The organism is Paenibacillus sp. FSL H3-0286, from assembly GCF_045040705.1.
Classification (GTDB): domain Bacteria; phylum Bacillota; class Bacilli; order Paenibacillales; family Paenibacillaceae; genus Paenibacillus_AQ; species Paenibacillus_AQ odorifer.
In genome coordinates this window covers 865,072-1,095,757 of sequence record NZ_CP150285.1, presented here as the reverse complement: position 1 = coordinate 1,095,757, position 230,686 = coordinate 865,072, and the positions used below count along the sequence as shown (strand labels likewise).

167 protein-coding genes, 15 tRNA genes, 3 rRNA genes and 2 riboswitches (2 of these 187 running past the window's edge) are annotated in these 230,686 nt (G+C 45.4%); of the genes, 52 read left to right on the top strand and 133 right to left on the bottom strand.

Annotated features, from left to right (window positions below; genetic code table 11):
- Positions 1–432, top strand: the 3' end of a protein-coding gene (locus tag MHB37_RS04710; RefSeq protein ID WP_076194184.1) for a glycoside hydrolase family 20 zincin-like fold domain-containing protein. The gene continues 1,500 nt to the left of window position 1, outside the view; 432 of the gene's 1,932 nt are visible here — the last part of the coding sequence; its start codon lies off the left edge, out of view; the stop codon is at positions 430–432.
- Positions 433–485: 53 nt separating this feature from the next.
- On the opposite strand, the gene MHB37_RS04705 is transcribed toward MHB37_RS04710, so the two are convergent.
- Complete coding sequence (locus tag MHB37_RS04705) at positions 486–779, bottom strand: hypothetical protein (RefSeq protein WP_076129272.1); 294 nt, start codon at positions 777–779, stop codon at positions 486–488.
- Between the two features lie 101 nt (positions 780–880).
- Between MHB37_RS04705 and MHB37_RS04700 the strand changes: the two genes are divergently transcribed.
- Both MHB37_RS04700 and MHB37_RS04695 read left to right on the top strand, forming a co-directional pair.
- Positions 881–1,816: a hypothetical protein gene (locus tag MHB37_RS04700; protein ID WP_248547920.1), complete on the top strand. Its 936-nt coding sequence runs from the start codon at positions 881–883 to the stop codon at positions 1,814–1,816.
- 94 nt (positions 1,817–1,910) lie between these two features.
- Entirely contained in the window at positions 1,911–2,150 is a 240-nt protein-coding gene (locus MHB37_RS04695; protein ID WP_170914256.1) for an NHLP leader peptide family RiPP precursor, read from the top strand.
- A gap of 10 nt (positions 2,151–2,160) precedes the next feature.
- Here the strand turns inward: MHB37_RS04695 and MHB37_RS04690 are convergent, their stop codons facing one another.
- Positions 2,161–4,077, bottom strand: coding sequence for a sensor histidine kinase (locus MHB37_RS04690; RefSeq protein ID WP_256721819.1), 1,917 nt, complete (start codon positions 4,075–4,077; stop codon positions 2,161–2,163).
- 113 nt (positions 4,078–4,190) lie between these two features.
- Complete coding sequence (locus MHB37_RS04685; RefSeq protein ID WP_248547922.1) at positions 4,191–6,089, bottom strand: sensor histidine kinase; 1,899 nt, start codon at positions 6,087–6,089, stop codon at positions 4,191–4,193.
- A 257-nt stretch (positions 6,090–6,346) separates the two neighbouring features.
- Here MHB37_RS04685 and MHB37_RS04680 point away from each other — a divergent pair, with 257 nt between their 5' ends.
- Complete coding sequence (locus MHB37_RS04680; RefSeq protein ID WP_051490926.1) at positions 6,347–6,751, top strand: hypothetical protein; 405 nt, start codon at positions 6,347–6,349, stop codon at positions 6,749–6,751.
- Between the two features lie 86 nt (positions 6,752–6,837).
- Here MHB37_RS04680 and MHB37_RS04675 read toward each other — a convergent pair whose 3' ends face one another.
- Positions 6,838–8,064 (bottom strand): MFS transporter, encoded by a 1,227-nt coding sequence (locus tag MHB37_RS04675; RefSeq protein ID WP_076137142.1) that lies wholly within the window; start codon positions 8,062–8,064, stop codon positions 6,838–6,840.
- A gap of 210 nt (positions 8,065–8,274) precedes the next feature.
- Between MHB37_RS04675 and MHB37_RS04670 the strand changes: the two genes are divergently transcribed.
- Complete coding sequence (locus MHB37_RS04670; RefSeq protein WP_051491160.1) at positions 8,275–8,934, top strand: peptidylprolyl isomerase; 660 nt, start codon at positions 8,275–8,277, stop codon at positions 8,932–8,934.
- A gap of 133 nt (positions 8,935–9,067) precedes the next feature.
- On the opposite strand, the gene MHB37_RS04665 is transcribed toward MHB37_RS04670, so the two are convergent.
- From MHB37_RS04665 to MHB37_RS04655, 3 genes are all read right to left on the bottom strand, one after another.
- The gene (locus MHB37_RS04665) at positions 9,068–10,174 is read right to left on the bottom strand and encodes a Glu/Leu/Phe/Val dehydrogenase (RefSeq protein ID WP_076129277.1); all 1,107 of its coding nucleotides are present in this window, start codon (positions 10,172–10,174) and stop codon (positions 9,068–9,070) included.
- Between the two features lie 232 nt (positions 10,175–10,406).
- Positions 10,407–11,339 (bottom strand): manganese-dependent inorganic pyrophosphatase, encoded by a 933-nt coding sequence (locus MHB37_RS04660; RefSeq protein WP_076129278.1) that lies wholly within the window; start codon positions 11,337–11,339, stop codon positions 10,407–10,409.
- A 99-nt stretch (positions 11,340–11,438) separates the two neighbouring features.
- Positions 11,439–12,245: an AAC(3) family N-acetyltransferase gene (locus MHB37_RS04655; RefSeq protein ID WP_405168997.1), complete on the bottom strand. Its 807-nt coding sequence runs from the start codon at positions 12,243–12,245 to the stop codon at positions 11,439–11,441.
- Between the two features lie 179 nt (positions 12,246–12,424).
- Here MHB37_RS04655 and MHB37_RS04650 point away from each other — a divergent pair, with 179 nt between their 5' ends.
- Positions 12,425–13,402 (top strand): ring-cleaving dioxygenase, encoded by a 978-nt coding sequence (locus MHB37_RS04650; RefSeq protein ID WP_076147152.1) that lies wholly within the window; start codon positions 12,425–12,427, stop codon positions 13,400–13,402.
- A gap of 59 nt (positions 13,403–13,461) precedes the next feature.
- Here the strand turns inward: MHB37_RS04650 and MHB37_RS04645 are convergent, their stop codons facing one another.
- A complete protein-coding gene (locus tag MHB37_RS04645; RefSeq protein ID WP_076194170.1) occupies positions 13,462–14,163 on the bottom strand; it encodes a YjjG family noncanonical pyrimidine nucleotidase in 702 nt (233 codons plus the stop codon).
- 168 nt (positions 14,164–14,331) lie between these two features.
- On the opposite strand from MHB37_RS04645, the gene MHB37_RS04640 reads away from it, so the two are divergent.
- Positions 14,332–15,267, top strand: coding sequence for an MraY family glycosyltransferase (locus MHB37_RS04640; protein WP_076129282.1), 936 nt, complete (start codon positions 14,332–14,334; stop codon positions 15,265–15,267).
- Between the two features lie 108 nt (positions 15,268–15,375).
- On the opposite strand, the gene MHB37_RS04635 is transcribed toward MHB37_RS04640, so the two are convergent.
- From MHB37_RS04635 to qoxA, 10 genes are all read right to left on the bottom strand, one after another.
- Entirely contained in the window at positions 15,376–15,531 is a 156-nt protein-coding gene (locus MHB37_RS04635; RefSeq protein WP_405168996.1) for a hypothetical protein, read from the bottom strand.
- Between the two features lie 230 nt (positions 15,532–15,761).
- Positions 15,762–16,283 (bottom strand): mismatch-specific DNA-glycosylase, encoded by a 522-nt coding sequence (locus MHB37_RS04630; protein WP_076129577.1) that lies wholly within the window; start codon positions 16,281–16,283, stop codon positions 15,762–15,764.
- Between the two features lie 39 nt (positions 16,284–16,322).
- Positions 16,323–16,877 (bottom strand): RNA 2'-phosphotransferase, encoded by a 555-nt coding sequence (locus MHB37_RS04625; RefSeq protein WP_076304982.1) that lies wholly within the window; start codon positions 16,875–16,877, stop codon positions 16,323–16,325.
- Positions 16,878–17,231: 354 nt separating this feature from the next.
- Complete coding sequence (locus MHB37_RS04620; protein WP_405168995.1) at positions 17,232–19,274, bottom strand: hypothetical protein; 2,043 nt, start codon at positions 19,272–19,274, stop codon at positions 17,232–17,234.
- The gene (locus MHB37_RS04615) at positions 19,228–20,130 is read right to left on the bottom strand and encodes an ABC transporter ATP-binding protein (RefSeq protein WP_036680830.1); all 903 of its coding nucleotides are present in this window, start codon (positions 20,128–20,130) and stop codon (positions 19,228–19,230) included. The genes MHB37_RS04620 and MHB37_RS04615 overlap by 47 nt, the downstream gene beginning before the upstream one ends.
- Positions 20,123–20,512 (bottom strand): GntR family transcriptional regulator, encoded by a 390-nt coding sequence (locus MHB37_RS04610; protein ID WP_076129581.1) that lies wholly within the window; start codon positions 20,510–20,512, stop codon positions 20,123–20,125. The genes MHB37_RS04615 and MHB37_RS04610 overlap by 8 nt, the downstream gene beginning before the upstream one ends.
- 1,180 nt (positions 20,513–21,692) lie before the next feature.
- The gene (gene qoxD / locus MHB37_RS04605; protein WP_036680878.1) at positions 21,693–21,983 is read right to left on the bottom strand and encodes a cytochrome aa3 quinol oxidase subunit IV; all 291 of its coding nucleotides are present in this window, start codon (positions 21,981–21,983) and stop codon (positions 21,693–21,695) included.
- A 4-nt stretch (positions 21,984–21,987) separates the two neighbouring features.
- Positions 21,988–22,584, bottom strand: a complete 597-nt coding sequence (gene qoxC / locus MHB37_RS04600; RefSeq protein WP_042124373.1) for a cytochrome aa3 quinol oxidase subunit III — start codon at positions 22,582–22,584, stop codon at positions 21,988–21,990.
- A complete protein-coding gene (gene qoxB, locus MHB37_RS04595; protein WP_076129582.1) occupies positions 22,581–24,524 on the bottom strand; it encodes a cytochrome aa3 quinol oxidase subunit I in 1,944 nt (647 codons plus the stop codon). Before qoxB ends, qoxC begins: the two co-directional genes overlap by 4 nt.
- A gap of 38 nt (positions 24,525–24,562) precedes the next feature.
- Positions 24,563–25,582: a cytochrome aa3 quinol oxidase subunit II gene (qoxA, locus tag MHB37_RS04590; RefSeq protein ID WP_036680822.1), complete on the bottom strand. Its 1,020-nt coding sequence runs from the start codon at positions 25,580–25,582 to the stop codon at positions 24,563–24,565.
- Positions 25,583–26,069: 487 nt separating this feature from the next.
- Here qoxA and MHB37_RS04585 point away from each other — a divergent pair, with 487 nt between their 5' ends.
- The gene (locus MHB37_RS04585) at positions 26,070–27,206 is read left to right on the top strand and encodes a polysaccharide deacetylase family protein (RefSeq protein ID WP_340916605.1); all 1,137 of its coding nucleotides are present in this window, start codon (positions 26,070–26,072) and stop codon (positions 27,204–27,206) included.
- 1,473 nt (positions 27,207–28,679) lie between these two features.
- Here MHB37_RS04585 and MHB37_RS04580 read toward each other — a convergent pair.
- From MHB37_RS04580 to MHB37_RS04540, 9 genes are all read right to left on the bottom strand, one after another.
- Positions 28,680–30,386: a methyl-accepting chemotaxis protein gene (locus MHB37_RS04580; RefSeq protein WP_076276826.1), complete on the bottom strand. Its 1,707-nt coding sequence runs from the start codon at positions 30,384–30,386 to the stop codon at positions 28,680–28,682.
- A 202-nt stretch (positions 30,387–30,588) separates the two neighbouring features.
- Complete coding sequence (locus tag MHB37_RS04575) at positions 30,589–33,153, bottom strand: DUF4430 domain-containing protein (protein ID WP_405168994.1); 2,565 nt, start codon at positions 33,151–33,153, stop codon at positions 30,589–30,591.
- A 169-nt stretch (positions 33,154–33,322) separates the two neighbouring features.
- A riboswitch (cobalamin riboswitch) is annotated at positions 33,323–33,526 on the bottom strand.
- A gap of 127 nt (positions 33,527–33,653) precedes the next feature.
- The gene (locus MHB37_RS04570; RefSeq protein ID WP_405168993.1) at positions 33,654–36,650 is read right to left on the bottom strand and encodes a glycosyltransferase; all 2,997 of its coding nucleotides are present in this window, start codon (positions 36,648–36,650) and stop codon (positions 33,654–33,656) included.
- Positions 36,647–37,909: a hypothetical protein gene (locus tag MHB37_RS04565; protein WP_076129587.1), complete on the bottom strand. Its 1,263-nt coding sequence runs from the start codon at positions 37,907–37,909 to the stop codon at positions 36,647–36,649. Before MHB37_RS04565 ends, MHB37_RS04570 begins: the two co-directional genes overlap by 4 nt.
- 83 nt (positions 37,910–37,992) lie before the next feature.
- Positions 37,993–38,634: a beta-mannanase gene (locus MHB37_RS04560; protein ID WP_076099551.1), complete on the bottom strand. Its 642-nt coding sequence runs from the start codon at positions 38,632–38,634 to the stop codon at positions 37,993–37,995.
- A gap of 24 nt (positions 38,635–38,658) precedes the next feature.
- Complete coding sequence (locus MHB37_RS04555; protein ID WP_076141764.1) at positions 38,659–39,933, bottom strand: VWA domain-containing protein; 1,275 nt, start codon at positions 39,931–39,933, stop codon at positions 38,659–38,661.
- Between the two features lie 293 nt (positions 39,934–40,226).
- Positions 40,227–42,629, bottom strand: coding sequence for a transcription initiation factor TFIID (locus MHB37_RS04550; RefSeq protein ID WP_081383413.1), 2,403 nt, complete (start codon positions 42,627–42,629; stop codon positions 40,227–40,229).
- A 4-nt stretch (positions 42,630–42,633) separates the two neighbouring features.
- Positions 42,634–46,023: a tubulin-like doman-containing protein gene (locus MHB37_RS04545; RefSeq protein ID WP_076129589.1), complete on the bottom strand. Its 3,390-nt coding sequence runs from the start codon at positions 46,021–46,023 to the stop codon at positions 42,634–42,636.
- Between the two features lie 88 nt (positions 46,024–46,111).
- The gene (locus MHB37_RS04540) at positions 46,112–47,929 is read right to left on the bottom strand and encodes a VWA domain-containing protein (protein ID WP_076305102.1); all 1,818 of its coding nucleotides are present in this window, start codon (positions 47,927–47,929) and stop codon (positions 46,112–46,114) included.
- A 205-nt stretch (positions 47,930–48,134) separates the two neighbouring features.
- Between MHB37_RS04540 and MHB37_RS04535 the strand changes: the two genes are divergently transcribed.
- The 3 genes from MHB37_RS04535 to MHB37_RS04525 all read left to right on the top strand — a co-directional run bounded on the left by MHB37_RS04535 (position 48,135) and on the right by MHB37_RS04525 (position 51,126).
- Positions 48,135–48,287 (top strand): hypothetical protein, encoded by a 153-nt coding sequence (locus tag MHB37_RS04535; RefSeq protein WP_155986556.1) that lies wholly within the window; start codon positions 48,135–48,137, stop codon positions 48,285–48,287.
- The gene (locus MHB37_RS04530) at positions 48,280–49,206 is read left to right on the top strand and encodes a hypothetical protein (protein ID WP_076305101.1); all 927 of its coding nucleotides are present in this window, start codon (positions 48,280–48,282) and stop codon (positions 49,204–49,206) included. The genes MHB37_RS04535 and MHB37_RS04530 overlap by 8 nt, the downstream gene beginning before the upstream one ends.
- Positions 49,207–49,353: 147 nt before the next feature.
- Entirely contained in the window at positions 49,354–51,126 is a 1,773-nt protein-coding gene (locus MHB37_RS04525; RefSeq protein WP_076305100.1) for a hypothetical protein, read from the top strand.
- Positions 51,127–51,735: 609 nt separating this feature from the next.
- On the opposite strand, the gene MHB37_RS04520 is transcribed toward MHB37_RS04525, so the two are convergent.
- From MHB37_RS04520 to MHB37_RS04505, 4 genes are all read right to left on the bottom strand, one after another.
- Positions 51,736–53,136, bottom strand: coding sequence for an ADP-ribosylglycohydrolase family protein (locus MHB37_RS04520; RefSeq protein WP_405168992.1), 1,401 nt, complete (start codon positions 53,134–53,136; stop codon positions 51,736–51,738).
- A 515-nt stretch (positions 53,137–53,651) separates the two neighbouring features.
- Complete coding sequence (locus tag MHB37_RS04515) at positions 53,652–54,206, bottom strand: pyridoxamine 5'-phosphate oxidase family protein (protein WP_339171589.1); 555 nt, start codon at positions 54,204–54,206, stop codon at positions 53,652–53,654.
- Between the two features lie 747 nt (positions 54,207–54,953).
- The gene (locus tag MHB37_RS04510) at positions 54,954–55,091 is read right to left on the bottom strand and encodes a hypothetical protein (protein ID WP_405168991.1); all 138 of its coding nucleotides are present in this window, start codon (positions 55,089–55,091) and stop codon (positions 54,954–54,956) included.
- A gap of 505 nt (positions 55,092–55,596) precedes the next feature.
- On the bottom strand, positions 55,597–56,157 hold the full coding sequence (locus MHB37_RS04505; RefSeq protein WP_405168990.1) for a GyrI-like domain-containing protein: 561 nt from the start codon (positions 56,155–56,157) through the stop codon (positions 55,597–55,599).
- A 152-nt stretch (positions 56,158–56,309) separates the two neighbouring features.
- Between MHB37_RS04505 and wrbA the strand changes: the two genes are divergently transcribed.
- A complete protein-coding gene (gene wrbA, locus MHB37_RS04500) occupies positions 56,310–56,945 on the top strand; it encodes an NAD(P)H:quinone oxidoreductase type IV (protein ID WP_405168989.1) in 636 nt (211 codons plus the stop codon).
- Positions 56,946–57,025: 80 nt separating this feature from the next.
- Here wrbA and MHB37_RS04495 read toward each other — a convergent pair whose 3' ends face one another.
- The 5 genes from MHB37_RS04495 to MHB37_RS04475 form a co-directional block, all read right to left on the bottom strand.
- Positions 57,026–58,024: a Gfo/Idh/MocA family protein gene (locus MHB37_RS04495; protein ID WP_405168988.1), complete on the bottom strand. Its 999-nt coding sequence runs from the start codon at positions 58,022–58,024 to the stop codon at positions 57,026–57,028.
- Positions 58,025–58,068: 44 nt separating this feature from the next.
- Complete coding sequence (locus MHB37_RS04490) at positions 58,069–58,419, bottom strand: DUF1648 domain-containing protein (RefSeq protein WP_405168987.1); 351 nt, start codon at positions 58,417–58,419, stop codon at positions 58,069–58,071.
- A gap of 37 nt (positions 58,420–58,456) precedes the next feature.
- Positions 58,457–58,783: a nucleoside triphosphate pyrophosphohydrolase gene (locus tag MHB37_RS04485; protein WP_076129598.1), complete on the bottom strand. Its 327-nt coding sequence runs from the start codon at positions 58,781–58,783 to the stop codon at positions 58,457–58,459.
- A gap of 40 nt (positions 58,784–58,823) precedes the next feature.
- Entirely contained in the window at positions 58,824–59,219 is a 396-nt protein-coding gene (gene mutT, locus MHB37_RS04480) for an 8-oxo-dGTP diphosphatase MutT (protein WP_339171578.1), read from the bottom strand.
- A 167-nt stretch (positions 59,220–59,386) separates the two neighbouring features.
- A complete protein-coding gene (locus MHB37_RS04475) occupies positions 59,387–60,100 on the bottom strand; it encodes a YceI family protein (RefSeq protein WP_076129600.1) in 714 nt (237 codons plus the stop codon).
- Positions 60,101–60,247: 147 nt separating this feature from the next.
- On the opposite strand from MHB37_RS04475, the gene MHB37_RS04470 reads away from it, so the two are divergent.
- The 3 genes from MHB37_RS04470 (at position 60,248) to MHB37_RS04460 (ending at position 62,898) form a co-directional block, all read left to right on the top strand.
- Complete coding sequence (locus MHB37_RS04470) at positions 60,248–60,931, top strand: response regulator transcription factor (protein ID WP_232061150.1); 684 nt, start codon at positions 60,248–60,250, stop codon at positions 60,929–60,931.
- The gene (locus MHB37_RS04465; protein WP_405168986.1) at positions 60,919–62,334 is read left to right on the top strand and encodes an ATP-binding protein; all 1,416 of its coding nucleotides are present in this window, start codon (positions 60,919–60,921) and stop codon (positions 62,332–62,334) included. Before MHB37_RS04470 ends, MHB37_RS04465 begins: the two co-directional genes overlap by 13 nt.
- Before the next feature lie 69 nt (positions 62,335–62,403).
- Positions 62,404–62,898, top strand: a complete 495-nt coding sequence (locus MHB37_RS04460; protein ID WP_076099543.1) for a hypothetical protein — start codon at positions 62,404–62,406, stop codon at positions 62,896–62,898.
- Between the two features lie 96 nt (positions 62,899–62,994).
- Here MHB37_RS04460 and MHB37_RS04455 read toward each other — a convergent pair whose 3' ends face one another.
- Positions 62,995–64,122, bottom strand: a complete 1,128-nt coding sequence (locus MHB37_RS04455; protein WP_405168985.1) for a copper amine oxidase N-terminal domain-containing protein — start codon at positions 64,120–64,122, stop codon at positions 62,995–62,997.
- A 170-nt stretch (positions 64,123–64,292) separates the two neighbouring features.
- Between MHB37_RS04455 and MHB37_RS04450 the strand changes: the two genes are divergently transcribed.
- Entirely contained in the window at positions 64,293–65,750 is a 1,458-nt protein-coding gene (locus MHB37_RS04450; RefSeq protein ID WP_405168984.1) for an amidase family protein, read from the top strand.
- A gap of 6 nt (positions 65,751–65,756) precedes the next feature.
- Here the strand turns inward: MHB37_RS04450 and MHB37_RS04445 are convergent, their stop codons facing one another.
- Together MHB37_RS04445 and MHB37_RS04440 are read right to left on the bottom strand one after the other, a co-directional pair.
- Positions 65,757–66,080, bottom strand: a complete 324-nt coding sequence (locus MHB37_RS04445; protein ID WP_405168983.1) for a YciI family protein — start codon at positions 66,078–66,080, stop codon at positions 65,757–65,759.
- A 102-nt stretch (positions 66,081–66,182) separates the two neighbouring features.
- Positions 66,183–66,740 (bottom strand): DUF1273 domain-containing protein, encoded by a 558-nt coding sequence (locus tag MHB37_RS04440; RefSeq protein ID WP_036680784.1) that lies wholly within the window; start codon positions 66,738–66,740, stop codon positions 66,183–66,185.
- Positions 66,741–66,939: 199 nt separating this feature from the next.
- Here MHB37_RS04440 and MHB37_RS04435 point away from each other — a divergent pair, with 199 nt between their 5' ends.
- The gene (locus MHB37_RS04435) at positions 66,940–67,629 is read left to right on the top strand and encodes a hypothetical protein (protein ID WP_405168982.1); all 690 of its coding nucleotides are present in this window, start codon (positions 66,940–66,942) and stop codon (positions 67,627–67,629) included.
- Positions 67,630–67,706: 77 nt separating this feature from the next.
- On the opposite strand, the gene MHB37_RS04430 is transcribed toward MHB37_RS04435, so the two are convergent.
- Positions 67,707–69,737, bottom strand: coding sequence for a beta-galactosidase (locus MHB37_RS04430; RefSeq protein ID WP_341088551.1), 2,031 nt, complete (start codon positions 69,735–69,737; stop codon positions 67,707–67,709).
- Between the two features lie 119 nt (positions 69,738–69,856).
- On the opposite strand from MHB37_RS04430, the gene MHB37_RS04425 reads away from it, so the two are divergent.
- Positions 69,857–70,690 carry an AraC family transcriptional regulator gene (locus tag MHB37_RS04425; protein WP_248547943.1) on the top strand — a complete coding sequence of 278 codons (834 nt, stop codon included), beginning with the start codon at positions 69,857–69,859 and terminating at the stop codon, positions 70,688–70,690.
- A gap of 957 nt (positions 70,691–71,647) precedes the next feature.
- On the opposite strand, the gene MHB37_RS04420 is transcribed toward MHB37_RS04425, so the two are convergent.
- From MHB37_RS04420 to MHB37_RS04405, 4 genes are all read right to left on the bottom strand, one after another.
- Complete coding sequence (locus MHB37_RS04420) at positions 71,648–73,639, bottom strand: beta-galactosidase (protein WP_076129606.1); 1,992 nt, start codon at positions 73,637–73,639, stop codon at positions 71,648–71,650.
- A gap of 137 nt (positions 73,640–73,776) precedes the next feature.
- Positions 73,777–75,078, bottom strand: coding sequence for an ABC transporter substrate-binding protein (locus tag MHB37_RS04415; RefSeq protein ID WP_094902687.1), 1,302 nt, complete (start codon positions 75,076–75,078; stop codon positions 73,777–73,779).
- Between the two features lie 61 nt (positions 75,079–75,139).
- Entirely contained in the window at positions 75,140–75,973 is an 834-nt protein-coding gene (locus tag MHB37_RS04410; RefSeq protein WP_036680774.1) for a carbohydrate ABC transporter permease, read from the bottom strand.
- On the bottom strand, positions 75,973–76,854 hold the full coding sequence (locus tag MHB37_RS04405; protein ID WP_036680772.1) for a carbohydrate ABC transporter permease: 882 nt from the start codon (positions 76,852–76,854) through the stop codon (positions 75,973–75,975). Before MHB37_RS04405 ends, MHB37_RS04410 begins: the two co-directional genes overlap by 1 nt.
- A 136-nt stretch (positions 76,855–76,990) precedes the next feature.
- Between MHB37_RS04405 and MHB37_RS04400 the strand changes: the two genes are divergently transcribed.
- A complete protein-coding gene (locus MHB37_RS04400; RefSeq protein WP_076194393.1) occupies positions 76,991–78,811 on the top strand; it encodes a sensor histidine kinase in 1,821 nt (606 codons plus the stop codon).
- On the top strand, positions 78,808–80,469 hold the full coding sequence (locus MHB37_RS04395; protein WP_405168981.1) for a helix-turn-helix domain-containing protein: 1,662 nt from the start codon (positions 78,808–78,810) through the stop codon (positions 80,467–80,469). Before MHB37_RS04400 ends, MHB37_RS04395 begins: the two co-directional genes overlap by 4 nt.
- Here the strand turns inward: MHB37_RS04395 and MHB37_RS04390 are convergent, their stop codons facing one another.
- Together MHB37_RS04390 and yicI are read right to left on the bottom strand one after the other, a co-directional pair.
- Positions 80,470–81,639: a GDSL-type esterase/lipase family protein gene (locus tag MHB37_RS04390; RefSeq protein WP_341172024.1), complete on the bottom strand. Its 1,170-nt coding sequence runs from the start codon at positions 81,637–81,639 to the stop codon at positions 80,470–80,472. It abuts the gene before it with no gap.
- 124 nt (positions 81,640–81,763) lie between these two features.
- Positions 81,764–84,085 carry an alpha-xylosidase gene (gene yicI / locus MHB37_RS04385; RefSeq protein WP_076129610.1) on the bottom strand — a complete coding sequence of 774 codons (2,322 nt, stop codon included), beginning with the start codon at positions 84,083–84,085 and terminating at the stop codon, positions 81,764–81,766.
- Between the two features lie 128 nt (positions 84,086–84,213).
- On the opposite strand from yicI, the gene MHB37_RS04380 reads away from it, so the two are divergent.
- From MHB37_RS04380 to MHB37_RS04370, 3 genes are all read left to right on the top strand, one after another.
- The gene (locus MHB37_RS04380; RefSeq protein ID WP_076129611.1) at positions 84,214–85,104 is read left to right on the top strand and encodes an AraC family transcriptional regulator; all 891 of its coding nucleotides are present in this window, start codon (positions 84,214–84,216) and stop codon (positions 85,102–85,104) included.
- 48 nt (positions 85,105–85,152) lie between these two features.
- Positions 85,153–86,040, top strand: a complete 888-nt coding sequence (locus MHB37_RS04375; RefSeq protein WP_076129612.1) for a helix-turn-helix transcriptional regulator — start codon at positions 85,153–85,155, stop codon at positions 86,038–86,040.
- Positions 86,041–86,214: 174 nt separating this feature from the next.
- Complete coding sequence (locus tag MHB37_RS04370) at positions 86,215–87,030, top strand: hypothetical protein (protein ID WP_405168980.1); 816 nt, start codon at positions 86,215–86,217, stop codon at positions 87,028–87,030.
- Between the two features lie 97 nt (positions 87,031–87,127).
- Here MHB37_RS04370 and MHB37_RS04365 read toward each other — a convergent pair whose 3' ends face one another.
- From MHB37_RS04365 to MHB37_RS04340, 6 genes are all read right to left on the bottom strand, one after another.
- Positions 87,128–89,197, bottom strand: coding sequence for a class I SAM-dependent methyltransferase (locus tag MHB37_RS04365; RefSeq protein WP_405168979.1), 2,070 nt, complete (start codon positions 89,195–89,197; stop codon positions 87,128–87,130).
- Between the two features lie 129 nt (positions 89,198–89,326).
- A complete protein-coding gene (locus MHB37_RS04360) occupies positions 89,327–90,202 on the bottom strand; it encodes a radical SAM/SPASM domain-containing protein (protein WP_076282120.1) in 876 nt (291 codons plus the stop codon).
- Positions 90,203–90,224: 22 nt separating this feature from the next.
- On the bottom strand, positions 90,225–91,211 hold the full coding sequence (locus MHB37_RS04355; protein ID WP_038568824.1) for a Gfo/Idh/MocA family protein: 987 nt from the start codon (positions 91,209–91,211) through the stop codon (positions 90,225–90,227).
- Between the two features lie 251 nt (positions 91,212–91,462).
- A complete protein-coding gene (locus MHB37_RS04350; protein WP_036680744.1) occupies positions 91,463–92,236 on the bottom strand; it encodes an SDR family NAD(P)-dependent oxidoreductase in 774 nt (257 codons plus the stop codon).
- 77 nt (positions 92,237–92,313) lie between these two features.
- On the bottom strand, positions 92,314–93,126 hold the full coding sequence (locus tag MHB37_RS04345) for an acetoacetate decarboxylase family protein (protein ID WP_081386450.1): 813 nt from the start codon (positions 93,124–93,126) through the stop codon (positions 92,314–92,316).
- A 29-nt stretch (positions 93,127–93,155) separates the two neighbouring features.
- Positions 93,156–95,096: an FAD-dependent oxidoreductase gene (locus MHB37_RS04340; protein ID WP_405168978.1), complete on the bottom strand. Its 1,941-nt coding sequence runs from the start codon at positions 95,094–95,096 to the stop codon at positions 93,156–93,158.
- Positions 95,097–95,217: 121 nt separating this feature from the next.
- Here MHB37_RS04340 and MHB37_RS04335 point away from each other — a divergent pair, with 121 nt between their 5' ends.
- Complete coding sequence (locus MHB37_RS04335) at positions 95,218–96,492, top strand: helix-turn-helix domain-containing protein (RefSeq protein WP_340011964.1); 1,275 nt, start codon at positions 95,218–95,220, stop codon at positions 96,490–96,492.
- 87 nt (positions 96,493–96,579) lie between these two features.
- Here MHB37_RS04335 and thrC read toward each other — a convergent pair whose 3' ends face one another.
- The 5 genes from thrC to MHB37_RS04310 form a co-directional block, all read right to left on the bottom strand.
- A complete protein-coding gene (gene thrC / locus MHB37_RS04330) occupies positions 96,580–97,971 on the bottom strand; it encodes a threonine synthase (protein ID WP_405168977.1) in 1,392 nt (463 codons plus the stop codon).
- Positions 97,972–98,219: 248 nt separating this feature from the next.
- Positions 98,220–98,723, bottom strand: a complete 504-nt coding sequence (locus MHB37_RS04325) for a CYTH domain-containing protein (protein WP_036680734.1) — start codon at positions 98,721–98,723, stop codon at positions 98,220–98,222.
- A gap of 1,592 nt (positions 98,724–100,315) precedes the next feature.
- Entirely contained in the window at positions 100,316–101,281 is a 966-nt protein-coding gene (locus tag MHB37_RS04320) for an alpha/beta fold hydrolase (protein ID WP_076130678.1), read from the bottom strand.
- A 325-nt stretch (positions 101,282–101,606) separates the two neighbouring features.
- Positions 101,607–103,760: an alpha-galactosidase gene (locus MHB37_RS04315; RefSeq protein WP_076130661.1), complete on the bottom strand. Its 2,154-nt coding sequence runs from the start codon at positions 103,758–103,760 to the stop codon at positions 101,607–101,609.
- A gap of 25 nt (positions 103,761–103,785) precedes the next feature.
- Complete coding sequence (locus tag MHB37_RS04310; protein ID WP_076130662.1) at positions 103,786–106,338, bottom strand: glycosyl hydrolase 2 galactose-binding domain-containing protein; 2,553 nt, start codon at positions 106,336–106,338, stop codon at positions 103,786–103,788.
- A gap of 312 nt (positions 106,339–106,650) precedes the next feature.
- Here MHB37_RS04310 and MHB37_RS04305 point away from each other — a divergent pair, with 312 nt between their 5' ends.
- From MHB37_RS04305 to MHB37_RS04280, 6 genes are all read left to right on the top strand, one after another.
- Positions 106,651–107,997 (top strand): ABC transporter substrate-binding protein, encoded by a 1,347-nt coding sequence (locus MHB37_RS04305; RefSeq protein WP_076130663.1) that lies wholly within the window; start codon positions 106,651–106,653, stop codon positions 107,995–107,997.
- A gap of 107 nt (positions 107,998–108,104) precedes the next feature.
- Positions 108,105–108,998, top strand: a complete 894-nt coding sequence (locus tag MHB37_RS04300; RefSeq protein WP_076105422.1) for a carbohydrate ABC transporter permease — start codon at positions 108,105–108,107, stop codon at positions 108,996–108,998.
- Positions 108,999–109,000: 2 nt separating this feature from the next.
- Positions 109,001–109,834 carry a carbohydrate ABC transporter permease gene (locus tag MHB37_RS04295; protein WP_076130664.1) on the top strand — a complete coding sequence of 278 codons (834 nt, stop codon included), beginning with the start codon at positions 109,001–109,003 and terminating at the stop codon, positions 109,832–109,834.
- A 35-nt stretch (positions 109,835–109,869) separates the two neighbouring features.
- Positions 109,870–111,702 (top strand): sensor histidine kinase, encoded by a 1,833-nt coding sequence (locus MHB37_RS04290; RefSeq protein WP_076130665.1) that lies wholly within the window; start codon positions 109,870–109,872, stop codon positions 111,700–111,702.
- 17 nt (positions 111,703–111,719) lie between these two features.
- Positions 111,720–113,219, top strand: coding sequence for a response regulator (locus MHB37_RS04285; protein WP_405168976.1), 1,500 nt, complete (start codon positions 111,720–111,722; stop codon positions 113,217–113,219).
- Positions 113,191–113,970 carry a spermidine synthase gene (locus tag MHB37_RS04280; protein ID WP_405168975.1) on the top strand — a complete coding sequence of 260 codons (780 nt, stop codon included), beginning with the start codon at positions 113,191–113,193 and terminating at the stop codon, positions 113,968–113,970. Before MHB37_RS04285 ends, MHB37_RS04280 begins: the two co-directional genes overlap by 29 nt.
- A gap of 87 nt (positions 113,971–114,057) precedes the next feature.
- Here MHB37_RS04280 and MHB37_RS04275 read toward each other — a convergent pair whose 3' ends face one another.
- From MHB37_RS04275 to MHB37_RS04255, 5 genes are all read right to left on the bottom strand, one after another.
- Positions 114,058–114,945: a sugar phosphate isomerase/epimerase gene (locus tag MHB37_RS04275; protein ID WP_076194375.1), complete on the bottom strand. Its 888-nt coding sequence runs from the start codon at positions 114,943–114,945 to the stop codon at positions 114,058–114,060.
- 36 nt (positions 114,946–114,981) lie between these two features.
- The gene (locus MHB37_RS04270; RefSeq protein WP_036686912.1) at positions 114,982–116,004 is read right to left on the bottom strand and encodes a LacI family DNA-binding transcriptional regulator; all 1,023 of its coding nucleotides are present in this window, start codon (positions 116,002–116,004) and stop codon (positions 114,982–114,984) included.
- 68 nt (positions 116,005–116,072) lie between these two features.
- On the bottom strand, positions 116,073–117,650 hold the full coding sequence (locus MHB37_RS04265; protein WP_076105428.1) for a DUF3502 domain-containing protein: 1,578 nt from the start codon (positions 117,648–117,650) through the stop codon (positions 116,073–116,075).
- An 80-nt stretch (positions 117,651–117,730) separates the two neighbouring features.
- Positions 117,731–118,627 carry a carbohydrate ABC transporter permease gene (locus MHB37_RS04260; protein ID WP_076105429.1) on the bottom strand — a complete coding sequence of 299 codons (897 nt, stop codon included), beginning with the start codon at positions 118,625–118,627 and terminating at the stop codon, positions 117,731–117,733.
- Positions 118,628–118,655: 28 nt separating this feature from the next.
- On the bottom strand, positions 118,656–119,600 hold the full coding sequence (locus MHB37_RS04255; RefSeq protein WP_305953532.1) for a sugar ABC transporter permease: 945 nt from the start codon (positions 119,598–119,600) through the stop codon (positions 118,656–118,658).
- Between the two features lie 642 nt (positions 119,601–120,242).
- On the opposite strand from MHB37_RS04255, the gene bglX reads away from it, so the two are divergent.
- From bglX to MHB37_RS04235, 4 genes are all read left to right on the top strand, one after another.
- The gene (gene bglX / locus MHB37_RS04250) at positions 120,243–122,402 is read left to right on the top strand and encodes a beta-glucosidase BglX (RefSeq protein WP_248547950.1); all 2,160 of its coding nucleotides are present in this window, start codon (positions 120,243–120,245) and stop codon (positions 122,400–122,402) included.
- A 116-nt stretch (positions 122,403–122,518) separates the two neighbouring features.
- On the top strand, positions 122,519–123,487 hold the full coding sequence (locus MHB37_RS04245; RefSeq protein ID WP_076302802.1) for a metallophosphoesterase family protein: 969 nt from the start codon (positions 122,519–122,521) through the stop codon (positions 123,485–123,487).
- 186 nt (positions 123,488–123,673) lie between these two features.
- Positions 123,674–124,426: a 3'-5' exonuclease gene (locus MHB37_RS04240; RefSeq protein WP_036686897.1), complete on the top strand. Its 753-nt coding sequence runs from the start codon at positions 123,674–123,676 to the stop codon at positions 124,424–124,426.
- Between the two features lie 173 nt (positions 124,427–124,599).
- A complete protein-coding gene (locus MHB37_RS04235) occupies positions 124,600–125,352 on the top strand; it encodes a MerR family transcriptional regulator (protein WP_076282127.1) in 753 nt (250 codons plus the stop codon).
- An 84-nt stretch (positions 125,353–125,436) separates the two neighbouring features.
- Here the strand turns inward: MHB37_RS04235 and aroD are convergent, their stop codons facing one another.
- Both aroD and rbsK read right to left on the bottom strand, forming a co-directional pair.
- A complete protein-coding gene (gene aroD, locus MHB37_RS04230) occupies positions 125,437–126,201 on the bottom strand; it encodes a type I 3-dehydroquinate dehydratase (RefSeq protein WP_076130672.1) in 765 nt (254 codons plus the stop codon).
- 61 nt (positions 126,202–126,262) lie between these two features.
- Positions 126,263–127,192, bottom strand: coding sequence for a ribokinase (gene rbsK / locus MHB37_RS04225; RefSeq protein WP_218640434.1), 930 nt, complete (start codon positions 127,190–127,192; stop codon positions 126,263–126,265).
- 256 nt (positions 127,193–127,448) lie between these two features.
- On the opposite strand from rbsK, the gene glgP reads away from it, so the two are divergent.
- Positions 127,449–129,065 carry an alpha-glucan family phosphorylase gene (gene glgP, locus MHB37_RS04220; protein ID WP_076130674.1) on the top strand — a complete coding sequence of 539 codons (1,617 nt, stop codon included), beginning with the start codon at positions 127,449–127,451 and terminating at the stop codon, positions 129,063–129,065.
- A 262-nt stretch (positions 129,066–129,327) separates the two neighbouring features.
- Positions 129,328–130,785, top strand: a complete 1,458-nt coding sequence (katA, locus tag MHB37_RS04215) for a catalase KatA (RefSeq protein ID WP_076187446.1) — start codon at positions 129,328–129,330, stop codon at positions 130,783–130,785.
- Between the two features lie 151 nt (positions 130,786–130,936).
- Here katA and MHB37_RS04210 read toward each other — a convergent pair whose 3' ends face one another.
- Positions 130,937–131,131: a sporulation protein Cse60 gene (locus MHB37_RS04210; protein ID WP_036686883.1), complete on the bottom strand. Its 195-nt coding sequence runs from the start codon at positions 131,129–131,131 to the stop codon at positions 130,937–130,939.
- A gap of 396 nt (positions 131,132–131,527) precedes the next feature.
- On the opposite strand from MHB37_RS04210, the gene MHB37_RS04205 reads away from it, so the two are divergent.
- On the top strand, positions 131,528–131,983 hold the full coding sequence (locus tag MHB37_RS04205) for a GreA/GreB family elongation factor (protein WP_076130676.1): 456 nt from the start codon (positions 131,528–131,530) through the stop codon (positions 131,981–131,983).
- Positions 131,984–132,052: 69 nt separating this feature from the next.
- Here the strand turns inward: MHB37_RS04205 and MHB37_RS04200 are convergent, their stop codons facing one another.
- From MHB37_RS04200 to MHB37_RS04110, 19 genes are all read right to left on the bottom strand, one after another.
- On the bottom strand, positions 132,053–132,517 hold the full coding sequence (locus MHB37_RS04200; RefSeq protein WP_076279888.1) for a YdeI/OmpD-associated family protein: 465 nt from the start codon (positions 132,515–132,517) through the stop codon (positions 132,053–132,055).
- A gap of 101 nt (positions 132,518–132,618) precedes the next feature.
- A tRNA-Gly gene (locus MHB37_RS04195) sits at positions 132,619–132,689 on the bottom strand.
- A gap of 12 nt (positions 132,690–132,701) precedes the next feature.
- Positions 132,702–132,775 (bottom strand) — tRNA-Pro (locus MHB37_RS04190).
- A gap of 32 nt (positions 132,776–132,807) precedes the next feature.
- Positions 132,808–132,884, bottom strand: a tRNA-Arg gene (locus MHB37_RS04185).
- Between the two features lie 10 nt (positions 132,885–132,894).
- Positions 132,895–132,969 (bottom strand) — tRNA-Gly (locus MHB37_RS04180).
- 7 nt (positions 132,970–132,976) lie between these two features.
- Positions 132,977–133,061: transfer RNA gene (locus MHB37_RS04175), tRNA-Leu, on the bottom strand.
- A 15-nt stretch (positions 133,062–133,076) separates the two neighbouring features.
- Positions 133,077–133,152, bottom strand: a tRNA-Lys gene (locus MHB37_RS04170).
- 7 nt (positions 133,153–133,159) lie between these two features.
- A tRNA-Gln gene (locus MHB37_RS04165) sits at positions 133,160–133,234 on the bottom strand.
- 16 nt (positions 133,235–133,250) lie between these two features.
- A tRNA-Asp gene (locus tag MHB37_RS04160) sits at positions 133,251–133,328 on the bottom strand.
- A 25-nt stretch (positions 133,329–133,353) separates the two neighbouring features.
- Positions 133,354–133,430 (bottom strand) — tRNA-Met (locus MHB37_RS04155).
- Positions 133,431–133,501: 71 nt separating this feature from the next.
- Positions 133,502–133,578: transfer RNA gene (locus MHB37_RS04150), tRNA-Met, on the bottom strand.
- A gap of 15 nt (positions 133,579–133,593) precedes the next feature.
- Positions 133,594–133,669 (bottom strand) — tRNA-Val (locus MHB37_RS04145).
- A 6-nt stretch (positions 133,670–133,675) separates the two neighbouring features.
- Positions 133,676–133,747: transfer RNA gene (locus tag MHB37_RS04140), tRNA-Glu, on the bottom strand.
- Between the two features lie 16 nt (positions 133,748–133,763).
- A tRNA-Ser gene (locus MHB37_RS04135) sits at positions 133,764–133,856 on the bottom strand.
- A 5-nt stretch (positions 133,857–133,861) separates the two neighbouring features.
- Positions 133,862–133,937: transfer RNA gene (locus MHB37_RS04130), tRNA-Asn, on the bottom strand.
- 3 nt (positions 133,938–133,940) lie between these two features.
- Positions 133,941–134,017: transfer RNA gene (locus tag MHB37_RS04125), tRNA-Ile, on the bottom strand.
- 57 nt (positions 134,018–134,074) lie between these two features.
- A 5S ribosomal RNA gene (gene rrf, locus MHB37_RS04120) occupies positions 134,075–134,191 on the bottom strand.
- Between the two features lie 142 nt (positions 134,192–134,333).
- Positions 134,334–137,260: ribosomal RNA gene (locus tag MHB37_RS04115) — 23S ribosomal RNA — on the bottom strand.
- Positions 137,261–137,522: 262 nt separating this feature from the next.
- A 16S ribosomal RNA gene (locus MHB37_RS04110) occupies positions 137,523–139,080 on the bottom strand.
- The 16S, 23S and 5S rRNA genes sit together here with 15 tRNA genes alongside, the layout of an rRNA operon.
- Before the next feature lie 472 nt (positions 139,081–139,552).
- Here MHB37_RS04110 and MHB37_RS04105 point away from each other — a divergent pair.
- The gene (locus tag MHB37_RS04105) at positions 139,553–139,840 is read left to right on the top strand and encodes a hypothetical protein (RefSeq protein WP_076302934.1); all 288 of its coding nucleotides are present in this window, start codon (positions 139,553–139,555) and stop codon (positions 139,838–139,840) included.
- A gap of 44 nt (positions 139,841–139,884) precedes the next feature.
- Here the strand turns inward: MHB37_RS04105 and MHB37_RS04100 are convergent, their stop codons facing one another.
- From MHB37_RS04100 to MHB37_RS04040, 13 genes are all read right to left on the bottom strand, one after another.
- Positions 139,885–142,632 carry an alpha-mannosidase gene (locus MHB37_RS04100; protein WP_339246513.1) on the bottom strand — a complete coding sequence of 916 codons (2,748 nt, stop codon included), beginning with the start codon at positions 142,630–142,632 and terminating at the stop codon, positions 139,885–139,887.
- Between the two features lie 21 nt (positions 142,633–142,653).
- Positions 142,654–145,815 carry a beta-galactosidase gene (locus MHB37_RS04095; protein WP_405168974.1) on the bottom strand — a complete coding sequence of 1,054 codons (3,162 nt, stop codon included), beginning with the start codon at positions 145,813–145,815 and terminating at the stop codon, positions 142,654–142,656.
- Complete coding sequence (locus tag MHB37_RS04090) at positions 145,812–147,131, bottom strand: glycoside hydrolase family 125 protein (RefSeq protein WP_076098666.1); 1,320 nt, start codon at positions 147,129–147,131, stop codon at positions 145,812–145,814. The genes MHB37_RS04095 and MHB37_RS04090 overlap by 4 nt, the downstream gene beginning before the upstream one ends.
- A gap of 36 nt (positions 147,132–147,167) precedes the next feature.
- Positions 147,168–150,326, bottom strand: a complete 3,159-nt coding sequence (locus tag MHB37_RS04085; RefSeq protein WP_405168973.1) for an alpha-mannosidase — start codon at positions 150,324–150,326, stop codon at positions 147,168–147,170.
- 4 nt (positions 150,327–150,330) lie between these two features.
- Complete coding sequence (locus MHB37_RS04080; RefSeq protein WP_405168972.1) at positions 150,331–152,625, bottom strand: glycoside hydrolase family 3 N-terminal domain-containing protein; 2,295 nt, start codon at positions 152,623–152,625, stop codon at positions 150,331–150,333.
- The gene (locus tag MHB37_RS04075; RefSeq protein WP_248549462.1) at positions 152,622–153,545 is read right to left on the bottom strand and encodes a carbohydrate ABC transporter permease; all 924 of its coding nucleotides are present in this window, start codon (positions 153,543–153,545) and stop codon (positions 152,622–152,624) included. Before MHB37_RS04075 ends, MHB37_RS04080 begins: the two co-directional genes overlap by 4 nt.
- A gap of 24 nt (positions 153,546–153,569) precedes the next feature.
- Positions 153,570–154,475, bottom strand: coding sequence for a sugar ABC transporter permease (locus MHB37_RS04070; protein ID WP_282579979.1), 906 nt, complete (start codon positions 154,473–154,475; stop codon positions 153,570–153,572).
- Positions 154,476–154,599: 124 nt separating this feature from the next.
- Positions 154,600–156,102 carry an ABC transporter substrate-binding protein gene (locus MHB37_RS04065; protein ID WP_076130103.1) on the bottom strand — a complete coding sequence of 501 codons (1,503 nt, stop codon included), beginning with the start codon at positions 156,100–156,102 and terminating at the stop codon, positions 154,600–154,602.
- A gap of 175 nt (positions 156,103–156,277) precedes the next feature.
- On the bottom strand, positions 156,278–157,798 hold the full coding sequence (locus MHB37_RS04060; RefSeq protein WP_248549461.1) for a response regulator transcription factor: 1,521 nt from the start codon (positions 157,796–157,798) through the stop codon (positions 156,278–156,280).
- On the bottom strand, positions 157,791–159,614 hold the full coding sequence (locus MHB37_RS04055; RefSeq protein WP_036684922.1) for a sensor histidine kinase: 1,824 nt from the start codon (positions 159,612–159,614) through the stop codon (positions 157,791–157,793). Before MHB37_RS04055 ends, MHB37_RS04060 begins: the two co-directional genes overlap by 8 nt.
- Before the next feature lie 178 nt (positions 159,615–159,792).
- Entirely contained in the window at positions 159,793–164,847 is a 5,055-nt protein-coding gene (locus MHB37_RS04050) for an endo-beta-N-acetylglucosaminidase (RefSeq protein ID WP_405168971.1), read from the bottom strand.
- 88 nt (positions 164,848–164,935) lie between these two features.
- Positions 164,936–165,112 (bottom strand): hypothetical protein, encoded by a 177-nt coding sequence (locus MHB37_RS04045; protein ID WP_339281696.1) that lies wholly within the window; start codon positions 165,110–165,112, stop codon positions 164,936–164,938.
- 524 nt (positions 165,113–165,636) lie between these two features.
- Positions 165,637–169,995 (bottom strand): S-layer homology domain-containing protein, encoded by a 4,359-nt coding sequence (locus MHB37_RS04040; RefSeq protein ID WP_405168970.1) that lies wholly within the window; start codon positions 169,993–169,995, stop codon positions 165,637–165,639.
- Between the two features lie 168 nt (positions 169,996–170,163).
- Between MHB37_RS04040 and MHB37_RS04035 the strand changes: the two genes are divergently transcribed.
- The gene (locus tag MHB37_RS04035; RefSeq protein WP_051491363.1) at positions 170,164–170,289 is read left to right on the top strand and encodes a DUF4023 domain-containing protein; all 126 of its coding nucleotides are present in this window, start codon (positions 170,164–170,166) and stop codon (positions 170,287–170,289) included.
- 98 nt (positions 170,290–170,387) lie between these two features.
- Here MHB37_RS04035 and MHB37_RS04030 read toward each other — a convergent pair whose 3' ends face one another.
- Together MHB37_RS04030 and MHB37_RS04025 are read right to left on the bottom strand one after the other, a co-directional pair.
- Entirely contained in the window at positions 170,388–171,092 is a 705-nt protein-coding gene (locus MHB37_RS04030) for a hypothetical protein (RefSeq protein ID WP_076130101.1), read from the bottom strand.
- A 186-nt stretch (positions 171,093–171,278) separates the two neighbouring features.
- Positions 171,279–171,800 (bottom strand): GNAT family N-acetyltransferase, encoded by a 522-nt coding sequence (locus MHB37_RS04025; protein ID WP_036684918.1) that lies wholly within the window; start codon positions 171,798–171,800, stop codon positions 171,279–171,281.
- A gap of 169 nt (positions 171,801–171,969) precedes the next feature.
- Between MHB37_RS04025 and mbcS the strand changes: the two genes are divergently transcribed.
- The gene (gene mbcS, locus MHB37_RS04020) at positions 171,970–173,565 is read left to right on the top strand and encodes an acyl-CoA synthetase MbcS (protein ID WP_405169581.1); all 1,596 of its coding nucleotides are present in this window, start codon (positions 171,970–171,972) and stop codon (positions 173,563–173,565) included.
- A gap of 90 nt (positions 173,566–173,655) precedes the next feature.
- On the opposite strand, the gene MHB37_RS04015 is transcribed toward mbcS, so the two are convergent.
- Both MHB37_RS04015 and MHB37_RS04010 read right to left on the bottom strand, forming a co-directional pair.
- Positions 173,656–174,234: an SMI1/KNR4 family protein gene (locus MHB37_RS04015; RefSeq protein ID WP_076190140.1), complete on the bottom strand. Its 579-nt coding sequence runs from the start codon at positions 174,232–174,234 to the stop codon at positions 173,656–173,658.
- Between the two features lie 11 nt (positions 174,235–174,245).
- Positions 174,246–174,683, bottom strand: coding sequence for a HEAT repeat domain-containing protein (locus MHB37_RS04010; RefSeq protein WP_405168969.1), 438 nt, complete (start codon positions 174,681–174,683; stop codon positions 174,246–174,248).
- Between the two features lie 227 nt (positions 174,684–174,910).
- Between MHB37_RS04010 and MHB37_RS04005 the strand changes: the two genes are divergently transcribed.
- Genes MHB37_RS04005 through MHB37_RS03995 form a run of 3 tightly spaced genes read left to right on the top strand, consistent with a single transcriptional unit; the run spans position 174,911 to position 177,963 of the window.
- On the top strand, positions 174,911–175,411 hold the full coding sequence (locus MHB37_RS04005) for a DUF4358 domain-containing protein (protein ID WP_036684911.1): 501 nt from the start codon (positions 174,911–174,913) through the stop codon (positions 175,409–175,411).
- Positions 175,412–175,417: 6 nt separating this feature from the next.
- Complete coding sequence (locus MHB37_RS04000; RefSeq protein ID WP_280753828.1) at positions 175,418–176,803, top strand: MBOAT family protein; 1,386 nt, start codon at positions 175,418–175,420, stop codon at positions 176,801–176,803.
- Positions 176,804–176,823: 20 nt separating this feature from the next.
- Positions 176,824–177,963 (top strand): DHHW family protein, encoded by a 1,140-nt coding sequence (locus tag MHB37_RS03995; protein ID WP_076305194.1) that lies wholly within the window; start codon positions 176,824–176,826, stop codon positions 177,961–177,963.
- Positions 177,964–178,134: 171 nt separating this feature from the next.
- On the opposite strand, the gene MHB37_RS03990 is transcribed toward MHB37_RS03995, so the two are convergent.
- The 7 genes from MHB37_RS03990 to MHB37_RS03960 form a co-directional block, all read right to left on the bottom strand.
- A complete protein-coding gene (locus MHB37_RS03990) occupies positions 178,135–179,544 on the bottom strand; it encodes an ATP-binding protein (RefSeq protein ID WP_405168968.1) in 1,410 nt (469 codons plus the stop codon).
- Positions 179,528–180,175, bottom strand: a complete 648-nt coding sequence (locus tag MHB37_RS03985; RefSeq protein ID WP_076130096.1) for a response regulator transcription factor — start codon at positions 180,173–180,175, stop codon at positions 179,528–179,530. The genes MHB37_RS03990 and MHB37_RS03985 overlap by 17 nt, the downstream gene beginning before the upstream one ends.
- An 84-nt stretch (positions 180,176–180,259) precedes the next feature.
- A complete protein-coding gene (locus MHB37_RS03980; RefSeq protein ID WP_076190137.1) occupies positions 180,260–181,537 on the bottom strand; it encodes a glycoside hydrolase family 5 protein in 1,278 nt (425 codons plus the stop codon).
- Between the two features lie 136 nt (positions 181,538–181,673).
- Positions 181,674–182,609, bottom strand: a complete 936-nt coding sequence (locus tag MHB37_RS03975; RefSeq protein WP_076190136.1) for a catalase family peroxidase — start codon at positions 182,607–182,609, stop codon at positions 181,674–181,676.
- A 64-nt stretch (positions 182,610–182,673) separates the two neighbouring features.
- On the bottom strand, positions 182,674–183,168 hold the full coding sequence (locus MHB37_RS03970; protein ID WP_143762704.1) for a hypothetical protein: 495 nt from the start codon (positions 183,166–183,168) through the stop codon (positions 182,674–182,676).
- Between the two features lie 2 nt (positions 183,169–183,170).
- A complete protein-coding gene (locus tag MHB37_RS03965; RefSeq protein WP_081387734.1) occupies positions 183,171–184,535 on the bottom strand; it encodes a Dyp-type peroxidase in 1,365 nt (454 codons plus the stop codon).
- Between the two features lie 239 nt (positions 184,536–184,774).
- Positions 184,775–185,329: a hypothetical protein gene (locus MHB37_RS03960; RefSeq protein ID WP_076190135.1), complete on the bottom strand. Its 555-nt coding sequence runs from the start codon at positions 185,327–185,329 to the stop codon at positions 184,775–184,777.
- Between the two features lie 184 nt (positions 185,330–185,513).
- On the opposite strand from MHB37_RS03960, the gene MHB37_RS03955 reads away from it, so the two are divergent.
- Positions 185,514–185,957 (top strand): hypothetical protein, encoded by a 444-nt coding sequence (locus MHB37_RS03955; protein ID WP_036684901.1) that lies wholly within the window; start codon positions 185,514–185,516, stop codon positions 185,955–185,957.
- A gap of 80 nt (positions 185,958–186,037) precedes the next feature.
- Here MHB37_RS03955 and gshAB read toward each other — a convergent pair whose 3' ends face one another.
- Both gshAB and MHB37_RS03945 read right to left on the bottom strand, forming a co-directional pair.
- Positions 186,038–188,368, bottom strand: a complete 2,331-nt coding sequence (gene gshAB / locus MHB37_RS03950; protein ID WP_339281694.1) for a bifunctional glutamate--cysteine ligase GshA/glutathione synthetase GshB — start codon at positions 188,366–188,368, stop codon at positions 186,038–186,040.
- Between the two features lie 19 nt (positions 188,369–188,387).
- Positions 188,388–189,740, bottom strand: coding sequence for an MATE family efflux transporter (locus MHB37_RS03945; protein WP_405168967.1), 1,353 nt, complete (start codon positions 189,738–189,740; stop codon positions 188,388–188,390).
- A gap of 319 nt (positions 189,741–190,059) precedes the next feature.
- On the opposite strand from MHB37_RS03945, the gene MHB37_RS03940 reads away from it, so the two are divergent.
- Positions 190,060–190,971, top strand: a complete 912-nt coding sequence (locus MHB37_RS03940; protein ID WP_076130090.1) for a helix-turn-helix transcriptional regulator — start codon at positions 190,060–190,062, stop codon at positions 190,969–190,971.
- A 69-nt stretch (positions 190,972–191,040) separates the two neighbouring features.
- Positions 191,041–192,315 (top strand): MFS transporter, encoded by a 1,275-nt coding sequence (locus MHB37_RS03935; protein ID WP_076279426.1) that lies wholly within the window; start codon positions 191,041–191,043, stop codon positions 192,313–192,315.
- Between the two features lie 324 nt (positions 192,316–192,639).
- On the opposite strand, the gene MHB37_RS03930 is transcribed toward MHB37_RS03935, so the two are convergent.
- From MHB37_RS03930 to MHB37_RS03910, 5 genes are all read right to left on the bottom strand, one after another.
- Positions 192,640–193,368 (bottom strand): ECF transporter S component, encoded by a 729-nt coding sequence (locus tag MHB37_RS03930; protein WP_036684891.1) that lies wholly within the window; start codon positions 193,366–193,368, stop codon positions 192,640–192,642.
- Entirely contained in the window at positions 193,350–195,020 is a 1,671-nt protein-coding gene (locus MHB37_RS03925; RefSeq protein WP_076190130.1) for an ABC transporter ATP-binding protein, read from the bottom strand. The genes MHB37_RS03930 and MHB37_RS03925 overlap by 19 nt, the downstream gene beginning before the upstream one ends.
- Positions 194,993–195,883, bottom strand: a complete 891-nt coding sequence (locus MHB37_RS03920) for an energy-coupling factor transporter transmembrane component T (RefSeq protein WP_280753822.1) — start codon at positions 195,881–195,883, stop codon at positions 194,993–194,995. Before MHB37_RS03920 ends, MHB37_RS03925 begins: the two co-directional genes overlap by 28 nt.
- The gene (locus MHB37_RS03915; RefSeq protein ID WP_076190128.1) at positions 195,883–196,872 is read right to left on the bottom strand and encodes a DUF4430 domain-containing protein; all 990 of its coding nucleotides are present in this window, start codon (positions 196,870–196,872) and stop codon (positions 195,883–195,885) included. The genes MHB37_RS03920 and MHB37_RS03915 overlap by 1 nt, the downstream gene beginning before the upstream one ends.
- A 71-nt stretch (positions 196,873–196,943) precedes the next feature.
- Positions 196,944–202,565, bottom strand: a complete 5,622-nt coding sequence (locus MHB37_RS03910; RefSeq protein ID WP_405132570.1) for an S-layer homology domain-containing protein — start codon at positions 202,563–202,565, stop codon at positions 196,944–196,946.
- A 162-nt stretch (positions 202,566–202,727) separates the two neighbouring features.
- Positions 202,728–202,929: riboswitch (cobalamin riboswitch) on the bottom strand.
- Positions 202,930–203,270: 341 nt separating this feature from the next.
- On the opposite strand from MHB37_RS03910, the gene MHB37_RS03905 reads away from it, so the two are divergent.
- Positions 203,271–204,992 carry a cellulase family glycosylhydrolase gene (locus tag MHB37_RS03905; RefSeq protein WP_076190126.1) on the top strand — a complete coding sequence of 574 codons (1,722 nt, stop codon included), beginning with the start codon at positions 203,271–203,273 and terminating at the stop codon, positions 204,990–204,992.
- Between the two features lie 384 nt (positions 204,993–205,376).
- Here the strand turns inward: MHB37_RS03905 and MHB37_RS03900 are convergent, their stop codons facing one another.
- The 7 genes from MHB37_RS03900 to MHB37_RS03870 form a co-directional block, all read right to left on the bottom strand.
- Positions 205,377–205,958 carry a hypothetical protein gene (locus MHB37_RS03900; RefSeq protein ID WP_076190124.1) on the bottom strand — a complete coding sequence of 194 codons (582 nt, stop codon included), beginning with the start codon at positions 205,956–205,958 and terminating at the stop codon, positions 205,377–205,379.
- Positions 205,959–206,150: 192 nt separating this feature from the next.
- A complete protein-coding gene (arcC, locus tag MHB37_RS03895) occupies positions 206,151–207,101 on the bottom strand; it encodes a carbamate kinase (protein WP_076128616.1) in 951 nt (316 codons plus the stop codon).
- Between the two features lie 36 nt (positions 207,102–207,137).
- Positions 207,138–208,403, bottom strand: coding sequence for a tetratricopeptide repeat protein (locus MHB37_RS03890; RefSeq protein WP_076190123.1), 1,266 nt, complete (start codon positions 208,401–208,403; stop codon positions 207,138–207,140).
- 34 nt (positions 208,404–208,437) lie between these two features.
- Positions 208,438–209,979 (bottom strand): hypothetical protein, encoded by a 1,542-nt coding sequence (locus tag MHB37_RS03885; protein ID WP_036684876.1) that lies wholly within the window; start codon positions 209,977–209,979, stop codon positions 208,438–208,440.
- A gap of 89 nt (positions 209,980–210,068) precedes the next feature.
- Positions 210,069–211,499 carry a DUF1116 domain-containing protein gene (locus tag MHB37_RS03880; RefSeq protein WP_076098692.1) on the bottom strand — a complete coding sequence of 477 codons (1,431 nt, stop codon included), beginning with the start codon at positions 211,497–211,499 and terminating at the stop codon, positions 210,069–210,071.
- Between the two features lies 1 nt (position 211,500).
- Complete coding sequence (gene fdrA / locus MHB37_RS03875) at positions 211,501–213,045, bottom strand: acyl-CoA synthetase FdrA (protein WP_076302916.1); 1,545 nt, start codon at positions 213,043–213,045, stop codon at positions 211,501–211,503.
- 3 nt (positions 213,046–213,048) lie between these two features.
- Positions 213,049–213,759 (bottom strand): DUF2877 domain-containing protein, encoded by a 711-nt coding sequence (locus MHB37_RS03870; RefSeq protein WP_339171410.1) that lies wholly within the window; start codon positions 213,757–213,759, stop codon positions 213,049–213,051.
- Between the two features lie 541 nt (positions 213,760–214,300).
- Here MHB37_RS03870 and MHB37_RS03865 point away from each other — a divergent pair.
- Entirely contained in the window at positions 214,301–215,998 is a 1,698-nt protein-coding gene (locus MHB37_RS03865; protein WP_405168966.1) for a PucR family transcriptional regulator, read from the top strand.
- Positions 215,999–216,055: 57 nt separating this feature from the next.
- Here MHB37_RS03865 and MHB37_RS03860 read toward each other — a convergent pair whose 3' ends face one another.
- The 8 genes from MHB37_RS03860 to MHB37_RS03825 all read right to left on the bottom strand — a co-directional run bounded on the left by MHB37_RS03860 (position 216,056) and on the right by MHB37_RS03825 (position 225,084).
- Positions 216,056–216,712 (bottom strand): M48 family metallopeptidase, encoded by a 657-nt coding sequence (locus MHB37_RS03860; RefSeq protein WP_038574107.1) that lies wholly within the window; start codon positions 216,710–216,712, stop codon positions 216,056–216,058.
- 82 nt (positions 216,713–216,794) lie between these two features.
- Positions 216,795–218,168: a hypothetical protein gene (locus tag MHB37_RS03855; RefSeq protein WP_405168965.1), complete on the bottom strand. Its 1,374-nt coding sequence runs from the start codon at positions 218,166–218,168 to the stop codon at positions 216,795–216,797.
- 205 nt (positions 218,169–218,373) lie between these two features.
- Positions 218,374–218,970 carry a hypothetical protein gene (locus MHB37_RS03850; RefSeq protein ID WP_405168964.1) on the bottom strand — a complete coding sequence of 199 codons (597 nt, stop codon included), beginning with the start codon at positions 218,968–218,970 and terminating at the stop codon, positions 218,374–218,376.
- Positions 218,971–219,069: 99 nt separating this feature from the next.
- The gene (locus MHB37_RS03845) at positions 219,070–219,873 is read right to left on the bottom strand and encodes a hypothetical protein (RefSeq protein WP_076128604.1); all 804 of its coding nucleotides are present in this window, start codon (positions 219,871–219,873) and stop codon (positions 219,070–219,072) included.
- A 265-nt stretch (positions 219,874–220,138) separates the two neighbouring features.
- The gene (gene bshB2, locus MHB37_RS03840; protein ID WP_038574105.1) at positions 220,139–220,792 is read right to left on the bottom strand and encodes a bacillithiol biosynthesis deacetylase BshB2; all 654 of its coding nucleotides are present in this window, start codon (positions 220,790–220,792) and stop codon (positions 220,139–220,141) included.
- A 23-nt stretch (positions 220,793–220,815) separates the two neighbouring features.
- On the bottom strand, positions 220,816–221,160 hold the full coding sequence (locus MHB37_RS03835) for a YojF family protein (RefSeq protein WP_076128602.1): 345 nt from the start codon (positions 221,158–221,160) through the stop codon (positions 220,816–220,818).
- 233 nt (positions 221,161–221,393) lie between these two features.
- Positions 221,394–223,274 (bottom strand): PAS domain S-box protein, encoded by a 1,881-nt coding sequence (locus MHB37_RS03830; RefSeq protein WP_076190118.1) that lies wholly within the window; start codon positions 223,272–223,274, stop codon positions 221,394–221,396.
- A 112-nt stretch (positions 223,275–223,386) separates the two neighbouring features.
- Positions 223,387–225,084: a hypothetical protein gene (locus tag MHB37_RS03825; protein ID WP_076190117.1), complete on the bottom strand. Its 1,698-nt coding sequence runs from the start codon at positions 225,082–225,084 to the stop codon at positions 223,387–223,389.
- Positions 225,085–225,236: 152 nt separating this feature from the next.
- Here MHB37_RS03825 and MHB37_RS03820 point away from each other — a divergent pair, with 152 nt between their 5' ends.
- Both MHB37_RS03820 and MHB37_RS03815 read left to right on the top strand, forming a co-directional pair.
- Positions 225,237–225,947, top strand: a complete 711-nt coding sequence (locus MHB37_RS03820; protein WP_076185106.1) for a hypothetical protein — start codon at positions 225,237–225,239, stop codon at positions 225,945–225,947.
- Positions 225,948–226,042: 95 nt separating this feature from the next.
- Positions 226,043–226,648 (top strand): hypothetical protein, encoded by a 606-nt coding sequence (locus MHB37_RS03815; protein WP_139329906.1) that lies wholly within the window; start codon positions 226,043–226,045, stop codon positions 226,646–226,648.
- A 114-nt stretch (positions 226,649–226,762) separates the two neighbouring features.
- Here MHB37_RS03815 and MHB37_RS03810 read toward each other — a convergent pair whose 3' ends face one another.
- Positions 226,763–227,212: a VOC family protein gene (locus tag MHB37_RS03810; protein ID WP_076190116.1), complete on the bottom strand. Its 450-nt coding sequence runs from the start codon at positions 227,210–227,212 to the stop codon at positions 226,763–226,765.
- Between the two features lie 99 nt (positions 227,213–227,311).
- On the opposite strand from MHB37_RS03810, the gene MHB37_RS03805 reads away from it, so the two are divergent.
- Complete coding sequence (locus MHB37_RS03805; RefSeq protein WP_076190115.1) at positions 227,312–228,250, top strand: YafY family protein; 939 nt, start codon at positions 227,312–227,314, stop codon at positions 228,248–228,250.
- Between the two features lie 2 nt (positions 228,251–228,252).
- Here the strand turns inward: MHB37_RS03805 and MHB37_RS03800 are convergent, their stop codons facing one another.
- Positions 228,253–228,927: a winged helix DNA-binding protein gene (locus MHB37_RS03800; RefSeq protein WP_405168963.1), complete on the bottom strand. Its 675-nt coding sequence runs from the start codon at positions 228,925–228,927 to the stop codon at positions 228,253–228,255.
- A gap of 168 nt (positions 228,928–229,095) precedes the next feature.
- On the opposite strand from MHB37_RS03800, the gene MHB37_RS03795 reads away from it, so the two are divergent.
- Positions 229,096–229,719: an NAD(P)H-dependent oxidoreductase gene (locus tag MHB37_RS03795; protein ID WP_405168962.1), complete on the top strand. Its 624-nt coding sequence runs from the start codon at positions 229,096–229,098 to the stop codon at positions 229,717–229,719.
- A 20-nt stretch (positions 229,720–229,739) separates the two neighbouring features.
- On the opposite strand, the gene MHB37_RS03790 is transcribed toward MHB37_RS03795, so the two are convergent.
- Positions 229,740–230,686 carry the 3' portion of an ABC transporter permease gene (locus tag MHB37_RS03790; RefSeq protein ID WP_405168961.1) on the bottom strand. 205 nt of this gene lie beyond the right edge of the window, so only the last 947 of its 1,152 coding nucleotides appear in the window; its start codon lies beyond the right edge, outside the window — the gene reads right to left on this strand; the stop codon is at positions 229,740–229,742.

Sequence of the window (230,686 nt, the reverse complement as noted above, 5' to 3'; positions counted from 1 at the left end):
GATGCAGAAATGTCCCTGCTGCTGCGTACCCATCTGGACAATTTCCTAATCATAGAGAAGCTTACTGAGGAACACTTCAATCATCTCGAAGAATATCTGCTCTCCATTGAGGCGCGGCTATCGGGGCTAGATCTTCAATGCGAGGATGCTGCTCTTGTGCTGAAAGAATTGAGTAATGGCATCCATTTCGTGAAGCATGCTGTGCAGCTTGGCAGAATCAAGCTACAGTTGACATCAGCACCAGATTCGCTTGATCCTGCGCTGATTACGAAGCAAATCAATGATCTTGATATACTCCTTCACCAATATCGTCTCTTGTGGACGGAACGCAACCGGCTCGGCGGCTTGGAGCAAAGTATCTCGAAACTTCAACGCCTGCGTAGTCAATATGAAGCATTAAAATCGGAGCTCTCCGCATCCGTAAGTTCCTAATCCCTCTTATTAATATTCACTATATAGCTGCTGTTGGGTAATCGAACGTTGAACTAACGTTTTCGGTTCGCCCAGCGCAGCTCTTCATATTGATTCTCAAGCATCTCCCGCTCACGTTGCTCGTGTTGTTCCCTGCCAATTCCCTCCTGCTGGCTTTCCTGATCCTCATAGATTCGCCATAGGTCAGAGAACAGATAGTCTTTAATTTCTACCACTTTTCCCTGCAGGATTCCGTTTATCCAAAAAAGTCCCGTGGAGGTACGCATAACCATGCGGCCATCCGGTGTTTCCGCCTTTTGGCCCATTCGAATCGCCATAAGCATTTGGCCGAAAGTATACCATTCCATATTTGCTAATACCTCCTAAATTTTAGTTGTAATGGAATAAAGAGAAAGCTATAATCAGGGCAAAAGAACCATTTTCGTAAAAATTTCATAGGAGGATTGTTATGGATTGGCTAAATGACTACGAAGATGAACTGCGCTTGGTATTCCAAGAAAGCAGACGGATTATTTCCGAATTTCCAGAACCTCTAAATCAACAAGGCATGTCCTATCTTGAGCATTTTAACGTATTTAACGCTGAAAGCCACAAAAACTACATATGTTATCTTTTACCCTTTTGGCTGCAGAAGGGATGCGGAATCTCTACAGAGGTTACTCGCCAGATGTCGATGGGCAACGTCTTTTTTATGTTGTATTTCTTCATACAGGATGACCTGATGGACAGCCAAGAATCCTCCGCATACGAAAAATTACCCTTGGCAAATTTGCTTTATGTCGAATTTTTAAATATCTACCGGATACTATTTCCGGAGCCATCCGCTTTCTGGATCTTATTTAATCGTTATATCATGGAGTGGGCAGATAGTGTTAGCAACGAAAATACCAGTGACTATTTTCTTAATGATCGGGTCAAAATTGCCTATAAAGCCAGTCCGCTCAAGCTATCCAGCACTGCTGCCCTTCTGATGTCTGGAAAGAGTGATTTAGTGCCGCAAGCTGAAGAGCTTATCCATTCGGTTTTGCTTACACTGCAAATGCTGGATGACTATGAGGACTGGAAAGAAGATTTATCCGCGGGCAACTATAATTGTCTTCTCTCCCTAACTCGCAAACATCTGCCAAACAGCAGTGCAGCTAAACTCACTACGCAAGAGGTCGAATTTTATCTATTCACTGCAAATGGTCTACATACCTATACGCAATTAGCACACGACACACATAACAAAGTTACAGTTTCCGACCTTGATGCCCCTCATCTTATTGCGTTCCATTCCATGCTAGTAAGTAACTTACAGCAGATCTCTGATTCCATCGAAGCGGACAAGCAGCTCTTGCTAAACGGAGGATTATATCATTGGTTGTCAAAAAATGTCCATTAATTCTATTATTTTGTAATAAAAAGAATAGTATTAGTAGTTTTGCTATGTTATATTATTAAAGGTAAATATATACAATTTGGGAAGGGTGATTATTATGTCAGAAGCAATTCTTAGAAATCAAGTCATTCAAAAGGCATGGGAAGATCCAAGTTTCAAGAAAAGACTACTCTCAGACCCAAAAGCGGCTCTCCAAGAAGCATTAGGCGTAATCATTCCCGACAGCGTTACCTTGAAAGCCGTTGAAGAAGGCTCCAACGAATTCTATCTTGTAATTCCACCAAGTCCTACATCCGATGTATTGAAGGCAACCGCAGCACCACGCGGTTCGTGGTAAGACAACAAGATTAACCCCCTAAGGAGTGAGAATCATCCGGAGCTTCTGCCAATGGCAGTATGGTGATGGATTCGGTTCCCACTCCTTTTTTGCTTGTAAATTTCACTTTACCTTGCATAGCTTCGATGATGCGGAAAGTGACCATTAATCCTAGACCTGTCCCTTTATTCTTTTTAGTGAAATAAGGCTCTCCCAATCGGTGCAGGACATCCGCGTCCATCCCTTCCCCGTTGTCTTTGATATGAATAATTACGTTCTCCTCTTCCGCATACACCGACATATAGATAAATCCTTCGTCCCGGAAAGATTCAATGCTATTTTTGATAATGTTGATGAAGGCTTGCTTAAACTTCGAGGAATTCCCCTTCACCCATAATTCGCCCGATACATCGAGAATCATTTTTCCTCCATTTAAATGACAAAGCGGCTGCATAATACTCTCAATATGCTTAAATTCATTATACAAATTCAGACTGGAAATCGTCTCAAATTCCGGTTTTGCGAAGGTTAAGAAATCCGTAATGATCCCGGAAGCACGATCCAGCTCACTAAGGGCCATCGACATAAATATTTCCTCTTCACCAACGGATTTCTCGCTAAGCAGCTGAAGGAAACCCCTAGTTACCTGGAGTGGATTCCGCACTTCATGAGCAACAGATGCAGCAAGCTCGCTAATAATTTCCATTTTTTCTGAACGCTGCAATTCGTTGTTAAAACGCTCTAATTCTTTAGAATAGTTAACAACCTGTTGATGGCTATAGGCTAGTCTTCGCTCCAGAATTACGATCAAGGAGATTATGAAGGCAACAATGCCCCACTTCCACAAGAATAAATCATAGTTCCCCTTATGAATGTAATACCACAGTAACTCTGACACTACAGTAAATGCAGCCGTTCCAAAGCCAATGGCAAAAATGATAGCGTCCCTATTCCCTTTAAGCGAAAATATAATCACACATACGATCAGCAAGATGAACTGAAGGATGAGGATGAACCCGATAATAGTGGTGGATACAAAATAATAAAACTCAATATAGCTATTATTCGATAGAAAATTGATCAAAAGACATAGCAAACAAAATGAGGAGTAAATGACTTGAAATTGACGAAAACGACGAACGATCGCATATTTTCCACTGCCAAATATTTTTTCAAATAAAAGAGTAAGCGCCGGTAAAAGTGAGAATAAAGCCAAATCAAGAAATACATTACTAATCGCGCCTAAATCGCTGTAAAAGGTATAAATAAAAGGAGAATAGGTTATCGAAAGAATTCCGGTTGAACCTATTACAACGGCTAGTGAAGCCACACTGGAAAAATAGTCCCTATTAATGTATAGAGAGCTTATAAATAGAACGATAGCCACAAGAAAAAAAGCACAGCCCAAAATCACATCGCTGAGTCCATTTTTAATATAATCATTGATTAACAGGTTGTGTTCACCGATCACTACTTCATTTTTAATTCCGATTCTATCCTGCAGCGTTTCAGTCCAAATGTATAATGTTTTCCCACTATCGCTTTGACTCAAAGGCAACAACAAAGAATAGTTATCCTTAATATAATTACGATCTTCCTCGAAGATCAAACGGTCGTTCACATACACCTTCACATGAAGAGCATATAGAGTATCAATGTAGATTGAAGGGGAGATATAACTAAAGTTAGGTATGGAAATACGAGTCCAAGAAGTGGATACGCCTGATGGCAGATGTGGGATTTCCTTCGTAGCATTCACATTTATCCAATACTGCTGGTCATTATTCTGTGGAACCTCTACGCCGCTGTTTTCGGTTCCATCGCCCCATCTCATCTGCCAACTGGTAATTTCTTGGGATGGATATGGGGTCGCTGCTGATACAACAATTGAACTATATCCTATCAGAAGGAGAGTAAGAGCTATTGCTATATGTAGGACTTTAATCATCAAGCGCATATATGCACCTCAGAAGTAAGTATCAGAAACAATATTCTGTCTGTACTACTTCGCTCAGCCCCTCACTCTTTCCTTCTAAAAAACGGAATTATCATAAATTACTTCTAAATTCTTCTAAGTTCTGGTATTTTTACTATAATTTCAGTCCCTTCCCCTTTCTCACTGCGAAACTCAGTGCATCCCTCCATCGCCTCAATAATCCGAAAGGTTACCATCAGTCCAAGCCCCGTTCCTTTGGTCTTATTGGAGTAATAAGGTTCCCCTAACCGAGCCAGCTCATTCCGGTTCATCCCTTCCCCATTATCATGAACACTGATTATTATATGTTTTCCAGCCTTCCAGGCTGTGACTTTAATCAGCCCATTGTCCTTTAAAGCTTCGATGCTATTTTTGAGAATGTTGATAAACGCTTGCTTGAACTTGGCAGATGATCCAGTAACGTAAAGTCCTGGCTGCAGATTAAGTTCAATGACGCCCCCTTGCAGATTCGCTAACGGAGAAAGAATACCCGTCACATGCCTCAACTCTTCGGACACATCAAGCTGCTCTACGGTTTCAAGTCCTGGTTTAGCGAAGGTTAGGAAGTCTGTAATAATGAGCGTAGCTCGATCCAGTTCTGTCACTGCCATTTGCAGATATTCCCGCTCCTTTTGATCTGAACGCTCCCCAAGAATCTGCAGAAACCCCCGGGTAACCTGCAATGGATTCCGTACTTCATGGGCAACCGAAGCTGCCAGCTCACTAATAATCTCCATCTTCTCCGAGCGCTGCAAATCATTATTGAACTTCTCAAGCTGATGGGAATATTCAATAAGCTGTTCATGGTTTCGAGTAAACCTTCTTCCCAGAATGACGATTAAGGCAATTACGAAAATCACCATTCCCCATTTCCACCAATATAATTGATAGGATTGCCCCGATGCATAGAACATGACCAGTTCACTAAGAGACATGAAAGCAAATATTGAGAACCCTGAAGTAAAAATAACAGCATCTACATTGCCACGGTTCGCGTGTATAAACGCTAAGCTGATCAAAAGTATAATTTGTACAATCATAAGGATACCTAGCACACTCGTAGTCATCAATCGATAAAAGTCATCCACCTGATAGGACAAAAGAATATTAATAACCATTAGGGAAAAACAAAATACAGAATAGACAATTTGAAACTTACGGAAACGTGTAACGATTCTCTTTTTCCCTGGACCAAATATTTTCTCAAAATAAAATGTAAAGGATGGCAAAAGCGTATATAAAGCTACATCAAAGAAAACAAGTACGATCTCTCCATAATCGCCGAGGATTGTCGGCAGGAACGATGAATACGTTACCACTAAGACGCCAATGGATAAAATAATCAGCACCAATAGATATCCGCCTGAAAAATAGCCTTTTCTCATGAATAGCGAGCAGATCAGCAGTACAATCGCAATAAAAATAAGCGTCGTTCCAATGATCAGATCCATTAAGCCCTGCTTTACATAAACAGATAACAGCTCATCGTATTGGCCTACTCTTATTTCGCCGTGGATCCCTAAGTCTTTGCTGCCACCATGGGTCCATAAATATAGCTGTTGTCCTCCAACACTTTTGGACAGAGGAATGAAAACCTTACTGCCATTGAAATTAAAATCTTTTCCGGAATCATATATTAATTCGTTATTTAAATAAGCCTTAACATTATTTCCATATACTTTATCTATGAATAACGCAGATTTATCACTAATTTGTGGTAAAGTAAACCGCAGCCAGGCTGAGGTTGCTCCACTTGGAGTCTCTGGGCTTTTCCCATGAGGCATAACACGAGTCCATTCTTCATCAAGAGCTGCCACAGCTTCTTCAATATGATCTATTTCTATACGTTCAAATTTAATCTCCCAATTGGGCAGCTTAGAGTCTGATGATTCAGCACTCACTATCGCCGTACCAAAAGGAACCATAGCGGTCAGCAGTAGAATTAATAAAAAAGCAGCCGCTATATTGGGCTTTGGCAACTTCATCGTAGCACCTCAGTAATTCATTAGTTGTTTAAACGTTCATATATGCTTCTTAATTTCGACAAGCTTCGCACTATCCCTGCCTATTCTTGTAAATTTTCTCGAAAAAGAACGTTTTTCATCGGCTTTTGCTTTCACCCATTTTTTACTAATCTAATATAGACATACCCATTTATTGGATCAGCGATTCGATCATGGTCAAACGGGTAAAGATAAACATAGGAAGTTCAAATTTTATCATAAAAAAGGAGTGAACGGCTATGGATAGTTCACCAAATAAAACTGAGGCTGACTTTGAATATGAACGTTATATACAAGCTGATATGGATGAAGAGGATATTGTTGATGATGACGCAGATCCTGTCTTGGTTGGCGATAAATACTTGGCAGCAGATATTGGTTTAAACTCACCTAAGGATGTAATCGAAAGAGATGAGTTAGTGGAATCCGATGCATATCTAGCCGCTGAAACCGCAGGATTAACCCTAGATGATACGGATTATACTAAGGATGAGGAACTCTTGGAGATGGAAGAAGAAGATCAGCCGCTAGAGGATGTTCCAGATGCAGACGATGTATATCCAAATTCCATTATTGACCCTGCCTCCCCGCCAGTGGATGTTATGCCGGGAACAGACGTTTTGAACGGTTCGCAGGGAGAATAGCAGCTTAATATGAATAAAGCCGCCGGGCTATGAGCCCGGCGGCTTTATGTTGTTTCTAAATAACGACATGCTCATTGAGTTAGCAGTTAACCCTGCATCGTTGTTGGCTGTTCTGCGGGACGAGCAGCGGCGATTTGTGCTTCCAGCTTGCGGGTCTTAACCAATATCGCTGCTACCAGCAGCATCACTCCATTGATTACAAACACCCAGCGAATTGGAATCACCGCGCCTAATAAGCCGCCGATAATCGGTCCAGCCATCGTCGCAAGCTGAGATGCCGCCTGATTCAGGCCAAAGGCCCGTCCACGGAATCCCGGCTCAATTACTTGTACAATCATGGCATTCACTGACGGCAGCACACCTGCATAGAACAGGCCGTAAGCAAAGCGAAGGATAGCGAACTCTACATAGCCCGAAACAAAAAACTGCAGAATATTACCGATGCCGCCCCCGATCAGTCCAATAAATAAGATCATCCCAAAGCCTTTTCGGCTGCCGAGTCTGCCCCACTGCGGAGCCATCAGCACCGTAGCAATCCCCACAGCAGAGAATACTATTCCCGAGCTTAGCGAGGCACTATTTTTGGAGATCCCCATGTCCAGTAGATAAATTGGGATTAACGGTTCCAGGATCATAACGGAGAAGGTACTGATTCCCGCCAGCGAGAGCAAAGTAATAAAAGCTCGGTTACTTCTCGCTTCCCTGATATCATCACTTACATGTGACCTTGGAGCCGAACGGTCGAAGTTCTCCTCTTTTGCAAAAAAAGTAGCAATGAGCGCTGAGATAAGTACAATACCCGCTGAGAATAAAAAAGCAATCCGGTTGCTGGTATAATAGCTCACTACACCGCCAATTAATGGTCCAATAATACTACCTGTCGCTCCGGCTGTAGACATAATACTTAAAGCGTACCCCGTCTTATGCTCAGGTGTATTGGTGGCTACCATTGCAATAGCTGCTGGAACAAAACCGGCAAGCAGTCCTTGCAGCACACGCACAATCAAAAAAACATAAGGATCATGTACAAAATAATTAATAAGGTATAAAGCTGCCAGACTAAAACCCGAGCGAATAAGCATCGGTTTCCGACCATACTTGTCGGCTAGCGAACCCCAATAGGGAGAGATTAAAGCGCTGGCAAGAAAGGTTATTCCAAAACTAACCCCTGACCAAATCTCCAAATGATTTGAAACCCCAAGTTCGTCGCTCAAAAAAATGGAAAGGAAGGGAATCGAGATCGAATAAGCTGTACTACAAAAGAAAACCCCTATCCAAAGCACGATCAAATTCCGCTTCCACGAAAAGAGCATCCTATGCACATCCTTTCTCGATGTTCTCTTTGGAAACATCCTACCATTGTAAACTTCTTTTTAAGATGTGCCAATCCCAGAAGTCATAACTGACCTTTGCATGTAATAGGACAAAGGAGGTATTATGGGAAGTACCTACGAGATTATTCAATAAAAAGGAGAGATTATTTAGTGAAGTCTACACGAACAAAATCCGCTATTCTTCTGATCATGTTATGCCTGGTCATGGTTATTGCGGCAGGTTGCGGTAACAAACCAAACAATAACAATGCAAGCAGTAATAATGGAAGCAGCGGATCAGCACCTGGGGAAGGTGCAGCCCCAACTGAAGGCGTTCCTTCAGCTACGGCAAGTCATCCCTTAGTAACCATTGAAATGGAAGACGGGGATATCATCCAAGCTGAGCTATACCCTGAGGTTGCCCCTAACACCGTAAACAATTTCATCTCACTTATTCAAAAAGGATTTTATGATAACACTATATTCCATAGAGTAATTCCTGACTTCATGATTCAAGGCGGCGACCCTGATGGCACAGGTATGGGAGGCCCGGGTTACAGTATCGCCGGAGAATTCTCTGGCAACGGGTTCACCAATAACCTTCTGCATACAGAAGGTGTTCTATCCATGGCAAGATCACAGGCTCCTGACTCTGCCGGTTCCCAGTTCTTTATTATGGATGCAGCTTACCCTAGTCTAGATGGAAGCTACGCCGCTTTTGGTAAAGTAACTGAAGGTATCGAAGCTGTAAAAAGAATTGTGAGCCTGCCTCGTGACGGTTCTGATCGTCCAGATGAGCCACCAGTCATGAAAAAGGTGACGGTCGACACCTTCGGCGTCACTTACCCAGAACCGCAAAAGGTTCAGTAATTAGGAATAAACAGAAACGACATTACCGTCTCGAAAGAGGATAAACGTTTCTTGTAAAAATAAAAGAACATAAAAAACTCGGCAGTCCCTCCGAAGTTGTAATCGGATGGAGCTTGCCGAGTTTTTTTACAGCTTATCCCCGCAGCGATCTTCTGCTAAGTGCATGTTGACCATTACGCAGGAAGGTGCTGCGGCTATTTCTTAATAGCGCTATCCGGTCCTCTGCAAGCTGGTTCGCAGCGGCATAAGTAGGTATTCCGTTCAAACGGGAAATTTCCATTACGCGGGTAATATTATCGTAAATCTTCGCCACCTGCTTAAAGGCACGTTCCTTATTATAGCCGTTCAGCTCGTCCGCAATATTAATGACGCCACCTGCATTAATCACGTAATCTGGAGCATATACAATCCCCATCTCATGAAGTGCATCACCATGCGAGGAATCCTTCAGCTGATTATTAGCAGCTCCTGCAATCACTTTCGCCTTGATTACCCGTAAGGATTCATCGTTAATTGTCGCTCCAAGAGCGCAAGGAGCATAAATATCACAATCTACACTGATGATATCGCCTGGATCTACAGCCTTGGCGCCATAGGCCTCTACTGCACGTTGAACGGCTGGTTTATGGATGTCCGTTACGATAAGCTGTGCTCCTTCTTCATGAAGATGTTTGCACAGTGTAAAGGCCACGTTCCCCACACCTTGAACAGCTACTGTCTTCCCTTCGAGCGAATCACTGCCAAAGGCGGCTTTAGCGGCTGCCTTCATTCCTTGGTAAACACCGTAAGCCGTTGCTGGTGACGGATTGCCCGAAGAACCGTACGTAGGTGAGGTGCCAGTAACATAATCTGTCTCTTGATAAATAATGTTCATGTCCTCTTCCGTAGTCCCTACATCTTCAGCAGTTATGTACCGTCCATTTAAACCTTGTATGTATCTTCCGAAAGCACGGAACATGGCTTCATTTTTATCCTTCTTGGGATCTCCAATGATTACTGTTTTCCCACCACCCAAATTCAGGCCGGATACTGCATTTTTATAGGTCATCCCTTTTGCTAATCGAAGCGCATCAACAATAGCTTCCTCTTCTGTAGCGTAGGTCCACATCCGTGTTCCACCCAGTGCTGGTCCCAGTGTCGTGTCATGAATCGCGATGATCGCCTTTAATCCCGATGCCTTATCCTGACAAAATAATAATTCCTCGTAGTCGTCCCGTTCCAATGCTGCAAACAATTCCATTTCCAATATCCCCTATCCCTTTGTCATATTCCTCATGCTGGTTCAAAGTTCATGCAATTGGAAGAGGATCAGTTGGATCCCCTCCCAAAATATTGTAGCAGAATACGCCGTAAAACAAAAAGAACTCATGTCACCATCTTAACTACTGATGGGGCATGAGCTCTTTTTATCCAATCTACTCTCATAGACAGGATTTCTATTGTACAAAATACAACGCAACTGTCAAAATGCTTTACAGTTTAGCAATTGTCTCTGTAAGTACCGGTACGATTTGCGATTTACGGGATACTACACCCTTAAGAAGCGCTTTATTGTCATCAAGCTTCACGTTGTACGCCTGTTCTACTGCACCTGCAACACGGCCCAGAGCCAGACCCACCGAATCGTTGTTGAGGATATCTGTAACTACGAACAGGAACAGATCCAATTCTTTTTCAGCAATAATGGAAGTCAGTGCAGTTTCCAGTTCAGCCTGCTTGGAGAGTACATCATTAACGTCAACCGCGTTCACTTGGGCGATTTCTACTTTGTATTCACCCATTTTGAATTCCTTAGCATCCAAGGAGATCAGTTGAGCGATACTCTTGTCGCTAAGATCAGCACCAGCCTTCAGCATATCAAGGCCGTAGCTTTCTGCATTTACACCAGCGATTTCAGCCAATTCGCGTGCTGCAGCTACATCTTCAGCGGTGCAGGTTGGAGATTTAAACAGCAAGGAATCAGAAATGATTGCAGACAACATCAATCCGGCGATGTCTTTAGGGATAGCTACACCGTTTTCTTTATACATTTTATTAAGAATAGTAGCAGTACAGCCTACTGGCTCAGCACGGTAGTATAACGGATGTGCAGTCTCAAAATTAGCGATCCGGTGATGGTCGATAACTTCAATTACACGCACTCGATCAATGTCATTCGCACTTTGTTGGCGTTCGTTATGGTCAACAAGAATAACCTGATTAGCTTCTCCAGCTACGTTCTCTACCAGACGAGGAGCCTCTACTCCGAAATGATCAAGCGCAAATTGCGTTTCACCACTAACGTCTCCCAGACGAACTGGCTCAGCATCCCAGCCTAATTCTTTTTTGAGTGCTGCATAAGCAATTGCCGAACAAATAGTATCCGTATCCGGATTTTTGTGTCCAAAGACCAATGTTTTTTCCATTTCCAATCTCCTTACTATGTTTTAGTGAGATTAATATACCATACATTGATAGCGGCTTCCAGATTGTGCGTGCTGAAAAAATGGTTTAGCCTCTCCCACCTACGGTTGTTCACGTCTGGTCTTTGGAAGCGGATCTGGTTTGGACTCACCATGTAGCGGTTCATTATCGGAGAAAAGATCAGGATTCTCTTTTAGCATCTGGCTTAAAATATCCGTCGTTTCTACTGTTCCACACACTCTAACTAGCGCATCCCCGAAATTCCCCTTACGCATGGCACCGCCTTCCTCAAGCTCGCGTTCCACTTTCCAAAAATGCTCCGACCAAGAGAGACCACAATGTCTGCGAGAAGGCACCATGATTTCATCGCCAGCCGGCGTCACCGTATATAATTCCTCATGACTATCCGTCATTCTGCCCGGAATATCCACCCACTCTTCAATACCGTGAATGAACGTATTCCGCCGCAGATCGACACCCAGCAGTACAATTTCCGCCTTCCGATCAAGCAGCTTGCCCCACACTGAACCACGGGCGCATGGCGTATCCCAACGTTCATCCCCTGCAGTAAATGCCTCAGCATCAACACCCAAAGCCGCTACAGAGTGAGTCGGATGCCAAGAGCGGACAACACCTGGACGTTTTCTGAACAGCTCCGGTAATATCCCTACACAAGATGGGGAATCTTGAACAGAGAAGCGCGGATTATCCGCATTAATATAAGCCCATGTATGCGTTGGCAAAACAAGCAGCCCATCCTTCATATATTCACTGAGTGCATCCAGCACCGTGTTCGCGCCTCCTTCTACTTCGCCAACACTTTTTAACGAGGAATGAACTAGAATGGTCCCCTGTGGATCAATCTCTAACTCCTGTAATTGTTTCATCAAGCTTGTTGTTGTGTGCACTATACTCTCTCCTTATGTATGAATTAAATTTCATGAAACATTAATATCCACTTGCAAAAGTTTCTTATTACTTTTAAAATTATAGTAACTTAATAATATTCACCAAATATTCTATCGATATATTAAAAATAAATTAAAATAATCCACAAACCCAAAGCATTTACAAGGAGGTAACTACCATGAGTTTAACGTTAAAAGGACTTCACCATGTCTCAGCTATTACAGGCAAAGCACAGGAGAACTTTAAGTTCTATACAGAGGTACTCGGACTGCGTCTCATTAAAAAAACAGTAAATCAGGATGATATTTCAGTGTACCATTTATTCTATGGAGATGAGAAGGGGAATCCCGGAACCGAATTAACCTTTTTCGAGCTTCCGATGGCAGGCCGCAACCGAGAGGGCAATAACAGCATCTCCGCGCTCTCCCTTCGAGTGCCAAGCGATGCCGCACTTGCCTACTGGGAGCAACGCTTCACAGAGCTTAACGTGGAGCATGGGACGATACAGGAACTTGGTGGACGCCAGACTTTATCCTTCCGCGATCACGAGAGCCAACGTTTCATTCTCGTATCCGACGAAAATGATAACGGTGTTGCCGGCGGTACTCCTTGGGCTAAAAGCCCAGTACCTGCCCAATATGGCATCGTAGGCTTAGGACCCGCACATCTCACAGTAGAAAGTGCAGAACATACAGCGGTAGTGCTAGAGCAGTTGCTTGGCTTCCGCCGTATAGGAACCTACCCTTCAACAGTTGACGGCCAGCCAGATGTGCTCGTATTTGAGACTGGTGAAGGCGGTTCAGGTGCCGAGGTTCATCTGGAGGAACGCAATGATCTGGAGCAAGAGCATTTGGGACGTGGCGGGGTACATCACGTCGCATTCCGCGTAGATAATGAAGACGAATTGAAGCAATGGATCGAACACATCCGCCAGGCACAGCTTCCTAATTCCGGTTTCGTCGACCGCTTCTACTTCCGTTCCCTCTATTTCCGCGAGCCTAACGGCATCCTTTTTGAGTTAGCTACAGACGGACCAGGCTTTGCTACAGATGAGCCTATGGAAAGTTTAGGTGAATCCCTTGCGCTGCCGCCATTTCTGGAATCGAAACGCCAGCAAATCGAGGCTTATCTGAAGCCGCTGGATACTCGGCAATAAACCTCTTCAGGTTACTAAATAAAAGGTGTGAGCCGCTTATGCGCTCACACCTTATTTTTTTATTGAAGGTTAGTAGCTTTCCCTACAATATCTAGTAGCTCCGACAGGTTTCGGATTTCGTATTTTGGCTGAACGCCGGACTCATTAATCTTCCCTAGCGGGTTAAACCAGCAGGTATCAATCCCATAATTAATTCCGCCTTGAATATCAGAGGTTAAGGAGTCACCCACAATCAATACTTTTTCCTTATCCTCAATCCCCAATTTGGCAAAAGCATAATCAAATATCCCCGTCTCTGGCTTCTGACATCCTGCCTCCTCTGAGATAATGATCTGCTCAAATGTATCACTCAGCAGCGAGCCTTGGATTCTGGAAGTTTGCACATCCTTGATTCCATTCGTGATAATCGCCAGGCGGCAATCTGCAAGCTCTCCGCATAGCTCGATTGCTCCCTGCATCAGAAAGGTTCCTTCGCCTAAGAAACGTAGATAGGCCTCACTGAATGTTTCAGGATCAAGCTCAAGCGCATGTGCAGCAAACAACCGATTAAACCGCTCTACCCGCAACGCCGCAGATGAAATCCTTCCTTGTTCTAGATCCCTCCACAATGCGTGGTTAATCTCTTGATAACTGGCAGCATAATCTGCTGCACCTGTGGGCATCCCAAAGTGTAGAAAGGCATTAGACAACGCGTGACTTTCTGCCATTCCATAATCAAACAACGTATCGTCGGCATCAAATAAAATAACATCGTATTTCATAAATATCCCCCAAAGGCTTTTCTCAACAAGGTACTACAGCGTTGCTGGCAAGTCAACTTCACACCCCTCACGACAAAATTTTACTTTTTTAAGGTAGATTTAATCGATCTGTGGTATTTTAAAAAGAAAACGGTGGTGAGCGTCATTTTATACGTTTTATCATTTCTAATGTCATTTCTTATCGTCTACTTTCTAATTCCGCCGCTCGGCAAGCTTGCTTTTCGGCTTGATTTTGTGGACAAGCCTCGGCAGGACGTTGAGCGTAAAATTCATAGAGAGCCCATTCCGCTAACGGCCAGCTACGCCATATTCATCGGATTTTTTATCACTTATCTGGTGTTCGCGCGTGATTTCTCCATGGAGACTGTCGCATTATTTGTAGGTGGCGTACTATTGCTGACCATAGGCACGGTGGATGATTGGTACAAAACGAAAGGCAAAGATTTCCCAGCTCTGCCCAAGTTAATTGTACAAGTTAGCGCAGCGATCCTGGTTTATGTTTCTGGCAATGCCTTTACCGGATTCTACAATCCATTCTCAGGCGATTATATCGTTTTGCCTGTCATTCTATCGTTTCTGCTAACGATTATCTGGATCTTCGGTGTAACCACAGTTATTAATTTCTCGGATGGCATGGACGGTCTGGCTGGTGCCTTGACGGCCATTTCGGCGATTACGTTATTTGTTGTCGCACTGGCAAAGGGGCAATCCTCATCTGCCATTATGGCAATTTCACTGATTGGCGTTACGCTTGCTTATCTGCGCTACAATAAGCCGCCCGCCAAAATCTTTATGGGCGACGCCGGGGCAACCTTTCTCGGCTTCATCCTAGCGGTAATTGCACTCGACGGAGCGTTCAAGCAAGCCACCGTCCTGTCGCTGTTCATTCCGATTCTGGCGCTGGGCGTACCGATCTTCGACAACATTTTTGTCGTAGTCAAACGTTTCATCCAAGGCAAGTCCATTTATCAAGCCGATGCCACCCAGGCTCATTACCGCCTGCTTCGGGCAGGCCTGAACCAGAAGCAGGTCGTTGCCGTGCTTTGCCTGATTAGTGTTTGCCTATCCTTATCCTCTATCATTCTGCTGCTGATTGAGACCTAATGTATTAGGGACTAAGGGCATGTCTCATATACTGAGACTGCCCTTTGAAGTTACAAAAGGAGCAAGATTCCGATATGGAATCTTGCTCCTTTTGTGTTTGAGGGTATTCTAGAGTAGCGAGAGATAGCTAAGATGCGAGAGTTTGCCAGAGCTTGCGGGATCTGCGGGATCTGCGGGATCTGCGGGATCTGCGGGATCTGCGGGATCTGCGGGATCTGCGGGATCTACGGGATCTGCGGGATCTGCGGATTTACGTAGATCCATGGCCAATTCTCCAGCTTTTACTGTTACGGACTCAGGCGCCGTTATTCGTGAATTTCCGGCCATATAGTGGTGTTTTCGGACTCCAAAGACACTATCACACCAAATCGGACGCATTTTCAGTCAATTTCCACCCAATAGCTGCATTGGAGTCCGATAGCACGCAAATTAGAGTGATTTGTTACTTTTAACGACTCCTGTGTCCTTTAGCACCCTACCTCCGAATACATCAATCACCCATCGTTCTCTTGCGTAAACTCGGCTAATCTGCGATAAATCCCAACTATCTCTTCCATCGGCATTCTAACTAATCCGCTAGAAGAGGGTGCAACAAATTCACGAACGCCATCTACCTTTGGAGGCACGTCCCCTTGAAATCCCCAGTTTGCTTTTGTTCTGCGGCTAAACTCTGTATACACACCCTTACCTACAAAACAGGCGACTTGAGGCCGATATTTCTCCAGCTTGGAGCGAAGCATTTCCCGACCCTCCTGGTATTCTTCACGAGTAATATCGTCGATTCCCCGTGTGGGACGGGCAACAATATTTGTAAACCCATAGCCCAGCTTAAGCAAGTCCCCATCCTCAGACGCATCATACAACCGGGGAGTAAGTCCAGACTGATGTAATATTCTCCAGAAATTATTCCGCGGATTCGCGTAATGATGTCCTACCTCGCCAGAACGGATACTAGGATTGAACCCAATAAATACAATCTGTAATCCGTGATCTAAGTGATCTGGAATTTCATCCATGTTATTATGCCTCCTAACCAAACGTCGATCTAGTTCAACTTACGGGGTATACACCTTAAGACAGGACGGCGGTATATGACCTGCCAACCATACCTTATTACCCGCATTATAAAAGGTTACACCCATTTGACCCGCTCTAATCGTATCAACGGTTAACAATATCAATTTCCCTCTGCGACTTCCGGCTAAACTGGCAAAATGAGTCCCTTCAGACAAATGAACATACTGCCGTCCCATCGATTGGAGCCCCTCCTCCAAAATCACAGAAAGCACACCAGAATGAGTTCCGTGAAAAAGTATAGCAGGCGGAGTCCCCGGCCCATAAGTGATTTTTGTATGGCTATGCCCGTACCGGGCTTTGATCCGGTCGTCAATGATTTCCAATCGTTGCTTGTCACAATCTGCGACCACTTGCCGAATATCTCCCACAGTCACCTCTGACCATCTAGGAGTGCTTACAATAACAGACAGTAAATCATCCAACCTACAGGAACCATCCTCTGGATCCAAAATAAGACCATATTGCTCCGGGGTATGCCGAAGCAGCTTAGTCATAAATTTACTTAACGACACTTCCGCTGTATTGCTTAACATTATATTTTCACCTCAATTTTTCCTATTTATATTATTCTACAGTAAAGGATCTCTTCGAAGCAGATTCCAGAGGCATTACAGCAATCACACATCCATGTATTACCTCTTACTATGCAAAAAAGACCATGGACTCTATCGTCCATGGTCGGGCTTCACCTAAATACAAAACTCCTTACCACTTAATACAGCGATGTTATTTTACCGGAAACGAATATACTGGTTCAGAGGCTGACCTGAAAGTTCCATATCATCCTTATCGTATCTCCAAAAGCATAATCCAACTATCCAGTTTATGTCAACCAGTAGTCTTTTATCTGTAATCTTTTATCTGTAATCTTTTACTAACTTCTTAACTTATTTCAGCAATGCTTTCAATTCAGGCGTCATATCCGATTCTTTTAACATTACGAAATCGCTGTAACCCTCTTTGTACATCAACTTCACAATGTAGTTGCCATTCTCAACACCATTATGGAAATGATGGTCCAAAATATCTGTTAATAATGTCTTATCCTTCGTAACAGCCGTACGATTCTTTTCGCGTGCAAGCGCTACTCTTTGTTCAGGACTAGTAGGGTTCTTAGGTGTTTGCTCGTCCATATAATCATCTTTTATAATCTCTGCCGATTGGATATCTTCAGCTGTTATTCGTATTTTATCGGCATAACCTTTTTCGTCCATCCACTTTTCAAGCTCATGGAAAGAAGATTTCCACGGATAATAATAACCATAATCTGTAATAACTTGATTACTGTTCTCTTTTGTCTTCACCTCTACTTGGATATTAGCCACATCAGGTTTTCCGTCCTTATCTATTTGTACTTCGTAGGACATATTCGAAATTTCGCGTTTGATAATCTCCTTTAGCTCTGAAATTTCCCCGGGATCAGAAATGGCTACTTTTTTATTCCTGTTAGTAACCCACATAAAATCCAGGTCTTTGTCTAAGAGAGCTAAATCATACTTTTCATACTTGTAAGCTTCGGTATCCTTAACCGCCTCGAGCTCTGATTCAAACCCCTTATTAGGGATCCAGTATTCCCTCACTAGCTTATCGCCGTTCTCCAATTGATAAGCCAGAGTAAAATATTCATAAACGTATTGTCGTGAGGTAAGTTCTGGACGTACTGCAACTACCGCTTGATGGAGTTTACGGACAGCTTCTATATAATCTTTATCATCGGAAAAAGGGTTCTGCCCCATGTAGGGTGTAGTGTACAAATCATCCGTTGGGGTATACAACCGGTAGTTAGCTCCCATATATACACCGCTAATCTTATCACCGGAAGGCACTCTGGCTTCATACCCCGTAACACTTGATACCGGGATATACAGAAGTAACCCTATCATTACCGCATAAACTGCAAACTCAGCTGCCATTTTACGCGTCATAATCTGCCATGTTTTCCGAACAATCATTTCTGCGGCAACATAACCAATAATGGCTCCGATGGCATATCCACCAATCACCCAGCCCATTTGCTGTTGCTTCATTTGCGCAAAATAATTACCGGCAATAAGCATGGCGCATAACATAACCCCTGCTTTAAACAGTGGGTTGAAATATCCAAAGGCAATAGCCTGACCCGCTTTTTCCGTATTACGTTTACGGTATAACAGGTACGACAACCCGATAAATAGAAGTGCCAATACCCCATAAATCCATAATTCTGTATTGGTGAAGGGTTTGCCGGTAAAATAATACACGATGTGAACAAAAGGAGACCATATCTGCGAATTAGAATCACGCAAGTTAGAATTTGCATTTGCATATCCATAAAGATACATAGCTAAATGGCTGTGGATTAATGAGATCAGTACAGCAGGAAGAATAAGCAAAATATAAATGATAATTCCCTGAAGAATAGATTGGCCTGTACATATTCCCACAAAAACACTAAAGCAGAAGAGGAACAAAGTCAGAATACTAACTGTGATACACCATTGCCAAATATCTGCGTCTTGAAAAATATAAAAATTCCCACTCCATGGCTTAATAACGGCAACCACCCCAGCAGTTAACCAAACAGGCAGCAACAGCAAGGTAAGTCCACTCGTCAGATGAGCTGTAAATAAATGCTCTCTGCGTAAAGGCAGGCTATGCCAAAGATCTGCGGGTGATTTTGCCTGAAGGTATCGGAATAAGAATAGTCCTGCGGCAACTGGGATCGTAATGATAAACAAGGCTTGCACACTACCAGCTATGCGAAATAAATGATCAACTTCCTGCGGTTTTGCATCCGGATTGCTGCTCATGAAGAGCTGTAATGGAAGTGCAAATAATAAGCCGAGTGCATATATAATCCCTATCCAGCCATGCTGGCGGAAGTTCTGGCGAAAAATACTGCTATTAAAGTAGTAATGGCTGCGCATCATATCCGACATCCCCCATTTCATAAATAAAGATCTCTTCTAACGTTAATGGAAGCAAATCGAATACGTATGGCTCGTACACCTGAAAAGCCGCTTTGATCCGTTCACGATCCCCTTTTACAATATATAGGTTCACACTTCCCCGGCGCTCTTGATGCAGAACTTGTAGCTTGGCAGCTAACGGAATCTCATGCCGTTCATCCCGAAACGCCACTTGAATCTTATGTGTATCCGCCTTAAGATCATCCAGATCCTTCTCAATCAACATCTTCCCACCATGCATAATCCCGACATGATCGCACAGATCTTCAATCTCACGAAGGTTATGGGAAGAAATGATTACCGTCAACTCGCGTTCAGCTACCTCCTGAAATAGCAGGTTTTTGATTTGACGCCGCATCACCGGATCTAATCCGTCAATCGGTTCATCCATAATCAGCACATCCGGCATACAGCTTAAACATAACCAGAATGACGCTTGCCGCTGCATCCCTTTGGAGAAACGACTGAGCTTGCGCTTTTTATCGAGCTGAAATACGGTTCCCAAATCTTCAAAACGCTTCTGATTCCAGCTCGGATAAATCGAGCGATAGAAGGCCGCCATTTGCAGCATGGTGGATTGTGGGAAAAAGTAAGGAGCATCCGGCATAAAAATAACCCGTTGCTTAGTCGTCGGGTGTTCGAATACCGCTTCACCATCCACCCGCACGGTCCCCTTATCTGGAGAGTAGATGCCCGCCAATGTTTTGAGCAGCGTTGTTTTGCCCGCGCCATTAGAGCCGAGCAGCCCATAAATTGTTCCTTTATGTACCGTTAAAGAGATATCGTCGACTGCCTTCTCGCCTTGAAATAACTTGCTGACTCCCCGAATCTCAATCATCACTCTTCCCTCCTTCTCTTTGCTTCTCCACTTGTTGGTACAAAGAACTAATCTCAGCTGCGGTGAACCCAAGGTATACCGCCTCCGCCATCAGCCTCAGCAACTCGTTCCGGACTTCCGCTTTTTTGATCGCATTTTGTTCTTTTTTCACTGGGGCTACAAAACTTCCTTTCCCCTGTAATGAATAGATATATCCCTCACGTTCCAATTCACGGTAAGCCTTCTGAATCGTATTGGGATTCACGGTTAGCTGCTGGGATAACGTCCTTACAGAAGGTAGCTGTTCATCCGTCTGCAAAATACCATGCAGAATCATCTCCTTGACCTTATCGGTCAGCTGCTCATAAATCGGCTTCCGACTACGAACGTCCAGTTCGAACATAACTTTCCTCCTTCCACTATCTTGCATTAAATCCATTATGATGTGTACCAACTGTACTACTATTATTAATACAGTTTGTTTTATATGTCAACAAAAAATCCCCAAGATTATCCTTTGGGGATCTATCTATCTCTTGCTATTAATCAAAATTACGTCCGATCGCGCCAAGCCAATCTCGTCCACAGTAGTTTTAGGACCCTGATGACGCTGATTTCTGCTTATAAGGTCATCTGAGTCCGATTGCGCCAAGCTAGCCTTGTCTCCCGGGGCTTTCGGACCCAGATGACGCTATTCGCACATTTTCCGCCTTTTGAGCGAAGTTTCGGACTCCACTGCAGCTATTGCCTAGTAAGGTGCTCATTTTGCGCATTTTTCACACTAATAGCGGCTATGGGGTCCCTTAGAATTCCAAATGCCGCTGTTTCCCGCTTTTATGGTCATCTGCGTCCGATTACGCCAAGTCCCCCTCATTCCCCGTGGATTTCGGACCCAGATGACGCTATTCGCACATTTTCCGCCTATTGAGCGAAGTTTCGGACTCCACTGCAGCTATTGCCTAGAAAGGCGCTCATTTTGGGCGTTTTTCACACCAATAGCGGCTTTGGGGTCCGCTACCACTCCAAATGACGCTGATTCATGCTTTTAAGCTCATCTGAGTCCGATCGCGCCGAGCCAATCTCGTCCACAGTAGTTTTAGGACCCTGATGACGCTGTTTCCCGCTTTTAAGCTCCCCTGAGTCCGATCGCGCCGCCCCCCTTATCTCCCCCGTAGCTTTCGGACCCAGATGACGCTATTCGCACATTTTCCGCCTTTTGAGCGAAGTTTCGGACTCCACTGCAGCTATTGCCCAAAAAGACGCTCATTTCGGGCGCTTTTTACACCAATAGCGACTTTGGGGTCCGTTACCATTCCAAATGACGCTGTTTCCAGCTTTTAAGGTCACCTGAGTCCGACAGCGCCGTGCCATCCTCATCCCCCGTAGCTTTCGGACTCAGATGCCGCTATTCGTACATTATCCGCCTTTTGAGCGAAGTTTCGGACTCCAGTGCAACTATTGCCTAGAAAGACGCACATTTCCGGGCATCCGCTACAATAAACCTCCTAAATAAACGCAAAAAAAGAGACGTCCCTAAGCCATTTTGGCTTTAGAGACGTCCCTTTGAGTATTAGTGTCTGTAATTAAGCATACCAGCCCCATACGAAGATGAAGAGCGTACCGAATATCGTAACTAGACCAACGAATAAGGCATAGGCGATATTGATGTAAAGTTCTTTCTTGGTATCTGCTGATTCACCAATATGCATGAACAGGAAGAGCTGCAAGGAAGCCTGAATGAGGGCTGTAACAAGCAGGATAGCCATGTTCGCAGTGTTGGATAGATCAAGGTAGATTACAGCAAGTGCAGCCACAGAAAGGACAAGAGAGGCTAAGAAACCCATCACATGGCGAATTGGAAACAATTGCTTCATCATGCTACATCAGTCCTTTCAGATAGACGAAGCTGAAAATAAAGATCCAGACAACGTCCAAGAAATGCCAGTACAGCGAGAAGATAAAGGATTTATTGGCCGTAGCCGGATTAATACCTTGACGCTTCAACTGGATTAGAATAGCCGCACCCCACAGGAACCCGAACGATACGTGAGCTCCGTGTGTTCCCAGCAGTACAAAAAGACTGGATAGGAAACCACTGGTTTGAAGTGTAGCCCCTTCGTGAACATAAGTGACAAACTCCGTGATTTCAATACCAAGGAAGCCGAGACCCATTAGAAGGGTTAGTCCGAAAAAGACCATCATGGCTTTTTGGTAACCATGCCGCATGGCATGAACTGCAAGACCAATCGTGAACGAACTTGTCAGCAGCAGCAATGTTTCGATCATTACTGGACCAATTTCGAAAAGATCCGGCCCGCTAGGGCCGCTGGCAAAACGGTCTACCATTACAAAATAAACAGTGAACAACGTAGCGAACAGTGCAATCTCCGCTCCTAGAAAAACCCAGAAGCCAAAGATTTTATTACTATTCTCTTCTGTTGAGTATTCAAGCGGCTTAGACGCATCTATTTTCATACTGTCTCACCCCGCAATTTCTTTTCAGTAGCAATAACTTCTTCTGCTGGGATGTAGAATCCGTGATCCCGATCAAAGGACATAGCAGCTAGAACAATGAGGATACCTACTCCAGAGAGGATCGCTGGAATCCAAAGACTGAAGACCAGAGAGAACCCTGCAATGAAGAAGATAACACCCAGAACAAATGGTTTTCCTGTGTTGCTAGGCATATGAATCTTAGTAATCTTATCTTCAAAAAGCGGTACTTTATCTTGTTTAGCAGACCAGTAAGCATCACGTGTTTTTACATTTGGAACCACTGCGAAGTTGTACGCTGGAATCGGGCTTTTCGTTGCCCATTCCAAAGTACGTGCATCCCACGGATCTCCATCAGTATCTCTTGGTTCGTAACGAGTACTCCAGTAAATGTTATAAACCAGGATTACAAATCCAATAGCGAGACCGATCGCACCTACGAATGAGACCATACTCAGCGGGCCAAATCCGGTATCCGCAGAATAGGTGTATTGTCGGCGGGTCATACCCTTAAGTCCGAGAATAAACAGCGGGAAGAACGATACGTTAAAGGAAATGATAATCCACCAGAAGGCATGCTTGCCAAGACGTTCATTCAGACGGAAACCGAATACTTTAGGGAACCAGTAATGGAACCCTGCGATAACGGCGAAGACCGCACCTGGAATAAGAACGTAGTGGAAATGGGCAACCAGGAACATCGTATTATGGTACTGGTAATCGGCACTGGCCATAGCCAGCATGACACCTGTTACCCCACCAATCGTAAAGATCGGAATAAAGGCCAGGGTGTATAGCATAGGTGTCGTAAAGGTTATTCGCCCTTTTCGTAAGGTGAATAGCCAGTTAAATATTTTCACACCTGTTGGTACGGCAATGGCCATGGTTGTAATCGAGAAGAAGCTGTTAACCATAGCACCTTGACCCATTGTATAGAAATGGTGAGCCCATACTAGGAAGGACAAGAGGGAAATGATCAACATACTGAATACCATGGATGTATATCCATACAGGTTCTTTTTAGAGAAGGTGGCGATAATTTCACTATAAATACCGAATGCCGGTAAGACAACGATATATACTTCAGGGTGACCCCATACCCAGAACAGGTTGGCCCATAACATATCCATACCGCCATTGGCCATCGTAAAGAATTGAGAGCCGAACAACCGGTCGAACATCATCAACGCGAGTGCAACCGTAAGCACAGGGAATGCGAATACGATAATTACGTTGGTGATCAATACGGACCAAGTAAACATCGGCATTTTCATCAACTTCATGCCTGGTGCACGCATTTTCAGAATCGTTACAATAAAGTTAACGCCTGTGAGGAGCGTACCAATACCTGAAATTTGTAGTGCGAGCGAGTAATAGTTATTACCCACCGTTGGACTGAACTCTAAACTTGCTAGCGGGAAATATGCGGACCAACCAGCATCTGGCGATCCCCCGATAACAAACGAAATGTTAAGCAGCATAGCTCCAAAGAAGAAGAGCCAGAAGCTGACAGCATTCAGACGCGGGAAGGCAACGTCTCTAGCACCGATTTGCAGCGGAACGATAACATTCATCAGACCGATAATAAACGGCATGGCCATAAAAAGGATCATAATCAATCCGTGTGTTGTAAATACCTCGTTGTAATGCTGTGCGTCAAGAAATTTCATGTCCGGGGCTGCTGTTTGCAGCTTCATCATAATAGCGTCAACGCCGCCGCGGAAAAGCATAAGCAATGCAGCGAGGATATACATAATCCCAATACGTTTGTGGTCAACAGTAGTCAACCATTCGCGCCATAAATATCCCCATTTTTTAAAATAGGTCAGGCCGACGATAATCCCGATTGTAGCCAGAACAATACTTGCCATAGCTCCGTATATCAGGGGTTCGCCGTGGACCTTAAATTTATCCCAATCCATTAGGAATCGCTCCTTTCAAGTTGTTCAATTAACATTGACTAGTGTCCGTCATGTGTTGTGCTCTCTTCTAATGGAGAACTAGGTGTCGGCTCATCCAGTTCTGGATTAGGCTCGGTGTTGAATTCCGTCTCGCTGGATGGTGCTGGAGTCGGGTGAATTTCTTTATTATCCTGATGCTCCATACTTCCGTTATCCGTATCCATTTCAGTGCCACCATTACTCATATGGTCACCATGGCTTCCCGGAGGCGGGCTGAAGGATAAGTGAGTATTCGTATACGTTTTACGTCCGACATGTTCCATTTCCAAAAGACCTTTAAATTCATCTTCCGTCAGTGGACCCGCCGTTTCTTTAACGTCTTTCACCCATTCCTGATAGTCCTTATCTGTCATCGCAAGTGTTTCAAACTCCATGTGGGCAAAACCCTTACCATTAAAGTTCGCATTTCTTCCGACATAAGAACCTACAGTATCAGCTGAAAGATGCAAGGTTGTGATCATGTCGCTCATCGCGTATTTTTGTCCTCCCAATTGTGGGATCCAAAGACTTGAGATCGTACCGAAAGAATACAGTCTGAACTCTACAGCGCGGTGAACTGGAATGTTAACGTAGTTTACTGTTTCGATACCTTCTTCTGGGTAGCTGAAATGCCATTTCCAGTTAGAGGAGGAAGCATAAATTACAAGCGGTTTCTGATCTTTATAATCCGCTGCAACATTTTCTACATCTACTGTTGTTTTGACGGTGACTACGGAGAGGAATGCCACGATAATAATCGGAATGGTAATCCAGATAGCCTCCAGCCATTTGTTTCCTTCCTCGTGAGGAGGAATATAATCTTCGTTGCTTTTTTTAGCACGGTATTTCAAAAGCACAAAGACATATAAGATGTAGACAACTGCCAGAACGCCGAGCATCATAACAATGGAGAGAATGATCGTGTCAGATAAAGTTCTTGCAGCCGGCCCCTTCGGATTCAGAACAGCGATTGAACTGCATCCTGGCAAGAGTAAAATTAGGCTGAGAAATAAAGCGTATAACGGTCCCTTTTTGTTCATGCTTAAGCTCCTTCCTTCAATACTTCTTTTATTAACCCTCAACATTAACCTTAATATATAGTAAGAATTTATGGGGAAGAAAGCAAAAGACTTATTTTTCCATTTAGCCTAAAAAAGACCTTAATAATGGCGAACAAGTTAAATATGTGTGATCAATTTGTTACAAGTTTCTAATAGTATGATAAAGATCACTGTAACGGCGCTGTTTATGGGTTGAAAAATTCCGTTCAAACTTTGTTCAATAGTTTACTAAAGTTGCTAATTTAGACACATCTATTCTGCGCAAAACAGGGTGATTTTAACCATTTTTTGTTGATGCGCCAGTATTTAGCCGGAGTCGCGTGCTTTTTATGATTGTGGTTGAAATCACAGTTAACTTCTAAAAGGTAACAAATTATTCTGCTGGGGGTTACAATCTCTCAAATTTCATTCTATCAATGTATGATAAGGTAATAGACAAATATACATAGATAGGAGATTTTTGACGATGTCTTTAAAGAAAGTATGGCTATTATTAATCGTATTATTCATTGGTTCCGGATCAATACGAGCGATAGATTCAGTGAATGCAGCAGGTGCAGGCTCCCTTAGGTTAGGTGTGAACGATAAGTTAACAACTATTGAAGCAGTTTCGGTAAAAGATACCTATTACGTTCCTCTACGTGATCTATCACAGGAACTTAAGTTAACGCTAACTGGAGTGAGCGATGGGATAAAAGTTACAGGTCAGAACAGATCAATCAAACTGCTGAATGATCATGCAACAGCTACTCTAGGCGATGGAAAGACCATATCCATGAGTACATTTTTGAAAAGCGGAAAAACAATGGTTCCACTGAAATTGACCTCTTATCTTGGTTTTGGAATTTCCTTTAAAGCAGATCAATATTTATTGCGTGTAAAAGACGGCTCGGCTACATTAGATGATGCAACATTTGTAAGTAAGTTTAAAAAGGAATTGAAGCCAACCGCAACTCCTGGAACTTCTACGCCAACTGTTGGGAAGCAAGGTAAGACCGTATACCTCACCTTTGATGATGGGCCAACGGCTACAACTTCTACATTGCTTGATATTTTGGCAAAATATGATGCGAAGGCAACTTTTTTCATGATCGGACCGAATATGAACCAGCATACTGCGCAAGTGAAACGGATTGCGAATGAAGGGCATGCTCTCGCATTGCATGGAATGACGCACCGGAAAGAGAAGTTTTATGCTTCACCTGCGGCTGCGCTGGGAGAGATGGATAACGATAACGCCATTTTGAAAAAGATTACAGGTCAAAGCACTACACTGATTCGTCCTCCTTATGGAAGCAAGCCTTATTTCACAAAGGCCTTTAGAGATAAAGTGCTGGCTCAAGGTTATCATCTATGGGATTGGAACGTGGACTCAGAGGATTGGAAATACAAGGATGCTAGTACGACGATCTATAATTCGGTAATGAATCAGGTTCATAAGCTGCAGAAATCGCAGACCAATCCAGTGATTCTGATGCATGATCAAAAAGCTACGCTTAAAGTACTTCCGCGTATCTTAGAGTCATTGAAAAAAGAAGGCTATACATTCCACGTCATTAGCTCAGATCTGAAACCTCTGAATTTCTGGAAGGATACACGCTGAGTTTTTCAAAAAAATCAAGAGGGAATCCCAACAGCTGTGAACTAGCTATTGGGATTCCCTCTTTTTTTGGTCTTGAACTAAACACTAATTTTTGTTTAATCCAACCACATTCATGCTCCCGAATTTTTCTATCGGACCCAGATGACCTTAATTGCTGGATTTGCCTCTGTTTCGGGTGCTATCGGTCCACATAGCCGCTATTGGTGCGAAAAACACCCGTTATCAGCGTTTTCCACACCAACAGCTGCACTGGTGTCCGAAACATTGCTCCAAGGGCGATAAATGGGCAAATAGCGGCTGCTGTGTCCTAAACTTCGCTCCTATGGCGACAAATATGCGAATAGCGGCTACTGTGTAGTCCGAAACTCCACTCCCAAGCCACTAAATGAGCGAATGGCGTCTGCTGTGTCCGATAGCCTATGGGGATGAGTATGGGCCCACGCTATCGGATCCAGATGACCTTAATTGCTGGATTTAGCTATATTTCAGATGCTATCGGACCTCATAGCCGCTATTGGTGCAAAAACCACCAGTTATCAGCGTTTTCCACACCAATAGCTGCACTGGTGTCCGAAACTTTGCTACAATGGCGATAAATATGGAAATAGCGGCTGCTGAGTCCTAAACTCCACTCCCAAGCCACAAAATGAGCGAAGGGCGCCTGCTGTGTCCGCTAAACCAGTTGGGATGAGTATGAGTCCACGCATCGGACCCAGATGACCTTAATTGCTGGATTTAGCTATATTTCGGATGCTATCGGACCTCATAGCCGCTATTGGTGCAATAACCACCAGTTACCAGTGTTTTCCACACCAATAGTTGCACTGGAGTCCGAAACTTTGCTACAAAGGCGATAAATGGGCAAATAGCGGCTACTGAGTCCGATAGCAAATGGGGATGAGTATGAGCCCACGCTATCGGACTCAGATGACCTTAATTGCTGGATTTAGCTATATTTCGTATGCTATCGGACCTCATAGCCGCTATTGGTGCAAAAAACACCAGTTATCAGCGTTTTCCACACCAATAGCTGCACTGGTGTCCGAAACTTCACTACAAAGGCGATAAATGGGCAAATAGCGGCTACTGAGTCCGATAGCATATGGGGATGGATATGAGCCCACGCATCGGACCCAGATGACCTTAAACTGGGGAATATCAAGTAGACAGTGTGTTTGAAAAACTAGAGATCAGCCGGGAACACTAGGGGTACGAGGTACAGGGTACGAGCATACCGATCATCTCCAAGGTTTTTATTGTTTCCACGCCTCCGTCTTTCCAATAGTGTCGCTGGAGATCACATAGCATATGTTTGCCCGCAACCTGCTGAGACCAGCTTACATCCCTCCCCCTTGACCAACTGAGATCAGCTGGCTCGTACTTGTCCCAATCTACTATAACCACAACCAGCAGAGCAGCGATCTCCGTTACTGGAGAACCGCTGCTCTGCTGGTTTTAACAATATTATGAAGCCTATAGTTTGAAGCTGGACAATGTCTTTTGCAGATCTTCTGCGAGCACCGCTAAATACTGAGCTGAAGCCGACATTTCCTCCATTGCGGATAGTTGCTCCTGACTCGCTGCACTTGTGTCCTGAACACCTTCTGCACCTTTACTAGATATAACGTTGACCTGTTCCATAGCTGCTGCCACACCTTGTGATTCCATGGCTACATGAGCAACCGCTTCTCTAATCTCCGCTGTCTGTAAGGTAGCTTCTTTAATGGAAGTCTGAATCTCATGAAAAGCTTGAGATACCAGATGACTTTGAACTACGCCATTGGTGACTAGCTCAGTACCCAAAGCCATGGATTCTACTGCGCTTTCGGTTTGCTTTTGGATATGTGTAATAATATCTGTAACCCGCAAAGAACTATTTCTAGTTGCTTCCGCCAGATTACGAATTTCTCCAGCAACTACAGCAAATCCCCGTCCATGCTCACCGGCCCGTGCTGCTTCTATAGAAGCGTTGAGCGCAAGCAGATTCGTCTGTGTAGCAATACCGTTAATCGTTGTAATAATTGTATTAATCTCTTGTGACAATGTCCCCAGATTAGAAACAATCTCCTGACTCTGAGTTACACTGAGGTCAATTTCCTTCATCTGCACAATGATTTGGTCTACAGCCTCTACTCCACGATCCGATGAACCGGAAACTACTCCCATTAGATCCGACATTTCATAGCTGCTGCCCTCTACGGCTGCAATATCATTGGTCATTGCTTTTATTGAACGTGTTGTACTGTTAATGCTCTCTGTCTGTTCATCAAATCCCGCAGCAATCTCTCCAGAAGATACAGCGATCATTTGTGAAGCCAATGAGGTCTGCTCAGCACTAGCGCTCATCTCTTCCGATGAAGCTGACAGCAGTTCTGCACTCTCTGCAATCCCTTGCATCATCTTCCGCAAGCCCTGCAGCATATTGTTAAATGAACTGTTAATTTGGCCGATCTCATCCTTGGCGGTGTACGTTGCTACCACGGTCAAATCTCCATCTTCTGCCCGCTTCATTAGTCCTTGCAGTTCTTTAAGCGGTTTTGTTATCAGGCGAATGATTGCAATACTAATCAAGATACAAATCACCCAAGCGAAAGTAATCATTATGGTATTGTTTACACGCATGCTTTTAGCGGTTGCCATGGAACCTGAATTGTGTTCATCAGCATCTTTAAGCAAAGAATCACTAATTCCTTTAAGCAGATTGATCATTTTTTCACGGGATTCGTTAAATTCGCCTGAAAATACTTTATAGGCCTCTTGATTATGATTACTATCAGCAATCTTTATAATGTTATCCCGCTGTGCACGATAATCTGGCAAAAAGGACTCATACTCTTTGATTTTACTTACAATAGCAGGATCATTATACTGAATCGCTTTCACCTTGTTCATAAGTTCATTATTATCTTGAACCTTCACTTGGATACTCTCAGAAAGTTCTTTGTTTTTGCTGGCATCAACGCTAATCAAACGCTCCAAAAGATAGGATTCAATAGCCCTATTATTCGTACGCATCTGCCCTACGTAAGAAACAGGCAATAAATTTTCATTATATGTCTCATTTGTCTTTTCGGCCATTTTGTTCATTGTGATGATGCCTATGCCCCCTACAGCATTCACCATAATTACTGCGAATACCAAAAGCAGCCCTATTTTGTATTTCACTTTCAAATTTTTCATCTACACTCCGCCTTCACATTATCTTATGATCTATCTATTTTTATCGGTCGGAAGGGCTAAGAGTTTGATGATTTTTTAAATATTGTGTCGAATAAAAGTATATATTGTCATAAAACGACTTTCCTCAAATAAAAAAGGGCGGGCACCCAATCCGCTATTACTCCGAATCCAAGTGTGCCCGCCTAATCAAACTTCCTCTTCCTTATTCTCCAGAGGTATAGTACCAGTACAAAGTATCACCGTTCTGCAAAATATAACTGTCTGCACTGATGCTTGGATCCGCATCCCGGTTCGTTTTATACTTCCATCCGCTGCTTGGGCCTCCATCAAATTCAGCCAACCCGTCAATAGATTTCACGTAGATGCTTCCAGCGTTGCCGGATGATACTACCTTAGTCCCTAATTGACTGACTAGTAAGCTATAAGCCGTTTCGCCCTCTTTTAGAGCTACTGTTGTACTGGCTAGGATGGTTCCTTTCCGGCTATCTCCAATCACTGAGAGGGTAGCGGTAGCTTTTGCTGGAGCAATAACAGACGATCCGACAGTCAGAGACTGAGTATAACGCGCTACGCTCGGTACGCTATCTTTAGCATAACCGGTAACAGTTATTGTATAGCTATTTGCTGGGAGACCCCCATCAACAACAGCCACACCTTGTTCATTCGTGATTACCTTCTTATCACCAACAGAAACCTGCACACCTGCAGCCGGTGAGATAACCGGATCAGAAGTGAAGCTTTCCTGATTCCACACCCACTTTTTCTGTGAAACATTTACAGTAAAAGCTTCATTAGCTTTTGGCTGTGATGGGGTAAGCACCACAGCATCTACAACCTGTGTATTTTCTCCTGCATAATAGACAAGTACACGATCGGATTCCTGTAGTTCGAACGCATCCATACCCACACTTGGATATATCCACTCCCCGCCGCGTGATACCACGAAGCTCCACCATCCGTCGTAAGTACCTTGCGAAACTCCATGGATACCTGATACAAAGTTGCCATAAGACGATTTGGTGATATCCACTTTAAAATCATCGGTAGACCCTAGTTGTTGCAACGCTTCAAGGGCATTGGAGGCTTTCAAAGTCCCCTCACTAATCAACCCTTCCGGGCCTTCAACGGTTAGCGAAGCTGTTACATTCTTAGAAATCACTTTTAGAGCTTTTGTATATTTAGCAATCGTTGGGGCTTTGCCTTCACGGTAGCCAGTTACAGTCAGTGTATAGTCACCTGCGGGCACATTTCCTGAGAATACGGCCTCACCTTTAGCATTCGTCGTTACCTTGTGAGCTCCAATTTGGACCTGAACACCCGCAGCTTTTGCAGTTACAGGAGAGGAAGTGTTCGTAGCAGCGTCCCATTTCCACGTCTTACTAGTTACAGTGACGGTAAAGGAATCGCCCTCTTTAAGATTTGCTTTGGAAAGCGTAACGGAATCCACAAGCTTAGTGTCATCTCCGGCATAATAAACCAGTACCTGATCTGAATCTTTAAGTACAAAATCACTCATGCCTACATCGGGATTAATCCATTTTCCGTCACGTGATACAACATACATCCATCCGTCATAACCACCAAAGCTTCCAGCAGCAATACTTCCGATGCCAGTCACATAACTGCCCGAAGGATTTGTGATCGGCAAGTTCGTTTGAAGCGCCAGCTTCTCTAACGCTCCAAGTGCGTTGCCAGCATAGGCGTACCCTTGTGCCAACGTGGCCTGTGGTCCCTCAATCGTTACTGGAGCGTAGATGAGTGAGCTCTGAATGGAGGATTTGGAAAAATCGTATAGCTTACTGTTGCTTCCTTTATATAGCAAATTATAGGCAACCAGCGCCTGAAGCCCTTGCTCTGTCGCCAGAATATTACTGCTTCCACCACGGCTATGGGTGAAGCTACCATCAGCTAGACGATAGCTAAGCAGGTTCTCCATTAGATCCACTTTGTTTTTGGTGTATTCTAATCCACTAGGATCAACTCCGAAGGAGGTGAGTCCAAGGATTGCTTGTGCGCTACTTTCAGCACTGTCACCGTAACCCCCATGGCTATCTTGAGCTGTAGATAACCAAGCTACGGCTTGTAGCCCTGCTAAGTAGGCTTCGGGATTATTTTTATGTGCCGCCAGAGCCGTCAAGGTTATCGCTGTCATATCAGGCTCACTTGCACCTGAGGTTAGTGCAAAGCCCCCATCCGGATTCTGTTTGGAGAGAATCTCCGTAAGGAGCTTATCCGCCGTCCATTTCGCGTCACTTGGGATATTATATTTACCAGAATCCAGCGCAAGTAAAGCATATACCGGATTATTAAGCGTCTGTTCACTGAGCTTGCTATTATTATAAATTTTCTCAATCAGATTATAGCCAGGAGTCATTCCGTTACCAGCAAAGCTAGTAGGATCTGCACCAATCGCTCTCACTGCGAGCACGATTCGAGCATAATCGGTTACATTGGTGAAATCGCCAGCGGCATCCTTTACTTTTTTTTCAAGCTCTGAAAGGTAACTAGCCGGCAGCTTGTACCCTGCTTGCGCTAATCCAATGGCTTGCCAATCCGATTGCACGCCACCTTTCAAGAGATATTCTGCAGCCGCATAAGTCGCATCCGCAACATTAATCCGCTCCGCGGCAGTTGCCTCCAGACCGGCGCCAGCGCCCGCTTCTGCAAATATTTGTCCCGCCGGAACAAGAGATGTTCCTAGAATTGAAATGACCATGAATAAGGCCAGCCCAAGTGCTACAAACTTGGAAGACATGATTTTCTTCATTGTTTAACCTCTTTCTGTATAAGAATGGGTACTGCTGGGAATAAGACGCATAACATAAAGACCGCCCCTTTGGAGGGCGGTCAGGGAAGATTACAAATTGAGGCTGCGGCGCTTGCTTCCTGCCAACAGTCCATCTGTATATGTTCCACATTCTTACCCCACGAAGAATAGAAACGCTCACGAAAAAGGCAGGTCTCCTGGCTAATGCTTCATCGCTGTTCTTCACCTTCCCACCCTACCTTCGGGGCAGTGGCTTATAGAAGAAACGCTCCGCACATACAGTGGCGGGACCGCGCCGGACTCTTGCACCGGACTTCCCTTTTAAGCAGACGACTAGATTGATAGAGTCTGCACCTTTTCCAGTATGTAGTATCTTATTTTGACATCCATAATCATATCTATTAATACATAGCATGTCTATAGAAAAGCTTAGTATGGGCAGCAAAAAAATGAACAGCAATACGCCACCTTCCGGTGGGTATTGCTGTTCAGAAAGCTTGTTATTCGACTGTTCCATCCGGACTTGCAGTCGGGGAGGGTTCAGCACTTGAATCAGAAGCTGGTGGAATATTAGGGTCGGGATCTACGATCAATGTAAATCTTCCGGCTTTGATCATACTTTTCTCTAGAATTGTCGCTCCAGACTCCAATGTAACCTCAACCTGATAGGAAGGTTGTTCACCTTCAGTCACAGCTGTTGCGGAAGGCAACCCAGTGCTGTTCTCAGTATCAGAGGAAGGCGTAGTGGACGGAGAAGCATCAGCTACAGCGTTAGTAGAATCTGCACCTTCTGCTGTTCCTCCAGTAGTGCCAGCGGCATCTGACTCGTCAGCAGCGTTTCCCTCATCCGTCCCATCCGTTGACGGCACTGGACAAGTCCCATTTGTAGCAGCGACCTTAAAGCTTTTATCTATCTCTGTAGACGAAGACATTAAACTAACCTCAGTCGGTTGAAACTGCACACAGTCATCTGCACTTGCGAAGGTGAACACCAACATGCTGCTCCCCTTATCTCCTTCGACGCTCTGATCCTTCAAGTATACTGAAGCTGGAGGCAGCATATTGCCTGCACTCTGAACAGGGGTCGGCTCAGGGCTTGTCCCCGGCAGAGCCGTCTTCGTATCATCCGGACGCAGCATACTGAATACGATAATTGCAATAATCACCAGAATACCCGTAATGGAGCCGGAGATTAAGAGTCGAAATCGGCTGCGGCTGATCCAGCGCGCCAGCGGGGAAGCCAGTTGGGAACGGGCTTCATTGTACACATTTTGCAGAGCAGGCCGAGCTGCCGCGACATAGTTCTTTCGGAATTCCCGATTCTTGAACGCTTCACGATCACTGCTCAGGAAATACTTCAGAATCGCCTTACGGTAACCCGGTTGCAGCTTTTTATTCGAAACCGTAAATAAAGGATTGCCTTGCGACCAAGCAAAAAACCGATAGATGATTTCTTTGTCGGAACCGGCTTTACGCTTTAACAGCTCCAGAAGCGCATCGTAATCCAGCGGACCCCCTTCACGCTGAGTTGTATAGTAAAAGGCTAGCGGAAGCCGTTCAAAGGGTTCCAGAACACGCGCCTCTTTTAGCAAACGACGACCCAGTAGCTGCACATCGTCTAGTTCCTGCGGAGACAATCCTGTAAAAATCTCCTCATTCGGCTTCTCTTCACCAAACCAGCGGTAAGCGGCACGCAGCGCATTCTCTTTCTGCTTGCTAATCCTATCCAGTGGCGGCTGCCAATCGACAACATTACCATACCGTAAAAAAACTACCTCCAGAAGCTCCTCCTGCGTCATATCAGAAAGCGATAAGCGGTTCAGTAAGAATCTATCTGCTGAAGCAGCAAGATCCTGCATTAGGGAGAGTGCCTTAGGAGCAACTCCTGTTCCTTTGCGGCGATCTTTTTCTGCCTTATCTACAATTTCATGAATTTCCGCCACAGAAGCCACCGGATCATGCTCCAGCTGGAGCTTTTCTAGCAAATAATCCTTCACAGCATTTTGAGCAAAAGACTGCTCTAACGCCACTGGCAGGAACCGCCCCCAATGGAGCACAAAGCTCAGAATATCCGCAGATCTGGACGCCGCAGCTAGTCTTGATTCCATATAAGGCTCAAGTAGCTGCTTACGGAAATAAGTTTCAGACATCACGCGCTGGAAGTAAGCTGCACTTAACTCATCATTACTCTCAATGATCCCGTAAGCAGCACTCAAAATATCCTTGCGGCCCGCTTCCACACTATGAAGCATCCCATTGATGAAATAATCCACGATTCTGACCCTGTAATTGTGATCCTTAAGTACAAAATACTCTTTAAAGCATTCCATAATCGCCGGATCTGGCACATTTCTTTGCCGAATCAGATCAAATTCCCGGTCAAACCGTTCTAAGAAAATATCATTCAAGCGGATTCTAGAATGAATTGCACCGTCTGGTTTAAGGTAAGAAAGCAAACCACTTAGCACCGCACTCTTGTTTTCCGTATATAAATGCTCGTTCCCTTGCTCAATCTCATAAAATATAGCCAGCTCATTATAGAAAGAAAGGGTTAGCTTGTGCTCAGGACTCTCTCCACGCAGAATCTGATCGGCGAAGCTTACGAAGTCGTTAATATCTCCTGGATTCAGCAGTAACAGCTTCCATACCAAATCAGCATAAGGCTGGCGGGTCTCGCCAAAATCGACATTCCCCATCCGTCCGGAAGCCAAATCAAAGGTATAATCCTTCTCAATACTGCGGTCACCGGGACGAAGTGAACCTTTTTCCACAAAGCTAAGATGTATATATTTACGGCTTTGCGGTTCATTCGCATACGTAATCACGCCTAATCTACGGCGGAATTCATACGGCAGCACGCTATACAGAATTTCTGTAAGCTCCACCGCCCGCGCGGACAACTCGGTGATAGGTACGTTTAGAGCCACGTAGATTTTTTTCTTACCTGCTACAGAGAGCATTACGGCTTGCAATAACGCCTTGAATATCCCTTCATCAATCCCTAACAGACGTAAGCCTGCGATTGGATCCGGGCTGCGGTCTGTGCGAACAACTGGAATAGAGGGCAGCTCCGGCAAGGTTCCACCAAGCTCTCCAGTATAACGCTCTGCAAAATCAGCATGCAGCCAGTCTCCATAGCTCTGCACAATTTCTTCGGAACGTGAAGCAGGAACTACATAGTTATGTGCAAAAAAAGCGCTTCGTTGGCCTGTGAAATCGGCCGCTTGATAACGACTAAGCCCAATAACTGTATCCCCGTTCTCAGCATGAAATAGGTGCAGCGCACCAGGATATGCAGCCTCATCCTTCTCTCCACGTGCGGTTAACTCCGCAGGAGCATCGTAGAGGCAGAAGGGATGAAGGATTTTTTTCACAAAATTATTGTCTAGACTATCTGATTTCGCTACCGTATCGAAGCCTTCTGTGGAACGAAACACTCCGCGACGTTCGCGGGTGTACATCTGTTGGGCGATTGTTGACCCTGAGAAAACATTCACGGGCCGTCGCTCCCCTCAATATACTTCAGCTTATGCAGCAGCCAAATAAAAGGCTCGTCTACACGAATCGGGCTTACTACACCCTCAATCTTTTGATTCACAGGATTGCTGCCCAACGCAGATACTGCAAAATAACCCGTATTCGCGAAATAAACATCCATCGTATCTTTAAAGGGTCTGTCCACCTTACCAATAAATCTGCGAATTTCCCCGTCGATATTATGGAACTCGTCCATGTTTAATGTTTTGCGGTGAACATAGTTATTGAACACATTGCTGTTGGACTTGATGTAATCGCCATCCTCATCCTTCAGCGAATGCAGCATATCACTTTTGGCAAGCACAACCGCTGTTGGAATGTCTGTCTTACTCTTTTCCTGATAGGCAATAAAATCACCGAACATCGTCAGCACCACATCGCGCGGCTCGTCATATTGTGAGACCCATTCTCCCGGGCGGTCACCGATGTTAATATGAATCTTTTCACGGATAGAACGGATTTGCAGCGGATCGACCATAAACAAAATACCCGCAGAGTTCTTGATATGCTGACCATGAAGTCCAAGATAATCCTGATCCACCATACCCTCACCTGCTACATCAAAGAATACAAGTGTCAGTGGCGGTTTATTTTCATCCTTAAAGACAAATTGAAAGATAAAAGGCTCCTGCATTTTTTCCTTCTGTGTAGAAGCCAGCAGATCCCCACGCTCAAAAAGCGGTTCTTCATACAATGTACGGAACTTACGGCTAATCTCTGCATTAAGCGGCATACAAGCGGCATCAAAATGACCTGCTGTAGTATGCTGCAATGTGTGGATCAGCGAGGTCATATACACCGATTTCCCGACTTGGGATGCCCCGATAATCGAGATGATGTTACTTGGCACCTTCCCGGCAGTCACCGGCAGCTCATTATGGCAGGACGGGCAAAGCCGTCTGCGCGTAAGCACACCGTAACGATCCGTAAGCCCAGTTAACACATGATCCGTGTAATGATGATATTCTTCCGGAATATCCGCCGGGTTGATAATCGCTTCTATGTCATCTACCGTATCAAGCCCAAAGCGCTCACGGTATTTGTTCAAGGCGTCATCCTCACCCAATGCGTAATTTTCATCGTCCTCCCGGCTGTGCATAGCCCGAAAGACGACATCCTCCGGAGAGAACTTGGTGAAGCAATACGGACACACTATATCGTAAAAAAGCGGCCGCGGCTCCGGCTGATTCTTTTTCATAAAACGGCTAAAAAAAGACATCTACTCATCCTCCCAAAAGTTGTATCTACGTACTTGCTATGAACGCCACTGCTCATCACCCGCTTGTACGTGTAGACCGAGTCTCACTCCGGTACCAATTCGTAATAAAGCCCATATTTCTTGCCATCGGTGAAAAAGATGCGTACAAAATCATCCTTACCGATTTCAATCGGCGGAAGTACATTGCGTCCAGGAGCGAAATCCTGGACGAAGGGAAAGAGAATACCATCCTCTTTCCCTGCAGGATGCCCTCCACGTTTCTTGACATAACAGAGGACATCCCGTGCCACGGGCACTTCTGCCGTAATCGCCATATGTACGGTCTTTTGTTTTCCGAATAAGGCCTTTTTTTGTTGAATGGAATAATAGATCCGGGCTTTGCCTGCACTGACCATCACCCGGTTCACACCATCATTTTGCCTCACCAGGGCAGTCTCACCGTTCTCAGCAAGACGAGCAAATATCGTATAGGATATCAATCCGATCTCATCCAATCGATCACGATAACCATTGTTAGATTTGTATTCCTCACGAGTGTAGAGCTTCATCCCGATCGGCGGATCATCTCCGGTTCCCATGTCAGCCGCTTCTGCGGAGGTTTTGTGGATGTACACCGCCTGCACGCCGTCCGGCCAGCGCCATCTCAGCGTACAGAATCGGTCATCCACTTGGGATGTCACATCCGTTATTCCCGGAGCGGAAGCATTAACCTCGGCGTACCTCATTACTGTAAACCCCTTTCCGCTACACTAGAATCCTTTGCTGTTCCGGCTTCTGCGCCGACCCGGAAAGTTATCCGATGCTGGTGCAGGCGCTGCGTTATTGTTTCTTCTATTTCGATAAATACGTCCTTCTCCTACCGGAATGACGCCTGTAAATAATGCAATAATAGCAGCTAATATAAGAACAGCCAGAAGACGAATAAGACTATCTGTAAAGGAGTCACCGCTAAGTCCAAATTCCAGAATCAGTCCTGCGATCAAGCCTGATATTACGCCGCCAATCCCAAAGCTTTTAGCCAAATGACGGTTATCAAACATAATTCCCAGACCTAATCCAATTGCAGCCCCCATCAACATCAATGACAAAATACGAACCGCAGCATAATAAGGACTGTCTGCCGTTGAATCACTGCGCTCAGTTAGCAGCGTCCGATCTCCCAGACGGTCATAGATCTGCTGGAACACATCGCCCAGTAGGGCTGAATCCTTGACATCATAATAGTGTCCGCCTGTCACTCTCGCAATATCCTGCAACAGCTGAGTGCCTGCTGGATCATTCAAGCCCAGACCAATGGTATTCACGGCAATGCCGCGCTCTACATAAGCCTGCAACTCTCTTGTGGTATCGAAATTACTCACTCCGTCAGACAACAAGATGACCATGGCTCCTTGGTCTTTTTTGCCGTCACTGTCAATCTCCTTGAGTGCCTCCGAGACCGCACCGCTAATATTCGTACCGCCTTCGGTTGGCTGCAGATTATCGATTGCAGTCAGCACCTTCTCACGATTCTCCGAATTTGAAAGTGGCGTTAAAGGTTGGACAACTACAGCTTCGTTGTTAAAGGTCACCACGGCTACCTTATTGTCAGTGTCCATTTTTGTAATTAACGCTTTTGCTGCGGAATACCGGCTATTATCGGGATCACTCTGTGTCATACTGCCTGAGTCATCGATAGCCATTACTACATTCTTAACTGGTCTGGCTCCGCCAAAATTCAGCTCATAAACAAACTCCGTTAAGGCTCCAACACCAAGTGCAAGAACAATCATCAGAGGCAGCAGCTTCCACGATAACCCCAGATAGCGCTGCTTCCATGAAGCTCCGTTCAGTCGTGGCGAGATCATCTCTGCAAGCAGGCAGCCTACACCGACTCCCAGCGCCACAATGGCAAAATAAATACCCACAAGCAGGATGGAAGGCAGATCGTTATACCAGCTTAGCAGCCATTCGCCAAAAAGAAAGGCGACCCCGCCGCCGATCAGACTGAAGAAGAGCAGCAGCAGATTGATTTTTCTCTGCATCGTTATACTTCCTTTCCGGGTAAAATCTGAATTGTACTCTTATCCTTTAAACATTCCGGGGGTTATGCTGCCTGATAAACGGGCTACCCGGATGTGTTATCATCCCCCAGATTGCACTTTGTGCAATAGAATGGAATAGGAGAAACATCTATTTCTATTCTATTGCATAGTGTGCAGTGGAAATAAGGAGAAATGTCCCTATCCCGGAAATCTAATTAAGCGTTATATCCGATGACTCTATTGCACCAAGGCAATAAAGGGACTCAAAGTGAGGGTACCTATCTATTACGCCATCAGCGCATCTCAGGAAGCTGATCTTCACTCAGCCCATGGAGCTGATAGCCATTCTGAGCATAAGTCTCATAATAGACCTTACCGTTGCGATAATAAAGCAGGTCTTCTAAATGAAAGCCGCCCATCAGGTTTAGCTTCTCCACTCCGCTCCTCCGCTGCTCATGCACGAATCCTAACCGGTAAATCCGGGTTGTCTCATCCACTCCAAAGGCGTAGCGTAGAAACTCTGATGAACTGTCTCCGAAGAAATATTTCTCCTCATGACGATGCTCTTGCGTATATTCGAATAACCGAACATTAATGGCCGCGCCCTCTTCTAAATTATGATACAAGCGCTTGAACAGCTCTTCCCTCGATAGAACCTGACGATTCTCATAGGCTGCCGCAACATTTGCACGCCGCAGAAGCTCTTCCTCAAAAGATAAATTGAAAGGTTCTGCTGTCAGCAGCTCCCGGCGGCAAATATCAATCAAACGCTCAATCACAGCTTCTTTCCCTTGTTCTAAGAGCTTGGAGATACTGCCCATGTACTTCTCACTGAAGAATATTCCAGGTCCACGCCGGGTTTCGATATCCTTCATCACTTCTTCTGTGACTACGCGGTAGTATTCCATTACGTTCTGGCCCGTTGTTTCGTTTGTTCGCCCAATGCTGTCCATAACAGTAATACGCAATTCTTCCTCCAAAGTCTCCATAGCTTTCACACGGGCCATACTTTCCATATGAAGCTGCTCAAGTGCAGATTCCAAACGACTGCATAGGGCAAGCTCACTTTCTAGGCCCAATAGTTCATATTTTTTGCCATATACGGCTGAGAATAAATAATGAATGAAGTTACGTACTGTTCTTTTATCAAAAAGCGGCACACGCTGGAACGGCTGGCGCTCCACGCTTTCTGCGTAAAGGTCCTCAAGCTCCTCCTGCATGGAGAGAATCGCGGAACGCAGGCCTGCCATATGCTGACGTAAAAGATGGAGCACACTTCCGGCTTCATCACGATCTGCCGTCCACTCCGCAAGCTGATAAAAGCTTACCGCTGGCGTAGATGTTTCCTGTGCCGCCAGCATAGTGCGCCATTGGCGTAATGGATTCATTCCCTCTACTCTCCGGTTTGACTCTGCCACAAAGTTATTGCGGAAATAAGCTTCGCCCCCGTCACCGAACAACTGCCGTTCAGCTTCACGAAGTGACAGCTGCTTCAGTTCATTATAGGTAGGGCGTCCGTGACTCATTAACCCCGTCATTTCATTCAGGCCGTCTTTCTCCGGAAGTAGGTGTACCGCGTGTTCCCGCAAGCTGTCAGGGTCCAGCCCTAACAACGCCTGCCGTTCACGTATAGTCCACGAACTGCCCTCACGCATATCGGAGACAAGCCGCCGGAACGCATGATACAGCACCGCCAAAGCAATTTGAACATTAGGTCTTCTTACCCCGGAAAAGCCAGCAGAGGCGTAGCCTTGTCTTCCAGTGCTGCCCCTGATGCCGCTTTTGAAGGTCATATTGTTATATCCGCCATGACCAGTAGCCTGATCAGAAGCCGGGCGGACCCGATTTTTGAGCAGACTAATATGAGAAATAATCTCGTAGTTGTCATCCATACCGTGTGCAGACATCATACCGCGCTCATTCTTATCGGAGAGCAGATACACAAGGTCAAATAATGCGGAAGGACCATGGGCAACTGGAATCGACAGACCGTCTTCCGTCACAAGTAACGGCGCATTAAACTTATAGTCCGTAGCTTGCATTCTGTCCAATTCACGCAGAAAAGCCAGCCCTACTGAGCTGGAATATCCAAAATTATCCCCTTGCTCCCGCTCATTGATCAGAGCGTAGAGATCTGTCTGTACGGACTTAAAGGACTGGCCGAGTACAGCACGAGCCAGCAGTGTAATTTCCGGCAGCAATACATTAAGCGGATCATCAACCCGCGTAATGATAGAGAGATGGATGACGTCAAAAGATGAATATAGACGTCCATAATCCGCTATACTGTTGCTCAGCCGCCGGATAACTTTATTCATTTCAGCAAGATAACGTGTATCCTCATGAAACTTGCGGTAAAGTTCATGACGCACAGTGCGTGGATCTGACCCTGCCGTTTCCGGCAAGGCCATGGCCAGCACCCGGTCTTTTCCTCCCGCAACAGATCCACTTATACTTCCGTCTATTCCCTCTTTTGCCGCACCTGACACAGCATGTAACGCCATAACACCGCCGGCGTTATCCCATTTTCGTTCGCAGCTATCCAGCACCGGACCGATGGCCGGAGCAACCTTGTCGCCTACGAACAGAAACAGGGCAGGGTAATGGATGCTGCTGCGTCCATCCCCTTTGCTGCGCTGTGCCTCTTCCTGTACCGCATATTGTTCACCATAAGATAATGCCTGTGTTTTGATCATAGGCCTATTTCAACTTTCTGCGGATACTGCCGAGCTTGCTAGTCATGCTCTTGTAGAATCCGTACATCTCATCGCCGCTCTCATACTCTACCCGTTCGTACTCCAAGCTGTCGCGTGCTTCCAGGAATGATACATACAGTCCTTCCAGCTTATAGAGCAGCGGGGTAACGTCTTCAGCGGCAGTCATTTCACCTGCACGACGTGCTGCCTTACGCAGCAGTACGCTGCGGCTCTTCTCATCCAGCTCCCGGAAGTGACGATACACGGCATACTCTACGTAGCTGCGCTCTTTCATCAAATTAGCAAACGGCTCCCAAGCGTCCTCTTCTTCATCACGGTCATAAACATAGAGTGCACCTTTTTTGATAATGCTGTCTGTATACAAAGCTTCAATGAACTGATCCATCCACTTATCTTCGTCCAGATATTGATGAAGCACACCTTCAAGCTCAGCGGCTTTGGCAGTCAGTTCAGCATATTTAGCCAGCTCCACACGAACACGTGAAATCAGCTGCGGTGAACGAATGAGATTCTCCTGCGCCATGTCCTTGTTGATGCTGCCAAAGATATCTTTAAGGCCTTCCCGCTCCAAGCCCTTCTCACGCAGGCTCTTCAGCTCATCAACCGCCTTCTTCACTTCACCGAGATTTGGGCGTGTGGATTGCAGCTGCATATCGAAACCGTTCAAAATGGCGTCCAGATCAAAAGGTTTGGTGAACACAACAGAATATCTGTTACTTGTGTTCTCATCTACACCTTTTTCAATAATGACTCCACTTGCCAGCGCTTTTGCAAAGTCTGCACGCACTCTAGCGTTATAATCACGTACACGAGAATTGACGTAAGTGTCGCCCCATGATTTTTCTGGAATCGGAGAAGGCAGGTACGTCCAGTTGTTCTTATCCGTCATCACGAGATGGCGGCCGATCCCTTCCTTGTCGAGAATGGTCCGCTCATAGTTTTCTTCAAACACCCGCAGCGGCGTGTATACGAAAAGTGGCACACCGTTACGTGTATTAAGCCAGAAAATACGGTTTTTCACTTGGCTTTCCTTGATCGTAAATTGCGATTTGCCAAGCGCATTATTCTGATAATTACGAATCCCTTTTAGGATACCCGGCGCTTTTACAGGCACGGAAACGAAACCCCATGATGGGAAATGTAAGCTGCCTGAGCTATTGCTAAGGTGGAAGGTAGGCACAGCCTCTTCGTCCAATTTACCGGCAATAATCCGCTCAACGAATTTATCCAGCGGCTCTTCATGGCCGAATTTCATCACAAGGAAATCCTCCATCGAACGGGTAATCAGATCCCCAAACTTATCGCTAAGGAATTCCGAAATTGAGCGAACGATATCAATCTCCTGCTCTTTGACCCAACGTCCGGAATGCTTCAGCATTTCACGGGTGAAGTCGCGAATCAGGTCGTCGCCGTCCTTCTGATCCATGATCTTGGAGATGGTCGCCGAAATATCCGGCACGTTCACAATGTTCCAATAATAAGTTTTGTTTCCTTTATAGTCTGCCTGCTCTTCGCCATTGATAAGGATGTCCCCGTTCTTGGCAAAAATCGAGCTAAGCGCACTAAGAATCTCTGTAAACACACCGTAAATCCGGCTGTTCTCATCGTTTAATAGCTCATATAAGTCCTCGTAAAATTGAATCATTTGTTCAGTGCGTTCTACATCGGCGTGCAGCCAATACTCATTGATTTTAGCCTCAATATAGGCATTTTTCTTCTTCTCTTTGGAGACAAAAGCACTGCGGGCATCGCTCAGCTTCTCATCCGCACTGTCCTGCGCCGTCTCAATATCACGTGGCAAACGCAACAAGCTTTCACGTAAAGCCTCAATATAAGACTGAATCAGCTTCAAAATACAGAAGCCCTTCTCGGTATACAGCAGGCGGGAAACGTAGAACGGTCCTTGCTCTGGGTGCAGGAAGATGCGCTCCAGCTCTTCACTGAAACGTCCCACAATTTCGCCAGGCAGCTGCTTTTTCGATTTGATATATTCTTCACGGGCACGAGCCAGGAAGTTCTGCTCCAGCTCTGTATCCATGCTTACCACTTGATTCTTAACAACATTGGCATGGCTCAAGCGTTCGCTGTTCTCGTAGCCTGGCAACGGCTCAGGCACACGGGATTCAAACGTCTTAATCATACTGTCGAGATCAATCCCAAGCTTACGTGCGAATTTCTCTACATCCTCTTGACCTGGCGCCTGCTGGAACATTTTTTCCATTTTATCAAACAAGCGGAAAGCCAGGTAAGTCGTCATTTCCTCAATCGGAAGCACAGCGGACGAGGCACCGATAATGTTGTATTCATAGTTAGCTGGGTAGGTCTTGTTCATCTGCGCAATGTTGGTGCGGATATTGCTGATATAATCATGGATGGCGAATTCTTCACCAGACTGTTTTTCTTCACTCGCCATAAAGTTCGTGATGTTCTCCGCCGTTACGTTCATACAGTAATCGTACGCATTCTCCAGCAGCTTACCCTCGGTATTCGTTGCAGAGATCAAATGACATAGATTAAATGGAGGCAGCGGTGAATTTACCGTCAAAATATTACCGTATTGCTGCTGGAACCGCTCACCACGACTGTCCACATTCATCCAGTAATCCAGCTCTTTTAGCGCTGCATAACCGTTCTTGCGAATATATTCACGCGTGTGCTCGCTTAGACTTTTATTAGACAAATTCACGTCAGGTGTAAAGAGGTACCCCAGTGTGTTCACACGGTCAATACCAGCTGATCCATAGTCACGTTCAATAATACCGCGCACGATATAGGCAATATCCAAGAAAGCCCCACTGCCTGTACCGCCCGACAGACCTGTCAGGAGAAAGACCATCAGCTTTTTGTTAGTGCCTACGGATAACGTCTTGATCTTCTTATCAATCGCGCCTACAACCTGATTAATCTTGGTGAACAAAAGCAGACGACCAGCCTGCCGCACACCAGCAGCACCATTCATACCATCTGTAATACTCAGCTCAGGTGACAGCCAATCCGTAATATAGGAATCGAGGATACTGCGGTTCTGCAACAATCCGCCGATTTCGGCATTCGCCAACAGTACAAATTCATTTTGCGGGTCCAGCCCAATGCCTTTGTATTTTTTTCCACGATCCTGTTCATTCGTCTCAAAAGCTAGAAATTCCACATTATCCGGCTTGTCCCGTTTCTTCTTGGATATCGGATCCTCCGGCAGCTTAAAGCGGCGGTTAATCTGATATTTAAGACGCAGCAGAGCATCAATGCCCGTGCCGCCTAGTCCAATGATCAGGATCGGATTATCAATCGTATCCACCCTGATCTTATCGCTGACAATCCCGCCGCCTAGTGATACATCCAATTGCTGTATATGCTCTCTTACTACTGGTTTCATATGCTTATCCTCCTAAAAGTTTTGCGGAAGCTGTACTTCAGATATCTTGCAGCAAAACTGTTTCTGCGGCATACATTGCCATTGCCTACTATACTAAATATTCCAGATAAATCGTCTTATCTACCGTCTGTAGAGATACTGAAACGCGGTCCCCACTCTTCAGTTCAAGACCACGCGAAGCATCCGCAGCACGTCCGGATCTCTCCACAGTAACACCTTCTCCGCTGCGTAACAGCAATCGGTCATTCTTAGCCGGTGTGAAAATAACAGTTTCGCTCTCCTTCAGTTCAGGCGCCAATTGCAGCAGCTGATGAAGGGTGAACTTGCCCTTGAAGCCTGCAAGCTTCTTATATTGTGGGTAGGTCTTCTCACCCGTATTGCTGTCTTTAACCTCTACTACCAGCTGTCCAACAAAACCACGTGCCGATTTCTTATTCAGCACATACCATGCTGCACCCGCTGCCAGCACTAAAAGAATGCCCCCTATAATGTAATACAGGGTTTTGGATGAGGCTTCCTTCAGGGGTTCTTCGTTGCCAGTCCCTGTAGAAGGTGCTGTTGTTGCTGCTCCGCCTGTCTTCGCGCTGATCTGGACAGGTGCACTTTCCCGATAAAAGCTGCTTTCCTCTGCCCGTACCTTCAACTCGTAGTTATGGCTTTCTTTTACCTCAAAGGTACCCTTGAAGACAGCTCCGGAGTTATCCAGTTCGATTTCTTGCACATCACCTGTATCAATATCTGTAGCAAGCAGTACCGCCTTCATATCTTGATACAAATTACTGAGTGTTACCTGAGTACCGTTGCTGAACAGATGGGAGGTGATGTCGATTTTATCACCCTTTTTATAGGTTGCAGATGGCAGCGCATCGATCTTAAGCTCCAGGTCATAGTTAAAGACTAGATTAATATCAATCTTATCCTTTGGCACACCTTTAACCTGAAGTTTCCAATCTCCTTCCTGCGGTGACAGTAGCTTAATCAAGCTATAAGTAGAAGACTTGGACAGCAGGACATTGTTTGAGGGGATCGCAACTTCTTTACCTGACGGGTCCGTTAATTTCGCTGTCACAGGCTGTGAAGACATAATTGAGATATTGGCTTCCAAAACACTGCCGTTAGGCACGTTGACGGTCACGTCCTGATAATCGCCATTTGCAGTAATCGACTGCACAGGCACTACCTTCAGCTTCAAATGGCTGGCAAAAATCTCACTCAGGATTTGCGGTAGATCGTCTGCTGAGTCCGTCGAAAATGCTTTACCACCCGTCTCGTTGGACAGGTCGGCGAGGCTTTGTTTATTCAGCTTGCCATCTGCATTAAGTCCAATGGTATAGATGGGATAGCCATTTTTTTTGGCAACCTCTATGGCCGCCTTCAGCTCTTTATCTGATTCACTTTGCGTCCGGCCTGTCGCTTTGTTGAAATCGTTATTGCCGTCAGCGAGCATTACAATGATAGGCTCATGGGAAGGGTCACTTCCATTCTGCAGAACCTTTACAGCTTCCTCTACGCCAATAGCGATATCGGTGTAAGCTCCTCGGTCCAAACCATCAATAAAATCCTTCAAATCCTGCTTATCGCTCTCCGAGCTAATTTGCAGCAGGGCCTTTTCCCGTTGCACCTTGTCGGTATAGGCAACAATACCTACTTTATCACCTTGGGTGGATAACATATCTATGAACATTTTCATCGCTTCGTTGGCGATTTTGTTCTTGTCACTAGTCTTCATGGAGTTGCTGACATCAATAAGAAGCACAGCGTCAATGTGAGATTGCGCCGACGTTGCCGCATAGGCCTTAACAGCTGCAAAAGGCGAGGCAGCTAGACAAAGAGCCAGGAGCAATGCCGGAAAGATACGTAGAAAGAGAGTCTTGGTTGTTCTAATACTTTGATATTTACGAAGCATAAATAGGGCTCCTCTTGTGTTATATTAGGCACATATGACAGGTTCAGCACTATCGCTAAAATCTGTAAATAGCATGCCATTATGATATAATTAAACCTTGTAAACTTCAACTTTAGGACCGCCGGACCCAGTGCATTGATGCATAGAAGATTATCATTCTAAAAGCCATCTGGACTGCAGAGCGTCCATGAGAAAGGATTGTTCCATGATTTCATACGTCATTCTTGGGATTACGTTCCTAATTGCCGTAATTCAGATTTCCATTTATGCCGCACATCAGCGCAAACCACTGACACGTGATGATATTAACGATCGACTGCTAGCCGCTTTGAACGGAGGCGATAAAGGCCGTGAATAAGAAAAGACCCGTTACCTTCCGGCCCTTCAAGGCACCGCGTTACGCTTATGACAAGCTGCGCACCTGTCGCCAATGCGGGCGGTATACCGCTCTTGGCGAAGACCGCTGTAGCAAATGTGGCAGAGCCTCACTTATTGCTGTAGAGCAGCACGCAGCATCACTAGCCAGACGGAAGATGCATACCCGCCTACTATTCATCTTACTGCTCACACTAGCCTCTGTCTATTTTGGAAATAGCATCCAACAAATGATATTGTGTGGTGCCGGGGGTCTTGTGCTTGCTGGACTATTGTACTATACGCAGCGAAAAGTAAGGCAGAACGAGAATCTTCGTTCTCTCAATGAGCTGCTTGGTCGTGGGATCGGCATCATCAAGGAAGGGCTGGAGGTCAACCGTCAGGAAGCTGTCTCCGTACTCCGTGAGGATGATGTTCTTGCCTATGAGAAGCTGCGGGAGCTCTCCATCCTGCTTCGCGGCGACCGGATCGCGCGGCAGCGAGTGGCTTTGCTGCATGGATTTTTACTCCGCAAGGATATGGATCTAGAACTGGAGCAGCTTCTTCTAAAAGACTTCGAACCACTGCTAGCCGAATATATCGGCGAGATCGCTAAAGTCCGTCCCGATCTCATTAAGGATCGTACACTACGCTACGTGAAGAACTATGAAGTGGAGATTCGCCAGATGGCTAACGGCTTAACCATCCTTACGAGCGTTGCAGGAGCGGCGGTAAGAATGAAGCGTTATGCCCTGCTCTACTCCAATATGATTGGCCGATACGTGCAAGATCTGTCCAAGGACCGTTTCTTGCGGTTGTCCAAACTCATTGCTGCGAATCCCCATGAACCTTGGAACGGCTTAGACCTCAGGGTAGCTGACATTCGTGAAGCCAAATATCGCTGGGACCCGGAGGTCCAATAGACCTGAAAGCTAAGATGAACCAATATAAAGCAAACATCCTTATTGATGACAACCAACCGTTTCTCAAAGAAATATAAGGATGATGTATACCGTAAAACTTATACTTTCTTAGGCTTTCTTATATTTTGAAAAAAGAGGCTACTCTATATGACGTTCAAACAATTAATAACCCTGCGAAACTTTATGATCATTTTGTGTATATGCATGCTTGTGCTGCTTGGACAGAAGGTTTTTCTCATCGCAGATAAAATACAAATCACCAAAGAAGCCGACCGTCTCTACGCTGCCGGGGATCTGATTAATGCAGAGGATCAGTACCGTCAAGCAGCGGCCAACTATTCCATTGATTACCAGGAAGAAAGAGTCGCAAAACGTCTGGATGAATTAGCTCCAATCACAGACATCCGCAAAGTTCTGAATGATTTGGTAGCCTCTACTAAGGAGGAAGCAGCGACTAAGGATTTTGCCGGATTTATGAAAAGCTATCAAGCTCTGCTCAGTTTAAAAGCTACATATATGAAGCCAGGCGGTCCCTATGAATCCTATTATCGCCAGTTATCGTCGGCCTCAGGCATTTCAGACCAGTTCACCTCTTATTTCCGTCAGTTTAAGGAGCAGTTCCTTGCCGATCTTGCCCAGAACCAGAGCGGAGGGGTGAGTAATGAAGAGAACTTCAAATGGAATCTTTTGCAGATTCCTGATGCTTATTATGGAAGTGCAGCTTCCAAAGAGGATTTACTAGCCTCAAAGTTTAAAAGCCATGACACAGCTATATTAAAATCCTTAGCAGGAGCAGGAAACTTTACCGGCATGCTGGAAAGCACCCTGTCCCTGATGAGTGCTTATAGCCAGCATAATTACGAAGCTCCTTGGGTACTTCAACAAGCAGAAAGCAGTGGGAAGATCATCCTGAACAAAGATCTTGAAGGTGACAATATCACAGCTTTTGCTGGGCATGCTGTAGCTTATCGTAATTTTGCAGGATCGGCAGGCATCACGTCATCCAAGGTGCTGACTTTGATCGATACTAGTAAGGCTAAGCTACTAAAAAATGCCAACCGTCTGACTACTAAAGGTCAATATGCTGAAGCGATACAATTATACGGAGAGCTTGCTCCGCTAGAAGATACTTCGACAAACATTGCCGCTGCTAGGCTGGCCTGGAATATTGCAGAGCCTGTTCGCCTCCTTCCTGGCGGTGAAGAGCAAGACAAATACGACAACGTCATCTCCCGCAAAGGACTATCGGGCACAAAAGTGATCGTTGCCGGGACGGATAATAGTGGCGTGCTCTATTATGCCGCGATGAATAACGACGACAATGTGGTCACATTATCCGGAAACAGCTTGCCACGCTTCGAGAGTCTGCGCAGTCTTACTTTTAATGAACAGTTGGCAACCTCTTCAGGTGTACCTGTAGTTTTAGCCCAATCTGAGGTTGAAGGTGGACGCACCCTTTTCACAGCATATGAGATGAAATCGAATGGTATTTCGCAGTTATTTTCTTTAGCTGGTGATAGTTATGAACTGCAGCCGGATGACTCTATTCTCGTGCCTAATGCGGATCTTGGAGACGGTGTTGACGGGCAAACGGCACTTTACCGTAAAGTAGACGGCAGCTATCAATTCGCGGAGATTGTTCAGGAGTATGCTGTAATCTCAGCTGCGGATCTTACCACTCATCCTTTTGAAAAGGTCTCTTTTCATTGTGAGATCATCGTAGATAACTTCGGCAATAGTCTTGCTTACTCGGATGGGATTTATATTTTGCTCCAAGGAGAAGTGGGTTCCGTTACAGGTAACGCGTTAGTTAGTGGCCAATATCAGAATGGATATGAGCTCGTTGGAACAGACATGGGCGAGCAATATGTGCCTGTGTTTATAGTGGAATCCGTAGGTAGCATGAGCTTTGGGCGGTAGGGATTTGGGATACAGGATACGGGATACGGCATACGGGATAACCTTGTCTTTGTGTCGGCTCGACGATCCTGTAAGCTCCACCACTTATAGCAACTAGCGTTGGACAGCGCTTCGATGGTTAATAGGTACGTAATGCCATGAAGATCACATAGCTCGTTAATCATTCGTAATTATCCTGTAGTCTAAGTCTCGTTAATTTACCTATTGTGGATGTTTTTAACAATCCATTGAACTTTCAAGTAATCTGCTCTAGACGCTTTCACACCATTGGTTACGCATCATCCCTTATGTGATCTACGTTTGATGTAACATCTTCAAGCAAATTTGCCATTGTTAGCAGTACCTGTTGCTAGACAAAAAGACACTAACCGGGGGTTGGTGTCTTTTTTTCCATGTACTAGCAGTCTATGGATAGCTGAAAAAAATCAAAAAGTAACCTGTTACGGGATAATGTCGTATTGCATTAAGCACGGTGACTTTTACTCAGCTACTCAATTGGCACTTTTAATTTCTAAAGCACTTCTATATAGGTCCCACAAACACTCCAAGGAAATAAAATTGTGAACCGTAGTAACAGATATCTTAACCATTTTTTTGATGAAATCAAATTCAAAGGTTTAAATCGGTGTTCTCGTTTACATAGAGCTCGCTGGGTTCAATTCGATGTTGGTGAGTATGCAACAGCTCTGGCAAACGCCCCATCCGCTCAGCCAAACGGGATAGCTTTTGCTCATGAAAATTAGATAATCCCGTATGAATCCGGTCTTGGAAAGGCTCAAGCCATCTTGTTTCCAGGCTGTCAGAACCGAAATAAACCCCGAGCAGAGAGCCTGCTGTTGCTCCAAAGCTATCCGTATCGTTGCCTTGCATCACCTGCTTGCATATCCCGTCACCGACATTGTCTGCAAATCGAAATGTATTAATTAAGGTACCTATTTCCTGATAAACCTGACAGTGACCATAATTTGCATACTTATGGTTAATGCTCTGATAAGCTTCCAGCCAGTTATCTGCATTCGCTACCCTCTGCAGGCAATCCTGAGTAATCTCATAGAATCGGCTCCTTCCAGGTACGAATTGCAGTGCAGTACTTATTATTTTAATAGGATCGCGCAGCACTTGCGCAACTGCAATCGCAGCGGCGATGAACATCGTGGCGTAGATCCCCGTCCGGCGATGTGTAAAACTTGCATCACGCCAAGCTAGCTCAGCGGCAAGAGCGGGTTGACCGGGGCAGGCATAACCGTAAGCATCTGCGCGAATCGCTGCTCCGCATAGTTCTGTATCTTGCACCATGAAGTCGGGCCAAGCCTCTATTTCAGAATGATTGAATAGTTCTCTATCATGCTCCAAATAGCTAATCCCCGATCGAAGCAAGATGGTCCTCTCCGGCCCCCAAGTAGTACTTATCGGAAGATGATTTATCCATAAATCTCTTAAATTTCTTTTCGTAAAACCATCGCCAAATTGTTCTAACGCCATCATTCCCATTAATGTGTAATTGATATCATCATCAGGTGCCACATAACGAATTCGCCCCCGCGTCGTCTCAAACCAAGACCAATGTCGACGATCCAAAGCATGGAGAACTTCATCAGAAATGTAATCATTCAGTGGCCATTCCCCTACAGAAGTTAAAGCTTTACGCAATTCCGACAAGCTGGGGTTTACCTCAATCGGTTTGCCTAGCATTGAACCACAGACTGAAGCGAGGAATCCCGCCTCCACACGCTTGGAGCTATCCTTAAGATTCAAGATGCCGACCTGGCCTAAAGGTCGTGCCGGATCGCATTCCTGCCATATCTCTTGTAAATCGTTTGGTTCATAGTAAGGCCAATTGTCCCTCATTGGAATGGCCACCAAGCTATGAGCGAATTCCAGATAGGCATCATAGCTTGCGGGAAGCTGTTCCAGCTTGGCTAAATAACCCGAGGTTTGATGCCCCTGTGCAAATTTATTGCGTAAAATCCCCTCTAATTGACGTTTAAGAAATGCGAGTGATGGCAGCATGCTGTATCTCCTTTGTCCGTTTATTAATCTACGTAAAATAACTTCTACATGAGAATGTAAACGATGATTGATGGAAAAGCAGCCCATCCCATCGCCTTCATTATAAGTTTAAATAAACGAGCATGCGATGATAGAAATAACAGTAAAAGCAATAAGTTTAATAGACTATTAAATAGGGAAAGACACTCTAAAAAACCCTCCAATGGGATGCCAAATGAATCGTCACCCTTATGTCCTTCATTTTTTTTGATTACGGGATTACAGGTTACAGGATTACGGATTACGGGATTACTTGTTGCGTTCAATTAGCTTATTACTTTGCCTAATGAGATCGAATGTAATGGTTTATAGCATACACTGTATCCACCTAGTGAACATTTATAATGAGTAGTCAAGCAACTATAGCGACTTGGGTGTACATATACGAAGCAGACAACTTTGAACGACTTGGGTAAACAATCCCTACAGATAGTACGCTCCTTCTGCTGACCATGAGAATGGGAACTCCTGTCTGGTCAGTTTTTTTGTCCAAGAGGTGTGGGTAGCCCGTCTATACTCTTTGTGTTTTTCTCTTGTCTATATTCTCTCAGCCCTGCCTCACCCTTTTGGATAGACCAACGCTGCAACGTATCCCGCTCACCCTCATAACTCATGAATGGGACCGAAAATCCGCAGGAAGTCTGTACTTTATGAACATCTATCAAAATGATCTGTCTAGCTCCAGGCAGAGATGTAAACAAAGGGGACAGTGTTTCCCATTCTGCTGATTCAGGCAAAATCACAGCCCCTGTTCCATACAGTCTTAAAATATTAGGCGGCCCCTCAAACGCACAAAACATAACCGTCACTCTTCCATTTTCCAGCAGATGCGCGCTCGTCTCATTACCGCTGCCAGTCATGTCTAGATAAGCCACCTGATTAGGAGACAATATCCGAAAACAATCATGTCCCTTCGGCGAAAGGTTAACATGCCCATCTTCTGAAAGCGGCGCCGACCCTACGAAAAAAAGATGCTGCCGAAGAATAAACTCTTCATGTACAGGTAGTATAGCGGTAAATTGTTTTCCCATTTGGCATTCTCCATTTCTGTATATTTGTGTGTTGGCTAATTGGTCATCTCTACTCAACTCTATCGGATCCGCCGACTCAATGAGTTCCATGAACTACATGAACTACATGAACTACATGAACTACATGAACTACAACAGCTTCACCAATCATCTCAGTTCCATCAACCACATTTGCTTAACTAACTAGCTTTGCCGACTACATTAACTTCTATAGTTACATTAGCTCTATCAACTCCGTTAGTTTCACCAACTGGATCAGTTCCTTAAGCACATTAACTCCACTAACAATAACAGTTCCACTAGCTCCTCCAGCAAACTAACTTTGACTAGGTCCAAGCGGCGTTTGCCGCTAATGTAGGGCACTTTTGACTCTCTTTCCTGCTATTTTGGCTCGGGGCGGTTAATGTAGAGCATTTTTGCCTCTCTTTCCTGCTACTTTGGCTCAATGCGGCTAATGTAGAGCACTTTTGCCTCTCTTTCTTGCTACTTTAGCTCAGTGCGGCTAATGTAAGGCATTTTTGTCTCTCTTTCTTACTACTTTGGCTTGGTGCGGCTAATGTAAGGCATTTTTGCCTCTTTTTCTTGCTACTTTGGCTTGGGGCGGCTAATGTAGAGCACTTTTGCCTCTCTTTCTTGCTACTTTGGCTCGATACCGCTAATGTAGGGCACTTTTGCTCTTATTTCTGACTAATTCGACGCTATGCAGCTGATGTAGAGTATTTTTACCGTACATTTCCCCACTTTGGCTCAATCCAGCAAATCTACGGGATTTTTACCGTACATCCCCGCCACTTCTGCCCAATCCAGCAAATCTACGGGATTTTTACCGTTCATTCCCGCCACTTGAGCCCAATCCAGCAAATCTACGGGATTTTTACCGTACATCCCCGCCACTTCTACCCAATCCAGCAAATCTACGGGATTTTTATCGTATATTTTTCCGCAGACACATTAGTTAAGTATATATACTCTAGGGCTTTTCTTATGTCTCCCCCCGTCTGCCTAAATGCAAGCCTCAGCAAGGATTATTAACAACACATCCCCAGTTGAGAGAAGAGTCGTTGTTCATTATTTTTTACTGATGTACATATTTTTTTAGATGTATATATTCTTTTTAGATGTATGTATTCTTTTAAGCTGTTTATATTCTCTTCCACTGTCAAGTAACCCTTCTCCCCGGTACCTGGCCGTCAGCAAAAATAGGGACTACCTCTCGGCAGCCCCCTTTCTCTCGCAAGTTGCTTGAAACTACTGTCAGAAGCAACTCCCTTAAATCCCTTTTTCCCTATAAAATACTTCCCTTTAAACACTTCCCTATAACACTTTTCCCTAAAAAATCTCCCGCTTAAGCACTTAACCCACTAAGCACACAAAACCAGCCTTCCCCTATCTATTCAATCGCAATATAAATCTCAACCTGCGTGTCAGCAGGGTCAAAATTCCGTGAATCATAAATCTCAAAATCCCCCGAGTAAGTTCTTACCTCCCCAGACTCCTTAAAGTACGCCCAAATCTCCCCCCACGCTTGCGCGACTACTTCAAATACCGGACCTTTTTTCGTCTTAAAAACCATGTATTTGCTCTCCGGTACAGCCGCATAGGTGAACTGGTTTTCCACTAGTTCGCTTTCCTCTAGCTTGCTTTCCTCTAGTTCGCTTTCCTCTAGTTCACTTTCCTCTAGCTGCCTTCCCTCTATATGTCTCTCCTCAGCTACTTCATGCCCGATCACAACGGTATACGCTCCGCTCGCATCACTCTCATAATCCGTATACAAAGCATAGATATACTCAGGATTTACCGTAGCTATCTGCCCCGCAATATTACTCTGAAAATAAGTTTCCCACAGCTGCGACAAACCTCCATCAGGTCCCATTTCTGCTTCATTAGTTGTGCGTATGCTAACCCCCGCCAAGGTCATTTTTGCTTTCTCTACAAAATAAGTATTCATCATTCTCCCTCATTTCCTGTGATTGAACTTAGTATACACAGGCAAAGTGGACATCTGTCTGTCCAGTTCGAATAGATTGATTTCATTCTGGGTTATAAAGACCCCTTTAGGGTAATTAATAGTATGGAACTACACTCGAAGGGAATGACTACAGCATGCCAAAAATCAAATTAGCTGTCATCTACTACAGTGCCACAGGAACTAACTACCAGCTAGCACAATGGGCCGCGGAAAGCGCAGAAAAAGCAGGAGCTGAGGTAAAACTGCTGAAGGTGCAGGAACTGGTCCCCGAGGACAAAATTCAAGCAAATCCAGCCATGAAAGCCCTAGCTGAAAAAACAAAAGATATCCCAGTCGCCACACCCGACGATATAGTCGAAGCGGATGCGATTATTTTCAGTTCCCCAACCCGTTACGGTAACATTGCTTCCCAGATGAAGCAGTTCATTGATACAACCGGTGGTATTTGGGGCAAAGGACTAACAGTAAACAAAGTCGTCAGCGCCATGAGCTCAGCACAGAACCCGCATGGTGGACAAGAAGCTACGATTTTGGCACTCTATACGTCGATGTATCACTGGGGAGCCATTGTTGCAGCACCCGGTTATACCGATCCAGTCACATTTGGTGCGGGAGGCAACCCTTACGGAACAAGTGTCAGTGTAGATGGAGACGGTAAAATGATCGAAGATCAGGATCGGATCCGTGACGCTGTTTTTCATCAAGCGAAGCGTACCGTTGAAGTGGCCGGCTGGGTCCAGACAGGCAAAAACGCCAATAATCAGAACTAGCGCAGCTTAGTTAATATAACAACACCCCTCGGAGCTACTTGTGTAGCACTGCACCGAGGGGTGTTTAATTTATATTTTAATTACTCTCCAGGGTATTTAAGCCCCCACTGTGCACGCACTTGATCCAGCAGTTTCAGAATCGCTAACGATTCATCCAATGTCATCACCGGACTCTCTGTAAGCCCTGCCTGAAGACAACGTCCTACTTCCTCCGCTTCAAAACAATATCCAATAGAAGCACGGTCGTCCACAAAGCTCTCTACCTTCTCATCTCCTATATAAAGCGCAGCCGATTTCGGGTTCACTAATGTACCCTCTACAATAATACGGCCTTCTGTGCCAAACACATGCGCTTCCTCCAACATGTTAAGACGAATACCACCGTTCAACGAAGCGGTTTTCCCGTTACCATATGACAACAGCATCGAGAAATGCTCGTCCACTCCAGTCTCACCTATGTGCACTGTGCTGGAAATAGACTCAGGATGAGGTCCAAACACCATGGAGGCAAAAGAAACCGGATAAATCCCCACATCCAGCAGCGCACCCCCGCCCAGCTGCGGATTCAGCAATCTGCCTTCCGGATTCCAGTCGGTACGAAACCCTAGGTCTGCCTTCACCAAACGAACATCACCGATTCTACCCTCAGCAATCCATTCTCTAACCTTCACAATCGCCGGGATGTAGCGACTCCACATTGCCTCCATCAGGAATAGCTTATGCGTTTTAGCATAGGCCACAACTTCTTCCAATTCACCGCTGTTTACGGTAAAAGGTTTCTCACACAGGACAGCTTTGCCTGCACGCAGCGCCATTAAAGCATTTTCTTTGTGAAAAGGATGCGGCGTTCCAATATATACCGCGTCTACATTCGGGTCATTCAGCAATTCCTCATAGGTTGCATAGGCATGCGGAATCCCATGATTTTTAGCAAATTCATCGGCACTTTCCTGAGATCTTGACCCAACGGCATAAGCCACACCATTACTGGCATGCGCCAAATCAGTAACAAATTGATGAGCAATCCAGCCTGTGCTAATAATTCCCCATCTCACCTTGTAAGCGTTGTCCATTTTCATTTGCATGTTCCTCCTAATCCTTCTGCTAAATCTCTTTAATTCTATCAGACCATTCTAATGAATGTATAGGAACTGATGCCAGCAAACACCACCGTCACCACCAAAATAGCAATATTCCAGATCTTGCTCAAGGCCGCTGAGTGCTCGTTAGAGCTTTGAATAAACGCTTTTTGCAAAAGGAACTGTAAAAGCTTCATGATTATGAATCCCAAACAACCCAGCCCGCTTTGCAAAATAACCTCCAGACTAGCTTTACTTACAAATCGATCAGCCATGTTCCCATCATAATGAATCGGCACGGTATCCGGCATTTTGGAATAAAGGAATAAATAAATAGCTACAGGAATCAAGGCTACCACACTGCTTAAGATCATCGACAGTTTGGTTTTGAACAACGTTTTACCCTCCTTATGCGGAAAAATAATCTCCCCGTTATTCTCCTTCCACTTCAATCAGATATATCCCCTTCTTAAATCCACCGCGACGTTTAGCTTTCTCTGCACGTTGCTTCTCCAGCTCCACGCTATTGCTCCCATGTGTCTCCGCCAGAGCCTGAATTACTTCCAGCATATCGGCAAGCTCCTCCAGAGCTTCTTCATCACTTGCTGCCTGTAAATATTCCTTCGACTCTTCTTGCAATTTTTTGCGTAGTTCAGTTATGTATTCTTTGGACTCTAATATCCTTGTGTTAAAATCTTTACCTTGAGAAGCTATCAAATCGGGGATGCCGTCACGCACTAGCTTTTCATATACAGGCATTTAAGCTCTTCCTTTCTTCTATATTATATTATATCTCCCTTCAATCCGGCTTTGATTCCATCACTAGACGTTCTACAAAAGGAAGATCTGCCGGAGCAAACATGAACTGATCCAGTTCAGCCGGAAGCACCCACCTATGTTCGTCGTGATCCACCAGATCAATTACACCTCCCTGATACCGCGCTTTCCAAGCAATCAATTGGATCTTTATCTCTCCATAGTTATGCTCGTTGATGCCAAAGCTCTCATAGGGAAGGATTGTGATCCCCATCTCTTCCTGAAGCTCTCTTTGCAGACACTCTGCGATGCTCTCATCCTGCTCTATTTTGCCACCAGGAAATTCCCACAGACCTGCCTGCAATTTACCTTGCCGCCGCCGGGCAATAAGAATCTGCCCTTCTTCATTATGTATAATTGCTGCCGCCACCTTGATCACAAAGAACACCTCCACTATTGCTAGTTATTCGACAGATACTACTATTAAAACATACAATTCATTCCAAACCAAAGAGACTCTCCCAAACGCCAACACGGCCTGGGAAAATCTCTTCAGTACAGTCTCTCTATAAATTCCACAGCAGCGTTATCCTTACGAAAGAGCTACTATTTTGTCAGCACAAGCTCCAAGCGAACCTCAAGATTATTTTCTGTATCCAGTACAACGGTGTGGGGATTGCTTAGACCAAAGTCAGAAAAGGCCACTGTTGTCGTTCCCGACAGCATCAACTGTCCCCCGCTATACGCCGCTTGCGACTGAAAGGTGACGTCCTTTTCTACTCCTTTTACGGTAAGCGTCCCCTGCATTTCAACAGGCACAGTTGCTCCTTCAGTCCATTCTGCCGGCAGCTCCGAAAATGACTTCACTACAAACGTGGATTGTGGAAATTCCGTTACGGATAGAAAATCCTCTCCTTTTACATGCTCGTCCCGTTGGCTATTGCCAGAATCCAGAGCGCTCATATCCACTGTCCCTTCCCCGGCCATCGAAGTAGAATCCTCTATATTTACCTTCCAGGTACCCTGAACTTTGTTGTCTACGAAGTTTACTGTTTCTTTAGAGGTCGTCACTGACCAATAGACTTTAGAGGTTTCCGCAAGGGTCCAATCCCCGTTTAATTGTTCGGCTGTGACCGCCACCCCTGCTGATGCTCCAGTGTTATTTGTTGTCTCTCCAGCATCTGCTGTGGTTGCTTGATTTGGAATCACGGACTCGATCTCTACATTATTGCCCAGCGATTTATCCAGTAATGTATAACCTGTGACTACTCCTACGATAATAACTCCTGCAGCGATCAAGGCTATTCTTTTTCTCTTCATCCTGTTCCCTCCAATATTCATAATTTCTGTATGCTTTCAAGCTCGTCCCTCATTCTAACAAAGCAATATGTCGGGAAGAAGTCAGAGCAGAACGGGCTATGATGTGTTAAACTTGTCGTAAATTTTATGGACTGGAGGTACTCCAATTTGACGAAATCCATTCTTGTTGTAGAAGATGAAGAAGCCATCTCTAGGGTCCTCAGTGCTTATCTGAAAAAAGCAGGCTTTCAAGTCACCCGTGTAGCCGATGGACGCGCTGCGCTGGAGTCTTTTGCTATATCTCCTCCTTCATTAGTATTACTAGACATCATGCTGCCAAACATGGACGGCTTTGAACTGCTTAAGCTCATCCGTGAAAAAAGCAGCTGCCCTGTGATCATGCTGACGGCAAGAGATGGGATCAATGACCGGCTAGCCGGTCTCGACGGTGGTGCGGATGATTATATGTCTAAACCTTTTATTCCCGAGGAGGTGGTAGCACGCGTGAACGCTGTCTTACGCCGTCCCTCGCAGTGGTCTGATGGCAGCCGTAAACGGCATTATGGCAGTTTGTTTATCGACTTCACAGCACGTGCTGTCTTTTTAAATGGGGCTGAGCTGAGTCTTAGTCCTCGGGATATGTCAGTGCTGTTATTTCTCGCTGAAAGACCTAATCAGATTTGTACGCGTGAGCAATTGATAGAATTTGTATGGGAAATGGATTATGAAGGAAGCGACCGGGCGGTAGATTTGTCGATCAAAAGACTACGCCAAGCGTTGTCGCACTGGCCTACTAGTGAGGGGGAAATCCGTACCCTAAGGGGGACGGGATATCAATTATGGACAACTTAAAGAGAAACAACGCCAAACGTACCTCTATCCTTTCTTACTGGACGATACGTTATCTACTCATTATTAGTGTAGGCCTGCTCCTCACAGCTTTAGCTACATTATGGTGGATCCGTCAGGAGGCTATGAGCAATCGTCTGCAGACTGCGGGGCTTTTGGCACAGGAGATTGCAGATCGCAGCTTAAATATGGAAGGCTCCATTGAAATCAGCCATAATCTCGAAAAACTGATCGAAGACCGGAAGCGGTTTTTCAAGTTAACCATAGAGATGTGCGTGATCATTACTGATCAACAAGGTCAAATGCTATTCTCCCTGCCACCTCTAACTGACAAGGAAATGAGATATAAGCTAAATGATAGCCTGAACGACTCCCGCAGTCCGGAGTTCAAAGCTGCTGTGGCTCCCATAAATTCGGATGACAAAACACTGGGACAGGTTATTGTCCTGCAATCCAAAAAATCACTGCGGCATATTCCACAGGAGGAGATCATATTTTTCTCCATACTGCTGCTGTTTCTAATCATCTTAAGTTGGCTAACCATTTACCTCTTATCTCGTAAACTGGCAAAACCCATTCAGAAGGTAGTCGAGGCAGCGGCTCAAATCAGCCATGGCCGTTATGATATCGTTCTAGATAAGGATGCTAAAGAGCGGGAAATTCATGAGCTGATGATGTCTTTTGAAGAGATGGCAGGCAAGTTACAGCAATTTGAGCAGTCTCGAGCCGTAATGCTGGCCGGAGTCTCCCATGAGTTGAAAACACCCGTAACCTCTATTAAAGGCCTGGTGCATGCCGTCCGCGAAGGGGTCGTTGAAGGTGATGAAGCTGTGGAATTTCTGGATATTGCCCTGCTGGAGGCTGGACGGTTGCAGCGAATGGTAGCCGACCTTCTGGATTACAATGCCCTGACTGCAGGAATGGTTTCTGTTCGTCACGACCGACTGGATGCCGTACCACTACTATCAGAAATCGTATATCAATGGAAACTGACACAGGCGGAAGATGTTGCTGAACCCGTGCTTCATATGCCGATTAATCCCTTATTTTTGCGTGGGGACTCCCTTCGTATCCAGCAGATAATCGTCAATCTACTTAATAACAGTGTACAAGCCAAAGCTCCGGATCGAAAGGTGCAGCTTACAATAGAACTGCTGGATCAGCAAGGTCATGGCTTTGCCGAAATCCGTGTTCAAGATAACGGGCTTGGCATCTCATCCAATCATAGTGAGCATGTCTTCGAAGCCTTCTTCCGGGGCAGCGATAAGCAGAGCACACTGCGTGGTCTGGGACTCGGCCTAACCTTCAGCCGTCTGTTGGCCGAATCTATGAACGGAAGCCTCGTGCTTGAGGAGCACTCAGACAAAGGCTGCACCTTCGTGCTGTCTCTGCCGCTTGATGATTAAAAAATAGTCTGCGATCCATCGACATGGTATAATCATGTGCACAATCACACCGAAAACCGGAGGCTGTATATGCTTACTTTTGAACAAAAATTAGCGATTCTCGACTCTTACCCCCAGCTGGAACGCAAAAATGTATCCCTTGGGCGCGTGAACTATCACTACGAGGAAAGCCAGCATGATAAGAAAACCGTGGCTTTTCACCTGCATCCAAATGGTAATGGCTATGTGTTCGCAGGCTTACTGCGGGGCTACGAGACAGACGATAAGGGCTTCGTGAATATTCGCGACTACTCGGAATCCGAGCTGCGCAGTTTGCTGGATGCCTCCATCACCTCACTGTCTATTTACATTCCTGATGCTCCTGTAGCCAGCAAAAGAAAGAAAAAGGCTGCGGCAACTGCCGATACACTCTGGACTAATGATGAGGGCCAAACCCTAACCCTAAAGCTTGAGGATGATTTATGGTATGTCTATGCCGACCTCAATCTGGAGATGGCGTTTGAAACGCTTGAGGAAGCTAAAGAATATTTAGCGGAAGAGGGATTTACAGCAGCGCAGGAGTAATTGTCAGACTTTAATCTACACACTCACAACAAAAGAGGTGTCTGAGCAGCCATTTATTTTGGCCGTTCGGACACCTCTTTTCTAATAAAACGATCCTTAATATACAGGTTCCGTATATATGTAACTATAAATACCCAAATCGAGCTCAGAAACCACTTCATAATCTAGTTGGAATTCTATAGTCTTATTTGATAGACCTCCTAGAAAATAACTGCCCTCCACAACCAACCTATCCTTCCCTCCAACTGGGGCGACCAAGATCAGCTGTTCAGCTTTATTAGCCGGGATCACAAAGTTTTGCAGCCCACCCGTCTGATCTTGAATATATTTACGGACAGACACGAGGTTACTGCCTAATTCCGAGAGGCCGGAATTGTTGTTCCGCCATACATCAAGCGCATCTTGTTGGGATTGGTTGGAACTGACACACGCCTGATTAACTGAAAATTCCGGGATTTTATATATATTCCCGCCAATATTATCGATAACTACTTTATGGGTTACTTCCGTACAATTTTCAATTTTCAGAGTCGGCATGGGGTCCTTTTCCTTTGAGAATGTCTTTATGATTTTTTGATCACCGGACTTAAAATTTATTGAGATGTCTTTATTATCCATGTTAGAAAATTCGAGCAAGCTATACAACTGATTATTTTTAATTCCGTAGTGCTTTACGATTATAACAAACCTGTTTCTCTCATCTGATAACGATTTTGATTGCTCTTGGCTTCCTACTGAAATTGTTCTGTTGACCGGGGCAATAATCTTCTCCTCGGCAACTGGTGAGGTTATGTAAATAGATTTTGTACCTTCATCCCAAGTGACACTACTACCCAACACTTCGCTAATAAATCTTAAAGGGACTAGTGTATTATTTTGAAAATTGATACCCTTTAAGACTTGCTCATGCTCTTTGGCGTTTACAATTACTCTTCCTTCCTTGACCAGATAAAAAATGTTAATATCCCCTTTAACCGCTGAGACCGACTTCGCATGATTATCCCATCTAATAGTTGCGCCTAAAGCTTCAAAGATCGCCCGCATAGGTACGTATGTAACTCCATCTTTCAGTATAGGACTTACATTAAAATGTAATTGCTTACCGTCCAAATAACATTTGAGATCACTGTCTTCCGCAAAGGCTTGACTTGAAGATAAAACAGCAAAACTTATCATCACCACAAAAAAAGTGATAATTTTTGAAGCAAAGTTGTGGTTTTTCATGTTCTTAATTTAGCTCCTAATCTAGAAAAATAAAAAAATTACAATGCAGACCTGAATATATCAAATGGCCAATCAAAATGTAAGTCTAAAAAGAAAACTACCAACGACACCCAAATTATGGTTAGATGAAGGAGAAGCCATATCCTAGAGGGAAAGAAGCGTGAACGCATATGAGTTTTGAAATCGTAGAGGCCACCATACCGGACATCCAAGCCGCATTAGAAGCCGGAGAAATTACGTCAAAACAACTAGTTCTCATGTATTATGAACGCATTGCTGATCACGACAAAAACGGCCTGACGATTAACTCTGTACTGGAGATTAATCCTGATGCGTTGTTTATCGCAGAATCTCTGGATGTGGAACGGGCAATTATTGGCCCACGCGGCCCCCTGCACGGGATACCTGTGTTATTGAAAGATAACATCAATACTGGGGACAAAATGCATACAAGTGCGGGTTCGCTGGCTTTGGCGAATTCTTTTGCCGGGGAAGATGCGTTTATAGTTACCAAGCTGCGTGAAGCCGGCGCCATTATTATGGGTAAAGCCAATATGACCGAATTCGCCAATTTTATGACGAACGGCATGCCCTCCGGCTATAGCTCCCGTGGCGGGCAAGTCCTTAACCCCTACAATATTTCTACGCCAACCGGCGGCTCTAGTGCGGGTTCAGCAGTAGCTGTCGCTTGTAATTTCTGTACGGTCTCTGTTGGCACAGAAACTTCAGGATCGATTCTTAATCCCGGTAATTTGGGCTCCATCATCGGCATTAAGCCAACCGTGGGGCTGCTCAGCCGTTCAGGAATCCTGCCGCTCTCCAATACACAAGACACCGCAGGCCCTATGGCTAGAACCATTCATGATGCCGTGTTACTGCTAAACGCCATGCTGGGCAAGGATCAACGTGATGCAGCTATGGGAACAAATACAGGTAGAATCCACGAGGATTATACTGTATTCCTTGATCCGAATGGTTTGCAGGGCGCTCGAATTGGGATACCACGTGATTATTATTTTGAGGAGCTCACAGATGAGCAGCTTGCTTTGTTCAACGCTTCCGTCGACAGGATGAGAGAGCTTGGAGCGACCATCATTGATCCTGCGGATATTAAGACCGCCCGGGAAATTAGTTACTCTTCGGTGGTATTAAACGAATTCAAAACAGCACTGAATGCTTATTTGTCTCATTTGGGCCCCGGAGCACCTATGCGAACCTTGAAGGATATTATTGATTTTAATCATGCACACCCTGTGGAGACTTTGAGATTTGGTCAAGCTACATTAATAGATGCGGAATATACCTCCTCCGGCACACAAAGCGAAGCTCAATATTTACGCCATCGTGCGACTGACCTGAAGCTGTGCAAGGAAGAAGGGATCGATGCCACTATGAAAGAATACAATCTGGATGCCCTGCTGTTCCCTGCCGATTTTGGCGCCAGAATTACTTCCAGAGCAGGATATCCGTCCATCGTCGTTCCTTCTGGATACACTTCGGCCGGCGCTCCCTTTGGTGTAACCTTCTCAGCAAAAGCTTATCAGGAGCCTACGCTTATCAAGCTAGCCTATGCCTATGAGCAGCATTACAAAGTGCGAAAAGCACCTTCGCTAAAAAGCTTCATTTGATTAAACCTATTCCTGGAGCGAAACAATACCTAAATGCCTGTTTCCCTCATGGGACAGACTCCATGTACGCACTTCATAGCTACGAATGCCAGACAGCACGTAAGGATCTTTTTCGGCAAGGAGAACGGCTTCTTCGCGTGAGTTCGCTCTTACAATAACCATACCGCCAGGACAATCACTAAAGGGACCACACAGCACTAATTGTCCTTTACGGTCCAGCTCTTGTAAATGCTTAACATGACCACGAATAATCTCCATGTCTCTACGGTCTTGATTCGTCGGGCTAAGCAAAATAACATAACAAATATCTGCTTGATTGACCTCACTCATCCTATTCTCCGCCTCTCGTTCAAATAGAAACTAAAGCCCGTAACGGTGATTTCCCAATGCCGATTCGGGCTTTTTTATTTCGCGATATCTTCGTTCGTAGCTTTATTCATAATCTCGCTGATTTTCTTCATCGGCAATATTTTGAATCTCATCAGAATGAATAAGAAACAGCTCGTAGTCCCCCTCTGCATGCAGCTTCAGCGCTCGTTCTTTAAAAAACTTCGGGCTACCTTCCGCCGCATCCTCATCATAAAAGAGCAATATCCCGTCACTTTTGCGGAACAACAAGTCATCTCTGGCCCTGAACTGCCAGCTGCCGTCATAAGGGGCATTACTGACCGCCCTGCAAAAGTCCGCACCCGCAATAATACGTCGGTATTCCTCCTGCTTCTCTTCCTTCCACTTCTCTTCCTGTCCAGTATGCGCCGTAATGATCCCCAATTTCAATTCAGGATATTGAGTCTTGAGTTCACATACCACCTCACAAGCCCAAAGATCGACACCATACTGGCCGGGGGTAATAATCCATTCGACGCCTTCTTCAATTAGCGGCTTTAATCTGTTAGACAGCGCCTTTTTGATATAAGGAATTCCCGGATGCTTATTGTCAAAAATACCGAGCTCATGCGCACGGTAGCCTGTTACGAGTAAATTCTTCATGTACTGCCTCTTTCCTGAACGTTGGTTATCTCTTACCATGACTTACCTTTGTAGAGTTTTATCCCACTTATATGATTATTATATAGCATTTACATGATCTATTTCTTTAGGCAAACTTTCAGCTGATCTTAAGCAACCTTTCAGAACCGTCTGATATATTTCTCCTAATCAATCTAAAACTATTAAGGAGAGAAAATAAATGAAGAAATTAATACCGATTATGATCTCAGGAAGTCTACTCGCTTCTCTACTATTGGCTGGCTGCAGCACCAATTCGGAGTCCGAAGGAACAGCTGTTACTAATAACCAAGCGAACACGGCACCCGCAGATAACGCTGAGGCACAGCAATCTCAAGGAAACGGCAATCAACAAAACGGCAGACCCGGCATGTCCATGAATTTCGGCAAGATTAAGAGTATTAGCGACAACACAATTACAATCTATACGTCAGAAATGCCTTCCCCGCCCGCACAAGGCACTGGAGATACGGCTGGAGCCGATAAGCAGAACGGCCAGGCTGGTACTCCACCGGAAAGACCCGAAGGTGATCAAGGCTCAGAAAACGGTACACCTCCAGAGGGGGGAATACCGGAAGGCGGAGCCCCTGACGGCGGTGGACAAGGTGGTGGACCACAGGGCGGCGGGATGCAGCAAACCTTCTCCGAGGAAACCACAGATATTACAATTGATGCTGATACCAAAATTGTAACGGTGACCTTTGACAATGGCACGCTTCAGGAGAACACGATCAGCTTAGCTGACCTGAAAGCTGATGACATTATCCAATATACGCTTAAATCAGATTCCACTGTGGCGGAGAGCATTACCTTAAGCAGCGGAAACCCCGGCGGATCCGCTCCAGACGGTAGCACGGGCAGCAGCAGCTAATCAGTTTCTTCACAACAAAAAAACTTTCCGGGGGCAAGCTATGCCCGGAAAGTTTTTTAAAAATCGTATACTATAAACTATTTTTTATCCGACAAAATCAATACTCCACGACCCGGTACAACTGCTGAACCACTGATTACATTACCTGTCAGTAGATCAGTACGCTCAGCTGCCCCAATATCCGCGCTTAAATCCCCGGCAGTGTGGTTCAGTAAGAACAAGTAAGATACGCCATCCTTCACACGTTGAACAGATTCGATACCTTCCGGTGCAGTTACCAGCGGCTGAATGTTCTTTTCGGCACATAGATTCGCTAGGAATCCTTGTAGGAATCCTGCTTCTGGACTTGTCGCCACATAATAAGCTTTACCTTCGCCAAATTTATTCACAGTCAACGCAGGCATTCCTTTATAGAAATCAGAACCGTACTCTGCCAAAACTTCTGCCCCTTCGGCATGGATCAGATCGCAGAGCAGATCACATTTATAAGAACCACTCAAGCTACCCCACGTTTTATCCAGCACGAGCTCATTGCTCATACCTGGCAGTAATGCATCGATTTCCTCTGCCCAAATTCCAAGCACTTTACGCAACTCGCCTGGATAACCTCCAACCGTCACGAGGTCGTTCTCATTAACAATACCGCTGAAATAAGTTGTAATGAATGTGCCGCCCGCTTTTACAAAGGCTTCAACCTTCTCTGCAAAACCTGGCTTGACCATGTACATTACGGGTGCGATAACAATTTCATACTTGGACAGGTTCTCTTCGACCCCGATCATGTCGGCTTCGATATTTTGCTGATACAGCGCATCATAATATTTGTGGACTTCATTCACGTAATCCAAGGCAACCGACGGTCCGCTTGAGAGATCAAGCGCCCAACGATTTTCCCAATCGTAGATGATCCCTACCTTAGCTGCACTGCGCGCATCCAGTAGTTGATCTCCAAGCTGCTCGAGCTCTTTACCCAGCTCAGCACATTCACGGAATACCCGTGTGTGTTCATGACCCACATGCTCAATTACCGCTCCATGATACTTTTCACAAGCCCCTATCGAACGACGCAGTTGGAAGAACAACACAGTATCTGCACCACGCGCCACAGCCTGGTAACTCCATAGACGCATAACGCCTGGACGTTTCAAAGAGTTGTACGGTTGCCAGTTCTGCTGGCTCGGTGTTTGCTCCATCAGCATGAATGGTTGGCCATTTTTTAATCCACGCATAAGGTCATGTGTCATTGCTGTAAAGCTGACCGGTGTGTCCAGTGAAGGATAGTTGTCCCAAGAAATTACATCCATATGCTTGGCCCACTCAAAATAATCCAGCTCCGGATAAAAGCCCATCAGGTTCGTTGTAACAGGTACGTTGGCGCTGTGTTCTTTGATCGCTTCGTATTCGATTTTGTAACATTCGAGCAAGCTATAAGACATAAAACGGCGATAGTCCAACGAGATTCCTTGGAAGTTAGTACGGTTACCGTTCCATTCTTCACTCAGCTCATTTGGCACCACAATTTCTTCCCAATCATAAAACGTATGTCCCCAAAAGCGTGTATTCCAAGCCTTGTTCAAAGCATCCAGCGAACCATAACGCTCCTTCAACCAGACACGGAAGGCAGCAGCGGACTGTTCGGAATAATCATAGCCACCATATTCATTAGAAATATGCCAAGCTACCAGTGCCGGATGATCCTTGTAGCGTTCTGCCAGCTTACCAGCCAGCTTCGCTGCATACTTGCGGTAAACTGAACTGTTCGGATTGGAGTTATGACGTCCGCCGAACTTACGTTTTCTGCCCTGCACATCGACACGGGTCACTTCAGGATAACGATGAGCCATCCAAGCTGGATGTGCTCCTGTTCCTGTAGCTAGACATACATAAGTTCCATTTTTATATAGTCTATCCATTAATTCATCCAATGAGGAGAAATCATAAGTATCTTCGGAAGGTTGGATTAAAGCCCAGGAAAACACATTAATTGTGGCAACATCAATTCCCGCCAGCTTAAACATCCGTTCATCCTCAGCCCATACAGGCGCATCCCATTGCTCCGGATTGTAATCTCCACCGTACCAAATTTTAGGTAATTTATCGTTAATCACACTTCGCACACCCTTTATAGTATAATTATATATCTATTGTAAATGGTTAAGGTTTCCCTTTAAATATAAAATAATATCTCATACATATAAGAATATAGAACTAACAGGAGAGGATAACATTGTCCGAAATCATGCATCGCAGGATCGTATTCGTCCATGAAGGTGGACAGCACTTGCCAATCACTTTAGACAGTATGGGGCACAATCATGATCAGGAAAAAGTATCACGTCCCGATGGTTATGACACTTATCATTGGCTTCAAACCTCAGAAGGTGAAGGGATCATCCATTTTGACAATAAAACCTTTTCCCTGCCCGAAGGCAGCGGCGTATTACTACTTCCTTATACACCCCATCGTTATGAGGCTTCCACTAAAAACTGGGGTACCTATTATCTAACGTTTGGTGGCGGTTCGGCACACTCTATTTTGGAGACGCTTGGGATGAATAGTAATTCTTTTTACCGTTGGGAAAATGAAGCGCCTCTCCCCAATTTGCTGAAGGAAATGCTGGATCGTCATGATGCCTATCAGGATATGTTTGGTCTCGGCGCCTCCACAGATGCTTATCGTTTTTTGCTTACTTTGAGTAAATATGGCCAGCTTCAAAATAATACGGCGATTTCCCGCAATGTAGATAAGCTGCAGCCACTGCTAAAATGGATGGACAGCCATTATGGCGATCCTGATCTTGGACTGAACGATCTAGCCGATGAACTAGGCGTATCTGGGCGCTATCTTAACAACCTATTCGTCCAAACTTTCGGACTCTCGCCTTATGCCTATTTCGTACGGTTACGCATCCGCAAAAGCAAAGAAATGCTCGTAAGCCAACCCGATCTTACGGTAAAAGCTATCTCCCAGCTAGTCGGCTTCCGCGATGTCAGCCATTATGTAGCCACATTTCGCAAGCAATCCGGGACTACGCCGGAGCAATTTAGACGCCTGCATTAAACATGCCCCGCCTACTGTGGAAAAATTGCTCGCTGGGAATATGCGGCTAGAACGTAGTAAGAGTATGGTATGCGCTACTATTGTGTAGAAATGGGCGGTACGGTGAAGTGCGGTACGGTACGGTGGCTGGGTGCATTTGGCTGCGAGTGTACGGCACCTCTGAGATGGATCGTGCAGATCTGCTCATGGTGGAGTCCTTGTGAAAATCTGCTCATGGTGGACTCCATGTGGAAATTTGCTCATGATGGGGACTCCATGTGGAAATTTGCTCATGATGGGGACTCCATGTGGAAATCTGCCCGCTTTGGACAACTTGTGGAAATCTGCTATGGTGGACTCCATGTGGGAATCTGCTCATGTTGGACTCCATGTGGAAATCTGCTATGGTGGACTCCACGTGGAAATCTGCTCATGTTGGGGACTCCATTGTGCAGCTCTCTTCAGTCAGTATGAGTAAGTCAGACGAAATAATTGCACTTTGTACACTTAAAATAGCCTGCACGGCAGAAATTATCCATATAAGTGTATTCTGTGCAACTATATTCTCGGAATATGGCCTTGCAGCGGGATTAGCCAATTTTTAGCTGCACAAAGTGCAACTAAAACCAATTAAATACTCCAACACTTCAAATAAGTGTACGAAGTGCAACTATTTTCTGTTGTGCTTCTGTTAAAGTTTCTGCATGCCCTACTCCACTCATTTTTTACTCCACACTTCCACTTACTTCACTATTCCTACCCCACACATTCCCCTACACCGCTCTTCCCCTACTCCACACATCCCTCACTCCATCTTCACCAACCCTCACTTCACCCTACTCCACACATCCCCCACTCCATCTTCACCAACCTTCACTTCACCCTACTCCACACATTCCCCTCTCCACTTTCCCCTCTCCTGCCACACTCCCAAACCCACTCCCAAACCCACTCCAAAATCTCTTTACTCAAAACCACTCAAATCTCCAGCACCTCTACGCCATACGGCTCGAGCTGGAGCTCTCCCGATCGAATCTTATTATCCAGCAGGCTGCTGTATTCTCGTGGCAACGGAACGATCACGGACTCGCGGCTCAGATTAAGCAGGAACAAGAAGCTTCCCTGATCTCCAGTCCGCACGGAGGCTTGTACTCCGTTTGGCAATCCTTCAAAGCATAACAACCCTTTTTCCTTAGCCAGGTTCTCCAATAGAACTGACCAGTATTGCTCTTCCGCATGGGTTCCAAAGTAATAAACCTGACCTTTGCCGAAGGAATTAACAGTTATAGCGGGTGTGCCGCGATAGAAATCATCACCATACCAAGCAATTGGCTGAGCCACTACAGGTCGGAGGATGTCGCACCACTGCGTACATTCATATGGATTACCCTCCGCATCCACGATGACATGTGTTTCAACGCCAATCGGATCATACTCCAGCACTTCAACGCCGGTACAATAGCTCAGCTGCCCAGGCAGCGGTTGCATGACTGCGATGTTGTTTATATTTTTGACGCCACTACGGTTGGTGATCAGTAAGGTCCCGCCAGCGAGGGCAAAATCCTCCAGATTACGTACGATCTCCTCATCCAGCAAATATAAATTTGGAGCGATTACTACTTTGTATCCATCAAGCGGTTGTCTGAGGTCGATAACATCGCAGCCCATGCCAAGCTTGGTCACCGCCCGGTGAATCTGCTTAATGTTCTCATAATAATCAAAGCCCTCTGCCTGCGGCTGAATATCCAGCGCAGCCTTCTCTTCATGAGAATGGAGGATAGCCACTTCGTTTTTCAGCATCGTTCCTTGGAGCTTGCCGCTCAGCCCATTAACCTCATGACATAGCTGCGTGAACTCCGCTAATCTGCGTCCGGGAACATTGCTGTGATCAATCAGCCCGTGCCAGAATTGTTCTGCTCCTGAAGTTGCACTTCTCCAGCGAAAATGAACAACAGTATCCGCACCTCTAGCAATCGCCTGCCATGCATAGGCACGAATCAGTCCCGGATAAGGGGTTCGCCACATCGGCATCCAACAACCCGGAGATCCACTCAGCTGCTCCATGATCCAGAAGTTTTGGCGTTTGATGCCACGGGTTACGTCCAATGAAAGTGCTCCGCTATAAGGCGTTGTCTCTTGTTTGGTTGGCGAAGTATTCGGATAATAATCAAACGCAGCCACGTCCAGATCTGCACCCACTGCGTACATATCGAGACGCTGCGGATAGCTGTGAAAGTTATGGGTTATGAAATGCTCTGGACAAATCATACGCAAAATATTGATCTGCGCTGTCTGAAACGCTACCACCGAATCCCACTGAAACCGCTGAAAGTCCAGCAGAAAAGATGGATTCTGATGAGGTGATCCGCCCAACGGCACGGTAAGCTCATTCCAATCGCTGTACTCCCCGCTCCAAACAACGGTTCCCCATTCTGCATTGACCTCAGCCAGTGTTCCGTATTTAGCTTGTACCCATGCTCGAAAAGCAGTATTACAAGCGTCACAATGACAATCCAACATGCCAAATTCATTATCAGTCTGCCAGCCTATGACGGCCGGGTGTTCACTGTAACGTTCGGCAAGACGCAGAATAATACGGCTGCCATACTCACGCAGCGATGTGCTGTTATAGCAGCGGTGTCCACGTACCCCCGGGTGAAAAATCTCTCCATTAGCAAACACCGGAAGCACATCCGGAAATTTCGTCGTTAACCATCTTGGCGGTGTAGCTGTTGGCGTACCCATCACAACCTGCAGATCATATTGATGAAAAAGGTCCAGCGCACGGTCCAGCCACTCAAACTGGTAATTCCCCTCAGTTGGCTCCAGTCGGCTCCATGCGAACTCAGCAACCCGGACTACTTTAACACCTGTTTCTTTCATCAACTTGATATCTGGTTCCCACATGGATTCATCCCAATGCTCCGGGTAATAGTCCACACCCATCTGAACATGATCATATCGTTTCATTGGCGCTTCTCCCCATCCCTTGATAATCAGCCCTGTTTCCCAAAAAAAGCGCTCCCCGTCTCAAATTGATGAGGTATACGGAGAGCGCTTCTGTTAACCACTAATATCCATTAAATCTTCTCTATAATGTGCTTTACTTATTTTTTAAGCTTGTCCCATGCAGCTTGCATACCAGTCATCCAACCGTTAACGTCAACCTTGTCAGCAATGAACTGTTGAATCACGCTGGCAAATTCTTGCGTTACACCATCAGGGAATTTAGAGGATTGCAGGCCATAAACTTTGTTTTCTTTTACATAGTTCCATACGTCTGCTCCAAGCATACCGATGTCTTCAGGTGTTGCTTCGATTGTGGACAAAGCAGGGATGAATTTCCATTTTTTAACGATGTACTCTTTACCCATATCGGAAGTTACCAACCAGTTCAAGAAAGTTTTTGCTTCTTCTTTAGAACCGGATTCTTTGTTGACTACAAGGTTCGCAGGGATACCAACAGTCATTTTGTCATTCTTCTCAGCATCTTCATTGATTGGCATAGGGAACATACCAATGTTCATATCAGGAGTGATGTTATCAACAAGAGTTTGTGCCCAGTTACCTTCTTGCATCATTGCAGTTTCGCCTTTTGCGAACATTGCCAGGTGAGTGTTAGCATCTGTGGTCAAAGGATTCTTTTGTCCGTATTGTAAAGTCAGTTTGAGATACTTGCTCCACTCTTCAAACGTTTTATTGCCTACAATTGTACCAGTTCCTTCATTCAAACCTTTGATGAATTCATCTACATTATCTTGTTGTGCAAAGGCTACGCTGATCCCTTGGTTACCTAGCAGCCACCATTCCTGATATGCATTACCAAAAGGAGTTACGTCGATAGCTTGCAGCTTTTTAGCCGCTTCTTCAAGCTGTGACAATGTTTTTGGAGTTTCAGTGATTCCCGCTTTAGCGAACAAGTCCTTGTTATACACAATACCGATACCCTCAAGGTTCATTGCCATACCGTATACTTTGCCATCTTTAGTCATAGGCTCTGCAGCCATAGGAATCAGATCTTTTACCCAAGGTTGGTCGGACAGATCTTCCATCTTGTCTCCCCAAAGTTCCATTTCTGCATATCCACCATTGGAGAAAATATCAGGCGCATCGCCGGAAGCGAATTTAGTTTTCAATGCTGCTGCGTAGTCCGCACCACCACCAACTGTTTGGATATCCAGCTTGATGTTAGGGTATTCTTTTTCGAATTCTACCTTAAGCTCATTGAGGCCTTCTACGATTTCAGTTTTGAATTGGAAGATCTTAACGGTCTTCACTTCACCTGAATTTGTGCCAGCGCTTCCATTTTGTGAGTTACTAGAAGCGTTATTATTACCACCACATGCCGTTAGAGCTAAACTCATTGCCATTACTGCTGATAGAGCAACTGCGGAGTGTTTCTTCTTCATTATATATTCCCCCTTAAAATAGTGGACTGCTTAAAAAATATTTGGAACGGAGGGCTCGGTGTTAACCTTTCACCGAGCCAGCCGCTATTCCCTCAACAATGTAACGTTGCATAAACAGGTAGAAAATGATAATTGGTGCGACCCCGATTACGAGAGCCGGAAGTGCCATATCCCATTGTTTGGTGTATTGACCAAAGAAGGAGAAAGTCGCTAGTGGAATGGTCCGAAGCTCTGGTGCCTGAAGAATCAAGGATGGCAACAGATAGTCATTCCATATTCCAAGTGCGTTTAGCACGATTGTTGTCATCACCATTGGCTTCAGCAAAGGAAGCACAATACGGAAGAACACGGTAATAGGATTACATCCATCTACTGTAGCCGCCTCTTCAATTTCAAGAGGAACGGACTTGATAAAGCCGTGGAACAGGAAGATCGCCATCGGAACACTGATTCCTAGATTCGTGATAATCAAACCAAGGAAAGAGTTATTTACTCCAATAACATTTACGACCTTCAGAATAGGAATCATAATCGTTTGGAACGGAACTACCATTGCTGCTACAAAGATAAGCAGCAAGAACTGATTGAATTTCGTATTCGCCCGAACCATACGATAAGATGCCATCGCACTGAACAGAGAGATTAGAATAACACTGATCACTGTGATAATAACCGAGTTTCGGAATGCTTCACCGAAACGGGCTAATTTCCAGGCGGTTGAATAGTTCGACCACATAAATACTTTTGGCCAGCTTGCCGCATCACTCAGAATTTCACCGAAGGATTTCACCGAGTTTGCGAGCAAGAAATAGAATGGAGAGAGAAAGAGCAGCGCCAGAAGGATCATTATCACTTCCGTACCAATATTCCATCTCTTTTTTTCCGTAGGTTTCATTACGCTTCAACCTCCTTGCTCTTCGTGATACGGACCTGAATCAGAGTAATGATGGCTACAATTACAAAGAACAGCAGCGCTTTTGCAGTACCCAGCCCGTAACGATTGTTCAGGAAGGCTTCATTGTAAATATTCATAGCAACGGATTCCGTCGATTTGAACGGTCCGCCCTTCGTCAAGGACAAGTTAAGGTCAAACATTTTGAATGACCAGGAAATGGCCAAGAATAATCCGATAGTTACAGCAGGCATAATTAGCGGAACTACGATATTGCGTAGCACCTGCCAACGGGATGCACCATCAATATCAGCCGCTTCTAGTACTTCTTTAGATACGTTACTCAACGAGGCAATGTAGATAACCATTAGATAACCGGAAGACTGCCAAACAAAGACCATTACAATCGCCCAGAATCCTGTTGTGGCATCACCGAGCCAAGGAAGATTAAAGAAGGACCATCCTGTGAGGTCGCCCATAGTGGCGAACCCTTTGATGAAGATAAATTGCCAGATGAAACCAAGCAACAATCCCCCGATAACGTTCGGCATAAAGAAAATAGTCCGAAGCATGTTACGTGTCTTTAAAGGTTTAGTTAACAGATAAGCTAAGAAGAAGCCTACCACGTTAGTCAAAATCACACCTAACACCGTAAATCTTACCGTGAACCAAAAGGAAGACCAGAAGTCAGGGTCATTTGAGAAAATAGTGGAAAAGTTTTGAAATCCGACCCAACTTACATTACCGGATACACCGTTCCAATCTGTGAAAGAGTAATACATCCCCATCAAAAATGGGATAATCGTTATTAAGGTAAAAAACAAAACTGCCGGACCAACGAAAAAAAGCTGTTGACCTAACTGGGACAACTTAGTGCCGCGCATTTATTGCCCCCCCCTTTCTTTTGCTCACTTACTTGTTTATGCTTTATACACATATTATCTGTTTTTTTCAGGGTACCTCACACCTACTAAAGTGATCTTTCAGGTGTAAAATATTGATCGGATGTGACAAATTTCGATGAAATGGAACACGATTCGCACAAAATTGATCGTTTTTATCCTACTGCCAACGTTAATCTGTATTATGGCCACCATGTTTATTAGCTATCACTATAGCACTCAATCCCTAAGAACAAGGGCAGTAGATGAGAATACGAACCTCCTCTTTCAAGGCAATAGAAACATCGAAAGTCTGATTCAGGAGATCAATCGTCTCTCCCTTATCGTCTATTCAGATTCAGATTTCTACAGACTGCTCGAAGCGGGATACGAGGATATGGCAGCAAATACACGAATTTATTCTTCTCTAAATTACATTTCTTCATCCATGCCAGATATATCCCAGGTGTATCTTTACGGTGTCAAGGATAGAAAAGCCACTTTGCTCACCCAAAATACACCCAAACGTTGGCAGGGTATCCCCCCTTATGCTGACTCAGAGATCACTAGCAGTTCTCCTGTGTTTATACAAAGTACACATATAAGTCACAGCTATGGCCTAACCTCACCTATCCCGCAACTCATACCGGAGCCTGTGTTCACATTGCATAGACGAATTGAAAGGATTCCCACTACCACCCCACTCGGCTTCCTGTCGATCGATGTTAAGCTAACGGCTCTTACCGACATCGTCAGCCAGTTATATGATCAGAAGCAGGAGAACATTTGGCTGCTGGATGGCGATGGCAGGATTGTATACGGAAGCAACAGTGAGGAATACGGCAAGCGCCTACACGCTTCTTGGTACAACAAGCAAATCGCCACGAATCAAAGCTCGCAAGGGTATTTTGAAGAGGAAGATGCTGTGTTTATTTACCAAAGAATCGAAACCCAAGGTTTAAATTGGACCCTCGTGAAGCAGATTCCTACGTCCTATCTTTTCCGGGAAGCCAATGAGGCGGCAGCGATCAATATATTCCTCCTTGTTCTACTTTTGATTACAATTGCCACGTTAACGACCCTGATCTCTTTTCGAATCACGGCACCGATCAAGCAGTTGACTCGTTACATGAATCAGGTGCAGACCGGTAATCTTGATGTTGAAATTCAACCTATGGGCAAAGATGAGATTGGCGTGGTTACCGAGCGATTCCGCAGTATGATGGACACGATCAACAACCTGATTTTAAGAGAGTACAAGCTGGAATTGTCCAATAAGACCAATGAACTGCGGGCACTGCAGGCACAAATCAACCCGCATTTTCTGAATAACACGTTACAGATCATTGGCACGCTGGCCTTAGAGCTTAAAGTGCCCCAAATTTACTCACTTCTTTCAGCTCTAGCCAAAATGATGCGCTACAGCATGTACAATGAGGAGAAGATCGTAACTGTTAAGGATGAGCTGGATCATGTCAAAGCCTACATTGAACTGCAAAAGGAACGTTTTGAAAATAAGTTCAGTTTCCGCTACGATATGGAGGAATCACTTTTAGAGACGTTTATGCCGAAAATGATTTTACAGCCTATTGTAGAAAATTATTTCAAACACGGCTTTAATCTTTCCCGCAGTGACGGATTCATTGAAATCACCGCAGCAAGAGTGGATGACAACCGGATGGAAATCTGTATCCAAAATAACGGAAATGCGATCCCTTCAGCGAAGTTAGATCTTTTAAAGCAGAAGCTACAGCATCCTACTAGAACAGATATAGATTTATTAAGAAATACAGAGCAAACCAAGGAAGCTACAGGATCAGGTATTGGTCTGCCGAACGTTCTGGCTCGACTCAAGTTTGTGTGCGGAGATAGTGCCACTTTAACTGTGGATAACCTTAGAGCAGGCGGAGTAGTAGTGAAATTGGAAATTGAAATTATAGCGGAGCGTGAAAAGATATGAAGGCGTTGATTGTTGATGACGAGGCAAGAGTTAGAAAGGCAGTCAGACTGCTTGTCGACTGGGACGCCCATCAAATAGATGAAATTCTGGAAGCCGGAAATGGAAATGAAGCCATCGAGATCATCCGGCAGGCTAAACCAGCATTAGTCATTATGGATATGATGATGGAATCAGGTAATGGGATAGAGTTAATGACCTGGGTGAACGAATTCGCCGGCAACACTAAGTTTATTGTAGTCAGCGGACATAATGATTTTGAGTTCGTACGGCAGACTGTGCGGCATGGGGGTATTGATTATATCCTGAAACCTATCGAAGCCGAGGCAATCAATGTAGCGGTAGCTAAAGCAGTTGCAGCCTGGCGCTCAGAAGAAGACGACCGAAGCGAACGGCAGAAACAGAGTATTCAGCTTAATGAGTTCAAGCCCATTTATGGGGAAAAGCTATTATCTGCACTAATTGATGATCCGATCAATTCTGATTTATCTTTGCGGAGGTTATGCAGTGATGGTATCATTCCGGAAAACATCCATTCCGCTCGGTTAATATTGGTGCAGACAGATGCGGGTAACAATCCGTTGATTAAACGTTTTGGCGGAGACACCGAGCTAATGAACTACGCTATCGTCAATATTTGTAATGAATTTTTGCACAGTCCGCTTAAGGGTGTTGCTTTTCGTTATTGGGGAGGTCCTCCGGAGATTGCGATTATTCTGTGGGATATTCAACCCTCTGTGGTCGAGCTAATAGGCAGAATCAATCATGGCATCTACTCTACCTTGCAGGTCCGAATGCATTTTGGAATCAGCAGCATCGGCAACTTACCTAAGCAGTTACCTTATCAGCGTGCAGAGGTGGCAGAGGCCTTACAGCGCCGAAACTTATTAATTCATGAGGATTACTGCCATTTCTCCTCTTCCTCCGAAGAATTCAGAGATCGTAAAGAGATCGCCAAAGCAGAGGTTCGCGGTAATGTATCAACAACGAACTTTGCTGACGTCAAGGAAGATTGGAAAATGGCAGTCATCAGCGGAAGTCCAGAGATATTATCAACAGCTGCGCAGCACTGGGTAGATGAGCTTAGCCGAGGAGGAGTTGTGACACCAGAAATCCTAAACTCATGGAAAAATGATGCTCTACTATTTCGTTCCCAGCTGGTACGGGAAATGTTAGGCCCTGAAGCTGAAGGCGCACTGGCCGAGCTTGAACAGGCCGACCAGCTTCACCCAGCTCCTTATACGAACGGTTACTCGTTCTCCTTATTCGCTTGGCGTGACTGGTCGTATACCCTAATGCAGGAGCTGGCCGAAGTAATCGCCCTGAAACAAGCTAAAGAACGTAATCCGATGCATGATATCGTCAAATACATCGAGCTTAATTACGCTTCCGGCCTGTCCTTACAGGAAGTGGCCGGAAAGTTTTTTGTTAGCCGTGAATATATTTCTCGCCGATTCAAACAGGAATACGGGATTAACTTCTCCGACTTTATTGTTAATATCCGAATAGATAAAGCTAAGCTACTGTTGCAGAATCCTCGTCTGAAGCTGGCCCAAATCTCCGAAATGGTCGGGTTTCATGATGTTAAATATTTCAGCAAAGTGTTTAAGAAGCAGGTTGGATCTTCACCTAAGGACTACCGGGACACATTTAAGAGTTGATCAATACCAGTTTAAAAAGGCGTCCGCAACCGTCTTACCGGCTCTGCCGTTCGGATGCGGGTCGTCTTGTCCACTCATATATTCCGGTCTGATCCGGTGATCGTCTGGTGCAGGCAACGATAATAGGCTTGCTATATCAAACACACGGTCTACTCCAGCGGGTGGGTTAGTCAGGATTTCGTGATTCACTCTACGCCAAGTTTCTTCTCTTACGTCCTGAAAATTAAACGGCGGCACCGTACTTAGAATAATACCAGCATCAGCATTTGCTGTTTTGATCTTAGCAATAATAGTTGTCAGATCACCAAGTAACTCATCTGCAGAGCGGCAGCCAATATCAATATCATTTACGCCGAGGACAATCATCAGTTCATCACTCTGTTTAGCTTTGTGAAGCCAAGGGCCATCCGCAGCTACATCATACGCTCTAGCCCAGCCTGAGCCGAGATTCCATACACCAATCTCTGCACCAAGACCATCCGCAATTCTCGCTGCCCAATATTCGTATCCGTCCTTTAATGTCCGCACACCTTGAGTAATCGAATCTCCCAAAAATACTAGCTTCTTATTCACAGCTTTCTTATATCCGATATAGCTTGGCAGTACCAAAAGCTTGTCAGATTCTGTAAACCCATCGGCTGATTCCTGTGCAGCCAGATTTCCGGGCGCATCATAAGCGGTTGCCAGCATCCCTTCTACGTTGAAAGGAATGGATTTACCCGCAGTAGTTGTCTTAATCGTCCATGTAAACGCTAAGTAATGGCCATCAGGTAGGTTGATGCTTGTCTCATCACTCCAGAAGCATTCACCGGCCGCTACTGACTTGGAGACATTGCCTTCAAAAGTGACAGCATGTTGTGTATGCTCAATAATAGCTCCGTTTGGCTCAGTGCCCCCATCCGCGATAAATGCCGATTCGATCACCCAACTGCCCCCAGGTTCACTGCCCGAAGCTTCAAGCCCTTGGTCCCAGGTGGAATCCACCGCATTGCTATGCCAAAATTTCAGCTGCACCGGGCCGTTTTCCCGTAAACGAATATAAGTCCGGAAGGTATGTGTAAAAGGTTCTTGCCTATTCATAATAAAATTAGCGGCGGTTGAAAGAACCGTAGCAGAGGTATAGTCCGTCTGATTCAAAACTCCACTTCCCTTAATTAAATTAGTATTCATAACGTTTCCCCCGTTATTAGTTAAGATTGTAACACTAAAACCTCTCCTATAAACCAGGGAACGGATCGTTCACCCAGTCTACAAGAGAGGTTATGGCTATATCAATATGCTTTAAGAAATCATCTTATTTCAGTGTAATGGTAAACGATACAGATTTTGCACCTGCGTTTACTTTCACTGTAGTCTCATCCACTTGCTCTGCACCTTCTACGGAAGCGATAGCTCCCAGATCTTTAAGGGAAAGCGAGAATTCTTTACCGCTGCCTTCTGCAGTAACTGTTACGCTGTTGCCTTTGCGGGCAGCCTTCACAGTCAATTCAGGAGCACCTTTAAGATCACGTACGGTTGCAGAAGTAGTAGTACCTTCTTCAAGTGAATACAGGCCAAATTTCACGCCATCCGCAAAGTCATAATCCGGTTTGTTGTCGATGCTGCCGATTGCCAGCAAGGAGTTCTGACGAACGAACAGTGGCAGGCTGAAGAAATCATATTTCTCTTTGCGCCATGATCCGCCTTGTACAGTTTCACCAGATAACAGGTGAGTCCAGCGACCTGCTGGCAGATAGTATTTCACTTCGCCGTTTTCTTGGAAAATAGGCGCTACGAGCAAGGAATCACCCAGCATGTATTGGCGATCGAGCACTTCGCATGTTGGATCTTCCGGGAATTCCATAACCATCGCCCGCATAGAAGCCCAGCCATGCTCTGCAGCCTGCCCAGCCACATCATACAGGTAAGGCATCAAGCTGCATTTAAGCTTCGTGAAGAAGCGGGTAACATCACAAGCTTCATCATCGTACGCCCAAGGCACACGGTACGAAGTGCTGCCGTGCAGACGGCTGTGGCTGGACAACAGTCCAAAAGCTAACCAGCGTTTAAATACATGTGCCGGAGCAGTGTTCTCGAAACCACCGATATCGTGACTCCAGAAACCGAAACCGGACAAGCCCAGAGACAAACCGCCGCGAAGGCTTTCTGCCATGGATTCATAATCTGCGTAGCAATCTCCGCCCCAGTGAACTGGGAATTGTTGGCCGCCAGCAGTTGCAGAACGTGCGAACAATGCTGCCTCATTCTTACCAAGCTTCTCTTCCAATACTTCAAATACAACTTTGTTGTACAGTTGAGTGTAGTAGTTGTGCATTTTCATCGGATCAGATCCGTCGAAATAAACTACATCTGTAGGAATCCGCTCACCGAAGTCTGTCTTGAAGCTGTCTACGCCCATATCTACCAAATCACGCAGGTAGCCGGCATACCATTCACAAGCCGCAGGGTTAGTGAAATCCACCAGTCCCATACCCGCTTGCCACAGGTCACATTGATAAACATCGCCGTTAGGCTTTTTGATCAGGTAGCCGTTTTTCTTGCCTTCTTCAAACAAGCGTGAACGTTGACCAATATAAGAGTTGATCCATACGCAGATCTTCAGGCCTTTTTCCTTCAGGCGTTTCAGCATGCCCTCTGGATCTGGGAATACACGTTTATCCCATTCAAAATCAGTCCATTGATACTCACGCATCCAGAAGCAGTCAAAGTGGAATACATGCAGCGGCAGATCACGTTCTGCCATACCTTCTACGAAGGAATTTACAGTCTCTTCATCATAGTTGGTAGTGAACGAAGTTGTCAGCCACAAGCCAAAAGTCCATGCTGGTGGAAGCGCTGGTTTACCAGTAAGAGCAGTATAGTTGCTAATGACGTCTTTAATGGTAGGTCCATCAATCACAAAGTATTCCAAGCTTTCTCCAGCTACGCTGAATTGGGCTTTTTTCACTTTTTCTGAAGCGATTTCATAGGAAACCAATTCCGGATGATTCACGAATACGCCATAACCTTTGCTTGATACGTAGAAAGGAATGTTTTTGTAAGCTTGCTCAGAGCTAGTGCCGCCGTCTTTGTTCCAGATATCAACGGTTTGTCCATTTTTCACGAAAGCGGTAAAACGTTCGCCCAGACCATATACGAATTCGCCTACGCCGAGATCCAGCTCATCACGCATGTACGTGTTACCGTCTTGGTCGGTGATGTAAGCCATGGATTTAAAGCCACTGCCTGTAATACGTTCTTCGCCGCGATAGAAATCCACCGCCCATTGTTCGCCTTTGCGAATCACTACACGAAGTCCGCCGCTGATCAGCACGGTTTCGAGATCCGTTTCTTCAATCTTCACATGATCGCCAGTACCTTTAGTCAGTTCGAAAACCGGACCACGTTCCTGTACACCATCATGATGAATAATTTTAATGCCTACCACGCCTGGAAGCGGGGAATGGAATTTTACAGTAAGCAGGGTTGAATTCAGCGTTGCTGCGCGCCCTGTGATTGGAGTCGTTTGTGTAATTGCTGTTAATCCTTCGGGAGTCTTTTCTACAACATAATTTTGAACTGCGCCGTTAATCGTGATACCTTCACGAACCAGCCAGAGACCATCAGTAAATTTCATTGTGTACTTGCCACCTTTCAATTTGGTGTTTATAGTTGCATTATACCGATAAAAAATGAACAAAACTAATACTATATAGCTTATTTATAACACTATTTTGATGTTTTTCTAAGAAAAGAGGCCTTTATATGGACCGTACAACTCAGAGTTTGCTAAAAGAAAACAGAGTTCATGGAGATAGTATGTTTCCACTCGCAGCTTATTGGATAGAACTTCCATCCGGAACGCATGTACTCGATACACATTGGCATGAAGAAGCGGAGTTCTTTATGCTGCTAGAAGGAGAAATTCTGTTCCAAGTAGACACAGAATATTTTCCACTCCGCGCGGGCGAAGCGGTATTTATCGAATCTGGCGATATACACGCCGCCTATGTGCTGAACGAAGACACCCCCTGCAAATTCTGTGCGCTTGTATTTCTGCCTGATCTTTTGGCTAGCGCCCAGTACGATACGATCCAGCAAAACGCGATTTTGCCACTGCAAGAGAAACGCCAGAGCTTTCCGAGACATATTACACCCGATGTCCCTTGGCAGCAGGAGCTGCTTCATCATCTGGAGCAAATGATGGAGGCATACGCTAATAAAATGCCCGGATTTGAGACCTTTATGAAAGGAACTTTGCTAATCATGCTTTCCAAGATTACCGCAGAGGGCCGATTTGAGAACCGCAGCCAATCGGATGATGCTGATACCACCAAAATTAACCGCCTTAAAAAGGTGATCCTTTATATCCAAGATAACTATCAGGAACCGATACGTACCCGTGATCTATCAGAGCTTATTCCCATGAGCGAGGGACAATTCTGCCGCTTCTTCAAAATGATGACTCGTAAAACGCCAGTCGATTACATCAACTCATACCGGATTCGCCAGGCTGCCGATCTGCTGCAACAAAGTGAAAGAAAAATATCCGACATCGCATTCGAGGTCGGATTTGATAATGTAAGCTATTTCATAAAGGTTTTCCGTAAAGCGATGAAATGCTCGCCTTCGGAGTTCAGGAAAGGTGCTGGCTAGTTTCATCTACATCATAAAAAAACGATGGATTCCAATTGGAGGCTCGCGATGAACTCACCGATTCTTAGCTTTATCACACCGCCTATTCCTTATTTCATAGACTGTGGCCGTGCTCACTACAATGCTGGAGACTATCATATCAGTCGTAATTGCATCGGCGTATTTGATCTAATCATTGTTAAAAAGGGGATGTTGCCCATCGCCGAGAACGAGGTGCACTGGGAGCTAAAGGAAGGAGAATTCCTCATCCTTCGTCCAGATGCCCATCACTATGGCTTTGCCCCTTGTCCTATCGAAACAGAAATCATCTGGATTCATTTCCAGACCTTCGGCAGCTGGATCGAGTGTCAGGATATGAACGAATGTCTGGAAAATCAGAGCGAGCTCATCGAAAGCCATAAACAAAAAGCTTATTTAAATCACTGCGATGTATGCTCGATCTTTATTCCGAAGTATACGGAAATATCAGAGAAGGCAATGGAGGTATTAGAGTTCTTTTTCCATCTGGAACAAGAACCCCAGTCGATGCGCAACTGGAAGCGCCAAGCCTCCTTTCAACAGTTCCTGCAATTCTTGGACCGCGATCTGGCCGAGGCATCCGATGCAACCGCCATTCATCTTGCCGAGAAGATTGAATTGTTCATTCGGCAAAATTATACTCGTGATGTCTCTAACTCCTTACTTCAAAAAGAACTTAACTATCATCCCAACTATCTCGCCAAAAACATGCTAAAAATATACGGTGTGACCCCTATGGCCTATCTCCTGTCCTATCGTCTAGAACAATCCAAACGGCTGTTAATTCAAACTTCCTGGTCCATTGCCCGCATCGCTGAAGAGGTTGGCTTCCATCATATTACTTACTACTCTTCCTGCTTCTCCAAGAAAGAAGGCATTTCTCCCTCTAACTTTCGACAAAAATTCACCGGTAAATAGACATTACAAAGCCTAAAATGGTAAATATCTTCCTCTTCCGGGATAGTTTGGACAAAAAAGCTGTTAAGCGTCCATCAAACAACGCTGCGGCTAACAGCGCTCTTTATTAAATATTACTGCTGATTTGCCGATATATTATAGATAGATCTTATCGTCGTAGGAGGATAATGAACCATGCACATAACGAATATGACCTCATCTATGGGAACGAGGTTTAATGTATCTGTTAGTCACCAAACTAATGATAAAACTATGAAATCAAACAGCAATACTAGTGGTAATGGTAATGGAGATAAATTATCAATAAGTAAATCTGCAAAGGCTGCTTTTCAAAATCAATCCAAAATGGACGGAATGGTTAACTCCCTGCTTAAACAAAAACAAAATATCATCGACAGTAAGAACAGTCTGATTGAAAGAACTACCAAAAGTTCACATAATCTCGAATCTATTCAAGATCAACTTAAAGAGTTCGACAAGCAGCTCCAAACGATTGACCAACAAATTGCAAAATACAGCTTCGAAGAGCAACAAAAGAACTTAGAAGATGCTCAAAAAGCTAATCCCAAGGATGAACCTAAAACCGAGCAAGAGATACAGAATGAAAGATTGAATACGATTGTTTCTGTAAGCCAAGATGTTAGCCAAATGGAGGTAGTTTCTTCTACCCACACTAAGATGCGTGGCGAGGCAAAAGTTCTGACCAAGGAAATAGAGCTGGATGAGGCTCGTTCTACTCATTCCGCAACAGCCAAACGGGAACAGTTATCCAAAATCGAAACTAAACTATCGGAAACGAACGAAACGTTAGGCGATGCCATGAAAGACACGGGAGATAAAATTAAAGATCAGATCGATAAAGCAGGTTCAACAGAAATTAAACCTTCTGAAGAGAACACCAATGAGCGGACAGAACAATTAGCTACCTATCAAGAAATTCAACGTTTAGCCGAAGAATCTGATAAGTCGCAGCTAGAAGTACTAATCTAACAAGGGCAAGAATCTCTATATAAAAAAGCAATCGGATCTCCTCCGCATCAGAGGGTCTGCCGATTGCTTTTTTAGATGCAGCTGATGTATTTTTCGGCTATTCCTTCCGAATCACAATAAAGCAGGTGCTGTCCGGCAGCGCCACTTCCTGTCCGCTCTCATCCATGAACCTTACTCTATCACGCAAAGCTTCGGTATAACCTTCTTGCAAGTAATGCCGCAAGACCTCAATCTTTGCCTGCTCTCCTAAAATCTGTTCAATAAATGAGGCAAACTTCGTAGGGGTGAAATAACCAAACTGTTCTTGGACTTCGTGAATATAAGCCTCTTCGCCCCAGGTATAAGTATATAAAAATTCCATGGCATCATTAACGGGCATGAGCACTTCTTGTTCCCCTAATCTCTGAAACTGAATCTGACGTCCAGCAAAATCCTTCGCATAACGCTCCAGCCACACCAGACCATCCTCTTCCAGAAAGCGAACTCTCCGCAGCAATGATGCAGGTTCAGTCATGATCCCATCGCGGATAATGATAACCCCGCCAGCTGACAATACAGCAAAGGCACTTCGCAGAGCTGCGGAGACGGTGTCGTGATTGAACTTATTACCATTTAGCGGCACATAAGAATATAGCTCATGCAAAATCGAAGAGAAAATTACCGTGTCCACCGTTCCGGCCTCCACGAAATCTTTAAGGTTCAACGCATCTCCCTGCAGCACCTCCCAGTGGCGACCTTCCCGCTGCTTGCGTTGTCGCAAGGCTTCCACTACATTGCTTGATATATCAATGCCGATAGGAGTAACCTCGGGCATACGCTCTTCCAGTAAATCCAGCAGCACACCGCCGCCCGGACCGATATCCAGCACTTTTTGTCCAGTGACATGATCTAGAATTACAGCTTTATAATCTGCTGTATTATTCATTTGGCTTAAGTAGGTATCTTCATTATGAAAACGGTCAAAAGCATCCCTGCGCAGCTCGAATAGATCGAATAACAGCAATACAGCACGTTCATACAAGGGTGATTTTTCAGCTTCCATACAGAATTCGATCAGCTTCTCTGCCGCTGCCGAGAATTGGAATTGAAAAAATACCGTTTCTGGCAGATGTTCCTTAGAATATTGCCGCAAGAGTAGGTGAGGGTTCTCAGCAGGCAAAGTCCCTTGCTCGATATCTTTCCATGTAAGCTCCGCTAAATATTTTTCGATAATCCGCTTCTTATAAACATTGGTCTTCTTAACACCCTTGTAATCGTAGTAAATGCTGTTCATGACATGCTCGAAGCTGATATGGCTTAAGGATTCATTCTGCGCCCTCTGGGCAGCAAGTACCATCACCTTCAGAAATTGCTCCAGCGAAAAGGTCTGTAGTGCAGATTCTACATACCAGAAGGTAATCTTACTTAATGACACCAACCGTTCAGCATGGAAACCTTCCTGCGTCAGCTTAGCCCATTCCGTAGTGAAATCCTCTCCTCTAGAGATCGGACCCAGCCGCATTCTGCGCAGTCGTTCCTTCATCGGCATAGGACTAGCAAGATTGCCTGAAGAAATCAGCTCAATAAGCTGCTTCACTTCATGCTGCACATTCTGCCATAACTCGGGAGACACAGCTCCGATGATGCAATGATTGAGCACGGTCAGAAGGCGTTCCAGTTCCTCCGCGGTCAGCAGCTGATCTTCCACTATATCATGGAGTGGCTTATTGACTTCCGGCGGCACTTCTCCGCGAATTTGCTGTCCTATAAGTCCATGAGTCTCAATAAGCCGCTGAATCATCGTATCTTTCTCGGAGACAGCCTTCCCTAAATATCTCTCATATAACTGTGCGGAACCTAAATTATGTACAAAACAATTGATCCCTTCCTCCTGCCAAACCAGCCGCTCCTTTGCTGTACCTCCCTTAGCCGTTTCTGACCAAATTAACGTTTCTTCCACCAGCTCTTTTATCCAAATAGAACGGGGAAGTTGGTCCAGAATCTGCAAGCTACGTTCCACATAGTCCAGTACGGGATTCCTGCGATCCAGCTCCTCCAGAGATTCCACACGTTCCAAATTTACAATCTGCTCCTCCGCTTGGACAATAAGCTTCAGCCAGAGGTGATCCTCCAAATGATCTTGCACACCTTCACGGTATAAGGCGATGGCTTCCAGTGATTTCAGCATATGCTCCTCCTTCGCTCCAAAGTGGAGACTATAAAGACCTATTATTATATATATACAATCCCGTTAATTAAAAAACAGAACCAGGACTGATGAAATAGCCATGTCCCGGTTCTGTTTGCATTCCTATCATTAGGTTCCGAACCGCTGCCGATACCCACATTTGCGGCACAGCTCCTCCACCGCTTCTCTACGTGAGAAGCCATAGAATAAATTGTTCGCCCGCTCCCCCTCTACAATCTCTGAGAACGGAGTTTCATGGATGTTGCCTAGGTTAATTACTCCTTCACCATCCAGACAGCATGGCACAACCGTGCCATCCACAAGGATTGCCGCTTGGCTCCGCAGGGCATGACAGAACCCTTTTCCGTCATCTTCCGGCTCATTCAGCGCTGGCCAACGGAACTCATGATCCTGATTAAGGTAGATGCGTGGGGCAATCTTGACACCACTGCCAGGCACAACCTTTTCTTCGATCTTGAAATCCAAGTTGAAGGCTTCCTCCAGCAGGGCAAGGGTTTCACGGTTACGGTTTCTCTCCAGATTCGTCAGATTATCCTCCGTCAAATTCCACAAGCGGAAAGAAATAATAACCCCTTGCGCTGAGGCTTCCCGTACAAAAGAAATTATCTCTGAAAGATAGCCTTCACGGTTCTCTGACCCTTCATGCCCATCAAAGCTGTGCAGAGAAAAGTTCATCTGACGCAGTGCGGGCTTACCAAGAATTTTAGGTCCGGCTTTATGAATTAACGTGCCATTGGTTGTAATATTAACCTTGAACCCTTTGGCATGAGCAGCATCCAACAGTTCACCGATCTTGGGATGCAGCAACGGCTCCCCTTTGACGTGAAGATAAATATGATTGCTGTGTGGTTTAATTTCATCCAATATCGTATTAAACGTATCAAGCTTCATGAAATTTTTCGTCCGGGCGGTTTGTGGACAAAAGCTGCAGGCGAGGTTGCAGACGCTCGTTATCTCAATATAAACCTTTTTAAAAGTCTTCAAGTCCTGCTCCCCATTCTATTTATTATAAATCTGAGGCATAGCGGAGACCGATCTGTGCTCTGGCTTCCTCCATAATCTCTGCTGCGGCCATGGAGTTCTCATGAGTATTAATTCTGCTCTCCCGTTCACCATTCTTAATCAAGTTGATGAATTCTTCAACCTCATAATACATAGGTTCAAACACCTGAGGCAACGTAAGCTCCTCAACTGTACCATCACGATAGTAAATTTTCACCTGATAAGGCTCATTGATCTTGTCGATCACCATCGTACCGTTCTCTCCATGAATCTCAGCTGGCAGATAGGAGTCGGAAATCTTGGAGTGCATAACTACCGCATCCATATCGTCATACTTCATAATGAGACTTCCTTCACCATCCACACCTGACGAGAGCATGACACCCACTGCCTGTACTGATTGAGGCTTGCCAAAGAGCACTACCATTGGATACAAACAGTACACTCCAAGATCCATTAACGAGCCATTGGAAAAAGCGGGATTAAACGCATTTAACACAGTCCCCTGCCGGTAGGCATCATATCTGGAGGAGTACTTACAGTAACTTGCAAAATAACGGCGAACTTGGCCGAGTTTATACAAATTATCACGAATCACTCCAAAGTTCGGCATAAAGGTCGATTTCATCGCCTCTACCAGTAGCACATCATTTGTGCGCGCAGCTTCAATCATAGCTTTAAGCTCCGTACTGTTGGATGCAGCCGGTTTCTCGCAGAGCACATGCTTGCCGTGATTTAAGCACATAATCGCTTGTTCTGCATGCATAGAATTTGGGCTGGCAATATATATAGCATCTACATCTTTGCTTTTCACCATATCTTCCAAATTCGTATAAATTGTAGCTCCCGCATATTTAGCAGCAAAGGCCTGACCTTTCTCCATTGTGCGAGAGTACACGGCTGTCAGGATAAACTCCTCATTCTCCAAGCCGGCTTGCACGAAGCGGTCTGTAATAAAGTTTGTTCCAATGACCCCGAAACGAATTGTCATGATGTTATCCCGTCCTTTTTAGTTATTACTAACTCTACATGCTATTTTCTCACTCATAGGTAGTCATGTCTACTTTTTAAGGCAAATTAACGACAATTTCTGATAAATTCAGCAATTCTCTTGTTACTGGCGGAGCACCGCTCATCGTACAACGCAAAAAAAGGCGTATCCCAGCCACCCTTTCATGGCTTTTGAGATACCCTTTTTTTGGAGTTACAATCATTCCCCGAGCTTACAGAACCAGATGAACTCTATATAATTGTCCAGCCGCCATCTACAAACAAAGTCTGACCTGTAGTGTAGCTGGAAGCATCTGAAGCAAAGTAGAGCACGGCGCCGTTTAATTCTCCCGGATTACCAGGGCGCCCCATCGGACACACTGCGTTGTACATTTTTAGCGCTTTTTCTGCAAATAACGTATTCTCAGTCATTTCAGTTTTGAACAAGCTTGGTCCAATCGCATTAACAGTGATACCATGCTTAGCGTAAGTTGCCGCCACCCCTCTTGTCAGATGGATCACTCCACCTTTAGCAGCATTGTAAGAATGCGTAGGAACCGAAGCAGAAGCTGTAAGGCCTAGCATTGAGGCTGTATTGACGATTTTGCCGTAATTCCGTTCCTTCATATGCCGGATCACATGTTTCGACATCAGGAAAACACCTTTTAAATCCGTATCCAGTACCCGATCCCAAGCTTCTTCTTCCAGCGCCTCAATCGGAACCGCATCCACCACACCAGCATTATTCAACAGAATATCAATTTTGCCAAAGGCTTCCATAACCTTTTGAACAGCCACAATAATCTGGTCCTCTTTTCTTACATCACACTCGATAGGAATTATTCTGCGTTCAGGGTATTTAGCCCGGATATCCTCGGCTACTGCTACAAGCTTGTCATATCTTCTGGCCAAAATAGCAATGTCTGCTCCTTGCTCAGCAAGCATCTCTGCGAATTGTACCCCGATCCCACTGGATGCTCCTGCGATAATAGCTGTCTTACCCGTCAAATCAAAAAGGTTAGTCATTCTAATTCCTCCTAATGTTTAGTTAGCCGATCCTTCTTCGGTTTCATTTCGCACAAACTCACTTCAAACACGTAGGCTTATACTGAGGAAACAGGTTGCAAATTGTTCTCCCACCAGTCCCAGCGGAGATAGCAGTATGGAAGATACTCCATTGGATTCAGAGGCTCCAGAATTTTACCTTTTTCAAGCACATTTGTACTGACGGTGTAAACCGCGCCCAGCATATTCACAACTTCAAGCTCACTCCAAGGATCATGCGGGGAGTCTTGGAAGGTGATAGAGGCTTCAGCCGCTTTATAGACTTTAACCTCACTTACTAAACGCTGTGTGACCAAGGTTGGCATCAGATCGAAGCCGTTTCCGTCAATTGCATTGGCATATTTGATGTTATACAAAGGGATATCTTTGCCGTAATATTCCTCCAGAATCTTCTCGGCTCCATTGTCATTGAAGTGTCCATCCATAGTGGCTTTTACGTTGAAAAAGTCAATGCCATGCCGGCCGATTGCCCCATCAATGCCATCTTCTGAGGTGTTCATACGCACATCGGCCATTTTCTTAGGCAGCCCACATACTTCCCGGCCCATAGCCATCCCGATATCGCTTGTAATAGGCATCGACAGGCAGTAGTTGCCTAATTGTCCGTTATAGTCCGCTAGAACGAACAATCCAGCTTCACGATAAGGTGGACAAAAGTTCGTAGCTGGGTAATTGGCGATAAAAGCATTTACCAGCGGCCGGCTTGTTGGCTTCAGTGGCTTCGGCAACAAACGCTCGATAATCTCTGGTTTGGTCTCCCAATACACCGTCAGCATCTCTGCATCATAAAAGGTGGTTGGCTTGCCTCCGTATTTCTGCATATCTGCGAAACTTTTCACAAAACTCACCATGAATGAACCCTCCTTAGATTAGTAACCCTTTAGTTCAGCACAAAAGCCGTTTCGAATCCAGATTGAATGGCCTGTCCGATTCGGCCTGGCTTGCCTGCATCGCCGATCACCTTCACATTAGGCAGTACCTGCTTCAACTCATCAACAAATGAGCGATCGGGTGTAACACCAATGGATAATACAACAGCATCCGTCTTTTTCAGCGAAGTTTCCCCCGTGGACGTATTCTCAAGCACAATCGCGCCATCCTGCACTTCTACCAGCTTGGTTGATGCTAAGAGCTCCACGCCGTTCTTTTTCAGTCTAGTCACAATGTCGATCAGATTTGGCAGATAGGCATCTGGACCAACCCGCGGCTGCATTTCCACCACCGTGACCTGATTTCCCATATCGGCTAAATATTCAGCCGTTTCCAGCCCTGTCATGCCGGAGCCGATGACCACAGCCTGCTTGTTCTTAATCACAACTGACCCACTAAGTACGTCAACAACGGTGCAGACCGCTGCCTTCTTTACTCCCGGAATAACAGGCACTATAGGCTGTGCCCCAGCAGCAACAAATACCGCATAAGGGTTCAGTTGCTTCAGTTGTTCCAGCGTAGGTTTCGTAGAGAGACGGACATCAACATCCAGATCCTCTAACTGATGCTGCATATTATCAATAAACCAGTTCAGCTTCTCCTTCAATGGTGGCCGGCTTCCCAGCTCCACGCTGCCGCCTAGCACATCTCTGGCTTCGAACAATACAGGTTTAAAATCTCTGAGCGCCAGAATCCGTGCTGCTTCCATACCTGCTGGACCCCCGCCGATCACAGCTACTACTTTGCCAGCGCCATCTTTGGTTGGTTCTGCAAATTCAAGCTCACGGCCCACTCTGGCATTGACAGCACACTTGATTACCTTGCACTCCATTACTTCCTGAATACAGTACAGGCAAGAGATACAGGTTCTGATCTCTGCTTCTTTGCCTGCTGCCGCTTTGTTACCCCACTCCGGATCGGCCAGTTGGGCTCTTCCAAGGGCTACAAAATCCGTGTTTCCTTCCTGTAGCAGACTCTCAGCAAATTCAGGCTTACGGATCACATCACAAGCAATCACTGGAATTTGCACCGCTTGCTTAATGGCTGCGGAGAGATGTTTTTTCCAGCCTTGCGGGTAGGATATCGGCTCAATGATCGTATTGGACGATTCATAAGTACCGGAGCTTACATTTATGCAATCCACTCCGATGCTTTCCAGATGTTTCGCAGTCCGGATAGCCTCATCCAGTGTAATCCCGCCTGAGACAAATTCATCGCCGTCGATTCGCACCGATACAGGGAATCCTGCGCCACAGGTCTTTTTGATGCCAAGCACAATTTCGTTCAGGAATAACATTCTACCTTCCAGTGAACCGCCATATTTATCAGTTCTCAGATTGGTAAGTGGGCTCAGAAACTGTCCTACGAGATAGCCGTGGGCACCATGGATCTCCACACCATCAATACCTGCTGTTTTAGCTATATAAGCTCCGAACACAAATTTACGAACTAACTCTTCTACCTCTTCAGTAGACAGCTCCCGGGGCATTTCCCCAATCGCTGAAGACATCACTGCGCTAGGAGCAACAATTTGTTTGCCTCCAATAAGCTGTCCGTGATTTTGCCGGCCCGGATGCTGGAGCTGAAGGAATATTTTGCTGTCATGACGATGCACAGCTCTTGCCAGTTTCTCCAGACGCGGCACAAACAGCAAGTCACTTGCATTCAGCTGGTTCGGTGTACCTACTCCGGTCTCATTATCCACACGCGTAATTTCCGTAATGATTAGACCACAGCCACCTGCGGCACGTTCCTCATAAAAAGCAATCATTTCATCCGAAGCTTCACCACTGGCCGCAGCCAGTGACGTTCCCATAGCCGGCAATACAATTCTATTCTTAAGTTCAAGGCGTCCAATTTTACCTGCTGCAAACAGTTTTTCATATTTCATCTGCTTAGCACCTCCACCTTTAGTTTAAGGCGTCCAATACTTTGTGAATATATTTACAAGCACCAAAAATCACTTCTTTATAGTGCATATTGCACTATTATTGAACCAGGGGGCGATATGAATGGATGTTTCCTTAAATGAGCAAGTATCAGGTAAAATCGAAATGGAGCATTATACCGCATCTTTGTTTACTGCATACATTTCAGGTGCAGGCCTTTCAGCTATCGTACAGACAGCTGCCGAGCTACTGCAGAATCCCGTCATTGTATTTGATTGCAGCTTCAAAATTGTAGCTCACTCTGACCTTTCCGATATCGACGATTACATATGGAGTGATAATATCCGCAAAGGTTATTGCTCTTACGACTTCATTGCGGCTGTGAGCAAAATGAACAGTGTCCAGCGTGGGAAACAAAGCGATGAATCTTATGAGGTAACCTGCGAGGAAACGTCAAACTCCAAACTGATCTCCAAAATAAAAGTAGCCGGCAAACAAATCGGCAATGTATTGCTTCTAGGATGCACAAATCCTTTTCGCGCCAGAGATAACGAGCTGCTGTCCATCACCGCTACCATACTTGCCGAAGAGATGGGCAAAAATAGCTACTATCGCAACGCCAAAAATATAAAAGTTGAAGATTTTATCTGCGCATTGCTAGAGGAACAGCTTCAGGACAACCGGATTATTCAGGACAGGATGCGGAGTGCAGGACTAAAGTTCGGGAATCAGCTGCTTGTGCTGCTGTTCGATCTTACCTGGTATGAAGGTTCAGGCCGTTATGATGATTATTTAAGAGAACGTTTGCAACAGCTTTTTCCGGGCAGTCCTTCCACCTATTATGACGGGCAGATTGTAATGATCCATGATGGAAATCTCTCCAAAGAGCTTGTAAATAAGCAGCTGCAGGAATTTCTAGCCCAAACCGGCATCTCGCTTGGCATCAGCAATATGTTCACTAATCTTACGCAATGTAGGAGACACTATCTTCACTCCCGAAACGCTATTCGGATCGGTACCATTCTCAGCCCGCAGCAGCAGCTGACTTACTATTCAGATATCCAGCTCTATGAGATGCTCTCTGCTGATGTTGTGTTTAACGAGGATAATAACTACTACCATCCAGAGCTGCTCAAGCTTCAAGAATACGATACTGTGCACCAGTCCAATCTGTATCATACCTTTTACGTTTATCTCAAAAATAACCGGAACATGCAGATTACCTCAGACGAGCTGTACATTCACCGGAATACACTCAGATATAAGCTCGATCTTATCAGCAGACTGCTGGACACCGACTTTACCGATTCTGAAAAAATGCTGTCGTACTATGTCTCTTACAAGGTCGCTGCTTTTTGTGAAAAAGTTAGGGAGCAGACCCGTACGCCGCAACGTTAATGTTAGAAGCTACTATAAACACACAAACAGCCCCCGTTCTTATCCCAAGAACGGGGGCTGTGCTGTGAAGTAGAACAGTATATGATATTACAATCCGTAAAAAGCTTGCAGCTGACGCACGATTTCATCCTTGTCATGATCCACTACGGTTTGATGTTGTGGCATCTCGAACAATGCTTTAATCTGTGCCGGGAATTCCTGCTTAATATCAATCAAAGTAATTGCCTCATCGAACTTAGCTGGATGTGCAGTCGCAAAGGTAATGCCAATCTCATCCGGGCCATTAAAAGCTTCGTAAGCCGCGATTCCACATGCTGTATGTGGATCAAGCAGGTAGCCGTGTTCTTTTTGATACTTAGCGATCGTATTCAAGCATTGATCATTCTTCACACCCAGCGCTGCAAAATCCTTCTGCACCTGCTGAAGCGCCTCGCCTTCAACCGTAATCTTGCCTTCGGTTTGCAGCTTGGACATATACGCGGATAACTTCTCAGAATCCTCGCCTACCAGATAATACAGATACCGTTCGAAATTACTTGCCACTTGGATGTCCATCGAAGGGCTGTAAGTGCTTGTGAAATTACCTGGTTTGTATTCGCCAGTATTCACGAAACGCTCCAAAATATTATTTTCATTCGTAGCAATGATTAGCTTGTTAATAGGAAGCCCCATTTGCTTAGCCAAATAACCCGAGAAAATATTACCGAAGTTACCGGAAGGCACGCTGATATTAATCTTCTTCTCGTTGCTGCCATCGACATGCAGATATGCATAGAAATAATAAACAGTCTGCGCCAGAATCCGCACAAAGTTAATGGAATTAATTGCACGCAGATGATACCGACCTTTAAAGTCCAGATCTGCGAACAGATCCTTAATCACCTTCTGGCAATCATCAAAGTTACCATGAACAGACAGATTCAGTACATTGCTGTCGTCCACCGTAGTCATCTGCAGCTCCTGCACTTTACTTACCTTGCCATGTGGATGGAGAATACAGATCTTGATGCCTTCTTTGCCGCGTACACCTTGAATGGCCGCCGCTCCAGTATCCCCAGAGGTTGCACCGAGGATGTGGATGATTTTGTTTAGTTTTTTGGAAATATATGAATACAGCTCACCCATAAACTGCAGCGCTACATCCTTGAAAGCAAAAGTAGGCCCATGGAACAATTCAAGGACATATAAAGAATCATCCACTTGGTGTATAGGCGTTACTTCAGGTGTGCGGAAATTGGCATAACTGGTGTTGACCATTTCCTGCAAATCCTCGTAAGGAATCTCATCATTGGTGTAATAGGCAACAATCTTCAGGAACAACTCCTGATAGCTGAGACTTCTCCACTCTTCCAACGTTGCTGCTGAAACCACTGGAATCTCGGATGGAACCATCAGCCCACCGTCGTCCGCAAGTCCCATCAACACCGTATCAATAAAACCTTTAGGTTCCACATTACCTCTTGTGCTTATAAACTTCATGCTCATCCTCCTGAACCCCTCGTTAATATATGACAAGAATATATGATAAGAAGAAACAACGTTGTCGTCCAATATAGAAGACAACTGTTTCTCGCAGAAATATAAGGCTATTATAGTTGCACCACTTATAAATTCTTATAATTAACTATAAGTTTCACCCTAAACGTTATCCTTAAGCTAGTTAGGGATGATAAAGCTATTTCTGCTTGTTTTCCCTATATACTACCACGTTTACGCGCTAAAGTCCGTTAATTCTTTGTCTTATTTTGCAGCTCTCTCCAGACCGTTTTGTTGCTGTACTGCCGTTCTGTACTAACATCTTTACCGAACCATTCCGGCTCTTTAAAGCTTTCCGCTTCCTCCAGAGATTCAAATTCAACCTCCAATACGGACAATTTCAGCTGGGAATATACGTCGATCTCAACCGTTGTGCCATTCCACACCGCTGTAATTCGCTCTTTGACCAAAGCTACCGCATTTACCGCTTCGATCATCTGATTATATAAACCCTCTGAGATAAAATATTCGATCTCTTCGCGTTTGATCCCTTTGCCATCCTTAAACGTATGCGTGTAGGTTACCTCACCTGAGTCCAGATCCGTAATTTTACGCACACGAAGCTCTTGACCACCATCTATTGCCAGATATGTCTGATCGATATTATGACGGGTAACAATCTTCAATTCTCCCTTTTGAATCAGCTGCTCCGGAAATTCCGGCAGCAGAAACTTGCGTTCGATCTCCAAAGCCATGATGTTTCGCTCCTCTTCGTGTCATATATTTTTATATTAATAATCATCATAGGGGTGTGACAAACCCAAGTCAATGTGGATTATAGGGAAATAGGACATGCTCTAGCTTAAAAAAGGCTACCGTGGTGCTCATTGTGGGATTTATGGAGGTTGTGGGAGATAGGGCTCACCATAGATTACTGGAAACTACGGATAATTAGCGAGTCAGCCGGCGATCATTGGAAATCACCATTCGATGAGTTGATCACTCGCCACTGGTCGTACTTACCCATTCGATTAGTTGGTTCCGCTCCACTGGTCGCACTCACCCACTCACTTAGTTGGTCACGCGCTACTGGTCGTACTCACCCATTCGATTAGTTGATCACGCGCTACTGGTCGCACTCACCCATTCACTTAGTTGGTCACGCTCCACGGGTCGTACTCACCCATTTACTTACGGACCGTATAGCCACTATTTGCGAAAAAAACGCATATTTGAGATGGTATCGGACTCAGGTGCAGCTATTTACTCCAAAACACCCCATGCGGTCGCGATAATTAGCCAATAACGTCACTGGGGTCCGAAAGTAGTCCCAATTGCCTCTTTTTTAGCAAATAAGGACTCCTGAGTCCGATCCGAAGCAGGGTACCTAGGAACCTAGCAGCAACCAAGGGAACTCTCCATCATATGTAGTCGGCGCCTTCTCATTCTTATCCCCGACCAAACCCTAAAGATTAGACCATCGTTAACTGGTGGAACCCCCTCATACTACCTCATACTCCCTCATACTCCCTTATACTTTCTCATACCACCCCTACTCCCTATTTACTTACGGACCGCACAGACGCTATTTGCGAAAAAAACGCTTTTTTGAGAAGCTATCGGACTCAGGTGCAGCTATTTACTCCAAAACGCCCCATACGGTCGCGATAATTAGCCAATAACGTCGCTGGGGTCCGAAAGTAGTCCCAATTGCCTCTTTTCTAGCAAATAAGGACTCCTGAGTCCGATCCGAAGCAGGGTACCTAGGAACCTAGCAGCAACCAAGGGAACTCTCCATCATATGCAGTCAGCCCCTTCTCATTCTTATCACCGACCAAACCCTAAAGATTAGACCATCGTTAACTGGTGGAACCCCCTCATACTACCTCATACTACCTCATACTCCCTCATACTCCCTCATACTTTCTCATACTCTCTCATACCACCCCTACTCCCCATTCACTTACGGACCGTATAGCCACTATTTGCGAAAAAAACGCATATTTGAGATGGTATCGGACTCAGGTGCAGCTATTTACTCCAAAACACCCCATATGGTCGCGATAATTAGCCAATAACGTCGCTGGGGTCCGAAAGTAACCTCAATTGCCTCTTTTCTAGCAAATAAGGACTCCTGAGTCCGATCCGAAGCAGGGTACCTAGGAACCTAGCAGCAACCAAGAGACTCTCCATTAAATGTAGCCGACGCCTTCTCATTCTTATCCCAGACCAAACCTAAAGATTAGACCATCGTTACTGGTGGCACTCCCCCATATCTTACAGAATAATAAAAACCCGAACGAAAATCAGAGGAAATCCTGAAATCCGGTCGGCTCGACGGCAGCACTTATTTTATTTCTTTCATAAATGCCTGAAAGTCTTTTACGATTTCTTTTGCTTTAGTGCGATATAAATAATGTCCCTCTTCAAACTTCACTATTTTTCCATGCACAGAGTCCTTGATTTGCTTTTCATGCTCTGGTATCCATCTATCCGTTGCTGGTTGATTCGCTTGTATAAAGAAAATAAGAGGAAGATTTTTAGGAAATCTTAAGCTTTCAGCTGATTTAAAATTAGAATACATCATTCCAGCTTCATTTAATTGGGTGGGATTAAATATGTTTTTGCGATTGATCAGTCTCATTTGTTCTTTTGTTTTATCATCAAATGGTAGTTCAGCAATTGGGTCAGCACTAAATTTCATTTGCAATCTGATTAAACCTGATTTTTTGAGCAGATTTATAGCTCTTAATTCCGAAGCTTCGATCTTCCTCTCGCTTATCGATGGAACACTACTATCAAGCCCGACAAATGCACTCACTTCATTTTCATACTTGTTAACATAATCTAGTCCATATATGCCTGAAATAGAGTGGCCCATTAGAATATAACGGTCAATATTAAGAGCCTGTAAAGCTTCATGAATTTCACTTACAATATTCTCTGTGCTGCGCTCCTTTTTGGTCAGATCACTTAATCCATACCCAAAAGGCTCAATCATGACAACTTTGTAAAACGGCGACAGTTCATCTATTAATGCTTTAAAATCAAGAGCTGGCGCTGCTGTGCCATAACCCGGTAGTAGCACGACTGTTTCTTCACCTTTTCCTTGAATATAAACATTCATGTTTTTCCCATCTACGGGTACTAACTGACCATAGGGTTCTATTTTATTTTGTTCCGATTTATTGCTGATTAAATTAACTGTATAGACAATAGCGAGAAAAAGCACGATTGCGATGATTATTGCTCCTACTACTTTAAGTAGTATGTTTAGTATTTTACTTGTTCTCGTGCCCGCCTTCATTTTCATTCTTTCTTTTATTTCCACTCGTATCTTCTCCTGTCATCAGCTGTGTTTTGGACTACCATAACTAACTGCTAAGCTAAGATTAACCAATGAAGATGTACTCTCTATGACCTCAATATGAACGGAATATGAACATGCAAAAAAAGCTATAGCGTCATGCACAAGGGTAGCTGCACAGGATGCCATAACAGGAGGAATATATGTGTGGAGGTGGATACGATCAAGGCTGCCTTGCCATCCGCAGCTTCAGCTGATTCAAATTCATCTTTGAACAAAAAAAGCAAACCACGAGCTAGGCTCATGGCTTGCTGATGACTTACAATAAACTCTATTCCTGCACCTTCAATTTATAACATCCGCTAACAAAATCCTGCTGGATATCCGGCAGAGCCAGTCCAGCCTGCATTAGCCGATCACCACCGTAAACCTCACCACTTGCCTCCAGAATGTAATCCAGCTCCGGATTTAAACCATTCAGCTTCAGGCTACGGCGGGGCGGGTGCGGCACAGCCATTACCCGGAAGTAATAAACTAATGCCTCTCGCTGATCATCGGACACGAACATCCATGCTGTCTCATTGCCCTCAAACGGGCTTTGCAGCCGGTACAGATTCCCTTGCTGCACAAGACTGCGGATTTGTTTATAGTTCGCAACCTGTTCCTTCACAAGTTCCTTCTCTTCGTCTGTAAACTTCGTAAGATCCAGCTCATAACCGAAATTACCGGACATAGCTACATCTCCACGAAAAGACAGCGGGGTGATCCGTCCTACCTGATGATTCGGCACGGCAGACACATGCGCGCCTATCGAACTAACCGGATACACCAGACTTGTTCCATACTGAATCTTCAGTCGTTCCACAGCATCGGTATCGTCACTGGTCCAGGTCTGCGGCATGTAATGCAGCATGCCTGGGTCGAAGCGGCCGCCACCACTACAGCAGCTCTCGAACAGGATATACGGAAACTCTGAAGTTATTCGCTCCAATAGCTCATACAGACCAAGCACATAACGATGTGCGGTTTCCCCTTGGCGTTCAGAAGGTAACTCTGCAGAGCCAATCTCCGTTAAACAACGGTTCATATCCCATTTCACATAACTAATAGGCACGGTCGAGAAAATCCGGGACAGTGACTCATAAATGTACTGACGTACATCCTCCCGAGTATAGTCCAGCACCAATTGCCAGCGGGCTTCGCTGCGGCGGCGTCCCGGCACATGCAGACACCAGTCGGGATGCTTACGATAGAGCTCGCTGTCTGGCGAGATCATCTCCGGCTCGAACCAGAGGCCAAACTGCAAACCTAGATTATTCACGCGCTGTGCGACATCAGATAATCCGCCTGGAAGCTTGCGCAGATCCTCTACCCAGTCTCCGAGAGAGGAGTTATCTGCATCTCTTTTGCCAAACCAGCCGTCGTCCAGTACGAATAGCTCTATCCCGAGTTTCGCTCCTTCCGCGGCAATCGACTCCAATTTATCCGCATCGAAGTTGAAATAGGTGGCTTCCCAATTGTTGACCAGAATGGGCCGTTCCTTATCTCTATATAACCCTCTGCATAAACGGGTCCGGTACAGGCGATGATAGGTTCTCGACATTTCCCCGATCCCCTCGGAAGAATACACCATCACTACTTCTGGGGTCTGGAATTGTTCGCCCGGCTCCAGCAGCCAGGAGAAATCAAATGAATTCAGCCCCATCGTAAACCGGGTCATCCCGAAGGAATCGACCTCTGCCTCAGCTTCAAAGCCTCCACTATATACAAGACTGAAGCCGTAGGCCTCTCCATGATTTTCATCCGTTTCAGGTTTCACCAGCGCTGCAAATGGATTTAACTGGTGGCTGCTCATCCCTCTGCGGCTCCCAATGGTCGTACCCCCTTGCACCAGACGTCTACGGGTCAGATTACCTTCCCTTGACCAAGCTCCTGCCAAATAGATCATATCCATATCGCCAGACGAGAAATCGACACTAGCACTCAGTGCACGCTGCAATCGCAGCTGTGTTTCCCCCGCATTGGTGAACTCCACAGAGCGGGTGATTACGTTGGTATGTTCAAAAACCGTATAGCGCAAAATAACACTCAGCTTGGCGTAATCATCCTTAAGTGTAAGCTCCAACGTCTGTGCTTCTTGCGCAGACTCAACATATACAGATGGCAGACCCGGCAGTGAGGGTTTACCCTCAACTACCCGGTACCCGCTGTATTTCAGCTCTGTAATACGAGTGCCGTCTTCGAGCCGAACTTGATAAGCAGGTGTTCTGAAATCTCCCGTGCCGTATTGGGGATATTCCTGCGGGAGCCGGTCGAGACCCGTATTTCCTCCCAGATTCAACAGCCCTTCCAAATTGCTGCCACTACGCAGCTTCTTGCCCCAATACACATGTGCCGGATAATCATTAACAAGCTGAAGAATATAACTCATCCCTGCGCTCTGTAAATGGAATAATCCCTTATCTTCCTGAACTAAAATCCCCATGTGCCAGTCCTTCTCTCCTTAGGATTTACAGCAAATCTTCGCTCACAAAATCAACCATCGATTGAACCTTTAGCCCTTTAGGTGCGGCAGGAATCCAGTCTCTTCCATCGTTCCCGCGTTGTGAGAACTCTATCGTCTTGGTCTGACCTGGGAGAAGGTCAAAATAATTGTCAGAGAATATTCCTTCCTCTTCCGAAGTCAGGTATACACCTCTAGCCAATACATCACTGGTCACGGTGAAGCTTAATCCACCGCTCTCTGGAGTTTCCAGCACGGTAATTACTGAGCGCTGCAACGGAATTTCTTTTTCCGGAGTAAAATAATGCAGCTTGTGATCTATCACCTGGCCATCCGCCTGCAAGCCAATTCCAAGCAATACATCACCCCCCCCTTGACCTTCTAGCAGGTCTGCCACAGGAGACGAGAATACGATAGCAGCAGAATCAGCTCCCAGCTCAACGGGATGTGCCCACTCTCGCAGCACCGAACCGTTAAACTGATACAAAGTAAGCACCAACTCAGCGCTCACTGCTGTTCTTAAATCAGATACGACATGAATGTCTACCTTCTCACGGTCTGTACCGTCGATAGACAACAGAACATCTTTGAAGCTTGAACGCACGGTATATTGCAGGGCTTTCCAGCGCCCGTTATAATCCATGCCCGCCCAAGAAGCCACCGGCCAGCAATCATTCATCTGCCAGTATAAAGTGCCCATACAATAAGGTTTATTTCTTCTGTGGCTTTCAATCGCGATTCGGATCGCTTCGGCTTGCAGGATTTGACTCATATATAAAAAGGCTTTGAAGTCCTTTGGCTGCGGCAGATACATATCCATATATTCTTTGATCAGCAGATTACCGCGACCATTCTTCTGATGCGCCAGCATCACCTCTGAGGTAAGCTCCAAATCCTGCTCTTCCGCATAGCTCATTACCGTTTTTAGTTCCGGGAACGACTGGAAGCCATATTCACTCATGAAGCGGCCAACCTTTGTATTATAGTTCTCAAAAGGTTCGATTCCGTGCCACACGCCCCAGTAATGCACATCCCCTTCGCCCACAATCCGCGTCGCATGCTGATTAATATCGCCAGTCAGCTCCCGCAACGGCGAAGACGGCCAGTAGTCCACTCCCGGATGGAACGCGGCTACAGCCTCCGGCAGAATACGGTGGAAGATTTTAATATAATCGGCCCACATTGTCGCTCTTTGCTCAGCCCCGAGTTTTTCTTTCCAGCCCCAGCCCATATTTTCCTCGAACTGTGACCAGGCCGAATCAATCTCGTTGTTGCCACACCATAAGGCGATGCAGGGATGATTGCGCAATCTTTTGACGTTATATTCGGCTTCTTTTTTCACATTTTCAAGGAACGCCTCGTCTCCGGGATACATACTGCAAGCGAACATAAAGTCCTGCCAGACCAGCAGTCCGTATTCATCACAGAGCTGATAAAAAATATCTTCTTCATATATACCGCCGCCCCAAACGCGCAGCATATTCATATTCGATTCTACTGCCGTGGCAATTTCATGCCGATACCGCTCCTCGGTTACTTCTGTGGTGAAGCTGTCATTTGGAATATGATTGGCACCTTTGGCGAAGACGGAAACTCCATTCAGCGCAAAAGAAAACGAAGCTCCTTTGGCATCACGCTCCCGAATCAATTCAATACTGCGGAGTCCGGTTTTTACACTTTTGCTAACCTCTACTTCCGCATCTTGTATCAATTCTGCCTGGAATGTATATAAATGAGGCTCTCCGAGCCCTCTGCACCACCAGAGCTGTGGCTCGGATATAACAATATTCATCTCTAATTGCTGCTTGCCTTCTTCTAAAGTAACCGCTTGCATCCACTCCAAACCATCGGCACTTATTCGCAGCATTCCCCGCCAAGCAGCAGGAGCATCCACTTCTACAATTGCGGTCAGGCGAGCTTCTTCCTTAGCAATCACATTTTGACGGATATAGAGGTCTGTAATTTGAACGGTGTCACGTCCCACCAGAGCTGCCGCACGCCATATTCCACTGGTCAAGAAACGCGGGCCCCAATCCCAGCCGTAATGATAAGGTGCTTTGCGCGCAAAAATACTAATCCGTTGTTCATCTAATCCCCCAAGCTCGGATTGATCATTCGAGGCAGGCAGCGCGTAACCCAGCTTCGCTAATTTCGGTAAATCTTCCTTAACCACAGAGCGGAACTTCACCCGTATATTATTTTCTCCAGTCTTTAACTGATCTTTGACATCCACTTTCCATGCCAGAAACATATTATCAGCAGCGAGCACATGTACATTATTCACGTACACATCTGCATAAGTATCCAGTCCCTCAAAAACTAGCTCCGTACAAGCAAGCTCCTGCCACTCTTCCCCCAACTGCAACGAGGTTTGATATTCCCAGTCCTTCTTATCGATCCACTGTAGATCATGTTCATTTGTTCCATAAAAGGGGTCTGAAATCTTCCCGTTCTTTAGTAAATCCGTATGGACTGTACCTGGCACAGTCGCCGGAAGCCACTCCTCATCACCACAGCCTCTAAATTCCCACTTCGCAAGATTCATATGCAAATGTTTCATAATACCTCCTAAAAGTTTTGTAAGCATAGACTTCTCTGAATGACTTCGCGCAAAACTCGCTTCGGAAGCAGATGCCTAAAGTTTTGTAAGCATAGACTTCTCAAAAATAGCATAAGACTTCAATTAATTCATTGAACCCTTTTGATATTCTTTGTATTTTGTTATCTGATTGTTAGGTACATGCTAATTATAAACGCAGAAACAAAACAAATAAAGACAATAAATAATAATACAATACATTTATTAACGGCTTCGATAAAGCTATAATGTTCATGTAAACGCTAACAATAAAAACGAAAAGGGGATTAAGCTATGAGAAATAAGTTATTTTCGTTATCCTTTGTTATGATTATGGTCTTATCTTCAACACTTGCTGGCTGTGGTTCGAATAATGACAACACCACGAATAACGGTGCTGCCGCAACTGAAAAGCCCGCAGCAACTAACGCAGAGAATACCGGCGGTGACACGAATGCAACTGCCGAACCTGCAGCAGGAGCTGATATCAGCGGCAAAATCACCTTCCTAACTAACAGAACAGATATGATCGGCAAAGAATATGACGAATATTTAAAGCGCTTTAATGAAAAATACCCGAACATTAAAGTCGAATTCGAAGCTTCCCAAACCGACTATAACCAACAGGCTAAAGTCAGAATGGCCAGCGGCGAGCTTCCAGACGTTATGTTTATTCCTTCCATCCCTAACTCCGACCTGCCGAAATATTTTGCTTCACTGGATGATCTCGGCTTGAACGATCAGATCACCTTTAAAGACTTCAAATCCTTTGATGGTAAGCTTTACGGAATTACTACAGGGAACTCTACTTCCGGTATTGTTTATAACAAAACAGCATTCACTGATGCCGGCATCACCGAAACGCCTAAGACTTGGGATGAATTCCTGGCTGCCTGCGAGAAGCTGAAAGCAAAAGGTGTTATTCCAATGTCCTCTAACTTTAAAGACAAATGGCCACTTGGTACTTGGGCTTATGACACACCACGCTTAATTGAAGGCAATCCTGATTTTCCAAATGCTAAGCTGAACTCTGAAACACCATTCACTATGGACAACGGTTATGGCAAAGCTTTCAGCCTACTTAGAGAGCTCAATGAAAAAGGCTATCTGGAAAAAGACATCAACTCCACCAACTGGGAGCAATCGAAAAAGGACATCGCTTCCGGCAAATTCGCTATGTACTATCTTGGCAACTGGGTTATTAACCAAGTTATCGGAGCAGGCGCTTCTTCAGACAATGTTGGCTTCTTCCCATTCCCTTATGACAATTCGGGTAAACCATCTGCTACCCTTAGCCCTGACTTCTTCTATGCCGTTGCCAAAAACAGCAAAAATTTAGAGGCAGCTAAAGCCTTCGTAAAATGGATGATTGAAGATTCAGGTTATGAGGATTTCGCCGGCTTTATCTCTCCATTAAAAGGCAAGGAATCCAATCTGACTCAGCTGAAAGAATTCCAAGCTACCGGAGTAGAACTGGTAGAAGGAACTGTTGACGATGCAAAGGTTACAGAGATCGGCAACAAGGCACAACTGGATCTCCCTGCTGTTGTACAGGAATTTGTACTTGCCAAAGATCCACAAACCGTATTAGACAAGTGGAATAAAGCTTGGGCTAAAGCCAAGAAGGACCTCGGTTATTAATTTGAGCTTTTGATTCGAAGTACACTACGGAGCAAAATGGATTATTGCTTTTACGGATAATCCATTTTGCCTTTCCATACCACGTTTTTATGAAAGAAGGGCTAGCGATGTTCGGAACACTTTCCTATAACAAACAGAAGACGATTATCATTGTATCCTTCCTCACGATTCCTTTGTTGCTGCTCGCAACATTCACGTATTATCCGGCACTCAAGCTGATTTATTACAGCTTTACGAATTGGGATGGCTATAGCCCTGAGAAGCCTTGGGTCGGTCTCGATAATTACCGCGAAGTCTTCTCCAACCCCGATATTTTCAAGGTATTTACCCATAACTTTGCTTATTTCGCGATGGGAATTCTCCAGAATATCGTCGCTATTTATTTTGCGATTGTGCTCAATAGTAAGTTGAAAGGAAAAAATGCATTTCGAATCTTATTGTTCCTCCCTTACATTATGAACGGTGTCGCCGTCGCCTTTATGTTTGGTTATGTCTTTGACACCACCAATGGCTCTCTGAATATGTTCCTGAATAGCATCGGTCTTACCGGACTAGGACAAACCAGTTGGCTTGGAACAGAAGGACTGGTTAACTATTCTCTGGCGTCCACAGGATTTTGGCGTTTCATGGGTTATAACATGGTAATCTACATCGCCTCCTTGCAGGCCATTCCAAACGATATCTATGAGGCCTCAAAGATCGATGGTGCCGGACCTTTTCAAACACTTTGGAGAATTACTTTACCGAATATGAAGCCAGTCATCCAGCTTAACTTATTTCTTACCGTCACAGGGGCACTGGAAGTATTCGATCTCCCCTTCGTGTTGACCAAGGGCGGCCCCGCAGGCGCCAGCGAAACATACGTACAAAAAGTTGTAGATACAGCATTTGCTTACAATAATTATGGCCTCGCTTCTGCCATGAGTATTATCTTGCTTTTCTTTGTCGTCATCGTACTGTTGGTACAGCAACTAGTTCTAAGCCGGGGAGGGGACAAATAGATATGACATACTCCAAATTTCGCTTCACAGATGTTATTAAATACTTCTCGCTGCTTATCGGCGTATTTGTTGTACTCTTTCCTCCGTATGTGGTCATCGTCAATGCCTTTAAATCCACTGACGAATTTAACAGCAGCAGCTCCATGGCACTGCCAAAAAGCTTTTTGAATTTCGATAATTTCACTGCCGTCTTCCAGCGTGGGGGTCTACTTAACGGATTTGGTAATGTGTTAATCATTATAGCTATTACTTTAATTCTGAACATTCTGTTCGGCACTATGGTAGCATTTGTATTGGGACGCTTCTCTTTCAAATTGAAACCCGTTGTCTTCGGTGCATATCTAGTAGCCACCATTATTCCTAGTATCACGACACAAGTGGCGACTTTTGGTATCATCAAAAGCATGGGGCTTTACAATACACTTGGCGCCCCGATCGTGCTTTATATTGGAGCGGATGTAATTCAAATTATTTTATATCTGCAATTTATCCGTAATATTCCCGTGGATCTCGATGAAAGTGCGATGGTAGAAGGTGCCTCTCTGTTCAGAATCTATCGGTCGATTATTTTCCCTTTACTTACGCCAGCTACGGCTACTTTGATTATTCTGAAAACCATTAGCATTTACAATGACATGTACATCCCTTACCTCTACATGCCGAAACAAAGCCTTGGTGTAGTTACGACGATCCTAATGCGTTTTCAAGGGGTCAATTCGGGGGAATGGAATTTAATCTGTGCGGCTATTCTGCTTATCCTGCTGCCAACAGTAATTCTATATTTCTTCCTGCAGCGTTACATCTTTGAAGGCGTAACCAGTGGAGCGGTCAAATAAGGTAGGTAGCTTATTACAGGAAAGGAACAACGCAAATGCTATCATACATCCGGTTAACTTTACGCAAAATGTGGTTGTTCCTTGCCAATCTACCGATGGAGCGCAAGCTGATCGTTATCTTTGTCTTTCTGATCTCTCTGCCGATCACTTATGTAAGTTATCTATCGTCCCGCTCCATGTTCAACTCGGTTCTTGTGAATGCGACTGACGGTGCGGGTCAAATGACATCGAATGCTTCAGATACCATCGACCGATATATTGCCGACCTCAAAAGATATACAGCCCTGCCGCTGTATAACACCGATGTGCAAGTCTACCTGACACAGCAAAATACCGACTGGGAAAAAAATACGGGCATGGCGATGTTCCTTAGCTATTTGAATCATACTAAGGAAGAGATCATTGCCGTGTATTTGGTGGATCAGTACGGTTCTGTCTTTTATGATAAAGACGCTGGAATTAATGAACTGTATCCAGAGGAACGATTAGCCAAATGGAGAACCATGAGTGAAGATGCCGGAGCAGCGCCTGTCATTCAGGGCAGACATACGATCCGCACCAACTCGAATGTCCATAAAGAGGTCTTTAGTGTTCTGCGTACGATTAACTCTGTAAGCACATTGCAGAATATAGGAATTCTCGTTTTCGATGTAGACATCAATCTGTTTAAGGGCATTATCGATCCCGTAAATGCAGTTACGCAAGGAAACACGTTCATTGTAGATAACAATGGAGATCTGATTTATGCCAGTGAAGATTCCGCGGTTCCGAATCTGGCTGCCGATACACAAACTCTGAATACAAAGCTGTTGCTGCAGCAAGTAAATCAGCAGCAGGATCATTTTCAAATAGACTTGAATGGCCAGTCTTATCTTGCAGTGTATACCGTCTCGAAACAGACCGGGTGGACCACTATGGTTACGATTCCTTTAACACGTATCCTGTCCCCTGTACAAAAGAATCGTAATACGCTTATCTTGACCACACTGATTATCATTGCTTTTGCACTTTTTGTTGCGACTATAATTTCCCATGCCCTGACCAAACCCCTTAAATCCTTGGTCCGCTTAATGAAACGGGTGCAGCATGGTAATCTGGATGTCTGGCAGCATTCCAAATATAATGATGAAATTGGGATGCTGGGCAGTCATTTTAATCGGATGATCATAAGGATCAAAGATCTGTTACAAGAAGTGTCCATCACGGAGAAACGGAAGCAAAAGGCTGATATGCGGGCGCTTCAAAACCAGATTAATCCCCATTTTATTTATAATACGCTGGAATCCATCCGCATGCTTGCAGAGAGCAATGATGATCCACGTGTGGCGAAGCTAACCTATTTACTTGGGCTTCAAATGCGTTACAGCATTGTCCGAAACGAAGAGGCTGTTACAATTAGACAAGAGCTAGATCATGTGAGAAATTATTATCAGCTGCTGGAAATCCGATTCCCAGACAAGTTCAGACTTAACATCGACGTGCCGGACGAATTCCTTCATCTTCCTGTTATTAAGCTTGTCTTTCAACCGATCGTAGAAAATGCTGTCTTTCACGGTTTGGATCAAAAGGTAGGACCGGGCACCTTGAGCATCACCGCATGGAGCGAGCATGGAGATGCCGTATTCTGTGTAGAAGATGATGGGATCGGTATGGATGAAGCCACCCTTCGTTCCTTAAACAATAGTCTGCAGACTGGAACGGACAATGAAAGGTTCGGGATTGGACTACGAAATGTAAATGAAAGAATTCGCCTGCATTACGGCAGTTCGTTTGGTCTGCTTGTTGAGAGTGAGCTTGGAATCGGCACTCGTGTTACCCTGCGCATTGCGGATATTAACGCTAAATTCAGTGAAGATGAATTTATTTAGGAGAGGGGCTGCTCAGATTGCTGCGTATTGCGATTGTGGATGATGAGATCTTAATCCGCGAAGGACTGGCCCGAATGATCAGTAAAGAAAGCGCCGAATTTCTGGTCATCGGCACCTACTCCGACGGAAAACATCTATTAGATAAGTTAAGCACACTTCAACTTGATGTTGTGATTACAGATATTCGTATGCCGCAAATCAATGGCTTGGAGCTGATTAAACAGTTAAAAGCCACCCATCCGCAGATCTACTCTATTCTAATGAGTGGATTTGTTGAATTTAATTATGCCCGAGAAGCCATCCGCAGCTCAGCTGTAGACTATTTATTAAAACCAATTAATAAAGAGCAGCTGTTCGAGCTGCTTTATCGGCTAGACAAAGAACGGCAGCTCGCGCGCGACAAGGAAGAACGCCACCGTTCCGGGCTTTTATTGACAGTCTTACATATCGAAGAGCCCTCTTCCCCTCTCCTATTATCCAGCCTTACCTTGCCCCAGCCTTATTTCTCGGTCTTTGTCCTCAAAGGGAGCGCCAGAGAAACCGTCTGCTCCTGCGCAGACAGTCTGCGGCAAGAGAAGGCGTTGAGCTTCGACAGCTTGGAGATTCAAAAAGGACTCTACGTCTGGATTGTATATTCTGCTGAGCCGCTGTCAGACAACGATTTAGAAGATATCGGTGACATTATGCGGATATCTGCACACGGAAAGATCCTACATGTAGGTACCAGCGGTTGTTATAATGAGGTATCCAAGCTTAGACAGGCATACCTAGATGCTAAACAAGCCTGCAACATGGGCATATATAATCCGGAGCCTGTACATTACGCGAATATTCAGAACATTCAACAGCCGGAGATGAACCTCCTGGATCACTTTAATACAATTAGAGAACCGCTGATCCATAATCTGCAGATTCTGAATGTGACAGGCGTCTTAGAATGGATTCATGACCTGTTCTCAGTGCTGAAAGCACAACAAGCCGGTCCTGACCAAATTCTCCGGGTCTGTCGATGGGTTGAAGAAACTGCACAAAAGGAACTGCAAGAATTCGAGGCCCGCAATAAAAGTGCTCCCGACCTCAGGTTGGACGACAGAATCGCGTCCAGTATGAGCTTTTGCGACATTGAGGAGATGTTTACCGCTCATTTCACAAACATTCTGACCGAAATCAGAACCCATCGTCTGGAGATGTCCGGCACAGCCATAGAAACCATAAAACGCTGGATATCCGCTAACTATAATCAGCATGCGGATCTGAACACTTTGGCGAATATGGTTTTTTTGACTCCAAGCTATTTAAGCAAGCTGTTCAAGCAAGAGACCGGACTTACACTGACGGACTACATCACGGAAATTCGGCTGCGCAAAGCCAAACATCTGCTCAAGAATGCTCCGGACCTGAAGGTTCACGAGATTGGGGCAGAGGTTGGATATGGCGATCCTGCCTACTTCAACAAGCTTTTTAAACGTGTTGTCGGGGTTACACCCAATGAATATAAACGAATTAGTATTGTATAAGGAGATCGATCACTTGCATTCAGAGCTTCAAAGAAATAGCGAAAATCATGAAATAACCGTCTACGACACAACAGAACTATATGGTGAAAAAGGCTCCTTCCGTGTTATGCAGTTCTCGAATCATGCCACTCAAGGTGCGATGGATCTTAATGACCCGCAACGAATTCTCTTTGAATATCCGCGGGCCATCATTCACTTCATGGAGTTCAACCTCCCTTCTTTTGAGGATGTTTTTCTTATTGGGCATGGAATTGGAACAATTGCCGGACATTTTCCGGACAAAAGATTTAAAGTAGCCGAGCTAGACAAACAAGTAGTCGAATTAAGCCGCCGCTGCTTTGGATATAGTCAAGATAACGTAGTGATCGGTGACGGACGTCAGATCCTTGAAGGCGAAGCCCCGCACGTATATGATTACATCATTTTGGATGCCTTTACTGCCGCTGGTACACCAAGGCATTTGATCTCCCGTGAATTTTTCAGTATTACCCGTTCCAAGCTGAACACAAGCGGATATATTCTCATGAATCTAATGGGAAAAGGTGAACATGACCCGCTGATCAACGCGATTTATACAACGCTAGCCGAAGAGTACGCCTATATCAGAGCCTTTTCCCTGCCTTCAGAAGGGGCCGCCGATATCCAAAATATCATTATGGTTGGCGGCAGCACCCCTATCCGCTTTCAAGCCCGCCATTTGGCTGGCTTCAAAGAAATACAGCTGGGACAAGGATATCTGATTCAGGATTAAATCAGGATTAACTATAAAAAATGACCTCATCCTCCACTTCACTGTGGATTTCGAGGTCATTTTTGGGTTGTTTTCATACGGCACCATTTAAACCGGATTAGGCACAAAGCTGCCACCACGGCAATATTTCAAGTAATTCAATGCATGCACCTGGCCGGTCATTTCCAGCTCATCACGATACACTGGATCATGCCAGCCTTCGATATCAATCGTACCTTTATAACCCGCTTGGCGCAGGATGGTGATTACATCTACCCAATTGGTATCCCCGAAGCCAGGGGTCCGGTCCCATACATAAGGTTTGGGGCCATGAATACCGTATTCCTTGACGATGTCCCAAGCGATGGTCGCATCCTTGCCATGCACATGGAATACTTTATCCATCCATTTGCGCAGCTGCGGAAGCGGATCAATCAATGCGATCATCTGGTGGCAAGGCTCCCATTCCAATCCCAGATTATCCGCCGGAACGGCATTGAACATCTTCTCCCAGGCCGAAGGATTGTGAGCGATGTTCCACTCTCCGCTCTGCCAGTTTCCGCCCATAGCGCAATTCTCAAAAGCAATCCGCAGGCCACGATCTGCCGCTCTCTTCGCCAGTTCTCCGAACACCTCTGTAAACTTCGGGATGGACTCATCAATGGACAAACCTGGCAATCGCCCAGTGAACCCGCCTATAATATCTGTGCCAAACAAATGTGCATGATCAATCAGCCGCTCCCAGCTTGCCAACGTGTCGGCATTGTCGCCGCTGCCTGCGAGCGGATTGCCATAGATGCCCACAGAAGAGATGACAAAATCATGTTCAGCAGCTAACTCCCTCAGTCGTGCAGCCGTTTCTATCAAATCGGTTTCGCCGGTGGTCTGCCAAAAGTTCAGATTAAATGATTCAAATCCATGCCCCACAATTTGTGGAATGACCTTAACGGCTTCTCCACCACGTACAATCGTACCTATTCTCAGTGTATCTTGCATTTCGGTTCCACTCCAATAAAGGTTTATAGTGTGATCTTAACGAGGTTTAATCATCTTGCAGGAACCACGCTTGAGCAATACCGCATCATAGACAATATGCTGATGGTTTGAACGTCCGGAAATGAGGTCGAACAGAACACCTACACTGGATAAGGCCATTTCCGTACCCGGCTGGCTGATTGTATCAAGAGAAGGATGATAATATTCAGCCATCTCGATCCCGTCAAAGCCAATGATCGAAATGTCATCAGGGATAGATAACCCCGCGGTAAGCACCGCTTTGGCAGCACCGATGGCAATCGTGTCGGAAGCGGCAAATATAGCTGTAATTCCCTTGTTCTTGTTGAGCAGTCTCCGCGCAGCATTAAATCCCGAGCTGGGACTGTATTCACAATCCTCAACCAACCCTGAATCATAGGGCAGACCCTGCTCTTCGAGTGCTTTTTTGTAGCCTAAATACCGCCGGTTGCCCGTGGTTTCATCCAATAATGGAGACTTGGCTAAAAAGCCGATATTCGTATGACCTAATGAGATCAAATAATTGGTAGCCTTATAGGCTTCCTTCGTTTCATTGATAATAACGCTGGAAAAAATAAGCGGGTTCACCTCCTGCGTTGAGGTGATCGTTGTCAGCACAAACGGAACCGTCAGCTGTTTGAACTTCTCTTCAGAATGATCATAGGTTCCACCCATGAAGATAATCCCACACAGATTCTTCTCCTTCACCAGTTGAATTGCAGCATTGATTTCATCGGTCCCATCCTCTACTTGCTGGATAAGAAACGGGTAGCCCCGCAGATTGACCTGCCGTTCAATTTCTCTGATCATATTAGAGAAAAAAGGATTGGTAATCCCCTTGACCATAAGTGCAATGTTCTTAGATTGTGTAGTTTTCAAATTCCGCGCGTTGGAATTGGGAATATAATTGTATTCCTTAACCACACTCATCACTTTCTCACGTGTAGACTTGCTCACCGGTCCCTTGTTATTGATTACCCTGGAGACCGTCGAGATGCCCACACCGGAAATCCGCGCGATATCCTTGATATTTACATCCACTTTACTCCCCCATTTATGGGTAAAGGAGCTATATCGAATTATAGCTCCCTTACACCCCTTAACTTTCTTTAGTTGACAGGAACAAACGCAGCCAATTGCTTCTCTACTTCGGCAATGACCTTGTCAACTCCTGCTTTTTTCAGCTGATCGCGGTACTCTGCAACAGCTGCTTTTGGATCTTTGCTTGTTTTACCAAGCATCAATTGAATACCAAGCTGTGAATTCACGTTGGAAATCGAAGCAATTTCAGTTGTAACATTGGTTGGATCAAAGCTGAAGCCATTGTAAGGATCATCGATAGCCACTTTATCCCATTCTGCGAATAAGGAGTTACGGATTGGGTTTTCTGTATCCGTAGGAACTACGAATTTGTCATTACGAAGTGACCAAGCAGCGAAACCTCCGCCGTCCGTTTTATCGTTGAAGCCTGCAGGCTGCTTTTTAACACCATTTTCCATCACATATTGTTTGCCTTCAATACCGTTTTGGATGAGGTTGTAGTAGCTTTCATCGGTCATGAACTTCTCGATCACCATCAGAGCGCGCTCTGGATTAGCTGAGTTCGTGCTGATTACAGTCGAGTTGTCAACGCCCATCTTACGTTTGATCTTCTTATTAGCTTCCGCAAAAGTAAAGAAGTAAGGATCTGATTCCGGTTGCGCCTTCAAATCCGCACCGTATTGGCCGATCCAGTCCTGAGCATGAGTCAAATAACCTGCGGAGTTAGCTGCTCTGAAGTTATCCTTGCTGCCTAGGGTTGCAGACAGCACATCTTTACTCCAGTAACCCTTATCCGCCCATTCACGCATCTTCACAGCCCAATCTTCAAATTCCTGAGTGAAAGCTGGATGGAAGACGGTCTTGTAGTCCTCTGGACTTTTGGTCACAAGATTCAGCTCATTCAAAGATATACCAGGAGCGTTAAGCCACATCCCTGTAGTATCTACGAGCATTCTGAACATATTGGCTGCATCTTCTGCCTTGCCGTTAATTGGTGGGAAGGACTCATTAGCAACCACATTATCCATGTATTTAACCATATCATCAATGGAAGTGATTTTGTCCATTCCATATTTCTTCAGCAAGTCAGAACGATAGGCATAACCGGCAGGTGTGTATTCGCTATAAAGACTTGGTACACCATAAATTTTGCCTTTGTATTTTGTATTCTCCCACACACTTTCCGGGATTTCCGCTTTTAGCTTAGGAGCAACTTTATCCAGCATATCTGTAAGGTCCACTAGAGCGCCTTCACTAGCCAATGTGAAATAAGACACTGGAGCTCCGGGAGATGCATGCGACATATCAAATTCTTCGCCTGAAGCAAATAGCAGCGGGTACTTAGTAGCGATATCCGGCCAGTCAATATACTTCACTTCAATCGTAGCGTTTAGATCAGCCTTGAGCTTCTTGTTAATCTCAGCGAGGATTTCTTTATTTTTAACTCCTTCGCTGCCCCACAGGTAGTACACCAGCTTAGCTTCCTTGGAAGTATCCACTCCGCCTGCATTGGCTGAAGCCTCTGGAGCTTTCGTGGCTGCCGGATCATTACTCGGCTCATTGTTGTTCTTGGATGTGCAGGCTGTCAGTGCTCCAGTAAGCATGAGGACAGCAATTAAAGAAGACGCGATCTTTTTACCTTTCATTTAGGTAAGCCTCCCTTTTCTCTTCTATTTATGAAACTTTCATTTATAATAAACGCTCTTCGAAAAGAAGATTGCGTCCATTAACCCTTTACAGCCCCGATGGTGAGGCCTGTTACGAAATAACGCTGTACAAATGGATACAGGAGAATAATCGGTCCAGTGGCCAGCACAGCTGTAGCCATCTTGATGGATTGCGTCGGAAGATCAGCAGTATTGATGACCGCTCCCGAGTTGATTAGCGCTCCTAAGTTCGTCTGATTGACCATTCGCTGCAAAAAGTATTGGAGCGGATATTTCGTCGGACTGTCAATATACAACATCCCGTTATACCACTCATTCCAAAAGCCTAGTGCTGAGAAAAGTCCAATAGTAGCCAAGGATGGAACCGCCAGCGGAATAAATATCCGCCAATAGATGCGAAAGTCACCAGCACCGTCAATGGTAGCGGATTCATATAAGGAATCCGGAATCGCCTTCATGAAATTACGCATCAGGAAGATGGACCATGCACCAACTACACCCGGAAGAATCATGGCGAATAAGCTGTCCTTCATATGCAGGTGCTTAACCATCAGGATGTATGTCGGAATCAAGCCGCCACTGAATAGTGTTGTAAAGTAAATCAAGAAGGAAAAGAAGTTGCGGTACTTGAAATCCTTACGGTTGAGCACGAATCCGGCCATCGACATCATAAACAGTCCGAGTACCGTACCCACTACGGTGATGAAGATAGTTACCTGATAAGCATTCACCAGCTGAGTAGAGTTGTTGAATAGCATCTCGTAAGCCTTAAAGGAAAATGCCTTCGGCAGCAGCTTGTAGCCTTCACGAACAATTTCCTGCTCGTTCATGAACGATGAGGAGATCATCAACGCGAAGGGAAATAAACAGAATAGCGCAAAGATAGCGATACAGATATAACTGACTGCTTTTATGAGAATGCTTCCGGAATCCTGTTTGATTGTACTCTTTTCCATATTTATCACCCCTGTTTCGTGTCTAGTCTTAGAACAAAGCGCTGTCCGGTTCTACCTTGCGTACAATAAAGTTAACTACAAGCACCAGGATCAGACCGAATAAGGATTGGTAGAAGCCCACTGCGGCACCCATAGAGAAGTTGAATTGTCCCACCAGTGAACGGAAGACATAGGTATCGATGATATCTGTCTGCGGATACAGTACAGAGTTCGTACCGATCAGATTATAGAAAAGGTCAAAGGATCCCTTGAGAATTCCACCCATACCGAACAGTAGAAGCAGAATAAAGGTTGGCTTCAGAATCGGCAAGGTCATATAACGGATTCGCTGCCAGGTAGTCGCTCCATCCATATAAGCAGCCTCGTACAGATCATGATTAATCCCTGTGATCGTTGCCAGATAAACAATCATTCCATATCCGGTACCCGCCCAGATCTTGAAAGCCACAATAATATATTTCCAGATGCCCGGATCGGAATAGAACTCGTAACGGTCTAGCCCCATTCCAGTTAACATCGTATTGATAAACCCGGAATTGAAATTGAATATATTGTAGGCAAACACACCGACGATAACCATGGAGATGAAATTCGGTAACAGGATAACGGATTGTGATATTTTTTTGAACCACTTGCCTGAGATCTCAGACAACATAATGGCAAATACTATTTGAATGATATTACCTAAAGCCAGAAAGACGATATTATAGAGCAGCGTATTCTTGGTAATATTCCATAGATCCCCATTTTGAACCAGAAACTCAAAGTTCTTAAGGCCGATAAAGTTACTTCCAAAAATCCCCTTATTGAGCTTGTAATCTACAAATGCGACGTAAGCTCCAGGCATTACAGCATAGTGAAAGATAACGAAATATACGATTACAGGCAGCAACATTAGAAAAAGAACTTTGTTCTTAATGACTTCCCGAACAATGTTTCCACCCACAAGCTTCAGTCTCGCCAAAGTGCCCACCTCCAATTTGAAAGATGCATTCAGTCACATGCATAAATTACCTTCCTTTCTTGTCCAGCAGCCAGAATAAAAACAGTTTGCCCAACCTTCATAAAAAAGTGTATCGAGCGTTGTAGAAACGTTTCCAGTGTTTCTGTAAAACTCTCTGTGTGAGAAGCATACTCCCAAAATGTATGCGCTGTCAATTCATTTTATTTTTGAATTACAAGTACTAAAGTTACATATTTCACGTAAAAAAATATAAATTAGCTGTTTTTCTAAAGGCGATTGACTTTTTTTGGTGTTCAGACTAATATCGAGGTGTATCGTTTGTGGAAACGTTTTTATTCTTTTCTTTCATAGACATGTCAGTCTCCATATGTAACATCTTAATGATGCAATCCTCTTCTAATTTAATTCATGTCTCATCCTGTATCCGAAGAGAGAAATGCTATGATTTTCACAACAAATGAACCTGATTATAGCTCAGGCCCATTCCGCATCTCGGAGCTGTGTGCCAGGAGAGTAAACGGTTCACTCCCATCCTTATCGCCTATCTAACGTAAGTTTTGCTAATAAAATCATGCTTACGCTGCCCGGCGGGGAACTACACATCTATTTAACAAACTAACTTTCAATGCGCTCACGAGGAAGGAGTTAACCATGACTAAAACGTTTATCCAAGATCTTGTGAACGATATGACCCTGGACGAAAAGCTGGCCCAATTAACCCAGCTAGGTCCTCACTATTGGGGTTTGGACGATACCGTGGATTTAACTGGTCCATTTAAGGAACTGAATATTAAGCCGCAGGTAATGGAGAGCATCGGAAGTGTTCTGAACGGTATTGGAGCCCGGAATGTAATCGAGCAACAGACCCGACATTTGCAAACCAGCCGACAAAAGATTCCTCTGCTCTTCATGGCGGATGTCATTCACGGCTACCGGACCATCCTCCCGATTCCGCTGGCCATGGGCAGCAGCTTTGACCTTGAAGCCTGTGAAAGGTTTGCTGAAATCGCCGCCAAGGAGAGTGCGGCTGCCGGCATTCACGTCACCTTCTCGCCCATGACTGATCTCGTACGCGACCCGCGCTGGGGACGTGTCATGGAGACATCTGGTGAGGATCCCTATCTGAATGCCCGTGTCACCGAAAGTATGGTGCGGGGTTATCAGGGCAAGGACCTAAAAGAAAAAGGACGCATCGCCGCCTGTGTGAAGCACTTCGCTGGTTATGGTGCTCCCGAAGGCGGACGGGAATACAACACGGTGGATATGTCTTCCGGCGTATTGCGTGAGTTCTACCTGCCAGCCTATAAGGCTGCCGTAGATGCTGGTGTGGCCATGGTGATGGCCGCATTTAATACCATTGACCGTATCCCGGCAAGTGGTAATTCCGAGCTTCTTCGCGGGATTTTACGGGAAGAATGGGGCTTCAACGGCGTTACCATCGCCGATTTCAATTCCGTTAATGAGCTGATTCCCCATGGCGCCGCGATAGATGGCCGTGAGGCAGCCGAGAAAAGTCTGGCTGCTGGGCTGGATATTGAGATGATGTCCACTCACTATCTAAACCACGGCGCTGCTCTGGTCGAGGAAGGAAAGCTTGATATCGCCTTGATCGATGAAGCTGTTATCCGGGTGCTTGAGCTCAAGGACGCGCTTGGCTTGTTCGATAATCCATTTAAGGATGCAGATCCGCTGGTGGATGAGGCTCCGAAACCTATCGCGGAGCATCTGCAGGCCGCACGGGAGCTTGGAGCTAGCTCAGTTGTACTGCTCAAAAACGACAATGATGCTTTGCCCCTTAAACGTGGCATGAAGATTGGTCTGGCTGGTCCTTTCGCCACCTCCATTCATGTGCTGGGCGGTTGGGCCGGGACAGAAAAAGATCCGGCTGTATCACTCTACACCGGCATTTCGCAAAAAACATCTGCCGAAAATATTTTTACGGCCATGACTGGTGAGCTGGGAAGCATGCTTGAGGGTGTTTTTGATGTGAAGGATGAAATTGAAGACGCCTACCAGGCGCTGAAGGATTGTGATGTAATTCTCGCCGCTGTCGGTGAGAACCAGCAGGATACCGGGGAAGGCGGAAGCAAATCCAATCTCCGCCTATCAGCCAATCAGGAGAAGCTGATCTGGCGTCTGAAGGATACCGGAAAAAAGGTCGTCACCATTGTATTCAGCGGCAGACCACTGGAGCTGAAACCCGTTCTTGATGCCAGCGACGCTCTGCTGCAGGCTTGGTTTCTGGGTACAGAGTCAGGAAATTCGCTGGCCGATGTGCTGTTCGGAGATTATAATCCTTCCGGACGTTTATCGATGAGCTTCCCCTACTCGGTTGGGCAAATTCCTGTCTATTACAATGCTTATCAAACGGGACGTCCTTATGATCCTATGTATCCTAATGTGCGTTACGTGACCCGTTATCTGGACTGCCCGAATGACCCGCTGTTCTGTTTTGGTTATGGCCTGAGCTATTCCAAGTTTGCTTACAACAGCTTCAATGTTGAAGCTGCGGATCGGGTGGTTGCCTCCATTGAAGTAGAGAATACTTCGGACATCGCCGGCAAGGAAACCGTTCAGCTCTACATCCACGACGTCAGCGCAAGTGTCGTGCGCCCGGTCAAGGAACTGAAAGGCTTCCAGCAGATTACACTCGCACCGCATGAGAAACAGGTGGTTTCCTTCGAAATCACCAGAGAAATGTTAATGTTCTACGGAAAAGACGATCAGTTGGTCTTCGAGCCTGGGGAATATGATATTATGATCGGTAGAAACTCTGGAGATCATTGCACTCAGCGGATCTGGATCGGCTGACCTGCGTATAGCTATGCTTCTAACGACGTCAGCCCTTATTGCCCTCTTGGCGCAATGAGGGGTTGGCGCCTCCACAGCTTGCTATTCAATATTCGATAGTAAGGGAGATTATTCTAATGAGACACAGTTTATCATTTCAGCAAGATGGCACTTTTAAAATCGTACAATTTACCGATCTGCACTGGATGGATGGAAGAGCTGAGGATCAGCTTACCGAGGCACTGATGGAACGCATTCTGGATGCGGAACAACCTGATCTTGTGGTTTTCACGGGAGATCTTATTTACACGGGTCCTGTATCACCGGGAAACAAGGCATGCGAGCACCCCGCACAAGCTTTTCGTGAGGCTGTCGCTGCCGTGGAGAGATCCGGCATCCCTTGGACCTTTGTATTTGGCAACCATGACACAGAAACTCTGATTTCAAAGAGTGAACTGATGCAAATTGCCCTGGAACATCCCCACTGCCTGACCGAAGCCGGTCCAGAAGAGCTGGAAGGCTCGGGCAATTACACTCTTGAAATTAAAGATCAGGAAGACCACTCGGCTGCTATTTTGTATTTTCTGGACTCTGGCGGCTACTCCGAGTATGAGGATATCCCGGGCTACAATTGGATTGGGCGGAATCAGATCAACTGGCTGACGGCTGAATCTGCGCGGCTGAATCCGAAGACTGCTGAGAACAGGCTGCCTGCCTTGGCTTTCTTCCATATTCCAATTCCCGAATATCGGGATGTCTGGTCTACACAAGTCTGTCATGGGCATAAGTTTGAGCGTGTATGCTCACCTGAGGTGAACTCGGGCTTATTCTCAGCTTTGCTGGAAATGGGTGATGTGCTTGGCACCTTCTGCGGACATGACCATATCAACGATTTTAGCGGCAACCTGTATGGCATACGTCTTTCTTATGGCCGTGCTACCGGCTACAATACTTATGGAAAAGAAGGCTTTATGCGGGGAGCACGCGTCATCGAACTGGTCAAAGGCACTCAAGACTTCAATACCTGGCTTCGTCTTGATGACGGATCCGTTATAAATGAACAGCCGATTCATATGCCTGAACCTGCTGCCGATTCAGGACATTAATCTTTTATAGGATTAAATTTTAATAGTGATTAAATGAACCAGTGCGCAGATGTTACGCTGGTTCATTTTTTTGTGCAAATATTAGCTTGTCTCCATATTCCCCATTACATCACTTTTTTTGTTAAAATAGAGAAGTCGACGTATTAAGCACTACAGCGTCAGTCATGGAAACGGAGGCAAGTACCTGTGGATTATATTATTCTGGACATCGAATTCAACGGCCGTAAGTTTGCCAGCGAGCACCCTATGGAGGTCATTGAGATTGGAGCCGTCCGGTTAGACTCTTCACTGCAGTATAAGGATGAATTTTCTTCCTTGATCAAACCTATATATTTCTCCACCCTGAATTCCTTTATTAAGAAAAAAACGGGTATCCCTCAAGAGGAAATCGATATTGCCGCCCGCTTCCCCAAAGTCATCACTGCTTTTAGAGAGTGGCTTGATCTAAGTACAGACGGAGTTCTGCTGCTTACCTGGGGTGGCGAAGACATGAAGCGAATCATTCAGGATGTGCGCATGCACAAGATGGACGAATCCTACTGGATGTCCGCTACGTATTTCGATTTGCTCAAAGGAGTTCTTCGTGCGCGTGGTCTTAGCAATGATGTCAGCGTGGAAAGCGCGATGGCATTGTTTGAGCTTGAGCCTACTGGATCTGCACACCGGGCGCTGGATGATGCACGGATGACGTCAGAGATCTTCCGCGCCGTGTTTAAGGATCTGGATTTTGAGCGTTCACAGCATTACGTAGATACCTTCTCCAATGCCAAAGAACGCAAAACAGTTAAGGTAGCCATAAAGGCTATGACCTCACAAAAAATTGTACCTACCTGGGACCTTGTCGTTGAACACTACTTCTCAGACAAAGCAACCCTTGCGGACCCTCGTAAGCTGGAGGAATTGCACAATTATTTCACAGCACAGATGGGCCATAAATAAATTCAAGCAGCAAAGCTTAACATTATAGACTTATTCATAGCAGCGGCAGACTTCCCCATGATCATTCAGAGGGTAGCTGCCGCTGTTTTGGATATGCTAAAAAAACCATTTGACCTTCACGTTACGTAAAGGTGTACATTTGATTTGTAGGAGGTGATACTACGGAATACACAGTGCAGAAGCTCGCAGAGTTAGCTGGAATCAGCACACGGACCCTGCGCTACTACGATGAGTTTGGCATTCTTAAGCCGGCGAGAATCAACTCTTCGGGGTATCGTATCTATGGCCGTACCGAAGTAGATCTACTACAGCAAATTTTATTTTATCGGGAGCTTGGCTTAAGTCTGGAACGTATCAAGGCTATTATGACAGAGCCCTCATTCGACGGAGCCAAAGCGCTGCGGGAGCATCATGACAAGCTACTGGAAAAAAGACAGCAATTAGATCTATTAATCGCTAACGTCGAAAAGACGCTGGCTCAAAAAGAAGGGAGAATTACCATGAGTGATACTGAAAAATTCGAAGGCTTTAAACAAAAGCTGGTAGATGACAACGAAAAGAAATATGGCCAAGAAATAAGGGAGAAATACGGAGATGACACCATTAATCAATCCAACCAAAAGCTTAAAGGAATGACAGAAGAACAATATGCCGCTATACAACAGCTTGAGGAAGAGATGTTCGAAACACTCTTGCAAGCAATGGAGCATGGAGACCCTGCCAGTGTATTAGCGCAAAAAAGTGCAGACCTACACCGTGAGTGGCTCTCCTTCTACTGGAATTCCTATTCCAAAGAAGCTCATGCTGGTGTTGCACAATTGTATGTTGATGATGAACGTTTTACCGAATACTATGACAAACGCCGCCCTGGACTCGCTGCGTTTCTAAGAGATGCCGTACATGTATATACGGGAAAAAATGCGTAAGCGCACGAACAATATTTTAAAATAGAAAAAGGCATCCGGATACTCCGGATGCCTTTTTTTTGAGGCAATAGCAATCAGCAGAAATCACAGACTGCGGTGCAGCAGCGACAATGTATTCCGAAGCTCAGCGACAGCTACCTGGCCAGGTGCAGAAGGTTTATGTGCAGCTCCGAAGGTAAGCGCTGAACCAAAAACTTCACCTGCCAAACGGCTGATCACCCCGGCTCCCGCCATAGACATCGTTATAATCGGACGGTCTGCATATTTTTCCTTCATGATATGTGTAGCTTCCAGCAAAGTTAACACATCGCCTGCATCTTGGGGCATAACGGCAATTTTAGGCAAATCCCCGCCAAGCTCCTGCGCCTTGCATAACCGTGAGATGATCTCCTCTTTAGGAGGTGTACCCTGAAAATCATGATTTGAAATAATGACAGACACGTTATGAGCATGAGCAGCTTCGACCAGTAGCTTTACATCCTGCTCATCATTAAATAGTTCAACATCTATTATATCTACTAGACCGCTCTCGGCAGCAGCTTTATTCAGTGCTGTGTAATATTCCGTGCTGACTTGCTTCTCTCCGCCTTCTTTTGCACTCCGAAAAGTAAAAATCAGCGGCAGATCTGGAATCACAGAACAGATTTCGCTTAGTGCGTTCTTTACAGCTGCAACGTCTTCCACTTCAGCAAAAAAATCCGTCCGCCACTCCACCAAATCAGGTTGCAGTACTTTCAGCGCTTCCGCTTCCTGCTTCAGCTCAGACAAGGTCGCTCCAATTAGCGGAACACATATCTTAGGGATTCCTTCGCCGATGATCACATTTTTAACGGTTACTGTTCTGCTCATTATTTAAGCTCCTTATCCTATCTCATCTAGTATAGATCTTGAATATCCTGTACTGTCTATTCTACAGCGATTTACGTTTTAGAAACTGCTCGACCTCGGACAACTGCGGCAATGAAGGGATCGCCCCTTCTTTCCCTACAGCCAATGCACCTACAGCATTAGCGAAGCTCACGGCTTCCTCCAAGGTCTTCCCTAAGACCAGCTGCTGGGCTAATGCGCCATTAAATGAGTCACCGGCAGCAACTGTATCTACCGCCTTTACCGGGAAGCCTGGAACAGCCTTGGCACCTTCAGCATTCACAATCAGGGCACCTTTTGAACCCAAGGTTACAATTACGTTCTGTACTCCTTTTTGCAGCAAAATACGGGCTGCCTGCTCAGCAGTCTCTGCGCTATCCACAATCATTCCGGACAAAATCCCCGCTTCCGTCTCATTAGGTGTCAGGTAAGATACCTGAGCCAGCATCTCATCCTTTAGCACTCTAGCTGGTGCAGGATTAAGGATGACCGGAATCCCCTTACGATGGGCAATCGCAATCGCCTGCTCACTCATCGCCAGATCCATTTCAAGCTGCAGCACAATGATCTTAGCCTGGCTAATCACAGCCTCCAATGCCTGAATATCCTCTACCGTAAGCTCAATATTCGCTCCAGGTACCACGATAATCCGATTTTCTCCATCTTCTTCAATAACGATTGAGGCGACTCCTGTTGCCTCATGTTCACTTACAGAAATATGCTCTATATGAATGCCTTCATTCCTGATAATCTCCAGCATTTCGCTACCAAAGGTATCTTTTCCAACTCTTCCGATCATACTAACCTCTGCACCCAGACGTGCTGCGGCAACGGCCTGATTTGCCCCTTTTCCGCCAGGAGATAGAGCAAAGGCTTGTCCAATCAGGGTTTCTCCTGCATTTGGTGACCGGTTTGTACGTACCACCATATCCATATTCAAGCTTCCAATCACAACTATATCCAACTTAGACACCACCATTAATTATTTCTTCAATCTCTTTATCTTAGGGGCTTCTGTCCACTTTATCAATCAATTCCGCTCAATTGGATTCAAAATGGTTGTTTTCACCAAATTGACGTTATGCTTTTATTCATCGAGTGTGCTAGAATAGTGGTGCAATCGCTTCCACAATGATTGCCTGCACTATTTTGAGCAAACGTTTGCACCTAAGATAATGCCCGCAGCTTCACTGCAATTTAATCTAATCCGTGATTAGGAGGCTTATCAAGTGAACGAACAAAAATTACCGTCAGTCGCTTATTTTAGTATGGAGTACGGGCTGCATTCCGATTTCAAAATGTATGCCGGAGGTCTGGGCATTCTTGCCGGAGACTACATCAAGGGTGCAAAAGATATCAACGCCCCTATCATCCCTATTGGGCTGAAGTGGAAACAAGGTTACACGGACCAAAAGATTGATGCCAATGGCAATCCGTACGACTCCTATCACAATTATGTTTATGAGTTTCTTGAAGATACAGGGGTTAAGGTAACTGTTAAAGTCCGAAAAACCGATGTGGTATGCAAAGTATGGAAAACTGATTATTTTGGCAACAGCACATTGTATTTACTGGATACGGATATTCCCGAGAATAATGATGCCTGGATCACAGGCCAATTGTACGGCTGGTTCGGCGAAGAACGGATCGCACAAGAGATCGTGCTTGGGATTGGTGGAGTCAAAGCTATGCGTGCGCTGCAAATCCCTATTGATGTCTATCACTTCAATGAGGGTCATGCGGCTCTAGCGGCTATCGAACTAATCCGTGAAAAAATGTCCGGAGGCCATACCTTCGAAGAAGCGTGGAAAGCCACTCGCGAAGAAGTCGTATTCACTACCCACACACCAATCAAAGAAGGCAACGAAACCCATCCTCTCGACCGACTTGAGTATATGAGTGCGTTCAACGGCTTAACCCGTGACCAGATGGAGCGGATCGGCGGCGAGCCATTTAATATGACGGTTGCAGGTCTAAGACTATCACGTATTTCCAACGCAGTAGCCCAGCTACACGCCGATACGGCTAATAAAATGTGGAAGGAAGTAGCCGGAAGATCAGAAATTATAGGCATTACTAATGCCATCCATACTCCTACCTGGGTAGATGATAGAATGACACAAGCCTACGAACAGGATGGTGACTTATGGGCAGTGCATAAAGAGATCAAGGGCGAACTGATCCAGTTCATCAAAGAACGTTCCGGCATTAGCTTAAATGCTGACAATCTACTCATCGGCTTCTCACGCAGAGCTGCTCCATATAAACGAAGCGACCTGATCTTCTCGCAGCCAGAAATTATCGAACCTTATCTGGAGTCTGGAAAGATACAAATTGTATTCTCCGGCAAAGCGCACCCACTCGATGATAACGGTAAAAAAATCGTCAGTAACCTAGTAGCGATGATGAAAAAGTATCCAAAGAGTGTTGTGTTCCTCGAGAATTACGATATGACGATTGGCGCCCAGCTGACGCGCGGTGCTGATATTTGGCTCAACAATCCACGCAGACCATTGGAAGCCAGCGGCACCTCCGGGATGAAAGCAGCTATGAACGGTGTATTGAACTGTTCTATTCTGGATGGCTGGTGGCCGGAAGCCTGCATCGATGGTGAGAATGGCTGGCAGATTGGAGACGGCTTCGAAACTACAGACTTTGAGGTGCTGGATAAGCATGATAGTGATGCACTGTACGACACCTTATTGAAACGTGTACTCCCAACCTTTTACGAGAATCGTGAACAGTGGGTACAAATGATGAAAAAGAGTATCGAAACCACCCGTACGGAGTTTGCCACCAAAAGAATGTTAGATGAATATTACAACAGAATGTACATTAAAGCCTAAGTACAAGAACCGAATATCTTCTATATCAAAAAATGCAGCGCACCCCTTCAGTGATGGTAGGGATGCGCTGTTTCTTTTTTAATTCTGCTAAGTAATTAATCACTTTGTCTATCATATATATCTGAATGTGCCAACGATGTATTGACGATTACCACATATTGTAATGAGTCAATTATTTAAAATGTGTTGCAATTTCTCTAAAAAACATTAATATAGAACTTATACTAAATCTAAAATCAAATCTCATGAGGTGATTCTATTAATGAGCTCCAATAATAATAATCTTACAACCAGCTGGGGTGCTCCAGTAGGCGACAATCAGAATTCAATGACAGCCGGTGACCGCGGTCCCACTTTACTGCAAGATGTCCATTTGCTTGAGAAATTAGCCCACTTTAACAGAGAACGTGTTCCTGAACGTGTCGTTCATGCTAAAGGTGCTGGCGCTCACGGGTATTTTGAAGTTACAAAAGATCTAACCCAATACACAAAAGCTAACTTTTTGTCTGAAGTAGGCAAACGTACACCGTTGTTCATTCGTTTTTCTACTGTAGCTGGTGAATTAGGTTCTGCTGATACCGTACGTGACCCTCGTGGATTTGCCGTGAAGTTCTATACTGAAGAAGGAAACTATGATCTCGTAGGTAACAATACGCCTGTATTCTTCGTTCGTGATGCGATTAAATTCCCGGACTTTATTCATACACAGAAACGTGATCCACAGACACATCTGAAGAACCCGAATGCTGTATGGGACTTCTGGTCTTTATCGCCTGAATCTCTGCATCAGGTAACGATTTTGATGTCGGATCGCGGAATTCCAGCTACGCTGAGACATATGCATGGGTTCGGTAGCCACACCTTCAAGTGGGTAAATGCCGAGGGCAATGCAGTCTGGGTGAAATACCATTTCAAAACAGAACAAGGCATTAAGAATCTAGATGCAGACCTTGCTGCCAAAATCGCTGGGGAAAACCCGGATTATCATACAGAGGACTTGTTTAATGCTATTGATAAAGGAGATTTCCCTGCTTGGAAGCTCTACGTGCAAATTATGCCAATCGAAGATGCGAAAACTTACCGTTTTGATCCATTTGATGTAACAAAGGTCTGGTCGCAAAAAGATTATCCGTTAATCGAGGTTGGACGTATGGTATTGGATCGCAATCCGGAGAACTACTTCGCTGAAGTAGAACAAGTTACATTCTCCCCCGGCTCTTTCGTTCCTGGTATTGAAGCTTCGCCGGATAAATTGCTACAAGGCCGTCTGTTCGCTTATGGTGATGCACACCGCCACCGGGTTGGCCCTAACCATAACAGTTTACCTATCAACCGTCCAAAAGTAGAAGTGAAGAACTATCAACGTGATGGTGGTATGGCCTTGGGCAACAATGGCGGTTCCGGTGCCTATTACGAGCCTAACAGCTTAGGAGGACCTAAAGAATCACCGCAGCATAAAACATCGCCGTTCGAAGTCTCTGGTTATGCGGATAGTGTCTCCTACAATAGTGACGATCACTATACACAACCAGGTGACTTGTACCGTCTAATGTCTGAAGAAGAACGTACCCGTCTAGTTCAAAATATCGTTGGCGCTATGACTCCTGTTGAAAGTAACGATATCAAACGTCTCCAGATTGAGCATTTCTTTAAAGCTGATCCAGACTTGGGACAGCGTATCGCATCCGGTTTGGGTTTATCTGTACCAGACGGAATGTAAGATTGTAAATGCACTTATAAACTAAAGAGGACCTTTGCCCGTAGATGGGAAAGGTCCTCTTTTTGCTAATTAGCTGAAAACATAATAAATGATGACAATCACAACGCCCAGCGTGGAGACAATGGATAGACATGAAAAAAACGTGTTCCAGTTATTGCCTTTCATTTGTCTTATACACGACCAGTATAGTGGTTCTTTGGTGCTCTGCCCCATCACGTGATGATTTAACTACCGAACCGTAACAGATATTCACAATCTGTTCCTCCCGTAGTCCTGCCAGGAACTCATTAGCTTTATTCTCTGCATAAGAATTATCAGCATCTACAAACTCTTTAACTTGAATCATCCTGATCTCCTCCTTTAATAAATTAAGTAGTTATTTTATAGTTCTGGAATCTATATGTGAACTCAACGAAATGTACATGGCGTATCACTCCCCAGGTAACAATTAATGTAAAAATATCTTCAAAATACAGTATAGGCATTTCGCAGTTTTCTACGAAATGCCTATGCATCAGCCTATCATAGCACCCAAGTATGTAATAGTCAAAGGTTTTCATTACAATATTTAGAAGGTTTTAATTCCCCTTTTAAAATGGATTGGATTTACAAATAGAAGCTGGTATACTGATCAGAAGGTCTCCATTGGGGGACCTCTATTTGTATAGGAGGGATTTTAAGATGGCAACACACCATAACAGGTTTACAAGGAATGTGCTACTTAGAGGGGGTGAAATCTACTATGAACCATAGTCTTATCTATGAAGGCTCACGGACACAGCTGCTTCAGCAGCTTATCTATTTTGATGAGGAAAAAATCGCATTTCTAAATCAGTACTTTCCGGTACGGAGCAAGGATAGAAGCAACGCTGAAACGCTGTTATCCCGTTATTGCTCCGAGCTGGAACAATTACTAACTGAGTTCAATGGTGAAGATTTAAATTCACAGGTCTTTATCGGAAGTCAGCTGCAGCTTCGTTACTTGGACGATAATACTACAGATATCTATACCATCGTATTTCCTAACCAAGCAGAACCTAACAATAACAAGATTTCTATGTTGTCACCTATAGGCATGCAGCTGCTGCTGGCTGAGCTCGGCAGTACTTGTCAGCTAGCGATTCCTTCAGGTCAACTAGAGGTGAAGATCGAAAGCATTAAGTTCGTGAATAATGGTGAAGTAGGCGTTCTTATATAAGGACGATCCCTTATATACCCGCTACAGCAGCGTCCCTTTCCAGATATTAAGGAGGAGGACGCTGTTCTATTATTTAAGCCTCAAACCTTCTTCCAGCTTATTAACTGACTTCTGGATCCTTGCTGCTCTGGTTTCCGGTCTTTTCGCCCCTTCGATCCAGCTCACATATTCCTTCCGATAGGAATAAGCCAAGCTGTTATAATATACCTCTGCCTGCTCATTGCTGCTTAGTGCGTCCAGAAAATCTTCTGGAGCTTCTATCTCTCGCAATTGATGATCTTGTTCCATTGTCACCCGAACTATATCTCCAGGTTGAGCATGGGCTAAGTCTCGCAGTTCTTTTTTCACGACCATAAAATGTTTCCCATTACCATGCGGCATGAGTGTTCCTCTATAGGGAATGTCATTCAGGCTTCCTTTAACTTGTATCCTTGATTTAGTTTCATATATTTGTTCAGCGTCAAAAGGAACCGTAAGATATGTCCAACTCCCATTCGTATCTGGTCTGACTAACCTTGCTTCAAATTCAAACATTGGCCCCTCCTCAAATAAAATCTCTAGTTCCTATTGTATCCATACGTGCTTAACTATACAAAAAAACACCCGCCTAATACCGGCAGGTGTCTCTCTTTATAAGCGGGTGATGGGAATCGAACCCACGCTATCAGCTTGGAAGGCTGAAGTTCTACCATTGAACTACACCCGCAAAGGTATAAAATCGGGATGACACGATTTGAACATGCGACCCCCTGGTCCCAAACCAGGTGCTCTACCAAGCTGAGCTACATCCCGTTAACAATACTATAACTGCTTAGTAATAAAAATGGCGCGCCCTGAGAGATTCGAACTCCCGGCCTTTTGATTCGTAGTCAAACGCTCTATCCAGCTGAGCTAAGGGCGCAAAATCTATATGGAGCGGACGACGGGAATCGAACCCGCGACCCTCGCCTTGGCAAGGCGATGCTCTACCGCTGAGCCACGTCCGCAAAAACATGGTGCGCGTGAAGGGACTCGAACCCCCACGTCGTGAAACGCCAGATCCTAAGTCTGGTGCGTCTGCCAATTCCGCCACACGCGCACACTTAAAAAAAAATGGTGAGCCATGAAGGACTCGAACCTTCGACACCCTGATTAAAAGTCAGGTGCTCTACCAACTGAGCTAATGGCTCTCATAAATGGCTGGGGATATAGGATTTGAACCTATGCATGACGGAGTCAAAGTCCGTTGCCTTACCGCTTGGCTAATCCCCAATAATAATTAACTAAATGGCGGAACCGACGGGATTCGAACCCGCGATCTCCTGCGTGACAGGCAGGCATGTTAGGCCAACTACACCACGGTTCCATAGACATAATGCATAAGTGTAAATTGGTTGCGGGGGCAGGATTTGAACCTGCGGCCTTCGGGTTATGAGCCCGACGAGCTACCGGGCTGCTCCACCCCGCGTCATTAATAAGTATATACTATTCATTTTCACCATACCAGCTTATCCCTAAACATAATGTATAAGAGTAAATTGGTTGCGGGGGCAGGACTTGAACCTGCGACCTTCGGGTTATGAGCCCGACGAGCTACCGGGCTGCTCCACCCCGCGTCAGTGAAAATAATATGGTGGAGGCTGAGGGGATCGAACCCCCGACCCTCTGCTTGTAAGGCAGATGCTCTCCCAGCTGAGCTAAGCCTCCATGATATGACCCGTATGGGATTCGAACCCATGTTACCTCCGTGAAAGGGAGGTGTCTTAACCCCTTGACCAACGGGCCATGCTAATAATTTTTATGGCGGAGAGAGAGGGATTCGAACCCTCGAGACGCTTGTGGCGCCTACACGATTTCCAATCGTGCTCCTTCGGCCAAACTCGGACACCTCTCCATAAATGGCTCCCCGAACAGGACTCGAACCTGTGACAACTCGATTAACAGTCGAGTGCTCTACCAACTGAGCTATCAGGGAATATGGTGGGCCTTAGTGGACTCGAACCACCGACCTCACCCTTATCAGGGGTGCGCTCTAACCAGCTGAGCTAAAGGCCCTTCTAAGACATATTAATATTAAGGGCAAAAAAAATACCACGGGTAATGTGGTTGTCCGCTTGGCGGCGTCCTACTCTCCCAGGACCCTTCGGTCCAAGTACCATCGGCGCTGGAGGGCTTAACGGTCGTGTTCGGGATGGGTACGTGTGGAACCCCTCCGCTATCGCCACCAAACGGGCATTTACAGCGTAAATGCTCAGGCTTAATCGCCTGAAAACTGAATCCGAAACGAATTTGCGTTTGCCCTTCTTACGGGGCCCCCGGAAAGTATTCGGAATTAGCTTCGCAGCTTCTTCTTCACTTTTTGGGGTATTTTTAGGATAAGCCCTCGACCGATTAGTATTGGTCAGCTCCATGCATTACTGCACTTCCACCTCCAACCTATCTACCTCGTCGTCTTCAAGGGGTCTTACTAATTGGGAAATCTCATCTTGAGGGGGGCTTCACGCTTAGATGCTTTCAGCGCTTATCCCGTCCGTACGTAGCTACCCAGCCATGCTCCTGGCGGAACAACTGGTGCACCAGCGGTACGTCCATCCCGGTCCTCTCGTACTAAGGACAGCTCCTCTCAAATTTCCTGCGCCCACGACAGATAGGGACCGAACTGTCTCACGACGTTCTGAACCCAGCTCGCGTACCGCTTTAATGGGCGAACAGCCCAACCCTTGGGACCTACTTCAGCCCCAGGATGCGATGAGCCGACATCGAGGTGCCAAACCTCCCCGTCGATGTGGACTCTTGGGGGAGATAAGCCTGTTATCCCCAGGGTAGCTTTTATCCGTTGAGCGATGGCCCTTCCATGCGGTACCACCGGATCACTAAGTCCGACTTTCGTCCCTGCTCGACTTGTAGGTCTCGCAGTCAAGCTCCCTTATGCCTTTGCACTCTGCGAATGATTTCCAACCATTCTGAGGGAACCTTGGAACGCCTCCGTTACTCTTTAGGAGGCGACCGCCCCAGTCAAACTGCCCGCCTGACACGGTCCCCGTACCCGATAAGGGCACTAGGTTAGAACCTAGATACGATCAGGGTGGTATCCCAACGGCGCCTCCACCGAAGCTTGCGCTCCGATTTCTACGGCTCCCACCTATCCTGTACAGATCGTACCCAAATTCAATATCAAGCTGCAGTAAAGCTCCATGGGGTCTTTCCGTCTTGTCGCGGGTAACCTGCATCTTCACAGGTATTAAAATTTCACCGGATCTCTCGTTGAGACAGCGCCCAAGTCGTTACGCCATTCGTGCGGGTCAGAATTTACCTGACAAGGAATTTCGCTACCTTAGGACCGTTATAGTTACGGCCGCCGTTTACTGGGGCTTCGGTTCATAGCTTCGGGTTACCCCTAACCACTCCCCTTAACCTTCCAGCACCGGGCAGGCGTCAGCCCGTATACTTCGCCTTGCGGCTTCGCACAGACCTGTGTTTTTGCTAAACAGTCGCTTGGGCCTTTTCACTGCGGCCCCCTCGTGCTATTCACACTACCGGGGCACCCCTTCTCCCGAAGTTACGGGGTCATTTTGCCGAGTTCCTTAACGAGAGTTCTTCCGCGCGCCTTAGAATTCTCTTCTCGCCTACCTGTGTCGGTTTGCGGTACGGGCACCTTCTCCTGGCTAGAGGCTTTTCTTGGCAGTGTGAGATCATGACCTTCGCTACTATAATTTTCGCTCCCCATCACAGCCCAGCCTTAATGATGTGCGGATTTGCCTACACATCAGCCTCACTGCTTAGACGGACATCCATCAGTCCGCGTCACTACCCTCCTGCGTCACCCCATCGCTCATAGCGGATTACGGTGGTACAGTAATTTCAAACTGTTGTCCTTCGACTACGCCTTTCGGCCTCGCCTTAGGTCCCGACTTACCCTGAGCGGACGAGCCTTCCTCAGGAAACCTTGGGCTTTCGGCGGATCAGATTCTCACTGATCTTTTCGTTACTCATACCGGCATTCTCACTTGTGTAGTGTCCAGCGCTCTTTTCAGTACACCTTCAACCCCTACACAACGCTCCCCTACCCCAGATACATACGTATCTAGCCATAGCTTCGGTGGTGTGTTTAGCCCCGTTACATTTTCGGCGCAGAGTCACTCGACCAGTGAGCTATTACGCACTCTTTCAATGGTGGCTGCTTCTAAGCCAACATCCTGGTTGTCTGTGCAACTCCACATCCTTTCCCACTTAACACACACTTGGGGACCTTAGCTGATGGTCTGGGCTGTTTCCCTTTTGACAATGGATCTTAGCACTCACTGTCTGACTCCCGGCAATAAGTATATGGCATTCGGAGTTTGACTGAGCTTGGTAATCCTTGCGGACCCCGCACCCAATCAGTGCTCTACCTCCACTACTCTTATACCGAGGCTAGCCCTAAAGCTATTTCGGGGAGAACCAGCTATCTCCGAGTTCGATTGGAATTTCTCCGCTACCCCCACCTCATCCCCGCACTTTTCAACGTACGTGGGTTCGGGCCTCCAGTGCGTGTTACCGCACCTTCACCCTGGACAGGGGTAGATCACACGGTTTCGGGTCTACGTCCACATACTAATTCGCCCTATTCAGACTCGCTTTCGCTGCGGCTCCACCTTCTCGGCTTAACCTTGCATGTTAAACGTAACTCGCCGGTTCATTCTACAAAAGGCACGCCATCACCCATTAATAGGGCTCTGACTTTTTGTAAGCACACGGTTTCAGGTTCTATTTCACTCCCCTTCCGGGGTGCTTTTCACCTTTCCCTCACGGTACTGTTTCACTATCGGTCGCCAGGTAGTATTTAGCCTTAGCAGATGGTCCTGCTGGATTCATACGGGGTTTCACGTGCCCCGCACTACTCGGGATCCGTCTCGGAGAGAATACAGTTTAGGTTACAGGGCTTTTACCTCTATCGCGGGCCTTTCCAGACCTCTTCACCTACCATATTCCTTTGTAACTCCATGTGAGACGTCCCACAACCCCTAAGAGCAAGCTCTTAGGTTTAGGCTGTTCCGCGTTCGCTCGCCGCTACTGACGGAATCACTATTGTTTTCTCTTCCTCAGGGTACTTAGATGTTTCAGTTCCCCTGGTCTGCCTCTACATTTCCTATGTATTCAGAAATGAGTAACTGCGAATTACCACAGCTGGGTTTCCCCATTCGGACACCCCCGGATCAAAGCTTGCTTACAGCTCCCCGAGGCAGTTTCGTTGTTCGCCACGTCCTTCGTCGGCTCCTGGCGCCTAGGCATCCTCCGTGTGCTCTTATTAGCTTAACCTTGATTTTTCCGCAGGAAAATATCATACGATGACATTCTCTTTGGAATCATCTCACTAATAACATTTACTTGTTTACACAAGTTGCTAAAAGATGTTCTAAAACGCAAATTCGTTTCGGTATCCAGTTTTCAAGGATCAAGTCTTACTTGAGAGCTTAAACTCTCAAAACTGAGCAACGAGTGAGTAACAGGCCTAAACCTGAGTTTTGGAAGCTGAGCTTCCGATTTGAATGTCCTCATTGCAGAGAACGATTCTCCATAGAAAGGAGGTGATCCAGCCGCACCTTCCGATACGGCTACCTTGTTACGACTTCACCCCAATCATCTACCCCACCTTCGGCGGCTGGCTCCCTTGCGGGTTACCCCACCGACTTCGGGTGTTGTAAACTCTCGTGGTGTGACGGGCGGTGTGTACAAGACCCGGGAACGTATTCACCGCGGCATGCTGATCCGCGATTACTAGCAATTCCGACTTCATGCAGGCGAGTTGCAGCCTGCAATCCGAACTGAGACCGGCTTTGATGGGATTGGCTCCACCTCGCGGCTTCGCTTCCCGTTGTACCGGCCATTGTAGTACGTGTGTAGCCCAGGTCATAAGGGGCATGATGATTTGACGTCATCCCCACCTTCCTCCGGTTTGTCACCGGCAGTCACTCTAGAGTGCCCAGCATTACCTGCTGGCAACTAAAGTTAAGGGTTGCGCTCGTTGCGGGACTTAACCCAACATCTCACGACACGAGCTGACGACAACCATGCACCACCTGTCTCCTCTGTCCCGAAGGCCGCTGCTATCTCTAGCAGATTCAGAGGGATGTCAAGACCTGGTAAGGTTCTTCGCGTTGCTTCGAATTAAACCACATACTCCACTGCTTGTGCGGGTCCCCGTCAATTCCTTTGAGTTTCAGTCTTGCGACCGTACTCCCCAGGCGGAGTGCTTACTGTGTTAACTTCGGCACCAAGGGTATCGAAACCCCTAACACCTAGCACTCATCGTTTACGGCGTGGACTACCAGGGTATCTAATCCTGTTTGCTCCCCACGCTTTCGCGCCTCAGCGTCAGTTACAGCCCAGAAAGTCGCCTTCGCCACTGGTGTTCCTCCACATATCTACGCATTTCACCGCTACACGTGGAATTCCACTTTCCTCTTCTGTACTCAAGCCACCCAGTTTCCAGTGCGACCTCAGGTTGAGCCCAAGGTTTAAACACCAGACTTAAATAGCCGCCTGCGCGCGCTTTACGCCCAATAATTCCGGACAACGCTTGCCCCCTACGTATTACCGCGGCTGCTGGCACGTAGTTAGCCGGGGCTTTCTTCTCAGGTACCGTCACTCCGATAGCAGTTACTCTACCGGACGTTCTTCCCTGGCAACAGAGCTTTACGATCCGAAAACCTTCATCACTCACGCGGCGTTGCTCCGTCAGGCTTTCGCCCATTGCGGAAGATTCCCTACTGCTGCCTCCCGTAGGAGTCTGGGCCGTGTCTCAGTCCCAGTGTGGCCGTTCACCCTCTCAGGTCGGCTACGCATCGTCGCCTTGGTGGGCCGTTACCCCACCAACTAGCTAATGCGCCGCAGGCCCATCCCTCAGTGACAGATTGCTCCGTCTTTCATTCTTCTCTCAGGAGAAAAAAGAAATTATCCGGTATTAGCTACCGTTTCCGGTAGTTATCCCAGTCTGAAGGGCAGGTTGCCTACGTGTTACTCACCCGTCCGCCGCTAAGTTACTTTGAAAGCAAGCTTTCAAAGTAACTCCGCTCGACTTGCATGTATTAGGCACGCCGCCAGCGTTCGTCCTGAGCCAGGATCAAACTCTCCAATTAGTATTGAAAAGAGCGATATGCTCATTTTGAAACATCTGACGAGAAAATTAATTCTCTAATTTGGATTTCACTTGCGTGATTTCCTACTCACTCGTTGTTCAGTTTTCAAAGATCAAGTTCTCGTTGGTGCCATTTAATGTCTCAGCAGCAACTCTTATACTATATCATGTTCGGCTATTTAATGTCAAGCTCTTTTTTTAACTTCTTTTTCGAGCTCGGCATGTGTACTTCTTGGCCGGACTTAGAATATATCATGTATAGAGATCCATTGCAAGCTTTATTTTAAAAAAACTAAACACATACTTCTCCGCAATTGTATCGCAACCGTATTCCCCTTTTCCGCGTCTATCTATTTAACATCAGAGCCCCTTCATACATAGGTATCAATTCCATTATTTTTTGGCAAAGAGGTGATTCATATAAAGACCTTGCATGATCTCTAGCTTCCCTCTAAAAGGAGGTTGGAGAATCAATGAGCAGAAGTGTGAAAAAGCAACCCGTGTGCAGCGACCAACAGAAAGATGGTTCATCATGGGCTAAAAAACAAGCCAATAAAGCCGTCCGCCGTTACCCTGGCGACATCCCTAAAGGGAAATGGTATCAGAAACTGTATAACAGCTGGAACATTTGCGACTACAGCTTTTACCAAACTAAACAGCAGGCGATTCATGAATGGGAAACAAACAATTGGATCCAGATGAGATTCCCCTCCCGCCAAGAGGCCATTCAAGATTGGCACAAGTCTTATAGAAGAAAGTAAATCAAAAGATGCCCCGGCAGGGAAGCCCCGGGACATCTTTTTACTTAGAAGCTTAATTTCGCACCTACAGTTACAATCTCAGATGGTCCGACCTCTAAGTGGTGAACCGAAGACGTTGCTCCTTGTAAAGCAGGGTTAGGCTGCTCTAAGATATTGCTTTTAAATAAATACTCTTGAGGACTGTTCACTTTCAGTTGCAACTCTGTCTGCTGAGCGGACATATTGTACCAACGCAAAAACAAGTCGCCGGAAGCTCCGTTCATTTTCATGGATGAGAAGGCCATGTTGTCTCCCTCCCAAACCAATGGGGTATATCCAGAGTTCAACTTCCCGCTATGCAGGCCGGTCTGACATACCGTCCAAGGAGTCTGGAATTGATAGGCCTCTGTAAATGCCCGTTGTTCACTTCCCTCACCAGAATGAGGAATCAGCTCCAGTTGTGCTGTGTATTCGCCCAGGCACTGAGCTTCCGGTGTTGGGAACCAGCCCCAATCCCCCAATTCCCCTACGCTGCGTAGCAAGGTGACGGCAATAGTATTGCGTCCATCCCGCAGAACCTCATATTCGTTCAATCCCTGATTGGCTACCGTAAGTCCTACATCGCCATTGCTGACATCCACAAAGGATTGCTGATGTTGAGTGTTGCTCGGATTTGCCCATTCTGGTGCTGGATTATTATCTCGGGTAGCCACTTCAAACATAGAATCCACACGATGCACATCGGTAGACAGATCGGTCGGGAACAACATTCGTATCCGGTGATCCTTGGCTTGGTTATTAATTGTGGATTCAATATGCACACCTTTGCCTTCCCGCTCCAGCGATACGACGGTACGAAGCTTCAAAACCACCGTATTTACACTCCGCTGCGCTTTACGCTCAGGATAATACACAAGTGCACGCTGTTCCGCCTCCAAGGTGTCATCCGCCGAAGCCGGAATCTCCCAATCTATTCGGATCTCAATGGCCGCACGGAAGGGAGAGTCTTCAATCTCCTTAATAACTGCAGGCTGGCCTTTGGTCGTCAGCGCTTGTTCACCTTCTGGCTGCTTGTACATGTATTCATTGCCTACATCTCCGGTATTCTCGTAAATCCCCAACTCACGATAAGTGGTACCGCTATGCTTATCCAATAACGTAAATGAACCATCCTCAGCAACAACTACCTTGAGAGATGCATTCTCCAAGCTGCGCTCTCCTTCTATTAAAGAGCTTTCCTGAGTGGATTCCGTAGTTGATTGTACCCAAGCGTAAGTACAGAGCCCAAGTGCAGGCACATTGCGTGCTTCAAAAGTAAGTCTCACCTTGCGGCACATATACGGCTGGCGGAATTGGTCATCAGGCAGATCATAACCAAAGCTTAAACCCAGATCTTCCACTGTAGACGCTAATTCCTCCCCTGTGTGATCGACGAGAATCCTGCCGGACAAATCAACAGCCAGCATTCTGCGGGCGGTCTCATCCAAAGGATAACCCTCGCGCAGATATAACCGTTCAGCATCCAGCTCTATAGTTACCGTTCCCGTACGCTTCCACCCCGTGGTATTCATCACTATAAAAGGAACTGCATCTTCCCCGTATGCGGAAAAGCCAGAAGTCTCCACTTGATCTGCGATAAACTTAGCACTGTCATCTATGATGCTCTCAGCAACATGCCGGCTTTTATCAAAACGAGTTACCATCTCACGATGCACTTCATCCACACTACAACCACAGATACTGTCATGCGGATGGTTCTGCATCAGCGTCTTCCAGGCATAGGTGAATAGATGGTGCGGGTAGTCCTGTCCGGACAGGCGGGCGATGGAGGCCAGCGGCTCGGCTACTTTTTCCAAAAGAGTCTGGCCCAGCTGGTTCATCTGCTTCAAATAAACCCGGGCTGAGGCTGTGTTCACTAAGGTGCCCCATCCGTCTGTACGCTGGCTGCGCAGTTCCCCTGTAACGGTGGAGAGCTCCTGCTGACCCGAGGATAATTGCTGATCCAAGGCTTGCAGATAGTCCGGGAAATTTGAATGCACGAACTTCACTTCAGGGTATAGCTTTTCGGCGGTGCGGATAGCTTCCGGCAAATCCAATTGCAGAGGCTGGTGGTCGCACCCGTTCATGAACAATAACTCCCCCGTTGAAGCATACTTCTCTGCATCAGCAAGCTTACGGTCCCAGAATTCCCGAGCCGCACCTTCCTCAACAGGAACTTCATTGCCGTTAGAATACCAGTTGGCAAATAGGATACCGAGAATTTTGGATCCATCCGGCCCTTCCCAGATCAGCTCGGAGAAAGAGGACTCATAACCTGCATCCGATACAGTGTTGTTAAATCCCGTAGGCTTCACCCCGCGTCCAAAAAAAGCATTCGTAATCCCTGACTGCAACATCAGCTGCGGAGTCTGTCCGACCAATCCAAAGGTATCAGGAAAATAACCGATTTTGGAAGGCTCACCGTATTTCTCGGCATCCTGATGGCCGATCTGCATATTCCGCACATTTGCCTCGCCGCTCGTCAGGAATGCATCCTGCAAAATGTACCAAGGTCCAATCAAGATTCGCCCATCCCGGATATACTTCTCCAGCTTCTCTTTGTTCTCTGGCCGAACCTGAAGATAATCCTCCAGAATAATGGTTTGCCCATCGAGGTAAAAACTGCGGAAGGCGGAATCTCCGTCCAGCTTGGCAAGCAGTGCATCCACCAGCTGAACCAGACGGACGTGGTGTTTCTCATAGGGCAAATACCATTCACGGTCCCAGTGAGTATGGGACACGATATGGGCTGTTTTGGTTGTTGTGTGGGTCATCTGTGTGTACACCTCAGTTCTTCAGCATTTATTAAGCGTAATGTTAACCTCTTCAGGTCTGTAGACAGCTACCAGCTTGCCCGCTGAATCAGCTGCAAACAACACCGAACGTTCTTTCTCCAGTAAAAATGAGTAATGAGCTCCAGTTGCAGGATCTTTTATTTCAAGTCCGGCATCCCAGGCGTATTCAGATACGAAGATATACAATGAACCTTCTGCAAAAGCAAGCTTTCGCCCGTACACACCTGGCAGGTCTCCACCGCTGATCCATTCCAGCCCGGTTTCGATACCTGCGGCTTGTGCAGCATATTGGTAGAGCGCGGCGATCGGCTCGTCGCGGTCATTCAGTTCTAAAGGTAGCGGGCACCAGATCAGGCGACCTGTGCCAAGCTGGCGTTCGATGAGGTGATCACCCACACCACCTGAGCTAGACGAATCAACATCTGCATTTGCTGGCGTTTCTTTGACTAGCTCCGCGATTCGCTTCTGTCCATAGGACACCGCAAACTTGCGTCCGTTCAATAGAAGCTGCTCCTCACGGCGCATGTTGCCAAGTTTACGGGCTCCTACTATTGCGTCCATACGATCCGAAGGCTGCCAATACGCATCAACCCCCAATGCTCCAGTAATGAGCAGAACGGCACCTGTACGCTCCACTATGTCCAGCAATTGCTGAAGGGCGTCATTATCCAGATTGTGCACACTCGGCAGGAGAATCAACTTAGCCGGCTCTGCCTCCAGCGGAGCCAGATCGTATTCCGATACGGCGCGGAAAGGCAAATGAAGCTGATAAGATAAGATCCGCGTCAGGCGGGTAGTCGCATCATAGGCGAGCTTCCGGTTAGAGAAGTCATTAGAGTAAGGGAAAACCACGGCAATCTCTTCCAGCTTCCGCCCGTCAAATAATCCCCCGGCTTCGCCGATGAACCGCCCAAAATCATAAGACACATCCGCTTCCGGCTTCTCAGTCCCATCGGCCCGCAGCGCACCGATCTGTGATTCATTGGCATTATCCATATAAAAGTTCGTGTTCCAGATCCATTGCACAGCCCCGGCACCTCCAGAAGCAAACGCATAGGCATATTTGCGCTCCAGCATGGCCCGCAATTCTTCCTCACTGCGTTTAGCCCGTCCGTCTGGCGTCTCTACGTACATGATGCCGGTCTCCTGAATGAGGTTCGGTTTATGATGGGTTTTGGCAAAAATTCCATCCCAGAGCAGATTGTCATTCAACCACCAGCTGTGAACAGTGGTGTAATCGACATCGCGCTCATAAAAGAACGGCGATGGCCGTTGGGCACCTAAAGCCTCATCCTGCCCTACGGTCACTAAATGATCTGGGCAGAGTTCCTTGATAGTCCCGCTAAGCTCCCTTGCCCATACGTTGTGCATGTCCATGGAGAACAGGCAGTAGTCGAGCCAACGTGTGCCGCGCTTTCCGGAATGAATATCCTGCACACTAAAGTTAATCTCTTCTTGCTCAGGAGGTTGTGCAGCCGCAAAATCCGGCAATTCCAGCGGCGTCATATTCCAGCGCTCTTGCAGCGAAGTTATATCACCATGGCGTTCTTCCAGCCAAGCAGAGAAAGCAGCGTGTTCATATTTATCTCGCGCCGAGCTCGGTCCGTCCGAGAAAATCCGCGGCGGATCGAACATTGACGGTTCATTGATCAAATCCCAATCCACATGGGTTGTCGTGCGATGCCGTGCGATGATGGAGCGGATGAACCGTTTTTGCGCTTCTACACTGCGCGGATCGAGATAAGGATTCGTCCCTTCCCAAGTCTCCGGCGTAAAGGAGAAGAACGTAAAGGTAACCTGCAGCTCATGCCGCTTAGCAGTCAGTAGAAAAGCATCAATCGCCCGCAGCACTTCTTCCGAGGCGTGACCGTCTACCTGCATAATATTCCGGTAGGCTGTCCAGATGCCGGTACGAATCCAGTTGATGCCTGCCTTCCGCATCTGTGCCATATCCCGATTCCAGACATCAGCATTTGGCAGGAATAGAAACTTCCGCGCTACGTCAGAGGTCATATAAGTCATGCCGACAACAGGTAAAGGCTGACCGTCTTTGATAAAATAATCTCTTCCCGCCTTAATCGGTTCCCCCTGCGATAACAGGCCCACGTCATATCCCCAAAAGCCTTGACGCAACATCCGCACTTCGCCTTCTTCCGATACAGCATGGCAAGAAAGATGATACAGGCCAGGTTGAATTTCTACAGCAAGCGGTACACGTAGGAAGTTCAGCTCGCGACTGACCTCAAGCTTGCACTCGTGAGTGAAACATGGGATAGACTCCCCGTCTTTGCTCAGAGTGATGTTCAGGGTCCACTGCGCTGATGTCGGTGACGATTGGCTACGGTTTAGCCGCTGACCCTGCAAAAACAGCAGCGGCCGCTCGCCTTCTTCATAAGAAGCATAGTTAGGCTTCAGCCACAGCTCTGTTACTCCCCGAGCGGCAAAAGTTGCCCAGCGGGTTAATGCTTCCGTTCCGCCTTGATTCCAGAAATCAGGCGTAAGCGGTTGGCCGATGAAGATCCAGCGGCCACCGGCAAAAGGACCGCCGATATGCTCCCACAGCACAGCTGGAGCTGAAACTTCCCGCCCGGCGGCGGTAATGCCCTTAAGCAGCGGGTAGATCCGCGTGTCCATGGGTCCACTGGAACCCATCTGCTCCGGCAGGTCACTGCTTTTAGTGACATGCGGCACCAGGTTCCAGGTATCCGACAGGGCCAGCAGCTGCTCATCGCCTACGAAGAGCGGAATGTCTCTAAGCGCGACATGCTGCTGTATGCGATCTGCGCTGCTCACCTGCAGCGCTTCATGGATATGCAGCTGGCGGTGATAGGCAGTCTGCTCAGCTTCGATCCGCCACTCTTCAGCGACTAGGCGGACTGGATGCTTAAACGGGGCACCGCCAATGCTGATCAAGCTGCCGCCTCTGCTCAAATAAGCGACGATGGAAGGCCAAGCCTCCTTCGGGAAGTATGGAGCATGGAAGCTAACGAAGCAGTCCCCGGCCTTGGCGCTGTCCAGCGTTTCGGCCAGCTGTGCTGCATGAACAGGAGGGTCAGTATGATGTATTCCTATAGACTGTGCCTGTTCCGCTGTCAGTCCGCCCGCTGCGGTATACCCGGGAAAAGACGGGTCCGCGAACAGGATGATACGGCCCCCGCTCACAGAATACCTTCCTTCATCGCCCGATAGACAAGCTGCGAGAACAAACTGTTCGACCATGCAAACCAGCTGCGGGTAAATACACTAGGATCATCCACATGGAAGCCTTCATGCATATATCCGGTTCCGGCATCCGTACTTTCCAGCATCGCAATCAGTTCCAGCTTCTCTTCGGCAGTCTGAGCCGTAATGCCCTGCATAGACAACGCCATATGCCAGATATAGTTCTCCGGAGTGTGCGGGCTGCCGATCCCTTTGGCAGCTGTGCCTTCATAATAGAACGGATTTTCTTTGCTCAATGCGAAACGTCTGGTGTTCTGGTAGATGGGATCATCCGCCGAAGCGTAACCCAGATACGGAATGGAGATCAGTCCGGGCGTTCCCGCATCGTCCATTAAGCAGTAATTGCCGAAGCCGTCGGTCTCATAAGCATAAATCGGACCAAACTCCGGATGGCGATAAATGCCGTAGAGCTTAATGCCATGATCCACTTCAAATTCCAGCTCTTTAAGTTCAGCCAGGAAGTCTAGATCGCGGAAGACCCACTCCGCGAATTCCTGCATCTGGCGCAGCGCGACAACAGCGAACATATTGCCAGGAATGTTGTAGTGGAAATCACAGGCATCATCGCTGGACCGGAAGCCCGACCAGATCATTCCGGTATAGTTCACCGGCATACCGAGACCGCTATTGCGCAGAGAATCTTCCGGAATGCCGTTATTGCGGCTGAACCGGTACGGAGACTGCTCGAAATGCCGCTGCTCTCTTTTGAACAAATCGAAAATCTGGCGCATGGCCGACTTGAACCCAGCGTCGAAGAAATCAGTCAGGCCCGTCTCTTTCCAGTAGGTATAAGCGAGGCGCACAACAAAACATAACGAATCAATCTCAAATTTACGCTCCCACACCCATGGCGACATCTCGGTCACATCCGTAGTGTTCCAGTGCCAGTCATTGGCCGACTCATTAAATGCATTGGCGTAAGGATCGATATGAATATACTGAATATGGCGTTTGATAAGACCGCCGATAATGCGCTGGAGATCGGGATCGTTTTTGGCCAGAGGCACGTATTGAATTACCTGCTCCACTGAATCACGCAGCCAGGAGGCCGGAATATCGCCGGTAATCACAAAGGTGGTTCCGTCATCCAGCAGTTTAGTCGTCGTCTCCAGCGTATTCGGAAAACAGTTCTTGAACAGCTGCAACAGCTTCGGGCGATGTGCCAGCTTCTCCTCTGCTTCGGCAAGCACTTCTTGTACGGCCTGCGGCAGCGGCAGCTGGGGCATTGCTATTTTGGGTAATCGGAATTGTTCCAAGTGAGTTATGCTCCTTTGCATCTGTGATGTGATTATTTAATTTCTGATGTAGATTGTTTTGATCTCGTAAGGGGCAAAGTGAAGTTCCAATTCACCGCCAGCCGTGTGTTCGATCAGTTCCAGCTGCTCTTCCAGAGCATTGGACAGGTAGACGCTCTGAACTGGATGCTGCCATTTGAGCTGAACCCGCTCGCGGCCTCCCGAGGATTCGTAGAAACGGAGAACAGTCCCCTGCCCGTCCTCGGATGGCTTAATCGTATCCAGCACCACATGCTCACCGGAGAATCCGATAAATGAGCCTGTTGGCGGCTGCTGCCCCTGTGTTGATGAAGCGGCAAAAGTATACAGCTCATGATTTAGCTCTGCTGCACGGCGAACAGTATGAGCCTCCCGCCAATCCCCACAATGCGGATATAGCGAATAGGTGAAGTCGTGCTCGCCGAGATCCGCAGTAGCATCCGGCCATTTCGGCGCGCGCAGGAGCGACAAGCGAATGGTACTGCCTTGAATGTCATAGCCGTATTTGCAATCATTCAGCAGACTGACGCCATATCCACGTTCGGATACATCGGCAAAACGATGCCCGCAAACCTCATACTGCGCCTGCTCCCAGCTGGTGTTGCGGTGGGTCGGACGTTCCAGCGCACCAAATGGAATCTCGTAAGTCGCCTTATCCGCGACAACATCAATCGGAAACCCTACCTTAAGCAGCTTATGGGCTTCGTTCCAGCTCACATGCGTCTGGAAATCAATCCGGGGATTATGGTGATGTAGAATCATATCCTGAGTAATCTCGGATTGGCCCAGCTTCCAGCGGAAGCGCAAAATATCCTGCACCGCACCAGTGCGGACCACTGCCTTTTCTATAAGTTCAGCCTCCCCGGCGGGTTGGGCTTCATAACGGTTGTCAATGTCCCAGGCATCCCAAAGCGTCGGACGGTCGTGGAAAAAGTGGAAGCGGTTCGCCGGCTCACCGGATTTTACGATCTCCCGGTTTCCTTTTTTATCAAAAAGACTGGTGATTTCTCCCCGCTCGTTAAAGGTAATACGATAATAGTCCGTCTCCCAACGGTCGCCGAAGGGAACAGCTCCTACAGCTGTTTGATTATGTTCAGCAGCGGCAGATTCTGCATTATTTTCAACGGATGTGTTCTGAGACAGATCACGAATCCAGATCGTTTTGTAACCAAAGGCTGGAATCTCCGGAACGAGAACCGAGACACCAGAAACTGCTGTCTCCTCCGTCAGGACATCTGCTTCCAGCAGTACGTTATCCTCGCCATACACCGCAAAGTTTCCGCTAGCGACTCCTTCTTCATTGAGGGCAAGTTCGACCACGGCATCCCGCATCCAACCCAAACCATTAAAAACAATGTAAGGTGTACCTTCGCCTGTCGTGTTAATGTTCCCGGCCAATGCCGCAAGCCCCGGCTGAAGCGCATCACGGCCAAGCTCAAATACCTCTGCGTATTCCTTCTCCGAGGTCTCGTAAGCTTCGGTAATCGCCGAGCCCGGAATAATATCATGGAACTGGTTCAACAAAATCAGCTTCCAGCCCTGATGCAGCTGCCCGGCAACTACGGCATGTTGCTCCGTGTCCAGCTGCGGCGAAGCTAATGTCTGCCACAGCTCCGCTTCACGGTACAACACTTCCGCCTTGCGGTTGTTCCGCTTGTTGCGGCCGTGCGTAGTGTAGGTGCCGCGGTGCAGCTCCAGATACAGATCGCCCCGCCACTGCGGCAGCTGCGGCTGACAGCGTGTAATGCCTGCGAAGAAATCCGCGGCATTACTGTATTTACTCTCCGGCTGGCCGACCATTAGCTCGGCACGCTGGATATATTCCAGCATCTCGCGGGTGACCCCGCCGCCGCCGTCACCATGCCCATAGAGCAGCATCTGCTCATTATGTTTATCTTTTTCGCGGAAGGACTGATAGTGTTCATGCACATCTTTGGGCAGCGTATTCTCATTGACCCCATGATTCAGGTAAGACAACATCGGCGTGCCGTCAATGCCGACCCAATGGAACAGATCGTAAGGGAAGACATTTGTGTCATTCCAGCCCAGCTTGGTGGTCATAAAATATTTGATGCCACCATGCTGCAGAATCTGCGGCAGAGAAGCGCAGTAGCCGAAGGTATCCGGCAGCCACTCAATCTGCGAGGTGCGCCCGAACTCTTCGAGATAAAAGCGTTGACCATATAGCATTTGCCGCATCAACGATTCTCCGCTCGGAATGTTCAGATCCGGTTCGATCCACATCCCACCGACCAGTTCCCAGCGTCCTTCACGGATGCGTGCCTTGACCTTCTCATAGAGTACCGGGTCATTGTCTTTCAAATATTCGAACAGCAGCGGCTGGCTCTGCGCATATTGATAGTCAGGATATTCGTCCATCAGGGCATTCACCGTCGAGAACGTCCGACTCGTCTTGCGCACGGTCTCGCGCGCAGGCCACAGCCAGGCAATATCGATATGGGACTGGCCCACCATGTGGATTGTTCCTTCGGCATGACTGCCGATCTCCCCGACTCTGCCCCGCAGCTTCTGCTCGATTCGCGAAATCTCACCACCCTCGCGGATCTCCTGCGTGGTAAGGCCAACGAATTGATCCATTGCCACATACAAAGCTTCCAGCAAACGCTTACGGCGCTGGTCCTGCTCAGGCAGCAGAATTGCCGAATCGCGAATCACTACTGCCGTGTACATTAGACTCTGCACAGGTCTATTCACCAGCACCAGCTGGCTGTGGATCATCCGAATCGGCGGCTGGATCACCGCCTGTTGATTTAATGGGTCCACCGGCTCGGGGACCGGATCGAAGAGTTCGATTTCCAGGTCCAACGGACGGCCAGATGGATCACCTGTCAGGGTCACAAAGGTATGATTGCGGTCAAGTCCTTGCCGCGATTCACCGTTCACCCGCAGCAGCCCTTCCCCACCTGAAGCAAAAATCAGCCCGATGTGGCCCGGCAGCCAGTTAGCCGGAATCTCCAAAGTACGGCGGAAGAAATAGGTCGTTCCTTGCACACTCGGGAACAGATCATAATTGCTGCCGTCCTTATAAGGCTGCAGCTTGTCATACTGTCCCGGCAATTGATACACCGAGGACAGAATCTCCCAATCGCGCAATTCCTCCACCTCTAGCCATTGCTGCTCGGAGAGCTCGCGGATGAAGCGTTTAATGCGTTCCATGTCTTTACCCCCTCACCGTCAAATCGGTGCTCAGTGTATCATTTACATGCTTACCCACCAGCACTTTAAACGCTCCTGGCTCTACAACTGGTCTTAAATCCGGTCCGATATATTGCAATTGCTCCGGTCCTACCGTGAACAACACGGTTTGCTTCTCACCCGGAGCCAACTTGATTTTGTCAAAAGCCTTCAATTCCCTGGCAGGGCGCGTGACCTTACTGGCGACATCTGAAATATACAGTTGCACCACCTCTGCGCCCTCACGGTCTCCTGTATTCTGAACGTCCACGGAAACTGTAGCCGTCTCCCCAGCCGCAATTACTTCCGGTTCCACCTTCAACCCGGAGTACGTAAATTCAGTGTAGCTAAGCCCGAAGCCGAACGGATATTGAGGCTGGGAATCGGCCTCCAGATATCTTTTGCCACGGGAACGTTTGCCGTTGTAATAGACCGGGAGCTGGCCCACATGCTTCGGCACGGATACAGTCAGCTTCCCGGACGGGTTCACATCGCCGAACAGGATATCTGCAACAGCGTGCCCGCCTTCTTGGCCTGGATACCAGGCTTCCAGAATGGCATGTGCATGCTCGTCAATCCAAGGCTCACTCACCGGACGGCCGTTAATATAAACAACGATCACAGGTTTGCCGAGCTGATGAACCTGCTGGATCAGTTCCAGCTGCACTCCCGACAGGGTCAATGACACCCGGTCAATGCCTTCGCCGCAGTCCATATCATTCCAGGCATTCTCCGTCACCTTGGACGCGCCTGTCTTAAGATCAATACTGCCTTCCCCGAAATCGCGTGCACTGGAGCCGCCGACGACCATAACAACGGTATCGGCCTGCTCTGCACAAGCGAGCGCGGCTTCAAAACCTTCGCGCGAATCGCCTTTGATCCGGCAGCCCGGTGCATAGAGCACCCGCTCCGGCTCTGCAGCCAGCTTGCTGCGGATGCCGCTGAGCACGGTCGCTACCTTAGCCGGAGGCTGCGGTGAGGTATAATCGCCGAGCTGGTTATACCCGGCATCGGCGTTAGGGCCAATGACGGCGATCGTGCCGGCGGTCTTGGACAATGGCAGCACACCTGCTTCATTTTTCAGCAGGATGATGCTCTCGCCCGCCACTTGCCGGGCCAGCTCTTGATGCGCTTTGCTGCCGATGACGCGTTCAGCCGCATCGGGATCAGCGAATGGTTGCTCGAACAGGCCCAGCCTGAACTTGAGCGTCAACACACGGCGGACCGCCCGATCCAGCAGTGCCGGGTCCAGCTTGCCTTCACGAACGGCATCCACCAGGTATTTGCCGTACATTTCCCCGGACATCTCCATGTCGATGCCGGCTTCCAGTGACTGCACTGCTGCATCCATGCCATCTTCAGCCACATCATGGCCAGAGGCCAGCATCTCTATAGCTCCGCAGTCGGTAATGATTAGACCCTCAAACCCCCATGCTTCGCGGAGTATATCCTCTAGTAGTTCTGTATTTGTCGTGCAAGGCACGCCGTCTATTTCGTTATAAGCAGGCATAATGGAGACTGCACCCGCTTCGACCGCTTTTTTGAAGGGCAGCAGATCCACTTCCAGCAGTTCACGCCAGCCCATGTGCACAGGTCCGGCATTCCGGCCGCCTTCTGAGCTGCCGTATCCCACAAAATGCTTCAGCGTAGCCCCCACGCTGCCGCCGCTCTGCAAGGATTCCCCCTGCAGACCTTCAACAGCCGCAACCGCCATCTCGCTGATCAGGTAAGCGTCCTCGCCGAAGCACTCCTCGGTGCGGCCCCAGCGGGGATCGCGCACCACATCCAGCACCGGCGAATACGTAACCGCGCCGCCCTGACTGCGTGTCTCCAGCGCTACGGCGCGGCAGACCTCACGATACAGCTCCACATTCCAGGAGCTGCCGAGCGACAGGGGCACCGGGAATACGGTGGCCCCGATCGCCATGTGGCCATGCGAGCATTCCTCGCCGATCAATACAGGAATGCCCAGCCGCGAATGCTCCAGCACATACCGCTGGAGCGTATTCACCGCTTCCGCACCTTCACGCGGAGACAGGCCAGTAGCCAGCGTCACACCGGTCCACGGGTCAGCGCGCAACATCCCGTAAAGCGAGCCCACGCCGCCCCCGGCAACCTTCTCCTTGAAGCTTTCTGTCAAGGTCATCTTACCGTCTCTATGTTCATAGGCCTGCCAGCCAAAAGGCTGAATCAGCTGACCGGCCTTCTCTTCCAAAGTCATCAGTCCGAGCAGATGCTCCGCCCGTTCTTCAGCAGGTAAATTCGGGTTTGTATAACTCATTCCTTAACAGCCCCTATGGTAAGACCTTGAATGAAATAACGCTGGAAGAACGGATAGGCAAAAATAATCGGCCCTGTCGCCAGCACGACCATCGCCATCCGCGATGTATCCTGCGGCATGGAGCGAAGAGCTTCCAGACTTAGCGAACTGTTCTGGGAGTTCTGCAAAATAAACTGCATACTGGTCTCGATCCGCATCAGCATCGATTGCAGCGGGACTAAATTCGGGTTGTCGATGTACAGCAGCGCATTGAACCAGTCATTCCAATAGCCGAGGGTGCTGAACAAAGCAATCGTAGCCAGACCGGGCAGTGATAAAGGCAGCACCAATTTCAGGAAGATACGGAACTCGCCCGCCCCGTCGATTTTGCCGGATTCGATAATGGCATCAGGCACACTCGTGCTGTAGAAGGTGCGCAGAATCATAATGTAAAAAGCATTCACCGCCAGCGGCAAAATCAGCGCCCAGATCGTATCCTTCAGGCTTAGAAACTGCGTAACGATAATATAAGTCGGCACAAGTCCACCGTTGAACAGCATGGTAAAAAACGCGAAGAACGAGAAAAAATTGCGGTAACGGAAGCTTTTCCGGGAAATGGCATACGCATAAAAAGCGATAAACAAAAGGCTGATAATCGTCCCTATCACCGTTACAAAAATCGTCACACCATAAGAACGCAGCAGCATATCTCCGGATTCAAACACATAACGGTATGCGCCGAGACTCCATTTTGCCGGAATCAGCTTATAGCCATCCCGCGCCAGCGCCACCTCATCGGTGAAGGAGATGATCACGACGAACAGAAACGGAAACACGCACAGAAACGCAAAGATGCCGGCTATCAGATTAAAAGTGATATTCCAGGGCGTCGAGAGATGGTGGAAATCACGTTCTTTTTTAGTCTTAGTAATGGAAGACATATGGCCCACTCCTTTCATGAGGTTCTAGAACAAAGCGCTATCCTTGTTGTATTTGCGGACAATATAGTTAGAGGTCATCACTAGCGTAAAGCCGACAACCGATTGATACAGACCTGCGGCAGTGCTCATACCAATCTCACCCGTTGTTTTGAGGCCTTGATAGACATAGGTATCAATAACATTCGTGACACTGTAGAGCGTACCGGAATTACGAGGCACCTGGTAAAAGAGACCGAAGTCGGCGTAGAAGATTTTACCGATGGCCAGCAGGGTCATGATCGTGATAATTGGACTCAGCAACGGCAGTGTAATATTGCGAATCTGTTGGAACTTACTAGCTCCGTCGATCATCGCCGCTTCATACAGCGACTTGTCGATCCCCATAATAGCTGCGAGATAAACTACGCTGTTGTAACCAACTGCTTTCCACAGATAGACTAGGATCAGGATGAACGGCCAGTAGGCTTTTTCCGAGTACCACTGAATTGACTCTGCGCCAAAAAAGCCCATGATCTGGTTCAGCATCCCGCGTTCGGAGCTCAGGAAACTAAATGCAAAATAGCCGACAACGACCCATGACAGGAAGTAGGGCAGGAACATGCCGGTCTGATACACTTTGGCCAGCTTCTTGTTCACAATCTCGGACAGCACAATCGCCATCAGAACCGACAAGATCAAGCCAAGCAGGATAAATGCTCCATTGTAGAGCAAGGTGTTGCGGGTAATAATGTACGCGTCATTGGTGGTGAACAAAAACTTGAAGTTGTCTAACCCCACCCATTTGCTGTTGATAATACTCGCCCAGAAGCCGTCGCGGCTAAAGCGGTATTCCTTGAAAGCAATAATCGTCCCTATCATCGGCAGGTAAGAGAAAAAGAGAAACCAAAGCGCACCTGGTAAAACCATGAGCAGCATAATCTTGTTATTCATAATATTTTTTATAAATCCGCTGATTGTCTTCACACTTAGATCCCTCCTGTATGTCCTTATATTTCAAAAAAAGACCGGGTCCAGAGGCCACGCCCCTGCCCCGATCTTCTCTTACGTTGATGTTTTACTTGTTGTTGGACGCTTTCCAGGCATCAATTTGCGATTGCGCTTCAGCGATAATTTTGTCCAAACCAGCTGCCTTGAATTTCTCAATAGCTTTCGGTAGATACTCGTCAGGATCAACGGTTCCAGTCATCAGTGGTGACCAGTATTCTTCTTTTACGTTCTGAACCGCAGCGATTTCAGTAGTCACCTTGGAAGTGTCGAAGTTAAAACCAAGCAGCGGTGCATTTACACCGGATTCATTAAACTTTTTGAACTCTTCCCATTTGTTCTCAGGGTCACCCTCGTTCAAATAGTTGATCATGATATTGCCCAGCGAGAAGGTTGGCATGTCATAGTTCTTGGATTCATCCAGGTTCTTCATGGAATTCTCACCAGTCTTCTCGTAGTGCACGCCTTCGATTCCGGAGTCAATCATGTTGCGCAGCACCGGATCGGTGTTGAGCAGGTTCAGGAACTCCATCGCTTTCTCCGGATATGCGGAGTTAGCCGAGATGGCTTGCATCGAACCCATAACGGACCAGTTGTAAATGTAAGGTTTGCCAGCTGGCGTGGAAACTACAGGATAGCCGTAGCTTGCCGACCACAGATTGTCCGCCATCGGCTGGGTAGCCGCACGATCCATGAACCAGTTCGAAGATTTATAGAGATCATCCACCGAAGTTGTAGTTGCTACTTCCGGCGAGATATAACCTGCCTTGTAATATTTGCGAACGGTTTCAAGAGTGCTTTTGAGTTCAGGTGTTTCCAGAATGTTCACGATCTTGTAATCCTTTGTGTCCATATAAACAGCCATTGGCATCTTTTCAATGATGTAATCGAACGGCAGTACTGGCATGAAATCCTTCACCATAGCGTAAGGCGTGATGCCCGGTTCATTCTCTTTGATCGTCTTCAGCAGTGGTTCAATGCTTTCCATTGTGTTCACCCCGGAAATGTCGAGGTTATATTTGTCGAGCAGCTCTTTATTGAAGCGCCAAACTTCTTGCGCCGGAAGCTCTTTGTTGGCAGGTACGGCATAATTATGTCCATCTACCTTGGAGCCTTCCAGGAATGCCGGATCAATCGTGTCCACGATGCCTTTTCCATATTCATTAAGCAGGCTGTCCAATTCCATAAAAGCGCCTTTGCGGGCATTTTGCACATAATCGAACGCCCAGGAGCATGTAAAGAGAATGTCCATGGGTTCACCAGCGGCTACTTTAACCTGCATTTTTTGTGTATAATCGCCAAAATCAATCATATTCATCTTCAGGGTGACATTTATCTTCTCTTTAGTGTACTTATTGACTTCTTCCACGACACGGTCCAGATCCTTCTGCGGTCCGCCGATCGTGTACCAGATCAGTTCGACCGGTTTCTCGGATGATGCACCGTCGCCGCCCGCTCCTGAACTGTTAGTTGCCGCGTTGTTTGAATCGCCGCCACATGCGCTGAGCGCAAGCGAGAATGCCATAAGTGATGTCAGTAACAGGGAAAACCTTTTTCTTTTGTTGTTGCCCATTCCTGTATAACCTCCCCTTTGTTTACCTCAAGATCGCTGGCCTAATCCGGAATTAAACCAGCAGCTTTCTCCTTCAAGGACTATCTTTACTGTAATTTATGAAAGCATTTTCAAACAGAAGCTAAACTAAATAAATCATGTAGAAAATAAAGAAAAAGCTTGCAGCGGGGGTCCGCTAGACAAGCCCTTTGTACTCCGTAGGAGATATCCCGACATGCTTCTTAAATTGTTTGTAAAAATAGCCGGTCTCCCAATAGCCTACTTTGAGAGCGATTTCATGAACTTTAAGTGAGGTATTCCGCAGCAGCTCCTTCGCCTTCTCAATCCGGTATTTATTGATATATTCGGTGAATGACTCATTCACCTCTTTATGGAACAGCTGTCCCAAATACACCGGGTGAATATGGTATTGGGCACCGAGGGTCTTCAGTGACACATCTTCATTGTAGGACTCATGGATATAATTCAGCACCTGCTGCACGACTGGACTCTTTACGTCCCGAACTAAGGCGTCTACCGTAATGGTAGCGGCTTCCTGAATAATCTGAGTCAGTTCATTTATGGAAACTGTAGAGCGAATGAGGCCAAAACCGTCTGCGAAAAGCTCCGGTTCTTCCACATGACGGATCTCCTGCAGCTGCATCTTGAAGCGGATCAACCATTCCATGGCAATGCCTTGCAGCAGCACGGGTGTAATCCCCTCCATCCGCCGCAGCTGCTCAAAATGATCCTGGATCCGCACCAGCAGCGCTTCCTTATCCTTCGCCATAATCAGCTTGAGATCATCTTCCCAATTCAGCGGCATACCTTGGACGGCAACCTCATGCCTGTCCTGAACTTCCTCATAATGCAGCAAATTCCGCTCTGGAAACAGCATGAAATATTCCTGAGTCATCTTTGCATGGGCGTAACTCTGAGCCGCCGCCTCCTCCATCTCCTCCACCGTTCCTACGGACAGACGCATTGGCGGACCGCCAGTTAGGGATAACAGCAGCTGCGCATGAAGCCTTTCCACCGCTTCTTTACCCTGCTGATACTCACTAAGCAGATGCAGCAGCACGGTATCTCCATCCATATCCCGGAATGCAATCAAAGACGGGTTACCGCCTACAACCTCTTCCACCGCCTGAAATAGCTCGGCAGCGTCCTGTTCAGGGCGAAGCAGGGCTACCTGCACCAGCGGCTTATCTAGTCTAAGTCCCAGAAAATCAGTCCGTTCGCTGAATTCCTTCGGACCAATCTGGCACCGCAGCCAACGGTACATCACATTATCGCGCAGAATGGAAATACTATGCGCATTGAATTGACTCTCTTGACGGGAGACACCCAGCTTCTCGGCGGCAGTCACTAATGTTGCCCGGAACTCTTGCAAATTAATAGGCTTGAGCAGATAATTTTCAATGCCGAGCGCCATTCCTTCCTTAAGATAACCGAACTCATCAAAGCCGCTGAGGATAACAACTTTGATCTCCGGCTGGATCTCCCGCACAGCCCGGATCAAATCCAGCCCGTTCATCAGCGGCATGGAAATATCCGTAATCAGAATATCTGCTGGGACAAACCGCAACGACTCCAGCGCTTCCTGGCCGTTCTCGGCGTGGCCGACAATCTCCATCCCCAGTGCTGCCCAATCCACAATGTCATATAATCCTTCGATAATAAAAGGCTCGTCGTCCACAATGAAAATTTTATACATGGTTTGGATCATCCTCTCCCAGATCGGGAAAATACACAGTCACGGTTGTGCCGGTACCCGCTTCGCTTTGTAATTCAATGCCATACTCACTGCCATAAAGCAGCTTCAAACGCTCATGAATACTGCGCAGACCAAATGATTCCGATTGTTCATCTGGCTGCAAAAGACCTTCTTTGAGCTGGACCAATCTGTCCGGAGCAATCCCCCGCCCATTGTCTGTAACTACCGCACGCAAATATTTGCCGTCCTTGGCCACAGCCACACTGATGTGATTATCATTCTTGTCCACGCGCATCCCATGTAGAATGTAGTTTTCAATGATGGGCTGCAGCGACATTTTGAGTACAACTCTTCCGGTAAGCTCTTTCCCGCATTCCATTGTATAAGAGAATTTATCCTTATAACGGATGCGGAACAGCTCCAGATATAAACGGCAGGCCTCTAGTTCATCCTTCATCGTATGCTTGGGTTTCTGGTGAACATAGCTTTTGAACAACACCGACAAGCTGTAGATCATCTCCCCGACATCTGAAGCTCCTTGAGAGATTGCCCTCATTCGGATCACCTCCAAGGTATTGTAGAGAAAATGCGGGTTTACCCTGGCTTCAAGCGCGGCGATTTCGGTATGTTTTTGCTTGATTTCAGCCTTGAACACACGGTCTATATGAAGATTCAGCTCATCCAGCATATCGTTGAAGCTCTTGGAGATCTGCCCCAGCTCGTCTTCTCTGACATCGGTAATCCGGGCATCCAGGTCACCGTTTTTCACTTTGCGGGTGAACTTGATAATTTTATGAGTCCGTCTGGCAAAATTATTGATAAATAAAGTGGGTGTAATAATCGCAAACAACAGGCAGATCAAGCAGATAATGAAGATCATGTTCCGCAATCCCCTATAAGTGGCGGCTAATTCCTGCTTAGGTACAGCACTCAACACAGTAAATCCGCCTTGGGTGTGAGTCTGCTTAGTAATGATCATCCCGCCGACTTCTTCACCATCTGTATAGGCAGAATTCATCTGCTCGGGATAAGGATAGCGCTTTCCATAATAGGTGCCCGAGGTATCAAATAACACATCCCCATCCGCTGCCAGCACCAGAATCTTTCCCTTGAAGTCATCCTTATAATTGCCCATACTCCCCCAGACCTCGCTGGCATCAAAATAGACTAGAAGCTGACCAATGTTGCGCAGTGATATCTTGTTATTGACCGGGGTACGAACCGTAAACATCGGCCCCTCCGGAGATGAGATCGCCTGACTGACCCAAGTGTTTGGGGCGGTGACACTGCCTTCCTCCTCCAGATACAGCGCATCCGGTACAAAAGAGTGGGCTGCATTAGTGGAAATAATCTGAAATTTGCCTTGGTCGTTATAGACATACAACTGCTGCTCAGCTGCACTGTAGAGCATTAAACTGCGGATATCAGGATCATCTTCAACTTGATTGCGAAAAAACTGCACGGTATCCGTCGTAGCATTACTTTCGTTGAAATAGCGGTCCAGCCGGTACCTCACGTAATCTTCATACGGATGCTCCAGCAAATACGACGTATTAGCAGTCAGCTCCGTGTCCCGGTACACGTCCCGCATCATAGACTGTACAGAGTCATATTTCTGCTCAATATAGCTGTTGATGCTCTCCACGGTACGTTTCTGAATCTCCATCTGCCGCTGCACTACAGCCTGAGACATGAGCAAGAACATCAGGTAGGAGAAGGTGATAATGGTGACCACGGCAATGACTGAGAAGAGCAGGATGATTTTCATAAACAGATTATTCTTCAGATACTTTCTGTACAATTTCCCCGGAAACATCAGCAACCTCCTACAGCAGGGGGAAGACTAAGCTTCGCTGCTTGTCATTATGAATAAAGTATAGCATGAGGTGCTTCCTGCCTGTGGCTGGTAAAAGCTTGCAATCCTCCGCCAAGCAAAGACAGTCTGCCCATGGAGCAAAGGGCTCCTTGGGCAGACCGTGGTGAGGCTATATAATCTACCGGATGTAATTCAAGATGAACTGCGCAGCCTCGGCACGGGTCGCCAAGCCACCGGGAACAAACTTCCCGTCCGTGCGGCCATTCACCAGACCCAGTGATGAAGCAGCATTCACGCTGTCTGCCGCCCAGGCTGCTACCTCACCGGAATCGGTGAATGTTGCCGGGGCTGATGACTGAAGCGCTCCATGCTCCAGTACATAGGCACGCATTAGCATAGTGACAATCTCCTGGCGGCTGATGTTCGCACTCGGATCGAACTGCTCAGCAGTGCGTCCGCCTACAATACCTGCCCGGACCAGACGCGCCAGGTCCTGCTCATACCAGACACCAGAAGGCACATCACTAAATTTCAATTCCGCCTGATCTTGCAGTCCCAGCACGCCAGCCAGCAGCTTCACAAATTCCGCTCTTGTAATCCTGCGGGCGGGTTCAAATCCATTTTCGGAAGTGCCTTGTACCAGATGTTTAGCCGCCAGCTGGCGGATAGTGTCCGCAGCCCAGTGAGTAGACGGAACATCAGCGAAGGATTTATTGTACTCCAGCACAGCCAGCCTGCCTGTTCCGCTAAACTCCCCTTGCAGGAAGCCATTCGCATACACTCCGCCGAGATAGGTAAGCGAACCCCCTTCAGCAATAGCATATAAACCAAGCAAATTAGTATTATAATCCGTATTTGTTGCACTCCATTGTAAGGTTACTGGTTTGCTGAAGCTTGGAAGACGGCTAGATGTGCCATTCCCCGCGATGACGCTCAGATCAAACGTCATACCCGTACCCCGCAAGACCACCCCACGCTCTGCTTTCAGTGTGCTCATGTTCAAAGTCTCCGGGCTGAGCTTCACCTGAATCTTGCTGCCTGAAGCTTGGGCTTCATTAAGCAGAGCCTTCAATTGCACCAGCAATTCCGGCGCAATACCAAGTGTGGTTCCCGAAGCGGACAATTCAAGTTGACGGATCCCTAGCAACTCACCTGCATTTACAGGCAGCTCGATAGCTGTAACGCCTGCCGGCACCTTTACCGTCAATTTGCCGTTCTCAGTAGATGTACTGAGTGCACTTGCTGGAACTGTCAAAGTTGTGCTAGTAGGACTTGGAAGCGGCGTTGCTGTCGCTGCCGGAGTCGTCCCACCAGTTCCCGTACCTGTCCCTGGAGCCGATGTCGGCTGCGGTGTAGATACAGGAGTATTGTGGACCTTGAAATTAATAATTCCGCTCTTTTGAACAGCCGTATAAGGGTGACCATTCAGTATTTTGGTGTTGGTGACTACGGCCGTGTACTCGCCGCTGTCTGTTTCTTTTGCAGAAGGAATCGTATAATTACGCTCCACAGCACCTTCAATGGCCTGCCCGTCTTTCAACCATTGGTAGCTTAACTCGCCATAAACTGCAGAAGCTACTACGGCAAAAGACACCTTATCACCTACAACTGCCGGATTCTTATCTACACTATTAGAGGTGATAATTGGCGCATCGGGTGCCGGATGTACTGTCACCGTAAGTTCATTACCGGTTCTTGTTGAAGGCTCCGTTCCCTCTTTTCCAGTCAGAACCACACGGAACTGCGTACCGCTGTCTGTTTCAGAAGCAGTAAATGCGTATACCGCCGAAGTCACGCTCTCCGCCACAGTCCATTCCTCTGCGGTTGCTGCCTTCGTCTCCCAGCGAACCGATTCCACATCCCCGCGGATCTGTACGAACAGCTTCACTTCTTCACCAGTAATGACATCAAGTGCAGACGGAAGATCGGTTATGAAATCAGGCGCTTCCCATGGTGCTTCAGCCGGAGTTAAGTTAATTGTGTACTCTGCTTCACTGCTGTCACCAGATTCATTGGTGACGATGACCTTGTACTTATTGCCATCCATCCCGGTAGTCAAAGCAGGGATAGTATAGGAGGCGGACACTCCCAACGCATCTCCATAACCGCTGCCTGTGTCCGCATACCAGGCATAAGTCAGCTGCCCTGCGCCAGTGGCAACTGCCGTTAGTGTCGCGGACGTATTTTCACGGAAGGAACCTTCCCCTACGATCTGCACCTTTGGAGCTTGCAAGGCCCACTTCGCCTGCAAGTTCAGTTCACCGGTTATTAGATCTTCGGTAAAATTCCATCTTCGCGCACCTTCTCCTTCTCCAACATACCAGCCTTCCAGGTCATAACCCTCTCTGGCAATGCCTGTAGGCTCCATCAGCAAAGTGCCATACACAGCCTCGGCCACAGTATTTGCTGGTTCACCCCCATTAGCATCAAAGAGAACGGGATAGCTTCCTTTCAGATAGACAGATTTGGAGCGGTTGCCTGCATAATCCTCCATCACCACATGCACAACTTTTGCCGACGAGGTGAAGCTTAAGCTCGCCTTAGTTGTCCGTCCACGGATAATCATCGGCTTATTGCCAGAGCTATACGTTGTGGCAAAAGATTTTGCATTCCCATCCTCATACACATACATATACCGCCAGTCTCTAGTATTCGGCATCGGCAGATTCAGCTTACCGTCCGTCCAGGACCATTCTTCCGCGTAAGGTTCCGCAACCGTGTCGATGAACTGGCCGCTGACCGAGACTGGATCGGTGTTGCCTGCGGTAACGGTGACAATGTAATCATCGCCGTTTACCGGCATCCCCGTGAACAGCGCAGTGCTTGCACCTGCCGGGACAACCACTTGCTGTGACACCGGTTCGGATGTCGTAATCCAATTCAAAGACTGCACTCGAACGGTAATGTCACCGGAAGCTTGGGCGGAGTTCGTCCAATTCACAGTCAACTCCCCGTCCGGACTTGAATCCACCTTCACTCCGGAAACCGCCGCATCCAGATCAAAAGCCAGCGTTGCCGCTTCACCCTCCACTCCATCCGCACCCACTGCAACCACTTTAAGGGTTCCGGATTTCACCGGGAGATGCTTCAGGTAGAACACCTCATCGTATTTGCCGCCCATAAATACATCATTCACGTACACATTATATTGCTTGATCTTAGTGTAATCGGGATCTAGCTTCCACTTCACAACCATCTCACCTGTATCTGTAAAAGCTTCCGCAACTGCTAATTCCGCAGGAGCTGCGGGCTTTACGGCAGACCCGTCATAGACGCGCAGCTGTCCGACGTTCATCTGGTAGGTGGACGCTGTTCCTTGCCCGGGATCGAAGACCAGTCCAAGGGCTGCAATATTATGACCCGCGTATGCACTGAGGTCCAGCTCCTTTGTCAACCAACCGTCCGAGTGCTGACCACTGTTTGGAACAGCGACCTCTACGACGGTATTCGGATCATCAGCCAGGATGAGTCCTACTGCCATCGCCGAAGCATCTGTGGCAGATGGCTTGTTGAAGCTGATCGACAGCTTGGAGTTGCCATTGACCTCCAGCTCTGTTTTGTACAGACGCAAGAAGTTCTTCGCATTCAGATTGCCGTTCACCACCAGTGAACTGCCACCGTTATACGCACCGATCTGCTCATAGTTGTAACGGTTTGTACCCGCAAGGTTGTACTCCGGTCCATAATCAAAATCTACAGTAAGCTTATTGCCAGCAGTATCCTGCCACCACTGCCAAGTCACTGGGATATCCTGCAGGCTCATATTAGACCACTCATCCGGGTTCGATACTTCACCGTTCACGGAATAGGACAAGCCCTGTCCAGTGTTAAAATTGGTGTAAAAGTTCTTGTCCTTAATCACCGAACGCTCCGCAATGACGGACGAGATTCCCGGCCAGTAACGGTTGTCGGCATAAACATCGGCAACGGTATTGGTTGCCGATTTGACCGTATTCTTAGGGTCCACGTTCGGGCCTGACCACCATAGCTGCTCACGCAGTTTTGTCATCCATTGGTAGTCATTTTCGGATCTGTGCGAGACCGGGTAAGACAGGTTCATGTCCTCATCCAGACCGGCATGAACAAAGTCCGCACCGAGTGTAGCCAAGCTGAGCCGTGGCAAGCCATTGCTGTCCAGCTTGTTCATCAACGCTGTTCCGTTAACGGACTTGAACCGGTCACGGCCTGCTTCCAGCCCTGCAAAACCAACTTCAAACAAGTTGTAGCTTGTTCCCAGACTGGCATTCAGATTGCTTAAGTAACTAGCCGCGTTGGTAATCTGTGTATTGCCAGCCCCGTAGTCGAAGAAAAACGAATTGGAGACGGGTTCCTTGGTGCTTTTATCCACTAAAAAGGAGATATTGGTATCATTAATCGTCCGGGCGAACGTATTAGCACCGGTATTGGTGTTCAGCGAGTCGTACCACTGTACATACAGGCCGCCCTCTTGCAGCACCTTCATAAACGCGATGTAATCGGGGATATCCTGGGTCGCTACATTCGGATTCATCTCTTCCTGATTTACAAAATAACCGTCAAACCCGAAATACCCGGCCATCTCGATCAGTTTATCCGCCACCGGAAAATTACCATTCTCATCTTTAACTATCATTTGTTTGTACGTCTGCTGTCCACGGTCATTATTGGAAAAAAAGATCCCCGCCAATGACAACACGCCGTTTTTATGCGCTGCATCGGTGTAGGTAGGGTTCGGGATGTTCAGCATGCCGAATTCGAACCATTTTTGCTGCCAGTCCTTCTGGGCCAATTCATCATAATATTCCGGCGGGGTATACGCAGTCGCTGTACCATGCCAGTAGGAGTAGTAATCGATATATTGCCAAAAGTTAAAATGATACTGCGCAAACTTGTTCGTATACGGCGCGTTCTCAATAAAAGCATTCCCGTAGTCGCCAGCAACGTTGATCATCTGTGTATCTGCGCTAAGCGCTGGGTTAGCTTGGGTTGCAGCAAATGGGGCATTCCGCTTCTGCAGCGGCACCCGCGATCTCAACAGCTCTGCATCCGGATCGGTTGCCGGACTCCAGTTCGCAATATGGCTGCTCGTATATCCATGTACATTAGGCTGATTGGCACCCGGCGCACTGTCTCCTGTAAAAGGCCACGTATCGCCGGCGTAAGCCGTTAGGGGAAGTCCTGAAACTAGCAAAGCTGCCGCCAGAACAGCTGATGTCAGCTTACGACGCGCCTTTTTACCGGTGTGAAGGTTCATTTTCCACTCTCCTCGTCCTGTAGTTGTTTCGGTTACTCTCATCCATGAAGCGTAATGTGTCTCACTATGTCGCCGAACAGCAAGTAGATTACTTCTGTTGTCCCGTCCCTCTGCTGCTCCTACCCTCTTCTACTTCTACTTCTACTTCTTCTTCTTCTTCTACTTCTACTCTCTTCTGCCTACAGATTCTGTATCCAACCACATTCGTGCAAGCACATTCTGTATTCAACCCCGATCGTGCAAGCGCATTCAATTTTGTCGGCAACCCTCCTGCCTTACTTTGATTAGTCCACCCTAATCTAACCCAGATCTTTCCTTACAAATAGCCGCAAAATTAAAGATATGCTGGATAAATTAAAGATTATCGTGCTATCAGGGCTCGATATCCTGGCAATGAGTGGGTCGTTAAACATATGTTGGTTGAAAATATAAAGAGGATGAAGGAGTGTAATCTCTTTTGCCTCTCTTTACTGCCACTCCGCCGCATTCGCTCATTTCAAGGGCACTTTTGCCTCTCTTTCACGCCAATCCACCGCATTCGCTCATTTCTGAGGCACTTTTGCCTCTCATCTCCGCCACTCCGCCTCATTCACTCCAATCAGAGGCACTTTTGCCTCTCTTTCACGCCAATCCGCTGCATTCGCTCATTTCTGAGGCACTTTTGCCTCTCTTTTACGCCGCACCACCGTATCGCCGCCTCCCTCACACTACCCAGCTACGAAAAAAAGATTGCCTCTCCGTCATCAACGATGACCTTGAGGCAATCTTTTTTCAAACCATCCGATTTAGTTACTTTCCTTGCTTCTCCAGCAGGTTCAGAATGATTGTTACTGCTTCGGCCCGGGACGCTACCTGGTTAGGTGCGAAACGATTTTGTCCTATGCCATTCACAATGCCCGCTTCTGCTGCTGCTGCAATATATGGCACTGCCCATGCGGGTACATCCTTAGCATCATTGAAGGTTAAGGTCGCTTTTGGATCTACTGTAATACCCAGAGCCCTAACAACCATAACTGCTAATTCAGTGCGAGTAAGCTCCTGCGTAGGACGGAAGGTACCATCGTCATAGCCGCTGATAATTTGCAAAGCTACTGCCTGAGCTACAAAAGACTTAGCCCATGCCGGAATCTTCGCTGAATCTTTAAAGCTTGAAGTGCTACCACTGTCCGGCAATTGCAGGGCACGAGCCAGCATAGTGATAAATTCAACCCGATTTACTTTCTGATTAGGACGGAAAGTATTATCCGGATAACCGCTAACGAAGCCCCCTGCTACTGCTTTCTCAATAGCCGCTGCTGCCCAATGGCTGCCAGTATCCGTCAATGATGGTTTGACTACTGGTGTTGCGGTTGGTGTAGGCACCGTTGTTGGTGCTGGTGTAGCTGTTGGTGCTACTGTTGGCGTTGGTGTTGCTGTTGGTTTTGTTGTTGTCACTGGTCCTGTTGATGATCCTGTTGTTGGTTCCGTTGTTGGTGCCGTTGTTGGCGCCGTTGTAGGTTCCGTTGTAGGTTCCGTTGTTGGTGCTGTCGTTGGCGCTGTTGTCGGCGTTGTTGTAGGTTCTGGTGTTGGGTTTACTTCAGGATCTGCTTCCTTAATAATACCGAACTCTTCCAGAACATATGGTTTAGCATCATTAATATTCTGATCGATCTCATAAGATACAGCTGTTAATTTGCCAGCATCTACAGTAATACCTACAAAGGTCTGAACTTGACCGCGTTTGGGACGCGTAGCATCACTTGGATCCGGTCCGTATTTAGCTGCTGTATTCTCATTTGCTACTTCGAAGAGATTATAATACGCATCTCCCAATTCTGGTTTCATGTTCTTGTAGTAAACCTTCGCTCCCGCTGTAGCCGGGATCAGATAGATCGTTCCATCTGGATTTACTGTGTACTCTACAGTTTGACCATTGAAGCTTTCCTTGATCTTCACTGTGTCTGCCGCAGTTCCATCAGCTTTAATTGGCTTGGTCCGGGCATAAATATGGTCGTGGCCTTGAAGAACCAAGTCAATGCCCAGTTCAGCCATCATTGGAGCAACCTTCGCTCTTTCTCCATTTGTACCCATAATGTCTTTGTCAGTAGCATGGTTAGAGGTTGTGTATGGACCTTTATGCATAGCTACGATAATCCATTTCGCACCAGCAGCTTTCGCTGCTTTTACGTCAGCCTTCATCCAATCCAACTGTGCTTGACTGAAGTTAGCAAATTCATCGGAATTCTCATTTGTATTCAGGACTACAAAGTGAGCATTGCTGTAGTCATAGGAATAATAAGCTCCTGTTTCTGTTGCGGAGCCCGGTGCTTCCTTAATATTGTAGTGCTCATAGAAGGCATTTGCCTTATCCTCATGATTTCCTGCCACTGGCACGATTGTCGTGTTAAGTAGGGTGTCTTGCGAATGACCAAGCAACCAATTCCATTGGGATTCATTAGTTCCGGTATCCACGATATCTCCGTTAATCGCCACAAACTCAGCATCCGGGAACGTCGTAAGTGCTTTTGCCATCGTTTCACCGGAAAGAATCGCTTCATCTTCGGTCTTAGCCTGTGTATCAGCCAAATCGATGAAAGTAAATGCTCCTGTCTTAGCGGCAGTTTCAAAAGTTCCCACTGTACTCCACAGGCCTAGTGCTTTATCACCTACACGGAAGTAGTATTTTGTATCAGCTTTCAGGCCAGAAGCTTCCGCTTTATGAACTAATTCATCCTTTGAATTTCTGGAAACCGCCGAACGTCCTGTAAACTCAGCAGCCTTAGCAAAGTCTGGAGTAACGCCCGTATTTTCTACAACTTGCAGATCGTTTCCAGTAGACTTCAACGCTGTGTACCAAGTGAATCCTTTTGCACTCACTGGGTCGCCATTAAAGGTAACTGTAACTTTTTTAATCGAATCCGTTGAAGCGATAGCAGCTTCTGAATTTGTTCTGTCACTTACAGCTTTGATAACAAATTGATAGGTTTGGTTTGGATTAGTATTTTCTACAGTGTAAGTATAAGAGGCTTTACCTTCTTCATTAGGAACACTGACCGTCCAATTTGCCGATACCAGATCATTTTGCTCATAAATACGATATCCAGACACTGGTGCACCGGAAGCTGGCGCATCCCAAGTCAACGTTATTTTACCACCATCTGCTGCAGTAGCCTTTGCATTTTGCACAGGTTTAACTGCTACTTCCGATTTATGAATGCTGTAGTTATCATACAAGTCTGTAGAACCACCAGTTGTTGTGGTGTAGGCTTCGTAAGAAAGCTCATCATTCGTTACCGTCATCCCCGTGAACATTTCCTTACCAGGCTGTCCGTATTTAGCTGCAAAAGGGAATGTTCCTGAAGCTACGTTGTATTTCTTATTGCCCGCTGCATTTGTAATCAGATATAAAGTACCTTTAGGATCAGTTACTACTCCGTTTGAGTCCGGAACAATATCCGTCAATGGCTTGTTGTTGTACATCTGATAGCTTCTAGCAAAGGTGTGGTCATGCCCGCCAATTACCATGTCAATGCCAAGCTCGTCAAATACCTTCGTTAATTGCGCTCTGTAAAAAAGTACATCTGTATCATTGGTGTGATTGGCAACGGAATAAGGAGATTTATGCAGAAGCACAACCTTCCATTTCTGATTGCTTTTTGCCGCTTCGCTACGAAGCCACTCCACTTGTTTATTGTAAATTTCGTTATTCTCAAGATTCGAGCTTGCACCATAATATTCTGTATTAATTACCATAAAGTGTGCTGAACCGTAGTCAAAAGAATATACAGAACCATCAGGTTTCGCACCTGTATTCGATACGTTCGGCAAATTAAAATGAGAGCTATAATTGCTATAATTTTTACTTTCATGGTTGCCTACCAAAGGAACCAACGGAATATTCGCTAAAATATCCTTAGGCTTATTGAAAAACCATCCCCATTGCTCCTCAATATCACCGTTATCCACCAAATCACCAGAATTCAGGATAAACTCACTTTCCGGGAATTTAGCTAATCCTTCTTGAAGGGTATGATTCCAGATATCAAAATCTTCTTCAGTTGTTCCTTGGGAATCCGTTGTATATAAGAATTTATAAGCCTGATTACTGGAGCCTTCTGTCTTAAAAGTTCCTACGTCGCTCCAGTTATCAGCTTGTCCATCCCCAGCACGGTAAGCATATTCCGTTCCCGGCTGCAGATGATCCGCTATTACCTTATGGCTGGTTAGCACAACTGGTTTTTTAGCTGATTTATCCGCTTTTGTCATATACACACTAGTTGTAACGGATGTCCCTTCATAAGATTGAGCGCCTGCCGGAGGAAACTGGCCATTCTCCAATTTAGAAGCTTCTACTACTTCCAGTTTGGTGCCAGTCACACTTTCAGGTGCATACCAGTTGAATCCCATACTAGTCTGCGGGTTGCCATTAAAAGTAATTGCGATAGAATCAGGCTTCCCAACTCCAGGTTCTACTGTCTCCACTACAGGATAAGCAATCAGGCTCATATCCCAATAAAGGTCAGAGCTAGTGTCGCCCGTCTGGTGAACTTCAGCTGAAAGCTCATTACTTCCATCCTTCAGATTGGCTTTTACGATTTCCGTTAGGTCAACCTTTGTATACTCATTTGGATCACTGCCATTAGTTGTACTAAGTGTCTGATAGTCGATTTCACCAGCTGGCATAGCCTCGCGGTAGATTTCTGCACCATTCAGATACAGCACTACTCCGTCATCAAATGCAAAATTACCTAATACTTTATCCGATTTCGTAATTTCTTCCTTATTCACAGTTACATTTGTCCGGAAATAGGAAGTACGATATTTCTTCTTTTTATCCGTGCCGTAGCTTATATTTGTATTCAGAGCACCAAATTGCTTGCTGCTGACTCCGGCCCCAGAATCTTTATAACCAAGCGGCGCTTGGCCTGATGCCCATGTAGAATCATCGTAAACAGACCGCCATACCGAACCTTGATCCGTTCCGTTATCTAGATATTTCCATGTAGAATTGCCCGCCAGTAGTGTTATTGGCTCTAGCGTTTGTAATTGCAGTAATCCAGCATCCTCATTGCTGTCTTCTGCAAAAGCTGGCATTCCTGTAAATGTAAGTCCCAGTACCATAACGAAGGCTAGTGTCATGGATACTGCTTGTTTTAATAACCTGTTCATAATCAGTCTCCCTTACTGTTATTATGAAATGCTTGCATCCATTCATAGTAACTACTAAATATTTTCACAATGTACGGATTGATCCACTAGTTTGTAAAAACGGCTTGTGTATTTAATCAGGCAAAAGTGGTTACAGTAACGGCAAGGTTATGATCAAGGAGGACAAACATGGACGATACTCAGGCTTTTGTAGACAAAGTACACGACACCCAGAAGAAAGCAGAAAAGAACAAACAGAATCACGGTAAAGGAACACCAAGCCAAAAGCTGCCTAATAAACAGCACAGTAAATAGAACACGCAGACACGAAAACAAAAAAAGCAGCAAGCCCTCCCGGATCGGAGTGACTTGCTGCTTTACTTTTTGTAAATTGAGTTTTGCTTTTAAAGGAGTTATTTACTCCATTTCACCACATTCACTGCTACCTTCTCTAATTGCGCCTTGCTCAAAGCCTTGTCTGGAGAACTAATCGTCACAAAACGATCATCCAGTTTATAGGTCAAAAACAATGAATCGCTGGTAGGGCTGTACCACTTAGCTTCTGTACCATTGGAAAGCTTTACGGTATCGCCTTTGTAATCATAGGAGTAGTCACGTGGAGAAACGTTCACCCTCATATGGTCGAACAAAAAGTACACTCCATCTTCAGAGCTAGCTGCTTTTTGAAAAGCGTCTCCACTCACCATTTGTGCTGGTGCATAAACCGTTTTAAACCCATCGAAATTTGCAAAAGCTTTAGAAATTTGTTCTTTTTGAGCGTTGCTGTACTGTACTGGTGTTAATGTATCTTTATCCGGCACCACAGTTCCAGTACCCAGAATGACCTGATTCGCTGCCGCATCAAAAGTCACTGGCACCTTCAACACATCAGCCAAGGCACGTACAGGAAGATAGGTTGTATTGTTATAAGTAATCGGAGCTAATGTGTTACCTTTATTATCAACAGGCGTATAAGCTGCACCATTCACTTTAAATCCAATGCTGTGATTGAGGTATGCGGTGATTTTTTGCAGCTTAGTTCCTGCGTACACACCAGCCGAACCTGTAATTGCCATCCCAAATACCATCGTTGCTATAATGAACTTTTTACTTTTCATATGTTATGCCTCCTTAGAAGATCAATCTCGGTTTTTACTTTAGCTCAAGTTTTAAAGGAATATGTCTCTAAGTTGTATTTAACTTGTACCCAATTTGTAAAGAAACTATTCATCTGGAGCTCTGGTTTGTATAAGAAAAACAGCAACCCGCTTATCCCATAAGGATTTAACGGATTGCTGAGGGCTTTAACCTTGATACGGAGTTGTAACCTTATACACTTCTGAATATAAAATTTCTCTATAAAGTTGGAATTCTTCTTCATCAACAGGGTTAGGGTAAGTCATAATTAAGAGTGGTAAATCTTCATTTCCTTCACGCAAAGGAGGCTGCACATAATCGTAAGGGTTCAAATGAAAGCCCAGCCGCTCATAAAAGCCGATTCTCCGCTGCTCCATTTCACCCAGTGGCCGCTCAACTTCCAAAAGGACAGGCTTGTTAGATAGACTGATGTATTCAGTCATCAGCTTTTTGCCAATTCCTCCACCTCTGATGCTCGGGTCGACTGCTATATGTTCTACAAAACGAAAGCCGGGAAACTCCCAGCAGGCCATAAAAGCAACAATTTTACCCTCAGAATTCATCTCGGTAATGAGACGATAATCTGGAACGTCCAATAACTCCTGTTGTCCCTCAAAGGTTCTGATCTCAGAAGTAGGAAATGAGGCTTCCATAATAGCGAATATTTCATCAAAAGTTGTGTGATTCATAACATAAGTTCTCACTTTCTGGATTTGTGGTCTATTATAAGTTTACCTTACACATATTATCTTAACCCGAAATTCATTAAGAACTCAAGGTACTAGTACCTGGTACTAGGATAACGTGATATACTAAATAGAACAGTTATACACATCTTGTTTGATATAGGAGAGGTTCATATTGGATAATCAGCAATGGATCGCACCTGAGTTCTACAATCTCACTTCGGAAATGGAAAGCCATGCTCCTGAGAAGATTGCGCTTAAGTGGTTAAATGAGCAAGGAGATTATGAGGAAATTACTTACGGTGAATTACGCAAACAAGCTAACCGGCTGGCCGGAGGACTTGCGAAGCTTGGGCTGCAACAAGGGGATCGTGTTCTTGTTATGGTTCCACGCCGCATCATCGCTTATGTCATCTATTTAGCTTGTCTGAAACAAGGACTTGCCATCATTCCATCCTCAGAAATGCTGCGTGCCAAAGATTTATCCTACCGCCTGCGCCATTCTGAAGCCAGAGCCGTTATTGCTTGGTCCGAAGTAACCGGGGAAGTGAATAAAATCTCAGAGGATCTTCCTGCTCTCGATTACCGTCTTTCCGTATCTGGCAGCTCAGACGAACTCGGTGAAGGCTGGCTGGATCTAGAAAGTCTGATGGTTGGACAACCAGATACCTTTACAGCAGTCGCAAGCCGCAAGGATGATATGGCTATTCTCGCCTACACCTCAGGTACTACCGGCAACCCTAAAGCGGTCGTTCATAGTCATGGCTGGGGTTATGCTCACTTGCGGATCACCTCACCTCAATGGCTGGATATTCAAGGATCTGACACCGTCTGGGCAACAGCAGCTCCCGGCTGGCAAAAGTGGATCTGGAGTCCCTTCTTAACCGTTCTTGGTAACGGAGCTACAGGTTTTGTATATAGTGGATCCTTTCATCCCAAAAAATATTTGCAGCTATTGCAGGATCACAAAATTCAAGTATTATGCTGCACCCCAACGGAATATCGTCTAATGGCTAAAACAGAAGACTTAGGTCGTTACGACTTGTCTACCCTGCGTTGTGCAGTATCTGCCGGAGAGCCATTAAATCAAGAGGTCATTAACACCTTTCAGCGTGAGTTCGATATCACAATCCGTGATGGTTACGGCCAGACGGAAAGCACCCTAATTATCGGAACACTCAAAGATACTCCAATACGCATTGGTTCTATGGGTAAATCAATCGCTCCCGGCTTAGTCGAGGTTGTGGACGAAGAGGGTAAGCCACTACCTGCTGGAGTGGTTGGTGATATTGCCGTACATTTGAGTATGCCAGCCCTGTTCCACACTTATTACAAAGATCCCGGTAGAAAAGAAAGCTCCACACACGGCGAATTCTTCATAACCGGCGACCGGGCAAAAAAAGATGAAGATGGTTATTTCTGGTTCGAGGGTCGTGGGGATGACATCATCATTAGCTCAGGTTACACTATCGGTCCTTTCGAGGTAGAAGAAGCATTGATGAAGCATGCCTCCGTCAAGGAATGTGCGGTCGTAGCCAGTCCAGACGAGATCCGTGGGCACATTGTTAAAGCATTTATCGTGCTCAAGGATGAGATTGTTGGTTCACCAGAGCTTGTAAAAGAGCTGCAATCCCATGTTAAAGAGTGGACAGCCCCTTATAAATATCCGCGCAAAATCGAGTTTATTCAGGATCTTCCGAAGACGACCTCCGGTAAAATACGGCGAGTAGAGCTTCGTGAGCAGGAGAACCAAGCTGCGCAGGAATAAACATAGCCATATAAAATTCACCTTATTAAAAAATAAAGAGCAGCTAGTCCATAAATGGACTGCTGCTCTTGTTTATTTGGCATCAGGCCGTTACTCGGACCAATATTTCGCATCCGGGTTCAGCGCCGCACCAACTTCGCCTTCTAATACTAAATCGCAATCGAGGTAGCCCTCTTCATCCAGGAAATAAACCTCCTGCTTGTAGAACTCGCATAAGGTCTCCAGGAATTTATCAGGCGAATCATACATCACAATTAAATCGCCGAAATCATGGAGCAGGTCACATACCTGTTCCACACCCTCAGCAGACTTGTAATAACAAATGAAATCACTGCCATAGTTCGTTAAGATAGGCAAGATAACTCCATCAGGATGTTGACCTTTTTCCTCCAATATCCCAGCTAATACCTTCATCTCCTCTTCATATTCATCCATATGAATCAGGCGGTACCCTGGAATAAATTCGATAAGGCTTGGTTCCTCTTCCTCACTGCTTGTCCCTGAGACAGTGCTATAAATAGCTTTCAGCAGTTCAGGAGTCTCCGGCAAAACAGCCGTAATCTTTGCTTCGTTACCACCCTTGCCCAAGCTGGCAATATAATCAGGGCGTAATTCTGCGGACAGCTTAAGGTATTCTTGAAATTGTTCTGTCAATTTATTGGTGTGCATATTGTCATCCTTTACTTATTTGCGGAAGTCCACATCTTCATCAGCCACGTATCGAAGTCAGCGCCTTTTTCACCTTCATAAGCGTCGTACACGTCAACTCTCATCTTCTTCAGCTTCTCTTTGAAGTCCTCGTAAGAATGATCTCTTGGCAGGCTCTTTTTAATTCTCAGCAGGATCTTGGATACGCCTTTAACTAGTTCAGGCTTGTTCTTCGATGGCACCTTAACGTCTTCACCAAAAGCCTTCAGCTTAAGGTAAGCAGCTTCTTGAACTGTATATACAGGATCGCTCTCCATTAAACGCGTCAGGATATCGATAATTTGTTTGTGGTTGGTCTGTCCCAGCTCTTCAACTGCTTCTAGACGCGCTCTCCAATCCGCAGAGCGGCTGGCAGCTTTCTTTAATTCCTCATAATTCTCCGGTAGTTCATTGTTCAGTTCTTCGATCATTCCGTTCAATCCCCTTCTATTAAAAACTATCTATCTTACAGTAACAGTATAACCAACCATTGCGCAAGCTAAGAGAGGAAGATCTTTGCATGAATTCATGTGAATATCATATTTCCGCAAAAATATGGGTAAAGTATCCGGAGTAAGTCCCCAGCGCAACATTCTATCGACTATATACGTTAGTAACTAGAGAAATTCAGACAATACATCAAGGAGAGTGACCTAAGTTGAAAAAGCATACCTTCATGCTAGCGTTAACCATTGTACTAAGTGTGGTGCTTGGCGCCTGTTCCAGCAACAACAGTAACAATGGGGCTGCCATTGAAACGAATCTAACTGCAAAAGAAATGGTCGATCAAATGCTGAGCAAAGTAGAGCAGCCATCATTAATGGAGCTTGATGCGGCTACAGTCGAACAGCTATATCATCTCAACCCAGAATTGCTTGAAGATTATAGCATTAGAATGCCTATGATGAATGTGAAAACTAACGAAATCGCCGTTCTGAAAGTTAAAGATGTAAAAGATATGACTACTGTTGAGGATGCCATCAAAGCGCGTGCAACAGATGTTCAAAAACAATTCGAAACCTATCTGCCTGATCAATACGAAAATGCCAAGAACTATAAACTTATTAAAAAGGGTAACTATTTCCTGTTCGTTATTGCTGATCCTGCGGATCAAGATAAACTCGTAGCAGACTTCGATACTTACTTCACAGAAAAATAAATAACCATGGTATTCAGCAGCCTACTTTTCCTGTTCCTATTCCTGCCGGCTGTCCTAGCGCTCTATTATGTTTCGCCCTGGCGAATCAAAAACCTCATATTGTTTTTAAGCAGCCTGTTTTTTTATGCTTGGGGCGAACCTGTCTACATTGTAATCATGTTGCTGTCCACCATTACAGATTACAGCTTTGGTCTACTTCTCAGCAGACCAAAGCTGACTGCGGTGCAGCGCAAGTGGATTGTGGTTAGTTCCGTCATTATTAATCTAGGCTTATTGTCGTATTTTAAATACGCAGATTTTCTCATCCAAAATATAAATGGACTCCTCGGTACACATATTCCTTTAACGGATTTACCTTTACCTATTGGGATTTCATTTTATACTTTTCAATCCATGTCCTACATTATTGACGTCTATAGAGGAACTACGAAAGCACAACGCAATTGGATTGATTTCGGTACATTTGTAGCCCTGTTTCCACAGTTAGTAGCAGGTCCGATTGTTCAATATAACACCATTGCCGGGCAACTACGTGAACGTACGGTCGATATCCCCATGTTCGCAGAAGGTGTACGGAGATTCATAATCGGATTAGCCAAAAAAGTACTGCTCGCCAACAACATCGGTCTGCTCTGGCACACCATATCCAGCTCCAATCTAGATTCCCTGCCTGCTTTTACCGCTTGGCTTGGGGTTATTGCGTTTGCTTTTCAGATCTATTTTGACTTCAGCGGGTATTCGGATATGGCTATTGGTCTCGGTCTCATGTTCGGCTTCCGCTTTAATGAGAACTTCAACAAACCTTATATCTCTCAGAGTATTACTGACTTTTGGCGAAGATGGCATATTTCCCTTAGCAGTTGGTTTCGTGACTATGTCTACATCCCGCTTGGAGGCAACCGCCAGGGGTTAGGCGTTCAAGTGCGCAACATCCTCATCGTATGGCTGCTCACGGGTATCTGGCACGGGGCCAGCTGGAATTTTCTGCTCTGGGGATTATACTTCGGGGTCATTCTTATCTTTGAAAAATGGTGGGGATTAAAGCTATTAAGCCGCCTCCCCCGTTGGACAAGACATTTATATGCTGTAGTACTTATACTCATCGGATGGGTCTTGTTCGCTTTTGAAGAACTTCCTCTGGTCATTGGCTACTTACAAGCGATGCTTGGCTTTAATGGACAGCCGTTATGGAATAACACCACTTTATACTTCACTTACACGAACGCAATTCTACTCGTGGTGTTAACCTTTGCCTCTACACCTGTGAAAATCTCCAAGCGGATAGATTCTAGATCGGTTCCTGCTCTTGTTTGGTATGGCGTGTTATTTTTCCTATCTGTTGCCTACTTAGTAGATGCAACCTTTAATCCATTTTTATATTTCCGGTTCTAACCATTAGGGGGTGATTGTTTATGAAGCAGAAGACGGATCGAATCCTGGTTGGGGGATTTGTTGCAACGTTATTTCTGGTCGCTATCCTCTTTTTCTTACTGCCTGTTCAGCGTTTCTCTGAGCTTGAGAACCGGTATTTGCAAAAGGCCCCCCATCTGACATGGGACAATTTATTATCCCATACCTATGCGGAAGAGGCCGAAAGCTTTGTAACTGATCATTTTCCATTTCGGGCCAAATGGGTATGGGTGAAATCGGCGGTGGAACAGATGAGGCTACAGCAAGAGAATAACGGAATCTATAAAGGAAAAGACGGCTATCTTTTCGAAAAATTCGCAGCACCTGATTACACTAAAGTTCAGCAATATGCAGCAGCTGTGAAACGCTTTGCCGATAACAATCCCGATGCAAACACCACTTTCTTATTGGCACCTACATCGGTTGGCTTGTACAAGGAACGTCTACCCTGGTTAGCTCCTGTCTACTCGCAAGCTGAGGTGAATCAAACAATAGCTAAGGATGTAGGAGATAGCCTTACTTTTATAAATGGATTTGATGTTCTTAGCCCACATGCCGCAGAACCCATTTACTATCGGACCGACCATCACTGGACAACCTACGGTGCCTACTTAGCTTATGTAGCCTATGCTCAAAGCATGGGCTGGCAGCCTCTGTCCCAGAGCGAATACCAGATTCAGACTGTGAGTAATTCATTTCTCGGAAGCTATCATACCCGGGGGCAATTTATCGGGGTCACACCTGATTCCATTCAAATGTACAAACCTAATCATGAGGTATCCACCCAAATGTACATTCAAGATACCGGTGAGACTTTAAAAAGTATGTATGACCTAAGTTATCTGGAGAAAAAGGATAAGTACTCTTATTTCTTAGGGGGCGTACATGCGCTAATGAAAATCACCAGCCAGCTTGATCCAACAACGGTCAAACAGAAAAAGCTGCTCGTCATCAAGGACTCTTATGCACATAGCGTTATTCCTTTCCTGACTCAGCATGTGCCTGAAATCCATGTGATCGATATCCGTTATTATAATGGAAACATCAGTGATTATATGGCTCAAAATGATATCAAGGATGTCTTGCTGCTTTTTAATACGGCTACTTTTATTGATAATGCGGCGCTATTGAAGTTAAATTAAAGGCACTCAGGGAATAGGTGTTGTGCGTAACTGCGGGAATGTTGGACTTTCGGTCGCTGTTGTCTCCAGATGTTTTTGATTTTACCGCTATCAGCGGATAACATCCGGAGACAGCTTATGCTTCCGATGCGAGCTTTCCTTCGGAAAGCTTTCAGGCGAACGCTAACGCTCCTACTGTTCCAAAATTCCCTCCTTAACTTCAAACCAAATACTAAAACTAATATATGAGTCCTCTAATCTGGACTCGTATTTCAGATCGTTTTTAGCAAGTATCTCCGCGACTATGGACAGGCCAAGTCCAGTACCGGAGATTTCTTTATTTCGAGACTCTTCAATTACATAGAATGGGTCCCAGATATACGCTAAATGTTCCGTTTTCAGGCGAGTGGTTTTATTAAAGATCGTAAATTTTAATGTACGCGTAGTGTCACTCCGTAGTTTTATTTCAAAAAAATCCTCTTCACCATATTTAATGGCATTACTAATTAAGTTGTTGAATACTATCTCGATTTGGCTGATATCTTCTTCAACGATAGAGGATTCAAGCGAATGAAAGTCGCTCATTAAGGTTATGTTTTTATTTTTTAACGTAATATTATAATGTGAGATCACTTTTAGCAGAAGCTCTTTAAGATCAAAAGGCTCTTTATGCACTTCTGACTTCTGGATCTTGGACAATTTAATTAAATAATCCACCATATCCGACGTATACTTCACTTGCTCCAAAATGATATCCGTATACGTGCCATCATCCAGACCGTCCTGAATGCCAATCGTATAGGCTTGGATTAAGGATAATGGTGTTTTCACTTCATGCGAAATGCTTGAGATAAGGGTATTTAAACTTTGATTTTTCTCCTCTAATTTGGCATGGGTGCTCTTTAGACGCTGACTCATCTGATTGATGCTTTTCGAGAGCTCTTCGATTTCATCCCCCGTTTGAATCGTCACTTGTTTAAAATCGAGATTGGATATATCCTTCGCGACATCCTGTAATTGTTCTAACGGTGTAATGATCTTTTTTGAAAAATAAGCCACTAACAGCAAACTGATAATAATCCCCAGTAGAATGGAGTAAAAGCTGAATTGATTTACGAGGGTCAAGGCATCTGTATTGTGCACAACCACAGTTCCTATGAGGATTAGACTGCTATCCTGCTCGTATATTTTCGTTAACAGACTCGATTTCAATTTGCCCTGATTAAATAAAAGATTAACCGTGTTGCCTTGTTTTACTTTTTGTAATACCTCATCTGTGATCCAAAATTTATTAAGTGCCACCTTATCTTTAAACAACGTAAATTGAATATTTTCGTTAATTTCTGCTGTACTTCCACTGTTTTCAACCCTAACAATCGTTACGTTATTATTGTTCTCGATCCTGCTTTCATTTTCCATGAGTTGATCCAAACGGAGATCCTTTACTTCGTCATAAATGGTGTTGATCTTGGTTTTCATTTTGTATAGGTAATAATCTGCTGAGAAATAGTTGTGCAGGAAATAAGACGTACCAAAAACAATCAGCAAAATAATGCTCACCATGATCAATAACTTCGTACTTATTTTATGAATTTTTATCATGGAAGCTGTACCCCATTCCCCTATGCGTGATCACGTGGTCAGCCCCAATTTTATCGCGCAGCCTCTTAATATGCGTATCTACCGTTCTTTCTTCGCCCAGATAATCCATTCCCCAAACCGCAGACAATAAGGCATCTCTGGATAAAATACGTCCTTTATGCTCATACAGGAAGGTTAGCAATTCAAATTCTTTTTTATATAACGCCAGTTCGGCCCCATTCTTGTAAACTTTCTTCCGCTCAAAATCGATTTCTAAATCCCTAATCGCAGCCACTTTTTCAGTGCCTAGCATTTTTTTAATTCTAAGCATCAAAATCCTTGGGTCGAATGGTTTTCTTATATATTCATCTGCTCCTATATCCAAGGCACTGAATTCATCATCATGGGAAGACCTTGCGGTCAGCATTACAACTTTAGCCAAACTAACCTTCTTGATTTCATTACAAACCTCAAGCCCGTTTCGCTTAGGCATCATCCAATCCAGCACCACCAGATCGATCCTATTCGAAAAAAAGAGCTCAAGCGCCTCTTCACCATCCGCTGCTGTCCAAACGTTATAGCCTTCTTTTTCAAAATAAGTCTTCAATATAGTGGTCATATGTTTCTCATCATCCGCAATTAAAATATTCAAAGCAGATTCTCCTTCCTATAATTATCAGAAGAAAAAGGCGAAATCCTTTACAGGTTTCACCTTTTCATATATTTTCATGCTACGTTATTGCAACTTCTCTACACCTAATCCCTTCGTCAGTACGTTCCATATCGGGTTATCGACCGTCTTTCGATCAGGCTGTTCACCCTTCTCTATCGCTTCCCAATACTCCCAGGTTGGTGGCTCAGTGCCAAGTTCATAATCCATGCCATCCCAAGTATCCTCCCGGAACGCATAAAACGCCCAGTGCCAGCCGTAATCATCAAAAATCGAGATTAAATCAGCCAAGTATTGATCTGCACCTTTTACAAGCCGGTTCGTGCCAAATTCTTCAGCGACAATACGATTAGCAGGGATGTTATTTTTTTCTGCCCACTGTGCGATAGGTTCTAGAAAATCCTTTAAGGCTTTCTTATTGAATGCTTTTTCCGTCTTCTCCTCACCTACTTTAACTGTTCCAGGATATTCATAGGTTAAGCCTTTTTTCTTATTTTGGCTGGTGAGTTCGTAGGGTTCGTACATATGAAAAGCATATAATACATTCGCATCATCGATGGGTTTCAAATATTTAAAGGCCCATGGTGTAGCATACAGACCAGAATTGACGATAATAGGGGTTTCCGTATCTACGGTTCGAATCGCTGTCACAATAGTCTCATATAAAAGATTCAAATCCGCCTGAGTATTCTCCACTGAGCTATACCATTCGTTGTAATCCTCTGTCCAGAAATCATTAAATCCAGTAGCTTGTTCAGGATGTGGCTCATTAATCAGATTATAGCCGACCACCGCAGGATGATCCTTTAATCTTTCCGCAAGATCCTTCCAAAACGTTGCCGCTTGTTCATGATAACTGAAATCCTTCCAGATTCGATCATCATTTGTATAATCATTAAACTGCCGCCACCGATCTCCGGGCAGACTAAGGACTGTCAGCACTACTTTTGAACCCCGCGCCTCGGCTGCATCCAAGTCTGCTTTTAACGCTGTAAAATCATCCTCAACAAGCCCCTCGTATTTATCTGCATTCCCTATTAAAAAGTCTTTATCTGGATTAGCATCCGGTTGATCGTTAAACAGGAAATCACTATCTTTTGCCCATTTATCTGGCGCAAGTCGAATGAACTCTATATTATTTTCTTTCGCTGCATCATAATTTTCGGGTATAGATTTGGAATTCATGAAATTTGTTCCTTTACGCTGTTGATCCCAGAAAGCGATCTTCTCATTGACCTCTTTCTTTACCTCCTTCTCCGGTTCAAGATTTGCTTGTGGTGTTGCTGCACTGCATCCTACGACTGCCAACAAAATCAATACGATAAATCCTTTAAACTTCTTCATTCTCTCACCTCGTAACCTATCGTAGCCAATCTCTGTTACAAGAGTGTCACAAGAGATACCTAAAAAGACTGCCCTAAGGATGTCGGCAGACATTCTAGGACAGCCCGATCATATTCATAGAATATAAAATAAATGCTTACTGATTAGTACTTCGACGGGAATGTGACTCCGCATAGGCATCATGACGAAAGTTCAGAATAGGATCTTCAGAGCATTCAATGCCGGCAGGTACAACTGTCGGATCAAAGACGTACTCTTGAGCCTTCTCGTCTGCCACGCCGGTGATCGACAAATGGCCGACAACAATCCGTTCCCGGTCTTCAGGCCAAGCAGACGCCGGGTCATCCGTAGGATCTCCCTCCTGTCCGAGGATTACTGTCAATTGAAACGCCACAGGACCTTTGGACAGTCTCTCGATTAGTTCATCCTCCAAATAATCGGGAGATCGATTCTCCACCTCTTCCTGGGCCAGAAAGTGCAGACCCGCTTCCGGTTCCCACTCATATTTAATAGCCCGCCGCTCGCCAGCAGCATTGGTGAAGTAATAGGCATGAATGGAATGATAAAGGTTGGTTGCAAAACTGAGTGGCGGTTGCAGCATTTTCACGGCTTGAAGCCCAGCCCGGCTTTCCGAATACTTCTCCATGACGGCTTTGAATTTGTCTGCAATGGTCGCTCCCTCAAACGAATTTTCTTTAATTGTACGTAAGATATTAATAAAGGATTGCGGTGTTTTGGCAAAAAAGATCGGCAATGTAATTGTCACCAAACTTGTCACGCCCCCATCAGGCAATACAAACTGAACCGCCATTCCTTTTGCAGGCGAAAAAACATCAGGGATGGACGGATTAGTCGAGCTATTGGAGAAGCGTACGAGAGCTTGCACCTCTTGATTTTGCAAATGTGCAGCTGTTGTTAAAGGACCCGCTTGGCCGTTAGGGGTGAACACCGCCTGGTAGACAACACCTTTGGCGTGCGCGCGTCGATAACCCGGATATTTGCCTGCTACCTCCTCAATGGAGTTTACCGCTTCTTCTGCGAGTTCAGACGACACTGATTTATTATTGTTCATTTTCGTTCACCTCTTTGTAATTTATCAGGAAGGAAAAGGGGACAAGGCCCCCTTTTCTAGTTATTTAGCTTTGTGATGCGTCAAGCAAGTCGTTCCAGGCCTTCGTAATTCGCTGTCCGCGCCAAATATCTCTGACCGTGGCATCGGGATAAGCACTGTACCAGCCGGATGCAGTGATCTGATGGTTAGCGATGAAATCTTTCGCTTCCGAAGATTCAATTCCCGGAAAATCCTTCACTTCATTAAACATGTTATTCAACAACTCTGGAATTTCAGTTCCAAAATCATCGATATAGCTATCCCAGTCGCCATCATAAGCCGTCGCGAACAACAGCCGGGTGTCGTTATCAAAGATTACGAAGCGCATGTCGTGAACGGTCGCGATCTTCGCCATCGTTTCGGCTTGTCTTGATGCGCTTTTTTTCAGCTTCTCACGGAGACGATCCGCCCCACCTTCTTTAAGCGGCGCAATGATGGTAAGCTCAGATATTTCACCTTCCCGCAGGCCGGCACGTCCAGCGCTTGTAATTGGATTAGTCTGATCTTGTGCTTCTAACATGTTTATTCCTCCTTAGATGTATGTTGATCCAACTCTGCCATCCACCGCAATGCAGTCATGCTGGGAACAAAGAAATACTCCCCGCCTTTGGTGATTGAAAAACTTGGAATTTCTTTCATCCGGTGGCGAATAGGTTTGTCCGGAATGGTAAACATCCCTTCCCCCTCATTCTTACCGGTAATAGGGTCTTTCTCGGTTGACATGCCCGCGAAATTGCCTCCATTTAACCAATCGCTCTTGATAAACTCGAATTGGCGGGACAATGAGCTGCATATACCTGCAAAAATAAGGCCTCTATCCTGACCATCATCCTCCATTACACCTTTTGGCAGTATAGGGCCATACATCGTTGACCGCCGGAGCAACCGGTGAATGTTCACATTAACAACCGAATCCTGCAAGCTGTCTCGGGGAAATGCACGACGGATATGCGAGCTTACCGGACATTTCAACCCTTTATGATCATCCCCATACGTAAATGCGTTCCGTCGGCTGACATCTTCGCCCAGTGCCGGATCATCTGCTTCAGGAGCCAGACTTAAAGGGGCTCCGCTCGGCCATCTTCCTACCATTTTAGCGGCCAAAAGTTCTTCCTCTTCCCGGTTATCCGCATGCTCCCGCAAATAACGACGGAAAGTCGCGACCCTCATATGCAATTTACGGAAACTGAGGTAACTTCCATTGTGGCCAAGTTCTGCCGGCTGTGGTCCCTGTGTTATAGTGCCGGATTCATTTAAATGCCCGAACAGGAATTCACCGGCTTTAATCTCCGCTTCCTGCCCCACCGCATTGGGTATATGGTTTCCTTCGATTCTCGGATTGCTGATTCCATCCATGAAGCCCAGATGAGTACGTCCGTCAGGATTCATTCCGACATCCAGCTGGTAAACGACGGATACACCATTCAGTTCGCAGTGGATTCGACGGGCTGCTTCTTCTGCTTGAAGCAGCGCTTCTTTGGTGGGCGCGAACAGAGCAAGCGCCACATCGACTTTGTCAGTACCCAGCGGGTCTTCCCAGTGCTCCGGGCTGCTTTCGTTTACATCCCCTAGCTTAGCTGCCCGGACAGCCATGCCCTCCCGGAACTCCAGGTCGAAGCTGTTGAGTGACTCCTTGGGAATCCCCAGCTTCTGGAGTCCTTGATAGGTAAAACCAACGTTGACCCAAGCACCTTCGTGAGGATTATTCCACTGTCCGGCCGACGTCACTTCGTCGAGAAGCCGCTTCAGCATCACTTTCCCGTCCTGTTGATGATCGATAGACAGCAATACATAGGTTCCTACGTAGGGGGTAGGCCGTTCTTGTAAGACGATTCCTTGAATGTCATCATAATTCAGTTCTTCCGTTTCTGTACCTATGACGCTCACTCCTCCCTCGTCTTAAAGTTGTTTTCATAATATTAAAAACGGGTATTCTCTCATCCGTCTCTCGATCTAATTAAACTTAGCCCTAAATGGTTAATCAGGTTAACAGTCCTCCCCAACTAGACAATAACGGTACATTGTCTAAAAAATAGACACATCGTTAGATTTGTCTAAAATCGAGACAAAAAAGAGATATTCTAAAACCGGACCGGCTTTAGAACATCTCTTATCTTCGACTAACCTCACAAATCATATTCATAGTTATCAAACTTGCCATCTGATGCGAAGACATATTCGCAGATGTTCTCACCCCATCTAGCTATAACACTAAAGACGCGACCCGAAGTGGGAATATCACTGGTGGATGCTGGAGGGTTCACAAATTCATATTTCCCTTCGACGAGTGTTACAGGAACTTCTACAATTGGAAGCTGCGATTCATCAAAGCTCTCAGTTAGATAGGCCATCTTTACTGTGACTTCACTCGGTGCGTAATCTCCAAAGTCGACCTGCAGTTTCTCCCCTGGTTTCAAACGATGCAGCCCCGTTAGAAGCGCAGGTTCACTATGCCAAGCCGTATAGTAAAAGGAAGCCCGATCATAGTCCGCTCCATTCCAGCTCGTCTTTAGAATGACATAATTCTCTATAGCATCTGTACTATTCTCATGTGTAATGATAAGGGGCGACGGTTCAGCAGGACTTTTGAAAGAGCTCTCGGATTTACTCATTATTCCTCCGCGTTCCCCAAGCACCACCGCACCAATGATAACTACTGCCAACAGCATCAATGAAATCAATAATATCCTTTTAGACTTATTCCTATATTTGATAATAGCTCCCGCCTTTCCTTAAACTTCTAACCCTTCTTTCATTTAACACTTGATCATCAAGCCATGCAAGTAGGTAGCTGATGAATTATATAGAAAATCCAAGAGTTAACTCTCCTTCTATCATATTCTATTTCTAGGAGGTGAATATAAGATGACCATTCAGTTTGTAGATTTAAGACTATCCAACCAAGCTGCTTCTGATGCTACACCAGCAGTTATTCCACTAGCAGCGACTCCCCTTGTTTTTGGAGATATTGGTATTCAGACCGCAGGCGTGTCGGCTGAGAATCAAGGCAATGTCCGCGTACTTTTGACCGGATTTCTAAAAGTAGAAAACAATCCTCTTTTCAATACCAATACCGTTAATGTTCGCAGAAACGGAACGATCATTTTCACCACGACATTTGGGGTTGCGATCAGCAGAGAAAATGAAGCTTTCGGTTTTACAGCAGTAGATATTCCACCACCAGCGGCTGTCGCAACAGGGCAAATTCAGTACACAGCAGAGATCTTCACAAATGCAGCTGCAACAGATCCCTTTAATAATGTCCAAGCCAGAAACTTTAGTGGCGTTGCAGCTGCGGGTAACTCCTAACATGAACATGTAGTGGGTGAGGGAGCGAATTGCCCCTTTAAAAACAGAAGCTCAACCAAAGGTACTGGTTGAGCTTCTGTTTATTCCCCAAATAATAGATTCAGAATCCGTTCATCCGCCTTTCGGTTCTTCCCTTTATAAGGATAACAATGAATATGAATCGCTGGATTAAAGTTAATCTCAATAACGCTATAGTTCGTATCATTGGCTTCTTCCTTGATGTCATCAATCATCATATCCACTCCACAAAAAGTGGCGCCCGCAGCTTTAGCCGCTTGAATCGCCCGAGCCTTATAACTATCTGGGATCTCATCCGTAAAATCCAGGCTGTCACCACCCGTGCTAATATTAGAGTTCTCCCGAAGATAGATGACTTCGTTTAATGGAGGAATATCACTCCAAGCCTGAGCGTGGTTGTTCAAGAACATCGCTTCTGCTTCACCGATCTGAATTTTCTCAAGTGGTGTCTTATACCCACGGCCTCTTAACGGATCCTTATTTTTCTCGTGCACTAGTTGTTCAATCGTATGTACACCATCTCCAATCACATTTGCAGGAACCCGGTGCAATACTCCGACTACTTCATCACCCATGACAAGAAAACGATATTCTTTACCCGTCATGAATTCCTCTAGTAGCACTGTTCGATCAAACTCGAAGGCGATTTCGAAGGCTTTTTGATAATCTTCTTTAGAGAAGTCGTCTGTAAAAATAGTAATGCCGAGTCCAAAATTGGTTGATTTGGGCTTAATCACAATAGCCTTGTTACGGTAAGTGCCATGCGCATTCATTGCCTCTTCCAGATTTCGAAAAGCTTCTCCTGCGGGAACACGAATGCCTTGCTGTTTAAGAACTTCTTTCGTAACGATCTTATTCTCCATGATTAATACCGTACTATAAGAATCAAGGGAGGTCTTCGTAGCTTGCTTAATATATTCTTTATGATCACCTTGCGTAAGAACTACAAAGTTCTCTTCCCGATCGATCAATTGAAACTTAATGCCACGTTTAACCGCTGCCTTCAAAAGAAGCTGTGTAGATAGCTCCAGATCCTCATATCCCACAAAACGGTATCCATTCGCAAGACTTTCCTTAGCATATTGTTTAGCTTTATTCAGATGGTATTGTACAAAAGAGGATTGTTGAACTTCCGACTTCACAATAGCTGCAAAACTCCGGTCTGGCTCTACAATTTTATTCTTAGCTCCATGCAATACGTTCAAAAACACTTCATTCTCCGGGTTCAACAGTTGGATCATATTCTGCATCTCATGAATACAAGTTAATGCCTGCTGCTCCATCGTTGTACATGAATCCCCGTAATCATGCAAACATCCCTTTATTCCTTCCATGATTAGTTGATCATGATTAAGATTCGCCATCTTCTGATCCTCTACTCCGAACGGTTCGTCCTCCTTCAGCAGCATATACAGGATAAAAAGATGAATGAAAATCATCGTTTCTTTGCCGATTCCTATTTTGTAGAGTGGATTCAGATCAATAAACCGAAGCTCCAAATAAGCTATCCCATCTTGCATCAGTTCCTCTAAAGGGTGTTTGCCTCTTGCTGTCTTCACTCTAACCGGACTATAAAACTCTTTTACACTTAATAATTCTTCCGATTCGATCAAAGCTTGTAAATCATGAACATAATCCTTTAACGAAGCAAAAGATACATAAAGAGGTTTTTCATTTCGATACCCACATTCGCTATTCCGCAGTGAATTCATATTCTGATAATAAAAGCTTTTGTCGTCATCTGTTTCCCCGCGAGCTACACATTGTTCCATATAAGTCTTATCAAAAACAGGGCTGGCGCCTGTTAAATAGATAAGAAGCCAACGGTACCTCAATAGGTTACGGGCTATTTTTAAGTAGGTAGCGTCTTTGAATTCTTTAAAGCTCACCTGTGGATCTGTTATGTCATGAAGCTGTCTCAGAAATTGTTCATCAAAAGAGAAATTGTAATGGATTCCGCTCAGCAATTGTCTTTTGCGACCGTATTTGTCTGCTAGCTGATGTCTGTATTCATCCTCAATCGGATTACCCATCTTGGCAATGGGGATGTCCTGATCATTCGGTAGCCTTGGAGGATTACTACTCGGCCACAGATATTCTTCCTTGAGCTCAAGCGACACAATATCCTGCAGCGCCTCCAGAAAGTTATAAGTCTCATCAATAGAATCAAAAGAAGGGGTGACCATTTCAATTTGACTCTCTGAGAAATCGGTTTGAATATACGGGTTCTCCATTTTGTTGCCAAAAGCTTTAGGATGTGGTGTCAGCGCAAGCCTTCCCTCTGGATCCACTCTGACATTTTCTTTTTCCAGTCCAAATTCGCCGTGAAAAAGCTCCTTATTCAAATGGTTATCCCTCAGAAGCTGTATGAGTTTACGATTTAATAAAGCCATTTCAACGATCATCCTTTGCTTAGTAGTTTATCTGCTGTTTGTTCATTTTGAATAAAGATCTTCTAAACCAGAACACAAGAATAACCCCTTTAAACACACTGCTTAGAGCAATCGACATCCACACCCCATTCAGGCCAAAAGGTTCGGATAAAATCAAGGCTAGTGGAATTCGCAGTGCAGTAAATGTAATACTGAAGATCGGCGGGATATGAGTTTGGCCAATGCCGTTAAACGCACCTACTGTCATTAATTCCATACACATAAATAATTGAGAGTAGCCAATGATGCGCATATAATCAGTGCCTAATTCCAGGCTTGTCTGATCTGATAAAAACAAGGAAAATAGCTGCTGCGGGAACGCAATAAATATTAGCGATATGATCACGCCAAAGATGGAGGTTAAGATCAAAGCCTTACGATATCCCTGCCCTATACGGTCCAATCGGCGTGCTCCATAATTTTGACCAAAAAAGGCAGCAATAGCTCCCTGTAGTCCTCCAATAGTCATATAAGAAATAGATTCAATTTGAATCCCTACTTTTTGCACCGCAATCGCATCCGCCCCAAAACGTACAATGATCTTAGCAATGACGATCGATATGAGCGTAAAGGTGACCCGTTGGATTGTGATCGGAAGTCCCATACGGATTACTTCTTTCATTTGACGACTGTCCCATGCTGATGTGTTCGAAATGATTTCTGACTTTCTTGTCTTTATGATAAAAAGAGCCGTAACTAAGATGTTCGCTGTCAATGTTGCCGTGGCTGCCCCCGCTACTCCCCAACCTTCAAAACTGCCCCAGCCAAAAATTAAAAATGGATCAAGGACGATATTAACCATAAGACCAACAGAGAAGATCTGAAACGGTTGTTTACTATTTCCCATCGAGTTTAAGAGTGTGGCAAACAAAGTATTTACGATGGAAAATACCGTCCCGAAGATCGAAATCATTAAAAATTGTCGTGCCATCCGTTCAACTTCATCACTTCCAAGATCAAAAAAACCAATCAACTGATTGTTGGTCAACAGAACTAAACTCATATAGAGAAGTCCTAATAAAATAGACATCGTAAACCCGTTTTTCATATAAGATTTAGCCTTCTCTATCTGGCCAGATCCCATACAAAACGCAACCTTAATCCCTGTACCGATCGTAATCATAGTCGACAATGCAATCGCTAGATTAATGAAAAAACTCGCCGTGCCAATCGCGGCAACAGGACCACTTCCCAATCTTCCAACCCAAATCATATCGACGAGGCCATAGGTTGTGGAGATGAAATTCGTCGCAATAATGGGAAGCGTTAATTTCATTAAGGTAGGCATAATAGGACCCTGAGTCAAATCATTCATGCCCTGCAATTCCTTCAAATCTAAAAACACCTTCTTCATCTGATTTTCAGATTTATTATATAACCTAACACTTATATAATCAATTGATTATATTTGAGCAATCTACTCAGAACTCCTAAAAATTATATAAATTGTGTAGACATCAAAAGACAGTTCCTAATGCACAAAATGTGCCCAACGGAACTGTCTTTTTTTCGTAATTAAAATTTCTTTTGTTTTTCAGTCGAAAAGCTATTGAAAATGAAATATTGTTCGTTTACAATAAAACCAATAAAAAGTTCTATAATTATAGAACTAATTAATGTTTCAGTAACTTAATCAAAGGATGGAGAAGCTCATGGAATATAAAGTAGAAGTCGATTTTGCCCCCATGTATGAATGTGTGAACAGTATGACTGCTTTTCTAAGCAAGCAGAACCATACTGCTATGGATTCCGGTAAGCTCTGGGTACGTGAAGTCCAAGCAAGATTTGCCCCGATGTTGCTTCGTAAAATGCAAGAGGTCGTTAAGAAACTTGATGATTTCAGTTTGGCTCCCTACATTTGGTGCTGTCCAGTAGAACGTTCGGTTAGCAGCTTTCTGGATTGGTTTGACGGGTTAACTTCGGGTGAACTGTATGAAATATCTGGACGTTTCGGCCAATCGGTCCCCTCTAATCTTTCCGAGCTAAGGGACACTGCCTCTGACATCCTGCGCGAATGGAACGCGGGTTACTTCAATGGAATCGACCCTAATATCCTCAAGGGGCTTGAACAGGAAGCCGAGTCAAGACGAACGACACTGAATGGGAACAATGATATGGAAGTCTTTGAAGCAGCAACCGACGGAATGCGCCTCTATCCAACCGAACGTCTGAAGCAGGTCATTATCATTCCGCAATATCATGCCCGCCCACTGGTCACCACCTCTATGTTTGATGAATTCGTGTTCACTAGCTACTCTTGTGATGTTCTCCCTCCGGAAGCTGGCCGGCCTGCTCCAGCACTACTTCGCCTTACCCGGGCACTCTCGGATGAGACGCGGCTGTATATCCTTCGTTTGCTTACAGGCAAGCAGTTGAATTTCACGGAAATCGTGCGGGAAGTCGGACTTTCTAAAAGTACAATCCACTACCATCTGATCGCGCTGCGCGCAGCAGGGCTGGTCATTGTCCATACCAACGTTAAAAGCACATCGTATAGCCTGCGATTGGAAGCCTTAAATGGGCTACCGCAACAGATTGGGTCATATCTAGAGAGTCAAGCATAAACGCCTTAAGCGTCCTTATAAGGACGGTAAGCGTATATGCGAGAAATATAAGAAAGGAGCGAACAGGCTATGATAAAACGCAGCTATTATGGTTTACTCTCAACCATAACTTTAAGTGCTTTTGGGGATGCTTTTGGCTTGTTGGCTATGGAATGGCTCGTCTATGAGCTGACGGGTTCCAAACTAGCGATGGGAGCACTCGCACTCAGCTCCGGCATACCTGAGCTGCTGCTGCGCTTGCTGGGCTCGCCGCTGTCCGACCGACTCCACCGGGTACGCTTTATGGCCTGCTTGGCAGCCATTCGCCTGCTGGCTATAGCATTGCCACTTGGCATGGGTCTGGCTGGCCAACTGCAGCTGTGGCATCTGTTTGTCGCCGCTGGTCTCAGCGGGGCCTGCGCCGCCCTGTTCATGCCAACAGCCATGGCTGTTATTCCCGGCGTTGCCGATAGCCGGAAGCTGGTGCGGGCTTTTGCTATCATCGATGGCAGTAAAAGTGCAGCAGTCTTGCTGGGCCCCGCCCTGGCTGGGGCGTTGACCGCTGCCAGTGGAGCGCTGCCAGCCCTTAGCATCAACATGTTATGTTACGTTGCGGCCATCACTACCTTGCTGTGCCTGCAGAAGCTACCCAAGCCCTCCCCAGCTCCAGGCCGTTTCTCCATTGCCATCTACGTTCGCGAAATAGCTGAGGGTTTTACCTTCTATAAACAATTCCCCGCCATGCTTACGATAATGATGATGGCCTCTATTAGTAATCTAAGCTCCATTGCCGTCTGGACCATGATGGTTCCTTTTGTACGCGAAGTGCTCCACCGTGATGCGGCGACGATGGGCACACTTAGTACAGTTTTCGCACTTGGAACCTTAGTCGGGCTAAGCGTCATTTCCATGATAGGGGAAATTAAAAAGAGGCGGTTTGTCATGCTCGGCAGTCTGGGGACCATCGGTTTAGTTACAACATTATGGGGGTTATTTCCTAGTTTTTCTTTTGCTCTCGCCGCCGTATTCGCCACCGGAACGATAGGCCCCTTCTTCGGCTCCTTAAGCTCTTCACTCCATGGACGTCTGGTTCCGAGCAATCTGCAAGGAAGAGTCAACTCCATCCGTTTTTTAATCGGTGGCGGTTTACAGCCTTTTGGTGCTTTTGCCGGCGCCGCGATTGCTGAACTCTATGGTGTGCCTGCACTTTTTGTCATCGCCGGCTTGCTTCCAATGCTCTGCGCCAGCGCAGCCTTGCTGCTCCCCGGACTCAAAACACTGGACGGTGACCTCTCCACACTTGAAGCCACTCATAAGCAGCCCGATGCCGGGGTTCCCCCGCACAAAGTTGTTGCTGAACGTTAAGTGAATCAAAAAAACAGGCGATACCGGATACCGGAACATCGCCTGTTTTTATAAGTTTTCACCTAGGAGCATCGCTACTAGGTATATTCTCTTTTCAGTGGTTTGTCACAGTGGCTTGATTCGTAGCCACTAGTTCCCCTCCCCCTTCCGGTAAAAACCGAAGCGGGAGGCGTTGAGCCTTTAGTTTGTATTTGTGTTTGTGTGTTGGTGTTTTGGAATTCGCGCTGATAGCAGCGGAGAGAACGGACTGATTGTGGAAAAGCGGAGCGTCCGCCAGCGTAAAAAGCCCACAGCGCACAACGTCCAAAAGCTAATACCAAGAACCTAAGGCTCAATCAACCCATATTTCGTTTTTATCCGATCCAACTTCTCAATCATAGGATTAGCAATAAAAAACAAAAACACCACCGTCGAGATCGCATGCACCATATCAAACCAAAAACCTGAAATATAAGTGGTCATTAAAGCCGGCCATGAGAACTCTGAAGTGAACATCATCAGCGAGCCTATATTGATAATGCCTCCGTATACGAAAAACGTCGCTAAGCCTCCGAATATACACAGCGACAGCTTATTCTTTTTAAGCAGACCCTTCTTGAAGAAAATGCCCGCCAGGAAGCCAATGATGCCAAAACAAAACATTTGCCAAGGCGTCCAAGGCCCCTGCCCAAAGAAGAAATTCGAGACAAAGCCTGCAACAGCGCCAACCAGAAACCCTGCCTCCGCACCCAAGCTTACCCCTGCGATGATGACAATAGCAACCACTGGCTTAAACTGCGGCAACATAAAAAAGGCTGCGCGTCCCGCCACGGCAATGGCTGCTAACACCGCTATAACGATCAGCTCCCTCGCCTGCGGCTTCCGGTTCTCGAATACCATCGCAAAAGGAATCATCGTATAGATAACAATTAATAGACTGATAAAATAATACTTCCGATCATTTAGCACAAAGATGCCTAATAAAATCGTAGCTGGAATGACTATGAGGATTAGTAGTGCCGCTAATAAAGTTCGACGACTCAAACGACGATCCGTTATCTGCTTCTTTGACATAAATCAATCACACCCTCTATCGTTACTCCCTCATTCCATACATGACGCGCCATACGGTTGGCGGCCGTTGTATAGAAGCTGTTTCCCGCAAAAAACTTCTGTGCTTCATTCGTAGTGATGATACTTCCATCAAAAAACATGGCGCAGACCTCAGCGTATTTGGCACAAAATTCAACATCATGCGAGACCATTACAATAGTAACGCCTTCGGCATTGAGCTTTTGCAGGAATACGGCTAGCTTCTCTTTGAAGGGTCCATCCAGTCCTTTGGTCGGTTCATCCAACAGCAGAATCTTCGGTTCTAACAAAAGTACCTTCGCCAACGCTGCACGCTGTTGTTCTCCCCCGCTGAGATCATACGGATGCATGGAGAGGAGATGTTCCAGTTCTGCGAACTTTACCACAGCTTCAACTCTGGCGGTTTTTTCTTCCTTCGTCAAAGAGAGCTGGGATAACATTTCATATAAATCTAGCTCGACTGTTTTTTTCACAAATAAGGTTTGCGGATTTTGCGGGAGGATGCCCAGATTGTTAGTAAACAACGCTTTGGCATTCATCTTCGCAGGGTTGTTCCCACCGATTAGAACTTTCCCTCTGTATGGCTGAAGGATCCCGCTCATCAGCGACAGCGTCGATGTCTTCCCTGTTCCATTCCCGCCAACAATACAATAAAATTGCCCTTGCTTCACTTCAAACGACAAATCTTTAATGATATCCGGTCCATTTTTATCATATTTAAACCATACGTCCTTAAACTTTATGACTACAGGGCCGGCCTCTTTCGTGCTAGGCTGAGTTTCTGCCATCGTTGCAGGAGTCTTACCCTTTAGAAAAGCATCCAACCATTGGCGCCCTTCCTTCACAGTCACAGGCCACGCTAAGTCATGATCTACTCCTGCAACAATCTGCATCGGTGAGGGCATGGACAGAAACATCGGATGGTTCAGCTTACTTAAAGCCTCGCCCACCTTTTGCGGGGTATCATCGGCGATCACAACTCCCTCATTCAGCACAATCAACCGATCTGTAAGCGGAAGAACATCCTCTAGACGATGCTCGGTCATGATCACGGTTGTTCCCAGCTCACGATTTATTTTTTTGACCGTCTCCAGAAAATCGGAAGCCGCAATAGGATCTAGCTGGGAGGTAGGCTCATCGAGGATTAGAACCGAGGGATGCATAGCCATTATGGAGGCTAAGTTAAGCAGCTGCTTCTGGCCGCCTGATAACTCAGTCACACTTTTATGAAACCAGGTCTGGATCCCAAAAAAACTGGCCATTTCCGCCACACGCAGACGAATAGTAGAATGATCATACCCCAAACTCTCCAGCCCAAAGGCAAGCTCATGCCATACTTTATCTGTCACTATTTGATTGTCCGGACTTTGGAGTACATAACCAATTTCCGCTGCCTGCGTTCTTTGATCGATCTCCTCTACAGGTTGACCCTTATAATAAATTGCCCCTTGGCGATTGCCATGTGGGGTTAGAATTGTTTTCAGTTGTCTAAGCAGAGTGCTTTTGCCACAGCCTGACTTTCCACAAATAGTAATGAAGTCTCCACTTTCAATCGTTAGATTAATATTCGAAAGAGCCACTTGCTCTTGTTCAGGAAAAGTAAAGCTTAGTTCTTCGATTCGATAGATTTCCATTTCATTGCCTCCACCATATTGATGAGCACTGGGATCATACATAACGCAAAATAAGCGATATATATAAGAATACTAAAAGGCGTAATTGCGCTCGCTTTAATCGACGGATAGAATCTCATGGTGTTCTCACCCATCACTGCCCCTACGGCTACCAGCGCAATTAAGCCTGTCATGATCAAGAGGGCTACTTTGTCTCGGGCATCTAACCGAAAGATAGAAAAGCTTGTACGGCCCGGCAATCCATACCCTCTCGATCTCATGGAATCCGCTGTCTCAATCGCATTTTCCAAAGCCCAGGTGGCCATAATGGAGAGGATCGTAATGCCATTCCGCGCACGCGCGAGGAGATTTCCCTGTGAGACATCCCGGCCTATACATTTTTGAGCATTAGAAATCACCTTGATTTGCGCTAAATATCTAGGAACAAAACGAAGCACCATCGAAAAAATCAACGACAGTGCCGGCAGTATTTTTCCGAATATATAAATAAACTTATCCGAGGTCATCACGACGTTATAACAGGAGAACCAAATAATTACCGTCACAAACATACACGCCGCTGCCACGCCATAAAGAATCGATTCCTTCGTAATAGGGTTCCCGTTGTTTAAATAGAACAAGATCGTTACCCCTTGGTGATTAAAAACAGGATTCATCACTGCCATAAACAGCAAAAAAGGAATCATGTAAAGCAGATTAAATCGGATGCCCTTTTTTCCTTTTAACATAATTGAGTAGGCTACAGCACTAATAAGGGCAATCACTTGAAATATAGGATGCATGAACACCATGCTAAACAGTAATACAACAACAAAATATAGAAAATTCACAAACGGATGAAAGGTAGAAAAGCTATCCTTCATTATTTCTGAGCTCCTCCTGTGGCTACATAACCACCCACATCTCGACCTAGATCACAAGTGTATACCCAATCAATGACATCGCCATCTTTGAGAACATAGCGGCTACTGCCGTAGTTAGGGAACCAGCCATTTACTTTGTACATCCATCCACTGAGCTCTCCAGCATCGAATTCATACAGATTATTTATACCTTCAATATAATTACTGTTATAGATCGGCGTCATACTGAATTCCATATGGATTTTATTCTTTTTCATTTCTCTTAGTAAAACATCAAACACAGACTCACCTTCATAAAAAGTTACCTTCTGCGCTTTATAAATGATACCATCTGCCGGCAATACTTCAAGCTTATCCTGATTAAAAATATCCATGTTATCTAAAATTGTTGCCGCTGAGACGGACAAGGTAGCCGTTAATTGCTTCTTCTTATCTACCGTTGCATCTTGCCATTCCACTGGTTTAGGTTTCCCGCTTGGCACTGGATCGGTAAGAAATTTATCCTTTTTCGGTTCCTGCTTGGTTTCTGTTGTCGCTACTTTTGAATCAGGTTTTGTTACGGGTTTTGCCGTCGCTTTCGTTTCCGGCACGGACGTTTTAGCCGCTTTCGGCGTTGCGGTCGGTTGCTTCGTTGCAGCAGGTTTTGTTGTTGCGACCGGTGTTACAACTTCTGTTGGTGCTGCAGTTCCTGTTGGTGTTACAGCTTCCGTTGGTGTTGCCGATTCATTTGGTTTTAGGGTTTCAATGGGCTTAGCTGTTTCACTTGGCGTAGCTGACGGTGTTATCTCTGTTGTCTCGGTAGCGATTGCCTCAGTGGGTTCAACATCATCATTTGTTGCGGAAGCAGTGTTCTCTGGCTCTATAACCTGTGTCTCAACGCTACTATTTGCGACCTTGTTTGGGCTCTTCTGGTAATCCCCGCCCCAAAAGAAGGCGATAGCCAATACACCTATGATTAGTATCGCGGTTAACCATTTCTTCTTGTTCATTTCTCTAGTCCCACCTTAAATAATAAGCAAGGGTATACACGCTACCCTTGCTTATCTCTCTAAATAAAATTCTATTTGACGTCAGTCATATCATAAAGACGTGTCTGGCCATTAACGAGCCGATCATAGGAAACCAGTGCATACATCGCCTGATCCGTAGCCATAAGATCTACTTCTCCTGGTTGCGCGCCTCCATTGCCTACTCCACCCTGCTTCACGTGATAAAAGCCACCTTCAGGTGCAGCAAAACTAAGCAATGCGTCTACTGCGGAATGTCCATTTTTAATAAATCTGGAATCCTTATGCGGGTCAATACCAAGGCCAGTTAAAGCTACAATCACCTGAGCGATGCTTTCGGAATTTGTAGATTCCCAGCTTGCAAAACCACCGTCTGCAGTCTGTGTTTTGGATAACCAAGCAATCCCCCGGTCCACAGCAGCTGTTACTTTGGCGTTGGTTTTGTAATAAGGCGTTAAGCCTTGAATGACCATCCCCGTGATATCTGGATCAGCCGCTGTAGCATTACTGCCTAGTGCCCATCCACCGCCGCTGATCTCTCTGCCCAAAATATAATCAATGAGCAGCTCTCTAGTCGTCTGCGTCTTTACACCCTTAACCACTGGAATGTCGTAATGATTACTGTCCAGTGCAATGAGAGCAAACACAGGTCCATTAATACCTTGCTTAATTACAGTATCAAAATCCGCGAGCGGTTCCAGTAGGTTATAACCCGCCACTTTATCAATATTTTTGTTGATTGAAGTTAATGCCAAAATAACTCTATCATATTCCGTATATTTTACGCTATGCAGCTTCCCAGCTTTTTCTTTAAGAGTTGCTTCTACATTCGCGTAGTACTTAGTGTAATAACTATCTGGAACCTTCACGCCTGAACGTGCCAGCCCGAACACTGTCCAGTCCCCGCCAACCGAGGAGATAACCGGGTTTGTTACTGTTTTTTGCAAAAAGGCAGCTGTGTTCTGAATATAAGAACTAACTGCTTTATTCTGAATAGTCGGACTAACCACTTTGTTCCCACTCTTATAATCATGGGTTCTAGTAGCTACAACAGCCGCCATTTCTCTAGTTACAAGCTCTTTAGGTTTAAATTGATTATCATCACCTAACATCAAACCAGTCGCAACAACGGTCTCTACATCTGCTTTGGCCCATGCCGATACGGTGTTGATATCTTTAATCGCTGTTCCTGGCTTCGTCGCCGGGATGGCCAATGCTCTGACGATAATTGCTGCCATCTGCTCACGAGTAATCTTGTCATTTGGCTTAAATTCATTATTAAAGCCTGTGATTAGACCTGCCTTATGCGCAGCATTCACATATGGATAGAACCAATCGCCTAGAGCGACATCCTTATAGGTAATACCTTTATCACTCTTAATATCAAGTTCTAATGCAGAAACCAGAATCTTAGTGAACTCCGCTCTTGTGATATAAGCTTTCGGATTCACCTGACCATTATTACCTTGGATATATCCTTTTACTGTAGCTGTTTCAATCGCTGAATAAGCCCAGGAAGAGATCTTATCAGCATCTGTATACAGTTGTTTAATATCATTTGTCTGGTTAGGATCCTTAGGAGTCACTGTTGGAGATGGACTCACATTTGGATCAACGCCGGCTTCCGGATTAGCTCCCCCACCAGGAGCAGGAGTAGCACCAGGCTTAGGCGTTGGGGTTGGAGTAGGGCTTGTAGTTGGTATCGGTGCATTTAGATCCACACCCAAATTCGTAGTATAACGCCACTGAATTCTTTCCCCGGCACTTAGTTTATATGAAGATGCACCATAATCAGGATAGACTCCATTCACATTATACATCCATCCACTGCCGCTGCCATGGTCAAATTCTCCATCGCCTGCGATCGATTCTACATACACACTTCCATATTTACCGCTCCAAGAATCTCGATATTCGATACCGCGGCTATCTAATGTTCTTTTTAGTACAGACCACACCGTGTCACCAGATTGGAGCTCTACCTGTACAGATGGAACAACATATCCCTTATTAATTGTAAGCTTATCCACGGACAGGGTTACATATGGTTTCGATGGAGTGGTTTCGCCACCATTGTTGCCACCATTGTTGCCGCCATTTCCTTCACCATTTCCGCTACCACCGTCGCCATTACCATTACCACCGTCGCCGCCAGGTGTTTGTACTGCACTGGAAGCATACGCAATGTAGTCAGTGAAGTGATTGGTTTTTACAATTAAGTCATTTCCACTATCATAGGCATACTCAGACTTACCGCTTGCAAAACCTAAGTCATCACTTGCAAATTTTTGAATGGCATGAGGGGTGCCATTTTGAATATAAGCAGCTTCTTTTCCTTTAAGGTCCTTAAAGGTTAACGTAATAAATTGACTGAATTCTACTCTTGCACTACCACCCATGGAAAATGCTTGAAGAATGTTATCAAGCTTCTTGTCCCCAGGAATAATCTGATTCACACTATCTTTTAGTGCAGATTCTGCACCGGTTAAAGCTGAAATCAGTTCAATCGCAGAGGCATCCCCACTTGTAACTTTTGCACCCTTAGGAATGACTACAGATACGTTACCTTTTATGGCCTCTATCTGAGGAAGGTCGCTGTTACTTGGTAAATTGACACTAACCTTCGATTGATTTTCTTCCGAAATAGCTACTGTGATTTCTTTGTTGCTATCTCCAGTGCTGATCGGAACGATATAATCATTAGCGTCATTTGGGATTTCAACTTTCGGGTTCTCCCCAGAAGGTAACGGAAGTTCTTTCGGACCCTCTGGTTGCCCAGGCCCCGGTTCTTCTGGTTGTTCCAGTTTCACATCATTCATATCAAAGAGACGGTTGCTATGATTGATCAGACGATCATAGGACACAAGTGCATACGTACCTTGGTCCGTTGCCATATTGTCTACTTTGCCTGTGAGGATATGCTTAAATCCACCCTCAGGTGCAGCAAAGCTAAGTAATGCATCAATAAGCGAATTTCCACTTTTAACAAATCTAGCGTCAGTGTGCGGATCTACACCTACACCAGTTAAGGCTACAATTACCTGCGAGATACTCTCGCTGCTAGTGCTTCCCCAGCTTGTAAATCCGCCTTGATTGTTTTGGTTATCGGACAGCCATTGGATGGCCCGATCCACGGCAGCTTTTACATCATCACGGGTTGCATAATAAGGTGCAAGAGCTTGCATCGCCATCGCAGTCATATCGACATCGGCTTTGGTTACGCCTAATGCCCAGCCACCAGCTTCTGCTGTACCTTTTTTAACCTCTTTATCTAAAATGTACTGAACTAGTTTTTCTCTTGTGGTCTGTTCTGTAACTCCATCAACTACAGGGATCTCATAGTTATGGCTATCTAACGCGATCAGAGCAAAAATCGGACCATTATTGCCTTGCTTTTGGATATATTGATAATCAGCGAGTGCTTTTCTCAGATCATATCCCGCAACATTTGTGATATCTTTTCCGATAGAGGTAAGTCCTAGAATCGCTCTGGAATTCTCTGTGCTTTTATTGGCGTCGAGTTTTCCATCCTCTTTAATGATTGATGCTATTTTCGTAGCTACATTATTGTAATAGAGATCATAATAACCGTTAGGTACTGTATAGTTCGCCCGTGCCAGAGAAAGGATCGACCATTCTCCGCTGCCTGTTCCAAACGACGGGGTCTTTACAGTGTTTAGAATATAGGCAAGGCTTTTATTTAATTGTTGTTTGGCTACAACAGCAGTAGGTTGTTCTAATTGCACATCATTCATATCAAAGAGACGGTTGCTATGATTGAGCAGACGATCATAGGACACAAGAGCATACGTACCTTGGTCCGTTGCCATATTGTCTACTTTGCCTGTGAGGATATGCTTAAATCCACCCTCAGGTGCAGCAAAGCTAAGTAATGCATCAATAAGCGAATTTCCACTTTTAACAAATCTAGCGTCAGTGTGCGGATCTACGCCTACACCAGTTAAGGCTACAATTACCTGCGAGATACTCTCGCTGCTAGTGCTTCCCCAGCTTGTAAATCCGCCTTGATTGTTTTGGTTATCGGACAGCCATTGGATGGCCCGATCCACGGCAGCTTTTACATCATCACGGGTTGCATAATAAGGTGCAAGAGCTTGCATCGCCATCGCAGTCATATCGACATCGGCTTTGGTTACGCCTAATGCCCAGCCACCAGCTTCTGCTGTACCTTTTTTAACCTCTTTATCTAAAATATACTGAACTAGTTTTTCTCTTGTGGTCTGTTCTGTAACTCCATCAACTACAGGAATCTCATAGTTATGGCTATCTAGCGCAATCAGAGCAAAAATCGGACCATTATTGCCTTGCTTTTGGATATATTGATAATCAGCGAGTGCTTTTCTCAGATCATATCCCGCAACATTTGTGATATCTTTTCCGATAGAGGTAAGTCCTAGAATCGCTCTGGAATTCTCTGTGCTTTTATTGGCGTCGAGTTTTCCATCCTCTTTAATGATTGATGCTATTTTCGTAGCTACATTATTGTAATAGAGATCATAATAACCGTTAGGTACTGTATAGTTCGCCCGTGCCAGAGAAAGGATCGACCATTCTCCGCTGCCTGTTCCAAACGTTGGATTCTTTACAGTATTTAAAATATAAGCAAGGTTTTTATCTAACTGTTGTTTGACGGCAACTGTAGTTTCCAGTTTGTAAGTAACCTGATAAGTTACATTTGTTTTGTTTCCAGCTCCGTCAAGAGCCGTTACAGCAATTGCATTAATGCCTGAATTCAGAGTAGCTTTGTACTCCCCATTTGCGGGTGATAAAGTAACTCCATTCAGCTTCACTTCTGGAGTAATGTCACTATATACATTGTCTGTGACAGCTACTTTGAAGCTTATTTCTTTATTGGATACTTCCTGTTTATCTTGTATGCCACTTACTGTAATAACAGGGGGTTCAATGTCTAATGCATTATTAAGACCGACAAGCGCATGATCTACACTTATTTGAGAGCTTGCCATGTTTTCGAGCACGGAATAGGCTTCATAAACTGCCGATTGCACTACTGGTCTGTCCAAAATAGTTTCTTTATTAGGGGCACTATTAATCTCGGCGATTTCCGCAGTTAAAGCATCCTTATTGGCAAGTTGAACTGGGATTTCCCCCCAGCCGCCAAGATCAGAACCATAGCCATAAGTGGTGAACTGAGTTCGAATGATGTCACCGTCTTGAGGCTTATAATCGGTCATCCCAAACGGAGGAAACACATTATTTACTGCATACATCCAACCCGACATGGAGGTGTAGTCAAACTGACTTAACCAATCTGGGTCTGCTTTAGTGCCGACTGTATTCCCATCGGCTGAAATCATATCTAAAATATATTGTGGAATATTGACTTCGCTTCTGCCACTATCTTTAACTTCTGATAAATAAAAACCACTATCTATATTTCCTAAATATCTATAATTCCCATCACCTAGCGCACGTGTTATTAAAGATGCGCCATTATCGCCTTCATAAATCGGAACTTTAATAGGTTCCTTAATATACCCTTGGCCTAAGGTGAATTTCTCTACGGATACAGATACATACCCTTTAAGGGTAGAGCTTGCTCCATCTGCTTGAGCCGGGATTACACTTGTAGAGAATGTCGTAATAAATACAGCTACAATAAGTAACCACGCTAAAAACTTATTTTTCTTCATTTTTCCATAACCCTTCCCTTCATACCTATGATAAAAAACAGAATAAACTTTCTCATAACCACAAAAAAACCACTCAACATAAACGTCAAGAGGTTAAGATAGTGAACCACAATAATAGCTGGCAAACACTATTCAAGCACCTCTCTATCGATCGTAGAGTTTGATGGTGTAACAGAAAAAGGCAGATATTCTGGCTCAAGTATCATCACCCTTGCTGCCTTCCCAGTTTCCCAGTGGCATTTTGCAAGGACTCCTCTTTCACAGCGGCGGGACCGCGCGGGATTCACACCCGCTTTCCATTTAACCAATCTATGATTGTACTTCCGCAACATTCATAGTTGGCACCTATTTCTAATTTTAAATTTTCATGCTTCATCATAACTAATATATATGCTTTTGTCATGTTATATTTCTTTTTTGTATAACGGGCAGCTAGAGATAATCCTATTGAATAACCAATTTCTACGAGTAGGGTTATTCAAATAATTTCTTTATCCAACTGTGGGGCAAATTAATTTAAATCACTAATTCTTATATGAATTTACCACAAATTAGTAAGGTACTCGCTAAGTGTATTCTATGTTAGGGTATATTCAGAAAGCGTTTACAAAATAAAACTGGAGGTGTTTGCGTTCATTTAACCACCAAGTACAGCGTCAAAGCCAGGTCCAAGCATCCTAAATTTATCTCACAAAGGAGAATTCAATGACTACGCGAATCCAGAAATCCTTCTTATCATTGACACTTGTCACCGCTCTTCTGCTCTCTCTGTTCTCATCCATGGCCGCAGCTGCAACTAAGGACGAGCAACAAGCTAAGGCAGCGCCAAAGAGTAAGATCCAATCCTATGTAGACGAAATGCAGCCCGGATGGAACCTTGGCAATACTTTAGATGCTACAGGTGAGGATGAAACCTCCTGGGGCAATCCACGTGTGACCCAAGATCTTATTAAAAAGATCGCCGCTCAAGGCTATAAAAGCATTCGGATTCCTGTGACCTGGGATACTCACATGGGTGCGGCACCAGACTATACCCTAGAAAAGGCCTACCTCGACCGTGTGGAAGAAGTTGTCGGCTGGGCACTGGACGCCAAGCTTTATGTCATGATTAATGTCCACCATGATTCCTGGCTATGGGTAAGCCATATGGAAGAAAAACACGATGAAACGCTGGCACGTTATAATGCAGCCTGGACTCAAATTGCCGATCGCTTCAAGGACAAATCCGATAAGCTGATGTTCGAGAGCATAAATGAACCTCGATTCACCGATGGTGGAAGCACAGACGAAGCAAAAATGGAGCAAATGCTTACTGAACTTAATAACTCTTTCTATCAAATCGTGCGGAAATCCGGTGGGAAAAACGACCTCCGCCCACTTGTATTACCTTCATTAGAGTCTTCACCTACGCAAACAAGAATGGATCATCTCTATAAGACGATTACGGCTCTGAACGATCCAAATATTATTGCGACCGTTCACTTCTATGGCTTCTGGCCGTTTAGTGTGAACATTGCCGGCTACACCACATTTGAAAAAGATACAAAAAATGATATCACTCAAACTTTTGATAACGTTTACAATACATTTGTAGCTAAAGGCATCCCTGTCATCGTCGGCGAATTTGGTTTATTAGGTTTCGATAAAGACACGGGTGTGATTGAACAGGGCGAGAAGCTTAAATTCTTCGAGTATCTGACTTATTATTTGAAAGAAAAGAAAATGACTTCCATGCTCTGGGATAACGGGCAGCATTTCAACCGTAAAACTTATAAGTGGTCTGACCCTGAACTCCACAATGTATTAATGTCTGGTCTGAAGGAGCGTTCCTCCAGCACCGAAAGCGATTTGGTCTACCTAAAAAAAGGTGCACAAATCAAAGATACCAAGGTTAAGCTGAACCTGAACGGAAATAAGCTAACCACCATTAGTGCCAACGGAAAGTATCTGACCAAAGGTAAAGATTACACCTTAAATGGTGAGGAGCTCATCCTCAAAGCCAGCCAACTTAAAAAGCTCACAGCTTCCCAAAAATACGGTGAAAATGCCGTGCTGACTCTGAAATTCAACAAGGGTGTTGCGTGGAGACTTAAGGTGATTGTGTATGACACAGCTAAATTAAGCGATGCAAAAGGCACGACTGAATCCTTTGCCATTCCGACCACCTTTAATGGTAACCAGCTTGCCACAATGGAAGCTGTATATACCGCTGGTGGCAATGCAGGTCCGCAGGACTGGACTCCATTTAAGGAATTCGGCAATACCTTCTCACCTTCTTATAACACTAAAGAAATCAAGCTGCTTCCCGCGTTCTTTAAAGATGTTAAAGACGGCGAGGTAATCCTGAAGTTCCACTTCTGGAATGGTGATATCATCACCTACAAGATCACGAAGAGCGGAACAAACGTTGTAGGAAAGTCCTCTTAACCCCCCGTCCTGTTAACAACACAAATAGGGGTGTCCTTCGCAGGAACATCCCTATTTGTATTGCACCGATCACATATAAACCTCGTCATACGAAATTATCATCAACCGATAAATTAAATAAACGCCAAGATAGGCTCCGGTAATAAGAAACATTGGATTTAAAAATATCGCATGGATCGAGGTCATAAATACAGCATGATCTCTTAATATTTCGTAAATTGCCAAGGCAGAAATATTTCCAAAGATAATCGTACTTAAGACCGAAACAACATTGAAAACCATACGCCACTTTATCGATTTCCCCTGTAACATCAGCATAACAATGGGAACAAGAATACTACCAAGTACGATTAGAAATTTCATCCAGCTCACCTCGGTAATTTTTTAATCGTCCAGTTCCACACTTTCGATTTGTCCGTCTGCATTTACCGTCCACTCGATTTCAACGCCATTGTTCAATCCGAGCTTGTCTTCATCTTCAATGACTATATGATCAGGAATCGTTAAGGTTTGCTCTTTACCGCCCTCCACTTGAACAGTAACCTGCTTACCCTTAACCGCAGTGATCCTTCCGTCATATTCAATCTGCTGCAAAACAATCTTTTGATTCGGATCTGTGATGGTGACCCGCTTGCCTCCGTCAGTTAGCAGCTCAACCTTTTTATGATAGTTATCTTTTAACGAAACATCCTTGATAACTCTCTGAATGCTAACCCCCTCTGGAAGTTTCCCAGTATTTGAGCCGGGTGACGCAGATGTTAGGGGTTGATCTGTTGCGTTATTTGTAGGTACAGGTGTAGTTGCTTCTGCAGAAGGTGCTGCAGTTTCTACTTGAGCTGTTGGAGTAGGCACTTGAGTCTCATCCGCTGCTTTAGTGCAACCACTTAGCAATACCGTACATGCACAAATACAACAAAGAATTGTAGCCCTGGTAAAACGTTGTGTTGTTCCTTTATTCGATATCATCTTTTACCCCCGCATTTTAATGTATTTTTTTCTCTATAGTGGACATAGTTTTACCTCTTATCTTCCTTTTATTCACCAGAATATGGCCATCTGAAAGCAACAGTTAGATAACAATTCATGAATATGTCAAAAAACCGCCCTGATTTAGATCAGTGGCGGTCTCCATGAAATGATGAGATAAATTAGATCCTATTAATTTACAATATGTGTGCCAGCCTGTTGGCTCATCGCAGCTTTCATATTTTCCGGATTGGTAATGATAACTCTGCGTCCCTCTTTTTTCAAAAAGCCAAGACTTGCTTCAATTTTAGGCTGCATACTGCCAGCAGGAAAATGACCCTGCTCCGCATATACCAACATTTCTGCCGCTGTAACTTCTTCAAGAGCCTTCTGCTCAGGCGTACCGAAATTCACACATACCTGAGGAACTCCTGTTGTAATGATAAGAGATTCTGCATCGATCTGTTCGGCCAGCAGACTTGTAGCAAAGTCTTTGTCAATGACCGCATCGATACCTTCGTAGGTATTATTTTCGGTTTTGATCACAGGAATCCCGCCTCCGCCAACAGCGATTACCACATAACCCGTCTCAATGAGTGATTTAATGACGTCTTTTTCAACGATATCAATCGGCTTAGGCGATGGAACAACACGGCGGTAACCTCGACCTGAATCCTCAATGATGACCCAATCTGGCTTGGCACGCTTCATCTCCTCTGCTTGCTCAAGCGTGAAGAAGGAGCCCACTGGTTTCGAGGGAGACTGAAAATTCGGATCATTTTTGCTAACCTCGACCTGAGTAATGACTGTGGCAACCTTTTTGTCTAATCTGCGATGAATGAATTCATTTGTTAAGGCCTGCTGAATTAAATAGCCTATGCCCCCTTGCGTGCCCGCCACGCAATTGACCAGCGGAGTAACATCCATTCCAGTGACTTCCGAAGCCACCTCGCTTCGTCTCAGCTCGAATCCAACCTGTGGACCGTTGCCGTGAGTAACCACCACATCGTTGCCTGCTTGCACCAGATCAGCGATATTGACAGCAATTTCACGTACTGCCTCAGACTGATCCTCTATAGAATCGCGGCCATTGTCTTTCACCAATGAATTACCGCCAATGGCTACAACTATAAATTTACTCATTCCATTCCTCCTGACGGATCAGTTGATCCTCATTTATTAGCGTTTAAGGGCCAGCTGAAATTGTTCCTTCGCGAAGTGAAAATCCGGATTGGCAGGATTATAGCTGATAGCAATATCTATTTCTTGAATGGCCATTTCATGATCACCAAGTAAACCAAGTGACTGTGCCTTATGATGATGATATAAAGGATTGCTCGGATCGTTAGCAATTGCGTTCTCAATCGCCTCAACTGCCTCTTGATGCCGGCCAAGTGATCTCAAGCTGTTCGCCTTATGAAACGAGAAATCATACCGTTCAGGCTGCTGTTCCAGAAGCTGATCCATAACTTTAACCGCTTCCTCATGCCTGCCCAACTCTCTTAAATAATTGGATTTATGATAGCGGAAGAAGCTTTCGCCAGGATCGCGTTCTATCGCTTTATCATACTCTGCTAACGCTTGCTCGGATCGCTTCATCATTCGGTAGGCATTTGCGGTATAGAAATAGAAATCAAGGTCATCCGGTTCGATAGTAAGTGCCTGTTGATAGGCTGCCAAAGCTTCCCCATATCTCCCGAGTTCCCCTAAGAAGTATCCTTTATAGTAATAGAAGTCTGAATTATTACTGTCCTCTTGCATTGCATGTTCCATAACCAAACTTGCTTTCCGGAAATCCTCTGCCCGAGCTAGCTCTTGAGCGCTTTGAATACTTGGATGAATCGTTAGCTTTTCTTTTTTGAGAATACGGATGACCCTCTCCTGTGCCAGCTCTTCTGCATGCTGCAACGATGATTTGCCGTCACGATCCGGCAATTGAACATCCGCTCCAGCATCCACCAACAACTGAATAATATCAGAGTATAAACGGCCACCATTCCCGAGAATTACTGCCTCCAACAAGGCAGACCATCCCAGATTGTTCATATGGTTAACTGCAACACCTGCTTCCAGGCATTTCTGAACAGTTCTTAGATACCCCTTCTCGCTGGAGGGGAGCAGTGTAGTTCCCCCAAAACGATTTACACTGGTTGTATCCGCACCTGCGGCAAGAGTTAAAGACAGAATCTCATGAAATCCATTGGCACCGGCACACAGGTAGGGTGATAACATAGTGATATCTCTTGCATTCACGTCACTGCCTGCTTCAATCAGCTTTTGAGCGAGAGGAATATGATTTTTTTGCGTTGCCGCCATCAGCGCAGTACGACCACTGGCATCCTTATGATGAACATCGGCACCACGAGCTAAAAGCTGTTCTACGGCAGCTAAATCCCCGCGATCCGCTGCTTGAATTAAATCTTCTGACAGAGTTTGATTAGTCATGGCTTTAGCTCTCCTATTTCTTTTTATCAATTATTTATTCGGATTGCAGCTTGTTCGCTGGGTCACGAAGGTCTGAAAAATGCTTATAAACAAATAATCCTGCAACCATCAAATAGGCGTATACGAACGGCATAAGTGAAGCTTGAGCAAATCCAACAGTCGGCGCGTGAATGATCCCAAATAAAGATAGACCAGACGCGATTACAGCAAAGACAGCAGCCCGCAGTGGTTTATTCAGGATAGAGAAAATAGTGATGGAACCCCAAATCAAGCTGCTAAGCGGTGCACCATTTCCTAAATGCATCAGGCCGTTGTAATAAACCCCTTTACTTAATAAGAGATCAATCCCCACCTTAGAAGCCGAAGTTTCAGCCGCATTAAAAATGTTGTTCGCAAGCGTTAAAGCCCAGTTAGCAATCCATGGGAACAAGGTGATAAAGATAACGGGCACTTCATTTTTAGGTGTCTCTCGAACCACCTGATTCGCCGTAACGACCCCGACATAGACCAGAATCGGAACAATCGCCACAACAGGTATGATAGACAACAGCAGTGCCCCTATGCCAAAGAGACAAATAATTAACATGGAGAAACCAGAAGCTATGGTATAACCAAGTCCAGCCCCAATAGATTTCCAGCCTGCATGACCAATGTACACAGTTACCGGGAACGGATTACCTGTAAAAGCACCAATACTTGAAGCAACCCCGTTCGTTAGCATGACGTTACGAGTGTTATAAGGATCTCCCGCAGCATGTGCGCTCTCAATATTTTCAAGGTCAAAAATATAATTCGCCAGTCCCAATGGAATTGCAGAAGCCAGGTATGGCAAGGCATGCGGAATCCCTTGAATTAAGCTGGTAATATGCACCTCAGGTGGATTAAACCCCAGTGTTGAAAGAGCCGTTGTGATCGCTTCTGGATTCTGCAAGCCGAATATCCAAGCCAGCGCGGTTCCAGCAATCAGCAGCAGGAATCCTGTAGGAATTTTTTTGAATATCGGCGATTTGCCAAACCAGTTAATAAAGATGATCACAAGTACAACAAAAGCAACCACTGGTGTTTCGAAGGATTGCAGCATCGGGTTCATAGCCAGCAATAACAATCCAAGTCCAGATAAACAAGATAAAAGTACAGTTCTTGGAATAACCTTACGCAGCACATCTCCCAGAAATGAGCCGACAATAAGGATCAAAGCTTCGAACAGGCACCATACGAGACCAATTTGCAGCGCAAATGATGCATCATTGGTTTCTCTAAATACGGGAATTAACACTAGAAAAGTTACCGTAAAAATCGATGGAGCACTAGGTCCTGAAGGTAATGCGGTTATATCCGTTCGGCCTGTTTTTTTGGCTAGCTGATATCCAAACCAGCCATAAGCAATACTTGCGATAAAAATCGCGAGTCCAAACGCAGGAACGACTCTGCCGTAAACCATACCTTCCGGAAACCCTACTACAAAAATTAACAATGAAATCATCGTAAGCAGATTGGTTAAATTGTTAGCAAGCAGCCCGAAAAACGCGGCCCAATCTCCCTTTTTCCAGAACATCTTCATAAATACTTGATCCATAATAAATCTCCCCCTAGATCGTTAGCGCTTACATACCAATGGCTTATGAAGCCCTCAGGCCCTTGAATAGGCCTGAAGGGCGGGTGGTTCTATGAATGCATGCTCTGGCTAAAAGCGAGAATGGCTTGCTCGAAACACTCGATTGGAGGATGAGTGATTCCGGCTCCAATCATTCCGATGCCTGGATCCTTATGGGCAATAGCCGTGTTGATCACTGGCATAATGCTGGTTTGACCCACTTTACGAATATCGATTCCAGTAGGAATTCCGCGGAAGTTCAACAAAGGAATCGTCACATTTGGATTCTCCGTCGTAGTAATTTCCTTCATTTTCACAGAATAGTTCATGGCATCATCTACGGTTCCCCCAACTAATGCTACAATCGCCGGCGCGGTTGCCATGGCGAAGCCACCTATACCATACGTTTCGGTAATCGCACTGTCACCGATATCGAGTCCCGAATCTTCCGGCTTATACCCTGCAAACATCGGTCCGACAACCTTTTGCGCAGGGCCGGTAAACCAGGTATTGCCTGGCATTCCACTGACACGAATACCGAATTCCACGCCATTGCGGGCCATCGTTGTTACGATGGTGCTATGCTCGATGCCATGGGCAGCATCAAGCGCACATTTACAAAGAGCCATCCAGGTTGGTCCGGAGAAATAATCACTCATTGCCACAAAATCGAACACTTCGATTTTCTGCTCATTAGTAAAATCCGTTCTCAGGATAAGCGGCGTTAATGCCTGAATCAAAAGAGTCGTTCCAGCGTTGTTGCGGTTATGGCATTCATCTCCCATATGGAGCGCCTGTGATAACATGAGCCGCAGATCAATGCCGTTCTCAGAGAACTTCATCGCCTCACGCAGCATCGGTCCAAGCACATCTCTCATCCAGATCAAACGGGCAACGACCGTTTCATCGTTTGCACCCATCCGCAAGATTTTCGACAGTTGCTCACTAAGGTTCGTATAAGCGATGTTGCCATACGTTTTATTCTCTACAATGTGCATGAACATAGAGGCTGAGGTTACCCCTGCCATGGAACCCACACAATTATGCTCGTGACAAGGGGAGAACGTAATCTCACCTGATGCCGCTAGTTCGGCAGCTTCATCCAGATCCTTCGCCAAGCCCTCAAAGACCAAAGCGCCGGTAACTGCACCTTTCATGGGACCACTCATCTTATCCCAGGTAATCGGAGGCCCTGCATGTAATATCGTAGTCTTAGTCATCCCTGGTACGACATTGATCGCTTGATCAAAACCAACCAATACCGGTTGTGAATTCACGATTCGCTCTACAGCCAGCTTGTTGGCAGCCTCAATCTTTGCAGCAATCCCCTCTTGCTCTAACGCATCCAGTGCGGCAATTAATTCGGGCTTACCTCCACCAGGTGGCTTCCATTCCAGATGGGTTACGTTGCCTTTTTGCTTCAGGATATCATCCTTGAACATTTCTAGGCCGACATTGATAACGTGAAGTTCACTCTTAAATAACTCATTGATTCTGCTCATGTTATACTCCCTTCTCTACAAAACCTCTGGCAAGAAGTCCTGCATTCGTATTACTGCTTGCATAGGTAACGCCCGCGGATACCAGCTTATCAAGCTGTTCTTGGACGAAAGGTGTATCCAGATCGGTTCCAAGTACATAGCCGACAATCTCCAAATGTCTGCCTTCTTGTTCCGCTGCTTGCTTAGCCTCAATAATTGCAGGCACCATAACACCTACTGGATCCTCATGCGATCCATAGCCTAATACAAAATCCATAATGATCACGCCCACCGCCGGGTCCTTTGCTTCCTGCTTGAATCTGGCAATCCGTGAAGAAGGATCAATCATCGGATGTGGTTTGCCGTTAGTGAACCCATCATCCCCAAAGTCAATAAACGTATGCGCTTGGCTGATATGGATATCACCCAGCTGATATTCCGGATCTTTTGGAATATTGCTATAGACATCGTCGTATTTCTCCATCGCTAGATACATTGCTTCATCACATAAAGTACCGCCGCAGAATAACCCGCGAATATACTTCTGTTCTGGCTTCAGCTTGACCTTAATCTCCTCAATCAGCGGAAGGTTTAGCGGATGCTTGTCAATTTGACTCTCATCAATGCCGGATAGAATTACCGCCTTTAGCGCGGCCTCTTTGGTTGTTTTGGCAAAATGTCCACCTGCTTCCAGAACAGCTTCCTCCGTTCCTCCGATAAAGCAGACCACGACAGGCTTATGCATATTTTTGATTTCATTCAGCACTTTTTGTTCCACACTTTTGGCGGGTGGCTTGGAAATCAACACAATGACCTTAGTGGCTTCGTCTTCGTTAAGCGCTTTCATCGCATCAAGCATCATTACTCCGCCGACACGTTCACTTAGGTCTCTGCCGCCTGTGCCAATCAACTGTGAGATGCCTCCGCCAAAATCGTGAATCCGCACGCTGATTTCCTGACTTCCTGTGCCGGATGCACCCACGATGCCGATATTGCCTTTACGAACCTTATTGGCAAAACATAAGGCCATATTTCCAATGATCGCGGTTCCGCAATCCGGCCCCATCATCAGCAATCCACGCTCATGTGCTATTTTTTTTAATTCAATTTCGTCTTCTACGCTTACGTTGTCACTGAACATCATGACATGTAGATTATTCTCCAGCGCTTTTCTTGCTTCTCTGGCTGCAAACGCTCCGTTGACTGAAATCACTGCAAGATTAGCTGCTGTCATATTCTTCACTGCCGACTCAATTGTTGGATATTTAAGCTCTGTACCGCCAACTGCACTATCTTTTTTAATAAACAGCTCTTCGATTGCTTCAAAGGCAACTTCAGCCAGCTCAGGGGATGCTGCTTTGATTACGATCATCAGGTCACTATTCTTAGCTTCCTCTAGCTCAGGGGTTATCAGCCCTACATTCGCTAATACCTCTTTATTCATTTGAGTAGCCATTGCGATAAAAGCTTGTTCGACACCCTCTATTTGATTCGCTTTGGTCGACAACGACATGAGCGAGACGGAATCAAAGTATGTGTTTCTTTTAATTACTATTTTAGTCGACATATCTTACCTCCAACGTTGTTCTAGATTAAGATTCAAACCGCTAATGATCCCCAAGGCAATATCTGTTCCGGAAGAAGAACCTATATCCAGCACTGCCGATAAGCCAAGAAGCATATTTTCCTTACTCTCATACATGAGCGAATGCAGCATCTGACCCATTGACTCTCTCACCTGACCCCAAGCCGCTTTTTTCAGAGCCATATAGCTTATTTCATTCGTTAATTCAGCTGCATCGTTCACGACTTCCCTGCACCACGGCTGATATTTACTAATAGGACTCTGAGGCAGATGGATCGCAGCAAACAATCCAACTAAAAAATCATCTCCCGACGGAGTCAGCCCTGAGCCTAACCCCATTAGTCGAATTGCATAATGAGTAGCCTCTTCCATGCTGTCATTCGCCAAGGCATTGAGAAGACCTGAAGATCGCTCTTCCAGCAGCCGCATCGTTTCTCTCTCAAAGCTGCTAGAACCCGCAAACTGCTTCATACCGCCTGCTTTTCCATAGCTATTGATAAAAGCCCTTGCCGCAGCCAAATTATCTCTTAGCGTCTTTACTTCTATTGGAAAAATAGATAAAGAGCTCTGCCAAACTGTCAGTTCCTTGATCGATATTGAAAGCTTAGTGCCAATATATAATTGATCATTCTCCGCAAAAACTTCATCTCCCACAACCAGTCCAAGATCCGAAAAACTACTAACCTCTGTGATCAAAGTATTAGGCGCATTATCTATCCTACTGCTCGCAATGGTATATAATTCATCAGTTGCCTTGCACCTTACATTTATCGTCCGCTCAAATATGCTGTGTACATTTCCGAAAAATCTTGATTCTCGAATCCGATGAAAGAACGCGCTATCACTGGATATCCCAGCTTTTAAATAAGAGGTACACTTGCTCTGAGAATGCTCCGTTTGATCGCCCCCTTGAGAAGGAAGTAGATAATGGTTTGGTCACTTACTGTCAGGTTATCCTATATAGAAAGCGTTCTCATAAAAAAACCGTAACGGTTGATGATGAATGATAGAAGATGTTACACTCAGTTCATAAAATTCTAAGAATGATGAAGATTGAGCTGCTTTCTGTGTGAAAAAGGATATTTTTGTGAAATATATCACAGTTTAACGGATAAACGTTACCTGACACCCTTATTGTAGTCCTCCGCACACTGGGGGTCATCATACAAGAACACTAAAAACAACAAGTAATCACTATGCACATTGCACAATGGGTGAAGATAAGGGGTGTGAATTGATGCTAACGATAAAAGATATCTTACAAATCAAATCCATCGAAGGCATAAAGATCGTTGCGGGGCATTCTGGCCTAAACAATCAAATCTCCGTAGTTAATATCATCGAGAATCCGGACGTATTTGACTGGCTGACCTCGAACGAGCTGCTTTTATCCACCGGATATATCTTCAAAGACAGCACGGAGCTGCAGAACAAATTCATTCATGAGCTGGTGGAGAATAACTGTGCAGGACTCTGCATCAAAATGAAGCGATATTTCGATGCTATCCCGCAGAATATGATCGAGCTTGCTGATAAGCATGGACTCCCGCTACTGGAGCTCCCTTTTGAATACACCTTGTCCAGAGTCATTGCGATCATTAACGAAAAGACCAACGCGGATTACGATGCTGTGAACCGACGCTCGCTCGACCTTCATAATGCGCTGTTCAAAATCGCACTCGAAGGAGGCGGTATTGAGCAAATATCGGCGGAATTGTCCGACACGATCCATAACCCTGTTCTTATATTAGATAGAGACTGGAACCTACTCTGCTATACAGATCATAAGGATAACCCATCTCCACTTCAGGAATTCCTGCCACTGGTGAAGAACAGGCCAGTTTTCCCACAAGAGTTCACGGTAGCTTTTCCAAAGTATATTACTGAAATCAAAAAATCCATCAAACGCACCTACTATTCTCAGGGACAGCCGTACAAGTGCTGCATTATGCCGGTTTCTGTATCCAGTAACGCTTACGCGTATATCGTCGTTCTGCAAACGGTACGCAAGCTGGTTGAATTTGACTACACCGCATTAGAGCATGTATCCACGATGCTTGCACTGGACCGGATCAAAGCCAAGGAAATCGAAGAGGTAAAGCATAAAATTAGGCAGGACTTCTTCGACGACTTATTAGCTGGCAATATTACTTCAACAGAAACACTGCATTCCCTATCTGCTATGCATGGGCTTAAAGTTAACTATGCGTATTACTGTACAGTTATCCATATTGAAGCTACACAGCTGGAAAACTACACGGACATGGTTTATAGAAAATACGAAATGGAGCATATGGTCAAAAAATGTGTCAATTTGATCTATGGCTTGTCCAGTAATGCAGGTGGAGAGCTAATCTGTTACTATCGCAATCAGCAAATTATCATCTTGATCGGAAAAAATGAAAATAAACCGCCAATTTCCGTAAGCGATACGAAAGCCTTTGCTCAAGAGGTGCTGCAATTGCTGGCTCAGGAAATGACTAAAAATCATTTTCTCATCGGCATTGGCAGTCAGTATAAGACACTTGCTTCGCTCCATCGAAGCTTCTTCGAGGCCCAGGAAGCTATGCGGCTCATGCAGCGGTTTAATAAAGACAGCCGGAGCATTGCTCACTTCGAGGATTATTCTGTCTATCATTTTTTGGATTCCAATATTAAGCCTACGGAAATGGAGACATTCTTTAACAAAGTTCTGGGAGGCATCCATGAACATGACCAGACGATGAACACGAGATTCATGTCTACCTTGGAGTATTATTTTATGTACAATCAGAATGTAACCGAAGCCGCCAAAGCGATGTTTATTCACCGCAACACCTTTATTTACCGGATTGATAAAATCAAAGATTTGCTAAATATAGATCTGAAAAACTCAGATGAGTTATTCGAGATTCAACTGGCACTTAACCTCTATCGATTGCTGCAAAGGGGTTAAAATAACGAAGGGTATTCCCGGCAACCATTACTCTAGTTGCACTGGAATACCCTTTTTTCATAACGTCATAGCCCGTCCATATCTTGCTAAATATTCTTCCTTCTCCTTATAATCCGGCATTAGGCTTCCAACCCGTCGCCAAAAGGAGCGATCATGGTTCATATGCAGCAAATGACATAACTCATGGATGATCACATAATCGATAACCTCCACGGGAGCCATGGCCAGACGATAGTTAAAGGTTAGCTTTTTATCGGAGCTGCAGCTTCCCCATTTGGTCCTGGACTCTACAATCTCGATACTCTTAGGTTTTACTCTAAGCTGCGTCTGGTACCTAGTGATCCGCTCTCCTATAAGCTTCTTGCAGCTAGAGAAATAGAACTTTTTCAGCTTTAACTGAAGTTGTTCTTCACTTAGCTCCGCTGTCTCTATAAGCTCATGCAGAGAATAATATTTGCCTAGATACAGAAACTTTCCTTCATCTTCGTACGCTCTGATCATCTTTGGCGTTTCACGAGCTGCTTCGAGACTTTGCAGCTTCTCCACAATCATTTTTCCATTACGCTCAACCACACTTTTAATCGTCTCTTCAGATGTTTTCTTAGGTACCTTGAGTGTTATGCGCCCTGACGAATCTATATGAATGGAGATTTTTTTCCCGTTTCCATATTGAACATTAAACTCGATCACCTGATTGTCGTAATCAATCTTCATACCCACCATCGTTTCTATAAGATTATTCGCAATAAAAAAGAAGAACGCACCTAGGCGCGTTCTCCTATTTTAACACGATTCCTCAATACACCGGATATCCCGCTACAAACATTGCCAAGTACAGTATACTACCCACAACAGATATAACAGTGAGTGCAACATCCTTCGGCTTTTCATTAGTGAGCGCAACGGCAGCAAAAGCTAGCGGAAAGGCAACAAGCAAATAACGCGGGGCTGACAGCAGCCAGGTAGCTCCCACTACGAAAGCAAAATACACGATAAAATAAGCAGTGTAGGATGGCCGTAGTTTTCTTGCTCCCATAAACATGATAATTAGTGCTGAGAATATAGCGATTAAATTAGGCAGCCACATGCCGAGAAAAGAACGGCTATCTCCACTTTTAAAGGTGCCCACCGCATATTCCATCTGATATCTTACGGTATCGAAAAAGAGATAGAACTTCTGTGACCAATGCTCTCTCTGGTAAATACTGAACTGAAAAGCATTTCCCGTAACATAGTAGTTGATGTAAAGATAAGCCAGCAAACCCATCGATATGATAGCAAGACAGCCAATGGCGGTGGTCAGTTTATGTATAAACGCTTTTTTCTCTAGTAATTTATAATTCCCGATAAGTTCCCGTGCAAATTCAATCGCAACCGGTACAATCAACAGTACCCCTGGAGAACGCGTATACGCTGCAAGTGCACCGCATAAACATCCGATGAGCCATTCTTTTTTTCTCACAAAATATAAACACAACAGCGATAAGGCCAGAAATAAAGATTCGGTCATTGGGATGAAGAAAAAGAACGCAGCCGGAAATATAAAAATATACTTTACTACTCGCATAGCACTCTTTCGATGCATGTCTAGTGCGGCAAGCTCATAGGCGACCAAGGCAGCGACAAGCGAGCAAATATTAGAAACGATGAATCCAGCGACGAGATAATTCCCTACAAATACCTGAACTACTTTAATTAGATTTGGAAAAAAAGGAAAAAATACAATATGGTATTTCGGATCTCCCTCCGTCACATACCAATTCTCCGCGATGCCCAAATAATGTGAAGCGTCGATTCCTGATATATGCCAGGTCTCAGCTATTTTGTTAAACAAACCACCGGAATAGCCATTCTGTATGATCAAAAATATATAACCGATAATCATAAGCAAAATTCGACTAGCCACTACCCAGCCGATAATATATAGCCAAGCCTGCTTTCTGTCCCGTATTTTATTTTCCAGAGTTACTTCAGGTGCTGGATTTGTCAGAACAAAATCTGTCAAAACAGGTATAGTGCGGAGTCCCAATAATACAAAAAGTACGAAACAGGCCACGGAAGCAAGGGTACCCATCATAGACCAACTAGTGGTCGAGTTTACCCAGAAAATAGCCGTCACCATCATAATGAACATGAAGATGAAGGAAATGATTTTGTCGTGCTTTTTCATTTGAACCTCCAAAGATAAATTCTTACAATAATCTAGTTAAAAAAGGAAAATATTACGCATAGAAATATAATAGTCTCTGGAAATTTTTTTGTAAATCATATATTGTCTTTGAAATAACAAAGCCACAAGGGCCATCAATTCACACAAATAAAAAAACAGCCTGAACCCTGTAAAAAATGGGTTCCAAGCTGTTCTGTTGTCATCCCTACTTCTCTTCATGGCTGAAATAAAAATTCATCGGCAATTCATCATCACTTTCCAGACTGTTCGTCATCTTGTAGGTGATGAGCATTTTATTCTCACCCTTGCCGTATGACCATGATTCTTCAATACTTCCTACCAGTGGCTTTAACGGAAGAGTCATCCTGTCAATCGTTTGGACTGATTTCTCGACTTTGTCAGTCTCTTCATCTTCCACAGGTTCGTAATGATCCAGAAAAGCACGCACCAGTTCTCTTGCATTTTGAAAGCCACTTTCCGATCTAGGGAAAACGGTTCCTATCCGGTAACCTATGATTTTATTAGTATTAACATCTACCACAACCTGTTGTATAAACTCCATTTGATTGACGGTTAGGATATCATCTTGCAGGATTGTACCCAAAGTTGTATCGTATTCACCCACGGCATCCGTAATTTTTAAAGCAGCAAGCCCTTCTTCGCGCGGCTGCATGAACACAGCCCTATGCTTCTCCACATGTGTGAAAAGCTCAGCATACTTAGGTTTATCCTTGCTGCATGCAGTAGATAACAGCGAAAGAACGACTATTCCACAAATGAGAATGAAGTATGATTTTCTCAAACGGATACACCTCCTTACCTGACGAAATCAATAGATGACAAATCTCAGGAAAAACACTTATTAACTATACCTTTTTAGAAACAATATCTTCAAAATGTTTTACAAGATACCGGTAACTTCAAAATGTTGAATGTTACCGTTTACATTTATATCATAAACCACTCCGCAAGCCCAAGCGAGCCCCCCTCCTACAAGAAATACCCTATTACTACCTAATGCATTATACCCTGTATATTTTGTACCCATAACTGGTGAACTGACACTTGTAACTATTTCATGCCTGAATGGAAAATCATTCGCTTCAGATGCAGCGGTATATCCTGGATAGGTCAGCAGAGTACCCAAAGTAACCCAGGTAGCTGTAAAATTATTAATATTGAACCCGTTGTTTGCATAAGCCGTAACCTCTTGCCGCAAGGGGCGAATATAAGTAACGTTGTTATACGCATCTGCATGTGCAGTAAATATACTAACAGAACTCAATCCGTAACCGACTGTTCCCGGTGTTCCTGTTGGCTTGCCGGCCTCAATTATCTTATTTATTATGTTAGCTTGTGAGATTGGTAATATCGTATTGACACTTATATCGCCGTCATCCAATTCATTCCAAATACGAATGGCTTCGCCATTTATTTCACCACTCCGCATTGTTGCAATGTTTTGAGTAGCAGGTACAAACTGTATAGCACTATCCTCATTGACAGCTGCACCTTGCTCACGCAACCAGTTAATTGTTATTTCAGGAACCTCATCAATGCTCATGATCGCTGTTTCATTAACTGATATACCAGCAACAATAGCCTTAAAGTCTGTCTCATTTTGATTGACGTTCATTGCATCAGCATTTATTGGAATGAAAATAAGCATAGCAACAACCATAATTGAAATTATTCTCTTTTTCAATGTAACTCTCCTCTACTCTTTTTAAAAGCATTTAGTTTGGTCGACCAACCTACCAAACCTTACCATACATGTGAATAAAAAACACCGATCTTTGTTATGTATATTGAAAAAGGGAGTAAAGACCTAAGGTCTCTATCATAATTCGATTGTAAGCGAGAAAAAACGTCATAATAATGAATTTTTTGTAGAAAATGAGCAAAAAAAGTCCGAGCGTATATGCCCGGACTTAGCTTTTGTATAGTAAATATGAGTTAGCAGATCATTATCATTCAAACGGATAAATCCAGAAATGTTCTGTTCCAAAACGAGCTTGGATCTCTTTATCATTTAAAGGTTTGCTGCCCAACAGCTCAGCAGCTTGGAATTGGGAACGATGCGCCTGAATGGACGCCATCTTGTGCTTGAGGAAATCTCTCACATCATTGATAACCTTTGGCTCCCCAATCTCTACAATATTATTAGCAAAAGCTATACAGTGAACAGGAGGTCTTTCTTCCTTTGGAAGTCTTGCAACGGTTCGGATCACTGCGGCTCCAGTAGCATCGTGATCAGGATGAACGCTGTACCCTGGATAGAAAGTGATGATCAACGAAGGTTTAAGCTCTTTCAAGAGCGCATCAATCTGCCCATCGAGCAAGACTTGATCTTCGAATTCTATCGTCTTGTCGTGAAAACCAAGCATTCTTAAATCCTGTATGCCAATAGCCTCGCAGGATTCCTCCAGCTCCTTCTTACGTATTTCCGGGAGGGTTACCCGATTCGCAAAGGGCGGGATGCCCATATTGCGGCCCATTTCTCCAAGCGTTAGGCATGCGTAGGTAACTTGGGTCCCATTTTGTATATGTTTGGCAAGGGTACCTGATATACCGAAGGCCTCATCATCCGGATGTGGCAAAATAACAAGAATATGTTTTTCCACAGAACTCTTCATCTCCTCTTCCATTAGAACGGCTCTCGGCTTAATTGTAACGATACGATCAGTTTGCCTTGAGCATCATGTCCAGCCATAATCAATCTGCCTGTCTCACTCTCTTCATAGTGAGTTAGCCCTTCCGAGTAAACCCAGCCCTGCGACATTTTTAAGCCGACCCGATAAGGACCGTTGCCGGAAATCGAACCATGGGAATATCGAATAACAGCATTGGTAATAAAAGTAGCGGCTGGATGCTTCGAACTATCTAAATGGGCAGCGTAGGCTCCCGTTGTCATCTCAAGATGGATATATAGATCCTGATCTTTAAGCAGGTCGATCCTATCTTGTACTTCCGATTGATTGATTAGCTGCAATGTTGCGCCTCCGTCTCTGACTGAATATATACATACAAAAAATAAGATCCATACCTTATAGAAGGACGGATCTGTTATATGATAAGCGGGTCCGTATTTCTCATCAAAGTATAACGTGCAATGCTATGTAATTCAATGGATAGAGCGATCCCCTCCAAGTGTAACAGTAATGGACTGGCTTTTTACTGTTCACCTGAAGGGGATAATATCACTGAGTGGTTATGCTGTTTATATTAGATCACAAACTGATCTAACATCTTTACGATGACTTCACGCTTTACAGGCTTGCTGATATACTCGTCCATCCCGGCAGCTAGACAGTTTTCACGGTCACCCTTCAAAGCATTAGCCGTGACCGCGATGATGGGCGGACATTTCTCTTGATGCTCATCTCTTAACATCTTCATAGCCTCTATACCGTTCATAAGGGGCATGTGAAGATCCAATAAAATAAGATCAAAGGGTTCTTTCCGTGCTGCTTCAACCGCATCTATGCCGTTTGTGACGGCGATAACGCTGTGACCCATTTTTTCGAGTATTTTGGTCAGCACTAGCGCATTGATAGAGTTGTCTTCAGCAAGTAAAATTCTTGCCTCACGTGCGGTATGAAGCTTATTAATGTTAGCCTCTTGGCTAGGGATTACCACTGATTTCTTGGGCCTGATTGTGAAGGTAACCGACGTACCGCTCTTGCCGTCACTCTCCGCATAGATCTCACCACCCATCATTTCGACAATTCTGCGGCTGATGGCAAGGCCAAGACCCGTGCCTTCATGTCTCCGCATCATAAAGCTATCCACCTGCTCAAACGGTTCAAAAATATCAGTAAGTCGATCAGGATCAATTCCAATGCCAGTATCGGTTACCGTAAAAGCCAGCAGGAAGGGATCTTCCTTTACAAGCCTCACTTTTACCGATATGCTGCCCGCGGGTGTGAATTTCACAGCATTCCCTAGCAGGTTCAAGAACACCTGCTTCAAGCGTTCCTCGTCACCGTAAATAAAGTCAGGAACGTCATGATTTATGATGCTGGTGAGCTCCAGATTTTTTTGTTCAGCTTTTATTGCGATAACAGAAAAGCTGTCCTTGAGGCAAGTTCGCAGATCGAATGTATCCTCTTGTAGCTCGCTTCGGCCTGCCTCAATTTTTGAAAGATCAAGGATATCATTAATTATATTGAGCAGGATTCCTCCGCTTTTGCGAATGATTTCTACATATTCACGTTGTTCTTCATTAAGCTCTGTTTCAAGCAAAATATCAGTCATGCCGATCACCCCATTCATGGGAGTGCGAATTTCATGACTCATCATAGCCAGGAACTCACTTTTAGCTCTATTCGTGGACTCTGCGGCTTCCTTAGCTAGCGACAATTGCCTTTGCTCGGAAATGTCCTTGCATATAAGATAAAATCCGATATTATGATTGTTCACATAAATAGGTGCAATACTGGTGAGCACTTCAACGACTTCGCTGTCCTTAGTGACAAGCTTATTGATATACTGCTCAACTGTATTATCGTAAAGGGCTCTTTCCAGAATGCGCTGGACATTCTCTTCTCCAATCAGACTCGCAAGCTTCATCCCGATCAACTCGGACTCGATGGCATAGCCCGTTATCTTTTCCGCCATACTATTGGTGTTAATGATTCGACCGTCAAGGTCAAAGGAAATGACGGCGTCATGGTTATATTTTTTAAGCGACGTATACCGTTCAACAGACTCCTGAAGGCGTTGCTCGGATTCCTTTTGCTTTGTAATGTTAACGATTTGGCAAATGAAGTATGCTGGCTGGTTCGACTCGTCGCTGAATAGGTGGAGCGTGAGCTGTCCCCAAATATAATCTCCATTTTTTGTGATAAACTGCTTTTCCATCTGCACTTCTGTTTCCTCACCCAAAACTGCTTTTAAATCATGAAGGTTGCCGAAATCCTCGGGGTGAGAAAGGTCTTCTAACCGCATACCCTCAAACTCTTCAGTGGAATAACCAAAAGTCTGCTCAAAGGCCGGGTTTACGGTCAGAATCAAACCATTTGGCGATAAAAGGGCGATCCCAAAGGAGGCGTGATTAATCACCTGTTGGTTGAATTGTTCCTGGTTTAGATTTACGCGATGCATAGCGACCTCCATGGATGATGTGATTTTTGCGTGAAAAAATAGACCTTCTATTTAGAAGGTCCTATTTATAGCTTATAGTCTAATTTACCCACTTTGTTATTAATTGAATCCGTTAATTTAACGGGATCGAATAGAACACTCTGGATCCTTTATTGTTCGTATACCAAATGATTTTGTCTCCACTAATAATAGGACTGCACTCTGATAAGGCAAAATGCTTGATCGTTTGGATTTCGCTAGTAGCTTTTCCCGCTCCATCTATAAGAACATATTTCAGATCACCCGGATGATTCTCTTTATCAAACTCCTGCCACAGCACCATCATTTTGTCGTCTGTGATTTTTACTAGCTTAGGGATGGACGCGATCAGGTTCGTGCCTACATATTTAGCCAAGGTAATGTGATTCACCGAAGTACTGCTCAGGTTGGACTTGGGCAACACACTAAGCATGACATCCCTTTGGTCCGTTTCTAAACCCACCATCTCATAAGATGTATACTCTTTGACCAGTGAATGATCTACCGAATTCATAGCGACTATATAGTTCGCCGGGGACATCTCAAATCCGCCTATAGAAACACCCGTCGCGTTCGCTCCGATTTTGCCGGGAATATTAAATAAGTCCACTTCGTTATAACTGGCTCCGTCTCCTTTATTCAGAACAATCGAACGGGGATAAGCGTCGCCATGATCGACTAAAACATGCGCTGCACCATCAAACAATACATATTGGTCAAAAGAGTGACTGACATGATTCTTCTGGAATCTTCCCAGATCATTGGTCACGGTCATGGATTTAGTATTTACGATAATGGTAAGCTGGGATTGATGATTTAATTTATCTTCTGTCGTGTATCTTGTACGTGAGGTGTGAAATACAAGCGTATCTCCAGCCTCAGCCATACTACCGGAGCCTGAATCAAACGGGCTAACGGTATAGCTCTCCCCACCCTTTATGGAGACACTGTCTACTCTATTGAAACTTTTATCATAACGGACAATACGAATGACTTCTTTGTTATCATTCTCTTCGCGGTTCTCTTGGCCAAAAGCAATATAGTTATACTTCTCCCCACTAAAGAAGCCACCAAACACCGGAAGCTCAAAAGGAATGCTCTTATTGCCTGTTAGTTCGTACTTCTCATTGTACGTTTCAATCGTAAACTCTTTGTTCGCCTCAATAACACTTACAGTCCCATCCTTATTATTCACAAGATAAGAAGAGGCCGTACTTTTCCATCTAGGAAAATAAGAAGATTCCGCATTACTCTCAGCTACAGCCGCCGTCTTTACCCGGTAAGCATGATCTGGGATTGTGGAGAATAACGATATGCGATCAGACTGAACGTCAAATTCAATATCGAACGGAATTTTACCCGCCAAATCTCTCAACTGAAAATAATTGTTATCATCAATATTGTACGCCGTAATAGACTGCAACTGTCCATTGACCAGCACCTTAGAATTTGAAAGCGTAGCTGCATAATTTCTATTGCGGCTATAATAGTTACTTGTTGTTTTCTTTTCGGGCGTATAAGCTTGTCCAGTTATGATCTCAATCGCATTGTTCGCTTTATTCCAAGTGATATCAAACTGGCTACTCGTTCCCGAGAAATACTCTGCCAAATCGCGTAGTCTGAAATAATTGTTATTCGATATGTTGAACCCATTCAGGTTCCGCTGTTCTCCATCAAAATATGTACTGCTCTCGGTTACCTTAGCCTTCACCGTACTGCTCGCAAAGGTAGTAGTGCCGAGTGCTGGTGTAACCAGTAATACAATTAGCAAAACACTAAAAATCCTCTTCATCCGTCTTTCCTCCATTTAAACATAATTACAATGGCATGCTTTTGGTAATCACAGTATCCATCTATTAATCTTATCGGTAATCGCGTTAAACTTAATTATGAAAACGGGGTATGGTATATAATGGACATAAATTCAAAATACTGGAGGCGTATATGAGTAGAACAAATTATGGTTACTTACTGATCATTCTAGCCTTAATCCTACTGTTGACAGCTTGTGGACCAGGTCCAAAGTCTGGCAATCGATACGAAAAAGATATTCTGAACACACTCTCCCCAAGATACAACCTACAATTCAAAGTAGTAGAACGGACGGGCGTAACCAACAAAGACGGTTATGAGAAACTAATCTTATCTCCCATTAATGATCCGAACATTAAATTTTTTGCCAGTTCCATTTATGCGAAATCATACTATTCAATTTTTCGTTCGGAACAACATCAGGAAAGTTATCTAGACGGTCTTTTCTTTGCTTATGCCCCTTCATTGTACGCCAGACATTTAAATTTCAAGTTCCCTTCTGACTATTTCAGTGAAACGCTGAAGTATGGGGAGATTTACAAATCTACATACGAGAGGGATGGAACCGCACCATATATCATCGATGGAGTTACCGAAAAAGATTTCATTCCGTTATCCAAGGACTTTTATGAGATTATAAAGGGATTCTATCCGCACAGACCACCTTCTCCGAATTTAGTCAATCAGCTCGGTTCCACCATAGCACTTCCATACAGATTTGAAGGCAGTACAAAGCTGCAATTGATCCGCCACAATTTCGCTTCTGCTGAACCATACGACTCTTATGAAATCTATAGGCAATTTGTTAGCAGTTATGAACAGATGAAAGAAGGGAATGAGTGATGAGAGGCTCTTATAAAATCTCCATTCTGATGATCATTTGCTGTATTCTGTTGACAGGGTGCTTCTCGGGGAGTCACAAGTCAGGAGATAAATATGTGAAGAATGCTCTAGCATATATGAAGGCATACTATTTTATTGATTTTGAATATTCAAGAGTCATAGGAAAAAATGACGATGGATCCGACATTTTGGAGCTCTACCCTAAGCTCAATCCAGACATCAAATTTAACTACCAACAGTACATTATCCAGTATCCTCTTCACAAAACTGATAAATATAACGTTTCTAAGAATTACGAGGAAGTCCTCTGGATTAAAAAATATGCAGATGTCTATCAAAGGATTCTGGGTAAACCCGTGAATACCGATGCTATTTGGGAAGCTTATCAGAAAACAGATTTCACCCAAACTAGCTTTCTCGAGTTCCTGAGAACCACCGATTATGTGATTTCAATTCCACCAAATTCAATCCCAGAGTTCTCCCAAAAGATTTATGCAATGTCTCAAGCGATTGCTGAATTCCCAGAGATCAGCCGCGTGGGAGGAAGGCGCATTGATGAACTGCCTTACCAGTTTGAAAATCAAAAGGATCTCTCACGCGCTTACTTTTTATCGAATGATTTCAGTTTTAATGAAGAAACGACCCTTCAGCAGCTCACTCAGCATTATCAATATATGAAGGACACCGGGGAATTGAAATAATTTATATTCCTCAGATAGCACTCTCAAAAAAAGCCGGCCAAACTCAGGACAATACACCTGAAATTTAGTCGGCTGAATATTAAACTTAGTTTGTTTTAGAAGCAGGAAGCTTTTTTAATGTAATCTTTCATCAAACATGAGTTGGATTTGAATACCAAAGGGATCTTCAATGATACCGTAGGCTTTGCTAAACACATTGCTAGATAAAGGAGCAATAATTTTCACGCGCTCGTCTGTGATTAAGCTTTTATAAAAACCTTCAATCCCCTCTAAGTCAGCACTTTGAATACATAATGAAGTGTTATTGCCCACTGTATATTCCTCATTCGTATTCATTGTATCTTCTGCTATCATTATTTTTGTTTTTCCGATTAACAGGACAGAGTGAGTAATATAATCCTTATTTTCATCCGTAAGCTGTATGGAGCTGTCACGCTCTGCTAGTTGTTGATAGGTGACACGTAGCAATTCCTCTGCGTTAAAATGTTCTTTGTAAAATTCTATAGCTTCCTTAGCTCTTCCATTCATCGATAAAAAAATAGCTACTTCTAGTGTTGTACTCATAGTATAAATCTCTCCTTTTATATATTTGATATCTGGCCTTAAACTTATTATCCTATATAAAGGTATCAAAACATGACACCTTTATAAGGAGTTTTATATATGAAAAAATCAGAACGATTAAATGACATGATGAGGTACTTAAACAGTCGAGAATTCTTTAATTTAAGTGATCTCATGGATAAATACGCTATTTCAAAAAGCACAGCTCTACGCGATATTAGTTCATTAGAACAATTAGGTATGCCTATTTTCGCAGAACATGGAAGACACGGACGTTATGGTATTCTAAAAAACAGATTGTTATCCCCTATTATTTTCACGATAGATGAAGTCTATGCGCTGTATTTTGCCATGCTGACGTTAGAATCTTATCAATCTACACCCTTTCATCTGAGTGTTAACAAGCTAAACGAAAAGTTCGAGCACTGTCTTTCGAGTACACAAATCAACCAAATTCACAAAATGAAAAAGGTCCTGCAATTCGAAATGTATCAGCATAAGCATGTCAGCCGTTTTTTAGATAAAATCCTAGCAAGTATTCTAAATGAGAGTGCCTGTAACATTGCATATACAAAAGAAAACCAAACAAAAAGCTACCCTGTTCAATTCTTTAGGATTTCCGCTAGGTTTGGTCAATGGTATGCCACTGGAATAGAGCTTACGACGAATACATATAGAGTTTTTAGATGTGATCGAATAACCTTCATTGAAGAAGAGGAAAGCAAGGCTCGTTATTCTATAGAAGAACTTCTTAGTCGTTCATTAGAAATCTATCAGTCTGCGAAAAGTATTGACTTTGAAGTTGAGATTGCGGAACAAGCAAAGGATATTTTTTATAAAGAACATTATCCTTCTATGGAAATAGAGGTGGGTCCGAAAACAGTCATTAAGGGATTCTATAATCCAGGTGAAGAAGATTTCTTGGCTAATTATTTTATGCGATATGGTCATGCTGTTACATCCGTGAAACCTGAAGCCTTAAAACAAATAATCAAAGATAAATTAGAGCAACTCGTAAATCATTATCAAAAAATATAAAACTAAGCAAAAGGGGTAAAAAACACAGCTTGGAGAACTGCCTTAGCCTTTTTGAGGTTACGCGTATCAAGTTGGTTAAGCATGTCTACGATTTGACTCATTTCATCGTTTTCCACTGGCTCAAGAGATTCTCCGGCAGTTAATAATTCTTTTTCAGCAACCGATTCCGAATGAACCCATGACGCTTCCAAAGTATCCTCGAAGGCTTGGATTATAAATAACAATTCATCTGTATTATATCTCTGTAGAAACCGGTTTATCCCTTTATTCATCTGATGATGTAGAGCTTGGTGCAAAACGAATATTTCTTTACCCAGAGGTGTTGTAAGAAAAAGCACTTCTTTTTTATTATCGGGGAGAAACTCCGTGCGAATAATTTCCTGTTGCACTAATTTTCTAGTGATTTTGGACACGCTGCCTTTTGGAATTCCGAATTGCTTCGAAATGGTAGTGCCATTCACCGGCTCAAGCTGTCCAATTGCATCTATTACATGCAGCATCATGACTGTGGAGTCTTGGAGGAAATCAATGATAAGGGGATTACTGCAGTTCTGAATCAACCATTCCTTCTCTTCGTCATCCTCCGATTGAAATCGCTTTTGTAATTGGGGAATCATCTCTATCAGTTTTTTTATCAAAATATCCTTATTAGGTAAGTTCTCGAAAGAATGCGTCACTGTTAAGTCTCCTCGTAAATTCATCTTATGCTCATTTTAACAAGACACAGATCATAAATAAAGTTTCCTAGAAATAATATTGACAACAAGGAAACTTAAAACGTATTATTGTTTCCATAGTTAATATTTTATTTCAAGGAAACAATAATACGAAAAGAAGGTATTTATATGAATGTCTTAATTATTTTTGATCATCCATACGGAGCAACAGCGTCCGAGAATGTCCCCCATCAGCGAAGCTATTCCGCAGCCTTATTAGCCTCCGTAATGCGAGGTCTCACCACCAAAGGCCATACGATTGATCTTATCGATCTGCATGCCAATGGATTTGATCCAGTCATGTCGCACGAAGAACTCACTGCTTGGCGGCAAAAGAGAACCACCGACCCGCTAGTCGCCAATTATCAGCAGCGTCTTATAGTAGCGGATCATATTGTCTTCATTTTCCCTATATGGTGGGAAGCCATGCCCGCTCTTACCAAAGGTTTTCTTGATAAGGTATTCGCAAAAGGCATTGTCTACAAAGAAACTAAACCTGGGCGGCCCTTCAAATGCTTGCTCCCGAATATTAAAGGAGTGTCCCTGCTGACCGTAATGAACACGCCCGACTTCTTTTATCGCTGGATTTTTGGCAACCCCATCACCAAAATTCTATTCAGAGGCACCTTCCGCAAAATGGGAATACGGAAGAACCTCCGTTGGTATAATTATGCCGGGATGTCAGATCGCAGCTTAGAAGAGCGGGTGAAGCATCTTGATAAAACAGAACAACGGTTTGCACGACTGGACTAAACTAGACTAGATCAAATTACTCAAGCGCTGACTGATTCTGAGAACTGAATCTCTGGTTTCTTCATCTCCCTAAGCACCAGCAATCCAATGAATAAGGATACAACGCCGATAATCATCAGCAGCGCCCCCAGCTCCTGACTGTAGGCTGTTAGCGCCCCATCCCGAAAAGCCATTCCACGTATGAGGCGATTAAGCCAGTTCATAGGTAATACCCATGCGGAAATTTGAAAGAACTCTGGAAAGGCAAGTGGACTCAGCTGGATTCCAGTAGCAAGAAACGACGGATACAACACGAAATTGGTTCGTAAATTAACTTTGGACACGTCTTTGGCAGTATAACCAATCAACAGACCCATAAGCGACAAGGCAAAGGCATATACAAACAGTGGAATAATAAACAGATAAGGCGCTGCTTCAAAGCGCATTCCCCCCACCTGCTTTAATAAGCCATAACATAGGAGCAGCGAAATAGTGGTCAAAACAGCGTAAGGTACACTGCGAACCCAAATCTGCCAAGGAGACTTCCCGTTTGCAAAGAGTTTCCCCTCCTGCCGCAACCGAGGGACAATTGAACCCGCTGCGCTTGTTGTAATCATCAGCACCACAATATTCACAAATCCAATGACCATAAAACCCACATAACTTGTGGTCGGGTTAAACAACACCCGCTGCTGGAGAGATAACGGAGAAGCAAGCCCTTTAGAGGTTTCGGCATCCACCCCCTTTTGGAGGAGCCGGGTCATAGAAAGAGTCACATTTTCCGTCTGGATGACTTCCTGAATCGCAGTCCGGATGCCGGTTAACCCTGATGGCATTGTATTATCCATTAAGATGCCAATATTCGTTGATATCCCCTGCTGCTGATGTTGCCCCAACTCTTTGGGAAGCATGATGACCGCTACAGCCTGCTCATTTGCTAGTAACGTCTCTGGGTTCAGGCGGCTGGAGTACACATTTGTTACGTTCA

Bases quoted from the DNA above. Each gene is read 5' to 3' on its own strand.
- MHB37_RS04390 (WP_341172024.1), bottom strand. From the start codon at position 81,639: ATGAATACTAATTTAATTAAGGGAAGTGGAGTTTTGAATCAGACGGAC.
- MHB37_RS03865 (WP_405168966.1), top strand. From the start codon at position 214,301: ATGCTAACGATAAAAGATATCTTACAAATCAAATCCATCGAAGGCATA.
- MHB37_RS04615 (WP_036680830.1), bottom strand. From the start codon at position 20,130: ATGATTGAGATTCGGGGAGTCAGCAAGTTATTTCAAGGCGAGAAGGCA.
- MHB37_RS03975 (WP_076190136.1), bottom strand. From the start codon at position 182,609: ATGAACAATAATAAATCAGTGTCGTCTGAACTCGCAGAAGAAGCGGTA.
- MHB37_RS04065 (WP_076130103.1), bottom strand. From the start codon at position 156,102: ATGGGCAACAACAAAAGAAAAAGGTTTTCCCTGTTACTGACATCACTT.
- qoxA (WP_036680822.1), bottom strand. From the start codon at position 25,582: ATGAACAAAAAGGGACCGTTATACGCTTTATTTCTCAGCCTAATTTTA.
- MHB37_RS04705 (WP_076129272.1), bottom strand. From the start codon at position 779: ATGGAATGGTATACTTTCGGCCAAATGCTTATGGCGATTCGAATGGGC.
- MHB37_RS04560 (WP_076099551.1), bottom strand. From the start codon at position 38,634: ATGAGGTACGCCGAGGTTAATGCTTCCGCTCCGGGAATAACGGATGTG.
- MHB37_RS04085 (WP_405168973.1), bottom strand. From the start codon at position 150,326: ATGGAACGCATTAAACGCTTCATCCGCGAGCTCTCCGAGCAGCAATGG.
- MHB37_RS04070 (WP_282579979.1), bottom strand. From the start codon at position 154,475: ATGAATAACAAGATTATGCTGCTCATGGTTTTACCAGGTGCGCTTTGG.
- MHB37_RS04575 (WP_405168994.1), bottom strand. From the start codon at position 33,153: ATGAAGAAAATCATGTCTTCCAAGTTTGTAGCACTTGGGCTGGCCTTA.
- MHB37_RS04280 (WP_405168975.1), top strand. From the start codon at position 113,191: ATGAATATAAACGAATTAGTATTGTATAAGGAGATCGATCACTTGCAT.
- MHB37_RS03805 (WP_076190115.1), top strand. From the start codon at position 227,312: ATGAAAAAATCAGAACGATTAAATGACATGATGAGGTACTTAAACAGT.
- MHB37_RS04440 (WP_036680784.1), bottom strand. From the start codon at position 66,740: ATGAAGAATTTACTCGTAACAGGCTACCGTGCGCATGAGCTCGGTATT.
- MHB37_RS03880 (WP_076098692.1), bottom strand. From the start codon at position 211,499: ATGAGCAGAATCAATGAGTTATTTAAGAGTGAACTTCACGTTATCAAT.
- MHB37_RS04100 (WP_339246513.1), bottom strand. From the start codon at position 142,632: ATGACCCACACAACAACCAAAACAGCCCATATCGTGTCCCATACTCAC.
- MHB37_RS04055 (WP_036684922.1), bottom strand. From the start codon at position 159,614: ATGTTTCCGGGGAAATTGTACAGAAAGTATCTGAAGAATAATCTGTTT.
- MHB37_RS03935 (WP_076279426.1), top strand. From the start codon at position 191,041: ATGATAAAACGCAGCTATTATGGTTTACTCTCAACCATAACTTTAAGT.
- qoxD (WP_036680878.1), bottom strand. From the start codon at position 21,983: ATGAAGCAATTGTTTCCAATTCGCCATGTGATGGGTTTCTTAGCCTCT.
- MHB37_RS04555 (WP_076141764.1), bottom strand. From the start codon at position 39,933: ATGCAGAGAAAAATCAATCTGCTGCTGCTCTTCTTCAGTCTGATCGGC.
- MHB37_RS03795 (WP_405168962.1), top strand. From the start codon at position 229,096: ATGAATGTCTTAATTATTTTTGATCATCCATACGGAGCAACAGCGTCC.
- MHB37_RS04310 (WP_076130662.1), bottom strand. From the start codon at position 106,338: ATGAAACATTTGCATATGAATCTTGCGAAGTGGGAATTTAGAGGCTGT.
- MHB37_RS03830 (WP_076190118.1), bottom strand. From the start codon at position 223,274: ATGCATCGCGTAAATCTAAACCAGGAACAATTCAACCAACAGGTGATT.
- MHB37_RS04315 (WP_076130661.1), bottom strand. From the start codon at position 103,760: ATGGGGATTTTAGTTCAGGAAGATAAGGGATTATTCCATTTACAGAGC.
- MHB37_RS04525 (WP_076305100.1), top strand. From the start codon at position 49,354: ATGACGTTCAAACAATTAATAACCCTGCGAAACTTTATGATCATTTTG.
- MHB37_RS03915 (WP_076190128.1), bottom strand. From the start codon at position 196,872: ATGAACAAGAAGAAATGGTTAACCGCGATACTAATCATAGGTGTATTG.
- MHB37_RS04645 (WP_076194170.1), bottom strand. From the start codon at position 14,163: ATGAAATACGATGTTATTTTATTTGATGCCGACGATACGTTGTTTGAT.
- MHB37_RS04520 (WP_405168992.1), bottom strand. From the start codon at position 53,136: ATGCTGCCATCACTCGCATTTCTTAAACGTCAATTAGAGGGGATTTTA.
- MHB37_RS03885 (WP_036684876.1), bottom strand. From the start codon at position 209,979: ATGGATCAAGTATTTATGAAGATGTTCTGGAAAAAGGGAGATTGGGCC.
- MHB37_RS03905 (WP_076190126.1), top strand. From the start codon at position 203,271: ATGACTACGCGAATCCAGAAATCCTTCTTATCATTGACACTTGTCACC.
- MHB37_RS04515 (WP_339171589.1), bottom strand. From the start codon at position 54,206: ATGGGAAAACAATTTACCGCTATACTACCTGTACATGAAGAGTTTATT.
- MHB37_RS04435 (WP_405168982.1), top strand. From the start codon at position 66,940: ATGAAGAAATTAATACCGATTATGATCTCAGGAAGTCTACTCGCTTCT.
- MHB37_RS04660 (WP_076129278.1), bottom strand. From the start codon at position 11,339: ATGGAAAAAACATTGGTCTTTGGACACAAAAATCCGGATACGGATACT.
- MHB37_RS04010 (WP_405168969.1), bottom strand. From the start codon at position 174,683: ATGATCGAAGAACTGAACAATGAACTACCGGAGAATTATGAGGAATTA.
- MHB37_RS04380 (WP_076129611.1), top strand. From the start codon at position 84,214: ATGGACCGTACAACTCAGAGTTTGCTAAAAGAAAACAGAGTTCATGGA.
- MHB37_RS04200 (WP_076279888.1), bottom strand. From the start codon at position 132,517: ATGTTTGAATTTGAAGCAAGGTTAGTCAGACCAGATACGAATGGGAGT.
- MHB37_RS03900 (WP_076190124.1), bottom strand. From the start codon at position 205,958: ATGATATCGAATAAAGGAACAACACAACGTTTTACCAGGGCTACAATT.
- MHB37_RS04210 (WP_036686883.1), bottom strand. From the start codon at position 131,131: ATGATTCAAGTTAAAGAGTTTGTAGATGCTGATAATTCTTATGCAGAG.
- MHB37_RS03860 (WP_038574107.1), bottom strand. From the start codon at position 216,712: ATGAAGATTGATTACGACAATCAGGTGATCGAGTTTAATGTTCAATAT.
- MHB37_RS04300 (WP_076105422.1), top strand. From the start codon at position 108,105: ATGTTCGGAACACTTTCCTATAACAAACAGAAGACGATTATCATTGTA.
- MHB37_RS04675 (WP_076137142.1), bottom strand. From the start codon at position 8,064: ATGCTCTTTTCGTGGAAGCGGAATTTGATCGTGCTTTGGATAGGGGTT.
- MHB37_RS04665 (WP_076129277.1), bottom strand. From the start codon at position 10,174: ATGGAATTGTTTGCAGCATTGGAACGGGACGACTACGAGGAATTATTA.
- MHB37_RS03925 (WP_076190130.1), bottom strand. From the start codon at position 195,020: ATGGAAATCTATCGAATCGAAGAACTAAGCTTTACTTTTCCTGAACAA.
- MHB37_RS04260 (WP_076105429.1), bottom strand. From the start codon at position 118,627: ATGGAAAAGAGTACAATCAAACAGGATTCCGGAAGCATTCTCATAAAA.
- MHB37_RS04460 (WP_076099543.1), top strand. From the start codon at position 62,404: ATGCTTACTTTTGAACAAAAATTAGCGATTCTCGACTCTTACCCCCAG.
- MHB37_RS03855 (WP_405168965.1), bottom strand. From the start codon at position 218,168: ATGAAAAAGCACGACAAAATCATTTCCTTCATCTTCATGTTCATTATG.
- MHB37_RS03990 (WP_405168968.1), bottom strand. From the start codon at position 179,544: ATGATAAAAATTCATAAAATAAGTACGAAGTTATTGATCATGGTGAGC.
- MHB37_RS03920 (WP_280753822.1), bottom strand. From the start codon at position 195,883: ATGAAGGATAGCTTTTCTACCTTTCATCCGTTTGTGAATTTTCTATAT.
- yicI (WP_076129610.1), bottom strand. From the start codon at position 84,085: ATGAAATTTACTGATGGTCTCTGGCTGGTTCGTGAAGGTATCACGATT.
- qoxB (WP_076129582.1), bottom strand. From the start codon at position 24,524: ATGGATTGGGATAAATTTAAGGTCCACGGCGAACCCCTGATATACGGA.
- MHB37_RS04105 (WP_076302934.1), top strand. From the start codon at position 139,553: ATGAGCAGAAGTGTGAAAAAGCAACCCGTGTGCAGCGACCAACAGAAA.
- MHB37_RS04550 (WP_081383413.1), bottom strand. From the start codon at position 42,629: ATGATCAAAACACAGGCATTATCTTATGGTGAACAATATGCGGTACAG.
- MHB37_RS04305 (WP_076130663.1), top strand. From the start codon at position 106,651: ATGAGAAATAAGTTATTTTCGTTATCCTTTGTTATGATTATGGTCTTA.
- MHB37_RS04640 (WP_076129282.1), top strand. From the start codon at position 14,332: ATGTCATTTCTTATCGTCTACTTTCTAATTCCGCCGCTCGGCAAGCTT.
- qoxC (WP_042124373.1), bottom strand. From the start codon at position 22,584: ATGAAAATAGATGCGTCTAAGCCGCTTGAATACTCAACAGAAGAGAAT.
- MHB37_RS04365 (WP_405168979.1), bottom strand. From the start codon at position 89,197: ATGCTGAAATCACTGGAAGCCATCGCCTTATACCGTGAAGGTGTGCAA.
- MHB37_RS04355 (WP_038568824.1), bottom strand. From the start codon at position 91,211: ATGACAATTCGTTTCGGGGTCATTGGAACAAACTTTATTACAGACCGC.
- MHB37_RS03825 (WP_076190117.1), bottom strand. From the start codon at position 225,084: ATGAAGAGGATTTTTAGTGTTTTGCTAATTGTATTACTGGTTACACCA.
- MHB37_RS04080 (WP_405168972.1), bottom strand. From the start codon at position 152,625: ATGAGTTATACAAACCCGAATTTACCTGCTGAAGAACGGGCGGAGCAT.
- MHB37_RS04420 (WP_076129606.1), bottom strand. From the start codon at position 73,639: ATGAAACGATATGATCATGTTCAGATGGGTGTGGACTATTACCCGGAG.
- MHB37_RS04510 (WP_405168991.1), bottom strand. From the start codon at position 55,091: ATGTACGGTAAAAATCCCGTAGATTTGCTGGATTGGGCTCAAGTGGCG.
- MHB37_RS04405 (WP_036680772.1), bottom strand. From the start codon at position 76,854: ATGCGCGGCACTAAGTTGTCCCAGTTAGGTCAACAGCTTTTTTTCGTT.
- MHB37_RS04350 (WP_036680744.1), bottom strand. From the start codon at position 92,236: ATGACTAACCTTTTTGATTTGACGGGTAAGACAGCTATTATCGCAGGA.
- MHB37_RS04695 (WP_170914256.1), top strand. From the start codon at position 1,911: ATGTCAGAAGCAATTCTTAGAAATCAAGTCATTCAAAAGGCATGGGAA.
- MHB37_RS04505 (WP_405168990.1), bottom strand. From the start codon at position 56,157: ATGATGAATACTTATTTTGTAGAGAAAGCAAAAATGACCTTGGCGGGG.
- MHB37_RS04690 (WP_256721819.1), bottom strand. From the start codon at position 4,077: ATGATTAAAGTCCTACATATAGCAATAGCTCTTACTCTCCTTCTGATA.
- MHB37_RS04680 (WP_051490926.1), top strand. From the start codon at position 6,347: ATGGATAGTTCACCAAATAAAACTGAGGCTGACTTTGAATATGAACGT.
- MHB37_RS04535 (WP_155986556.1), top strand. From the start codon at position 48,135: ATGATTTCATACGTCATTCTTGGGATTACGTTCCTAATTGCCGTAATT.
- MHB37_RS03890 (WP_076190123.1), bottom strand. From the start codon at position 208,403: ATGACTAATCAAACTCTGTCAGAAGATTTAATTCAAGCAGCGGATCGC.
- MHB37_RS04630 (WP_076129577.1), bottom strand. From the start codon at position 16,283: ATGGATGAAATTCCAGATCACTTAGATCACGGATTACAGATTGTATTT.
- MHB37_RS04335 (WP_340011964.1), top strand. From the start codon at position 95,218: ATGGATGTTTCCTTAAATGAGCAAGTATCAGGTAAAATCGAAATGGAG.
- MHB37_RS04485 (WP_076129598.1), bottom strand. From the start codon at position 58,783: ATGCCTGTATATGAAAAGCTAGTGCGTGACGGCATCCCCGATTTGATA.
- katA (WP_076187446.1), top strand. From the start codon at position 129,328: ATGAGCTCCAATAATAATAATCTTACAACCAGCTGGGGTGCTCCAGTA.
- MHB37_RS04375 (WP_076129612.1), top strand. From the start codon at position 85,153: ATGAACTCACCGATTCTTAGCTTTATCACACCGCCTATTCCTTATTTC.
- MHB37_RS04475 (WP_076129600.1), bottom strand. From the start codon at position 60,100: ATGAAGAGAAAAAGAATAGCCTTGATCGCTGCAGGAGTTATTATCGTA.
- MHB37_RS04410 (WP_036680774.1), bottom strand. From the start codon at position 75,973: ATGAAACCTACGGAAAAAAAGAGATGGAATATTGGTACGGAAGTGATA.
- MHB37_RS03930 (WP_036684891.1), bottom strand. From the start codon at position 193,368: ATGTCAAAGAAGCAGATAACGGATCGTCGTTTGAGTCGTCGAACTTTA.
- fdrA (WP_076302916.1), bottom strand. From the start codon at position 213,045: ATGTCGACTAAAATAGTAATTAAAAGAAACACATACTTTGATTCCGTC.
- MHB37_RS04565 (WP_076129587.1), bottom strand. From the start codon at position 37,909: ATGTCTTTTTTTAGCCGTTTTATGAAAAAGAATCAGCCGGAGCCGCGG.
- MHB37_RS04540 (WP_076305102.1), bottom strand. From the start codon at position 47,929: ATGCTTCGTAAATATCAAAGTATTAGAACAACCAAGACTCTCTTTCTA.
- MHB37_RS03910 (WP_405132570.1), bottom strand. From the start codon at position 202,565: ATGAAGAAAAATAAGTTTTTAGCGTGGTTACTTATTGTAGCTGTATTT.
- MHB37_RS03970 (WP_143762704.1), bottom strand. From the start codon at position 183,168: ATGTTAGAAGCACAAGATCAGACTAATCCAATTACAAGCGCTGGACGT.
- MHB37_RS04495 (WP_405168988.1), bottom strand. From the start codon at position 58,024: ATGAAAATGGACAACGCTTACAAGGTGAGATGGGGAATTATTAGCACA.
- MHB37_RS04610 (WP_076129581.1), bottom strand. From the start codon at position 20,512: ATGTTCGAACTGGACGTTCGTAGTCGGAAGCCGATTTATGAGCAGCTG.
- MHB37_RS04295 (WP_076130664.1), top strand. From the start codon at position 109,001: ATGACATACTCCAAATTTCGCTTCACAGATGTTATTAAATACTTCTCG.
- aroD (WP_076130672.1), bottom strand. From the start codon at position 126,201: ATGAGCAGAACAGTAACCGTTAAAAATGTGATCATCGGCGAAGGAATC.
- MHB37_RS03980 (WP_076190137.1), bottom strand. From the start codon at position 181,537: ATGAAGAAGTTTAAAGGATTTATCGTATTGATTTTGTTGGCAGTCGTA.
- MHB37_RS04035 (WP_051491363.1), top strand. From the start codon at position 170,164: ATGGACGATACTCAGGCTTTTGTAGACAAAGTACACGACACCCAGAAG.
- MHB37_RS04015 (WP_076190140.1), bottom strand. From the start codon at position 174,234: ATGCACACCAATAAATTGACAGAACAATTTCAAGAATACCTTAAGCTG.
- MHB37_RS04275 (WP_076194375.1), bottom strand. From the start codon at position 114,945: ATGCAAGATACACTGAGAATAGGTACGATTGTACGTGGTGGAGAAGCC.
- MHB37_RS04025 (WP_036684918.1), bottom strand. From the start codon at position 171,800: ATGAATCACACAACTTTTGATGAAATATTCGCTATTATGGAAGCCTCA.
- MHB37_RS04370 (WP_405168980.1), top strand. From the start codon at position 86,215: ATGCACATAACGAATATGACCTCATCTATGGGAACGAGGTTTAATGTA.
- MHB37_RS04075 (WP_248549462.1), bottom strand. From the start codon at position 153,545: ATGTCTTCCATTACTAAGACTAAAAAAGAACGTGATTTCCACCATCTC.
- MHB37_RS04545 (WP_076129589.1), bottom strand. From the start codon at position 46,023: ATGAAACCAGTAGTAAGAGAGCATATACAGCAATTGGATGTATCACTA.
- wrbA (WP_405168989.1), top strand. From the start codon at position 56,310: ATGCCAAAAATCAAATTAGCTGTCATCTACTACAGTGCCACAGGAACT.
- MHB37_RS04325 (WP_036680734.1), bottom strand. From the start codon at position 98,723: ATGGCTTTGGAGATCGAACGCAAGTTTCTGCTGCCGGAATTTCCGGAG.
- MHB37_RS04040 (WP_405168970.1), bottom strand. From the start codon at position 169,995: ATGAACAGGTTATTAAAACAAGCAGTATCCATGACACTAGCCTTCGTT.
- MHB37_RS04625 (WP_076304982.1), bottom strand. From the start codon at position 16,877: ATGTTAAGCAATACAGCGGAAGTGTCGTTAAGTAAATTTATGACTAAG.
- MHB37_RS04400 (WP_076194393.1), top strand. From the start codon at position 76,991: ATGAAATGGAACACGATTCGCACAAAATTGATCGTTTTTATCCTACTG.
- MHB37_RS04320 (WP_076130678.1), bottom strand. From the start codon at position 101,281: ATGAAAATGAAGGCGGGCACGAGAACAAGTAAAATACTAAACATACTA.
- MHB37_RS04670 (WP_051491160.1), top strand. From the start codon at position 8,275: ATGTTATGCCTGGTCATGGTTATTGCGGCAGGTTGCGGTAACAAACCA.
- MHB37_RS03955 (WP_036684901.1), top strand. From the start codon at position 185,514: ATGACCATTCAGTTTGTAGATTTAAGACTATCCAACCAAGCTGCTTCT.
- MHB37_RS04415 (WP_094902687.1), bottom strand. From the start codon at position 75,078: ATGAAGAAGAAACACTCCGCAGTTGCTCTATCAGCAGTAATGGCAATG.
- MHB37_RS03995 (WP_076305194.1), top strand. From the start codon at position 176,824: ATGAAGCAGAAGACGGATCGAATCCTGGTTGGGGGATTTGTTGCAACG.
- MHB37_RS03940 (WP_076130090.1), top strand. From the start codon at position 190,060: ATGGAATATAAAGTAGAAGTCGATTTTGCCCCCATGTATGAATGTGTG.
- MHB37_RS04060 (WP_248549461.1), bottom strand. From the start codon at position 157,798: ATGTATAAAATTTTCATTGTGGACGACGAGCCTTTTATTATCGAAGGA.
- MHB37_RS04265 (WP_076105428.1), bottom strand. From the start codon at position 117,650: ATGAAAGGTAAAAAGATCGCGTCTTCTTTAATTGCTGTCCTCATGCTT.
- MHB37_RS04340 (WP_405168978.1), bottom strand. From the start codon at position 95,096: ATGAAATATGAAAAACTGTTTGCAGCAGGTAAAATTGGACGCCTTGAA.
- MHB37_RS04030 (WP_076130101.1), bottom strand. From the start codon at position 171,092: ATGAAAAGTAAAAAGTTCATTATAGCAACGATGGTATTTGGGATGGCA.
- MHB37_RS04635 (WP_405168996.1), bottom strand. From the start codon at position 15,531: ATGGATCTACGTAAATCCGCAGATCCCGCAGATCCCGTAGATCCCGCA.
- MHB37_RS04700 (WP_248547920.1), top strand. From the start codon at position 881: ATGGATTGGCTAAATGACTACGAAGATGAACTGCGCTTGGTATTCCAA.
- MHB37_RS04290 (WP_076130665.1), top strand. From the start codon at position 109,870: ATGCTATCATACATCCGGTTAACTTTACGCAAAATGTGGTTGTTCCTT.
- MHB37_RS04395 (WP_405168981.1), top strand. From the start codon at position 78,808: ATGAAGGCGTTGATTGTTGATGACGAGGCAAGAGTTAGAAAGGCAGTC.
- bglX (WP_248547950.1), top strand. From the start codon at position 120,243: ATGACTAAAACGTTTATCCAAGATCTTGTGAACGATATGACCCTGGAC.
- thrC (WP_405168977.1), bottom strand. From the start codon at position 97,971: ATGAAGTTTATAAGCACAAGAGGTAATGTGGAACCTAAAGGTTTTATT.
- MHB37_RS04465 (WP_405168986.1), top strand. From the start codon at position 60,919: ATGGACAACTTAAAGAGAAACAACGCCAAACGTACCTCTATCCTTTCT.
- MHB37_RS04345 (WP_081386450.1), bottom strand. From the start codon at position 93,126: ATGGTGAGTTTTGTGAAAAGTTTCGCAGATATGCAGAAATACGGAGGC.
- MHB37_RS04245 (WP_076302802.1), top strand. From the start codon at position 122,519: ATGAGACACAGTTTATCATTTCAGCAAGATGGCACTTTTAAAATCGTA.
- MHB37_RS04205 (WP_076130676.1), top strand. From the start codon at position 131,528: ATGAACCATAGTCTTATCTATGAAGGCTCACGGACACAGCTGCTTCAG.
- arcC (WP_076128616.1), bottom strand. From the start codon at position 207,101: ATGAGTAAATTTATAGTTGTAGCCATTGGCGGTAATTCATTGGTGAAA.
- MHB37_RS04650 (WP_076147152.1), top strand. From the start codon at position 12,425: ATGAGTTTAACGTTAAAAGGACTTCACCATGTCTCAGCTATTACAGGC.
- MHB37_RS04000 (WP_280753828.1), top strand. From the start codon at position 175,418: ATGGTATTCAGCAGCCTACTTTTCCTGTTCCTATTCCTGCCGGCTGTC.
- MHB37_RS03810 (WP_076190116.1), bottom strand. From the start codon at position 227,212: ATGAGTACAACACTAGAAGTAGCTATTTTTTTATCGATGAATGGAAGA.
- MHB37_RS03820 (WP_076185106.1), top strand. From the start codon at position 225,237: ATGAGTAGAACAAATTATGGTTACTTACTGATCATTCTAGCCTTAATC.
- MHB37_RS04450 (WP_405168984.1), top strand. From the start codon at position 64,293: ATGAGTTTTGAAATCGTAGAGGCCACCATACCGGACATCCAAGCCGCA.
- MHB37_RS04455 (WP_405168985.1), bottom strand. From the start codon at position 64,122: ATGAAAAACCACAACTTTGCTTCAAAAATTATCACTTTTTTTGTGGTG.
- MHB37_RS04620 (WP_405168995.1), bottom strand. From the start codon at position 19,274: ATGAAATGGGGGATGTCGGATATGATGCGCAGCCATTACTACTTTAAT.
- MHB37_RS04685 (WP_248547922.1), bottom strand. From the start codon at position 6,089: ATGAAGTTGCCAAAGCCCAATATAGCGGCTGCTTTTTTATTAATTCTA.
- MHB37_RS04585 (WP_340916605.1), top strand. From the start codon at position 26,070: ATGTCTTTAAAGAAAGTATGGCTATTATTAATCGTATTATTCATTGGT.
- gshAB (WP_339281694.1), bottom strand. From the start codon at position 188,368: ATGGCTTTATTAAATCGTAAACTCATACAGCTTCTGAGGGATAACCAT.
- MHB37_RS04445 (WP_405168983.1), bottom strand. From the start codon at position 66,080: ATGAGTGAGGTCAATCAAGCAGATATTTGTTATGTTATTTTGCTTAGC.
- MHB37_RS04050 (WP_405168971.1), bottom strand. From the start codon at position 164,847: ATGAACCTTCACACCGGTAAAAAGGCGCGTCGTAAGCTGACATCAGCT.
- MHB37_RS04580 (WP_076276826.1), bottom strand. From the start codon at position 30,386: ATGAAAAATTTGAAAGTGAAATACAAAATAGGGCTGCTTTTGGTATTC.